This window comes from Flavobacterium hercynium (genome assembly GCF_002217285.1).
GTDB classification, from domain to species: domain Bacteria; phylum Bacteroidota; class Bacteroidia; order Flavobacteriales; family Flavobacteriaceae; genus Flavobacterium; species Flavobacterium hercynium.
Genome location: NZ_MUGW01000020.1, coordinates 1 through 198658, shown reverse-complemented (window position 1 = coordinate 198658; position 198658 = coordinate 1). Strand labels below are relative to the sequence as shown.

Annotated in this window: 205 protein-coding genes, 3 tRNA genes and 1 pseudogene; 48 read left to right on the top strand and 161 right to left on the bottom strand. The window is 32.2% G+C overall.

What is annotated here, in order from left to right; genetic code table 11:
* Window positions 1–223: pseudogene (locus tag B0A66_RS22845) on the top strand (hypothetical protein); the annotation flags it as partial.
* 199 nt (window positions 224–422) lie between these two features.
* Here B0A66_RS22845 and B0A66_RS10870 read toward each other — a convergent pair.
* The 7 genes from B0A66_RS10870 to idi form a co-directional block, all read right to left on the bottom strand.
* Window positions 423–496, bottom strand: a tRNA-Thr gene (locus tag B0A66_RS10870).
* 137 nt (window positions 497–633) lie between these two features.
* Window positions 634–707 (bottom strand) — tRNA-Thr (locus tag B0A66_RS10865).
* Between the two features lie 68 nt (window positions 708–775).
* The gene (locus B0A66_RS10860) at window positions 776–1042 is read right to left on the bottom strand and encodes a hypothetical protein (protein WP_089049851.1); all 267 of its coding nucleotides are present in this window, start codon (window positions 1040–1042) and stop codon (window positions 776–778) included.
* Window positions 1043–1098: 56 nt separating this feature from the next.
* Complete coding sequence (locus B0A66_RS10855) at window positions 1099–2067, bottom strand: type I phosphomannose isomerase catalytic subunit (RefSeq protein WP_089049850.1); 969 nt, start codon at window positions 2065–2067, stop codon at window positions 1099–1101.
* A 38-nt stretch (window positions 2068–2105) separates the two neighbouring features.
* Window positions 2106–2564, bottom strand: coding sequence for a peroxiredoxin (locus B0A66_RS10850; protein ID WP_089049849.1), 459 nt, complete (start codon window positions 2562–2564; stop codon window positions 2106–2108).
* Window position 2565: 1 nt separating this feature from the next.
* Window positions 2566–2979, bottom strand: coding sequence for a 6-carboxytetrahydropterin synthase (locus B0A66_RS10845; RefSeq protein ID WP_089049848.1), 414 nt, complete (start codon window positions 2977–2979; stop codon window positions 2566–2568).
* 18 nt (window positions 2980–2997) lie between these two features.
* Window positions 2998–3525: an isopentenyl-diphosphate Delta-isomerase gene (idi, locus tag B0A66_RS10840; protein ID WP_089049847.1), complete on the bottom strand. Its 528-nt coding sequence runs from the start codon at window positions 3523–3525 to the stop codon at window positions 2998–3000.
* A gap of 296 nt (window positions 3526–3821) precedes the next feature.
* On the opposite strand from idi, the gene msrB reads away from it, so the two are divergent.
* The 4 genes from msrB (at window position 3822) to B0A66_RS10820 (ending at window position 7526) form a co-directional block, all read left to right on the top strand.
* Window positions 3822–4376 carry a peptide-methionine (R)-S-oxide reductase MsrB gene (gene msrB, locus B0A66_RS10835; protein WP_089049846.1) on the top strand — a complete coding sequence of 185 codons (555 nt, stop codon included), beginning with the start codon at window positions 3822–3824 and terminating at the stop codon, window positions 4374–4376.
* An 8-nt stretch (window positions 4377–4384) separates the two neighbouring features.
* The gene (msrA, locus tag B0A66_RS10830) at window positions 4385–4993 is read left to right on the top strand and encodes a peptide-methionine (S)-S-oxide reductase MsrA (protein WP_089049845.1); all 609 of its coding nucleotides are present in this window, start codon (window positions 4385–4387) and stop codon (window positions 4991–4993) included.
* Window positions 4994–5118: 125 nt separating this feature from the next.
* A complete protein-coding gene (locus tag B0A66_RS10825) occupies window positions 5119–6528 on the top strand; it encodes an aminopeptidase P N-terminal domain-containing protein (protein WP_089049844.1) in 1410 nt (469 codons plus the stop codon).
* A 38-nt stretch (window positions 6529–6566) separates the two neighbouring features.
* A complete protein-coding gene (locus B0A66_RS10820) occupies window positions 6567–7526 on the top strand; it encodes a quinone oxidoreductase family protein (protein WP_089049843.1) in 960 nt (319 codons plus the stop codon).
* A gap of 190 nt (window positions 7527–7716) precedes the next feature.
* On the opposite strand, the gene B0A66_RS10815 is transcribed toward B0A66_RS10820, so the two are convergent.
* From B0A66_RS10815 to B0A66_RS10800, 4 genes are read right to left on the bottom strand one after another with little or no spacing between them, the layout of a single operon-like run.
* Entirely contained in the window at window positions 7717–8808 is a 1092-nt protein-coding gene (locus tag B0A66_RS10815) for a DUF6630 family protein (protein WP_089049842.1), read from the bottom strand.
* Window positions 8809–8814: 6 nt separating this feature from the next.
* Window positions 8815–10374, bottom strand: a complete 1560-nt coding sequence (locus tag B0A66_RS10810; protein ID WP_089049841.1) for an NAD(P)/FAD-dependent oxidoreductase — start codon at window positions 10372–10374, stop codon at window positions 8815–8817.
* 19 nt (window positions 10375–10393) lie between these two features.
* Window positions 10394–10660, bottom strand: coding sequence for a type II toxin-antitoxin system RelE family toxin (locus tag B0A66_RS10805; RefSeq protein WP_089049840.1), 267 nt, complete (start codon window positions 10658–10660; stop codon window positions 10394–10396).
* Window positions 10657–10908 carry a hypothetical protein gene (locus tag B0A66_RS10800; protein ID WP_089049839.1) on the bottom strand — a complete coding sequence of 84 codons (252 nt, stop codon included), beginning with the start codon at window positions 10906–10908 and terminating at the stop codon, window positions 10657–10659. The genes B0A66_RS10805 and B0A66_RS10800 overlap by 4 nt, the downstream gene beginning before the upstream one ends.
* A 130-nt stretch (window positions 10909–11038) precedes the next feature.
* On the opposite strand from B0A66_RS10800, the gene B0A66_RS10795 reads away from it, so the two are divergent.
* Window positions 11039–11281, top strand: a complete 243-nt coding sequence (locus tag B0A66_RS10795; protein ID WP_089049838.1) for a hypothetical protein — start codon at window positions 11039–11041, stop codon at window positions 11279–11281.
* A 79-nt stretch (window positions 11282–11360) separates the two neighbouring features.
* Here B0A66_RS10795 and recQ read toward each other — a convergent pair whose 3' ends face one another.
* Window positions 11361–13556, bottom strand: a complete 2196-nt coding sequence (recQ, locus tag B0A66_RS10790) for a DNA helicase RecQ (RefSeq protein WP_089049837.1) — start codon at window positions 13554–13556, stop codon at window positions 11361–11363.
* Between the two features lie 88 nt (window positions 13557–13644).
* Between recQ and B0A66_RS10785 the strand changes: the two genes are divergently transcribed.
* From B0A66_RS10785 to lptB, 4 genes are all read left to right on the top strand, one after another.
* Window positions 13645–14610, top strand: coding sequence for a KpsF/GutQ family sugar-phosphate isomerase (locus B0A66_RS10785; protein WP_165766605.1), 966 nt, complete (start codon window positions 13645–13647; stop codon window positions 14608–14610).
* Window positions 14610–15428: a twin-arginine translocase subunit TatC gene (tatC, locus tag B0A66_RS10780; RefSeq protein WP_089049836.1), complete on the top strand. Its 819-nt coding sequence runs from the start codon at window positions 14610–14612 to the stop codon at window positions 15426–15428. The genes B0A66_RS10785 and tatC overlap by 1 nt, the downstream gene beginning before the upstream one ends.
* On the top strand, window positions 15421–15771 hold the full coding sequence (locus B0A66_RS10775) for a carboxymuconolactone decarboxylase family protein (RefSeq protein ID WP_089049835.1): 351 nt from the start codon (window positions 15421–15423) through the stop codon (window positions 15769–15771). The genes tatC and B0A66_RS10775 overlap by 8 nt, the downstream gene beginning before the upstream one ends.
* Before the next feature lie 228 nt (window positions 15772–15999).
* Window positions 16000–16740, top strand: a complete 741-nt coding sequence (gene lptB, locus B0A66_RS10770) for an LPS export ABC transporter ATP-binding protein (protein ID WP_089049834.1) — start codon at window positions 16000–16002, stop codon at window positions 16738–16740.
* Window positions 16741–16937: 197 nt separating this feature from the next.
* On the opposite strand, the gene B0A66_RS10765 is transcribed toward lptB, so the two are convergent.
* Entirely contained in the window at window positions 16938–17777 is an 840-nt protein-coding gene (locus B0A66_RS10765; RefSeq protein ID WP_089049833.1) for a glycoside hydrolase family 25 protein, read from the bottom strand.
* 10 nt (window positions 17778–17787) lie between these two features.
* A complete protein-coding gene (locus B0A66_RS10760; RefSeq protein WP_089049832.1) occupies window positions 17788–18504 on the bottom strand; it encodes a CDP-alcohol phosphatidyltransferase family protein in 717 nt (238 codons plus the stop codon).
* A 191-nt stretch (window positions 18505–18695) separates the two neighbouring features.
* Between B0A66_RS10760 and B0A66_RS10755 the strand changes: the two genes are divergently transcribed.
* Together B0A66_RS10755 and B0A66_RS10750 are read left to right on the top strand one after the other, a co-directional pair.
* Window positions 18696–19763 carry a putative type IX sorting system protein PorV2 gene (locus B0A66_RS10755; RefSeq protein ID WP_244283432.1) on the top strand — a complete coding sequence of 356 codons (1068 nt, stop codon included), beginning with the start codon at window positions 18696–18698 and terminating at the stop codon, window positions 19761–19763.
* 38 nt (window positions 19764–19801) lie between these two features.
* Entirely contained in the window at window positions 19802–20935 is a 1134-nt protein-coding gene (locus B0A66_RS10750) for a lipoprotein N-acyltransferase Lnb domain-containing protein (protein WP_089049831.1), read from the top strand.
* A gap of 3 nt (window positions 20936–20938) precedes the next feature.
* On the opposite strand, the gene B0A66_RS10745 is transcribed toward B0A66_RS10750, so the two are convergent.
* From B0A66_RS10745 to B0A66_RS10370, 76 genes are all read right to left on the bottom strand, one after another.
* A complete protein-coding gene (locus B0A66_RS10745; RefSeq protein ID WP_089049830.1) occupies window positions 20939–22333 on the bottom strand; it encodes an exopolysaccharide biosynthesis polyprenyl glycosylphosphotransferase in 1395 nt (464 codons plus the stop codon).
* Between the two features lie 50 nt (window positions 22334–22383).
* The gene (locus tag B0A66_RS10740; RefSeq protein ID WP_089049829.1) at window positions 22384–23733 is read right to left on the bottom strand and encodes an O-antigen ligase family protein; all 1350 of its coding nucleotides are present in this window, start codon (window positions 23731–23733) and stop codon (window positions 22384–22386) included.
* Window positions 23733–24809: a glycosyltransferase gene (locus B0A66_RS10735; RefSeq protein WP_089049828.1), complete on the bottom strand. Its 1077-nt coding sequence runs from the start codon at window positions 24807–24809 to the stop codon at window positions 23733–23735. The genes B0A66_RS10740 and B0A66_RS10735 overlap by 1 nt, the downstream gene beginning before the upstream one ends.
* A complete protein-coding gene (locus B0A66_RS10730; RefSeq protein WP_089049827.1) occupies window positions 24806–25921 on the bottom strand; it encodes a glycosyltransferase family 4 protein in 1116 nt (371 codons plus the stop codon). The genes B0A66_RS10735 and B0A66_RS10730 overlap by 4 nt, the downstream gene beginning before the upstream one ends.
* On the bottom strand, window positions 25922–26929 hold the full coding sequence (locus tag B0A66_RS10725; protein WP_089049826.1) for a glycosyltransferase family 2 protein: 1008 nt from the start codon (window positions 26927–26929) through the stop codon (window positions 25922–25924).
* A 2-nt stretch (window positions 26930–26931) separates the two neighbouring features.
* The gene (locus B0A66_RS10720) at window positions 26932–28473 is read right to left on the bottom strand and encodes a glycosyltransferase family 2 protein (protein ID WP_244283431.1); all 1542 of its coding nucleotides are present in this window, start codon (window positions 28471–28473) and stop codon (window positions 26932–26934) included.
* Window positions 28470–29624, bottom strand: coding sequence for a glycosyltransferase family 4 protein (locus B0A66_RS10715; RefSeq protein WP_089049825.1), 1155 nt, complete (start codon window positions 29622–29624; stop codon window positions 28470–28472). Before B0A66_RS10715 ends, B0A66_RS10720 begins: the two co-directional genes overlap by 4 nt.
* Before the next feature lie 5 nt (window positions 29625–29629).
* Window positions 29630–30511, bottom strand: a complete 882-nt coding sequence (locus tag B0A66_RS10710; protein ID WP_089049824.1) for a hypothetical protein — start codon at window positions 30509–30511, stop codon at window positions 29630–29632.
* A complete protein-coding gene (locus B0A66_RS10705; protein ID WP_089049823.1) occupies window positions 30511–31944 on the bottom strand; it encodes an MBOAT family O-acyltransferase in 1434 nt (477 codons plus the stop codon). The genes B0A66_RS10710 and B0A66_RS10705 overlap by 1 nt, the downstream gene beginning before the upstream one ends.
* A 23-nt stretch (window positions 31945–31967) precedes the next feature.
* Complete coding sequence (locus B0A66_RS10700; RefSeq protein ID WP_089049863.1) at window positions 31968–33050, bottom strand: glycosyltransferase family 4 protein; 1083 nt, start codon at window positions 33048–33050, stop codon at window positions 31968–31970.
* Window positions 33043–34107, bottom strand: coding sequence for an acyltransferase family protein (locus B0A66_RS10695; RefSeq protein WP_089049822.1), 1065 nt, complete (start codon window positions 34105–34107; stop codon window positions 33043–33045). The genes B0A66_RS10700 and B0A66_RS10695 overlap by 8 nt, the downstream gene beginning before the upstream one ends.
* Window positions 34104–35495 carry a CDP-glycerol glycerophosphotransferase family protein gene (locus B0A66_RS10690; protein ID WP_089049821.1) on the bottom strand — a complete coding sequence of 464 codons (1392 nt, stop codon included), beginning with the start codon at window positions 35493–35495 and terminating at the stop codon, window positions 34104–34106. The genes B0A66_RS10695 and B0A66_RS10690 overlap by 4 nt, the downstream gene beginning before the upstream one ends.
* A gap of 42 nt (window positions 35496–35537) precedes the next feature.
* Entirely contained in the window at window positions 35538–36470 is a 933-nt protein-coding gene (locus B0A66_RS10685; RefSeq protein WP_123868232.1) for a polysaccharide deacetylase family protein, read from the bottom strand.
* Between the two features lie 15 nt (window positions 36471–36485).
* On the bottom strand, window positions 36486–37595 hold the full coding sequence (locus B0A66_RS10680) for an acyltransferase family protein (RefSeq protein WP_089049819.1): 1110 nt from the start codon (window positions 37593–37595) through the stop codon (window positions 36486–36488).
* 60 nt (window positions 37596–37655) lie between these two features.
* On the bottom strand, window positions 37656–39359 hold the full coding sequence (gene asnB, locus B0A66_RS10675) for an asparagine synthase (glutamine-hydrolyzing) (protein ID WP_089049818.1): 1704 nt from the start codon (window positions 39357–39359) through the stop codon (window positions 37656–37658).
* Complete coding sequence (locus B0A66_RS10670) at window positions 39359–40057, bottom strand: acylneuraminate cytidylyltransferase family protein (RefSeq protein WP_089049817.1); 699 nt, start codon at window positions 40055–40057, stop codon at window positions 39359–39361. Before B0A66_RS10670 ends, asnB begins: the two co-directional genes overlap by 1 nt.
* A complete protein-coding gene (neuC, locus tag B0A66_RS10665; protein WP_089049816.1) occupies window positions 40058–41215 on the bottom strand; it encodes a UDP-N-acetylglucosamine 2-epimerase in 1158 nt (385 codons plus the stop codon).
* Between the two features lie 88 nt (window positions 41216–41303).
* Complete coding sequence (locus B0A66_RS10660; RefSeq protein ID WP_089049815.1) at window positions 41304–42320, bottom strand: N-acetylneuraminate synthase family protein; 1017 nt, start codon at window positions 42318–42320, stop codon at window positions 41304–41306.
* A 30-nt stretch (window positions 42321–42350) separates the two neighbouring features.
* Window positions 42351–43262 (bottom strand): glycosyltransferase family 2 protein, encoded by a 912-nt coding sequence (locus tag B0A66_RS10655; RefSeq protein WP_089049814.1) that lies wholly within the window; start codon window positions 43260–43262, stop codon window positions 42351–42353.
* Between the two features lie 17 nt (window positions 43263–43279).
* The gene (locus B0A66_RS10650) at window positions 43280–44518 is read right to left on the bottom strand and encodes a glycosyltransferase family protein (protein WP_089049813.1); all 1239 of its coding nucleotides are present in this window, start codon (window positions 44516–44518) and stop codon (window positions 43280–43282) included.
* A gap of 1 nt (window position 44519) precedes the next feature.
* Window positions 44520–45122, bottom strand: coding sequence for an acyltransferase (locus B0A66_RS10645; protein WP_089049812.1), 603 nt, complete (start codon window positions 45120–45122; stop codon window positions 44520–44522).
* A gap of 25 nt (window positions 45123–45147) precedes the next feature.
* Window positions 45148–46251, bottom strand: coding sequence for a non-hydrolyzing UDP-N-acetylglucosamine 2-epimerase (gene wecB / locus B0A66_RS10640; protein ID WP_089049811.1), 1104 nt, complete (start codon window positions 46249–46251; stop codon window positions 45148–45150).
* Entirely contained in the window at window positions 46248–47177 is a 930-nt protein-coding gene (locus B0A66_RS10635) for a glycosyltransferase family 2 protein (RefSeq protein WP_165766604.1), read from the bottom strand. The genes wecB and B0A66_RS10635 overlap by 4 nt, the downstream gene beginning before the upstream one ends.
* Window positions 47174–48067: a beta-1,6-N-acetylglucosaminyltransferase gene (locus B0A66_RS10630; protein ID WP_089049810.1), complete on the bottom strand. Its 894-nt coding sequence runs from the start codon at window positions 48065–48067 to the stop codon at window positions 47174–47176. Before B0A66_RS10630 ends, B0A66_RS10635 begins: the two co-directional genes overlap by 4 nt.
* 4 nt (window positions 48068–48071) lie before the next feature.
* Window positions 48072–49073: a glycosyltransferase family 2 protein gene (locus tag B0A66_RS10625; protein ID WP_089049809.1), complete on the bottom strand. Its 1002-nt coding sequence runs from the start codon at window positions 49071–49073 to the stop codon at window positions 48072–48074.
* A 12-nt stretch (window positions 49074–49085) separates the two neighbouring features.
* Complete coding sequence (locus B0A66_RS10620) at window positions 49086–49931, bottom strand: glycosyltransferase (protein WP_089049808.1); 846 nt, start codon at window positions 49929–49931, stop codon at window positions 49086–49088.
* Complete coding sequence (locus tag B0A66_RS10615; RefSeq protein ID WP_089049807.1) at window positions 49928–50794, bottom strand: glycosyltransferase family 2 protein; 867 nt, start codon at window positions 50792–50794, stop codon at window positions 49928–49930. Before B0A66_RS10615 ends, B0A66_RS10620 begins: the two co-directional genes overlap by 4 nt.
* Complete coding sequence (locus B0A66_RS10610) at window positions 50794–51819, bottom strand: glycosyltransferase family 2 protein (RefSeq protein ID WP_089049806.1); 1026 nt, start codon at window positions 51817–51819, stop codon at window positions 50794–50796. The genes B0A66_RS10615 and B0A66_RS10610 overlap by 1 nt, the downstream gene beginning before the upstream one ends.
* Window positions 51819–52892, bottom strand: coding sequence for a GDP-mannose 4,6-dehydratase (gmd, locus tag B0A66_RS10605; RefSeq protein WP_089049805.1), 1074 nt, complete (start codon window positions 52890–52892; stop codon window positions 51819–51821). The genes B0A66_RS10610 and gmd overlap by 1 nt, the downstream gene beginning before the upstream one ends.
* A 2-nt stretch (window positions 52893–52894) precedes the next feature.
* Window positions 52895–53716: an alpha-1,2-fucosyltransferase gene (locus tag B0A66_RS10600; protein ID WP_089049804.1), complete on the bottom strand. Its 822-nt coding sequence runs from the start codon at window positions 53714–53716 to the stop codon at window positions 52895–52897.
* Window positions 53713–54891: a DegT/DnrJ/EryC1/StrS family aminotransferase gene (locus tag B0A66_RS10595; protein ID WP_244283429.1), complete on the bottom strand. Its 1179-nt coding sequence runs from the start codon at window positions 54889–54891 to the stop codon at window positions 53713–53715. The genes B0A66_RS10600 and B0A66_RS10595 overlap by 4 nt, the downstream gene beginning before the upstream one ends.
* The gene (locus tag B0A66_RS10590; RefSeq protein ID WP_244283427.1) at window positions 54891–55838 is read right to left on the bottom strand and encodes a GDP-L-fucose synthase family protein; all 948 of its coding nucleotides are present in this window, start codon (window positions 55836–55838) and stop codon (window positions 54891–54893) included. The genes B0A66_RS10595 and B0A66_RS10590 overlap by 1 nt, the downstream gene beginning before the upstream one ends.
* On the bottom strand, window positions 55814–56497 hold the full coding sequence (locus B0A66_RS10585; protein ID WP_089049803.1) for an FkbM family methyltransferase: 684 nt from the start codon (window positions 56495–56497) through the stop codon (window positions 55814–55816). Before B0A66_RS10585 ends, B0A66_RS10590 begins: the two co-directional genes overlap by 25 nt.
* Before the next feature lie 23 nt (window positions 56498–56520).
* Complete coding sequence (locus B0A66_RS10580) at window positions 56521–57840, bottom strand: ABC transporter ATP-binding protein (protein WP_089049802.1); 1320 nt, start codon at window positions 57838–57840, stop codon at window positions 56521–56523.
* 10 nt (window positions 57841–57850) lie between these two features.
* Complete coding sequence (locus tag B0A66_RS10575) at window positions 57851–58711, bottom strand: ABC transporter permease (protein WP_089049801.1); 861 nt, start codon at window positions 58709–58711, stop codon at window positions 57851–57853.
* Window positions 58712–58862: 151 nt separating this feature from the next.
* On the bottom strand, window positions 58863–60830 hold the full coding sequence (locus B0A66_RS10570; protein ID WP_089049800.1) for a polysaccharide biosynthesis protein: 1968 nt from the start codon (window positions 60828–60830) through the stop codon (window positions 58863–58865).
* 82 nt (window positions 60831–60912) lie between these two features.
* Window positions 60913–61797 (bottom strand): glucose-1-phosphate thymidylyltransferase RfbA, encoded by an 885-nt coding sequence (gene rfbA, locus B0A66_RS10565; protein ID WP_089049799.1) that lies wholly within the window; start codon window positions 61795–61797, stop codon window positions 60913–60915.
* 73 nt (window positions 61798–61870) lie between these two features.
* Complete coding sequence (gene rfbD, locus B0A66_RS10560; protein ID WP_089049798.1) at window positions 61871–62716, bottom strand: dTDP-4-dehydrorhamnose reductase; 846 nt, start codon at window positions 62714–62716, stop codon at window positions 61871–61873.
* Window positions 62716–63264 (bottom strand): dTDP-4-dehydrorhamnose 3,5-epimerase, encoded by a 549-nt coding sequence (gene rfbC, locus B0A66_RS10555; protein ID WP_089049797.1) that lies wholly within the window; start codon window positions 63262–63264, stop codon window positions 62716–62718. Before rfbC ends, rfbD begins: the two co-directional genes overlap by 1 nt.
* 23 nt (window positions 63265–63287) lie before the next feature.
* Window positions 63288–64427 (bottom strand): DegT/DnrJ/EryC1/StrS family aminotransferase, encoded by a 1140-nt coding sequence (locus tag B0A66_RS10550; RefSeq protein WP_089049859.1) that lies wholly within the window; start codon window positions 64425–64427, stop codon window positions 63288–63290.
* The gene (locus tag B0A66_RS10545) at window positions 64420–64845 is read right to left on the bottom strand and encodes a WxcM-like domain-containing protein (protein WP_089049796.1); all 426 of its coding nucleotides are present in this window, start codon (window positions 64843–64845) and stop codon (window positions 64420–64422) included. Before B0A66_RS10545 ends, B0A66_RS10550 begins: the two co-directional genes overlap by 8 nt.
* Complete coding sequence (locus tag B0A66_RS10540) at window positions 64845–65807, bottom strand: MraY family glycosyltransferase (RefSeq protein WP_089049795.1); 963 nt, start codon at window positions 65805–65807, stop codon at window positions 64845–64847. Before B0A66_RS10540 ends, B0A66_RS10545 begins: the two co-directional genes overlap by 1 nt.
* Window positions 65808–65852: 45 nt before the next feature.
* A complete protein-coding gene (locus tag B0A66_RS10535; RefSeq protein WP_089049794.1) occupies window positions 65853–66746 on the bottom strand; it encodes an NAD-dependent epimerase/dehydratase family protein in 894 nt (297 codons plus the stop codon).
* A 22-nt stretch (window positions 66747–66768) separates the two neighbouring features.
* The gene (locus tag B0A66_RS10530) at window positions 66769–67800 is read right to left on the bottom strand and encodes a CgeB family protein (RefSeq protein WP_089049793.1); all 1032 of its coding nucleotides are present in this window, start codon (window positions 67798–67800) and stop codon (window positions 66769–66771) included.
* Window positions 67800–68933 carry an NAD-dependent epimerase/dehydratase family protein gene (locus B0A66_RS10525; protein WP_089049858.1) on the bottom strand — a complete coding sequence of 378 codons (1134 nt, stop codon included), beginning with the start codon at window positions 68931–68933 and terminating at the stop codon, window positions 67800–67802. Before B0A66_RS10525 ends, B0A66_RS10530 begins: the two co-directional genes overlap by 1 nt.
* A gap of 89 nt (window positions 68934–69022) precedes the next feature.
* Entirely contained in the window at window positions 69023–70111 is a 1089-nt protein-coding gene (locus B0A66_RS10520) for a glycosyltransferase family 4 protein (protein WP_089049792.1), read from the bottom strand.
* 7 nt (window positions 70112–70118) lie between these two features.
* Complete coding sequence (locus B0A66_RS10515; RefSeq protein ID WP_089049791.1) at window positions 70119–71198, bottom strand: glycosyltransferase family 4 protein; 1080 nt, start codon at window positions 71196–71198, stop codon at window positions 70119–70121.
* The gene (locus tag B0A66_RS10510) at window positions 71195–72544 is read right to left on the bottom strand and encodes an O-antigen polymerase (RefSeq protein ID WP_089049790.1); all 1350 of its coding nucleotides are present in this window, start codon (window positions 72542–72544) and stop codon (window positions 71195–71197) included. The genes B0A66_RS10515 and B0A66_RS10510 overlap by 4 nt, the downstream gene beginning before the upstream one ends.
* 25 nt (window positions 72545–72569) lie before the next feature.
* Window positions 72570–73574, bottom strand: coding sequence for a glycosyltransferase family 2 protein (locus B0A66_RS10505; RefSeq protein ID WP_089049789.1), 1005 nt, complete (start codon window positions 73572–73574; stop codon window positions 72570–72572).
* Entirely contained in the window at window positions 73567–74658 is a 1092-nt protein-coding gene (locus B0A66_RS10500) for a glycosyltransferase WbsX family protein (protein WP_089049788.1), read from the bottom strand. Before B0A66_RS10500 ends, B0A66_RS10505 begins: the two co-directional genes overlap by 8 nt.
* Before the next feature lie 3 nt (window positions 74659–74661).
* Complete coding sequence (locus B0A66_RS23195; protein ID WP_089049787.1) at window positions 74662–75288, bottom strand: acyltransferase; 627 nt, start codon at window positions 75286–75288, stop codon at window positions 74662–74664.
* 105 nt (window positions 75289–75393) lie between these two features.
* A complete protein-coding gene (locus B0A66_RS10490; protein WP_089049786.1) occupies window positions 75394–76875 on the bottom strand; it encodes an oligosaccharide flippase family protein in 1482 nt (493 codons plus the stop codon).
* Entirely contained in the window at window positions 76875–77891 is a 1017-nt protein-coding gene (locus tag B0A66_RS10485) for a glycosyltransferase family 2 protein (protein WP_089049785.1), read from the bottom strand. Before B0A66_RS10485 ends, B0A66_RS10490 begins: the two co-directional genes overlap by 1 nt.
* A gap of 13 nt (window positions 77892–77904) precedes the next feature.
* Window positions 77905–78810, bottom strand: coding sequence for a glycosyltransferase family 2 protein (locus B0A66_RS10480; RefSeq protein WP_089049784.1), 906 nt, complete (start codon window positions 78808–78810; stop codon window positions 77905–77907).
* Window positions 78811–78813: 3 nt separating this feature from the next.
* Window positions 78814–79749 carry an NAD-dependent epimerase/dehydratase family protein gene (locus B0A66_RS10475; protein ID WP_089049783.1) on the bottom strand — a complete coding sequence of 312 codons (936 nt, stop codon included), beginning with the start codon at window positions 79747–79749 and terminating at the stop codon, window positions 78814–78816.
* 26 nt (window positions 79750–79775) lie between these two features.
* Window positions 79776–81080 carry a lipopolysaccharide biosynthesis protein RfbH gene (gene rfbH, locus B0A66_RS10470; protein ID WP_089049782.1) on the bottom strand — a complete coding sequence of 435 codons (1305 nt, stop codon included), beginning with the start codon at window positions 81078–81080 and terminating at the stop codon, window positions 79776–79778.
* A 27-nt stretch (window positions 81081–81107) separates the two neighbouring features.
* Window positions 81108–82169 (bottom strand): NAD-dependent epimerase/dehydratase family protein, encoded by a 1062-nt coding sequence (locus tag B0A66_RS10465; protein ID WP_089049781.1) that lies wholly within the window; start codon window positions 82167–82169, stop codon window positions 81108–81110.
* Window positions 82169–83179: a 4-hydroxy-2-oxovalerate aldolase gene (gene dmpG / locus B0A66_RS10460; RefSeq protein WP_089049780.1), complete on the bottom strand. Its 1011-nt coding sequence runs from the start codon at window positions 83177–83179 to the stop codon at window positions 82169–82171. The genes B0A66_RS10465 and dmpG overlap by 1 nt, the downstream gene beginning before the upstream one ends.
* Window positions 83180–83185: 6 nt before the next feature.
* Window positions 83186–84061 (bottom strand): acetaldehyde dehydrogenase (acetylating), encoded by an 876-nt coding sequence (locus B0A66_RS10455; protein WP_089049779.1) that lies wholly within the window; start codon window positions 84059–84061, stop codon window positions 83186–83188.
* 10 nt (window positions 84062–84071) lie between these two features.
* Window positions 84072–85907: a thiamine pyrophosphate-binding protein gene (locus B0A66_RS10450; RefSeq protein WP_208862578.1), complete on the bottom strand. Its 1836-nt coding sequence runs from the start codon at window positions 85905–85907 to the stop codon at window positions 84072–84074.
* Between the two features lie 11 nt (window positions 85908–85918).
* Window positions 85919–86956: an NAD-dependent epimerase/dehydratase family protein gene (locus B0A66_RS10445; protein WP_089049777.1), complete on the bottom strand. Its 1038-nt coding sequence runs from the start codon at window positions 86954–86956 to the stop codon at window positions 85919–85921.
* Window positions 86957–86973: 17 nt separating this feature from the next.
* Window positions 86974–88068 (bottom strand): CDP-glucose 4,6-dehydratase, encoded by a 1095-nt coding sequence (rfbG, locus tag B0A66_RS10440; RefSeq protein WP_089049857.1) that lies wholly within the window; start codon window positions 88066–88068, stop codon window positions 86974–86976.
* Entirely contained in the window at window positions 88062–88838 is a 777-nt protein-coding gene (rfbF, locus tag B0A66_RS10435) for a glucose-1-phosphate cytidylyltransferase (protein ID WP_089049776.1), read from the bottom strand. The genes rfbG and rfbF overlap by 7 nt, the downstream gene beginning before the upstream one ends.
* Before the next feature lie 16 nt (window positions 88839–88854).
* Window positions 88855–89883 (bottom strand): ferredoxin--NADP reductase, encoded by a 1029-nt coding sequence (locus B0A66_RS10430; RefSeq protein WP_089049775.1) that lies wholly within the window; start codon window positions 89881–89883, stop codon window positions 88855–88857.
* A gap of 26 nt (window positions 89884–89909) precedes the next feature.
* On the bottom strand, window positions 89910–90980 hold the full coding sequence (locus tag B0A66_RS10425) for a Wzz/FepE/Etk N-terminal domain-containing protein (protein WP_089049774.1): 1071 nt from the start codon (window positions 90978–90980) through the stop codon (window positions 89910–89912).
* 4 nt (window positions 90981–90984) lie between these two features.
* The gene (locus B0A66_RS10420) at window positions 90985–93438 is read right to left on the bottom strand and encodes an SLBB domain-containing protein (protein WP_089049773.1); all 2454 of its coding nucleotides are present in this window, start codon (window positions 93436–93438) and stop codon (window positions 90985–90987) included.
* Window positions 93439–93499: 61 nt separating this feature from the next.
* The gene (gene rfbB, locus B0A66_RS10415; protein WP_089049772.1) at window positions 93500–94546 is read right to left on the bottom strand and encodes a dTDP-glucose 4,6-dehydratase; all 1047 of its coding nucleotides are present in this window, start codon (window positions 94544–94546) and stop codon (window positions 93500–93502) included.
* A gap of 10 nt (window positions 94547–94556) precedes the next feature.
* On the bottom strand, window positions 94557–95564 hold the full coding sequence (locus B0A66_RS10410; protein ID WP_089049771.1) for a mannose-1-phosphate guanylyltransferase: 1008 nt from the start codon (window positions 95562–95564) through the stop codon (window positions 94557–94559).
* A gap of 23 nt (window positions 95565–95587) precedes the next feature.
* Window positions 95588–96901 carry a nucleotide sugar dehydrogenase gene (locus B0A66_RS10405; RefSeq protein WP_165766602.1) on the bottom strand — a complete coding sequence of 438 codons (1314 nt, stop codon included), beginning with the start codon at window positions 96899–96901 and terminating at the stop codon, window positions 95588–95590.
* A gap of 274 nt (window positions 96902–97175) precedes the next feature.
* Window positions 97176–97640, bottom strand: a complete 465-nt coding sequence (locus B0A66_RS10400; protein WP_089049770.1) for a UpxY family transcription antiterminator — start codon at window positions 97638–97640, stop codon at window positions 97176–97178.
* Window positions 97641–97726: 86 nt separating this feature from the next.
* Complete coding sequence (locus B0A66_RS10395; protein WP_089049769.1) at window positions 97727–99118, bottom strand: UDP-glucose 6-dehydrogenase; 1392 nt, start codon at window positions 99116–99118, stop codon at window positions 97727–97729.
* Window positions 99119–99147: 29 nt separating this feature from the next.
* Window positions 99148–100131 (bottom strand): SDR family oxidoreductase, encoded by a 984-nt coding sequence (locus tag B0A66_RS10390; protein WP_089049768.1) that lies wholly within the window; start codon window positions 100129–100131, stop codon window positions 99148–99150.
* Between the two features lie 13 nt (window positions 100132–100144).
* Complete coding sequence (locus tag B0A66_RS10385; RefSeq protein ID WP_089049767.1) at window positions 100145–102583, bottom strand: exopolysaccharide transport family protein; 2439 nt, start codon at window positions 102581–102583, stop codon at window positions 100145–100147.
* Between the two features lie 15 nt (window positions 102584–102598).
* Window positions 102599–103384: a polysaccharide biosynthesis/export family protein gene (locus B0A66_RS10380; protein ID WP_089049766.1), complete on the bottom strand. Its 786-nt coding sequence runs from the start codon at window positions 103382–103384 to the stop codon at window positions 102599–102601.
* 71 nt (window positions 103385–103455) lie between these two features.
* Window positions 103456–104076 (bottom strand): recombination mediator RecR, encoded by a 621-nt coding sequence (recR, locus tag B0A66_RS10375; protein ID WP_089049855.1) that lies wholly within the window; start codon window positions 104074–104076, stop codon window positions 103456–103458.
* 123 nt (window positions 104077–104199) lie between these two features.
* Window positions 104200–104565 (bottom strand): CoA-binding protein, encoded by a 366-nt coding sequence (locus tag B0A66_RS10370; RefSeq protein ID WP_089049765.1) that lies wholly within the window; start codon window positions 104563–104565, stop codon window positions 104200–104202.
* A 148-nt stretch (window positions 104566–104713) separates the two neighbouring features.
* Between B0A66_RS10370 and B0A66_RS10365 the strand changes: the two genes are divergently transcribed.
* Window positions 104714–105343 carry a MarC family NAAT transporter gene (locus B0A66_RS10365; RefSeq protein ID WP_089049764.1) on the top strand — a complete coding sequence of 210 codons (630 nt, stop codon included), beginning with the start codon at window positions 104714–104716 and terminating at the stop codon, window positions 105341–105343.
* Between the two features lie 80 nt (window positions 105344–105423).
* Here B0A66_RS10365 and ctlX read toward each other — a convergent pair whose 3' ends face one another.
* From ctlX to rpsL, 37 genes are all read right to left on the bottom strand, one after another.
* Window positions 105424–106359 (bottom strand): citrulline utilization hydrolase CtlX, encoded by a 936-nt coding sequence (ctlX, locus tag B0A66_RS10360; RefSeq protein WP_089049763.1) that lies wholly within the window; start codon window positions 106357–106359, stop codon window positions 105424–105426.
* Between the two features lie 75 nt (window positions 106360–106434).
* Window positions 106435–107349, bottom strand: coding sequence for a dimethylarginine dimethylaminohydrolase family protein (locus B0A66_RS10355; RefSeq protein WP_089049762.1), 915 nt, complete (start codon window positions 107347–107349; stop codon window positions 106435–106437).
* Between the two features lie 61 nt (window positions 107350–107410).
* Entirely contained in the window at window positions 107411–108688 is a 1278-nt protein-coding gene (locus B0A66_RS10350; RefSeq protein ID WP_089049761.1) for a citrate synthase, read from the bottom strand.
* A 152-nt stretch (window positions 108689–108840) separates the two neighbouring features.
* Window positions 108841–110133 carry a phosphopyruvate hydratase gene (gene eno / locus B0A66_RS10345; RefSeq protein ID WP_089049760.1) on the bottom strand — a complete coding sequence of 431 codons (1293 nt, stop codon included), beginning with the start codon at window positions 110131–110133 and terminating at the stop codon, window positions 108841–108843.
* A 102-nt stretch (window positions 110134–110235) separates the two neighbouring features.
* Window positions 110236–111354 carry a glutamine-hydrolyzing carbamoyl-phosphate synthase small subunit gene (gene carA / locus B0A66_RS10340; RefSeq protein WP_089049759.1) on the bottom strand — a complete coding sequence of 373 codons (1119 nt, stop codon included), beginning with the start codon at window positions 111352–111354 and terminating at the stop codon, window positions 110236–110238.
* Window positions 111355–111603: 249 nt separating this feature from the next.
* Window positions 111604–112095, bottom strand: a complete 492-nt coding sequence (gene rplQ, locus B0A66_RS10335; protein WP_029272056.1) for a 50S ribosomal protein L17 — start codon at window positions 112093–112095, stop codon at window positions 111604–111606.
* A gap of 36 nt (window positions 112096–112131) precedes the next feature.
* Entirely contained in the window at window positions 112132–113124 is a 993-nt protein-coding gene (locus B0A66_RS10330) for a DNA-directed RNA polymerase subunit alpha (RefSeq protein WP_026109818.1), read from the bottom strand.
* Between the two features lie 21 nt (window positions 113125–113145).
* The gene (gene rpsD / locus B0A66_RS10325; protein WP_026982953.1) at window positions 113146–113751 is read right to left on the bottom strand and encodes a 30S ribosomal protein S4; all 606 of its coding nucleotides are present in this window, start codon (window positions 113749–113751) and stop codon (window positions 113146–113148) included.
* Between the two features lie 94 nt (window positions 113752–113845).
* The gene (gene rpsK / locus B0A66_RS10320) at window positions 113846–114229 is read right to left on the bottom strand and encodes a 30S ribosomal protein S11 (protein ID WP_007803677.1); all 384 of its coding nucleotides are present in this window, start codon (window positions 114227–114229) and stop codon (window positions 113846–113848) included.
* Between the two features lie 8 nt (window positions 114230–114237).
* Entirely contained in the window at window positions 114238–114612 is a 375-nt protein-coding gene (gene rpsM, locus B0A66_RS10315; RefSeq protein ID WP_007803675.1) for a 30S ribosomal protein S13, read from the bottom strand.
* Between the two features lie 2 nt (window positions 114613–114614).
* Window positions 114615–114731, bottom strand: coding sequence for a type B 50S ribosomal protein L36 (ykgO, locus tag B0A66_RS10310; protein ID WP_002987490.1), 117 nt, complete (start codon window positions 114729–114731; stop codon window positions 114615–114617).
* 11 nt (window positions 114732–114742) lie between these two features.
* Complete coding sequence (gene infA, locus B0A66_RS10305) at window positions 114743–114958, bottom strand: translation initiation factor IF-1 (protein ID WP_007136545.1); 216 nt, start codon at window positions 114956–114958, stop codon at window positions 114743–114745.
* Between the two features lie 7 nt (window positions 114959–114965).
* Window positions 114966–116312, bottom strand: coding sequence for a preprotein translocase subunit SecY (secY, locus tag B0A66_RS10300; protein WP_089049758.1), 1347 nt, complete (start codon window positions 116310–116312; stop codon window positions 114966–114968).
* Window positions 116313–116325: 13 nt separating this feature from the next.
* On the bottom strand, window positions 116326–116778 hold the full coding sequence (gene rplO, locus B0A66_RS10295) for a 50S ribosomal protein L15 (RefSeq protein ID WP_017495009.1): 453 nt from the start codon (window positions 116776–116778) through the stop codon (window positions 116326–116328).
* A gap of 11 nt (window positions 116779–116789) precedes the next feature.
* Window positions 116790–116972, bottom strand: a complete 183-nt coding sequence (rpmD, locus tag B0A66_RS10290) for a 50S ribosomal protein L30 (protein ID WP_017495010.1) — start codon at window positions 116970–116972, stop codon at window positions 116790–116792.
* Between the two features lie 12 nt (window positions 116973–116984).
* The gene (rpsE, locus tag B0A66_RS10285) at window positions 116985–117509 is read right to left on the bottom strand and encodes a 30S ribosomal protein S5 (RefSeq protein ID WP_085950926.1); all 525 of its coding nucleotides are present in this window, start codon (window positions 117507–117509) and stop codon (window positions 116985–116987) included.
* 3 nt (window positions 117510–117512) lie between these two features.
* Window positions 117513–117863, bottom strand: coding sequence for a 50S ribosomal protein L18 (rplR, locus tag B0A66_RS10280; protein ID WP_072960630.1), 351 nt, complete (start codon window positions 117861–117863; stop codon window positions 117513–117515).
* A gap of 11 nt (window positions 117864–117874) precedes the next feature.
* Entirely contained in the window at window positions 117875–118417 is a 543-nt protein-coding gene (gene rplF, locus B0A66_RS10275) for a 50S ribosomal protein L6 (protein ID WP_089049757.1), read from the bottom strand.
* A gap of 18 nt (window positions 118418–118435) precedes the next feature.
* Window positions 118436–118834, bottom strand: a complete 399-nt coding sequence (gene rpsH, locus B0A66_RS10270; protein ID WP_007803657.1) for a 30S ribosomal protein S8 — start codon at window positions 118832–118834, stop codon at window positions 118436–118438.
* Between the two features lie 104 nt (window positions 118835–118938).
* Window positions 118939–119208, bottom strand: a complete 270-nt coding sequence (gene rpsN / locus B0A66_RS10265) for a 30S ribosomal protein S14 (protein ID WP_007803655.1) — start codon at window positions 119206–119208, stop codon at window positions 118939–118941.
* 3 nt (window positions 119209–119211) lie between these two features.
* Window positions 119212–119763 carry a 50S ribosomal protein L5 gene (rplE, locus tag B0A66_RS10260; protein WP_089049756.1) on the bottom strand — a complete coding sequence of 184 codons (552 nt, stop codon included), beginning with the start codon at window positions 119761–119763 and terminating at the stop codon, window positions 119212–119214.
* A gap of 2 nt (window positions 119764–119765) precedes the next feature.
* Entirely contained in the window at window positions 119766–120080 is a 315-nt protein-coding gene (gene rplX / locus B0A66_RS10255; RefSeq protein WP_007803650.1) for a 50S ribosomal protein L24, read from the bottom strand.
* 11 nt (window positions 120081–120091) lie between these two features.
* Complete coding sequence (gene rplN / locus B0A66_RS10250) at window positions 120092–120460, bottom strand: 50S ribosomal protein L14 (protein ID WP_007803649.1); 369 nt, start codon at window positions 120458–120460, stop codon at window positions 120092–120094.
* A 2-nt stretch (window positions 120461–120462) separates the two neighbouring features.
* Window positions 120463–120723: a 30S ribosomal protein S17 gene (gene rpsQ / locus B0A66_RS10245; protein WP_059114054.1), complete on the bottom strand. Its 261-nt coding sequence runs from the start codon at window positions 120721–120723 to the stop codon at window positions 120463–120465.
* A gap of 17 nt (window positions 120724–120740) precedes the next feature.
* Window positions 120741–120932 (bottom strand): 50S ribosomal protein L29, encoded by a 192-nt coding sequence (gene rpmC, locus B0A66_RS10240; protein WP_007803639.1) that lies wholly within the window; start codon window positions 120930–120932, stop codon window positions 120741–120743.
* A gap of 13 nt (window positions 120933–120945) precedes the next feature.
* Window positions 120946–121371: a 50S ribosomal protein L16 gene (gene rplP, locus B0A66_RS10235; RefSeq protein ID WP_007803637.1), complete on the bottom strand. Its 426-nt coding sequence runs from the start codon at window positions 121369–121371 to the stop codon at window positions 120946–120948.
* A 19-nt stretch (window positions 121372–121390) separates the two neighbouring features.
* Window positions 121391–122149 carry a 30S ribosomal protein S3 gene (rpsC, locus tag B0A66_RS10230; RefSeq protein ID WP_012022487.1) on the bottom strand — a complete coding sequence of 253 codons (759 nt, stop codon included), beginning with the start codon at window positions 122147–122149 and terminating at the stop codon, window positions 121391–121393.
* A 5-nt stretch (window positions 122150–122154) separates the two neighbouring features.
* Window positions 122155–122568: a 50S ribosomal protein L22 gene (rplV, locus tag B0A66_RS10225; RefSeq protein WP_007803631.1), complete on the bottom strand. Its 414-nt coding sequence runs from the start codon at window positions 122566–122568 to the stop codon at window positions 122155–122157.
* A 6-nt stretch (window positions 122569–122574) separates the two neighbouring features.
* A complete protein-coding gene (gene rpsS, locus B0A66_RS10220; RefSeq protein ID WP_012022488.1) occupies window positions 122575–122853 on the bottom strand; it encodes a 30S ribosomal protein S19 in 279 nt (92 codons plus the stop codon).
* A 6-nt stretch (window positions 122854–122859) separates the two neighbouring features.
* Window positions 122860–123684, bottom strand: a complete 825-nt coding sequence (rplB, locus tag B0A66_RS10215) for a 50S ribosomal protein L2 (RefSeq protein WP_007803623.1) — start codon at window positions 123682–123684, stop codon at window positions 122860–122862.
* Window positions 123685–123693: 9 nt separating this feature from the next.
* Window positions 123694–123984 carry a 50S ribosomal protein L23 gene (gene rplW, locus B0A66_RS10210; RefSeq protein ID WP_017495018.1) on the bottom strand — a complete coding sequence of 97 codons (291 nt, stop codon included), beginning with the start codon at window positions 123982–123984 and terminating at the stop codon, window positions 123694–123696.
* Window positions 123985–123991: 7 nt separating this feature from the next.
* On the bottom strand, window positions 123992–124621 hold the full coding sequence (gene rplD / locus B0A66_RS10205; protein ID WP_065450855.1) for a 50S ribosomal protein L4: 630 nt from the start codon (window positions 124619–124621) through the stop codon (window positions 123992–123994).
* Entirely contained in the window at window positions 124621–125238 is a 618-nt protein-coding gene (gene rplC, locus B0A66_RS10200; protein ID WP_007803612.1) for a 50S ribosomal protein L3, read from the bottom strand. The genes rplD and rplC overlap by 1 nt, the downstream gene beginning before the upstream one ends.
* 391 nt (window positions 125239–125629) lie before the next feature.
* Window positions 125630–125935, bottom strand: a complete 306-nt coding sequence (gene rpsJ / locus B0A66_RS10195) for a 30S ribosomal protein S10 (protein WP_007803605.1) — start codon at window positions 125933–125935, stop codon at window positions 125630–125632.
* 11 nt (window positions 125936–125946) lie between these two features.
* Entirely contained in the window at window positions 125947–128103 is a 2157-nt protein-coding gene (gene fusA / locus B0A66_RS10190) for an elongation factor G (protein ID WP_089049755.1), read from the bottom strand.
* A gap of 10 nt (window positions 128104–128113) precedes the next feature.
* Entirely contained in the window at window positions 128114–128590 is a 477-nt protein-coding gene (rpsG, locus tag B0A66_RS10185) for a 30S ribosomal protein S7 (protein ID WP_026727879.1), read from the bottom strand.
* A 118-nt stretch (window positions 128591–128708) separates the two neighbouring features.
* Window positions 128709–129092 carry a 30S ribosomal protein S12 gene (rpsL, locus tag B0A66_RS10180; RefSeq protein WP_007136570.1) on the bottom strand — a complete coding sequence of 128 codons (384 nt, stop codon included), beginning with the start codon at window positions 129090–129092 and terminating at the stop codon, window positions 128709–128711.
* Between the two features lie 183 nt (window positions 129093–129275).
* On the opposite strand from rpsL, the gene B0A66_RS10175 reads away from it, so the two are divergent.
* The 4 genes from B0A66_RS10175 to rlmB all read left to right on the top strand — a co-directional run bounded on the left by B0A66_RS10175 (window position 129276) and on the right by rlmB (window position 136611).
* Window positions 129276–130976 (top strand): BamA/TamA family outer membrane protein, encoded by a 1701-nt coding sequence (locus tag B0A66_RS10175; protein ID WP_244283426.1) that lies wholly within the window; start codon window positions 129276–129278, stop codon window positions 130974–130976.
* Window positions 130977–131061: 85 nt separating this feature from the next.
* A complete protein-coding gene (locus tag B0A66_RS10170; RefSeq protein ID WP_089049754.1) occupies window positions 131062–134193 on the top strand; it encodes a SusC/RagA family TonB-linked outer membrane protein in 3132 nt (1043 codons plus the stop codon).
* A gap of 13 nt (window positions 134194–134206) precedes the next feature.
* On the top strand, window positions 134207–135793 hold the full coding sequence (locus B0A66_RS10165; protein ID WP_089049753.1) for a SusD/RagB family nutrient-binding outer membrane lipoprotein: 1587 nt from the start codon (window positions 134207–134209) through the stop codon (window positions 135791–135793).
* Window positions 135794–135876: 83 nt separating this feature from the next.
* Window positions 135877–136611, top strand: a complete 735-nt coding sequence (gene rlmB, locus B0A66_RS10160) for a 23S rRNA (guanosine(2251)-2'-O)-methyltransferase RlmB (protein WP_089049752.1) — start codon at window positions 135877–135879, stop codon at window positions 136609–136611.
* 107 nt (window positions 136612–136718) lie between these two features.
* Here rlmB and B0A66_RS10155 read toward each other — a convergent pair whose 3' ends face one another.
* Complete coding sequence (locus B0A66_RS10155) at window positions 136719–137480, bottom strand: rhomboid family intramembrane serine protease (protein ID WP_089049751.1); 762 nt, start codon at window positions 137478–137480, stop codon at window positions 136719–136721.
* 121 nt (window positions 137481–137601) lie between these two features.
* On the opposite strand from B0A66_RS10155, the gene B0A66_RS10150 reads away from it, so the two are divergent.
* Window positions 137602–138879 carry a replication-associated recombination protein A gene (locus tag B0A66_RS10150; RefSeq protein WP_089049750.1) on the top strand — a complete coding sequence of 426 codons (1278 nt, stop codon included), beginning with the start codon at window positions 137602–137604 and terminating at the stop codon, window positions 138877–138879.
* Between the two features lie 19 nt (window positions 138880–138898).
* Here the strand turns inward: B0A66_RS10150 and B0A66_RS10145 are convergent, their stop codons facing one another.
* The 10 genes from B0A66_RS10145 to hpt form a co-directional block, all read right to left on the bottom strand.
* The gene (locus tag B0A66_RS10145) at window positions 138899–139639 is read right to left on the bottom strand and encodes a hypothetical protein (protein WP_089049749.1); all 741 of its coding nucleotides are present in this window, start codon (window positions 139637–139639) and stop codon (window positions 138899–138901) included.
* 1 nt (window position 139640) lies between these two features.
* Window positions 139641–140327, bottom strand: coding sequence for a YjjG family noncanonical pyrimidine nucleotidase (locus B0A66_RS10140; protein WP_089049748.1), 687 nt, complete (start codon window positions 140325–140327; stop codon window positions 139641–139643).
* 3 nt (window positions 140328–140330) lie between these two features.
* The gene (radC, locus tag B0A66_RS10135; RefSeq protein WP_089049747.1) at window positions 140331–141020 is read right to left on the bottom strand and encodes a RadC family protein; all 690 of its coding nucleotides are present in this window, start codon (window positions 141018–141020) and stop codon (window positions 140331–140333) included.
* A 307-nt stretch (window positions 141021–141327) separates the two neighbouring features.
* Complete coding sequence (locus tag B0A66_RS10130) at window positions 141328–142683, bottom strand: UDP-N-acetylmuramate--L-alanine ligase (RefSeq protein ID WP_089049746.1); 1356 nt, start codon at window positions 142681–142683, stop codon at window positions 141328–141330.
* A gap of 36 nt (window positions 142684–142719) precedes the next feature.
* Window positions 142720–143436 (bottom strand): tetratricopeptide repeat protein, encoded by a 717-nt coding sequence (locus B0A66_RS10125; protein ID WP_089049745.1) that lies wholly within the window; start codon window positions 143434–143436, stop codon window positions 142720–142722.
* A 70-nt stretch (window positions 143437–143506) separates the two neighbouring features.
* Window positions 143507–145651: a S46 family peptidase gene (locus B0A66_RS10120; RefSeq protein WP_089049744.1), complete on the bottom strand. Its 2145-nt coding sequence runs from the start codon at window positions 145649–145651 to the stop codon at window positions 143507–143509.
* A gap of 180 nt (window positions 145652–145831) precedes the next feature.
* Window positions 145832–146833: a GTPase ObgE gene (gene obgE / locus B0A66_RS10115; protein ID WP_089049743.1), complete on the bottom strand. Its 1002-nt coding sequence runs from the start codon at window positions 146831–146833 to the stop codon at window positions 145832–145834.
* Window positions 146834–146964: 131 nt separating this feature from the next.
* The gene (locus tag B0A66_RS10110) at window positions 146965–148239 is read right to left on the bottom strand and encodes a hemolysin family protein (protein WP_089049742.1); all 1275 of its coding nucleotides are present in this window, start codon (window positions 148237–148239) and stop codon (window positions 146965–146967) included.
* 202 nt (window positions 148240–148441) lie between these two features.
* Entirely contained in the window at window positions 148442–149014 is a 573-nt protein-coding gene (locus B0A66_RS10105) for an adenylate kinase (RefSeq protein WP_089049741.1), read from the bottom strand.
* 81 nt (window positions 149015–149095) lie between these two features.
* A complete protein-coding gene (hpt, locus tag B0A66_RS10100) occupies window positions 149096–149626 on the bottom strand; it encodes a hypoxanthine phosphoribosyltransferase (RefSeq protein WP_089049740.1) in 531 nt (176 codons plus the stop codon).
* A 186-nt stretch (window positions 149627–149812) separates the two neighbouring features.
* Here hpt and B0A66_RS10095 point away from each other — a divergent pair, with 186 nt between their 5' ends.
* From B0A66_RS10095 to B0A66_RS10050, 11 genes are all read left to right on the top strand, one after another.
* On the top strand, window positions 149813–151087 hold the full coding sequence (locus tag B0A66_RS10095; protein WP_089049739.1) for a PQQ-dependent sugar dehydrogenase: 1275 nt from the start codon (window positions 149813–149815) through the stop codon (window positions 151085–151087).
* A 283-nt stretch (window positions 151088–151370) separates the two neighbouring features.
* Window positions 151371–153362: a TonB-dependent receptor family protein gene (locus tag B0A66_RS10090; RefSeq protein ID WP_244283424.1), complete on the top strand. Its 1992-nt coding sequence runs from the start codon at window positions 151371–151373 to the stop codon at window positions 153360–153362.
* A 25-nt stretch (window positions 153363–153387) separates the two neighbouring features.
* Complete coding sequence (locus B0A66_RS10085) at window positions 153388–153945, top strand: hypothetical protein (protein ID WP_089049738.1); 558 nt, start codon at window positions 153388–153390, stop codon at window positions 153943–153945.
* Window positions 153946–154088: 143 nt separating this feature from the next.
* Window positions 154089–155243 carry a 5-(carboxyamino)imidazole ribonucleotide synthase gene (locus B0A66_RS10080; RefSeq protein ID WP_089049737.1) on the top strand — a complete coding sequence of 385 codons (1155 nt, stop codon included), beginning with the start codon at window positions 154089–154091 and terminating at the stop codon, window positions 155241–155243.
* A 164-nt stretch (window positions 155244–155407) separates the two neighbouring features.
* Window positions 155408–155893: a 5-(carboxyamino)imidazole ribonucleotide mutase gene (gene purE / locus B0A66_RS10075; protein WP_089049736.1), complete on the top strand. Its 486-nt coding sequence runs from the start codon at window positions 155408–155410 to the stop codon at window positions 155891–155893.
* 160 nt (window positions 155894–156053) lie between these two features.
* Window positions 156054–156281 carry a hypothetical protein gene (locus B0A66_RS10070; protein ID WP_089049735.1) on the top strand — a complete coding sequence of 76 codons (228 nt, stop codon included), beginning with the start codon at window positions 156054–156056 and terminating at the stop codon, window positions 156279–156281.
* Complete coding sequence (locus tag B0A66_RS10065; protein WP_089049734.1) at window positions 156282–156569, top strand: type II toxin-antitoxin system RelE/ParE family toxin; 288 nt, start codon at window positions 156282–156284, stop codon at window positions 156567–156569. It begins immediately after the preceding gene.
* 28 nt (window positions 156570–156597) lie between these two features.
* On the top strand, window positions 156598–158625 hold the full coding sequence (locus tag B0A66_RS10060) for a M3 family metallopeptidase (RefSeq protein WP_089049733.1): 2028 nt from the start codon (window positions 156598–156600) through the stop codon (window positions 158623–158625).
* Window positions 158626–158655: 30 nt separating this feature from the next.
* Window positions 158656–159243 (top strand): zeta toxin family protein, encoded by a 588-nt coding sequence (locus B0A66_RS10055; RefSeq protein WP_089049732.1) that lies wholly within the window; start codon window positions 158656–158658, stop codon window positions 159241–159243.
* Window positions 159230–159391 carry a hypothetical protein gene (locus B0A66_RS22840; protein ID WP_165766601.1) on the top strand — a complete coding sequence of 54 codons (162 nt, stop codon included), beginning with the start codon at window positions 159230–159232 and terminating at the stop codon, window positions 159389–159391. Before B0A66_RS10055 ends, B0A66_RS22840 begins: the two co-directional genes overlap by 14 nt.
* A 15-nt stretch (window positions 159392–159406) precedes the next feature.
* Window positions 159407–160066, top strand: coding sequence for a SanA/YdcF family protein (locus B0A66_RS10050; protein ID WP_089049731.1), 660 nt, complete (start codon window positions 159407–159409; stop codon window positions 160064–160066).
* Between the two features lie 67 nt (window positions 160067–160133).
* Here the strand turns inward: B0A66_RS10050 and B0A66_RS10045 are convergent, their stop codons facing one another.
* On the bottom strand, window positions 160134–161396 hold the full coding sequence (locus B0A66_RS10045; protein ID WP_089049730.1) for a cation:proton antiporter: 1263 nt from the start codon (window positions 161394–161396) through the stop codon (window positions 160134–160136).
* 120 nt (window positions 161397–161516) lie between these two features.
* The gene (locus B0A66_RS10040; RefSeq protein ID WP_089049729.1) at window positions 161517–162431 is read right to left on the bottom strand and encodes a glycosyltransferase family 2 protein; all 915 of its coding nucleotides are present in this window, start codon (window positions 162429–162431) and stop codon (window positions 161517–161519) included.
* Window positions 162432–162752: 321 nt separating this feature from the next.
* Here B0A66_RS10040 and B0A66_RS10035 point away from each other — a divergent pair, with 321 nt between their 5' ends.
* The 5 genes from B0A66_RS10035 to B0A66_RS10015 all read left to right on the top strand — a co-directional run bounded on the left by B0A66_RS10035 (window position 162753) and on the right by B0A66_RS10015 (window position 165489).
* Window positions 162753–163256 carry a GbsR/MarR family transcriptional regulator gene (locus B0A66_RS10035; RefSeq protein WP_089049728.1) on the top strand — a complete coding sequence of 168 codons (504 nt, stop codon included), beginning with the start codon at window positions 162753–162755 and terminating at the stop codon, window positions 163254–163256.
* A 61-nt stretch (window positions 163257–163317) separates the two neighbouring features.
* Window positions 163318–163665 carry a hypothetical protein gene (locus B0A66_RS10030; RefSeq protein WP_089049727.1) on the top strand — a complete coding sequence of 116 codons (348 nt, stop codon included), beginning with the start codon at window positions 163318–163320 and terminating at the stop codon, window positions 163663–163665.
* 18 nt (window positions 163666–163683) lie between these two features.
* Window positions 163684–164070 carry a hypothetical protein gene (locus B0A66_RS10025; RefSeq protein ID WP_089049726.1) on the top strand — a complete coding sequence of 129 codons (387 nt, stop codon included), beginning with the start codon at window positions 163684–163686 and terminating at the stop codon, window positions 164068–164070.
* A gap of 27 nt (window positions 164071–164097) precedes the next feature.
* Entirely contained in the window at window positions 164098–165006 is a 909-nt protein-coding gene (locus tag B0A66_RS10020) for a TIGR01777 family oxidoreductase (protein WP_089049725.1), read from the top strand.
* 21 nt (window positions 165007–165027) lie between these two features.
* Window positions 165028–165489, top strand: a complete 462-nt coding sequence (locus tag B0A66_RS10015) for an SRPBCC family protein (RefSeq protein WP_089049724.1) — start codon at window positions 165028–165030, stop codon at window positions 165487–165489.
* On the opposite strand, the gene B0A66_RS10010 is transcribed toward B0A66_RS10015, so the two are convergent.
* Together B0A66_RS10010 and B0A66_RS10005 are read right to left on the bottom strand one after the other, a co-directional pair.
* Entirely contained in the window at window positions 165473–166948 is a 1476-nt protein-coding gene (locus B0A66_RS10010; protein WP_089049723.1) for a hypothetical protein, read from the bottom strand. The two genes, B0A66_RS10015 and B0A66_RS10010, sit on opposite strands and share 17 nt — an antisense overlap.
* 171 nt (window positions 166949–167119) lie before the next feature.
* On the bottom strand, window positions 167120–167527 hold the full coding sequence (locus tag B0A66_RS10005) for a DUF1842 domain-containing protein (RefSeq protein ID WP_089049722.1): 408 nt from the start codon (window positions 167525–167527) through the stop codon (window positions 167120–167122).
* Between the two features lie 445 nt (window positions 167528–167972).
* Here B0A66_RS10005 and B0A66_RS10000 point away from each other — a divergent pair, with 445 nt between their 5' ends.
* A complete protein-coding gene (locus B0A66_RS10000; protein ID WP_089049721.1) occupies window positions 167973–168371 on the top strand; it encodes a DUF1090 family protein in 399 nt (132 codons plus the stop codon).
* A gap of 80 nt (window positions 168372–168451) precedes the next feature.
* On the opposite strand, the gene B0A66_RS09995 is transcribed toward B0A66_RS10000, so the two are convergent.
* Entirely contained in the window at window positions 168452–169264 is an 813-nt protein-coding gene (locus B0A66_RS09995) for a UbiA prenyltransferase family protein (RefSeq protein WP_089049720.1), read from the bottom strand.
* A 135-nt stretch (window positions 169265–169399) separates the two neighbouring features.
* Here B0A66_RS09995 and gcvP point away from each other — a divergent pair, with 135 nt between their 5' ends.
* The 6 genes from gcvP to B0A66_RS09965 all read left to right on the top strand — a co-directional run bounded on the left by gcvP (window position 169400) and on the right by B0A66_RS09965 (window position 176818).
* Window positions 169400–172249: an aminomethyl-transferring glycine dehydrogenase gene (gene gcvP, locus B0A66_RS09990; protein ID WP_089049719.1), complete on the top strand. Its 2850-nt coding sequence runs from the start codon at window positions 169400–169402 to the stop codon at window positions 172247–172249.
* Window positions 172250–172577: 328 nt separating this feature from the next.
* Window positions 172578–173636 carry a 3-oxoacyl-ACP synthase III family protein gene (locus tag B0A66_RS09985; RefSeq protein ID WP_089049718.1) on the top strand — a complete coding sequence of 353 codons (1059 nt, stop codon included), beginning with the start codon at window positions 172578–172580 and terminating at the stop codon, window positions 173634–173636.
* Between the two features lie 205 nt (window positions 173637–173841).
* On the top strand, window positions 173842–174363 hold the full coding sequence (locus B0A66_RS09980; protein WP_089049717.1) for a methyltransferase domain-containing protein: 522 nt from the start codon (window positions 173842–173844) through the stop codon (window positions 174361–174363).
* An 18-nt stretch (window positions 174364–174381) separates the two neighbouring features.
* The gene (locus B0A66_RS09975; RefSeq protein WP_089049716.1) at window positions 174382–175230 is read left to right on the top strand and encodes a glycosyltransferase family 2 protein; all 849 of its coding nucleotides are present in this window, start codon (window positions 174382–174384) and stop codon (window positions 175228–175230) included.
* Window positions 175231–175310: 80 nt separating this feature from the next.
* On the top strand, window positions 175311–176060 hold the full coding sequence (locus B0A66_RS09970; protein ID WP_089049715.1) for an MlaE family ABC transporter permease: 750 nt from the start codon (window positions 175311–175313) through the stop codon (window positions 176058–176060).
* A complete protein-coding gene (locus tag B0A66_RS09965) occupies window positions 176057–176818 on the top strand; it encodes an ABC transporter ATP-binding protein (protein ID WP_089049714.1) in 762 nt (253 codons plus the stop codon). Before B0A66_RS09970 ends, B0A66_RS09965 begins: the two co-directional genes overlap by 4 nt.
* Window positions 176819–176880: 62 nt before the next feature.
* On the opposite strand, the gene B0A66_RS09960 is transcribed toward B0A66_RS09965, so the two are convergent.
* Window positions 176881–177477 (bottom strand): SprT-like domain-containing protein, encoded by a 597-nt coding sequence (locus B0A66_RS09960; protein WP_089049713.1) that lies wholly within the window; start codon window positions 177475–177477, stop codon window positions 176881–176883.
* 55 nt (window positions 177478–177532) lie between these two features.
* On the opposite strand from B0A66_RS09960, the gene B0A66_RS09955 reads away from it, so the two are divergent.
* On the top strand, window positions 177533–178201 hold the full coding sequence (locus tag B0A66_RS09955; protein WP_089049712.1) for a class I SAM-dependent methyltransferase: 669 nt from the start codon (window positions 177533–177535) through the stop codon (window positions 178199–178201).
* Complete coding sequence (locus B0A66_RS09950) at window positions 178198–178902, top strand: VanW family protein (protein WP_089049711.1); 705 nt, start codon at window positions 178198–178200, stop codon at window positions 178900–178902. Before B0A66_RS09955 ends, B0A66_RS09950 begins: the two co-directional genes overlap by 4 nt.
* 30 nt (window positions 178903–178932) lie before the next feature.
* On the opposite strand, the gene B0A66_RS09945 is transcribed toward B0A66_RS09950, so the two are convergent.
* The 11 genes from B0A66_RS09945 to B0A66_RS09895 all read right to left on the bottom strand — a co-directional run bounded on the left by B0A66_RS09945 (window position 178933) and on the right by B0A66_RS09895 (window position 187017).
* Window positions 178933–179610: an SDR family NAD(P)-dependent oxidoreductase gene (locus tag B0A66_RS09945; RefSeq protein WP_089049710.1), complete on the bottom strand. Its 678-nt coding sequence runs from the start codon at window positions 179608–179610 to the stop codon at window positions 178933–178935.
* Window positions 179611–179645: 35 nt separating this feature from the next.
* Window positions 179646–180623: a M20/M25/M40 family metallo-hydrolase gene (locus B0A66_RS09940; RefSeq protein WP_089049709.1), complete on the bottom strand. Its 978-nt coding sequence runs from the start codon at window positions 180621–180623 to the stop codon at window positions 179646–179648.
* Window positions 180624–180651: 28 nt separating this feature from the next.
* Window positions 180652–181308 carry a hypothetical protein gene (locus tag B0A66_RS09935; protein WP_089049708.1) on the bottom strand — a complete coding sequence of 219 codons (657 nt, stop codon included), beginning with the start codon at window positions 181306–181308 and terminating at the stop codon, window positions 180652–180654.
* 2 nt (window positions 181309–181310) lie between these two features.
* Window positions 181311–182345 (bottom strand): ATP-grasp domain-containing protein, encoded by a 1035-nt coding sequence (locus B0A66_RS09930; RefSeq protein ID WP_089049707.1) that lies wholly within the window; start codon window positions 182343–182345, stop codon window positions 181311–181313.
* A gap of 11 nt (window positions 182346–182356) precedes the next feature.
* Window positions 182357–183067: an NRDE family protein gene (locus tag B0A66_RS09925; RefSeq protein WP_089049706.1), complete on the bottom strand. Its 711-nt coding sequence runs from the start codon at window positions 183065–183067 to the stop codon at window positions 182357–182359.
* Window positions 183055–183543, bottom strand: coding sequence for a hypothetical protein (locus B0A66_RS09920; RefSeq protein WP_089049705.1), 489 nt, complete (start codon window positions 183541–183543; stop codon window positions 183055–183057). The genes B0A66_RS09925 and B0A66_RS09920 overlap by 13 nt, the downstream gene beginning before the upstream one ends.
* A gap of 5 nt (window positions 183544–183548) precedes the next feature.
* A complete protein-coding gene (locus B0A66_RS09915; RefSeq protein WP_089049704.1) occupies window positions 183549–183932 on the bottom strand; it encodes a DoxX family membrane protein in 384 nt (127 codons plus the stop codon).
* A gap of 8 nt (window positions 183933–183940) precedes the next feature.
* Entirely contained in the window at window positions 183941–184399 is a 459-nt protein-coding gene (locus tag B0A66_RS09910; protein ID WP_089049703.1) for a YHS domain-containing (seleno)protein, read from the bottom strand.
* A gap of 6 nt (window positions 184400–184405) precedes the next feature.
* Window positions 184406–185002 (bottom strand): peroxiredoxin-like family protein, encoded by a 597-nt coding sequence (locus tag B0A66_RS09905; protein WP_089049702.1) that lies wholly within the window; start codon window positions 185000–185002, stop codon window positions 184406–184408.
* Window positions 185003–185091: 89 nt separating this feature from the next.
* Window positions 185092–185769 carry a Crp/Fnr family transcriptional regulator gene (locus B0A66_RS09900; protein WP_089049852.1) on the bottom strand — a complete coding sequence of 226 codons (678 nt, stop codon included), beginning with the start codon at window positions 185767–185769 and terminating at the stop codon, window positions 185092–185094.
* 105 nt (window positions 185770–185874) lie between these two features.
* On the bottom strand, window positions 185875–187017 hold the full coding sequence (locus B0A66_RS09895; RefSeq protein ID WP_089049701.1) for an acyl-CoA dehydrogenase: 1143 nt from the start codon (window positions 187015–187017) through the stop codon (window positions 185875–185877).
* Between the two features lie 487 nt (window positions 187018–187504).
* On the opposite strand from B0A66_RS09895, the gene B0A66_RS09890 reads away from it, so the two are divergent.
* The 3 genes from B0A66_RS09890 (at window position 187505) to B0A66_RS09880 (ending at window position 190534) form a co-directional block, all read left to right on the top strand.
* Window positions 187505–188080 carry a chalcone isomerase family protein gene (locus B0A66_RS09890; protein ID WP_089049700.1) on the top strand — a complete coding sequence of 192 codons (576 nt, stop codon included), beginning with the start codon at window positions 187505–187507 and terminating at the stop codon, window positions 188078–188080.
* A gap of 144 nt (window positions 188081–188224) precedes the next feature.
* The gene (locus tag B0A66_RS09885) at window positions 188225–189451 is read left to right on the top strand and encodes a Glu/Leu/Phe/Val dehydrogenase dimerization domain-containing protein (protein ID WP_089049699.1); all 1227 of its coding nucleotides are present in this window, start codon (window positions 188225–188227) and stop codon (window positions 189449–189451) included.
* A 171-nt stretch (window positions 189452–189622) separates the two neighbouring features.
* Complete coding sequence (locus tag B0A66_RS09880) at window positions 189623–190534, top strand: hypothetical protein (protein WP_089049698.1); 912 nt, start codon at window positions 189623–189625, stop codon at window positions 190532–190534.
* A 131-nt stretch (window positions 190535–190665) separates the two neighbouring features.
* On the opposite strand, the gene B0A66_RS09875 is transcribed toward B0A66_RS09880, so the two are convergent.
* Window positions 190666–191061, bottom strand: coding sequence for an ExbD/TolR family protein (locus B0A66_RS09875; RefSeq protein WP_089049697.1), 396 nt, complete (start codon window positions 191059–191061; stop codon window positions 190666–190668).
* A gap of 3 nt (window positions 191062–191064) precedes the next feature.
* Window positions 191065–191760, bottom strand: coding sequence for a MotA/TolQ/ExbB proton channel family protein (locus B0A66_RS09870; RefSeq protein WP_089049696.1), 696 nt, complete (start codon window positions 191758–191760; stop codon window positions 191065–191067).
* Between the two features lie 131 nt (window positions 191761–191891).
* On the opposite strand from B0A66_RS09870, the gene B0A66_RS09865 reads away from it, so the two are divergent.
* Window positions 191892–193118 (top strand): bifunctional folylpolyglutamate synthase/dihydrofolate synthase, encoded by a 1227-nt coding sequence (locus B0A66_RS09865; RefSeq protein WP_089049695.1) that lies wholly within the window; start codon window positions 191892–191894, stop codon window positions 193116–193118.
* A gap of 180 nt (window positions 193119–193298) precedes the next feature.
* A tRNA-Val gene (locus tag B0A66_RS09860) sits at window positions 193299–193376 on the top strand.
* Between the two features lie 164 nt (window positions 193377–193540).
* Here the strand turns inward: B0A66_RS09860 and B0A66_RS09855 are convergent.
* The 4 genes from B0A66_RS09855 to B0A66_RS09840 all read right to left on the bottom strand — a co-directional run bounded on the left by B0A66_RS09855 (window position 193541) and on the right by B0A66_RS09840 (window position 198468).
* Window positions 193541–195718 carry a TonB-dependent receptor gene (locus B0A66_RS09855; protein WP_089049694.1) on the bottom strand — a complete coding sequence of 726 codons (2178 nt, stop codon included), beginning with the start codon at window positions 195716–195718 and terminating at the stop codon, window positions 193541–193543.
* A 72-nt stretch (window positions 195719–195790) separates the two neighbouring features.
* A complete protein-coding gene (locus B0A66_RS09850) occupies window positions 195791–196114 on the bottom strand; it encodes a DUF6660 family protein (protein WP_089049693.1) in 324 nt (107 codons plus the stop codon).
* 243 nt (window positions 196115–196357) lie between these two features.
* Window positions 196358–197065 (bottom strand): retropepsin-like aspartic protease, encoded by a 708-nt coding sequence (locus B0A66_RS09845; RefSeq protein WP_165766600.1) that lies wholly within the window; start codon window positions 197063–197065, stop codon window positions 196358–196360.
* Between the two features lie 242 nt (window positions 197066–197307).
* Window positions 197308–198468 carry a helix-turn-helix domain-containing protein gene (locus B0A66_RS09840; protein ID WP_089049691.1) on the bottom strand — a complete coding sequence of 387 codons (1161 nt, stop codon included), beginning with the start codon at window positions 198466–198468 and terminating at the stop codon, window positions 197308–197310.
* Window positions 198469–198658: the final 190 nt, after the last annotated feature.

The following is a 198658-nucleotide window of genomic DNA, read 5'->3' as shown; positions in this document are numbered from 1 at the left end:
ACAGGTTTTTGTATTGATCCTTATTGTGTTTGAAAATGCGTTTGCAGAGCATTCCTTAGCCGACTTCGAATTCTTTCTATGCGAAGTAATACATCTGGCTTTACGCCCCACTATTGTAGAATTTGATTCTGATTTGCTAACGCCCTACATACATGTAATCAAAATGCTGGACGCGAGTCAGCTTTTACTTGAAAGTGAAGTTGAGAAAATTAAAATTAATTGATTTAAAAGTGATAAAATCTATTCCTAACAGATCTCGAAGACCTGTCAGGAAATGTAATTGAAATATGTTATCCTAACAGGTTTTAAAAACCTGTTAGGTATTTTAGGATATATCGTGTTGATCCAAAATTAATAATGAACATTTCATTTAGGAATGAGCATAAAAAAAACCACCACTAAAAAGTGATGGTTTTATGTTGAGCCGGCGGAGGGACTCGAACCCACGACCTGCTGATTACAAATCAGCTGCTCTAGCCAACTGAGCTACGCTGGCGACTCATTACGGGTGCAAAGATAATCTGATTTTTCGTTTTTCCAAAACATTTTTAAAATTTATTTAAAAAATTTTTCAACCCTAAAATATCCAGACATAAAAAAAACCACCACTAAAAAAGTGATGGTTTTATGTTGAGCCGGCGGAGGGACTCGAACCCACGACCTGCTGATTACAAATCAGCTGCTCTAGCCAACTGAGCTACGCTGGCGACTCATTACGGGTGCAAATATAAAGCGGATTTTCGTTTTTCCAAAATAAATTTGCACTTTTTTTTCACTACAATGCGTTGATTTTAGTAATCAATTGATTAGCAGTTTCTTCTAATTCAACATTGATTTGTTTGAAGTGTGCTTTTTTATTTTCAACGTTTTTTGCGTTTACTTTTGTGATCAAAGTATCGAAAGCAGCGATAGCTTCATCGATCAAAGCATTCGTTTCCGGAGTAGGATTTCCTGATGTAGACATTTCAAATAAATAAATTGCCTCTATAATATCTCCTAATACGAAGTTGATGTCTTTCTTTAAATTCTTAACGTTTGCCATTTTTTTTTAATTTTAATTTGCGACTGCAAAAGTACATATAATCTTTTTATTAAGCGCTATGAAATGTAAATTTCTAAAATTGAAGCTTTTCCGCTCAAAATAAATGCATTTATCTCAGCCGGAACCAAAACGGTATCTCCTTTTTTATACGTTTGTTTAAAATCATTAAACTCGATTTCAAAACTTCCTTCAATACACATATAAACAGTAAAACTTGTTCCTGATTTAGCAACCTTAACTTTATTTTCTAACGGAATAAAATTGGTTGTAAAATACGGACAATCTACTACCACATTAGAAGTATCTGTTTTCGTATCGTATTTCTTCTGCGTATCTACTTTATTATAGTTAATAGCATCTAATGCTAAATCTACATGAAGTTCTCTTGTATTTCCCTGAGCATCTTTTCTGTCGAAATCATACAAACGATACGTAATATCAGAAGTTTGCTGAATTTCTGCAACAACTAATCCCGCTCCAATAGCATGTACTGTTCCTGTTTCCAAAAAGAAAACATCGCCTGACTTGGCTTTTACATCATCTAAAATAGAAACGAGCGTTTTATCATTTAAATGTTTTACATATTCCTCTTTACTTGAATCCTCTTTAAATCCAACAATAATTCGGGAATCGGTATCGGCTTGCATTACATACCACATTTCGGTTTTACCAAACGAATTGTGACGTTCTTTGGCTAATTTGTCATTAGGATGAACTTGAATCGAAAGGTCTTCGCGAGCATCCAGATATTTAAAAAGCAACGGAAATTGTTTTCCGAATCGTTTATAAACTTCGGTACCTAAAATTTCGTTTGGCATTTCATCAATAAGATCCATTAAAGAGCGTCCTTTAAAATCTCCGTTAGATACTACACTAACATCACCTTCTACTGTAGACAATTCCCAGCTTTCGCCCGTAATTTTCGAAACAATTGGTTTGTTTAAAATCGTGTTAAGCTTCTCGCCTCCCCATATTCTTTCTTTTAAGATGGGCTCAAATTGTAAAGGATAAAATTTTGGTTTCATAGTTTCTAATGGCTAATATTTGGTTATGGTTGTTTGTACTACAGTACTAATTCTTTAATAATTTCTAATGCTTTTGGAATATGCTTGGCAGCATTCATACTGTCAAAAACATAAATAACAACACCATTGCGGTCTATTATATAGGTTACTCTCCCTGGTAAAAGACCAAATAAATTATTTCGCACACCAAATAGGTGCCTCAATTTTTTATCGTGATCTGATAGCAATATAAATGGCAATTGGTGTTTGTTGGCAAATTTCTGATGCGATTTTACACTATCGCTGCTGATTCCTATGACTTCAGCTCCTAAATCTTTAAAATCTTCGTATTGATCCCTAAAGCTACACGCTTCGGTAGTACAACCAGGCGTATTATCTTTTGGGTAAAAATAAATCACTAATGGTTTTCGTCCTAAAAGACTTTTGCTTTCAAAAACTTCTCCGTGACTATCTTCTGCAGTAAAATTCGGAACTATATCTCCTGTTTTTAATGACATTTTATTCTTCTCCTTTATAAGTTACAAAATTGCGGTCTGTTTCATTCAAAACAATTTCAAGATCAAAATCGGGTTGAATTCTTTTTCTAATTTTATTCCATATCACAACAGCAATGTTTTCAGCTGTTGGATTCAAATCCTCAAATTCCGGAACATCCAGATTCAGGTTTTTGTGATCAAACGGTATTTCTACTTCTTCCAGTATAATATCCGCTAATACTTTCACATCTAAAACAAAACCAGTTTCCGGGTCAATTTTTCCTGTAACACTTACTGTTAAACCATAGTTATGACCATGAAAATTGGCGTTATTACATTTTCCAAAAACAGCATCGTTTTTTTCAAATGTCCAATCTTTCCTGTGCAATCGATGTGCAGCATTAAAATGCGCTTTTCTTGATATGGTTACTCTCATTTAGGTTTGGTTCGCTTATTAAATTTTGTTGGCTTCTAAATAATGATACGATTCATCAAATATTATTTTAAACCAAACGGTATAAATTTCGGGCTGTTTTTCAATATCTGCTTTTACATCTTCAATCTTCATCCATTTCCAATCTTCAACTTCTTCCGGATTAATTTCAGGATTGTCATTATAATAGCCAATCATTACGTGATCAAACTCATGTTCTGTAAGACCATTATCAAAAGGAGCTTTGTAAATAAAATGAAACAATTCTTTTAGTTCCGCCTTAAAACCCATTTCTTCAAACAATCTTCGGGTTCCGGCTTCGATATTCGATTCACCTTCTCGCTGATGACTACAGCAGGTATTTGTCCAAAGCAACGGAGAATGGTATTTTCCTCTTGCACGTTGTTGTAACATAATTTCGTTTTTACTATTCAAGATAAAAACAGAAAATGCACGATGCAAAAGCGCTTTTTCATGCGCTTCCAATTTTGGCATCAAACCAATTTGATTATCGTTTTGATCAACTAATATTACGTTTTCTTCTATCATATAAAATTTTGAACAAACAAAAATACGAAAAAAGTAATGGCTTGAAAATCCTAAACAAGATTGTGAAAAGTTTAACTAGGAAGTTATCTTGTAACACTCTAACAAACAAATAATTAAAATTGAACAAATAACAAAAAAACCTTGAAAAATAAGACTTCAAAACTAAGTTCAGTTGTTTTACGTAAATAATAAAAAGTTAAATCATACTTAAATAAAACTGAATTGTAAAATAGCTGACATTTGTACACGAAGTCTCTTTGTACCTTTGTCTTTCATTAATTAAGATACCTCAAATTATGAACACAAAATATTACCTTAGCCTTTGCTTTTTAATTCCGCTTTTTATGTTTCAAGCGTGCGGACAATCTATGAAAAAGCAACCTGCAAAAACTGTAGTTACAGAAAACAAAATAAGCAAACCAGGAAATCCATATTACTCTAATACAGACACCACAAAACTTCATGTTAGTGATGCAGAATGGAAAAAAGTACTATCTGATGATGTTTATGCTGTTATGCGTAAAGCCAATACAGAACGTCCATTTACAGGAAAATACTGGAACACAGATGAAAAAGGAACTTATTATTGCGCATCATGCGGTAACGAACTTTTTAGATCAGGAGCAAAATTTTCGAGCAGCTGCGGATGGCCTAGCTTTTTTGAACAGCAAAATAAAAATAGTGTTGTTTACAAAGTAGACAATTCGCTTTCTATGGAAAGAACCGAAGCCCTTTGCGGACGTTGCGGCGGACATTTAGGTCACCTTTTTGATGATGGACCTGCACCAACCGGAAAACGCTACTGCATGAACTCAATCGCACTTGATTTTATTCCTGATTCAGCTAAATAATTAAAAACATGAAAAACATACTTGCAATTTGTATTTTGGCATTATCCATAAACGGTTTTGCACAAGCTCAAAAAACATCAAATCTCGAAACCATTACACTTGGCGGAGGCTGTTATTGGTGTGTGGAAGCGATTTACGAAAACTTAAACGGCGTACAATCTGTTGTTTCAGGATTTTCAGGAGGAAAGACAGTTAATCCCAGCTACGAAGATGTTTGTACAGGAACAACTGGCCATGCCGAAGTAGTGCAAATTACCTTTGATAAAAACGTAACAAATCTTAATGAAATTTTCAAAGTTTTCTTTACTGTTCATGACCCAACCACTTTAAACAGACAAGGTCATGATATAGGAACTCAATATCGTTCTGTAATTTTCTACAAAAACGATGAGCAAAAGAAAGCTGCTCAAAAAATCATTGCTGAACTGAATAAAGCAAAAGTGTATGACACACCTATTGTAACAAAGGTAGATCCTCTTACTAAATTTTATAAAGCGGAAACCTACCATCAAAATTATTACTCGAACAACCAAAGCAAACCGTATTGCAAAATGGTTATTCAGCCTAAATTAGAAAAATTCGAAGAAGTCTTTAAAGACAAACTCAAAAAAAAATAGTTCCACGATTATTACAACAAGCCGTTCATTTTTTAATGAGCGGTTTTTTTTATTTAAAACAGTATTTCATTTTTTCGTAATTTGCCCCTGCTAAAAAACTAAATTGACACTTAAAAACTAAAAAAATGAAGCAACTGCTCTTACTCTTTGCCTTTTTAATTACCCTTACTCCAATTCATTCACAAGAAAACCTCCCTACAGATTATCTTACCAAAGAATTTCACAAAGGACGAAGAGAAGCTTTCAGAGCCTTAATGCCCGCTAATTCTGTTGCTGTTGTATTTTCATATCCCGAAAGAGTTTTTTCAAGAGATATCAATTACAACTTTCATCAAAATCCGGATATGTATTATTTAACCGGTTATAAAGAACCAGATGCTGTTTTGTTTATTTTTAAAGATGCTCAGGCAAACGGAGATACGGAATTATTCTTTGTGAGAGAAAGAAATGCTACACACGAAATGTGGACCGGAAGACGCTTAGGCACTGAAGGAACAAAATCTAAACTTGGAATTTCTGCCGCTTACAACGCAAAGGAATTTAAAGATTTTGCTATCGATTTCAAAAAATTTGACAAAATAATCTACGATAAACTACCAACTAATATAGATGGTACCAGAAATGAATTTGATTTGTATGGTTTACTTCAGATTTTCAAAACCAAAGCCGGAATAACAGCTGAAAACAAAGAAGCATTAGAAACGTTTGCCAATATCACGAACTCACTTAGAGAAATTAAAACTCCGGAAGAAATCGTTCTCATGCGCAAATCTGCAAAACTTTCCTGCGTTGCTCATAATGAAGTTATGAAAGCTGTTGGACCAGACATGAGCGAAAATGAAGCCGATGGAATTCACGCGTACATTCACAAAAAATATGGAGCAGAAGGCGAAGGATATCCGCCAATTGTTGGTGCCGGAGCAAACGGCTGTATTTTGCATTATGGCGAAAACAATAGCACTAAAATAGACAATCAATTATTACTTATGGATGTTGGTTCTGAATACCATGGATATGCAGCAGATGTAACAAGAACGGTTCCTGCTAATGGAAAATTCTCTCCAGAACAAAAAGCAATCTATGAATTAGTATACGAAGCACAAGAAGAAGTTTTTAAAATCTGTAAAGAAGGAACTCCGTGGATCGATCTTAACAATACTGCTAAAGAGGTTTTAGCAAAAGGCTTAATCAAATTGGGAATTATTACAGATCCAAAAGATGTACGCATATACTACACACACGGCTGTTCGCATTTTCTTGGTTTAGACGTGCACGACAAAGGAAACTTCAAAGGTCCTCAAACGCTGCTAAAAGAAAACATGGTGATTACTGTAGAACCAGGAATTTATATTCCAGCAAACAGCAAATGTGACAAAAAATGGTGGAACATTGGTGTTCGTATCGAAGATGATTTATTGATACTAAAAGATTCATACGAAAACTTATCCGCCGATTCTCCTAGAAAATGGGATGAAATCGAAAAATTAGCGAAAGAAAAAAGCAAGTTTAACGAAATGAAATTCCCTAAAATATAATTTTAAAATAAACAATAATCTCCTACTTCAATATCAAAATGAAAGCACTTACCTTCTCTTCCTTCGGAAATTCTGACGTTCTCGAATATATCGAAATCCCGAATCCTGAATTGAAAAAAGATGAAATTCTTGTGGAAATGAAAGCCATAGGATTAAACTTTGCCGACGTTTACAGAAGAAAAGGAAATTATCACCTAAAAGGGAATCCGCCTTTTATTGCGGGTTACGAAGGTGCCGGAATAATTGTCGATGCTAACAATCATCCAGATTATAAAATAGGAGACCGCATAGCTTTTGCCGATATTCCGTTTGCCAACGCAGAGTTGGTTGCTGTTAATACAAATCATGTTTTGCCTTTGCCTGACAAAATTTCTTTTGAAACCGCAGCATCCATATTATTACAAGGTCTGACAGCACATTATTTAGCAACAGACAGCCATAAAACCTTAAAAGGTGAAACCGTTTTAATACATGCTATTGCAGGTGGCGTTGGTCAGTTTCTTACTCAGATCAGTAAATTTTTAGGTGCCAATGTTATTGGTTTAACCTCATCTGCAGAAAAAGCAAAAGTAGCATACGATCAAGGTGCGGACCATGTTTTATTATACAATGAAGACTGGAAAACAGCGCTATTCAATATTATTCCAACAGGAGTAGATGTTGTTTACGACAGTATTGGAAGTACGCTAATGGAAAGTTTCGAAGTTACAAAAGAATGCGGACAAGTTGTTTTCTTCGGAATGGCAGGCGGAGATCCCGAATTAATCAATCCGAGAATGTTAATGGATACTTCAAAAACCTTAACTGGCGGTGATTTATGGAGTTACCTCAATTCTAAAGAAGAAAGAATCAAAAGAGCCAATCAGTTATTTAATTGGATTATCGAAGGAAAAATCACGCTCTCAGAGCCAACCTCTTTTAAACTATCCAAAGGCAAATTAGCACACGATTATCTCGAAAGCCGAAAAAGCACCGGAAAAATTATACTAATCCCTTAAATAATCTGGGCGTGCCACCAATAAAAAAAGGGGCTGACTATTGCAATCGCTTAGTCGCCCCTTTTTTTATTGCTGTCGGGCTATCCGCTCCGCCGCGGCGGACTGCTCCTATCCCTCACGCGTAAACAGTTTCAATCAAAATACCGCAAAAAATTAAAAAATTCGTGGCGATTTCTTTTCAGATTATAATCTACAGTTGATTTACTTCGATCTTCGTCAATTCAGACAATTCTAAAATTCTGTCAACATCTTTTTTATTGGCAACAAAAAATAAATAATTATCACCATGCGTATCGTAAGTCATTAACTCCAGATCTAATTTCTCTAATGCTGATTGAATATAAGGAAACAAATTATGACTGTACGTTTCTTCAGGGTATTCAAAATTTAAATCCTGCCCAATCATATCCGAAATAAAATACTCTGCATCTTCAGGATCAAATTTCCAATCACTATTCCAACAATCAACACTTTCAAAAAAATCAAAATGTCCATCGACACTTGCGTGATAATTCGCAGCACCTTTCTTATAATTCTTAAAAAGTTTTTTTGCTTGTTTTTTAACCAATTTCTCTTCTACATCTTGTCTTGCCACCAACTGAATAAACTCTTCAAAATCTTCGATTGTAACATCATTTTCGTCAAATAATAAATTCTCTTGCGAAGGAAGCACTATACTTTCCGGTATTTCGATTTTAAGATATTGACAAATTCCCTGAATAACTTTTTCGAACTCTTTAAATCCTATTTTTTGAATATCAGTTACAGGTGTTTTGATATCAATATATTCTGCCTCTAATAAGCTTTTGGTATAATTAAAAAAATGACCGGTTTTGTGTAATATTCTAAAATCATTCGTTTCTAAACTATTTGTACAGCAAAAGAAAATCATAAAGTTATGCAGCACATAATTTAAATGGCTTTTCATTTCCGGGCTTGGTTTCGTATAAAACTCAATATGAATATAATCGAATTCTAATTCCTTACTTACTTCCTCTTCAGAAACCAATCCGATATTGAGTTTTTTGTACAGCTCGTTTAAAACTTCATACGAATTATTTAAACCTGCCTCTTTAATCTCTTTTCTAGGCTCATCATAATCAAATGAATTAGGAAACGAATACATGTTTACAAATACATTTTCATGAATACCTTTGATTTTAAACTCAAGTTTACTCTGCTCATTCACTAAGTAGGAGTAAATAGAATTTATAATATCAAACGAAACAATTGATTCCGGATCGTTATTTCGACCAAACAAATTAGAAAAGAAATTCTTCATATTTTTTTATTTCAAAGTCTCAGCAATCATCAAAGCACATTTTTCACCATCTATAGCAGCAGAAATAATTCCACCTGCATATCCTGCTCCTTCACCACACGGATACAACCCTTTTATTTGTTGGTGTTCATACGTTACAGCATTTCTAGGAATACGAACTGGCGACGAAGTTCTGCTTTCAGGTGCGTGCAAAATAGCTTCGTTGGTTAAATAACCACGCATTGATTTTCCGAATTCTTTAAAACCTTCGCGTAATATTTGTGACAAGAACCCAGGAAAAACCTGCCCCATTTCTACAGAAGTCGTTCCGGGAACATACGATGTCTTCGGGATTTCTGCTGATACTTTATTTTGTGTAAAATCGATCATTCTCTGTGCCGGTACCTTTTGGGATTCACCTGCTAAATGCCACGCTTTTTGTTCGATACTTTTTTGAAATTCCATTCCGGCCAATGCACCAAATTTTGCAAAAGGCTTAAAATCTTCTAATTTTAATTCGATCACAATACCTGAATTTGCTGTTGCCTGATCACGTTTAGAAGGCGACCAGCCATTGGTCACTACTTCTCCCGGACTTGTGGCACAAGGTGCAATTACACCACCCGGACACATGCAGAAAGAATACATTCCGCGGCCATTTACCTGCTTTACGATAGAATATGGCGCAGGTGGTAAATGTTCACCACGATAATCGCAACTATACTGAATACTATCTATTAATTCCTGCGAATGTTCTGCACGAACTCCTAATGCGAAAGGTTTTGCTTCGATAAAAATTTTCTTTTTATCCAGTAATTCAAAAATATCACGTGCTGAATGTCCAGTTGCCAGAATTAATTTATTGGCAAGGATCTTATCTCCATTTTGAGTAACAACTCCTTCAACTTCATTATTCTTCACCAAAATATCGGTAACTCGGGTTTCAAATAAAACCTGACCACCAAATTCGATAATTTTATTTCGGATATCCTCGATAATTTTTGGCAATTTATTTGTTCCGATGTGCGGATGTGCTTCAACCAAAATATCTTCAGAAGCTCCAAAAGCGACTAAAAGCTCTAAAATTCTGGTTACATCACCGCGTTTTTTAGATCGCGTGTATAATTTCCCGTCAGAATATGTTCCTGCTCCACCTTCTCCAAAACAATAATTAGAGTCTTCATTTACAAGATGATCTACATTTATAGCTTTCAAATCACGGCGACGTCCGCGAACATCTTTACCACGCTCTAATACAATCGGCTTTAAGCCTAATTCTATTAATTGCAAAGCTGCAAACAATCCGGCAGGACCAGCTCCCACTACAATTACTTCCTGAGCAGAAGAAACATCATTATAAACAGGTAATTCGATTTTAGTTTCCTGAAAAGCTTCCCCTTTCAAATAAATAATAACTTTAAGGTTGATTTTTATCGCTTTTTGACGAGCATCAATAGATCGTTTTAAAATAGAAACATGTTGAATTTCTTTTGGAGAAACCTTTATTTGTTTAGACAAATAGTCTTTTAGCAATACATCATTTGCTGCTATTTCCGGAGAAACTTGTAAAAGAAGTTCTTTTGGCATTTTTTTGAATTCTAAAATTTTATGGAAATAACTTATAAATATCTTCCCGTTTTGCAAATCTAGCAAGTTCTACGACTTCTCCATCAAAAAAAAATCCTAATCTATACTTTCCAATCCGTATTCTATAAGCTTCAGAATGACCTTTCATCTTTTTTACATTCGAAAGATCGCTTAAATCTTCTGCATTTTTCAGGTTTATTATAATTTCAAGTAAACTATCCTTTAAACTCTGATCATTAATTTTTTGTAGATCTTTTGAAAATTGTTTTAAGTATTCAACTATCATTTACCTAGAATTTTGAAAATTTCATCTTCACTGACTTTATCCTTTCTATCAACTTCCTGCATCAACATCAACAATCCTAAATCTTCTTTTTCTTCGTCTGACAAATTATTAAACTGATTGGTCTGAATACTTTTTAAATAAATCTGCACTGCATTTTCTATTAATCCTTTAACACTGGTTTTCTCAAATATCGAAATCACTTTCAATTTTGTCAGGGTCTTTTCATCTATATCTATCAACTTTCTCATTCTCAATAAATTTTACACAAAAATATACTATATATACCGTATATACAATATAATTAATTACTATATGCAAAACTATTTTCAAAATAGACTTTGTACCTTTGTACCTCACAATCTTTGTACCTAAAAAATAATGTCCAGAAAAATAAAACTAATTTGGGATTTCCGAGGTCCTGCCGCTGCAAAAACTGCTGAACACCACGAAATTCATTTGAAAGAATATATCGCTATCGAAAAATTTCCGTTAAATATTACGGGGCATAAAATCATAGACGACATGTATGCCATCGCCTTTATGGTAGTAACCGATGAAAATATGATTCAGGTAAGGGATGCTTTGAAACCGCATCGCGGGGAAATCTATGAACCTTCTTAAGTCTTAAAGTTATAAAGTCGAAAGCTGTAAAGTTTGCACTCAAAGCTCTTTTGGACTTTATGACTTTCGACTTTAAGATTCAATTAGCCACCTCGCTAATAAATTTAATACGCATTAAACGCAATTCATCAATATCGTAATCGCCATCGAATTCTTTAAGAGCGTCTTCGATTTTATCTGATTCTGATTCCATGAAATAATCGTGAATTTCTTCCTGCTGATCATCATCAAGCATATCATCAAGCCAATATTTGATATTTAGCTTCGTTCCTGCATAAACAATCATTTCCATTTCTTTGATCAGAGCATCCATAGAAAGTCCTTTTGCAGAAGCTATATCGCTCAAAGGTAATTTTCGATCTATGTTTTGAATGATGTATAATTTGTTGGCTGAATTTACTCCTGTAGATTTTACAACTAAATCGTCCGGACGAATGATATCGTTATCCTCGACATAACGGCTAATCAATGTAACAAAATCGGCACCGTATTTTTTTGCTTTCCCTTCACCAACACCATGAATATTATACAATTCCTGTAAAGTAATTGGATATTTCAAAGCCATGTCTTCAAGAGATGGATCCTGAAAAACTACAAAAGGAGGAACACCTAATTTTTTAGCTACTTTTTTACGCAGTTCTCGCAACATTCCCATTAAAGCTTCATCTGCCGTTGCAGAAGATTTTGATGCGGTTACGATTGCTTCATCTTCAGATTCGCTATATTCATGATCTTCTGACATCATAAACGAAACCGGATTTTTGATAAAATTCAAACCTTCCTGTGTAATTTTCACCACACCATACGTTTCAATATCTTTAGACAAATAGCCTGAAACCAGAACTTGGCGCAGTAATGCCATCCAATACTTTTCATCATGATCTGAACCAGATCCAAAGAATGGCTGTATATCTGTTTTATGTGCTTTAATCACAGCGTTTATACGACCAATTAAAGTATAAACAATTTCTTTTGATTTGTAAATATGTTTGGTATCTCGAACAATTTCAAGCAATTTAACAGCCTGATCTTTGGCTTCAATTTTATTCTTTGGATTACGAACATTATCGTCCATATCTGCACCTTCACCATTTTCACTGTCGTATTCTTCCCCGAAATAATGCAATAGAAATTTACGGCGCGACATTGAAGTTTCGGCGTAAGCAACAACTTCCTGCAACAATGCAAAACCAATTTCTTGTTCTGCTACAGGTTTCCCAGACATGAATTTCTCCAGCTTTTCTACATCTTTATAGGAATAGTAAGCTAAACAATGTCCTTCTCCTCCATCACGTCCTGCGCGACCGGTTTCCTGATAATAGCTTTCAAGCGATTTTGGAATATCATGGTGAATTACAAAACGAACGTCCGGCTTATCGATTCCCATCCCGAAGGCAATTGTAGCCACAACTACATCTACGTCTTCCATCAGAAACATATCCTGATGTTTGGCGCGGGTTTTGGCATCTAAACCTGCATGATAAGGAACAGCACTGATTCCGTTAACTTGTAAAACTTCGGCAATCGATTCTACTTTTTTACGGCTTAAGCAATAAATAATACCTGATTTACCTTTGTGTTGTTTGATGAATCGAATAATATCCGATTCTATATTTTTAGTTTTTGTACGAACTTCGTAGTATAAGTTGGGTCTATTGAAAGATGCCTTAAAAGTATTAGCATCTGACATGTCCAGGTTTTTAAGAATATCTTCCTGAACTTTTGGTGTTGCAGTTGCAGTAAGACCAATGATTGGAACTTGCCCCAATTGTTTGATGATGTTTTTCAGATTTCGGTATTCCGGTCTGAAATCATGCCCCCATTCTGAAATACAGTGCGCCTCATCAATAGCGACAAATGAAATAGAAACACTTTGCAAAAAAGCAACATATTCCTCTTTAGTCAAAGATTCCGGTGCTACATAAAGAAGCTTGGTTAATCCGGACGAGATGTCTTTTTTAACCTGAGCAATTTCTGTCTTGGTAAGTGAAGAATTCAGTACATGCGCAATTCCGTTTTCCGAAGAAAGACTTCGAATAGCATCGACCTGATTTTTCATCAAAGCAATAAGAGGAGAAACTACAATTGCAGTTCCATCCTGAATTAAAGCGGGTAATTGATAACAAAGAGACTTTCCTCCGCCGGTTGGCATAATTACAAAAGTATTCGTCTTTCCTAAAATACTTGTAATTACCTGCTCTTGCAAGCCTTTAAATTGGCTAAAGCCGAAATACTTCTTTAATTCCTTGTGTATTTCAATTTCGTTTGAATTCATTCTTTAGATTAAGGGATATTTTGTATAAATTTGCAACACATAAAGATACAACTTTCTTTTATACATACAAATTTATAAATTATCTGTTTTGATTACAAAAGAAAATATATTGGCTATTGCCAAAAAAACAATACTCTCTGAGAGTGAAGCCATTACAAAGCTGATTGATTTCTTAGATGAAAATTTTTACGATGCTGTACAACGCATTTATGAAACCAAAGGCCGACTGATCGTTACGGGCATTGGAAAAAGCGCGATCATTGCTCAAAAAATGGTGGCTACTTTTAACTCTACCGGAACTCCTTCTATGTTTTTGCACGCGTCAGAAGCTATTCATGGTGACTTAGGAATGATACAAAATGATGATATTATTATTTGTATTTCTAAAAGCGGAAACAGTCCTGAGATAAAAGTTTTAGTTCCGTTATTAAAACGTTTTGGAAATATTTTGATCGGTATGACCGGAAATATTACTTCCTTCTTAGCTAAAGGTTCTGACTATGTTTTAAATACTACTGTTGATTCAGAAGCCTGCCCTATAAATTTAGCACCAACAAATAGTACCACAGCACAACTTGTTATGGGTGATGCTCTTGCGGTTTGCCTTATGGAAATGCGCGATTTCAAACCTGAAGATTTTGCTATTTATCATCCGGGTGGAGCTTTAGGTAAAAAATTATTACTTCGTGTACAAGACATGATCGAAAATTCATTAAAACCAACTGTATCTCCTGACACATCGGTTAAAAAAGTGATTTTTGAGATATCGGAGAAAAGATTAGGCGTAACAGCCGTTGTAGAAAACGACAAAATTATTGGTATTATTACTGATGGAGACATTAGAAGAATGCTAAACGACAGAGATTCAATTGCAGATTTAACAGCTAAAGATATTATGACTAAAAATCCGAAACTGGTATCCTCAGACACTATGGCTGTTGATGCTCTGAATATTTTAGAAGATTTTTCGATTACGCAATTAATCGTTTCTGACAACGGAACCTACAAAGGCGTTTTACATTTACATGACATTTTAAAAGAGGGAATTGTATAATGGCAAAGAAAAACCTAAACGAAATGTCGTTTTTAGATCATCTTGAAGAATTAAGATGGCTATTAGTAAGAAGCACAATTGCTATATTGATAATGGCTTTTGCAACATACTTTATCAGTGATTATTTATTTGATGATGTTATATTAGGCCCAACAAGACCTACGTTTTTCACCTATCAATGGTTTTGTGATTTATCACATCAGTTAGGATTCGCGGACAGTATTTGTATTACAGAATTAAATTTCATTATTCAAAATACTGAAATGGAAGGTCAGGTAAACATCTTCGTATGGATGTGTATTCTTGCTGGTTTCATTTTGAGTTTTCCCTATATTTTATGGGAGTTATGGAAGTTCATTAGCCCTGCATTATATGAGAAAGAGAGAAAAAATGCTAAAATCTTTATTTCGACATCTTCTATCCTTTTCTTTTTAGGGGTTTTATTTGGTTATTACGTTGTAATTCCGATGTCTGTAAATTTCGTTGCTACTTTCTCTGTGAGTGATGTAGTAAAGAATCAATTTACTCTAGACTCTTACATGGGAATGGTAAAAACAAGTATTATTGCCAGCGGATTGTTTTTTGAATTGCCAATTATTATTTACTTCTTAACTAAGCTAGGATTAGTTACTCCTGATTTTTTAAGAAAGTATTGGAAATATGCTGTAGTTATTATTTTGATTGTAGCTGCGATTGTAACACCTCCAGATGTTGTGAGTCAAACCATTGTAGCGATTCCAATGTTGATTATTTACGAGTTAAGTATCCTTATTTCAAGGATTGTTTATAAAAATAAATTGAAAGAAAATAATGTCTGATATCATACAAGAATTTAACGACTACCGTTCTAAAATGAACGAAAAATTACTCGCTGACAATAACAAAATTGTAAAGCGAATTTTTAATCTGGACACCAATGCGTATGCTGCAGGTGCTTTGGATGTAAAAACAAAAGAACTTTTAGGACTAGTTGCATCAGCTGTTTTACGTTGCGATGATTGTGTAAAATATCATCTAGAAACAAGTCATAAAGAAGGTGTTACCAAAGAGGAAATGATGGAAGCGATGGGAATTGCAACTTTGGTTGGAGGAACAATTGTAGTGCCACATTTACGCAGAGCATACGAATTCTGGGAAGCACTGGAAGAAGCCGAAAAATAATTACAAAATGTGTCAATTTGATAATTAGATAATTTCTCGAAATGCTCTGATTATTTAATTTTTTAAGCACAAATTCTAAATTTTGAAAACGCAATAATTTGTTAATTGATTTATCGAATTGATTATTTTACATTTATTTTGCCTTTCAAATAAAATTATAAAATTGAATGTGAGTTAGTTTTTCCAATTATCTCATTTTCTAATTATCTAATTATCTAATTGAACTAAATGAAGCTAAGAGCCGATAATTTAATCAAAACTTACAAAGGCCGCAGTGTTGTAAAAGGAATTTCTGTTGAAGTAAATCAAGGTGAAATTGTTGGACTTTTGGGACCAAATGGTGCCGGGAAAACGACTTCATTTTACATGATCGTAGGCTTGGTAAAACCAAACTCAGGAAACATTTATCTTGACGACTTAAATATTACCGATTATCCGATGTACAAACGTGCACAACAAGGTATTGGGTATTTAGCACAGGAAGCTTCTGTTTTTAGAAAACTAAGTATCGAAGATAATATCTTGAGCGTTTTGCAATTGACAAAGCTTTCTAAAGAGCAGCAAATTGCTAAAATGGAAAGTTTAATTGAAGAATTTAGCTTAGAACATATTCGTACCAACAGAGGAGATTTACTTTCTGGAGGTGAGCGTCGTCGTACTGAAATTGCACGTGCCTTGGCTACTGACCCTAAATTTATTCTGCTAGACGAACCTTTTGCAGGAGTTGACCCTGTTGCGGTTGAGGATATTCAAAGAATTGTTGCGCAGCTAAAAAATAAAAATATCGGAATTTTAATTACGGATCACAACGTACAAGAAACCCTTGCTATTACTGATAAAACGTACTTAATGTTTGAAGGAGGAATTCTAAAAGCGGGAGTTCCTGAAGAATTAGTAGAGGACGAAATGGTACGTCGTGTTTACCTTGGACAAAATTTCGAATTACGTAAAAAGAAATTAGAATTTTAGTGTTCAGTTTTTTTTAGTGTTCAGTGTTCAGCTTGATAGTGTTCAGTTAAAAACTGATTACTAAACAAACTGAATACTGAACACTTTTTATATAGCAATACTAAAAACTGAACAGTAAAGAGCTGAACACTGACCACTTTATAGAGTTCTACTAAAACTGAACACTAAAAAAACTGAACACTGACCAATCTAAAAAACTATTCGACAGTGATAAACTGCAATTGCTCTATATCGCCATTATAAATATTTACGTCAACACGATTTTTTATTCCCGGCAAAGATGCTTTCTCTGTAAATTGCCAGAAAAGCCAATCTTCTTCAATTTTTTCTCTGTAGAAATTATAATTGGCAATCCAGAATAGATATTCTCCGAATTCTTCTTTCAAAAAATCATCGTAATAACTTTCTCCTGTATAAATAATCGGGCGAACCTGATAATGTGCCTCAATTTTAACCAACCATCTTTTTAGTCCCTTTTTCAAACTATCTAATGACTGATTTTTAGGTAATTTTTCAATATCTAAAACAGGCGGTAAATCTCCTGTTTGCAATTTTACTGTTTTTATAAAAAGATTAGCCTGTTCAATAGAATTTTCATTTGGACGGTAATAATGATAAGCGCCACGCATTATCTTTTTCTTTTTAGCTTCGTCCCAGTTGCGTTTAAATTTTCGATCAACACGATCATTACCTGCTGTTGCACGTATGAATACAAATTGTACTGGATATTTTTCTTCTAAAATCGAGATTTCATCCCAATCGATTTTACCTTGAAATTCAGAAACATCAATACCAACCACTTTTCCTTTGTGATTTTCAAGCACTTTAATATTTCTAACATCAGAAAGATGTTTGTCTACCTCATCTTCTTCTAAAACCTTATCTGAATTAAAACCCAGATAATAGGCAAGTCCGGCACGATAATGATAAATCGTAACCAGAAAAAAGGCTATTAAAAAAGTGTAAAAAATAAAGCGAAATACGCTGCTAAAAAAAGATCTGCCTTGTTTGGCTTTTCTAGTCGTTCTTCTTGCCATTCGAATAAAACTACTTTTTCAAAAACATATTATTCACAACTGACAATAACACGTAAAAAATAATTATTAAAGGAATTGCGATATACTGAAGTAACAGTACCAAAACAATACAAACGAATAAAAACACTACTTGCAACACATTATCCTTTAGATTGAACTTTTTAATTTTCAAAGAAAACAATGGAATTTCAGCATTCAAAATGTAAGCACTACATAATGTTATACCTAATAAAACCCAATGATTGGACAAAATTTCGAATATCAATAAAGAATCCGAAAATTCAATAACCAATGGCAAACTTAAAATAAACAAAGCATTTGCCGGTGTTGGCAAACCAATAAATGAATCGGTTTGGCGGGTGTCAATATTGAAATTTGCTAATCTATAACAAGAACCTAACGTAACGATAAAACCGACTAATGGAATAAAAACTGATCCAATAACTTCATGAGGATTTGCTCCTTTTGAAAACAGACTAAACATTACATATCCCGGAACTACTCCGCTGGTAACCATATCAGCCAAAGAATCTAATTGCAAACCAAGTGGGCTCGAAACTTTGAATAATCTTGCAAAGAAACCATCAAAAAAATCAAAAAAGATTCCTAAGCAAACCATGTAAAAAGCCATTAAAAAATCGCCTTGTGAAACAAAAACAATGGCAATACAGCCACAAAAAAGATTAATTAATGTAATTAAATTTGGAATGTGCTTTTTAATATTCATGATTTATAATTTTGATAATCTTAAGCAACAAATTTAGTATAATAACTCTATGTTCTCTGCGTTTTAGCAAGAGTTTTTTATTTAGTGGTTCTGACTTTCGCAATAATTATCAAAAGGAAGAAATTAGATGGGTAAAATATTATATTTTTGATGAAAATTAAAACAGACTTCGGTTTGCTAAACAAAATCCGTTGAAGAAGCTTTTACTGCTATTATTATTTTGGAGTTACACAGCACAATATGCGCAAGCTGTTCGAAAATATTCGAATGAGTTTATGAATATTGGTGTTGATGCTGCTGCGTTAGGTATGTCTAGTGCGGTGGTGGCTTCTACAAAAGATGTGAATTCTGTTTACTGGAATCCTGCCGGTCTGACACATCTTGAAGATCATCAGATCTCATTGATGCATGCTAGTTATTTTGCCAATATTGCACAATACGATTATATAGGATACGCAAGTCCAATTGATGACAATAGTGCCTGGGGAATTTCGATGATTCGATTTGGAGTTGACGATATCATGGACACTACACAATTGATCGACAACCAAGGAAATATCGATTACAACCGAATTAGTTTATTCTCCACCGCTGATTATGGTTTTACGTTTTCCTATGCCCGAAAACTGCCTGTTGAAGGATTTCAATATGGTTTGAATGCTAAAGTTATTCGCCGCGTTATTGGTAAGTTTGCTAACTCCTGGGGATTCGGTTTTGATTTTGGTCTTCAATTTGAACGCAATGACTGGAAATTTGGTTTGATGCTTCGTGACATCACGACAACATACAACGTTTGGAATATTAATGAAGAAGAATATCAAAAAATTGCTGATGCTATTCCGGGAGAAAATAATGAATTACCGGAAAGCACTGAAATTACTTTACCGAAAGCACAATTAGGTGTTTCAAAGAAATTCGATTTTCATGCTGATTATAGCCTTCTGGTTGCTACTAATCTGAATATGCGCTTTGAACAAACCAATGATATCATTTCTTCAAAAGTAGTAAGTATTGATCCGGCTGTTGGTTTTGAATTTGGTTATAATGATCTTGTATTTTTAAGAGCAGGTGCAGGAAATTTTCAGAATGTGATGCAGTTAGACAATACAGAGAAAATTAATTTCCAACCAAATATTGGTTTAGGATTCAAGTACAAAGGTATTCAGATTGACTACGCTCTGACTGACTTAGGCAACCAAAGTACCGCTTTGTACTCAAATATTTTTTCTTTGAAAGTAGATTTAGGTATCTTTAGATAATATTTACACAACCACTACACTTCTTAAAATTTTAAATCATGAAAAATGTCCTTTTCAAAACAACACTTTTTAGTTTATTATTACTAAGTTTTTTTGGTTTTAGTCAAAATGTACCTTTATCAAAAGAGGCAAAAATCAGTGTTATTACTTGTGGACTGGGAAATGAAAGTTACACTTTTTTTGGCCACACAGCTATAAGAGTTCTTGATCCTGTTAACAATCTTGACATTGCTTATAATTATGGAAATTTCGATTTTAGAACTCCTAATTTTGTTGCGAAATTTGCAAAAGGAGATTTACAATATTTTGTATCTGCAATTTCTTTTGCGGAATTTTTAGATAATTACACTAGTGAAAGAAGAAGTGTTTTTGAACAGGAACTGCTTATTTCTCCTGAATTAAAACAAAAGCTTTTTGATCAATTAAACACGACCTTATTCTCTGACAATCGTTATTACACTTATAAATTTATTGACAAAAATTGCACTTCGATGGTAGTCGATGTGATTAACACAAGTTTAAAGGGAAAGGTAATTGCAAAAAAACATGATACTGATATAACGTATAGATCCATTTTATATCCTTACTTCGATGGTCATTTCTATGAAAAGTTAGGAACAAGCATTATTTTTGGTACAAAAGTAGATCAGTTAGGCACAAGTATCTTTTTGCCTTTTGACTTAAAAAACAGCCTTGAAGAGACTACTTATCAAAATAAACCATTAGCTGGGAAAACGAAAACATTATTACTTTTTGAAAAAGAAACTCCAACATCTTGGTGGAATAATATTTACACCTATTTAATCTTGCTTGGTTTTGTAGTATTGGCACATAATAAATTAGTAGACAAAATTTACCTTTTGATCTTATCTTTAATGGGAGTGTTTTTTGTTGGTGTTGGTTTCTATTCTTTCCATCAGGAACTAGCAATGAACTATAATGTACTTTTATTCAGTCCGCTTTTACTGATTTTGATTTTTCTATCAATCGCCAATAATAAGAGATGGACTTACCGATTTGCTCTTCTGCATCTTTTGTTTTTGGTAGCGTACATTTTTGTTATGATTAACAAAGCTCATTTTGTAATTGTCCTGCCAATTATTATTACAAGTGGTTTTGTTTTGGTGCGTGTTGCTATTCGAAATAAAAAACGTATTCCAATTATTATCTAGGCTTTATTGACCTCGGTAAAACAAGATGGTTGTTATCGTTTTAAAAGTAATACTCAAATCAAGGAAAACACTTCTATGTTTGATGTAGTATAGATCGTACTGTAGTTTTATTAAACTTTCTTCTATAGATTCTCCATAAGAATAGTTTACTTGTGCCCAACCCGTAAGACCTGGCTTAATAACGTGTCGTGTTTCATAAAAAGGCATTATTTGAGCAATTTCATTCACAAAGAACGGACGTTCAGGTCTAGGCCCTATTACTGCCATATCTCCCTTTAAAACATTAAAAAACTGTGGCAGCTCATCTATCCTTGTTTTTCGCATAAAACGCCCAAATGGAGTGATCCGTTTATCTCCTGAAGTGGCAAAAACAATTCCGTTTGCTTCAGAATTCTGAACCATCGACCTAAATTTATATATTTCAAACACCACTCCGTTTTTACCCACTCTCTCCTGTGTGTAAAACAAACTTCCCTTATTGCCTATAAAATTTCCAATATAAATAAATGGTATAAAAACAACGCAAAATAATAACCCCAAGAATGAGAAAAAATATTCGAGAATACGAATTAAAAGCAGGTACAATTTATTATTGTTACTTCTGCTAAAAGGGAAAAATCTGTAAAAATCTCTGGAGATATAATGTACCGGTATACGTTGGGTTTTACTCTCGTAAACTTGTGTATACTCTCTGATTATATTACCCAGCTCTAACAAATGAAGTAGTTGTTGATACAAATCAGGTGTAATTCCATCTGTCTTTTGAGAGGCGATTACAATTTCTGCCACATTATTTTGTATCACAAAATCTTTTAATTCTTCTTTTTGTATTTCTTTTACATACTGAAAATCAATATTTCTTTCTGAAACAGAATCTGAATTTACAAAACCAATTATTTTATAATGAGGATCGACATTCTCAAGGCCTAATACTAATTCCTCCACCTCATTTTGATCACAAATTAAAACTACATTTTGTACAAAACGGTGCGTCGCCAAAAAGTATACATAGATATAACGCCAGGCTAATAAGGAACATAGAACTCCAAAATAAAATATAACTATAGAAAGACGCTTTTCTGGTAATCCAGGCGCTATAATAGGCGTTAAAATATAGAAAAAAACAGTTGTTGTAGCGGTAAAAACAGTGCTTTTTAAAACTTGAAACTGATTACTGGCAACTTGTAAATTATACATTTCGAAAATAGAACCAAACATATAAATATATAGAACTAAAACTATTTCCCAATAAAAATTTGCTGATGAAAATTTGAAGTATTGAAAATGGACAATATTACTCAGTAAATGCAATGCCGAGATAACAAAAATTGCATCAAAAATATGAAGCAGAACTTTTCTCTCCGAAATTTCGAAATGAATTTTCTTTTTTAGAAACATTGGTTAGGTAGGTTTTAGGTATTTTAATTTGGCAAATGTATTATAAATTCTTAATCTGTTGCTTCTTTTACTTTTTCCGGAATTTTAACTTCTACTAATAGTAGCATCAAAGCATAGACAAACGCGGGGGCAGCGGTTCGCATAGCAGCATGATTTATAGTTAAAAGCCAAAATACATAAAACGATAAAAAATATAAATGTTGTTTATTGTAAATGTAAAATATGATGGGAGTTAAAAAAAGCAGAATCAATCCTAAGATTCCAAAGATTCCGTGTTCACTTAACATCCGCGTTATTTCGTTATGAGAGGCAACATCCATACCCGAAGATACTTTTCGAATATTTTTTCCCATTCCTGCTCCTGCTCCCATTACTGGATTATCTAAAAATAATGCTATCTCAGAATCCATAATTTCTTCACGACCACCTAAACGATCCTTTTTTGTTCTTCCTGCAGCATCCTGATTGGCATATCGTTTTTCAATTAATCCTCTCGTCTGGATAGAACTGTAGGTCCAGGTTCCTAGTCCCATTAAAGCGGTTAAAATAAAAACTAAAGTAAATTTCCCTTTTCCTTTATCATTCGAAAAATAATACAATAAAAACAGCAAACAGCCAATCATTATAATCGCAGTGATAACTCCTCCTCTCGAAAAAGTTACAATTCCACGATAACTAATAAACAACAACATTATTCCGTTTAAAAACATTGCTACTTTTGTTTTAGAGAATAAAATCAATTGTGTAAAAAAAATAAATATTCCTAAACCCAAAATTGTTGAGACCTGATTGGGGCCAAAACCTCCGGAAGTCTCAAAATTAGATTGCGTTCCGGTTACTACATCTCTCACACTTGGATTATATAAAAACAAATAAGTCGCCGTTGTAAATATAGGTAATCCCATAGCTACCATTATATTTTGCAAATCTGTAAAAAGAACTTTCCTCTTAAACATATAAATCGCACTAATTGCTAGACAAACGGGACCTGATAAATTAAAAACTAAAGACTTTTTAACGTCTACATCTACATTGATCTCTGTAGCGGTAACTAAAACACCAGGAATTAGCAAAATCAGAAAGAACCAATAAATAAATGCATTGGTTGCAAAATTACTGTACACCATGCCTAAAAACATAAAGAATATAACAGTAAGTTTTACATACTCGTTATTAAGGTTTCCTCCTGTCATCCTTAAAAAAACCTCAATACCAACAAGATAAGCTGCAACTAAAATAACTTCATTGTTCTTATTCTCGTTTTTATAGACAATATAAAAACCTATAATCGGAATTAATAATGCAATTAACTTAGACAAAAGTGGTAATACAAAAACAGCCAAAGCAATTAAGCCATGAATTATAACAATATACGTATAAGACAATTTAAAGGTTTTCATTATTTACTGTTTTTATACGCCAAAATTAATTGTTCTATTATGATTTCTTCTGAGTAATTATTTAAAACTGATTTTTTGAAATTAGCAGCTAGCGTTTTTACAAGCGAATCATCTTCAGTAATTTTTTTCAACTGATTGTTAATCTGCTTATCGGAAAGTGGATTGAACAATAATCCGTTACTATTATTTTGAATCACTGTCGAGCAATAACCAACGTTTGTAGAAACTACTGCTAAATTGGCCAATGCATATTCAAGCAAAGTTACTGGAAATCCTTCTTCTGTTGATGCTAAAATTCCAATAGAAGCTTGCGATAAAATAAATTTTACATCTTCTTTTGCGCCATACAAATGAATATGATCCAGCAGCGAATTTGATTTTATAAAATCTTTTAAGGTTTTAGAATAGGAATCTTCGTAATCTCTGCCTATTAAGTGAAGGCTCCAACCCGATTTGTACAAATTTAATTCTGAAAAAGATTTAAGAACCAAAATATGATTTTTAGGATTTTTTAAATTAGCTAAAAAAACTATTCTTTTACCATCTTCACCTTTCAATTTTGTGATTTGCTCTGTCTGTTTTTCTGAAGCTGCAAAATTAGGAATAAAGCTTATGCTTGAACATTTCATGTACTTTCTACTCCATTCTTCTAGCTGAAGATTAACCACCAAAATAGAAGAGAAAAAAGCAGATAAAGAAATCAAAACTTTATTCTTCTCTTTTGTTTCATTAGCCCGACTTCCATAATGATCGTGCCAAATTATTTTTATTCGAGGAAAGGTTAATTTTACCAGAACTGCAATAAAAAAAGAAGAACTGTGAGCGTGAATAATATCAATTTTATTTACTTTGATATAGCTCCTTAATTTAAAAATGGCTTTAAAATCAATACTTTTCTTTTTTTCTAAAAATAAATAAGAAACCCCTGAATCAATTTTATTTTTCAAGGCTCCTTCTTTTCTGGTCGCAATTAAACCTGAAAATTCTATTTTATTTACAAGCGCATTGGCATAATTAACTGCCATTCGTTCAGCCCCACCAGCTTCTAAAGAATCTATAATTTGTACAACTCTCATTTCGAAACTAATTTTTTAATTTCAGATTCAAAAACATCTGTCGTGTATTGTTGTGACCATTCTTTTGCTAATTTACTTTTGGCAACTAAATTGTCTTTATTAATAAGTATTTCGTCTATCTGACGTAGATCTTGCTCCAGATTCATCGTTAATAAAATTCCTCTATTACCATAATCCAGCATGTAAGGTAAGCAAGAAACTGATGTAGCAACTGGTATGCAAGACCAAAACATTCCTTCGGCAACTGCTTTTGGCCAACCTTCACTTTTTGAAGGTAAAACAACAAAGTGACTTTTTTGATAAGCGTTTTTAACTGTTTCTAAAGTCTGATTTCCTTGCAAAAAAACAAATCTTTCTAGTTGATTCTTCTCAATATAATTTTCTAAAGCTTCTCTTTCAATTCCTTCTCCGTATATATTCAGGACTACACTTTTTTCTTTTTTAATTAAGCCTTCAACTAATTGAATAGCATATAACGGATTTTTACCTTGAACCAGACTTCCAACAAAAATGAATTCCGTTACATCATAATTTGATTTCTCAATACTTTTCTTTTCGTCATCAGAATAAGTTGCAGTAAAAAAAGATTTTACATTTTTTGATTGATTTTCCCAATTGCCATAAACCAAAACCTGCATATTTCTTGTCAGGAATGTGTTGTTCAAAATATACTTTTGCAATTTGTATGTCCAAGGTTGTTTGCTTTTTGGATCCCAATTCCCTGCGTATTTAGCTGTTTTTATTTTTGATGGAAATAAGATCTGAACGAAACAACCTAGCAATCCAATATTTCCCGGACAACGCAAATGAACATGATCAGCGCTTTTCATAGCCCAAAATATTTGCCACAAAATGACTGGTAATTTAAACAATGAAATGAAAATATTTTTAATACTTGTAAAACTTATATTAGGTATTTTTCTAAAATGAACTTTATCATGCTCATATGCAATATCAATTGTACTTGGAGCCTTTTTTTCTACTGGTCCAACAATAATTACATCGTCTACATACTTTAACCAAATATTCATTTCACGCACATAAGGGGCGTAACCTAAATAATGATTGTTATCTTTAATATGGACAACATGCGTAATTATGGCAAATTTCATTTATCTGTTTTGTTTTGGCTTTGGTTTATTAAAAAACAAACTCCACCATCCTATTGTTCTTCCTACTGCTTCTGTAAAAGATGCTTTTTTATTTTTTGATGTAAGCGTATTACTAAATCGTATTAACGTTAATAATATTGTAATTGAATGCCATTTGATTCGGGCTTTTAAATTTGGTTTCGGGTTTTTAACCTTCCAGACATACCAACCATTTCGCACTACCATTTTTCCATACTTATACTGATTTGGTCTTCCTGATGCAGCATGAAAATGATTTAATCTAGCTTTAGTGTTAAGATATAGTTTTCCTGTTTTTGCAAGCCTCAATGTAAAATCTGCATCTTCATACAATCCATAACCTTCAAAATAGGTTGAAAATGAAAAGTCTTTAAAAACAGATCTTCTAAAAGAGGAAACACCGCCCATTAATTGCTCTACTTCGTATGTCTTTTCACTTGGTGGTAAAAAACCAACACTTCTTCCGTGCGAAAACAAGGGCGAGAAACCTGGTGGACAATTGCTATCCAGCTTCAGTTTTTTTCTCAAAATAAATCGGCTTCCATCTTTACGCTTCCACCCATCAAAATAAAACTCATTATCTTTTGCAGTATAATTATCTGGTACTTTATCCCATTTCGTTTCGTTGCAAATGTAACCTCCTACTCCTAATGCTTGAGGAAATACATTGTAAGTATGCAGTAAATTTTCAAAATAATCACTTTCTAAAACTGTATCATCGTCAAGAAAACAAACAATTTCTGTAGTTTCATTTACTTTATTAATACCGAAATTTCTTTGTTTGGTCAATCCACGATCTTGATCCTCTACCAAAAAATATTCTAAATGATTGAATTGATTATCTTTCAAAACCAATTCCGTTTCATTATCTAATGATCCGTCAACAATTAATACCTCATTAGGATATAGGCTTTGCTGCTGAACTGATTGCAATAATTTTAGCAACGGTTCAGGCCGCATATACGTACAAATTATTAAGGAAAACTTCATGTTTATTGATTAAGATAATTAGCCCAATAGACACTCTGTTTCCATTCTTTGCGAAAATTTAAAAAGTACTTTATAGGATTTTTAATAGACTGTTTGCTATAAAATTTAAAAAACAAAATTACTTTATACCCTCTAAGTTGCTGTTCCGTTTCATGCTTGATTTTGTAAAGCATAACCATCGGGGAAGGCTTTGGTTTAATTTCATCATTATTCCAAAGTAAATCAGGTTTTGTTCTGAAACCGCCTATTGGTGCCTTTAAATGCAAAATCTCTGGGGATGGAAAATATAAAACATCATTTCCCATATTTCTAATTTGCATTCCAAAATCCGAATCTTCACCAAATCCAAATTCATATTTAATATCAAAGCGAATATTTTTAACTATTTCACTTTTAACGATACTACAGCCTGAGCCAAAAGTAGTCCATTGAAATATTTCTTTATAAAACACTTTTTCATTTTTCTGTAAACAGCTAAAAGTAACTGCTTTACTTTCATACTTAGACATTAATACAGATGCCTCTCTTATAAAAGAATTATCAAATCTAATGTCATCATCAGCAAAAAAAATCCACTCGCTTTCAATTTCGTCTAAAGCCAAATTTCTTGCATTACAAGCTCCAGATTTATTAATAAAAATGTGTTTTATTTTGAAGGGCCAACTTTCTGATGTTATATAATCAAGTTCTGATATAGACTTTAGGAAAGGATTTTGCTCTACAATTATCACGTTTTTTGGTAAATGTGTCTGCTGTGATAAATCTTTTAAAACATTATGTAAATATTTCTTTCTACCAATCGTAGGAATTACTACGTCAATCGTTTTTAAATCATAACTCTCATCATCCGAAGAGTTAAATACAACATTATCTAAATTTATATTTCTATTATTTCTATTTTTAAAAAAACAACCGTACACAAATGACAAAAAAGGGAATTTAAATTCGTAAATAACTAAGTTCAAAAAGAGTAAAAAGATCCATCTAGTCTTGTAATGTTGTTTAACAAATTTGAAAAGTGCAAAACTTGAAGATTTTTTATTATAAAAAGAAATCTTTTCTTTTATTAATTTTGGTTCAGAATAGCATAACAACCCTAAAGGCTGACAAACTTTAGCAAGTGAATTCAAATAATATTCAAATTTGGAATCAAGCTTTATTTTATTATATAATGCTAGCAGTACAGTTGCATGAATAACACCAACCATACTACTCATTTGCCATGTAGGATATGATACATCTTTATTAATATTAACAAAAAGAGAATCTTCAACGTAACCAATTTGTTTAGGCAAAAAATTAAAACTACCAGGTTTATAAGATAGCATTATCTTGTTATGATGATGTAGTTCTCGTATTTCTTCTAAATTTAATATTGACTTATAATCTTCATGACACCAAATTATTTTTGATGTTGGATATTGTATAGCTAAATCTGTTAAAACTGAGGCAATAGCAAAATTTTTATTGAAGGACAAAACTTCATCTCTTTCTAAAGAAATGTTTGTAACTCTTTTATTATTATGATATACTACTACAATCAAAGCTTAGTTATTATTTGTTTTTTGTAAAACTCGATATTTTTTTTGGCCAAAACTTCTATATCAAAATACATTTTCACCTTATTTCTAGCCGATAGACCCATTTGTTCCGCTAAGTTTTTATTTTCTAGTAATAAATTAATTTTTGAAGCAAAAATTTCATGATCTTCCGGATGTACTAAAAAGCCATTTTCACCATCATCTATCATCTCATCCGCCCATCCTATATTTGATGCTGCAATTGGTTTTTGCATTGCCATAGCTTCTAACCATGAAACTGGGAAAGCTTCTGCTAAAGAAGGAAACACGCAAACCGTTGCTTGTTCTATTTTTTCTTTTATTTCTGTATAGGGAACACTACCTAAATATTTTACGTTTTGAATCGCCTGATCTGAAAACAATCCCTGCATCATTTGCCAAGTCGAATCATTTCCGGAAACAATATCCCGAACGTCTTTACCAATTAAAATTAATTTAGCATCGGGATTTTTTTCTACTACTTTATTAAAAATCAATGGTAATTCTAAAAGCCCTTTTTTACGGATAAGACTTCCAAAATATAATATTGTTTTTTCATTATTCTGATTTTGAATCTTAGATTGAAATAAATCAACATCAATCGGATTTGGTACAATAGTAAAACTTTTATTTAAACCAAAAACTGTGTTTGTTGTTTCGGCTGTAAACTTACTTACCGATAATAAAGCATCTGCTTTTTTTAAAGCTTTTTTTTCATGAAACTTATTAATCCATTTAACTGGGCGCTTATCCAGATGACAAAAATAAGTATCTGAGCCATGCAAACGAATTACTATTGGGCAATTATCCGGTTTTATAAACGAAGTAATTCCTGTCCAATCAACAGCCTCAACCAGATCTATTTCTTTATTTGAATATAATTCATTAATTAAATTTTCGATTTTTTTTCGGGTCAAAAACCAAGATATTCCTTTGAATTTTACATTCTTTATTTGTTGAACAAGAATACCATTATCGTCAAAAAAAGCATCTTCTTTTTGTCCGTACACCAAAACACGAACTGAAATACCTTGTGTTAAAAGTCCGATTGCCAAATTTTTTATACTTGTACCAATACCTCCTGAATTACCTGTTTTAAGGTGCGGATATTCTGGTGTTAGAAAAGCTATTTTCATGTTTTCTATTTCTTAAAGAAATCTTTTAAAATTCTGGCGGTAAAAATTCTGGCGCCAGCATCATTCATATGTCCGCAAGATGCAAAATACTTATCCTCTACCACAACATTTTCATAGTTATAAATTTCAGGATAGGCTTTCTTTACCTTGTCAAAATAATTCATTCCTTTTACATTAGAGCACATTGGTGTCATTACGGCAATAAAGTTGATATTATTCGCTTCACAAAAATTTTTTATTTCTTCATAATACTTATTGTGAACTAAAGGATTAAGCGCAACAATATTATTTTTCATATTACCATTTCTATGTTTTTTCAAAGGATAATAACCTAAATTATCTAGAGCATTTGTTTTTTTATGTACTGCGGTAAAAAATGTTTCTCTAAAGCCAATCCTGGTCTCGTATTTTATGTAACGATAAAACGGAATATAATACAAACTTTTAAAATTATCCTGAGTTGAAAAATGCTCTCTTACTACGTCCGAATTATGAATATAAGGCAAATATTTTGATGAAATACCATCTGCCTGATGATCGTTAGAAAGATTTAAATCTGCTTCTAAAATGACATTCTTGATTTCATATTTTCTTTCTATCATTAATTTAAGTAAAAGAGATGCTTCAAACAAATGTCCTCCACTCATTCCATAGTTAAAAGTTTTTAGTCCATTATCTTCAAACTTCTGAGAAACAAAATGATTATTTGCACGGGATGAACCTAAAATTACGACATCAAACTTTTCTGATTTAGAATTAAAAACAGTCTCAATTTTTCCTCTATTTCTAGATTGCATAAAAATTGCTGTATATATTCCATCTAATAAAAATGCCAGTAGCATTACTATTAAAATTATTTTGGCTGTATAAATTAAAAAACGTTTCATTAAAACTGAAAATATATAAATTCTTTGTAGTCAGAAAAAGTTCCAAACGCAATTATTGATGCTATAACCAACGCTAATTTAATCATGCTTCTCTTTCCTGATATTGGTTCTATTTTATTGCGGCTATTCCATTCTATCAAAACGAAAACTCCAATCATAAACAGAAGCTCGTAGCTGTAACGTTCATTATCCAGATATTGAAATTTAAACTCTCCATCAGTCATTATTCTTTTCAAATACGAAACTGCATCTGATATGGTTTTTGCTCTAAAAAACACCCATGCCACGCAAGTCAATAAAAAAGTACTTAAAATGCTTAAAAATACTTTAACAGATTCAATATTAAACTTCAACTGAATGGCATCCATATTATTTCGGTTACTATTGGATAATAAAAGTGGTAAAAAGTACAGTGCATTAATAAATCCCCACGCAATATATGTCCAATTTGCACCGTGCCAAAATCCACTAACGACAAAAATGATAAATGTATTTCTGATTTTCATTCCTAATCCTCCCTTGCTTCCTCCTAATGGGATGTATAGATAATCACGAAACCAGGAGGAAAGCGAAATATGCCAGCGACGCCAGAATTCTGCAATGTCTCTTGAAAAATAAGGATAATTAAAGTTTCGTAATAAGTCTAAACCAAACAATTTTGAGACACCTAAAGCAATATCTGAGTATCCTGAAAAATCACCATAAATTTGGAATGCAAAATAGACTGCCCCCATTATCAATGAAAACGAATTCATAGAAGTATAGTTGTCAAAAATTGCATTAGCATAAGTAGCACAGGTATCTGCTATGACTACTTTTTTCACTAATCCCCAAACAATTTGATAGATTCCTTCTTTGGCTTTTTCAAAATCAAATTCTCGTTTTACTTTTACCTGAGGCAACAAGTGAGTTGCTCTTTCTATTGGTCCCGCTACTAAAAGCGGAAAATAACTCACAAACAAAGAATAATCTACAAAGTTGTACTCTGCTTTTATACGCTTCAAATAAATATCGATAACATAAGATAGTCCATGAAAAGTATAAAATGATATACCGACCGGTAAAATAACATCTAATAAAATTGGACTTGCTTTGATTCCTGCCGAGTTTAGTAAATCTGAGAAGGATGCAGCAAAAAAGTTATAATATTTAAAAATGCCAAGAAATCCTAAATTAACAATGATACTAAGCCAGAACCAAAACTTTTTGCTATTTTCCGATTTTCCTTTTTCAATTTGTATTCCGGTATAATAATCCAGAAATGTAGAGAAAACTAACAAAAATAGAAATCTCCAATCCCAACAAGAGTAGAAATAATAACTGGCAATAATTAATAAAGCATTTTGGGTGCTTTTAGTTTTATTGAAAACGAACCAATACAGAAAAAAAACGATTGGTAAGAAAATAGCAAATGCTAATGAGTTAAAAAACATCTGTTGTATATGAAATTTTTAATTTAATGTACTCCTTCTTTAAGTAGTCTGAAATGGTTATCTATCATTTTCGGCAAAGAAAAGGAATTGGCAATTAATTCTCTTGTATTAATAGATATCTTTTTGTTGCCTACATAAATATCTTCCAAAATTGCCGTAAGTTGCTTTATATTTTTTGCTTCAAAGATAAATCCATTTTCACCAGATGTAACCACTTCAGTATTTCCACCCACATCGGTTGTTATCACCGGAACATTTGCTGCCAGACTTTCTAAAATCGACAAACTAAAACATTCCATGTGTGTGGGCTGAAGCATGTAATCGTATTGATGAAAAATCTCGTTTAAGTTTGATTTGCTTCCCATAAAAACAAAACAATCCTCCAGCGCATATTTTGCAATTTTTTCTGTTAACTGTTTCTTATAAGGACCATCTCCATAAATGGTGATTTGAATTTCTTCTTTTATATCTTTTGGAAGTGCATTCACTGCATCAATCAAATCCTGGATTCCTTTGGATTCCCGAAGATGCGAGGCTACTAAAAAGCTTGGTTTTACAATATTTCTATTATTTCGGGTTAAAATTGCATCGAAAATAACACCGTTGTAAATAATCTGTGTTTTACGTTTTAGATGAGTTCCAAAATCGATTATAATAGCATTCACTGTATAATTAGAAACACCAACAAAAACATCTATATATCTTGAAAACAAAACTCCTTTTACTCTTTTGTTTATTCTTTTTTTAACTGAATATCTATTCAACGGTCTCGGATTATGATCAACAGCAATAACTTTCGCTTTCGACATTTTTTTTATCTGATAGAAAAATGGTGTACACAATTCTACAAAATGAGTGATAATATGAGTAAACTGTATTTTGTTTTGTTGGCAAAATAATAAAAAACTGTTTTCTACATTTTCACTTTCATTAGAATGAATCGTCAGATTTGAATATCCTCCATGATTTGATTGGTTCGGAAAAAACCAATCGACCTCGATACCGTTTTCTTTGCATTTCTTATCAAAATCCCAGAAAAAATAATCCATACCTCCTATTCTTTCCGGAAGCAATTGATAATTACAAATTACAGCTATTTTATGCATTCTTCTTTTTAAGTAAAAGTTCATTAAAATACTTACCCAGTTTTAATTCTATTTTTTGTGTGTAAACAATGCTAAGAATTATTATAAAGATCATTACTAAAACTGGAGCAATAAAACTTATCGGATAAAATAAGCTAACGTTATTTTTGATTAAGACAACACCTATGTATTCATGAATTAGATATAAAAAATAAGATGATACACCTATTTTTACAAATGCTTTTTTTTCTAAAAAACGCAGGAAATCAGGAAAATAAATAAAACAAAAAAACAATACATACATTATTATACTTGTCACAAGATCTATTAGAATGAGCTTAAAGTTAATGATAACAAATGCAAGTATTAAAAGCACAATGTACCTTCTGTTTTTTTTCTCCTTATATAACATGTAAAACAAAGCTCCTGATAGAAAAAAACACAAATGCTTCAACAAATTAAACAAGTTTGTGAATTTAATAAAGTATTGATTTTCAACATTTCCAAAAAACATAAATAGATTATAAATCAGCAATAATGTAAAGCAAATAGTTATAAAATTCCTTTTGAAGTTTAATTTATCTACAAAATAAATTGTACTTGCTAATAAATAAAACTGAATTTCAGGCCATAAACTCCAATAAGAATAATTGAGATAACTAAAATGATTTTTTGTTCCGAAAATAAAATCAAACAAATTAGGAGGTAAAAAAGTTATACTCGTCAGTAAGTTTCGGAAGTGCGTACTGTCCGCAAAAATCTTGCTGTAATCAAAAAGTATTAAAAACACAAAAGTTATTAGCGAAGCAATAAGCATTGATGGAAATAGACGAATAAATCTTTTCTTCCAAAATGTCGTGAAATTTGATGTTCCTTGTAATGAATAACAAATTACAAATCCGCTAATCATAAAGAAAAATGAAACTCCTTTAAAGCCATAATGAAAATAGTCTCCTCCAAAATAAGGATAAATACTGTCATTCCATCGATAAAAATAATGATAAAGTAAAACGGACATTATGGCTATTGCTCTAAATCCATCTAATATTGATATTCTATTATCTTGCACCTTGCTCATAATTTTGATAAAACCTGAGCAATTCGTTTACTTGTTCCTTCTAAACTTTGACCAATCTGCAAGTCAATCATTGCTTTGCGTTCCTTTGTTCTTTCTTCCGGATTATCAAAAGTCTCATTAATTTGTTCGATTAATTCTCTGCTATTTTTTGCAATCATAACCGAATTACCATCTATTACTTTTTTGTAATGAACATAATTCAAAAAACGCTGATCATTGTATAAACCATTCTCCAGATTTCCAAAGACGGTATTGATTACTGGTTTGTCAAAAAGCATAAAATCAAGACTCATTGTAGAACACATATTTACACTTAAATCCGCATTTTCAAGCAGAGAGCGTAAATCTTTAATATCTTCTTCACTCGGGATTCTTTGTGACCAACTCTCCTGATGGTTTTCTCTGGTCAATACCCATTTCGGAACATTCCATATGATCTCAGGAAACTCCTCAAGAATCGCCCTAAAACGGCTGTCATCTTCAGCAGGTGAAGTCCGTACCAAAAGTTGTGTTTGTTCCTTAATCTCCTTATTACGCATAGCGTGAGCAATAGCTTTTATTGCGATTGGATCATTGGGACCAATAGAAACATCGGCACAACTATAACAAATTATTTTTTTACTAGGATCTAATCCGAATTTTGTAATGAAATTTTCTTTTGTAGTTTTATATTTATCCAAAACATAAGGTTCAAACTGTGGGGTTCCAACTACTTTAACCTCATCGCTTTTTACGTTTGGATAAAAATACAATAACTCTTCTTTCATTAATTTACTCCATACTAAAAAGTAATCAAATGTTCCAAGCATCCTGCCTTTTGATGCTAAATTATCCCAGCTAAATACAAAAGTACTTGTCGGTATTTTTAATTGAATTGCTGCATACAAAAATGGAGCAAGATATGGGGGTCTTTGATGTGTAAAAAACAAATGAGAAGGTTTGTCTTCTTTTAATATTTCGAGATATTCTCTTGTGACTTTTTTTCTTGAAAAGGATAAAAATTGAAATTTCTCTGCTAGTAAAATACTTGAATTCGTATGAAGAAGTTTTGTAAAGGCATAAATGCTTTTTATAAATAGAGAACGAATCGTATTACCTTTAGGATATCCGGAAACCAAATTATCATTCATTCCATAAAAATCTTTATGTTTTTGCAGATGTCCTATTTCTTTCCATTTTCTAAAAGCCCAAGTTATCTTTCCTTCATTAAAAACTGTTAGTTCTTTTATTTGGAGCTTTGAATTATTAAAATTTTGATAACAACTTTCCGGCAAACCTGAATAAACGATAATTTCATCGAATTCTTTTGTTGCTTCAGATAGAAAATCGCTCATCACAAAATTTCTAAAACCTACCCCGTCAGTTATTACTATACCTAATTTTTTCATTTCTATTTTTTAATCCTATTTTTAACTTTCTTTTTGCTTCAATTAAAAATCATAATGTTTTAGACACCTCAATAAAACTTTATCCTTAATATCAGGAATCAAAATTCTGTTTATTTTTTTACTCTGTCTATTTTTATTTGAAGAATAATAATTATTTGCCATTAAAACTCCTGATAAATCTAGTTCTGCCATAATTCTAAAAGTTTCAGCATTATAAGAACCATGTGGTAAAGCCAAGTATTTTACAAAATTCACTTCTAACTCCTTTAACTTTTTCAAGGATAATAAAATTTCTTGCTTTTGTTCTGCATAGCTTAGATTTCCTAGTGGATAATGATTGTGCGTATGAATGCCTAATGAAATCAAAGGATGTTTTGAGAGTAATTCTAATTCTGCTATTGTTAACGAACGATATTCTTCTCTTGGAGAAAATGATATTTGGTTGATTCTTTCAAATTCTAAAAACCATTTTTCTTTTTCATCATTTGTAATTTGTTTAAGCTGAACTGTAATATTATTGTAAATAGCATTTGATTTTGAAACCTTTTCTTCTTGATTAGGCAGAAAAAATAATTCTTTACAGTTATTATAATCAAAAAATAGCCTATCCCACCAAAACTCTCTTCCAGTATTTATGTTTAACGTTGTTACAAATATTGTTGCCGGTATCTGATACTTCTCCAGTAATGGTACAGCGTTTAAAATATTATCTGCATAACCATCATCAAAAGTAACGACAAATCCGGTTTTCTGTAAAGAAGTCCAATCTTCATCAAGCTTTAAAATTTGAAACTTTTCTTTATAATATTTTAATTGATGCTCGAAATTAACAACACTTACGGTAAGCTGTCCTAATTTATCCTCTATAATATCATTAACTCTATGGTACATCAATACCAAAACAGGCTTGCCATGAAGTATTCTACTTTTCAGTTTTAAAAAACGATAATATATTTCCTTTAGTTTATTTTTCACTACTACTTATAATCATTAATTTATTCTACCAGGAAAATATTTATTTCTGTAATTTAAAAAATACTTTTCGATATAATGGGTAATAAACATTCCTGACAAAATACTTACTGTACAGGTAATGAAAAACATTATTGTCTGGCCGAAAAGTTTGTTTAAAATAAAATTATTGATCAGATGGCATAGAAAATTTGTAAATCCGTGAATGATATAAATACCATATGACGAAAAACCTATTTTACTGATAATATCAACCCCTTTTTTTGTAAATAAAAAATTTAACCGTTCGTTTATCTCATTACTCAAAAGAAAATAAAGCAGTAAAATACTAAATGCAATATACAGGAATGAATAACCAAAAGTTCTCACAAAAAAAGAGTCTTCGAAATCTATAAATGGAGTAAAAGAAAGTAATGAAAAACAAATTAGCAACAGCAATACTTGATAATGTTCAAATACCTGAATCAATTTTTCTTTCCTAAAATAATATAAATAAGAAACAAAAACACCTGCAAATAAAGAGTCGATTCTTAAGTGTGTCATTGTAAAATTTTTATCTCCATTTCCAGAAAAATAAATAGCACTAACGATTCTCATAGAAAGGCAAAAAACCATAATAAATAAAACAAAAACTTCAAATTTACTTATTTTTTTATGAAGGTCTTGATTCAAATCGATCCAAAAATATTTAATAGCCAACCATAAAAAAAAGGCAAAACCAAGATAAAAGTGTTCCTCAACTGCTAATGACCAGCTGGGTACATAAGCATAACCCCAAGCGCGGACATAATTTTGAATAAAAAACATATCTGCTAAAAATCCGGACCATTCGAATTGATGCTTTATAATTTTAGGTATTAGGTATAAAATATAAGTTAGATAATAAACAGGATAAATTTTAAATCCTCTTCGAATTAAAAACAAACCTGGTTTAATATTACCAAACTTTAAATATTCTTTGAATAACAAACCTGAAACAAGAAATCCGCTTAGAACAAAAAACAGATCAACGCCTATCCATCCCATTTTAGAAGTCCAGTCTGTGATGTATTCATGGCGCATTAATACCAAAATAATAGCAATTCCTCTTAAGAAGTCTAGTTCTCTTAATCTGTCGTTTGGTTTCAAATTGAAAATTAGTTTATGTAATTATACTTTGTATGTAACTAAAGCATGTAAATTAGGTTGTTACTTTTTAAGCATTTGACTATAACTAATACATTGCCAAATATGAAAACTAGATTGAATATTGCCTTCAAAATAAAGTTTTAATTCTTCCTGCAAATCTTCTTTATTGAACCAATTACCATGAACTCCTGTCTCAATCTCGATAAAACAATTATTTACCCATTCTTTCAAATCTGTTGCCAACCACTCCCGTTGGGGAGTTTGCAAAGGTCTTTTTGGTGCAAAAACCAGATCGTTTACAAAGTATTCTGAAGCAATTTCCCGTAATATATATTTAGAAATTCCGTTTTTAATTTTATAATCTAATGGAAGTGAAAAAGCAAATTCTACTAACCTATGATCTAAGAAAGGTTCTCTCAATTCAGTTGAATAGGTCATCGAAATTCGATCATTAAATCGTAATGCTCTTGGGATTTTTGTATAAAACAGATCGCGATATTGTTTGTTTAGCACCTCATCCTCAAAAGGTTTTGGATAGATCGGTTTTTCCGCTTTTTGTAAAAACGAATCGGAAAGCATTTTAGTTTTATACGGAGAATCCTGAACACCTTGTATTATAGCATCATTGTTCTGAGTATAATAATCATATCCAGCCCATTGCTCATCCATTCCCTGTCCATCCAACAATACTAAAACACCATCTTTTCGTGCTTGTTCAAAAATTTTGGCATACGCCAAAGTAGGAATACCTCCAAAAGGCTCATCTTGCTGCCAATCTATTTTTTGAGACAATGCCGGAATTTCTTCAGCCAATAACAATACTTTTTTTAAAGGATTTTGCGTTTCAGCAATCATTTTTTCTACCCAAGGCAACTCATCATAATCAGCATTATTGGTATAAAATGTATAAGCATTGATTTTTGAATTGTCTTCCTGAAGATTAACTAAAGCAAGTAGTATTGAACTATCTAATCCGCCACTAACATTAAAACCAACCGAAACGTCAGCTCTAAAACGCAAATTAATGCTGTCTTTTAAAAGTACAGAATATTGTTTTTTTGCTTCTTCAAAAGTTAAGTTTTTAGGCTGTTTAGCTACTTCACTTTCAAAATTATACCACTTTGTTATCGTTAGTTTTTTATTGTCAAATTCCAGATAATGCCCTCCTGGTAGTTGAGAGATTCCTGACCAAAAAGTTTCATCAGGCATTCCGTATGAACCAAAGGCAAAATAAGAAGCCCAAACTTTTTCATTCGTTTTTTTTTCTATTCCCGCAGCATGCAATGCTTTTATTTCTGATGAAAAACAGAGTGTATCATTTGACAAATTGTAGTGAAAAGGTTTTACTCCAAATCGATCACGAGCTGCAAACAATCGTTTTTCCTGATTGTCCCAAATAGCAAAAGAAAACATTCCATTGAGTTTCTCTAAAAATGATTTTCCATAAATAATAAATGCGGCTAATAAGACTTCGGTATCTGATTCTGTTTTAAAAGCATATTGATTTTTTAAAATCTCTTTAATTTCAATGTAATTGTAAATTTCACCATTAAAAACTACGACATACCGACCTGTATTATCAATAAAAGGTTGATTTGACTCTGTAGACAAATCTATAATTGCTAATCGATTATGCCCTAAAGCAGCATAACCGGAATCAAAATATTTAGCTGTTGCATCGGGTCCTCTATGATGCTGACTAGTAAGCATTGCATCTAATTGAGTTTCCTCAAATTTCCCTATTATACCTGCAATACCACACATTACCTTACCTTATTTTGAATCATTTTTTCTGCTTTTTCCCAATCTTCCAAAGTATCAATATTGACATACGAATCAGAATCCGACTCTATAAAAGCAGTACTATTTCCATATAATGAATGTTGTTCTAAAATAACTTTAGTTTTTGTTATATAAATACTACCATCTCTGTGATAAGCAATTGGAAGATCTTGTCTTCTGCTAATAATTTCAGTTTCTCCGGTTGCAATTCTCAAATTTCCCTGATCATTTTGTTCGAATGTCCAATGCGGGTTATATTCATGTGGAACTCGTTGTACTGAAACTAAAGAGTCTGTATCTTGTTCTATAAATTTTTCAATAGCTTTATCTAAAAACTCAATTGTTCTAAAAGGACTAGTTACTTGTAAAAGACAAACTGCATCAAAAAATACATTTTGTTTTTCATACCATTGTAAGGCATGAATTATAGCATCGATTGTTGGTGTTGTATCTTGCGCCAATTCTAACGGTCTTTTAAAAGGCACTTTTATTCCTAAATTTTCGGCAACTTTCGCGATTTTATCATCTTCAGTAGAAACAATAATTTCTGTCAAATATTTTGATTGTAGTGCAATTTCAGACGTATATGCTAATAATGGTTTCCCTCCCAATAACTTAATATTTTTACCAGGAACACCTTTAGAACCTCCTCTTGCTGGGATTATAGCCAGGATTTTCATTTAATACATAATCGTTTTATGAAATTGCAAAGGCAACTCTGCTAACAAAGCGGCAATTTGAACTCCTGCTTTTCCATTACCATATATTGAAGACGAACTTACTTTTCCTTTTTTAACAGAAGTTAAAATTGCATTTTCAATCTGATCCTGGGAATATTCGACATCTACACTATTTCCTCCTCGGTCTCTTCTGTTTTGGCGTGAACCAATATTAATTACCGGAACTCCTAGATAAGCGCATTCTCGTATTCCGACACTTGAATTTCCTATGAGGCAATCACTATGCTGCAATAATTGAAGAAAATCTTTTCCTTCCATATTCTTAAAAAAATGAACATTTGGTAATTGGTGTTGTTCTCTAAATGCACGAATTCCTGTTGAAGTACCATCTGCACCGGCATCTACATTAGGCCAAAACCAAAGTGTAGGTTTATCTAAACTATAAATAGCTTCGAGTGTGGATTCTATATGTTTTCTTGAATCTTTATATTCTGTTGTTACCGGGTGCTGCATTACTACAAGATACCCTTTTGATAAATCAGGTTTTGCACCTACACCTCCATATTTTTCGTAAGGATCAAAGGGAAGTGCTTTACTCTCTAAAACTTCTTCTGCCAAATCAATAGACGGACAACCTGTATTGAAGACCATTTTTGCGTCTTCTCCCAATTTAATTACTCTTTCCTTTGCACCTTCTGAAGCAACGAAATGATAATCTGCTAATTTTGTTATTGCATGTCGAACTTTCTCATCAATATTGCCTGTAACCTCTCCTCCTTGAATGTGCGCCAGGGGGATGTTCATATAAGATGCTGCAATAGCTGTTGCCATAGTTTCAAATCTGTCTGCAACTGTCACAACAATATCTGGTTTTAGATTGTCAAAAACAGTAGATAATTCTAAAATACCTATTCCGGTAGTTTTTGCTGCAGCGGTTAAATTTTCTCCTTCTAAAACATTAAAAACTTTAGCGGCAATTGTAAAACCATCTTTTTCAATAAAATTAACTGCTGAACCATATCGGTCTAACAAAGCCGAAGCAGCAACAACAAGCAACAATTCTAAATCAGGATGATTTTGAATAGCTGATAGAACTGTTTTTACACGACTGTAAGAAGGACGTGCAGTAATGACCACAGCAATTTTTCTTTTTGGCATTTTTATTTTATTATGAGTGGGTTAAAAGTAAGTAAAAAAGAGAGACTGAAAAACTTTTGTTTTTTGAACTTTCTAATGATTACGAGATTTATGACAAATCTTCTTCATTCAAAAAATCCCATTGTTTTAAATTTTTATTTAAGGTTTTTCCAATTATATCCTGAAAACGAGAAGCATCAATTCCAAAACCCTTTGGCTTCTTCGATTCAAGATCATAAAATGTTATAATATGATTTTTAGGCAAATCTTTGTTTATTGCTAATGATTTTTCAAAGATTTGTTTTAAAGAAGCAAAAGCTTCATTGTTATTTTTATCAATAGTATTTGACAATGCAACTGCTATATTTCTGACTGCATCTACCATTTCTTTTGTCTCTGAAATTGTTAAAGAAGATTTGGAATCTGGCCCAAACATTTTTCTGTCAAAAACAACATGAAACTCTAAAATATTTGCCCCCAAAGCAGTAGCCGCAATACATGTTTCTATTTTTGCAGAATGATCAGAAAAACCAACTGATACATTATATCTTTCTTTAAGTTCCTGAATTACATTCAATCCATATTGTTGTGGTTGTGTAGGATAGGCGGTTGTACATTGTAAAATTGAAAAATTAACATTTCTTTCTTTTAAAAATGTAACAGTCTTATCTAATTCCGAAAAAGAACTCATTCCTGATGATAAGATCAAAGGCTTCTTTGTTTGAGCGATTTTTTCTAAAATCAAAAAATTATTAACTTCTCCCGACCCAATTTTATATTGTTTGACACCTATTTCTTCTAACCAATCAACAGCTAAATTACTAAAGGGAGAACAAATAAAATCTAATCCAACCTCATCACAATGCTCTTTTATACCTTTCCATTGTTCTAAAGAAAAACTCATTCGTTTCCAATAATCAAATCTGGTTTTATCTTCTAATGAAAATTTCACACGAAAAGGTTCATGTTCGCTACTTTCTGCTTCTGCAATATGCATTTGAAACTTAACCGCATTTACTCCAGTTTGAGCAAGAGCATCGATATAAGAATATAAAATTCCTAGACTTCCTTCATGAGCCTGACCTATTTCGGCAATGATATATGGTGATACTTGTTGTGATGACATCTTTTTATTTTTTCTTAAGATAAGGTAAGCTTATTCATTTTCTGGGCGCCAATATAATTTTGTATGTTCTATTTTGTGATACGCTTTATATTCACTCATCGATAATCTGTTTGCATTTTTGATAATTTTTGGAATTGAAAACAATACATTAAAGAGTGCGAATATAATTGCTTTCAACGCTTTGAAGTCACCTTTAAAAACTTTTAATTTTAATTGCATCCAAATAGAATATATCATTTTTTTCGGAATAACGCTAAGTGGATAAAACATAAAATAGAGATACCAGCCAGATCTAAGTGATCGCTGTAATCGCAAACTATAATCAGGACCTTTTTTGCGTTTCTTTATATCTACTCGATGATTAACTAAAACTTCCGGCAAATAATAAATTTTCCAATTCTTTTTGAATAATTGATAAGAGGCAAAATCTTCTTCTCCGTAAAAAACAAACCATGCCGGATAATTCGGAATATCACGCCACGCAGTCATACGCCAAACATTTGCTCCTCCTGCAAAACTCTGCATTTGATGTAAAACTTCTGTAGTTTCTGTTTTTTCAGGCTCTTTTACATCCCAGAAAATTCTAAAACTAAACAATCCTGCTTTTGGATTTTCGTAATAAGCTTTTTCAATAATTTCTAATGGATATTGGGTAACAAAATGTAAATCATCGTCAATAGAAATAGCAAATTCGGTTGTCACTAATTCCATCAGTCTGTTTCTACTGTATATCAATCCTTGACTTTTAGAATTTTGAATCAATTTGATTTTTGGAAAATTATTCTGAATGAATTCGAAAGTCCCATCGGTTGAAGCATCATCACAAATTAAACAGTCCACATCATCTCTATCTAATAAATGTTGAATTTTACGCAAGGTAAAAAGCAAATCATCCTTTCGATTTTTTGTTGTTATTAAGATAGAAAAACTGGATTTTTGCATTTTATTATTAAAATTTACTATAGCTTATTGATGGTATCTCGCAAATAATCAACCGAAACATATTGGTCCAAATCATTTCTATTCAGCAATAAGTTATTAGGATTTTGTTTCCAAAGCTGGTACATCTTTTCTATCAAAGATGCAATTTTTTCTACTTCATCTACCTCAGCCCAAAATTCATATTCGTGACCTAACAATCTTCGTGTTTCACTATAATACGGTGCCAGCGAAAGAATAGTTTTATTAGCTTCAAGACAATGTGGAAATTTAGCCGGAAGAAAAGGGCTTATTTCTGATTTTGATTCTAAAATAATATTAACAGAAACATTTTTCTGCAAATTGTATACTTCGTCGAAAGGTTTATTTCCATTATGTACATACAATTCAGCAAGATCTTTTGTAAAACTATCTAACATTTCAACATGATCTTCAGCATTACCTAGTAAAATAAGTCTTGCATCATTTTTTGCCTCGGAATTTTTATCCAGAAAGACTTTGAAACCTTTTATTAAGCCTTCAGGAGAACGCTCTTTCATTAAGTTACCAGCATGCAGCAAATTAAATTTTGAAGGATCAAAGTAAGTTGGAAAACTAATATTCTGAACTTCGTATTTAGAATTCTGATGCGGAATAACAATACCTGTTTTTTTAAATTCAGGAAAATAACTACTCATCCATTCCTTTAGTAACTCACTTGGAAAAGCGCTGTATTTTGCCTTTTCAGAAACTGCTCTGAAAAAGATTTCTTTTTTTTCAAAACTTGGTTCAACCCAATTGTAAGGTCTTGGATAATAATGAAACGGGAACGGATCATGTACGTACGCCATCCATTTATTATGATACTGAGGTAATTTCAAAACTGCGTAATGAGGTCTGAAACTAGCACCTTTGCTAAGCGTTAAAATTAAATCAGGATTAAAAGATTGCTTCTTTAATGCTTGACCTATACTTTTTACATCATTAAAAAATGTAAATGAAAAACCTAACTTTTTTTCAAAAAATGGGGCAAAGTTTATTTTTAAATTCCTGTTTACAATTCTAAAAAATCTGCTTAAAACATAATTCAAACTTGACTTTATTTCGGGTATAGAAAATGTGTTTATATGCTGCAACTGAATATCTTTTCGTGTATAATGGTATACCAAAATCTCAAAACCAGCCTGATGCAAATTATTAATCAAAGCTACATTAGCTTTAGATCCACTGCTATCTTCTATATTTATAGAATCTACAACTATTAATATTTTTTTTATCATTTTACCAGTTCGTCCTCCAGTCTATATTTTCTTTTACTACCACCGCGGGATTTCCGGCAATGATCGTTTTATTTTCTAAAAAATTATTTGTGACTACACTTCCTAATCCAATTAAATTTTCACTTTCGATTATAACACCTGGTGCAAAGCAGCAGGCTGAACCCACATAAACATCATCTTTTATAATAATTGACAAATCTTTATTTTTAGATTTTGTATGAATTGAACCATGTGTCCAAAATTGGCTGTTTTTTCCTGCAATCCAAGTATTATTACCTATTTGAATATTATTCCACACATCAAAATAATGATTGTTTATAATTCGGGAATGTTTACCAATAGAAAAATTTGCGCTTCCCTGGATTACGTTACCTGAATGAATTGAACTATAAGCACCAATAAATAATTCATTACAACTTATATTATTATTATCAGCGAGGTAAACATTATCTTCTATCACAACTTTTTTACAATTGATGATTACTTTACCAATTTTTACATTTTTCCCAATAGTATATCCAAGTGCATTTCGTAATAAAAACACTTTGACTATGGTACTAGGTATGTATTTTATAATTCTTAAAATAAAAGATCTTGTGGTCATATCCTAAATAGACTATTATAAATGTTTATCTACGGTTTAAAAAAGCAACTATCTTTTCAGAAGCATCTCCATTGCCATAAGGATTTAAAGGTTTTTCAAAACTAATAAATTCATCTAAAAAAACTTGGATCGTTTTTATAATTTTTTGTTTATCAGTTCCTACCAAAGTCGAAAATCCTGCCGTTACACCTTCTGGTCTCTCTGACACATCTCTAGTTACCAATACTGGCTTGCCTAAAGATGGTGCTTCTTCCTGAATTCCTCCAGAGTCTGTTACGATTAAAAACGATTGTTGCATTAACCATACAAAAACTGGGTATGAAACTGGCGGAATCAAATAGATATTTTCTCTCTCAGATAGATGATCATAAACCGTTTTCTTTACATTTGGATTTAGATGTACCGGATATACAATAACGACATCATCTCGTTTAGAAATATCCAAAAGCGCCTCGCAAAGATTTTTTAATCCTGATTCAAAATTTTCTCTTCGATGACCTGTTACCAAAATCGTCTTTTTATCAAAGGAAATATCTTTTTTAAGTTTTTCTATCTCTGGATGATAATAATCTTCTTTTGAAATTTTATTTGTTGTCCATAATAATGCATCAATAACTGTATTGCCGGTTTGTACTATATCTTGCTGCAGGATATTTTCGTTCAATAAATTTTGTGTCGCTTCAGTTGTTGGTGTGAAGTGAATATCTACTAACCTGCTAGTCAATTGTCTATTAATTTCTTCCGGAAAAGGTGCTTTTTTATTATAAGTTCTCAAGCCAGCTTCGATGTGACCTACTTTAATCCCAAGATGAAAAGCTGCCAAAGCTACCATCGAAGAAGTTGTGGTATCACCATGAACTAAAACCAAATTGGGATTTGTATCTCTAAGAACATTATCTATTTTAGACAGAATAAGTGCGCTCAAACTATTTAGAGACTGATTTGACTGCATTAGGTCTAAATCATAATCAGGCTGAATATTAAAAAACTCTAATACCTGATCTAACATTTCTCTATGCTGAGCCGTTACACATACTAGCACCTCAAAATTATTTTTTTTGAGTTCATGATACAACGGAGCCATTTTTATAGCTTCCGGACGTGTGCCAAAGCAAAGAAGAACTCTCATTTTTTTAAACTTTTTTTCATTTTATACAATGACTTTCTTAATGGATAAGATTTATAAAAAATATTCCATCTTAACTTTTTAACAGGACTTAAATTTAATATTCTTACAATCTTAGTAAACAAATGATATTCTTTAAATTCTAAAGAAAGTGTCACAAAAAAGCGAATTAAATTGTTTGTGAATAATTGTTTTCTATTAAGATTTTCAATTATCAAAAGGACAGCATTTACGTGTGATTCTCTTCTAACGGGATTGTGATTAAAAAATTCTCCTGTATTAGAATTTGCATGTTTTCTTCCATAAAAAAGACATTTTCTAATAGAAACACCCGTTATTCCTGACGATAAAATTCGAGAATACAACTCCCATTCTTCTGCATACATAAGATGTTCTACAAAACGATTATCTGTAAAACACTCTTTCTTCCACATAACGGCACAAGAATTAAAAGGCAATTTATTTGTTAGCATTTCGCCAATCTGCTCAACACCTATTTTAAAAGAAGAATATTCTTTTGAATAATTAAAATCGTACTTAAATTCATCAAAAAAAACTTCTCTATCATATCTGCAAAACGAAATCTGTTTTTCATATAATTCGCTTACACATAATTCTAAATTTTGAGGATGTACAATATCGTCATCATCAAAAAAAATAATAAAATCACCAGTTGCTAAATCAAGTCCATAATTTCTGCATCCTGGTAATCCTTTTTTGTAAGCATCTGTACGTTTCAAATAGCTAAACCTAGTATCTTCTTCTAAAATTGAAGTAATAACTTTTGCAGTATTATCGGTACCTCCGTCGTCAATAATCAAACACTCCCAATTTGAGTAGGTTTGTTCTTTTATGGATAACATGGTTTCTACAATAAAATGAGCACGATTGTAGGTCGCCATTATTATGGTCACTTTTGGTCCAATCATTTTATTATGGATTTTATTTTTTCTAATAATTCTATTGACTTTGGATATTCAAATTTTCTTGCAAAAGCAGCATTTGATTCTACTAATTTAACGTAATCTGTTTCATCTAAAATTGCAGGGTTATTTCCGTTTCTTGCAATCCAGTCGATATGTCGCAAATTATTATTAATTACTTTATCTGCAAAAGGTGAATTCATAATAATGGTCTGAAAATAAAACTCTTCAGAACATAAAGTATGCTTAAATCTATTTAAAACAAACTTATTTTTTTTAGTAAATTCAAGAACATAACCAACACAATCTCTACTTAAACTCCACCAAGTTGATCCTCCGTAAGGTTTAGGCATTTTTACAGAAATTTTTCTTTTAAAACCTAATTTTTTTTGAATCTTAATCAAACGCCTAATTATTCTATTTTGTTTTTCATTTTTTGCATTTAATAAATCATAAAAGTTATAAAACTCAATACGATCCATATAACCATTATCTGCTGCTCCTACATTTGGAATATCAAAGTATTCTAAATATTGAGAATCATTATTTTTAAAGAATTCAAGAAACCACGATCTCTTTTTTATTGGAAAATCATGCCCGCTAATAAGATGAAAATATTTAATTTCTTTGTTTTTAAAAGCTTCTTCTGTTAGATTTAAAATACTTTTTAAATGGTTTATTCCACCCCAATTTACTTTATACTTTTGTGTAACTAATTTTACAATCTTATAATTTCTAAGCTTACGTAATTCAACATCTGAAATATCACTTTTTTTATCGATATGAATATACAGTTCGAAATTAGCATCAAAAAAATTAACAATCTCTTCCAAATGATTGTAATTTTTGTAAGCGGTAATTATGACAGCTTGCTTTATTTTAGTTACTTTTTGCATTTATTTACTTAAAAAACGAATATTTAATTAATGTCTTTAATGCATTTTTATGTAAACTTAACGGATACATTTTTACAATAAACATAGATTTTGAAAAATTACTTTTTTTACTTTTGTCAGAGATCATCAATTCTATTAGTTTATTTAAAAAGACTTTTTCTAACAATTTTATATCATTAAAATTTGGAATTTCTTTTAAGCTTTCCGTAATTTTTTTAATTTTATTATTTATACTAATAATCCAATTGAAATCGATTTTCTGATTAGTCAAACTTTTGGTAAAGAACTCTGACATCTCTTTCTGATTCTCATTTGAAATTTCTTCCGTAAAATTAGTGTACATTTTAGCGACACTTTTCTCCCAAAGTTCTTTTCTTTCTGTGTTAACTGCAATCTGATTTGTCAAACTTTCAGGATGTTTTCTATAGTGATATAAGCTTTTTTGAATTTGGGCATAACGGCTATGTAAAAGGGCTCGTAACCAAAAATCATAATCCTCAGTTAAGAAAAGATCTTCATTATATTCTTTGTTTCTTATAAACACCTCTTTTTTATAAAGAAAACAACAACTTATAAAATTACCAAATATGATATTTTCAATTCCAAGAAGTTCTACTTTTCTAATCTGACTTCCTATATCATCAATTAAAAAAAAATTACTGTAAACTATATCTACTTCTTTCTGTTGGATTTCATTTTTCATGATTTCCAAAGCATCTAGTTCATAATAATTATCATCACTTGTCCAAGTTATTAAATCACCGGTTGCCATTCGATGACCAATATTTAAACTTGCCGGTAGTTTTTTATTTTCTTTATTATCAATAATTATAATTCGATCATCTTTTTCCGCATATTGATTCATAATTTCCAACGAATCATCAGTAGAACAATCATTTACAATTATTAATTCGATATCTTTATGTGTTTGATTTAAACAGCTTTCTATAGAAGTAGCTAAATATTTTCTTCCATTATAAACTGGAAGTATGATAGATATTTTCAAAGTAAATCGTTTTTAAGTGCTTTTAATTAATCGCTTCCAAAAAATTAGATGATATTTTAAAAAAGGATCCAGATAAAATAATCTTCTCCAAATAGAAAATGCAATTTTATATTTTTTAAATCTTAAAGATTCATTGATAAACCATATCGCATTACTAATCTCTTGCTTTTTATTCCTTTTATTATCTTTATCATTTAGAGGTAAATATCTCTTATACAAATTATAAAAACGATAAGATGATTCAACCCATTCCTCTTTTATCGTTCCTAATGAAAAATGTTCGATCAGTATATCTTTAGTTGCAATTACTTTATAGCAATGTTTTTTATATTCGACTGAAATATTTAAATCATAATTATGAAATCCTACCATTTCTTTATTAAAAAATATTTTTGGATCTTTCCGCATTGCCATAAAAACACCGTCTACAGCTACCACTTCAACGTTATCTTCTTTTTCGAAACCGGAATTCCATATTTCAGAATCTTGATTGGGAATATGCTGAATTAGATATGTAATTTTATCTTCTTTAGGACATAACCACCATAAAGAAGGTAATTTTGTTTTAGATTTTGCTCCCGCAATTCCAATTAGACCTAAACTCTGATCTTCTTTAAAAAAATGATTGATTTTAATCCCCCATTCATTTGTATGAAAAAGAATATCATCATGTATTAAACACAAATAATCAAACGTACTCTTCTCTATTCCTAAATTGTAAGCTTCAAAAATAGAATATTTATTTTCAGAATTATCAATAACAATTAACTCAAACTCACAGCCAATTGTTTTCTTAATATTCTCAGAAAAGCTTTTATTAATAGCTTTCGTTCGTGAACATATAATTACTGAAATCATTTTAGAATTTTATCATCTATTATTTTAAAAAACTTAATCCAAAAAAACTTTTCTGTAAAAAGATTAAATATATATTTTCTGCTTTTTAATAAGTTCTGAACACCATTCCGGTAATTAATCGAGTTTTTTACCACATCAATATAGTTTCCAAAATATTCTTCATACACTAAATGATGCTTTTTATAAATTTCAAATAAAGTTTCAGCTGTTTTTTGTGAACTATTATACAAGTCTACATCTCTGGAAATTGTTTTTCTTCTGTAAAAAAAACCTAAATAATTTATTTTCTTAATTTTAGGGGAGCCGTTATATTTTGAAAATAAATTAATCCAAAATTCCCAATCTTCATTTCCGTAGATCAACTTTTCGTCATAACCACCTACTCTTAAAAAATCTTCTTTTTTATAAATAGCTGAACAATAAATACAATTATTAAGTAAGAAACTTTTAAAATTAAAATCAGGTAATTGCCATAACTCTTCTTTAGTTCCAAAAAAAAATGCATTGGCATATACTAAACATAAGGAATTATCATTCTCAAATTCACTGAGAGCCAGTTTAATATATTCACTTCCAATTTTATCATCTCCATCTAAAGGTAAGATATAATCACCTGTTGAATTTGCTATTCCAAAATTTCGTGCACTGCTTACACCTCCATTACTTTTATAATAGTACTTAAAACGATCATCTCTTAAAATCCACTTTTTCGCAATTTCTTCTGTATGGTCATGACTTCCATCATTAACGAGGATACATTCCCAGTTAGCATGGCTCTGACATAAAACAGATTCTAAAGCTTCATCTAGATATTGTGCCTGATTATAGCATGGAACGATTATAGAGACTAAAGGTTTTTTCATTATTTTTTATGGAAAATCATAGATTTTACAAATAGCTTAATTTCATCACGAAATTTTAATTTATTTATCCATTGCTTTTTAGTTTTCAAATACTGAAAATAATTTATTGGAGTATATTGATCTCTACGTAAGAAATAATCTCTAAATAAATTATTTTGAACTTCTGATAAATATTTTTCGAATCCTTCTTTTTGAAAGAATGAATTTCCATTGGCAATAATTAATTTATACTTAAGATTCTGAAACTCATTAATTTCTTTAAAAGAAAATACTTCTCTTCGTGAAACTATTTTCTTCAAAAAGCTTTGCATTTGGTGGTCGTCTTGTGGTAAGGCTAAATTATTTAATAAATTAATTTTAATCTCATTTGCAGCTTTTATTTGCTGATCATTTCTTTTTTGAGATACCTGAGCATCATGAACACGATAATCAAGTAAAACTTCTTGCAAATTATGAAGCTTACCTACTTTTAATAATCTTGTCCAGAGATCATAATCTTCAGCAGGCTCTTTATGTACATCATAAATTAAAGAAAACTTATCCAAATAACTTTTTCTTATCATTACTGTCGGATGCCCAATACAACAATCCCGAAGCATTGCCATTTTCATATCTTCATGCTTTTCAGGCACTTTAACAATTATATCTCTTCCAATAACTTTAAACAATGTGCCGCAAAGTGCTATATCTGGGTTTTGATCTAAAAAAGCAACTTGTTTAGCAAAGCGTTCAGGAAAACAAATATCGTCTCCATCCATTCTGGCAATGTATTGTCCTTTTGCAATTTCTAAACCATAATTCAAACTATTCGTATATCCCGAATTTCGCTCTTTTTCTATTAGCTTTATTCTGGAGTCTTCAATTTCTTTTACTAATGAAACTGTTGAATCTGAAGAAGCATCATCAATTATTATTAATTCAAAATCTGAAAAAGTCTGATTTAAAACGCTGTGAATCGCTTCCTTTATAAAAAGATCGCAATTATAAACAGGCATTAAAACTGTTATTTTGGGATTAGAAAACATTATTTCTTTTCATTTTCAAATAATTCGATATCAGATGCAACCATCTGTCTTACTATATCAGACAAATCAAATTTTGGTTGCCATCCTAAAACTGTTCTCGCTTTAGTAGAATCTCCAATTAATAAATCGACCTCAGTTGGTCTGTAATAATTCGGATCTACTTTTACAACTTCTTTTCCTATTTTAACATTATACTTAGGATTAGAAGAAGATTTTACGATTCCAACCTCATCTTCATTTTCTCCAACAAATTCTAATTCGATTCCACACTCTAAAAATGCCATACGAACAAATTCTCTTACTGGTGTAGTTTTTCCGGTAGAGATAACAAAATCATCTGGTGTTTCTTGTTGCAGAATTAACCACATTGCCTCAATGTAGTCTTTTGCATGCCCCCAATCACGTTGAGAATTTAAATTTCCTATGTATAAAACATCTTGTAGGCCCAACGCAATTTTAGCAGTTGCCATGGTTATCTTTCTGGTAACAAAAGTTTCACCTCGCAAAGGTGATTCATGATTAAACAAAATTCCGTTACAAGCAAACATATTATAAGCTTCGCGGTAATTTACCGTTATCCAGTATGCATAAATTTTTGCTACACCGTATGGCGATCGAGGATAAAATGGTGTTTTTTCATTTTGCGGTACTTCCTGAACTAAACCATACAATTCGGATGTAGACGCCTGATAAATTTTAGTAGTTTTGGAAAGACCTAAAATCCTAACGGCTTCTAATAATCTTAAGGAACCAAGACCATCAACATTAGCCACATACTCAGGAGTATCAAAACTTACTTTAACGTGTGACATCGCTCCCAAATTATATATTTCATCCGGTTGCACCTCTTGTATAATTCTTATCAAATTAGTAGCATCTGACAAATCGCCATAATGAAGAATAAATCTAACATTCTCTTCATGAATATCTCTAAATAAATGGTCAATACGCTGTGTATTAAAAGAAGATGCTCTTCTTTTTACACCATGAACTTCATATCCTTTTTCTAATAAAAATTCGGCTAAATATGCGCCATCTTGTCCTGTAACTCCAGTAATTAATGCCTTTTTCATTTTTATATTTTAAACCAATTTGTTGGAATTATATCTTCTGTATTTATTGAATTATCATTAAACCAGATTTCCGGGGCTACTACAATTTTATCCGGATTTTTATTAAGCCATGCTCCCCACCAACTAAAACTGCTATTAACAATAATATTATGTTTACAAGTAGCCATTAGTTTCAAATCTTCAAAATTGGTTGAAGCATCATTAAAATCGACAAAAATAGTTTCTCTTTTAGTTGAAAAATTTAGTTTTACCCAATCTATATCATCTGAAAAGACAAAAAAAACAGGATTTTCAACTTTACTTTCAATAATTTCTAAAGCTCTCTTGTAATATTCGTCTTTACTAGTATTGTGTAAAGGATTATTTAAGTAATCACCTCTTCTAAAATGAATTGAAACAGAATTTACAGACTCTATCTTCGCAATTGTATCCTTAGTTATTTTCTTTAAAGTTACCTTTATTTCAAAATCTTTACGAATCTCTTTTTCATGTTTCAAAAAATACTTTTCAGATTGAAAATATCCTTCCAAAAAAACAGGGTCTCCTTTTAAAGCACTCAAATTCGAATTATATCCAAAATCTGTTTCCTTGTACAGAATACTTTTTTTATACAAACGCTGTATTCTTCTTACGTATTTGTTTGGTTTCTTATAAATATTAGAAACAATATTGAAATTATTCAACGCATAGTTATGTAATTTATAACTTTCAAATTGTGAAATATCAATATATAGTTTTTGCTTTTTACTCTTCGCTAAAGATTTAGCTGCAGCATATTGAAATAATTGATTTCCTAAACCACCGACTAACTGAACTACAATCATCTATCTCTAACTAAATTCTCAATAATTACTAAATCACTTTCAAGAAGTTCAGGATAATTTCCACAATAAAAACCATTTGCATGCATCATATCTGCACCAGGCATTTTATACAACTCCTTTACATATTTTTTATAAAACGGCTGTTCTTGCATATTCCCAGCTATCATTGGTCTGATTTCAACACCTGCTTCTGTAAATTTATCTAAATAGTACTTTCTTAATTCTGGTGTTTTACATACAAATGGAAATGCAAATGTCGAAAGTCTTTTAATATGATCATGCTTTAGATAAAGAAAATCAGAATTAGCATTTAAAACATTTTCTATTCGTAAATAGTTTTGTTCTCTCTTATTAATATTTTCTTCTAAAAATTCCATCTGATATTGCCCTAAAAAACCTGTAATTTCAGTTGGTCTAAAATTATAACCCAGATCATAAAAAGTATATTTGGCTTGAAATTCTGATTCTATATTAAACTTATCTCTCCATTTTTTTTGTCCTTCAGCATTTAGATTTCTATCCCATCCATTAGCCCTTACAATTCTAAGCATTTCTGCAAAATCATCATTATCTGTACAAACCATCCCGCCTTCTATGGTTGACATGTGATGAGCAACAAAAAACGAAAAACTACCTCCGATTCCAAAATTACCTGTAGTACCTTCAGGAAGTTCAGTTCCTAATGACTCGCAATTATCTTCAATTAGAATGATATTTTTTTCATCACAAATTTGTTTTATAATATCTATATCGCCTGTAAATCCTAATATATTGGTTATGAAAAGAGCCTGTAAATCTGTATCTTTCAATCTTTCAATAAGATGATATGACATCGTATTTAATGTGTCTGGCTCACAATCAAGTGCAACAGGTATCATTCCTAATTGAATAATTGGCATTGTATTAGTCGACCACGTTAATGCTGAAAAAGCTACTTTATCTCCATCTTTTAGCTTTCCTAAATTCTTTAGTGCCTGCAGCATAGCCAGATTAGCACTACCTCCACTATTAAATAAGACTGCATGTTTACTCTTTTGATATTGAGCAAATTTGTTTTCAAACTTTTTACACTCAATATCCATACTAAGTCTTTCAGCATTAAGGATAAAGGTGGCTAAAGCTTTTTTAGTTTCTTCTTCTCTAAGAAATGCTTTTCTCATTAAAGGTATTTTCATTATTGTCTATTTTTATAACTTTCTATTACCTCTTCTATTCCTGCTTCTAATGATTTATTAGGCTTAAAGCCTTCGTTCTGCATGTTCGTTACATCCATGCACTTTTTAAGCATACCGTTTGGCTTCGTTTCATCCCATAAAATTTCTCCTGAATAACCAACTTTTATAGCTATGAGCTGTGCCAATTCTTTTATACTGATATCAATTCCGGGACCTACATTGATAAAATCCGGAGAATTATAGTTTTCGAAAAAAAACAAAATTGCTTTAGAAAAATCATCTACATGCAAAAACTCTCTTTTCGCAATTCCAGTTCCCCATAAAGTAATCGATTTTGCATTTTCTGTTTTAGCATCAACAAATCTCTTGACTAAAGAGGACAAAACGTGAGAATGATTTAAATCAAAAGTATCATTTGCCCCATACAAATTGCTAGGAATTAAACTAATTCCATTAAATCCGTATTGTTTATTATAATTTTCTAACAATTTGATACCCGTAATTTTTGCAATTGCATATCCTTCATTCGTTGGTTCTAATTTACCATCTAAAAGATATTCTTCTTTCATAGGTTGTGGTGAAGAAGCCGGATATATACAAGAACTTGCAATAAATACAAACTTTTTCACATTGTATTTATAAGCAGAATTTATGACATTTGCCTGCATCATCAAATTATCATACAAAAAAATAGCCGGATTATCGATATTAGCTTTAATACCTCCAACTTTTGCAGCAATGTGTATTACGTATTCTGGTCTTTCTTTATTAAAAAAATCATCAACTGCTTGTTGATTAACTAAATCTAAAGTTTGATGAGTTGTAGTAATAATATTTGAATATCCGCTTTCTTTAAAAAGTCTCAATACGACACTACCAAGCATTCCAGAATGCCCTGTCAAATAAATTTTAGAGGCTTTATTTATAATCTTTCCCAATTCTCCCATACAAATTCAAATTGATATGTCAATTTATGCGTTTTTGAAAGATTATTTTGAATTTCATTCATTCTTTCTTTTGCATTTTCAAATAAAAAATCATGAAATTGTACCTGAATATTTTTAAAAAAACCAATACAATCATGAACTATTAAAGACTCCAAAAGTTCATATTCTCCACCTTCAATATTAATTTTAATTAAGTCAACTTCTGTTATATTGTTTGCTTTTAAAAAATCTACTATTGATTTTAACTCTATTGTCTCTTTGGTTTCTCCCTCTAAAAAAATAGATGATGAGTTATCTGATAGCGATATTTGCAAACTTTCATCCTTTCCAGCCAATCCAAAATTGAAAGGTTGTATTTTTTTATTTTTAAGAAATTTATTTTCTATTATTTCAAAAAAATCTTTAATTGGCTCAAAAACATAAATATTTGAATTGTACTTACATAATATTTCAGCAGCAAATTCTCCTTTGTATCCTCCTACATCAAAAACAATTGAATCTGCATTTAATTCATAATCCAATCTTAATGTTTGATCTCCTTTTACAGCAAACCATGGCTGAACTCTATTATGCTGTAATAAATCATTGGGATTTATTACTTTTTTTTTCTCTTTGTAATTGATTAGAATTTTAAACGCCTTTTTTAATCTTGAAATCATTAGATTCTTTTTATTAATTTATATCAACTCTTTTGCCATTCCGGATTCAAAAAGAAAAGTCCTACTGACCTTGGCAGATTTCTAAAAGTATATTTTCCTCCATCCATAATTTGAAAGGACAATGCGTTTTCAATATTGTCAAATATCTGATGACCTGTCGTCGTACAACTAATAACAGTAATTGTATATATTCCTGGATAAAGTCTCAAGTCCTTTAGATTAACGGTGTATTCTTCTTGAAAAGAATTATGATTTATTTCGAAGTTTGAATCTCTTCCCATTATATGAAATATAGGTAATTCATCTGCAGACTTTATTTGAATTCCAACTTCAGATTTTACTTCTTTAGTATTATTTTGCAACTTAAATGAAATTACCAAATCGTCTCCGATAGAAAACTCCTGACATAAAACATTATTCTGATTTCGTATTTCCAAAGAAATAAACTCTAAGTTTCTACTCCCACTTCTAACTGTTTTTTCATCAAATAATATAAAAGAGTCCGTTGATTCATTTATGCTTAAATAATTATCTAAAGCCTGATCGACATCACCATCAAATTTAACCTTACCATTTTCAAGTACTATACCTCTAGTACACAAACTTTTTACTGCTGCCATGTTATGACTTACAAATAAAACAGTTCTACCTCCTGTCTTTGAAATATCCTGCATTTTACCAATTGCTTTTTTCTGAAATTCAGCATCACCAACTGCTAATACCTCATCAACAACAAGTATTTCGGGCTCTAAGAAAGCAGCTACGGCAAATGCCAAGCGAACTGTCATTCCACTGCTATACCTCTTTACTGGTGTGTCTACATAACGTTCGCAACCAGAAAACTCAATAATTTCATTAAGTTTTGAAGCAATTTCTTTTTTGGTCATTCCTAAAATAGCACCATTCAAAAAGATATTCTCACGTCCAGTCAATTCAGGATTAAACCCAGTTCCTACTTCAAGTAGTGACGCAATACGTCCTCCTGACTTTATACTTCCGGTAGTTGGTGCTGTTACTTTTGAAAGTAATTTTAAAAGGGTCGATTTCCCTGCACCATTCTTTCCTATAATTCCTAAAACCTCTCCACGTTGTACTTCAAAATTGATATCTTGTAATGCCCATACATAATCAGATGTTCCTTTTTTAGACCGGTCATTTGTATCACCAATTTTTAAATACGGATTTTCTTTACCTCGAATTTGATGCCACCATCTGTTCAAATCATGTGCTAATGTGCCTGTTCCTACCTGTCCTAAACGGTATTGCTTAGAGATATTTTCGGCTTTTAAAATTATATCTTTTTCCAATTTTAAATTATATATTTTGAGTGATTTAAAATGCATTAATTTTAAACTAAACTGTATCGATAAAACTTTTTTCAGTTTTATTGAAAATCAAAAGACCTACAAAAAATGCTAATATTGTAAATAGTAAAGTATATAATAATCCGGCAATAGAAATTTCTCCCACACTTAAAAGCATGTATCTCGAAGTCTGGATAATATAAGCCAACGGATTATATTCTACAAGCCATCCAAACTTAGGCAACTTTTCTTTAATTAATTCCATCGGATACATTACGGCCGATAAATACATGAGTAATTGTATTCCAAAGGTAATTAAATTGCTAAAATCACGGTATTTTGTAACCATTGAAGAAATGAGCATTCCCAAGCCAAGCCCTAAAATTCCCATTATGACAATTAAGACCGGAAAAAGTAATACCCATCCATTTAAACTTAAATCATAGCCCTGAATATAAAAATAACAATAAAAGGCTATAAAAATAGAAAACTGTATTCCGAACTTAATTAAATTTGAAATTACTACTGACAGCGGTGTAATAATTCTTGGAAAATAAACTTTACCAAAAATAGCCGCATTCGCCTTAAATGTATCTGATGTACCATTAAGGCATGCTGTGAAATAATTCCAAACTGTTATTCCTGCCAAATTAAACAAAAATGGAGGAACAGCACCTGTATTAATTCCAGCAACATTATTAAATATTATGGTAAATGTAACGGCTGTAAACAAAGGTTGGATCAAATACCAAAGCGGCCCTAAAACAGTTTGTTTGTAAACAGTAATAACATCTCGCTTTACAAAAAGAAATAGTAAGTCACGATATTGCCAAACTTCTTTAAGATTTAACGAAAAGAATTTATTTTTTGGTGTTATCTCAAACAGCCAATTATTAGAATTATTATTCATTATTTATACACTTACTACTAATTTCTTAAAAACCTTATTTGACAATAAAAATTAACAAGTCTTTTACTCGTTACAAAAAACTCTTAAAAGCAAAAAAGGCGTTTTTAAAAAAACACCTTTACTTTATACTATTTAAATAATGAAATGACAATTATTTATCTAAAACCTCAAAAGCTGAGTTCATACTTTTAAACTCTGGAACGATTTTCTTCATTTTAGCGACAATATCATCATTTTCATAAAAATCAGCAATACCAATCAATTCATCAATCTCGATATGCAAATTTTCGTATTCATCTTGTATCTCCTGAGCAATCATGATTTTATTATGATACGTTGGCAGTGTTTTAGAAGTATCATTTAATAATTCTTCATATAACTTTTCTCCAGGTCTTAGACCAACAATTTTTATTTTTATTTCTTTTTCAGGTATAAAACCTGCAAGCTTAATCATTTTTTTAGCTAAGTCAATAATTTTAACTGGTTTCCCCATGTCAAAAATATAGATCTCTCCTCCATTACCCATTGCTCCGGCTTCTAACACTAGCTGACAAGCTTCGGGAATGGTCATAAAATAACGAATAATATCCTGATGTGTAATTGTTACCGGACCGCCTTCTGCAATTTGTTTCGTAAATAAAGGAACCACAGATCCGTTAGAGCCTAATACATTTCCAAATCGAGTAGTAATAAATTTAGTTGCTCCTTCTACATTTTCACTCTGATTTTTCAAGAATAAAGATTGAACGTATTTTTCTGCAATTCTTTTGCTTGCTCCCATAACATTACTAGGGTTAACCGCTTTATCTGTTGATACCATAACAAATTTTTTGACATGATATTTACAAGATAAATCAGCTAAATTCTTAGTTCCTTTTATATTGGTTAAAATAGCTTGTGACGGATTTTCCTCCATTAATGGCACATGCTTATAAGCTGCAGCATGAAAAACAACATGTGGATTATGGCTCTTAAAAACTTTTTCCAATGCTTTTTTACTTCTTACATCTGCAATTACAGCAACAATTTTTGTTTCGCATGCTATGCTAAGCGTTTCTAAGCAAAGATTATGTAGAGGTGTCTCTGCATGGTCTAAAACAATAACCATTTTAGGATTGAATCCAAGTACTTGACGAACAATTTCACTTCCTATTGAACCTGCCGCTCCAGTAATTAGAATAGTTTTATCTTTTAACTGCTTAGAAATAGATTTACTATCTAGAACTATAGGCTTTCTTTCCAATAAATCTTCAATCTGAATATTCTTTACTTTTTGGGAAATTTCTTTTTGGTTTTCCCAATCTGAAATCAATGGAACAGTATAAACTCTATAGTTAAATTCTAAACATTGATCTACAATAATTAATTGTTCATCTTTAGACAAGCTCTTATCTGCTATAATTACACCTTCTGCTGCGACAGAACGCATTAACGCAGGTAATTTTTTTCGTAAAATCAAAATTGGCAAGTCAAGCATACGCTTGGATGCATTTTGATTGTTTTTATCGACAAAACCAACAATTTTAAAACGGGAAGGAGTTTCAAACTTTAGAGCGTTTGCTACTGAAATAGCATTTGCGTCAGTACCGTAAATAACTGTTCTAATAAGTTTAGAACTGGTTTTTTCAGAAAAATACAGTTCAAATGTTTGTTTTACTATAACACGGTATAAAAATAAACCACAGAAAGATAATACCAGATTAATAAAAAGCGCCGTATTTAAAAATGCTTTATGTCCTGCATATAATTCAAAAATCAAATTAAAAAACAGAAAAAACACCAAAACTGACATTTGAGAAAACAATAATTTTATTGCATCAATATACGATGAATGCCTAATAATTCCTGAATATGTCCTAAACAGCCAGAAGAAAAATATATTTATAAAGATTAAACTACCCACAAAATACCTATTGTGTGAAGTTATAATATAGCCTAATGCAGTACCTTCAAAGAGTAGATAGGTAAAGGTGAACGAAAATACCAAAACCATTATATCTATCGCAATAATAATCCATCTAGGCAAATAGCTTAGATTATTAATGGTGGTTCTTAAATTTCTTGGTGAAAAAAAATCATACAAGAAATTTGTTATTTTAGTTGGTTTATCTGTATCCAATTTAGCTTAATTTAATTTGCAACCGTCGTAATAGCCTACAAAAATACAAATTAAAGATTTAAAAAAATTATTTATGCCTGTATTAAATTTTAACCCCTTTTCTCTTTTGTTTTAAAAAGTCCATTAAATAGGTTCCATAACCAGATTTTAATAATGGTAATGCCAGTTTTTCAAGTTGTTCATCATTTATAAAACCTTGTCTCCATGCTATTTCCTCAATACAACCCACTTTCAATCCTTGTCTTTCTTCAAGAACCTGAACAAATTGACCTGCTTGCATTAAACTATTAAAAGTTCCTGTATCAAGCCATGCTGTTCCTCTACTTAAAATTCCAACTTTTAAAGATTCAAGCTCTAAATATACTTTATTTACATCTGTAATTTCATACTCTCCTCTTGCACTTGGCTTAATATTCTTTGCAATTTCAACTACTGAATTGTCATAAAAATATAGCCCCGGAACTGCAAAATTAGATTTTGGATCTTGTGGTTTTTCTTCAATCGAAATTGCTTTTAAATCCTCATCAAACTCCACAACACCATAACGTTCAGGATCTGACACATGATAAGCAAAGACTACTCCACCATTTGGTTTTGTATTTGATTTCAGTAGTTCCTGCATATTTGAACCAAAAAATATATTATCTCCTAAAATTAAGGCTACATCATCATTTCCAATAAACTCTTCCCCAATTACAAATGCCTGAGCTAATCCGTTTGGAATAGCCTGCTCAGCATAACTGAATTTACATCCTAAAGTTGAACCATCTCCCAATAATTTCTGAAAATTAGGCAAATCATGAGGTGTAGAAATAATAAGTATTTCACTTATACCAGCCATCATTAAAGTTGATAGTGGATAATAGATCATCGGTTTATCATACACCGGCATCATTTGTTTACTCATTGCAAGGGTCAAAGGATGCAAACGTGTACCAGAACCTCCTGCTAAAATAATTCCTTTCATAAAATTTTATTTTAAATATTATTTAGATTTCTCCACTAAAGTAATAAAGTAAATTATCAAAAATAATTTTTAGTTATACAAACATTTTTTTTAAGCTTTCCTTATAATCCGGAACCGCTATATTATAAATTGTTTTGATTTTTTTCTTATCCAATAATGAAAACTCTGGGCGTTTTGCCGGAGTAGGATATGATGCTGATGGAATTCCATTAACCTTACAAGAATATCCTCCTTGCTCTTTTATAGCCAATGCAAATTCATACCAAGATATTTCCCCTTCATTTGAATAGTTATAAATTCCCGGAATCCATTTTTGTGAATTTAAAATATCAATCATAGCCTTTGCAAGATCAGCAGCATAAGTAGGTGATCCTATCTGATCATTAACTACATTGATTGATTCTTTTTCCTGCATTAGACGTTGCATAGTCTTTACAAAGTTATTTCCAAATTTGCTATATACCCATGAAGTCCTTATTATAATTGAATCGGGATTTTCTTTTAAGCATGCTAACTCTCCTGTTGTCTTGCTTTTCCCATAAACATTTATAGGATTCGTTAGCGCATCTTCATTTAAAGCTATTGAAGAAGAGCCATCGAATACATAGTCTGTAGAAATATGAATTAATTTAACTTTATTTTCAAAACAATATTTTGCAATTACTTCAACCGCTGAATGATTTACAGTATAGGCTAATTCCTTTTCCACCTCTGCTTTATCAACCGCAGTATAAGCGCCACAATTAAAAACTACTGTAGGTTTTATATCATTTAATTGTATCTTAAGTAGGTTTAAATTATGTAGACTTATCATAATTCTGTCTGCAAAAACCCATTTATATTGAGGATAACTTGTAGATAAAACTCCTAATTCAGATCCTAATTGTCCGTTTGCACCGGTTACTAAAATTCTTTCCATTAAAACAGACTATTACAATTTTCAATTAAAGGTAGGACCTGATCTTTTTCAGAGACAATAGCTTCCTCTAAATTCATTCCCCAATCAATATTTAAAGATGGATCATCAAATTTGATTCCTCCTTCTGCTGCTTTATTATAAAATTGATCACATTTATACATTACAGAAGCTGTTTCACTTACAACAGAGAATCCATGTGCAAAACCTTGAGGAACTAATAATTGTTTTTTATTTTCTGCTGACAATAAAACACTAAATGCTTTCCCATAAGTAGGGGAATCTTTCCTTAAATCTACTGCGACATCTATAATTTCTCCTTCTAAAACACGTACTAACTTAGTTTGTGCAAAAGGTGGGTTTTGATAATGTAAACCTCTCAAAGTTCCTTTTTTCGAAAAAGATTGGTTATCCTGAACAAACTCAATGTTAATTCCTAAATCATTAAATTTTACTTTACTGTAAGATTCAAAAAAATAACCTCTTTCATCTCCAAAAACTGTTGGTTCAACAACAACTAAATCCTTTATAAATGTCTCTTCAATTCTCATATTAATAATATCTGTATTTTTATCTAATCAAAAAAAGCTATAATGACTTTTTCTATTCTTTTTTTATCTTCACTCGAAAGATTTGCTCCTGATGGTAAACACAATCCTTTCTCAAATAAATCTTCTGAAACTGTACATCCATAATAAGGATATTTTTCAAAAACAGGCTGCAGATGCATTGGTTTCCAAAGAGGGCGTGTTTCTATATCAGCTTGATCAAAAGCTATTCTTAAATTTTCTCTCGATACGTTTTTTCCTTTATTTGTATCTATTAAAATAGTATTTAACCAATAATTTGAATAATAATAATTGCTACTAGCTTCAAACAGCTTTACTCCTTCAATATCTTTTAGAAGCTCTTTATAAAACAAATGATTCTCCCTTCTGGCAACTATATTTCGATTTAAAATTTGAATTTGTCCAAGACCAATGCCTGCACAAATATTACTCATTCTGTAATTGTAACCTATTTCGCTATGCTCATAGTGCACTGTATTATTTTTTGATTGCGTAGCATAAAACTTTGCTTTTTCTTTTAAATCATTCGATTTGGAAATTAAAGCTCCTCCACTAGATGTTGTAATTATTTTATTTCCATTAAAAGAAAGAATACTAAATGTTCCAAAAGTTCCGCACTTATTACCTTTATAATTGCTACCTAGAGCCTCAGCACTATCTTCGATAACAGGGATTTCATATCGATCTGCAATAGCATGAATTTCATCTACTTTATAAGGCATTCCATATAAATGCACCGCTATTATTGCTTTAGGTTTTTTACCTTTTTGAATTCTATCGACAATAGCATTTTCTAAATATTCGGGGCAAATATTCCATGTATCTAATTCACTATCTACAAAAACTGGAGTTGCACCTTGATATATAATGGGATTTGCTGATGCCGAAAAAGTCATGCTTTGACAAATGACCTCATCTCCAGCTTTTATTCCTAAAAGAATCAATGCTAAGTGGATTGCTGATGTACCAGAATTTAAAGCTGTTACTAAAAATTCATTATCGAAGTAGTTTTCTAACTTATTTTCAAATTCATCAACATTCGGACCTCCAGATGTAATCCAACTTGAATCTAAAGCTTCCTGAATATATTTTTGTTCCAGTCCACTTTGTTGAGAGAGCGACAAAAAAATTCTTCTACTACTCATTAATTTTCCAATAATCTGAATCGAATCTAACATCATCTTCCTTAACATCAGACAACGGTAGTGTTGAAAAAGAAATTAACTTTGAATTCGCTTCCAATGATTCTATAGCATTGGCATAACCTGCCGGGATATGAACTATTTTGCTATCTGAATGAGAAACAAAAATTGTTTCAATTTGTAAACCTTGTGATGGATTATCCCAGTTATCAATTTTTACAAAATGAATTTTAAATGATCCATTAAGACAATAGAAATTTTTAGCATCTAATTTATGTCCTTGCCAAGCACGAATGGGATTCTCATCAGAATTACTAATAATATAAAACCGTTCTATATTCGTAAAACTGAAATCATTTACATAAGAAATAGTACCTCTATGATCTGTAAAACTTCCTCCTTGAATTATTTCCGCATTCATTAATTTAATTTTAAATTATTCTTCTTTAATAAATAAAATTTCGAACAGTATATTATAATCAAAAATATAATTATGGTAAATAATAACAGTATATCATTAATTTTCTGATAAGACAAAATGACCAAAATCGAAATCAGAGTTTGGGCTATAGCATAAATTAAAGAAACTAGTCGATGTTGAATCTTATATTCATTACTTAAAACCTGATATAAGTGTAAACGATGTGCCTCAAAAATATTCTGTTTCAAATATAATCGATGCACTATTGTACAAATAGCATCTGCTCCATAAACTGATAAAAATAAAAGCCAAACTAATGAATTTGTTTTTAAGATAAGTTTCAGTACCAAAAAAATAATCCAAAAAGCAATGGCTATACTTCCAATATCACCTGCAAAACATTTTGCTTTTTTTCTGTAATTAAAAAACAAGAAAACCAAACTTGCAATGATAGCATACTTAATGAAGACCGCATCAATAAAAAACTGAATATATTTATTAACGTATAAAAAAGACCCCATTACTGCCAAGGTATATAATCCGGTTATACCATTTATGCCATCCATAAAATTATAAGCATTGATCAATCCTATCGCTAATATGTATGTGATAATAATGCTGTAAAGAGGTATTAAATTAAATAGATTTAAATCATAAAAAATTATTGTAATCGCTATAAAATGAATTGAAATTCTAATTTTATTCGACAAGCTTTGAACATCATCCCAAAAACTAACAAAACTAACCAAGGTAATTCCTGTAAAGAAAAAATAATTTGCTTCAACATTCTGTATAAAATACAAAAGTGATGCAAACCAAAAAATGATACCGCCTCCTCTTAAAGTAATTTCAGTATGCGAGCTTCTTTCATTTGGCTTATCAATGATATTAAAATGATTTGCTACTATAAAATATAGTAACATGATAATCATTAAAAGCATTCCTAATATTGTATATTGCATTTATTTGAATATGATATTTTTAATTTTTAGTTAAAAAGAATGTTACTATATTTTTTCATTTTTCAGATAACTCAAAACTGATTCCGGTTTCCAGTTTAATAATTTTCGTGCTTTTGAATCATCAAAAGTTAAATCTGATGTTATTTTTTGAACTTTTTTAGAATTAATAGGTGCTTTGTCACCTAAAATATCTCCTATTTTTCCAAACATTTTTGCTACAAAAAAAGGCAAATTAATTTGTTGCTTATTACTTTTAGATATCGCAAAACTTAAATCTTTAAAATTAGGATGAACTCCATCTGTCAAATTATATACTCCTCCAATTGGTGCTACTTGCGATATAAAAACAGCTACATCTTTTGCCAAAACCATACTTTTTTTTGCTATACCTCCACCAATATTAAAGTAATAACCTTTGTTAATGGCTTTTACCATTGCCCCTAGATTACCAGGAGCGTCTTTGCCAACTAATAGTGGTAATCTTAATATAGTAAACACAACGTTATTAGAACGACACCATTCCTCTACATGTTTTTCAGCTTCAATTTTACTTACTCCGTAAGGATCCTTTGCTTGCAATGGATGATCTTCATCTATACTTGTCCCTATCTCCCGGCCATATACAGAAACGGAACTAATAAACACAAAACTCTTAGGTAAACCAGATTTTTCAAGTCCTTTCAGCAAATTTAAAGTTCCAGTAACATTAACATCATGAAATTGTTTTTTATCCTCTTCAGTTTTAGGAACACTATGTGCTTTTCCTGCTGAATGAATTACTAAATCAAAACTTTTTATAAAATTTGGCACTTCATTTTCTAATGACACATTATAATTACAACCAGATCTAGATAAAGTAGTGAAATCATTGTCTTTATCTAATTCCATTTTTATAATATTTCCTAAAAAACCATTTGAACCTACTAATAATATATTCATAGACTATAATAATTGTATTTAATTACTCCTCTTTTTGTAACCAATCAAACGAATTGGTATCGAAAAATAACTCTTCGAGCCAACCGGATATTGACATTTTATGATACAATCTTTCATTTATATCAATAAAAGGTAAATTAAAAAACTGATCATTTAGAATAATTTCATTTCTATCTATAACATAAATATTATTTTCATTAAAAAAAGGATATTTTTTTATGTCTTTATTTGTTGTCATGATTTTCTTTCCGCTACCAAGTGCCTCAAAAACTCTCATTGTTAATCCTCTTTGATTAGGATGATTTACGTCTAAAATTACTTTTGATTGTCTATATAAATCCAATATTTGTTTATGTTTTAAACTAAAGAAAGAAATTTTATTATATTTAAATTTTTGAAAAGATGAGTCAAATAATTTAAAAAACAAGAAAACAAGTCTACTAGGAGAATAATAAAACATAAAACTTTTAAGTTTTTTATCTTCACACCATTGGCTAATTTTTTCGCCTATAATATATCTATCAGAATGAGCTGTTCCAATAAACAGTAAATCATACTTTATTTTACTAACATTATCTGCTTTATAATAATCATCTGAAAAAAATAGCGGCCTAAAACTTAAATTATAAAGCTTTGAATCTTGATTATCAAAAGTATATTTTTTATCAAAATTTTTTAAAACATCAAGGCCATTTGGATTATTTTCAAACGAATCAAAAGTATAATAAAGAAATATAATTCCGGGATTTAAATCTTTTAACTTATCTATAAAGTACTGTGGAACAACTTCGCCTTTTATTAAAAAAAAATAATCATATTTAATATTTTTTATTTTTTCTAAAATACCATTGTAATATTTGGAAATCTTTAAATTATAAAAGTCTCTCTTAAATCGAATTATTCCTTTTGTAAAAATTGAGTTACTTGGTCTCTCATCATAGTAATCAACGATAGCACCTAAAGATCGCAATTTATCTGCAATAATATTTTCGTAGTTAAATAGTTTTACCGATAGAAAAAGTATTCTCTTACCATTAAATTTTTTATCCTTCATCACTTCAGTAACCCTTTCTTCTTCATTTCTTCCAAAGACTTGCTCAATTTATCTTCTTGAATTTCCTGTTCTAATACCCAAGATGAAAACTTTTCTATCCCTTCTTTGAAATAAACCTTAGGCTGAAAATCTAAAATAGCTTTAATCTTGCTTAAATCAGCATAATTATGCCTAATATCACCCAATCGAAATCTACCTGTTATTTCTATTGGAACATCTATATTATACGCTTCAATCAGTGAATTTGCAACTTCAACAACATCTATTGCAACTCCAGTCCCAACATTAAATACATGTCCATTTGCTTCTTTTTTTTCAATTCCTAGAATTGTAGCTTCTACCACATCATCAATAAAAACAAAATCCCTTGATTCTTTTCCATCCTCAAAAATTTGAATAGCGTTGTGATTTCTAATCTGAGTAGAAAAAATAGATAAAATTCCTGTATATGGATTTGATAGTGATTGACCTGGCCCATAAACATTTTGGTATCTAAATGCTACTGAATCAATCCCTAAAGTAGGACAAACAGTCATTATCATTTGCTCTTGATTTTGCTTTGTAATACCATAAACAGAAGATGGATGAATTTTAGATTCTTCATCAGTAGCCAATAATTCAAGTACTACATTATCTGAGTAAGTAAGTTCAAAATTGCCATTAAGCATTTCAATTTCTTTTCTATGTGACGGATATACAACTCCTAATTTTGAATGCTTATATTTTCCTTCTCCATAAATAGAACGAGAGGAAGCAATGATAATCTTTTCTACTGAGTGTTTGCTATTTGCCAAAATATCCAGCATAATTGCTGTTCCCTGAATATTTACTTCAGTATATTTTTCAATACAATACATAGATTGACCAGTACCTGTTTCTGCAGCAAAATGTACAATTATGTGCTGATTCCTTAAGGCATTCTCCCAATCTTCTCTAGATGTAACTGTACCTTTTAAAAACTTAACTTTATCCTTTATTCTTCTAAATAATGGAGAAGTAACCTCAGGATTTTCTCCATGTATTTGTTCTGAAAGATTATCTAAAACCGTAATTTCATATCCTTTTTCGATAAGTTTCATTGCTAGATTACTACCAATAAACCCTGCTCCTCCAGTTATTAGAATATTTTTCATTATTTTATTTTTATACATTTATTAATTTTAGATTACATTTTAAGAATTGCAACAATGTTTTATTAATTTATATCTATATTTAGTATCTTCTATTTATTATATAATTCCTCATAAAACTCTTTTGTTTTATCATATGTCTCATTCCAACTAAATTGTTTTGACTTTTCAAAGCCTAAATCAATTGTTTCACTTCTCAAATTACTATTTATCGATAATTCTTGCATCTTTTTAAATATTAATTGTGGAGTTGGATTATTTATAGCCAAATACATATTTCCAATTACCTCGGGAATAGAAGATGAATTTGTTGTAATAACAGGGCATCCAGCTTTTTGAGCTTCAACAACTGGAATTCCAAATCCCTCATATAAAGAAGGGTAAAGCAAAAAAAGTGCTTTATTATAATAATAATTTAAATCTTGAACTTCAACTCCCAACAAAATAGAAAATTTTCCTAATCCTAACTTATTTTTAAGAAAATTACACTCTAAATCTGATAAGATTCCTCCTCCAATCATTACAAGAGGAATATTTGCCAACATACAAGCTTCTACTGCCATGGCAAAATTTTTATAGGCACTTTTTCTATCTCCTACATATATTGCATATTCATAATCTTTAAAAGGGTGTTTTTTATCAAAAATAACATCCTTAGCTAATGGTTTAAAGTCTTCGTCAACACCATTGTAAATAACTTTAATTTTTTTGGGATCAATGTGTGGTAAAAAATTTAGCAAATCCTTTTTAGTACTTTCTGAAATACAAATAATACCATCTGAACTATTTATGGCTAGGTTCTTTTGCCATGTATGTACTTTTTGTGAAAGTCCTGATATAAAATGCTCATAGGTAAAATCATGAACTGTTGTAACATTAATACTATTTTTACCCTTTTCAACTCTATAATAAGACGAATGAAATAAATGTTTATCAGTTACTTTTGAATTTAGATTCAAATAACGATTGAGTTTAATAAATTGTTTACTCTTTACATCTATTAATTCATTATCTATCGATAAATGTTTTCTAAAAAAATTTAAATCCGCATTTTCATATTCTAAGAATTGACATTGAAAATCCCTATCTTTCAATATTCTTTCTATGTGCTGCTGCCATACAACAGATGCACCTCCACTTTTCTGTAGTGAAAAAATTATATTATCTAATAATATATTCATTTTTTATTTAATTAATAATTTCCTCAAATAATAAAATCCACTTTTTTACTATTTCTTTTTCAGAAAAAATATCAGTATTCATTTTAGCTTTTTTACCAAAATCTTGTCGTAAATTTTGATTTTCAATTAACATAGAAATTTTATCGATAAATTCATCAGCATTATTATTTTCAATTAAAAAACCACTTTCATTGTTTCTAACAATTTGACCAGGACCTTCTGGGCAATTGTAAACGACAATAGGTAAACCAAAGCTTTGTGCTTCCAATAAAACCATTGGAAATGCTTCAAAGTGAGATGTCATAATATAGATAGAACTATCTACATAATAAGTTTCGATATTTTGCTGCATTCCTTCTAAAATGATAAAATCTTCCAAACCAGACTCTTTTATGAGTCTCTCAAGTAATTCTCTTTCTGGCCCTTCTCCCACTATAACAATTAACCAATCTGAAAATTTCTCTTTTAGTTTAGTAGCTATAGGAATCAATCGCTCTAATCCTTTCTCCGAACTTAATCTACCAACCATTAATATTTTCTTTTTCGTCAATTGAGATAGAAATTCTGGTTTAAACGAAATTGCATTAGGAATAATTGAAACTTTAGAATATTTAATAAAACTCTCTTTTGCTTTTTGAGATAATACTACAATTTTATCCAAATATGGATAAGTCAATGACATAAAAAATCTAGAAATTTTTGGTATACTTGAATATACAATGTGTTCACAAGCAATAATTTTTAATTCTCTCTTATTTCTAACAAAAGGAATTAACCAATTATTATTGTGACCTGTAGAAATAATAATATCAATATTATTATTTCTAAAATAATTACGTAATAAAAAAACAGTTTTTACACTCCATTTTATTTTAGATAACAAACCGATATGTAAAGGTTCATTATTTAGAAAATCAACTTCTACTCTTCTATCAATTTTGTAATAACTTTTTTTGTTCGTAGTCTTTGTTAAGCTTACAATTTTTACAATATTATATTTTTTGCAAAGCATATTCGCTAGCGTAACTACAGCTCTCTCAGTACCTCCTGTTCTTGAAATATCGGTTATTAATATTGCTATATTCATCTTAAACGAGCTTTTTTTCTTGAATTATTATAAACTTCGATACAAAAAATAATAAATAATCCCCAAAGTAAATATCTGCTAAAAAAGAAAAATTCAGCCCGGACAAGAAAAACAGAATAAGAAATCATGATCGTATATGAAATCAAATAGTAAATATTACTTTTCGCTAAATATTTAATCTTAGCAATGTATCTTCCCAATAGAAACATGAAAAACATTACACCTATCATACCAAATGACATGTATAAATCAGCTATAATATTTGTTCCAAGCCCCAATTCACTTTCTCCACCAAGAGAAATTTTTGTAATAATAGATGCCGAAGAAGCATCCCAAGGATTAATTCCAAATATTGAAAATATTATACTTTGAGCAAAAGGAAATGGTGCAAGCAAAACTGCAAGCATTGATTTACCAAAAGTTAATCCATTAACATCTACATAATTAACTGCTACATAAGTATTTCTATTGTTAATAATAAGATCCATTACAATATCTGCAAGCCCCGACAGATCCCCTCCACCTCTCATGATATTTACAGCAAACATTCCTATAACTCCAATGAATACTAAAACAGCAAAACTGATAAAACCTATTTGTTTATAGAACATTGTAAATAATGCACAGCAAATCAATATTATTTGAAGAGGAAATGTTCTACTACCGGAAAACAAAATCAGTCCAATAAAAATAATTGTATATAATACTAAAGTCTTATTTATGTATTTTCTAATAATTTTTTTTTGGTCTTTTATATATAAATTATTAAACTGTAATGCCAAAGCACAAAATAAAAAAGCAGGCGAAAAAGCCCAAAAATAAGAAGCTAGTCCAGATGCTTGTATCTGTTCACCAGAATATGCTCCTCTTAAACTAGCATAACCTCCAGAAACAATAAATAATATAAATGAAATTGCCGATACAATAGAAAGTCTTGTTATACTATTATAGATTTTATTTTTAGGAGCCTTAATATTTGTTTGATCTCTGAATGATATACTTCCTAAAAAGTAAGCTTGTATTCCTAATAGTGAAAGAGCAGTTGATCTAGAAATAACATTTTCATTAAATTCATATTTAAATGCAAAATATTTTAAAGGATCACTTTGAAACATAAATACAGGATAAAAAAACATCACAAAAAAAAATGAAAACATAAAAATTAAATCAAAATCAAAATAATTTTTTTTATTTTTTGCTTTTAAGAATAAAAAAGAACTTATCAAATATTGTACTAAACAAAACAAATTAAACTCGAAATGATAATAACGAGGCGCCAATAAAAACAATAAAATTGACTCTATAAACAAAACCGTAAAAAGTAATCTATAAATTATATTATTCATTCTTTCAATTATGTATTCTTCTAATTTACCTAAAATATTTTAAAATCAAAAAGCATCCTATTTTAACTAATTTATTGGTTTTTGAAGATGATGAAGGTATATCTTTTATATTAAACTTTTTCACATTAGACGTTATTCTGACATTATAAATTATAGCAAAAAAATCTAAAAATTTACCTTTCCATGATTTATTATATACTAATGCATTTAAACAAAAAGTAAATGTAATTTCAAATAAACCTCTTCTAAATCTTTTTTGTACCTCATTGTTAATCATATTTTTATCAAACAAAAGCATCATAATTTTATCATACATAATAAAATATTTCGAGACTAGATCTGCTTTATAAGATGTCATTGTACTCCCATGACGAATACTATAATGATAAAGAACTTTTGGAACAAAAAAGAAACTTGGGTTAGATGAAAATAGCGTTAGATTAAAAAGTTTATCTTCGTATAGAAAAATCCTCTCACTCTCAAACTTTAGTTCTAATTTCTGTAAATATTCTCTTTTATAAAGTTTATCACAAGGAGAATTTGAGGAAAAAAGTTTTATTGATGGAGCTATACTCTCATTTATTAAAAAATCAAGATCAATTAATTTTGATTCAGGCATTATTGGAGCCTCTGAAATTCCATTTGGAAAATCATAAATTAAATTACAGCAAATTAAATCATACTTTTTTAAATATGTCACAGCATACATTGATTCATACATATCTGATTCAATCCAATCATCACTATCAACAAAAGCGATGTATTCCCCATTTGCGAGATCAATACCTCTGTTACGAGTTAGCCCTTGACCAATATTTTTTTTATTTTGATAAACTCTTAATCGACTATCCTGGCCTGCATACTTACTAATAATTTCAAAAGAATTATCGGTTGAACAGTCGTCAATACAAATGATTTCAATATCATTTAGAGTTTGAGCTAAAATACTGTCTATACATCTTTCAAGGAAACATTCAACATTAAAAACAGGAATTATAACTGAAATTTTCACGGGAAATAAATTATTCAAAAATCTGGCGTTTAAGAGCTTCTAAATATTTTTTACCCCATTTTAAATCGGGTTCCATATAATTTCCTTCTGCCCATTCATTCCATGATTTAATAAAAATAATTTTATTGTCTGCTTTTTTATTCTGAATAATATTAACCGCTTCTTTTACATGGCTTTCAAACCACTCAGGAGTAGATCCAGTCATTACAAGACCTTCCTTCCCACTTCTTGGAGTGTGATCCCAACCAGGAATAATACTCGGAAATATATGTTCCTTTTTATCTTCCTCTGGTACAATAAAATATTTAGACATAATCTTATATGGAATTGCATAAGCAGAAGCTGTACCCCAAATAAATTTTTTAATTCTACTCACAGCCTTTTCAGAAAAAGAACGATAATTAATTATATAATTATTTAATCTGGTAGTATTAACTGCATCTACTCCTGTATCTTCTATTTGCTTTAAACTGTTTCGCAAATCATTATGATGACCAACAAAAAAGAATCCTGGCAAATTATTCTCTATAGCTAACTCCTTCCAAACCTCCATAAAAACTGAAATCTCCTTACTTGCCAATGGTTTGTATATCATAAAGAGTAATTTATCATTTACTTTAATATATCTTTCATCCTTGAATGAAGAAAGTAATTCATAAAAATGCGCTTTATAATCTTCTAGTCCTGGATACAATTGTTCAATTAATATATTTCTATTATTAAGACCATGATCAAATCCTTTCCATGTTTCATTTGCCCATGCCAAACAAAAAGGAAAATTAGGCTCTCCAGAACTTACAACTTCATTAAATGGTCTCTCTATTAATCTCTTCCCATTTCCAAACCAATAATGCCAATAACAAAATCCTTCAACACCATATTCTCTAGCCATATCGGCCTGCGATTGACGAACCTCTGGCACCCGTAAGTCGTAATATCCTAAATCAGCAGGAACTCTCGGTTGATAATGTCCTCTAAAAAGAGGTTTTGCTTTACCCACATTTGTCCATTCTGTAAATCCTTTCCCCCACCATTTATCATTTTCAGCGATGGGATGATACTGCGGTAAATAAAATGCGATAACTCTTGCTTTTTTCCCCATTAATTAAATTTCTCTTATTATTTTTGCAGGATTACCTCCAACTACACTATTTTTAGGCATCGATCTTGTTACAACTGCATTAGCACCAACTATACTATTTTCTCCTATAGTGACTCCTGGCAAAACTACAACTCCTTCCCCTAACCAAACATTATCTTCAATAATGACAGGTCCTTTACTAAAAAGTTTTCTTTGAGCTGGCGCTAACAATATCGCTTCTGAGTTAATTTTTCCATGTGAATGATCCGAAATATAAACCTTACTTGCTATTAAAACATTGTTACCTATGAAAATTTTATTTATTGCTCCAATATGACAATCTTTTTGTATCGAAACATTATCACCTATACAAATTTCAGGTTTAAACTTATCTCCATCAAATTCCTCAATAGCATCTAAGCGTAATCTTTCATCAATTCTTACATTATTACCAATCAAAATATTTCTACCTCCTACTAAATACAAAGGAGAGGAAACAAAAAAATCATCTCCTACTTTTATATCACTTGATATCCATATAGAATATATTTGATTGTATCTAAATTTGAGTCTAATTGATAACTTATTAGAATAAAAAAAGTAATAAAATTTAATTATATTTCTAATAATGAACTTAATCGCAAGTTTCATTTTTAATGTATTTTTTAAGTATTAGCAGACAATATAAAATAAGCTTCCTTACTAATTTCTAAAAAGAATTTATAATATCAAATATTGTTGCGTGAAGTGCAAATATTATTTTCTTTTAATTTTTTTAAACAAAAATTCTTTAATATCTATAATTTTATTAAGATTAATATAACTATAAAAGATTCCAATAATCATTATACATAAACTAATAGTATATTGAGAATAAGCTGAAAAAAAACTAACATTTAATAATGCTAAAATAACAAATAGTCCAAAAATGATAGTATGTTTAATATTAACTTTACTAAATTTAAATTCGGACAAATATATTGAAGTCCAGTACGTAAGAAGAAATCTAATAGCACATGCAATCACATATGCAAATCCTATAATTTTAAAACCATAAGAATCCCATCCAAAATATAATATTACAAGAAATATAACATTCCACAAGCTTTCAATTACGAAACTATACATTCCTTTACTTTTTGCCAAAAACATAACACCTAGAGACCATGATATAATTGTAAAAAAAGTACCTGCAATAAGCCATTGTAAAACTGGTATCGCAAGCATGAACTCTTTACTGTATAAAATTGTAATAATAAAATGAGCAAAAACTATAATACCCATTATCATTGGAGAAGCAACTAAAAATGCAATTTCTAATTGTTCATTAATTAACCTATTAACAGCTTTATTATCTTGATTTACTTCAGTAAGTCTTGGAAAAAAATCAGCCAACATAGCATTTAGAATTATTCCCAGATACATTGTAGCAATCATCCAACAGGCCTGAAAACATCCAACCGCATCAATATTCATTTTCTTTAATAAAAAAGTTCTAACTAAATAAAGAGTTATAGAAGCCATAATTCCAGTTACGGTAATAAAAAAACCTAGCTTAACCATTCTAGTCCCTCCAGCAAATGTTTCTTTAAAGGAAAGATTAACTTTTTCTAATTTAACATTTCTGGTAAACCACCATGATAAGGCAAGACTACCTAAACTTGTTAAAACTATGCCTGGTACAATTCCATTAATCCCTAATATCCAGTATAAAGGCACCGTAATAATTGTACCTAAAATAGCTCCATAAAATGTCGCTTTTGCCATTAAGTTTATTTTTCTCAAACCTTGGAGTAATGCAAGTTGCCCTCCAGAAACACTTATAATCAAAATTGCTATGGAAGTACTGGCAATACTAATAGCATAGGAACTATTTCCAAATGAATATATACTTAAAGGAACACAGAATATAATAGTCAAAAAAGTTCCCAATATTCCTGTCCAAAATGCCCATCTTTTTAGGATTGTAATTGCCGTTGAAATCTTAATTTTATCATCAGTTGCATTACTTTCTGCAACATCTTTAATACCACTAAAATTTATTCCAAAACCTGTAGCTTGTCTAACTAAATCGATAATACTTTGTAGAACACCCAGATATCCAATACCTACAGGACCTAACAATACGGCCACAAATTTAGTTCTAAGTATGCCGATTAAAATAGATGCTATTTGTGCTCCTCCAACAATACTAGTACTTTTAAGTATTTGCTTATGCGATTTTATTTCTTCTGGCATTATTTTTTTAATTTATTATAAATCATTGCGCAAATGATTTTCATGTTTGATATTACACAAATGTAAAATTTAAAAAATACACTTAAAGGTAAATCACTTTTTATGAAATTTTTACAAAACAAAATATCATTTTTAATTAATTCTAGAAGAGAAACTTTTCTTGTAGCAATAAAATAATGATCACATATCGAAATATCATTTAAAATACTTTTAAAATCAACCGTAGTGGCTAACAGACCTTTTAGAAAAATTTTCTTAAGTACTCTGTTTTTTTCTTTTAGCGTTAAATTTAAAGAATATAGATTTTCGCTATATATCAAAAATTCCTCAGATCGCTTTGATGGGAAAAAAAATATCTCATTTTCATTTGTATAAGTAAATGATCTTATTTTGCCGCAATCTTCTTTTGTTTCGGTAAAAAAGGCAGGAATGTTGATGATTTTAGACTTTCCTAATACTGACATTTCAGCATTAATTAACTCTGCATAAAAACCGAATTTTTTATTTTCATTAAATATCTGATTAAGAACAGGTAAGTTTTTTAAAGCTTCAGTTTTATAAAACATTCCAGATGGATGCGCAGCTAAATACGACATGTTGTATACTGAAGGAAATCCTTTTTCAAAAAAAATATCAGTTTTTTTTTCAGCCGCATTTAATACACAATGACCAAATAATACATCTGAACTTTTAATATTATCCAACAAATCTCCAATTCTCTCAAACTTTATTCTATCCTTATCTAAACACAAAAAACAATATTCTCCATTAGCAATCACTAATGCTTTAAACACATTTTTTATTCCTCCTATATTTTCATTATTCCGTACATAGCTTAGTCGATTATCGACAATCTTATTAAATAATGAATTTGTCTCATCAGTAGATGAATTATCTAATACAAGAACTTCAATTTCGTCTCCCTTATATTGTAATATAGAATTAACTAACTCAATAACTTTATCATCCCTATTATATGTTGGAATGCAAATACTAATTATCGGTTTTTTAAGCATAAATTTAAATTAATTATTTTTTTAATAAAGACTTAAATTTATTTTTAAAAGCAGTAAAATAAGCCCAAACCACTAATTTATAATAACTGTTCTTGGAATAATAAACAGCTAGACTTTCTTTAATATTATCTAATTGAAAAGTATAGTCATTTTTTAAAATTTTCGTGTTTTGATACCAAGATATCAAAAAATCGAAATACAAGTCTTTTTTTATTTTATTGAAAGTCTCATTTGAAAGATTCCCTTCTAACGTAGCTTGCTCAATCATTCTCAAATAATCTACAGCAAATGTTTTAAATAAATCATATCCTCCTTTTTTAGATACTTCCTGATTATTAAAATAAACCACATCATTTTTAATATATGATTTTTTTGAATATTGCAATAAAAACAAAGAGGTATGAGGAAACATTTTATTTACTTCTACATTTGATATTTTATCAAAATCTTTTTTCCAGATGGAGAATCCTGAACTCCAAGAATTCCAGAAAGATAATTCCGAATTAAATTCATCAAATGAGTTATACTTTTTTAATGAATCTTTCCCCAAATTTGTAAAAAAAACTAAAGGCTTCATAACATATTCTCCTTTAATAAAAGCCATCAATTGTGTCAATCCCTGATCTGTAAAAGCTGTATAATTATTATGCAATTTCAAAAAATCACCCTGTCCTAATTTTAAGGCGTTTATAGAATTTAAGAAACCTTCGCAATTAGTTTTCCTGTAAACAATATTTGGATATTTCTTATAATCATGTAATAAGTCGATCAATTCATCATTTTTTGAATTATCAGATAAGACTATTTCAAATTCTGAAAAATCTACTGTACAATTATTGTAAATGCTATCTAATGTATTTTTTAATATTTCTATACGACCATTAGTAGGAATACATATAGAAAGGTATACATTTCCCATAATTTATCTATTTTTACTTTTTAACTCTTCTGCTTTAAAAAAATCACTAATTCCAGTTTCTAGTAAAATTCTCGAACTATCAGCTATAGCATTAAATTTATCCACATTTAATACTAAAACTGGAACATCAATAGTTCTTGCTTCAGAATATTCAATTTCAAAATCTAAGTTTGTGCATTTTTTTAATATAGTAATAATTTCATTAACCGAATGACCTACACCACTTCCTAAATTAAATACTTCATTATTTTTATTACTGTTAATAATTTTTACTGCTCCTTTAGCTAAATCATCAATATGTATATAATCTCTAACAACATTACCATCTCCCCAAACTTTTATTCTCTCGCCATTAAGAAGGTGCCCAATAGACGTAGCAATTAGACCTTGTTTGCCAAATATATTCTGACCGACTCCATAAGGATTAGAGGGTCTAAAAATAAGAAAATCAAGTTTCGATTTTCTACTCTCAAACATAATAGAATCTTCAAGTATTAACTTTGATTGCCCATAATACGAAATAGGCTTCCTTTTATCGTTTTCAGAAAAGCATCCACTATCATCAACACCATAAATAGTCCCTCCAGATGAAAAAAAAATAAATTTAATCTTAGAAATAGCAAAAAATGGAAGTAATTTAATTGTTGGTTTAATTATTTCGTCAAACTCATTAATGTAATCCTCTAGAGTGCTTGAAGGAATTAAAGTAGAAGCTAAATGTATAACTGTATCAATAGAATCTTCAATTACAATTTTTTTTATTAAATTCAATTGATTTAATTTCCCACGATGAACCTTAATATTTGGACTGGCTAAAATCAAAGAATTATTAGCTTTTGGAATACCTAAAATAGAAATGTTATAACTACCGTTTATTAATTGTTTCACAATATTAGAACCAATAAATCCTGAACCTCCAATTAATAACACATTTTTCATAAAATATAAACGCTTATATTATAAAATTAAGAGTTCAAATATTCACGAATAACATTTGCTATGTAATCATAATGTGATTCATTTAATCCTGGCCATACCCCTAACCAAAATGACTGGTTCATAATTGTATCTGTATTTTTTAAATCTCCAACTATACGATGTTCAATATTTGCGTACGCAGGTTGTCTTAGTAAATTACCTCCAAATAATAAGCGTGTACCAATTTTATTTTTTTCTAAGTGTTGTACTAACATATGTCTATCGTTTGCATCACCCTCTCTAAGAGTAAGTAAAAAACCAAACCAAGAAGGTTCAGAATTTAAAGTTGGTTCTGGAAGTATAAATACTTCTTCAAACTCTTTCATACGTTCATATAATGCTGTATAATTCTCTTTACGACGTTGTACAAACTTATCTATTTTTTTTATTTGAGATACTCCAAAAGCTGCTTGCATGTCAGTAACTTTTAAATTAAAACCAATATGAGAATATGTATATTTATGATCATAACCATAAGGTAATGTACCTAATTGTTGTCCAAATCGACATCCGCAAGTATCATCTTTTCCTGGTTCACAATAACAGTCGCGTCCCCAATCACGGAAACTCTCTGCCAATTTTGAAAGAACAGGATTATTTATTAGAACAGCTCCACCTTCGCCCATTGTAATATGATGTGCCGGATAAAATGAGAAAGTAGAAATATCACCAAAAGTACCCGTTTTCTTTCCATTATAAGTTGCTCCTAATGAATCACAATCATCTTCAACTACCCAAAGATTATATTTTTTAGCCACACGCATTACTTCATCCAAATCAAATGGATTCCCTAAAGAATGGGCAATCATGATTGCCTTTGTTTTAGGACTTACAGCAGCTTCAATCATATCTGCCTTTACATTATGTGTAGCGATATCTACATCAATAAATACTGGTATTGCTCCAAATTGAATTATAGGATTTATTGTCGTAGGAAATCCTGCTGCAACAGTGATAACTTCATCTCCTGGCTTAATAGCTCTATCTCCTAACTTCGGAGATGTCAAAGCATAAAATGCCACCAAATTTGCAGATGATCCAGAATTAACTAACAAAGATCTATGTGCTCCAAAATACGCTGCAAAATCTGCCTCAAATTTATTAGCAAAGCGGCCTGCTGTTAACCATCCATCAAGCGCTGCATCAACTCCCATTAAAATATCCTCCTCATCAAGAACTTTACCAGTAACAGGTATATAATTTTCTCCCGCTATAATAATTTGGGTTGATTTTTTTTTCGCAATTTCTCTTAAACTATTTAATAAAGAGTCTTCTTTTATATTTTGTAACATATCACTGACTGATTAAATCTTACTTTTTTAATTATTTATTTTTTTGTTTAATTGATTCCATAGTATCGTTCTATTGATAGCTTCATCAATTGTAAATGTTTCACTAACATTTAAATCTTTTGTTATTTTATTAGTATTTGGAACCAATTTAGAAATACTCAAATAATTTTCTTTTGAGGATCTTGATAAAACTTCCATTTTAACAGTTGATTGACTTTTTATTTTTAAAGCTAACTCATTTAAAGATATTGGAACATTACTTCCCAAATTATAAATATCTCCAATATTAGCAAGAATTAATGATCTTAAAATATAGTATGCCATGTCACTTGCATATAAATAACTTCTTTCTGTTAAACCATTTCCTAAAATTCTTATCGGCCCACCTAAGATTGCGTCTCTTATAAAACTATTAATTGCCCAAGGTTTTTCTAAATTCTGATATGGTCCAATAAAGGCAAATGGTCTAAGAATCACTATTGGTAATCTTAAATTATTTTTATAATAAGAACATAACGTTTCTGCTATCCTTTTAGATTCCGCGTAACAATTATTTACATTAAGTGCTTCAAAGGGACCAAATGAATTCTCAGTTATTTGTTCTTCATTTTCATTTTTTCCATAAACCTGATGTGAACTTAAATGAATTATCTTTTTTAAACCCTGAATTCTTGATGCTACATCTAATAAAGATTGTGTTCCTTTATAAAAAGTTTCAATCGTTTTTAAAGGATCCGACACATGTTCTCTATTGTCAGGAGACCCTGCTGCATGTATTATATAATTTATATCATTAGGTAAATCATGTAAATATCTAACATCTTGCTCTATAAATTTTACAAAAGTTTTTTCTGCTAGATGAGGAACTTCTTCTTTAAATTTAGCAATATCTCTACCTAATAAATATACCGTAATATTTATATTATTAGTAAAGTTTATGTAAGATATCATTTCAGTTAACCACTTACCAATAAAACCAGTCCCTCCAGTAATAAGAATTGATTGATTCTCTAAAATCGAAAAACTATCAATATCCACACATGAAGTCTTACAATCCTCAAATACAATTTTATTTTTAGCTAAACTCATTATTTTCGATTTCTAATTAAATCCATCACTACTTCAATAATAATATCTTCTTGACCTCCAACAATTCTTCTTTTACCTAATTCACGATAAACATCTCTTGGATCCACTTCATATTCATTTGAAATTCTGGTAACGTGTTTAGCAAAACCAGAAAAAACACCTGATAAGCCACTAACAATACTATCAGATTTAATAGTTGGTACAGTACTCATTATTTTTTTCTCGGCTATATCTGATGCATCAAGAATTTTATATAAATCGACTCCAGTAATATAACCCATTTTTTCTAAAACAGCAATTAGAACTTCTAATTGTGCATTTCCAGCTCCCGCACCAAAACCTCTTGCAGTTCCATCTAGAATTTTAGCACCAGCTTCAATGGCTGTAATGGAATTTGCAATCGCCATTCCAAGGTTATTATGTGCATGAAAACCTACCGGAACCTTTAATCCATTAACCAACGCTGAAATCTTTTCTTGGACATCTGATGGCAAATAAGCACCTGCAGAATCCATGATTATTATTCCTTCTGCGCCATATAATTCCATTTTTTGAGCTTCTTCAACTAGAACAGATGCAGAAGCCATATGACTCATCATTAAAACCCCATATGCTTCTTTTCCTCTTTCCCTAACATAACCTAAATGACGTTGTGTAATATCTGCCTCGGTACAATGCGATGCAACTCTAATAACATCAACTCCAATATCTATAGCATTAACTAAATCACGCTTTATTGTAGCAAATCCAGGAATAACATGTATACCTAACTTACTTTTGTTAAGATGTTTCCTCGCAGTCTCTAAAATAGTTTTATCATCCTCTTTACTCAACCCTACTTGCAATGAAGATGCACCTAATCCGTTACCATGTCCTACCTCGATAATAGGCACTCCTGCATTATCAGCTGCATTGCAATAAATCGCAATTTGTTCAGCACTTAGTTGATGTGCACAAGCATGATTTCCATCTCGTAATGTAGGATCACTAATTAATATTTGCTTAATCATGAAAATTTATTTGCTATTATTAAAACTTTTAGAATATTGCTCAGCTACTGCTATCGCGGCACAATTTATAATATCTAAATTACCAGCGTATTTAGGTAAATAATCTCCTAAGCCTTGGGCCTTAACCATAATTACTATTCTTCCATTTTCAAAAACAGGTGGAACTAATAAACTATAACCAGGTACATATTCTTGTATTTTTTTTATCATAATGTCAATCTCTTCTTGCAAATACTCCATATTAGGATTCTCTACTTGCGCAAATATAGTTGTCTGCATATCTATACATGGATCAGCCGGATTAAGATTTAAAATAGCTTTAGTTCGTTTAACATTAGAGAAATGTTTAATACCATTTTCGGTAGTATCAACATATTCATCTAAATTTAATCTTGTAGCAGGTCCAGCACTTCTCGACGCAATGCTAGAAACAACTTCAATGTATTCAACATTTTTCTGGGTCTTACCTATCACATGTGCTATAGGAATTGATGCTTGACCACCACAAGTAATCATATTTACATTTCTATGTTCAATAACTTCATCTAAATTTACTGCGGGAATACAAAATACACCAAGTTTTGCCGGAGTCATGTCCACAACAATTTTACCTAACTTATCTAAAATATCCCAATGTATTTTAGCATCTTTAGCGGATGTTGCATCAAAAACTAAATCTACCTGATCTGAATTTTTTACGATTGCATTTATACTCTCGTCTGAAACTTTTACTCCCATCGCGATAGCTTTTGCCATACCTGGTGAAGATAAATTTCTTCCAATAAATAAAACACATTCCAAAAATTCAGAGCGCTGAATTTTTATTAATAAATCAGTACCTATATTTCCACTCCCTAATATCGCTACTTTTAATTTTTTCATATTTTATATTTTAAACTTCAATATTAGATGACTTAGGATGTAAACCATTTAACATGTTTTTTTCTAACTCATCTCTTGAAATAAATGGAGATAAATCTTCCAAAGGAGGAGATATTAGACTACCATCACTTTGAATTGCCAAACCTAATTTAGGTACAAACAATTGATATGGATGCATAAAAACTTCGCATATAACAGGGCCTGAAATTTCTTGCACTTGAGGAACAACAATGTCAAAATCTTCCCACGATCTAATTTGAAATGAAGGCATTTCAAAAGCTTTAGCTAACGCACTAAAATTAGGACATGTTACTCCCGAATTACTATCTACACCCGCTCTTCTTCCATTAAAAAGTGCGTTTTGAGTATGTTTGATCATTAAGTAGCCATCGTTATTAAAAACAAATAATTTTATAGGTAGTTTATAATGAACTATAGTTTGTAATTCCTGCAAATTCATCATCATTCCCCCATCACAATTTAAACATAAAACTTCTCCTTTTCCTCGAGCAACTGATGCACCAATTGCAGCAGGCAAACCATACCCCATTTCTCCGAGCCCTGTTGAAGTCATTAATCTCTGATCTTTACCAATTCTTAATACTTGGTGTCCGCTTAAAAGAGCTGTCCCCATATCAGTTGTTATATGCTGATCTGGTTTTAAGTGAAGATTTAATTTTTCCATGAATTGATAGGAATTGATAAAACCATCTTTGTCAGGATGATCATCAGAATTAAACCACGGATATTTAGATCTATAATTATTACAAATTTCAATCCAATTTAAAAAGTTAAGAGACTGACCTAATTCTTTATCAAGCATTTTTTTGATAAAAATACCGGCATCAGCATTTATAGAATATTTGTATCTTTCTTTATATTTATTCAATTCAAATTTATCGATATCTACAACAGCTATATCTGCATCTCTAGCCAATTCATTAATATCATATCCAATTTGAGAGATAGCCATCCTTGTACCAATACAAATTAAAAGATCACAATTTTGAAGAATAAAATTTGCACTCCTTTGTCCATATGTACCTGCTCTTCCATAAACTAATGGATGATTGGAGTCTATTGAATCTATTCCTGCCCAAGTAACTAATGCTGGTATCCCGTATTTCTCTAATAATGGCTTCAGTAAACTTTCGGCGTTTGCCAATCTTATTCCATTACCAAACCAAAATAAAGGTCGTTCAGCTTTTTTTATAGATTCTACAAGTAATTCTACATTTTCCGATAAACTTAAATCTGAGTCTAAATTTAATTCCGGAAGCTCTGAAGTTTCAAAATGAATTACATCTCTTTCTTCAATGTTACTTGATTGCAAATTCATAGGTATATCAATCCAACATGGCCCTGGTCGACCATGAGTTGCTATTGCATACGCTTTTTCTAATTCGTAAACTACTTTATTTGTTTCTAAAACATTTGTAGCATATTTAGTTACCTTTTCAACCATTGACGGGCTGTCGTAACCTTGAACACCCCACATTCTCAAATCCTTATGTAATTCGACAAATTTTGAATGTTCATTACCCGATATAATTATTCCAGGAATGGAATCAGCCCAAGCACTAACAACACCTGTAATACCATTTGTTGAGCCTGCTCCCGTTGTTAGAATTGCTGCTGTAACTTTTCCATTAGTTCTATAATAAGTTTGCATAGCCATGCAAGCGGCTTGCTCATGATGAACGCAGATTATTTCAGTATATCCTTTTTGTTGAATGGAATCGAAAACATGAGCATTTCCTGCCCCTATAATTCCAAAAACATGCTTTATCTCATTATTTATTAAAAAATCAGCTATTAAATCACTTACTTTTATAATATCATTCATCATTACTTTGTTTAAAATATTCTATTAAAATGAATTGTTTTTTTTATACTAGTATTAATATCAGTGTAGATCTTTAAATTTAACTCATTGAGTGCTTTATCTACATTTGGAACATATCTCAAAGTATCTTTCCCTGATAAAGGTGTTTTAATGATTACATTAATATCTCTATCAACACTTTCTTGTGAAACATAATCTGCGAGCTGTGCTATACTAATAGAGTGATTTGAACCAACATTATACGGATTGTTATCTTTTCCATTAAATAAAATTGTCCATAACCATATTACCAAATCAGCAGAGTACATATATGATCTATGTGGAGTACCATCACCTTTTATAATTATGTCTTCGTTATCTAAAAGATTTTTTATAAAATTACCAGCTGCGAAATGGGCATCTAATGCTAGAAAAGGTCCAATAAAAGCATAACATCTTGCAATTTTAACTGGTAAATTGAATAATTTATAATAAGAAGCACATAAAACTTCAGCTATCCTTTTACCCTCAGCATACATAGAATTTGAATCTGAAATAACGGGAGATCCTAAATAATCTTCAGAAATATTTTGAATATCTGAAGGCTGTTTTCCATAAACTGCTCCACTACTAGTTAACAAAAAGGATTTCACTTCTTTGAGTTTTGCAAAATCTAAAATCCTTTTTGTTCCATTAACAATGGTTTCAAACATTACCAATGGTTGTTCATCATTTAACTTAATACTTGCATCTGTAGCTGCATGAATTATATAATCAACAGGAGCATCAATAAATTTAAAATTATTAACATCACCTTCTAAAAAACTTATTTCAGGATATTCCAATACCCATTTATGTTTACTTAAAAAATTACTTTTGTTACGAGTTAAAATTATCATCTTTGAGTTAAGCTCTAATTTTCTATTTACGAAGATAAAACTCATTAATAACCATAAACCAAAAAAACCAGTTCCACCAGTAAGAAATATTGTGCTATCTTTCAAATCGCCCCAAACTTCTTTAGTATTATGGAATATTAAATCTAAATCATCTTTTAAATAATGTAACATGCTATAATAATATGCAATTATATTGTGAAAAAATGACTAATTTGTTTTGAAGTAAAATCTGAAATCATTTTCGGATTATCAAAAAAGTTTTTGTACCAATCAATTGTCATATTTACGGCATTTTCGGCATTCATTTTTGGTTGCCAATTTAGCTCTGTAACAGCCTTACTAATATCTAACTTTAAGAGTCCCGCCTCATGAGGTAAATGCTCATCAAATTCGATTTTATAATCTCCTTTACCCCAGCTTGCTATAGCTAATTTTAGCATATTTTCCACAGTTAATGCATCAGATAAATTAGGCCCAAAATTATATGCTTGATTAAAATCTAACGGTTTCTTAGATAAATTTGCTCCTAATAATAGATAAGCTACTATTGGTTCAAGTACATGTTGCCAAGGCCTAACCGATTTTGGATTTCTTATAACAACAGCTTTATCATAAGCAAAAGCTTTAGCAATATCTGGAATTAAACGATCTTTAGACCAATCTCCTCCACCAATAACATTACCCGCTCTAGCAACCGCTATCGCTTTTTTATGAATTTCGTAAGTTTTATTATTAAAAAAAGAACTTCTATAAGAATCTATCAACAATTCAGCACAAGCTTTACTTGCACTATATGGATCATATCCTCCTAAACGATCATTTTCACGATAAGGATAAATCCATTCGTTATTTTGATAAACTTTATCTGTAGTTATAAGTACAATTTCACATTTATTTTTTAATAAACGGACGCTATCAAGAACATTTGCAGTTCCAATAACATTCACCTCAAAAGTTTCAGCTGGAATATCATATGATAATCGCACTAAAGGCTGAGCAGCTAAATGAAAAATAAAATCTGGTTGAAAATCAAGGATTTCCCTCTCTAAACGTGTTTTATCCCTTAAGTCTGCAGTAACAGAATCACAGATAGAGCTTCCATTTATCAAATAATATAAATCATTTTCGGTATTTGGCTCTAATGCATATCCCTTTATTGTAGCACCTAACAAAGATAAAGTTTTCAACATCCAAGAGCCTTTAAAACCAGTATGTCCAGTTAAAAATACTTTCTTACCCTTATATGATTTCTTTAGTTCTTCAAACAATAATGAATTTACCATGTTTTCCATTTTGCATTTCCAGAATTCCACATTGCTTCAAGTTCGACTCTGTCTCTTAAAGCATCCATACATTTCCAAAATCCATAGTGTTTGTAAGCAGCTAACTGTTGGTCTTTTGCAATAGCTCCTAGAGGCTCTTTCTCCCACTGAACATCATCAACATCATTTTCAAGATATTTAAAAACACCCGGTTCTAGAACAAAAAAACCACCATTAATCCACATTCCATCTCCAACTGGTTTTTCAATAAAACTATCGACCTCTCCATCAGCACCAATTTCTAAATTACCAAAACGTCCAGGTACTTGTACACTAGTTAATGTTGCTAATCTGCCATGTGTTTTATGAAACTTGATCAACTCAGACAAATTAACATCTGCAACTCCATCTCCATAAGTAAGCATAAAAGTTTCATCTTTAACATACTTTTGAATACGTTTTAATCTTCCTGCTGTATTTGTATACAAACCTGTATCTATCAAAGTAACTTTAAAAGATTCTGTTTCGGAATAATGAACATTTATATTGTTATTTGCTAATTCAATTGTCACATCAGAATTATGCAAATAGTAATTATAAAAATATTCTTTAATATAGGTAGCCTTATAACCTAAACAAATTATAAATTCATTATAACCATGCTGTTCGAACATTTTTAAAATATGCCATAAAATAGGTTTTCCTCCAATTTCAACCATTGGTTTTGGTCTAGCCTCAGTCTCTTCCATAAGACGAGTTCCAAAACCACCTGCAAAAATTACTACTTTCATTATATCGTCGTTATTATTATATTTTTATACAAACATCATTAGTTAAAGGATAACTACAACAAAGCAAAACTTCATTATCCGCTAAATCAGTTCTAGGTTTTTCAAGTCCAATCATTTTTATTGATCCTGACATAACAGTAGCTTTACATGTGCTACAATTTCCAGTTTGACAAGAATATGACAACTCCAAATTTGCTTCTAATGCTTGTTCTAATATTGAAGTCCCTTTTTTTACAAATATTTTATTATCAATACCTTGATAATTCAAAAGTATTTCATGATTTTCTATATCATTGAAATCCTCAGGATTTTTAATTATTTCAAAGTCTTCTGAGAAAACATTATCAAGATTCCCTTCAATTTTTTGTAAAGCTTCTTTAATAATACTTTTAAGACCGATAGGGCCACATATAAAATGCTGAGTAGGTTGATGAATATGATTTACTAAATTCTCTATAAAATTTAAATCAATTCTTCCACAGAAATTATATGAATTATCTTCAAAAAATTCTTCTTCCGAGTAAAAATTGTAAATTCTAAATCGTTCAGAATATTTTTTTGTCAATTCTTGAAGTTGATGTTTAAAAATTACAGATGAAGTAGATTTATTACCATAAACCAAATGAATATTAACTAAAGGCTTATTGATCAGTAAATCTTTGATCATAGAAAATAATGGAGTTATACCACTACCTACGCCCCAAAAAACAATTGAATTAGCAGAAGAATTTAAATCTAATACAAAATCACCCAAAGGTTCTTGAACTTCAATTATATCATCAACTTTAATATTATCATTAATATAATTTGATACAATTCCTCCTGGTACACGTTTAACAGTTACATTAAGTGTAGTGTCTAATAAAGGAGTTGAAGAGAATGAATATGGTCTAATGTATCTTCTACCATTAATTCGAAATTGAAGAGTTAAATATTGTCCTGCTAAATATTTGATTTTTTTTAGCCCTGGCTGTTTAAAACAAATAGTAACTGTATCATTGTTTTCTTTACGAACTTCTTGAACTTTTAAAGTGTAATTTTTCATTTTTTAACCCTAATAAACTTAATAGATTATAATAAATCATTAAAGATCTTTTTAATAACTAAAAAGAAGGCTGCTAAAAAACTAAATAAAACACCACCTAAAATTAAACCTTTAGCTCTTCCAAAACCTTCTTTTGGCAATGGTAAAATTGGTCTATCTATAACCTGAATTAATGGCGTTTCCTTTCTTAAAGTAACTTTAGCTAATTCTGATTGCTTAACAAGCTCTGTCAATATTGCTGTATTTGCCTGAACATCTACTTGCCTCCTTGCCATCGGACTACGACGAACATTAAGTGCCGGATTAAGATTAAAAGTATTATCATTAGCAATTGCTACACCAGAAATAGCGCCATTTAATTCTTTTCTTATGGAATCAACTTGACGCGATAAAATACCCATGTTAATCCTAGCTTTTTTACTTTTAGTATCTATATAAAATTTCCCAACTTGTTTTGCAAGAGCTTCACAAAAATATTTTGCGAACAACTCATCAGTTGAGCTCATATCAATATTAATTATAGAAATCTTTTTATCTTTTTGAGCAACTAGTAAACTACTTTTAGATAATTGTTTATAGATAGATCCTAAAATACTATCATGAATTCGAGTAAAATTCTCTCTTTTTAAATTTAAAGGAAAATTAATATGAACCAATTTTTTGTTCTCTTCCCAGCCCTTTCTTAATTTATTAATATCAATATACATTTCTGCTAGAGTAACCTCCTTTTGATTATAATTAACCTGAGTAAGCAAGGTTTCCTCAACCATTCTTCGAGATTTAAATAACTCTGTCAAATTAGAGCCTGTAAAAATACTTCCACCTCCACCACCTAAATCCAGTCCCAATGAACCTGCTAGACCCAGCGCACTACCTAAACTTCCGCCACCTGATTTATCATCTTCTAATGCGAAAGATAAAGTAGCCGTATAAACTGGTTTCTTCATAAAAGCATAAGTTAATCCCAATGTCCCACCAATAATTCCAGCTAGTATGATAGTTTTCCATTGAGAAAGCAAAAAAATGTACCATTCTTTTGCTTTCTCAATTAACTCTTTTAACGACATATCATCGTTCTCAATATATTTATTTTCCATTAAATTATGTTCTTAAAAATGCAAGAATAGCTAAAGTCATAGTACTTAATACACTTCCAATACCTACCCATTCACCTGCACTCATTTTTTTCGCTTCAGGTTTTTGAGGTACTACAATTTGAGAATCTGGAGTCACATTAGGATAAGACCTAAAAAATAAAAATGATCCTGTGACTGCTGCTTTTCCGTTTGGATATATTACGTATGCCTTCTTTTTCCAACCTTTGCTATCTACACCACCAACAGCATTAATATAATATTTAAATCCCTTGCCTTTTCTATATGGAATTTCAGAAGTTAGCAAAACGTTCCCAGTAACTTTAACTCCTTCATTATAAACTGCAACTTCAATCTCATCACCAGGAAACAATGTTACATTTGAGTAGTGATTTTTATCTTTAACTATTTTCTCCCAATTAATAGGAATTGTAGCAAATTTTAGTTCATCCTTAAGCTTTTTAGAAAGTTTGTTTAGTGTATCTTTTTCTATATTCAGATTTACTGATTTCAATTGCTGAATTTGCTCATCTTTAATAGGTCTTTTAATCTTCATACCATCGAGATTAGCAACTGCAGTTAATCCTCCTGCTCTCATAACAACATTGTAAAGGGACTCTTTTTTATTTGCAAGAACATATTTTCCAGGATAAGTTACCGCACCACTTATTTTGACTATTTGTGGTTTTTCATAGACAGCCATTCGTCTAATATTAATAACATCAAATGGCATTAATTCAAAATTTTGAATTTGCTCATTATTATCTGCAGAAATTTCAAGATCAATCAATTGAACGCGTTTTGGATCATTATCATCAATTGCATCTGATTTCACCATTCTGGCAATTTCAACTCTTTTAGAAGCAGATCCAGTTAGTCCTCCTACCTGTATAACTAAATCATTTAAAGTTAAATTCTCATAAAACTCATATTCACCAGGATTTTTTACCTCACCGTCAATTGTAACTTTATATTCTTCTCTAAAATCTAATACAGAATATATTGTAACAATATCTTCTCTCTTTAATTCAATATCTGCTGCTAAATCACCAGACAGAGCATTCTCTAAATTTAAGTTTACAATTTCAGTAGTATGATCAGGCTTTAAACGAATAATTGTAGCTCTCTTAGTATAAGCTTCTTCTTTCAGACCTTCTGCTCTGGTTACAAGATCAGAAATTCTCATTCCTTCATTAAAAGAGTAATAATCCGGTCTAAAGACAGAACCTTCAATTTTTATACGATTTTCAAAACGATTTAATATTTTTGAAATTTTTATTAAATCACCAGATTGAGGTTGATAAACTGCGTATTGACTTTCATTTAAATCTTGAACTTTCAATTCTTTACCTGTTTTTTGCAATATATTAACCGACGCTGTATATGCGGATTCGCTAAATCCAGATGCGAAGGATAATAAATCTTTAAATGTTTCACCAGACTTCATCTCAAAAATACCTGCTCGTTTTACTTCACCTACAACTGTTACTCTTTGACTATAAGCTGGAATCCTGATAACATCATTATCTTTCAAACTTACATTTTCAGATTGATCTCCTTTCACTAAAAATTTATAAATATCAATATTCTTGTAAACTTTATTATTTCGGATTAATTCTATGTTTCTATAACTTCCGTTCTTACCAGGTCCTCCTGCTAAATGTAATGCATTATAAACAGATGCAAGTGATGAAATCGAATAGTTACCAGGTTGCTTTCCTCCAACTATTGTAACTTTCATTGTTCTAATCGTACTTAGACTTACACTTACTTTTGATTGACCAGATCGAACAGTACTGTAAACTTTAGCTATTGCTGACTTAATTTTTTGTGTAGCTGCTTCAATTGTCATACCGGAAACTACAATTTGTCCAACATTTTCAATTGCAATTTTACCTTCAAAATTTACTTGTATTTCATCTTCATATTGCTGAATACCATAAATACTTATTTCTAAACTATCACCTGGTCCCAAAATATAATTTACGGGTGTCGCCATACTTAAATCCGGAGCAAAATTTAAAGTAGGATTATCAAAAAGTTCTGAACCAAAAATTAAAGCATTAACAGAGTCCTTCTTTTTGACATTGAGAATCTTTTTTTGATTCCTTCCAAAAACGGTATCTGATTCTATATCATCAAATTCACTATCTTTATTTTTTTTCTTATTTTTAGATTTTGAACTTTTCTTTCCTGTTTTCTCCTCGTAACTATCAAGTTTTTTCTTTAATTTATTAAACTCTGTTTTACTCATACCTTTGGCTATTGCCATATCTTCAACATCATCAAGAGTAACATTCCTACTCTTTAATTGTGCGCTAATTTTGGACATCTCTTCATCTGACAGATAATCAACTCTAACAGTACTTAAATCCTGTGATTTTAATAAATCTTGCGATCTAGCACTTGAAGATATAAATAAGATTAAAATCAAAGTAAGAACGTAAAGTGTTTTTTTCATAGGTGATTTTTACTTTTAATTTACCGAAATTTGGTACAATTATATTTTTCGTTTAATAAGTTTAAGAGTATTGCTTTTTATAATAATCTTTATAAGAACCAGAAGTTACATTGATTAACCAATCTTCATTATTAAGATACCAATTAATGGTTTTTTCTAAACCTTCTTCAAAAGTAACAGATGGTTTCCATCCCAATTCTTTGTTTATTTTTGAAGCATCAATAGCATATCGTAAATCGTGCCCTGGTCTGTCTTTTACATAAGTGATTAAATTTTGAGATGTGCCTTCAACTCTTCCTAATTTTTGATCCATAATTTGGCATAACAATTTCACCAAATCAATATTCTTCCATTCATTGAAACCACCAATATTATAAGTTTCATGATTTTTTCCTTCATGGAAAACAAGATCAATTGCAATAGCGTGATCTTCTACAAATAACCAGTCTCGTGTATAATTTCCATCGCCATAAACTGGTAATGATTTATTATTAATTATATTGTTAATAAAAAGAGGAATTAATTTTTCAGGAAAGTGATAAGAACCGTAATTATTAGAACAATTTGTCAACACATATGGTAGACCATAAGTTTCTCCATAAGCACGAACAAAATGATCTGAACTGGCTTTTGAAGCCGAATATGGAGAATTAGGATCGTAAGCTGTAGTCTCTGTAAAAAGGCCTTCTGCTCCCAATGAACCATATACTTCATCGGTACTAATATGATAAAATCTTTTCCCTTCAAAATTATCTTTCCATTGTGTTCTAGCTGCATTTAATAAATTCATCGTACCAATTACATTTGTCTTAACAAATGACAATGGATTTTCGATCGATCTATCAACATGTGACTCCGCAGCCAAATGCAATACACCATCAAAATTATGCTTAGAAAAAAGTTCGTTGATAAAAGCTTCATCAACTATATCACCTTTTATAAAATTATAATTTGGCTTATTTTCAATATCTTGAATATTCTCTAAATTTCCTGCATAAGTAAGCGCATCTAAATTAAATATTTGATATTCTGAATATTTATTTACAAAACGTCTAACAACATGTGACCCTATGAAGCCAGCACCTCCTGTGATAAGAATTTTTTTCACTTTAATTATATTAATTTAGTAAAACTGAATTTTGTCTTTCTAACTCGTTGTAAATGTCTTTTACATCTTGAGAATTTTCTTTTTGCAAAATTAAATTTGCTGTATCCGTATAAACAAAAATAGTATTTTTCAAACCTAAAAATGTTGTATGCTTATCACTTCCAATTACCATATTACCTTTTGAATCAACAGAATGCCCCTTTGTAACTAAATAATCATAAACGGATTCAAATGAACCCAAATCTGACCATGAAAATGAAGCAGGAACAACTTTTATCTTTTTACTTCTTTCCATGACTGCGTAATCTATACTAATAGACGGAATTTCTAATGATAGATGTAAATCTAAAAATCCATCCTGATTTGATTCCCAAACAGCTTTAGATTTTTCATAAACATCTGGTTGAAATTGTTTTAATTCTTCCAAAAGAACTCCTGCTTTAAAACAAAACATTCCACTATTCCATAAAAAATTTCCTCTTGCTATAAAATCTTTTGCTGTAGTTTCATTTGGTTTCTCTCGAAAAGAGATAACATTATCGCCTTTCGATTCAATATAACCATAACCTGTCTCTGGTTTAGTAGGAATAATTCCAAAAGTCACTATAAAGCCATCCTGAGCTTTCATAATAGCTTCATTAATCGCCTTATTATAATCGTCCATTCGATCTATAATGTGATCTGAAGGAGTAACTATTAAAATATCATCTGGATTGGAGGCAAATGCAGCAAAGGCAATTGCCGCTGCAGTATTTCTAGGAGTTGATTCAACAATATTAACGTATGAAGTTTTGGTTTTATCCATTACTTTTCCACTTAATTGATGATTATCAATATTTCCAACAACCATTACTTTCTTTGCTAAATGACTATTTCGGTCAACAGTCATTTCAAATAAAGACTTTCCTTCAAATATCTCTAAATATTGTTTTGGTTGACTTTTTCTTGAAAGGGGCCATAATCTGCTCCCTACTCCACCAGTCAATATTACATGTATAATCGAATTGTTTGTTTCCATTTCTTTTAAATAAGCTTTACTTATTACAATCTATTATCTGCCAAGGATCCTAAAACCCCTTTTACATCATATAACAAACTATTCTCTTTTTGCAAACTAGAAAAATCTAATTCTAAAAATTCTTTATGTGATACTCCTAAAACAATTGAATCAAACTTCTCTTCCGGAAGTGACTTCATTGTCGTCAGTTTATATTCCCTTTCAACTTCTTCTTTATTTGCCAATGGGTCATAGATAGTTACTGCGATACCATATTCTTTTAATGCTTTAACGACATCAATGATTTTAGTATTTCGAACATCGGGGCAATTTTCTTTGAAAGTAACACCTAACATTAAAAGAGTCGCTCCATTAACTGAAATTCCTTTTTTAATCATCAATTTTACAATTTGAGAAGCCACATATTCCCCCATGCTATCATTAAGACGTCTTCCTGCTAAAATTATTTCAGGATGATATCCAAATTCTTGTGCTCGTTGTGCTAAATAATAAGGATCAACACCGATACAGTGTCCACCTACTAAACCTGGTTTAAAGGGAAGGAAATTCCATTTTGTTGCAGCAGCAGTTAATACTTCCTGAGTATCAATGCCCATTAAATTGAAGATTTTAGCTAACTCATTAACAAAAGCAATATTAATATCTCTCTGAGAGTTTTCGATAACTTTTGCTGCTTCAGCTACTTTTATTGATGGTGCCAAATGTGTACCAGCTGTTATAACTGATTTATACAATGCATCAACCTGCAAGCCAATTTCAGGTGTTGAACCTGAAGTCACTTTTAAGATCTTTTCTACGGTATGTTCTTTATCTCCGGGATTTATTCTTTCAGGCGAATATCCTGCGAAAAAATCCTCATTGAATGTCAAACCTGAAACTCTTTCTAAGACAGGAACGCATTGTTCTTCTGTAACACCTGGATAAACAGTCGACTCATAAATTACGATGTCGCCTTTTTTTAATATTTTTCCAACTGCTTCGCTTGATTTATATAAAGGAGTTAAATCTGGACGATTATTCTTATCAACTGGTGTTGGAACGGTTATAATAAAGTAATTACAGTCTGCTATATCATTTAAAGATGTTGTACAATACAATCCAACTTCTTCATTTGCATTTTCAACTAATACTTTTTGCAAAGTTATATCGTCAATTTCTAATGTAGTATCTGTTCCAGATTTTAAAGAAGCTACTCGTGCTTCATTGATATCAAAACCTATAACAGCATATTTTGTTGCAAATAACCTAGCCAAAGGTAAACCAACATAACCCAAACCTATTACGGCAATTTTTATGTTTTTATCCAATTTGTGTTCTTTTTTATTTACTTCAGTCATTTAAACTCACGGCTTCGCCTCTCTGAGTCCCATAAATTGGGCACAGATACTTCAAAATCATTTTTGGCAAAGATAATATAATAAGTCAACTTATTCAATAGCGTTTCTGACAGAAATCGAAAACATACTGAATTACAAAAAGTCAAATTATCAAATCTCTACTAATCAGATCATAACATTTTTCACTTATAAAAAAAGAGAAGCTAAAAATAACCAAAAAAAGCCATTTTAACTCCTAAAAAACTATAAAACAATATTTTATAGTTTTAAAAAATTATTTATATTTTATTTTTAAAACACAGCCTAAACTTTCTAACACTAAAATATAATGTGTATTCGAAACTTCCTGAACAATAGCATCTTGATTACTAAATGCTCCCGACTCTAACTTTATTCGATCACCAACCTGAATTGAAGTTACGGAAATATCACTAATATTTGTAGCAGCAAGACTCTTTTTTATAATATTGATCTCTTCATCACGCACAATTGCTGGTTTCCCCAACCAAAACAAATATCGGACCACTCCTGCTATCTGAAATACTGAATTTCGATCTGTATCTTTTAAATTAACAAAAACATAAGAATTAAAAAGAGGTATTTCTACTTTTTTCTTTCTGTCAGACCATTCTTTAACTTTTGTAATTACAGGACAATAACAGTCAACTCCCATTTGAATTAACCTTTCAGCGACCTTTTTTTCCCATTTAGGCTTAGTATACAAAACATACCAATTCATATATTTTCTTTATATCGAAATAAAACCAATTAGATCGCTTGTTATTATTTTTCTCTTAAAATTCCAAATCAAAACCAGCAAAACAATTATGCTCCTATTCCATTATATATAAATCCAATCGATTCTAATTCAGCAGCATTTAATATATTTCTTCCGTCAAAAACAAATGCCGGCTTGTGCATAGAATCGTAAATTTTTTGCCAGTCGTAAGTTGTAAATTCATCCCATTCTGTAAGAACAGCAATGGCATGCGAGCCTTGACATGCATCGTATGCATTATCAAATGTAAGGACTGCATTAGTATTTTCATCAACTGATCTCGTCTCTAAATAATTTAGATCTGCAAGCATTTTTGTTCTTGAAACTTTCGGATCGTATACAGAAATTTTAGCTTGCTCATTTATTAAATCATCTGCCACATATATTGCTGCAGACTCACGTGTATCGTTAGTATCTTTTTTGAAAGCCCAACCTAAGAAAGTAATTTTTTTATCTGCAACAGTATTGTATAACGTTTGAACAATTTTATTAGAAAATCTTCTTTTTTGATGATCGTTCATTATTATGACCTGTTCCCAATAATCTGCCACTTCATTTAATCCGTACGATTTTGCAATGTAAACAAGATTCAGAATATCTTTTTGAAAACATGAACCTCCAAAACCAACTGAAGCCTTCAAAAATTTAGAACCGATTCTACTATCCATTCCAATTGCTTTTGCAACTTCACTAACATCTGCACCTGTTTTTTCACAAAGCTCAGACATTGCATTTATTGATGAAATTCGCTGTGCTAAAAACGCATTTGCTGTAAGTTTAGACAATTCTGAAGACCAAACATTGGTCGTTAAGATTTTATCTTTACTTACCCAATTAGCATAAACATCAACTAAAGCATTGATTGCATCTTGACCTTCCGGTGTTGAATCTCCACCAATTAATATTCGGTCTGGGTTTAATAAATCTGAAACTGCTGTTCCTTCAGCTAAAAACTCAGGATTAGATAATATTTGAAACTGAACTCCATTTCCTGTATTATCTAAAATACTTTTTATCGCTTCGGCAGTTCTAACCGGTAACGTAGATTTTTCTACTACAATCTTGTTTTGTTTAGCAACTTTCGCTATTTGTCTGGCACATAATTCAATGTACTTTAAATCAGCTGCCATACCTTTACCTTTTCCGTAGGTTTTGGTAGGTGTGTTTACTGATATAAAAATCACTTGCGCTTCATCAATTGCTTTCTCTACTTCTGTTGAGAAAAAAAGATTTCTCCCTCTTGCTTCTGCAACAACTTCTGAAAGACCTGGTTCGTAAATTGGAATATTATCTGTATCAGGATCGTTCCAGTCTTTGATTCTTTGTTCATTCAAATCAACAACTGTTACTTGAATCTGAGGACATTTTTGAGCAATAACTGCCATTGTTGGCCCTCCAACATATCCCGCACCAATACAACAAATTTTTGTAATTTTCATTTAATTTACTATTATCTTAATCTTTCCTTTTATTTCAAATTATTCCAATACCAACTTACAGCTTCTTTTAATCCTTCCTGTAAAGAATATTGTGGATCATACCCCAAAAATGCTTTTGCCTTATCAATACTCGCTAAAGAATGCGGAATGTCTCCTGCTCTATTTTCTCCATAAATGACATTTACATCAGTAATTTTTGAATCAAATTCAGCTAAATATTTTTTCAGGTAACGAACTAAATCATTTAATGTATTTCGATCTCCAAATGCTGTATTATAAACTGTATTTATTGCTTCTTTATTTTGAGCCGTCATTGCCAATTCATTCATCTGAATTACATTATCGATATAAGTAAAATCACGTGAATAATTTCCATCACCATTAATTACCGGACTTTCGTATTTCATTAATTGCATTACAAACTTTGGAATAACAGCTGCGTAGGCTCCGTTTGGATCTTGTTTTCTTCCAAAAACATTAAAATAACGCAAACCAACAGTTTCTAATCCATAACTTTTGCTGAAAATTTCAGCATATAATTCATTAACATATTTTGTGATTGCATAAGGAGACAACGGTTTTCCGATAACATCTTCAACTTTTGGTAACCCTTCAGAATCTCCATAAGTAGAAGAACTTGCCGCATAAACAAAACGTTTAACTTTTGCATCTCTCGACGCTACAAGCATATTCAAGAATCCCGACACGTTTACATCATTCGTCGTTATGGGATCATTTATTGATCTTGGAACAGATCCTAAAGCCGCCTGATGCAATACATAATCTACTCCATTAACTGCTAAATTACAATCAGCAATATTTCTAATATCACCTTCGATCAATCTAAAATTTTCATTTGCGATAAAATCTTTTAGATTATGACGATGTCCGGTTGAGAAATTATCCAGACAGATTACTTTATAGTTTAACCCCAAAAAATGCTCACATAAATTTGAACCTATGAAACCTGCTCCACCTGTTATTAAAATTGTATGTTGCGTTGGTAAATTCATATTCTTCAAATTATTATTTTTTAAACTTATCTAATACAGATCTAAAAAAACTTCTTTTTTCTTCTTCCTCATGATATCCGTTCGAATAAGCTCCATAACCATATCCATAAGCCGAACCATATTTTGCTTTGTTCTCATATCCATTCAGAACAATACTTGCATTATTTAGCTCTCCTCTTTTAACTCTGTTATTCAACAACGTTATCATATCTTTTTTAGTATAGTTCTGTCTCACTATGTATAATGTAACATCAGCATATTGAGCCAATTCCAGTGAATCTGAAACTAAACCAACAGGAGGAGTATCTAAAACGATATAATCATACTTTTGTTTTAACTCCTCTATTAATTCTCCCATTGCATCACTCAAAATAAGTTCTGAAGGATTTGGAGGAATAGGTCCTGAAAGTATCACATCAAGGTTTGGAATCTTTGTTGTATTTGTTATTTCGTCTAAACTTTTTTGTTTTATTAAATAATTTACAACTCCTAACTTGTTATCAAAACTAAATTCATCAGCTAACCTTGGCTTTCTTAAATCTAAACCTATAATTACTGTTTTTTTCTCGCTTAAAGCAAAAACTGTTGCAATGTTTATAGAACAAAAAGTTTTTCCCTCACCACTTATCGACGAAGTAATCATTAATGTTTTTGCTCCGCTTACTTGTTGTTTTTTATATAAGAATTGCAACGACGAACGAATAGCTCTAAAGGATTCAGAAAGTGCCGATTTAGGCTTTTCAAAAACTGCAAGATTAATATTGTCTTTATTAACACCAATTACACCAATAAGAGGAATTTGTGTCAATTTACTAATGTCTTCTGTATTTTGAATCGAATTATTGATAAAGAAAATTGCAAATACAAATAACAAAGGAATCAATGTTCCTAAAAACAGAGCCAAAACATAATTCACTGAGGTCTTTGGACCAATTAATCCGCCTCCAATATCTTTTGCTGGATCTATAAAATGAATATCTGATAGATTAGATGCTTTTACAATCTCTGCTTCATTTCGTTTTTGAAGGAACTCAGTGTAAATATTATCATTTAAATCATACTTACGCTTAATCTTAAGCAACTCTTGCTGCTCTTCCGGTAATCTTTTAACGGTACTTTCTGCTTGACCAATCTTAGCATTAATCAAAGATAAATCATAAACTAAAGCTGACTTTGCACTTTCTATATTTTGAAGTAAGACATCTTTTATTGCGCTTATCTGATTATCAAAATCCTTAAAAATCTTATCACTTTTAACTGCGTATGACATTTCAGAACGCTGAGTCGAAAGCCCAATTAATTTAGAGACGTTAGCAACAATATTTGGATCTTCTATTCCGGCAACAGATGGCGCTGGCAATCTAGAATAATCTACACTATTTTTAAGATATCCTTTTAATGAATTATAATACGCTATTTTTCTTGTGATTTGATCTTTCTCAACATCAAACTCCATTATCTTATCTGAAACTTTAGCTCCTCCAACTTCTATTTCGTAAACGTTTTTATCTTTTCGAAATGATTTTAACTCATTACTTGTTTCCTTCAATTGAGATTCCATTGCAACAAGCGTACTATCTATGAACCTAATGGTATTGGTTGCAAATTGATTTTTTCCGTCAAGCTGAATTTTAATCAGCATTTTTACGGTTGCATTTAAATATGCTACCATTCTTGCTTTGTTGGTGCCCTGCATTCCTAAAGTCAGAATAGAACCTCCTTTATCATCGGAACTTACGCTTACACCTCTGTATCCAGAAACGGTTCCGTCAAAATCATTGAATCTAACAAAATACTCATTGCCTTTATAAAAACCTGGATTATCATTTATTTCCAATTTCCAATTTAAAAACGGTAACGAAACCTGTTCACCGGTTTTATATCTTTTCACAAACTCTACAGGCTGAACTGCTGTTTCTGAATAGGTATGATTAGCATAAGTAATTAATGAAACTGAATTGTTTTCGAATGGAATTCGGATTTCATATTCATTTTCACTTATAAATTTAATACTAACTAATGTGCTCGCAATTTGACCTTTCGATTTATCAATATGTAAATCAAATGGTACCGCGCCATAACAATCAACTAAATTATATTTTCCCTGCTGAAGGTAGTCAATATAAAACTGTAGTTTATCGACAACTAATTCATTGTGTGATCTGGATTGTAAAACGGTGGAAATACCATTTACCTGATCCGATATTCCTCCCCAGTTAAAAACTAAACTTGTATTGGAGGTAAAAAACGGATTGCTTTCTTCTTTAATAGAGATTAAAGTCTGCATTGCGTAAATTTTCTCTTTTCGGATATTTACTTGATATGCAATTGTAAATGCAATTATTAAACTTGCAAGAAACCATTTCCAGTAGCTTGCGATTTTCAGCAAGAACCCTTTAAAATCAAAATTTGAATGATTTTCAAAAATCGAAAAATCCTTTATATCTAACATCTTTTGAATTTGGTTTTAGTTTCTAAGCAGTAAAAAGACCGTTGTAGCTAATGACAAAACAGTTATAATTGTAGTAATCGATTCTATACCTGTTTTTCCTGTACCCCATGTTTTTTGCTTAAGTGGCTTTATATAGATGTAATCATTAGGCTGTAAATAGAAATATGGAGATTTCATTACGTTAACATCTGTTAAATCAATATCGTGCATTTGCATGCCTGTTGGTGTTTGACGAATTATGGTAACTTCTTTTCTATTTCCGGTTACCGTAATATCACCCGCATTTGCAATAGCTTCCATAATATTTACGTGCTCCTGAAACAATGTTTTAGTTCCTGTAGTACCAACTTCACCATTTATAGTGTATCTAAAACCAGCCAGTCTTACAGTAAGAAAAATATTTGCTTCGCTATTAAAATATTCGGCAAGTAGTTTTTTTTCAATTAAAATTCGAACTTCTTCAAGTGTATAACCAATAACGTTTATTTCTCCTAAAATTGGCATTCTTATATTTCCATGATCGTCTACAGTGAAACCGGTAAAATACAATTCTGATTCTGATTTCCCCTGAGAACCCTCTGTTGTATTAAAAATAGATACTAATTTAGGATCAATTGCCTTTATGTTGACGCTCAAAACATCATTGACCTGTAATCTGTAAGGCTTAGATTCTACTGCTGCAACTGTATTTTGCTCTCCAGATGCATTTTTATCCTGTAAATACACCAAATCCTTTACTGGAATACAAGACGTAAAAAAAGTACCAATTAGCAATAATATAAAAAAACTGTTTTTTGTCATTATTCAAATTTTATGAGCAAATATAGGATTAACTTTAAATTTTAAGAAATCTAACTTTTATTTGAGTGTATTTAGTTGTTTTTGAAAGTTTTTTCAAACGGAATACGATGCAAAATACTTCTACCCAGTGTTACTTCATCTGCATATTCTAGCTCATCTCCAACAGATATTCCTCTGGCAATAGTAGAAATAACAATTTCAGATTCGGCTATTTGTTTGTAAATATAGAAATTAGTCGTATCTCCTTCCATTGTTGAACTTAAAGCAAAAATAATCTCAACAACCTTTCCTGCTTTTACTTTTTCAACTAAAGTTGAAATATTTAACTGACTTGGACCAACGCCTTCAATTGGAGAAATTTTACCTCCCAGAACATGGTAAATTCCTTTGTACTGACCTGTGTTTTCAATAGCCATAACATCCCGAATATCTTCTACCACACAAATCAATTGATGATTTCTTACTGTATTAGCACAGATCTCGCAAACTTTGGTATCTGAAATATTATGACAGCTTTCGCAGAATTTAATATCCTCCCGCATATTCAATAATGCCTGAGATAAAAAACCGGTTTGTTCTTTAGGCTGCTTAAGCAAATGCAAAACCAAACGTAAAGCCGTACGCTTACCAATCCCGGGTAATTGAGACATTTCAGCAACAGCTTTTTCTATTAATTTTGATGAAAATTCCATGTAGACAAAAGTAATATTTTTTAATGGTTCTTTTTTAGCCCCGATAGAAGTGGAAATCCTTTTTGTTTTTATTTTCAAAAACAAAAAGATTGGAACGTATAGCGGGATTAGCTCCTAAAAAAATTAATATTGATTAGTCGCTAATAAAACTAAAGTACAAGCAACTTCTGCTTTAATATTATTTAAGTCTAATAATTGATACAACTCAGGATTTTCTGTACCCGGATTAAAGATGACACGTTTTGGCTGTGCCTCGATTATATAATTGTAGTAATCGCGCTGACGAGCCGGATTTAAATATAATGTAACGGTATCTATATTTTTTACCGGTACAGCTTTGGTCTGAATTTTCACTCCGGCAACATCTCCTGTATTTTGACCGATTGCTAAAACTGTATGTCCTTTTTGAACCAGCATGTTTATTGCTTTAAAAGCATATCTGTCTGGCTTCGTAGTAGCTCCTAGAACTAATGTTTTTTTGTTTTTCATCCTTTTTAAATATAGTACAAAAGTAATCAAAAAGAATGAGCTTATTTTATGATATTAATACAGAATTATGACTTATAAAAACAATATCGATTATGAATTCATTTTGAAATAATAAAATTTACTATTTTTACTTTCTAACCCAAACTATATGGACCTGTTTATTTATTTATTCGCCGCACTTTTTTCAGTTTTAAACCCAATTGGTACCGTTCCTATTTTTGTGGGACTTACACAACATGATTCTCAAAAAGAACGATCCCGAATTTCGCTTTGGACCGCTATCAATGTTTTTATAATTTTACTTGTTTCCTACTTCATTGGTCAATATGTCTTAACCTTTTTTGGAATTAGCATTGATGCACTTCGAATTGCCGGTGGAATTATAATTGTAAATTCAGGCTTTTCGCTGCTTTCCGGAAAAATAAACAAGAAACGCGGTATCAATAAAAAAGTAGAAACTGATGCGCAACAACGAAATGACATTGCACTAACTCCTTTAGCCATTCCAATGTTAGCTGGTCCCGGATCTATCTCTTTGTTGATTGCTTTTTATCAGGAACATCATCAAATGAAAGAAATTGCGATTTCGTGCCTGGCTATTTTAGCTATAGCGATAGCAATTTATGCGATTTTAAAAAGCGCACACTATTTAGCCCGAATATTAGGGGCATCAGGAATTGTTGCTATCTCCAGAATTGTTGGTTTTATTGTTATCTCAATAGGAATTCAATACATTGTAAGTTCAATTGTTAATATAGTAAAAGGAAACTTAACATAGTTTTTCTTTTACAGAAAGCAAAGGGGATAAAACAATTGTTTTATCCCCTTTTTTATATTCTACTTATCTTCTAAATAAAATTAATTTCTAGGCAAGAAGACTTCTGCCATCATGCATCTTGCGCTTCCACCTCCACAAGCTTCAATTGTATCTAAGCTGGAACTTAAAATTTCAGCGTGTTTTTCTAATTGTTCAATTTGCTTAGCTGTCAAACTCTGATGTGCTGACGCGCTCATTACAAGATATTTTTTATCGTCTTTACCGCGCACTTCTAACATATTTCCTGCAAAGTTGTTTACTTGTGCTTCTGTAATTAAGATAACTTCTTTTTTATCGGCTTTAAGATTTTCAAGAACCATTTTACGTTCTTTTTTATCATCTATACAATCTGCGCAAATCACAGCAAATGTTTCACCTAAACACATCATTACATTGGTGTGATAAATAAGCTTACGTTCTCCGTCAACTGTTTGAAATGCTTCGAAAATAACTGGAGCGTAATCAAAATCTTCACAGAATTCAATAAACAATTCCTCATCTGCGCGAGGTGATAAAGCACAATACGCTTTTCCATTTGCTCTGTCTAATAGTAAGCTTCCTGTTCCTTCAAGAAAATAGCCATCTTCTTCGGCAGAAGTATAGTCCATAATGTTCGAAATTTCGAATCCTTTTTCCTCAAGTGTATCCAAAATATCTTCTCTGCGTTCTTGGCGGCGATTTTCGGCAAACATTGGATATAATGCAACATCTCCACTTTCATGAAAGGAAACCCAGTTGTTTGGAAAAATACTATCTGGTGTATCTGTTTCTAAAGTGTCTTCTATCACGGTTACATCAACTCCAACAGCTCTTAGTTTCTCCACAAAAACATCAAATTCCTGCTGCGCTTTTGCATTTACGGTACTTGGCAAAAGTCCGTCTAATACTTTTTGATAATAATTATTAACCGCCGTTTGCTCATTCATTCTAAAAGCTACTGGCCGAATCATTACAATTGCATTTGTAGTTTGTTTCATTTCTTATATTTTTTTTGTTTTAAGTTTTAAGGTTTCAAGTTTTTAGAACATGAAATCTGAAATTCAAAACAATGTTTAATCTCTAATTAATGGTAAAGTTGAGCATCTCAATAGCCCTTCTTGTTTTGCAATTTCGGCGTAAGGAATTTCTTCAACTGTAAATCCATTTGATCGTAACCAGTTATTTAAACGAGTAAAGTTTTTCTCGGAAACAACTACGTCCTCATCAATTGAAAACACATTTGAAAACATATGATACATTTCATTTCTTTCGATATGAAACAAATTCTCTTTTCCAAAAAGATTTACCAGATACAAATAATCTGCTTCCTCTCTAAATCCGCGTTTATAGATGATTCCTTTATTTTCTCCAACTGGCTGAAAACAACAATCTAAATGCAAAGCATTATCACGCGCTTCGATCTTCGATTTAACTAAATCAAATTCTTTGACAATTTTATTAGGGAATAATTCTTTAATAAAATTAACGCCCTCCATATTTGTTCTGGCTGTAATGTAATCTTTATAATCACTTCCTTTGTATGTTCCTATAAAAATATGATCGTTCCACAGCATTACATCTCCTCCTTCAATATGAACTTCCTCTGGCGGGCGAACTACTTTTTGAACATCCATATCGTCGATAACGTACTGAATTGCATCCAATTCGCGTTCTCTTTCTGGTAAAATATTTGATTTAATAAAAGTATTATCTATAACGAAACCAATATCTCTTGCAAAAATCTGATTGTAATTCTCAATCATTTGCGGACGGTAAACTGTTACATTATATTTCTGAAACACTGCGTTAAAAGCATCCATTTCAGCAACCATATCTTTTTCTACAGGATAAGTTCCTGCTTTAATATGTTCCAACGATTTGGGATCATAGGCTTCATCTACAGATGGAGTTGGCCCATTGTGAACGGCTGAACCCAAAACTACAGCACGTAATCTTGAAGTTTCGTTCTTTACATTTAATTGCAACATAATTTAATAGATTTTGAGCAAATATAAAAAAAGCTTCACATTAAGTGAAGCTTTCAGTATTTTATTTGTTAGACTTAAAGTCTCTCAGAGGATGTCCAGTATAAATCTGTCTTGGTCTTCCGATTGGTTCTTTATTTTCGCGCATTTCTTTCCATTGTGCAATCCAGCCTGGTAATCTTCCGATAGCAAACATTACAGTAAACATATCTGTTGGAATACCTAATGCTCTGTAGATAATTCCAGAGTAAAAATCAACATTTGGATATAAATTTCTTGATTTGAAGTAATCGTCTTCAAGAGCTGCAGCTTCAAGTTTTTTAGCTATTTCTAAGATTGGATCTTCAACACCTAAAGTTTCTAACACTTCTTTAGCTGCTTTTTTAATAATTTTCGCTCTTGGATCAAAGTTTTTGTAAACTCTGTGACCAAATCCCATTAGACGGAAAGGATCGTTTTTATCTTTTGCTTTCGCTAAGAATTTATCCGTATCACCACCATCTTTATTAATTTCTTCTAACATTTCAAGAACTGCCTGATTAGCACCTCCATGAAGTGGCCCCCATAACGCAGAAACTCCTGCAGAAATTGAAGCGAATAAACCTGCATGAGATGATCCAACCATTCTTACTGTAGAAGTAGAACAGTTTTGTTCGTGATCTGCATGAAGAATAAACAATTTATCTAATGCATCGATAACTACTGGATTTGCTGTATATGGACCTGTAGGCAGTTGAAACATCAAATGCATAAAGTTCTCTACATATCCTTTTGTATTATCATAATAATTTAAAGGATAACCCATAGATTTTCTATATGTCCATGTTGCAATCACAAGAAATTTACCCATTGTTTTGCAAATAGCCTCATACATTTCTTTTTCATTGTCAACGTTTACTGACTTTGGATTAAATGCTGTTAAAGCACTTGTTAAAGCAGATAAAACGCCCATTGGGTGAGCTGTCTTTGGAAAACCGTCAATGATATTTTTCATCTCTTCGTTTACCAAAGTATGTTTTTTAATACCATTTTCAAATTGCTCTAATTCCTGAGCTGTTGGTAATTCTCCAAAAATTAATAGATAAGAGACTTCTAGAAAACTAGCTTTTTCAGCTAAATCTTCAATTGAATATCCTCTGTAACGAAGAATTCCTAATTCTCCATCTAAAAAAGTGATTTCACTTTTACATGAACCAGAGTTTTTGTACCCAGGATCAATAGTAATAATACCTGTTAAATCACGTAATTTGTTAATATCGATAGCTGATTCATTTTCGCTTCCTGTGATTACCGGAAGTTCAATTTTTTGACCATCTACTTCTAATGTAGCTATTTTTGACATAATATATGGGAAATAAATCTTAAATTATAATTTACCAAATCTAAGGAATATAAAACTAATTTAAAAAAGAATACTGCTATGAATTTGTTAAAAGTCAAAAAAAAAACCATCCGTTGAGAACGGATGGTCTAATTAAGCTATGTTTCTAATGATTATTTAATCTTGAAAGCATTAAGTCCAGGGAAATACGCAGTACTTCCTAACTCTTCTTCGATTCTTAATAACTGATTGTATTTTGCCATACGATCTGAACGTGAAGCAGAACCTGTTTTGATTTGACCACAGTTTAATGCAACAGCTAAATCTGCAATTGTATTGTCTTCAGTTTCTCCTGAACGGTGAGACATTACAGAAGTATATCCAGCGTTTTTAGCCATATTTACAGCTGCAATAGTTTCAGTTAAAGTACCAATTTGGTTTACTTTTACTAAAATTGAATTAGCAATACCTTTTTCAATTCCAGTAGATAAACGTTTAACATTAGTAACAAACAAATCATCTCCTACTAATTGTACTTTGTGTCCGATTTTATCAGTCAAATATTTCCAACCATCCCAGTCATCTTCGTACATACCATCTTCGATAGAAATAATTGGATACTTAGCTGCAAGTTCAGCTAAATAATCAGCTTGTTCTTCAGAAGTTCTAATTTTTCCAGTCTCTCCTTCAAATTTAGTATAATCGTATTTACCGTTTACATAAAATTCAGAAGCAGCACAGTCAAGAGCAATCATAATTTCGTCACCGAAAGAATATCCAGCATTTTCAACCGCTTTTTTAATAGTATCTAAAGCATCTTCAGTACCTCCAGCTAAGTTTGGCGCAAAACCACCTTCATCACCTACAGCAGTACTTAAACCTCTGTCGTGTAATACTTTTTTCAAACTATGAAAAATCTCTGTACCCATTTGCATAGCATGAGTAAAAGAAGTTGCTTTTACCGGGAAAATCATAAATTCCTGAAAGGCAATAGGTGCATCAGAATGAGATCCTCCGTTAATGATATTCATCATTGGTACAGGTAATGTATTAGCAGAAACTCCACCAACATATCTGTATAATGGCAATCCTAATTCATTAGCAGCAGCTTTTGCAGCAGCTAAAGAAACTCCTAAAATTGCATTAGCTCCTAATTTAGATTTATTTGGAGTTCCGTCTAAATCAATCATTAACTGATCAATTGTGTTTTGTTCGAAAACAGAAGTACCAACAAGTTCTTCAGCAATAACAGTATTTACATTGTTCACTGCATTCAAAACTCCTTTTCCAAGATAAGCTTTACCTCCGTCACGTAATTCAACAGCCTCATGTTCTCCAGTTGATGCTCCAGATGGAACAGCAGCTCTACCTAAAACCCCATTTTCAGTTACTACATCTACTTCAATAGTAGGATTACCTCTAGAATCAAGAATTTGTCTTGCGTGAACTTTAATTATAATACTCATTATTTTTACTTTTTTATTAATAAATTATATATATTTTTCGAAATTATAAAAAAATTTAATAGAAAAAACGTGTTGTCACTATTAAACAGCTTTATTTATTAACTACATCGTTTTAGCGGTAGCCAGTTTTATATTGTCTATAAATTGATCAAATAAATAAGAGGAATCATGAGGTCCCGGGCTAGCTTCCGGATGATATTGAACTGAAAAACAGTTTTTGTTTTTCATTCTCATACCTGCAACTGTATCATCATTTAAATGAACATGTGTTATCTCTAATTCCGGATGACCTTCTAAAGCTTCTCTTTTAACTGCGAAACCATGATTTTGCGACGTAATTTCACCTTTACCAGTAATAATGTTTTTAACAGGGTGATTAATCCCACGATGTCCGCCAAACATTTTATAAGTTTGAACACCATTTGCTAAAGCAATAACCTGATGTCCTAAACAAATCCCAAATAAAGGATTATTATTCTTTATAATTTCTTTAGCTACTTCAATAGCTCCAAACAGAGGATCTGGATCTCCAGGTCCGTTTGACAAGAAATATCCATCAGGATTAAATTCTGCTAAATCTTTATAACTTGAGTTATATGGAAACACCTTAATGTAACAATCTCTTTTAGCAAGATTTCTTAAGATGTTCTTTTTAATACCTAAATCTAAAGCAGAAATTTTATATGTTGCATTCTCATCACCAAAAAAATAAGGTTCAGTAGTTGAAACTTTTGACGCCAACTCTAAACCTTCCATGTTTGGCACGTTTGCCAATTCTATTTTTAAATCTTCAATTGAAGTTCCGTCTGTACAAATAACAGCATTCATCGCTCCATTGTCACGAATGTAACTAACAAGAGCTCTAGTGTCAACGTCAGAAATACAGATCAAATTCTGTTTTGCAAAATAATCTTCTAGACTTCCTGTTGAATCCACTCTTGAGTAGTTAAAGCTGAAGTTTTTACAAACTAATCCAGCAATTTTAACGCTATCTGATTCGATTTCTAAATCATTAACACCATAATTTCCAATATGAGCATTGGTAGCAACCATGATTTGACCAAAATAGGAAGGATCTGTAAAAATCTCCTGATATCCCGTCATCCCGGTATTAAAGCAAACCTCTCCAAAAGTTTTTCCGCTAATACCTATAGACTTTCCATGAAAAATGGTTCCATCACTTAATAATAAAATGGCGCTTTGTCTTGTTGTGTACTTCATTATTTAATTTATGTTGTTTTCTTTTTAATTGTCATGTAAAAATTCATGCTTCAAATTTTTACTTGTAATTAGATACTCTGCAAATTTACTTCTTTAAAATAGTGACTCCAAAAAAAATTAATTCTTTTGTTCATAAAATTCAAACTCTATTCCTAATATAAGTTAAATTCTACTCAAAAAAAATCAAAAAAAAAGGATAAACTAAAAATTAGTTTATCCTTGATTATTATAGAATCATTACTTTCATAATTATTCAGAAGCTTCAGTAGTCGATTCAGACTCAGCAGCTGGAGCTTCAGGAGTAGTCTCCTCAGCTTTTTTTGCTTTACCACCACGACGGCTTTTTGCTTTTTTAACTTCTTTTTTACCTCCATTGTAAAGTTCATTGAAATCTACAAGTTCGATCATTGCCATATCAGCATTATCTCCCAAACGATTTCCAACTTTAATGATACGAGTGTATCCACCTGGACGATCACCAACTTTAGCAGCTACATCTCTGAACAAGTCAGTTACAGCATATTTGCTACGTAAGTAAGCAAAAACAATACGACGATTGTGAGTCGTATCTTCCTTTGATTTTGTAATTAAAGGCTCAACGAATTGTTTAAGCGCTTTAGCTTTAGCAACAGTAGTGTTAATACGTTTGTGCTCAATAAGAGAACAAGCCATATTAGCTAGCATAGCTTTTCTATGTCCAGTCTGTCTGCTTAAGTGATTGAATTTTTTTCCGTGTCTCATTGCTATTTTAAATTTAATCCGCCGCGGCGGATTGAATTATTCTTTATCTAATTTGTATTTAGCTAAATCCATTCCGAAAGTTAAATTTTTAACTGCAACAAGTTCATCAAGTTCAGTTAAAGATTTTTTACCAAAATTACGGAATTTCATTAGGTCATTTTTATTGAACGATACTAAATCACCAAGTGTATCAACTTCAGCCGCTTTCAAGCAATTTAATGCTCTCACAGATAAATCCATATCAACAAGCTTAGTTTTAAGCAATTGTCTCATATGCAATGACTCTTCATCATACGATTCTGTTTGTGCAATTTCGTCAGCCTCGAGTGTAATTCTTTCGTCAGAAAATAACATGAAGTGGTGAATTAAAACTTTAGCAGCTTCAGTAAGAGCATCTTTTGGATTAATAGATCCATCAGTTTTGATTTCAAAAACTAATTTTTCGTAATCTGTTTTTTGCTCAACACGGAAGTTTTCAATCGCATATTTTACATTTTTTACCGGAGTAAAAATAGAGTCTGTAAAAATAGTACCAATTGCAGCATTCTGTTTTTTGTTCTCCTCAGCAGGAACATATCCTCTACCTTTTTCGATCGTTAAATCGAAATTCAATTTGATTTTTGAATCTAAATTACAGATAACAAGGTCTGGATTCAGTACTTGAAAACCTGAAATAAATTTTTGAAAATCACCTGCCGTTAATTGATCTTTACCAGAAACAGAAATAGTAACTGCTTCATTATCTATATCTTCAATTTGACGTTTGAAACGCACTTGCTTCAGATTAAGTATAATTTCGGTAACATCCTCAACAACACCTGAAATAGTAGAAAACTCATGATCTACACCCTCGATACGAACAGATGTAATTGCATAACCTTCTAATGCTGAAAGCAAAACTCTTCTAAGTGCATTACCAACTGTCAATCCATAACCAGGTTCTAAAGGTCTAAATTCGAATTTACCTTCAAAATCGGTTGAATCGATCATGATAACTTTATCGGGCTTTTGAAAATTAAATATTGCCATAAATTTCGACTAAGTCAATTATTATTTGTTGTACAACTCTACGATTAATTGTTCTTTAATGTTTTCTGGAATTTGAAGTCTTGCAGGTACAGAAACGAAAGTTCCTTCTTTAAGATCATTGTTCCAAGTAATCCATTCATAAACATGACTTGAATTTGATAAAGAACGTTCGATAGCTTCTAAAGATTTAGATTTTTCACGAACTGCAACTTTATCACCAGGTTTAAGGTGGTAAGAAGCGATATTTACAACTTCACCATTTACAGTAACGTGTCTGTGCGAAACTAATTGTCTAGCACCTCTTCTAGAAGGAGCAATACCCATTCTAAATACCACGTTATCTAATCTTGCTTCACATAATTGTAAAAGAACTTCACCAGTAACACCTTTAGTAGCTGATGCTTTTTTGAATAAATTTCTGAATTGTTTTTCTAAAATTCCGTAAGAATATTTAGCTTTTTGCTTTTCCATTAACTGAACAGCGTACTCAGATTTTTTACCTCTTTTTTTAGCCATCCCGTGTTGTCCAGGTGGGTAATTTCTTTTTTCGAAAGATTTATCATCTCCGAAGATTGCTTCGCCAAATTTACGAGCAATTCTAGTTTTTGGACCAGTATATCTTGCCATTTCTAAAAAATTAAATTTAAGGTAGAGATTATGAATTCAGGTCAAATCCTTCGATAATCTATATTCTACCTTGTTTATACTATAATAAATAAAATTAAACTCTACGTCTCTTTGGAGGACGACATCCGTTGTGAGGCATTGGAGTTACATCGATAATTTCAGTAACTTCAATTCCACCGTTATGAATAGAACGGATAGCAGACTCACGTCCGTTTCCTGGTCCTTTTACATAAACTTTAACTTTTTTAAGTCCTGCCTCAAGAGCTACTTTACTACAATCTTCTGCTGCCATTTGAGCTGCGTACGGAGTATTCTTTTTAGAACCTCTGAAACCCATTTTACCAGCTGAAGACCAAGAAATAACTTCACCTTTCTTATTAGTCAAAGAAATGATAATGTTGTTGAAAGTGGCAGAAATATGAGCTTCACCCGTTGATTCAACGATAACTTTACGTTTTTTTGCAGTTGCTTTAGCCATATTACTTATTATTTAGTTGCTTTTTTCTTGTTAGCAACAGTTTTTCTTTTACCTTTTCTTGTTCTAGAGTTGTTTTTAGTTCTTTGCCCTCTTAAAGGAAGACCAGATCTATGACGGATACCTCTATAACAACCAATATCCATTAAACGTTTGATGTTTAAAGAAACTTCAGAACGTAATTCTCCTTCAATTTTGTAAAATGAAACAGCATCACGAATTGCTCCGATCTCATCATCATTCCAATCTTGAACTTTTTTATCTTGGCTAACTTGAGCTTTTTCTAAAATCTCAATAGCTCTACTTCTTCCTAATCCAAAGATGTAGGTAAGTGCTATAACACCTCTCTTATTTTTTGGGATATCTACCCCTGCTATTCTTGCCATAATTATCCTTGTCTTTGTTTAAATCTAGGATTCTTTTTGTTTATTACGTACAATCTCCCTTTTCTACGCACGATAATGCACTCGGCACTTCTCTTTTTTACTGATGCTCTAACTTTCATATTGAATATCTTTAATATCGATAAGTAATTCTTGCTTTTGACAAATCGTAAGGACTCATTTCCAGTTTCACTTTATCACCAGGTAATAATTTGATATAATGCATTCGCATTTTTCCCGAAATATGAGCAATTACAATATGTCCATTTTCTAACTCTACACGGAACATTGCATTAGATAATGCTTCAATGATCGATCCGTCTTGTTCTATTGCTGATTGTTTTGCCATGAATATATTAAGCTACTGCTTTTCTATTTTTACCAGTCTTCATTAAACCATCATAATGTTTGTTTAACAAATATGAATTGATTTGTTGAATAGTATCTATCGCAACTCCAACCATAATTATTAATGAGGTACCTCCAAAAAACATTGCCCAAGATTGTTGTACATCCATAATACTTACAACAATCGCTGGGAATACAGCAATCAAAGCAAGGAATAAAGATCCTGGGAAAGTTATTAAAGACATCACTTTATCAAGAAAGTCTGAAGTTTCAGCACCCGGACGTACGCCAGGAATAAAACCACCACTTCTTTTTAAATCATCAGCCATTTTATTAGTAGGTACTGTGATTGCAGTATAGAAAAATGTAAATACAATAATTAAAGTTGCAAATACAAAATTATACCAAAACCCAAATATATTACTAAATGCTCCAACGATAGATTGTGATGTATCTGATTTAGATAATCCAGCTACAGCTGCAGGAATAAACATAATTGCCTGAGCAAAAATAATTGGCATAACTCCAGAAGCATTAAGCTTAAGAGGAATCCATTGTCTATTACCACCAGCTAAATCTTGTTCGTAATCTCCTGTCGTAGTACGACGAGCATATTGAACAGGTATTCTGCGTACCGCCATTGTAAGCAATACACAAGAAATGATCACTAATAACCACACAATAATCTCAATAACTAACAACATCGGACCTCCATTGTTATTGGTAACTCTGGTTGTAAATTCTTGTATAAAAGCTTGCGGTAAGCGAGCCAAAATACCAACCATGATCAATAATGAAATTCCATTTCCAATACCTTTATCCGTAATTTTTTCTCCAAGCCACATAGCAAAAATTGTACCAGTAACTAAGATAATAACAGAAGAAAACAAAAATTCAGGAGAATTAAAGCCTAGTAAGAATGCACTTCCAGGTAATGTTCTGTATAAATTATAGATATAAGTTGGACCTTGAACCAGTGTAATAGCTATAGTCAACCAACGAGTGATTTGATTAATCTTTTTTCTACCACTCTCTCCATCGTTTTGAAGTTTTTGCAAATAAGGAATAGCTATTCCCATTAACTGAACAACAATAGATGCAGAAATATAAGGCATAATACCTAAAGCAAAAACTGAAGCTTTAGAGAAAGCACCCCCTGTAAACATGTCTAGGATAGATCCTAAACCATTTTTAGTTTGTCCCGCTAAACCTGTTAATTGAGTTGCGTCAATTCCAGGAAGCGTAACGTGTGCACCAAAACGATATACTAAAAGCAATCCTAATGTAATTAAGATTCTATTTTTCAGTTCTTCGATTTTCCAAACATTACTTATTGATTCAATAAATTTCTTCATCTTAGTAGATAAGTTATATAGTTACAGCTTCTCCTCCGGCAGCTTCGATAGCAGCTTTTGCAGTAGCAGTAAATTTGTGGGCAGTTACTTTTAATTTTGCTTTCAATTCTCCTCTACCTAAAATCTTTACGATTTCATTTTTGGTAGCTAGACGATTTGCTACGAAATCTGTCATAGAAACAGAATCAGTAATCACACCATTGTCTACTAATAATTGAAGCGTATCTAAATTAACACCTTCGTATTCTTTACGATTGATGTTTGTGAAACCAAACTTAGGCACACGTCTTTGAAGTGGCATTTGCCCTCCCTCAAAACCAATCTTTTTAGAATAACCAGAACGAGATTTTGCTCCTTTGTGACCTCTTGCAGAAGTACCACCTTTTCCAGAACCTTCTCCTCTACCTAATCTTTTATTTTGATTGTGTGTTGACCCTTCAGCTGGTTGTAAGTTACTTAAATTCATAACAGTATTTGTTATTTAGCTTCTTCTACAGAAACTAAGTGTTTAACTTTGTTTATCATCCCAAGGATTGCAGGATTTGAATCATGCTCTACAACTTGTCCCATTTTACGTAGACCTAAAGCTTCCAAACCTCTTTTTTGAGAAAGAGGGCAGTTGATTTTGCTTCTTACTTGTTTTACTAATAATTTAGCCATAATTTCCTTGAATTAACCTTTAAAAACTTTTTCTAAAGAAACACCTCTTTGTTTTGCAACAGTATGAGCGCTTCTCATTTGTAATAAAGCATCAAAAGTTGCTTTCACTACGTTATGAGGATTTGATGATCCTTGAGATTTAGATAATACATCGTGAATACCTACTGATTCAAGAACTGAACGAACAGCTCCACCAGCAATAACTCCCGTACCATGAGAAGCAGGAATTAAGAATACACGTGCACCACCAAATTTACCTTTTTGTTCGTGAGGAACAGATTGTCCATTCAAAGGAATTTTTACTAAATTTTTCTTAGCATCTTCTACTGCTTTCGCAATTGCTTCAGAAACGTCTTTAGATTTTCCTAATCCATGACCAACTACTCCGTTTTCATCACCTACAACTACAATAGCAGAAAAACCGAAAGCTCTACCACCTTTTGTAACTTTAGTAACACGATTAACACTTACCAGACGATCTTTAAGTTCAAGACCACTTGGTTTTACCAATTCTACATTTTTGTATTTAGACATAATATATTAGAATTTAAGTCCAGCCGCTCTTGCGCCTTCTGCTAATGATTTAATACGACCGTGATATAAATAACCTCCTCTATCGAAAGTGATGGTATCAATCCCAGCTTTTAACGCTTTCTCCGCAACTAGTTTTCCAACAGCAGCAGCTACTTCAACGTTAGTACCTTTTCCTATTTCTTTTTCTCTTGAAGATGCAGCTAATAAAGTAACTCCATTTACGTCATCAATAAGTTGAGCGTAAATTTCTTTGTTACTTCTAAATACAGATAGTCTTGGGTTAGTAGCAGTACCACTAATCGATTTTCTAATTCTGAATCTAATTCTCTGTCTTCTATCAGATTTTGTTAATGACATAATCTTATTTTTTAAGCTGATTTACCTGCTTTTCTTCTTAATACTTCACCCACAAATTTAACACCTTTTCCTTTGTATGGCTCAGGCTTACGGAAACCTCTGATTTTCGCAGCAACCTGTCCTAAAAGTTGTTTGTCAAATGATGTTAATTTTACGATAGGGTTTTTACCTTTTTCAGATATTGTTTCTAAAGCTACTTCTGGAGCAATTTCTAAAACAATATTGTGAGAATATCCAAGAGCTAAATCTAATTTTTGACCTTGGTTTGAAGCTCTATAACCAACTCCAACTAATTCAAGTTCTTTTGTAAAACCTTCATTTACACCAATAATCATGTTATTGATTAATGATCTGTATAATCCGTGTTTTGCTCTTTGGTCTTTATGATCAGACGATCTTTCAACTTGTACTTGATCGCCTTCAACTTTTACAGTTACGTCCGAAAACTCCTGAGTTAGTTGACCTTTTTTTCCTTTTACTGTAATAATACCTTCTTTAACTTCTACAGTTACTCCAGCAGGAACTACAATTGGGCTTTTACCTATTCTTGACATCTTATTTAGTCTTTAAAATTAGTATACGTAACAAATTACTTCACCACCTACATTTAATTGCTTAGCTTGTTTTCCAGTCATCAAACCTTTTGATGTAGAAACAATAGCAATTCCTAATCCGTTAAGGATTCTTGGTAATTTGGCAGCACCTGCGTATTTACGTAAACCAGGTTTACTAATTCTTTGGATATCTTTAATTACAGGCTCTTTAGTATCTTTATCATACTTCAAAGCGATTTTGATTGAACCCTGAACGGTGTTGTCCTCAAATTTGTAACTCAAGATATAACCTTGATCAAATAAGATCTTAGTTATTTCTTTTTTTAGATTAGAAGCTGGAATTTCAACAACTTTGTGGTTTGCAGCCACAGCGTTACGAACTCTAGTCAAATAATCTGCAATAGGATCTGTATACATATGTATTTGATTGCGACTACGGTTTTCGGGAGGCACTCGCCTCCCGAACCTTTAATCAATTAAAATTATTTTTTGGTTTGCAAAAGTACTAACTTTTTGCGAGATTACCAAGATGCCTTTTTAACACCAGGAATTAACCCATTATTAGCCATCTCACGGAAAGTTACACGTGAAATACCAAATTGACGGATATAACCTCTTGGTCTACCTGTTAATTTACAACGATTGTGTAAACGAACTGGTGAAGCATTTTTAGGTAATTTTTGTAAACCTTCAAAATCTCCAGCTTCTTTCAAAGCTTTTCTTTTCTCAGCATACTTAGCTACCGTTTTCTCTCTTTTCACCTCACGGGCTTTCATTGATTCTTTAGCCATGTCTTAATTCTTTTTAAAAGGTAATCCTAATTCAGCCAATAATGACTTTGCTTCCTTGTCTGTTTGAGCAGTAGTAACAAATGTAATATCCATTCCTGAAATTTTGTTTACTTTGTCAATATCAATTTCTGGGAAAATGATTTGCTCTAAAACTCCAAGATTGTAATTTCCTCTTCCGTCGAAACCAGTAGCTTTGATACCACCAAAATCTCTAACGCGTGGTAAAGCAGAAGTAATAAGTCTATCTAAAAACTCATACATTCTTTCACCACGTAAAGTAACTTTTGCTCCAATAGGCATCCCTTTTCTCAATTTGAAAGACGCAACGTCTTTCTTTGAAATTGTAGATACTGCTTTTTGTCCAGTGATCTTTGTTAACTCATCAACTGCATAGTCAATAAGTTTTTTATCAGATACAGCTGCACCAACTCCACGGCTCAAAACGATTTTTTCCAATTTAGGAACTTGCATTACGTTTGTATATCCGAATTCCTCTTTAAGAGCAGAGATTACTCTACTCTTATATTCTTCTTTTAGTCTAGGTGTATATGCCATTACTATAGTACTTGATTAGATTTTTTTGAAAATCTTACTTTCTTATCTCCTTCTACTCTAATACCAACTCTAGTTGTTTCCTTTGTTTTAGGATCAATTAGTGAAATGTTAGATATTTGTATAGAAGCTTCTTTCTTAACGATACCACCTTGAGGGTTTTTAGCACTTGGTTTTGTATGTTTCGAAACCATGTTTACACCTTCAACTATCGCTTTATTTTTCTCACGGTAAACACGTAAAACTTTACCTTCAGCACCTTTATGGTCTCCAGCAATAACTCTTACGATATCTCCTGATTTTATTTTTAGCTTTATCATCTTAAAACGAATTAAAGCACTTCTGGTGCTAATGATACAATTTTCATGAATTGTTTTTCACGAAGTTCTCTTGCTACCGGACCAAAAACACGAGTTCCTCTCATTTCCCCTGCAGCGTTCAAAAGAACACATGCATTATCATCGAAACGGATATAAGAACCATCAGCTCTTCTCACTTCTTTTTTGGTACGTACAACAACTGCAGTTGAAACAGCTCCTTTTTTAACGTTACCGTTAGGAGTTGCATCTTTAATAGATACTACAATCTTGTCACCAACAGAGGCATACCTTCTTTTGGTACCTCCTAAAACACGGATAGTTAAAACTTCTTTTGCTCCCGTGTTATCTGCTACTTTTAGTCTTGATTCCTGTTGTACCATAATTATTTAGCTCTTTCTAAGATTTCAACTAATCTCCAACATTTTGTTTTACTTAAAGGACGCGTTTCGCTAATTCTTACAGTATCTCCAATGTTACAGTCGTTTGTTTCGTCGTGTGCAACGTATTTCTTTGTTTTCAACACGAACTTACCGTATAATGGGTGTTTTACTCTTCTTACTTCAGCAATAACAATAGATTTATCCATTTTATTTGAAGTAACAACACCTATTCTTTCTTTTCTTAAATTTCTTTTTTCTTCCATCTTTCAGCAGAATACAATTATTGTAACTCTCTTTTAGTTAGCTCTGTAGCCAATCTTGCAACTGTTCTTCTTACACTTCTAATTTGAAGTGGGTTCTCAATTGGAGAAATAGCGTGGGCCATTTTTAGGTCAGCATATATCTTCTTAGTTTGACTAAGTTTTTCTTGCAACTCCGCTGCAGAAAGATCTTTTATTTCTGATTGTTTCATAATATACTATTAATTATGCTTCGAAATCTCTAGCAACGACGAACTTAGTTTTTACTGGAAGCTTTTGAGCTGCAAGACGTAACGCCTCTTTTGCAACTGACAAAGGAACTCCTCCAACTTCAAACATAATTCTTCCGGGTTTAACAACGGCAGCCCAATATTCAACGGCACCTTTACCTTTACCCATACGTACCTCAAGAGGCTTCTTAGTAATTGGTTTGTCTGGAAATATTTTGATCCATAATTGTCCTTCTCTCTTCATAAAACGAGTTGCAGCAATACGCGCAGCTTCGATTTGACGAGACGTTAAGAACATTCCATCTTCATGTACAGATTTAATACCAAACATTCCATTAGAAAGTTCATGCCCTCTTTGAGAGTTACCTTTCATTTTACCTTTTTGTACCTTACGGTATTTTGTTCTTTTAGGCTGTAACATTTTTCTTTAGTTTAAAAATTTACTTTCTTTTACGAGCGTCTGGTTTTCCACCTTTATTAAAGTTAGATTTACCTCTAGGGGCATCTCCACCTTTACCACCACCAGTTCCAGATTGTTTTTTATCCATTCCTGCAAGTGGAGAAAGATCTCTCTTTCCATAAACTTCACCTTTCATGATCCATACTTTGATACCCATTCTACCGTAAGTAGTGTGAGCTTCTGCCAAAGCATAATCAATATCAGCTCTGAAAGTTGATAGAGGAATTCTTCCCTCTTTGAAACCTTCTGAACGTGCCATCTCTGCACCATTCAAACGACCAGAAATCAAAACTTTGATACCTTCAGCGTTCATACGCATAGAAGCAGCAATAGCCATTTTGATTGCACGTCTGTAAGAAATACGGCTTTCGATTTGACGAGCGATGCTTGTCGCCACAAGATAAGCATCTAATTCAGGTCTTTTAATTTCAAAGATGTTAATTTGAACCTCTTTATCAGTAACTTTCTTAAGTTCCTCTTTTAACTTGTCTACCTCTTGACCACCTTTTCCGATAATGATACCAGGTCTAGCAGTAGTGATAGTAACGGTTACAAGCTTTAAAGTTCTCTCGATGATTACTTTTGATACACTAGCTTTTGATAAACGAGCATGGATATACTTTCTGATTTTGTGATCTTCGGCAAGTTTGTCACCGTAATCATTTCCACCATACCAGTTTGAGTCCCATCCTCTGATGATACCAAGTCTATTTCCAATTGGATTTGTCTTTTGTCCCATGCTGCTTAAGAATTGCTTTGTGTGTTATTGATAGCTCCAAGCACGATTGTTACGTGGTTAGAACGTTTTCTTATTCTGTGTGCACGACCTTGTGGAGCTGGACGAAGTCTTTTTAACATCATTCCACCATCTACTCTGATCTCTTTAACAAATAATCCAGCTTCTTCTAAATTACCTTCACTATTTTTTTGCTCCCAGTTGTTGATTGCAGATAATAATAGTTTTTCTAATTTTCTTGAAGCTTCTTTAGAACTGAATCTTAAGATGTTAAGTGCTCTTTCTACCTTCTGACCTCTTACCAAGTCCGCTACTAAGCGCATTTTTCTAGGTGAAGTAGGGCAGTTATTCAATTTTGCGAAAGCAATAGACTTATTAGCCTCTTTTCTCGCATCTGCTGTTTCTCTTTTACGAACTCCCATTGCTTCTTATTTTTTACCTTTATTTTTTGCTCCAGCATGACCTCTAAAAGATCTAGTTGGTGAAAATTCTCCTAATTTGTGACCTACCATGTTTTCTGTTACGTAAACTGGTACAAATTGACGACCGTTATGAACTGCGATTGTTTGTCCAACGAAATCTGGAGTAATCATAGAAGCTCTAGACCAAGTCTTTACTACACTATTTTTACCACTTTCTACGTTTTCCTGAACTTTCTTGTCTAACTTATAATGAACGAAAGGTCCTTTTTTTAATGAACGTGCCATATCTTATTATTTCTTTCTACGTTCTACGATATACTTGTTACTCGGGTTTTTCTTAGAACGAGTTCTATAACCTTTTGCTGGTATTCCATTTCTTGAACGTGGATGTCCACCAGAAGAACGTCCTTCTCCACCACCCATTGGGTGATCAACAGGGTTCATTGCAACAGGTCTTGTTCTAGGTCTTCTTCCTAACCATCTTGTTCTACCTGCTTTACCAGATACAACTAATTGGTGGTCTGAATTAGAAACAGCTCCAATTGTAGCCGAACAAGTTAACAAGATCAATCTTGTTTCACCAGATGGCATTTTGATTGTAGCGTATTTTCCATCTCTTGCCATTAATTGAGCAAATGTTCCAGCTGAACGAGCGATTACCGCACCTTGACCTGGACGTAACTCAATACAAGAGATAACAGTTCCTAAAGGAATTCTGCTTAAAGGCAATGTATTACCAATTTCAGGTTGAGATTCAGGACCAGAAACTAATTTCTGACCAACTTTCAATCCGTTTTGAGCAATAACGTATGTTTTCTCTCCATCAGCATAAGCTAATAAAGCGATAAATGCAGTACGATTTGGATCATATTCAATTGATTTCACAGTAGCCGGAATTCCGTCTTTAGTTCTTTTGAAATCAATGATACGATATCTCTGCTTGTGACCACCACCCGTATAACGCATGGTCATCTTTCCTTGACTATTTCTACCTCCAGAGTTTTTTATCGGCGCTATCAAAGAGCGTTCCGGCTTATCAGTTGTAATGGCGTCATAACCATTCACAACTCTAAATCGCTGACCTGGGGTAATAGGTTTTAATTTTCTTACTGACATTTTTCTATCTTAGATATTGTTGTAAAAATCAATTGTTTCTCCTTCTTGTACTTGAACAATCGCTTTCTTAATTGCATTTGTCTTTCCACTGATCAAACCACTTTTAGTGTATTTTGTAGTTCTATCCGGTCTTACGTTCATCGTGTTAACTGAAACTATAGTTACTCCATAAGCAGCTTCAACAGCTTTCTTAATCTGAACTTTGTTTGCTTTTTTGTCAACAACGAATCCGAAGCGGTTTAAAACTTCACTTTCTTTGGTTACTTTTTCTGTTACTATAGGTCTAATTATGATACTCATACTCCTATTATTTGCTTAAATTTTCTTCGATTAACTCCAAAGAACCTTCTAAAAGCACTAAATTGTTAGTGTTTAAAATAGCGTAAGTGCTTAATTCTGAGCTAGTTACGACATTAGAAGCCTTTAAATTGCGTGACGACAAATATACATTTTTATTTGACTCTCCCAACACAAATAGAGATTTTTTATTTTCTAACCCTAAAGCTTTCAAAACGTTAATGAAATTTTTAGTGTTTGGCGCTTCAAAATTAAAGTCTTCAAGAACGATAATATTCGACTCTTTTGCTTTGATTGAGAAAGCTGATTTTCTAGCCAATCTTTTCAAGCTTTTATTCAATTTAAATGAATAACTTCTTGGTCTTGGTCCAAAAATTGTTCCACCACCTTTAAACAATGGATTTTTGATACTTCCCGCACGAGCAGTACCTGTTCCTTTTTGTTTTTTAATCTTACGCGTACTTCCTGTCACTTCAGCTCTTTCTTTTGCTTTGTGAGTTCCTTGTCTTTGATTAGCAAGATATTGCTTAACATCAAGGTATACAGCGTGATTGTTTGGTTCAATTGCGAATACTGAATCAGAAAGTTGAACTTTTCTACCAGTATCTTTTCCGTTGAAATCTAATACTTTTACTTCCATTACTTCTGAATGATTACATAAGAGTTTTTATGTCCAGGAACACATCCTTTAATAACAAGTAGGTTCTTTTCAGCAACCACTTTTAAAACTCTAAGGTTTTGAACTTTTACATTGTCTCCTCCCATTCTTCCAGCCATACGCATTCCTTTGAATACTCTAGATGGATAAGAAGAAGCTCCTACAGAACCTGGCGCTCTTAAACGGTTATGTTGACCGTGAGTTGCTTGTCCTACACCACCAAATCCGTGACGTTTAACAACCCCTTGAAAACCTTTACCTTTAGACACACCTTGTACATCTACAAATTCTCCTTCAGCAAAAATAGAAACATCAATAAGATCTCCTAATTTTTGTTCAGTTGCAAAATCTTGAAATTCAACGACTTTTTTCTTAGCAACAGTTCCAGCTTTTTTAAAGTGCCCTAAAGCAGCTTTAGTGGAATGTTTCTCGTTTTTGTCATCGAAACCAAGTTGCAACGCTTCGTACCCGTCAACACCTTTGGTTCTGACTTGGGTAACAACACACGGCCCAGCTTCGATTACTGTACAAGGAATGTTTTTCCCGTTTTCGTCGAAAATGCTAGTCATGCCGATTTTTTTACCAATTAACCCAGACATAAATATTAATTATTAATTACTAAAATTCCCTTCAATTTGAAAATAACAGAAATTTCCAAACAGGGAGTGCAAAAGTATATATTAAAATTGAATATACCAAACAGTTACAAAAATTAAATCGCTCATAATCAAAAGTAAAGAACAAAAGCACCATTTAAAAAGAGCTCATTGGCATAAATATTAATTTCAAGAACTTAATTAAACACCACACAAAGATTAACAATAACATAATTTAAAACACAATAAAAACTCACTCAACCCTCTAAACAAAAGGCCTTTCGCTAAAAAATCATTCACAATAGTCCAAAAATAAAAACTTAAAAAACAAATTATGAAACAAAAAAAGCGAGACATTTCTGTCTCGCTTTCTATTAAAAAATATAACAAAAAATTATACTTTTATTTCTACTTCAACTCCACTTGGCAATTCAAGTTTCATTAATGCATCAATTGTTTTAGATGAAGATGAATAAATATCAATCAATCTCTTGTATGACATTACTTCAAATTGCTCTCTCGCTTTTTTGTTAACGTGCGGAGAACGTAATACAGTGAAAAGTTTTTTGTGAGTTGGCAAAGGAATTGGACCTGTTACAACTGCTCCAGTAGTTTTTACTGTTTTTACAATCTTTTCAGCAGACTTATCTACCAACATATGATCGTAAGATTTTAGTTTTATTCTGATTTTTTGACTCATTTTCTTAAGAATTAAGCGTTACCTTTTGCTTTTTTAATTACCGCTTCTGAAATATTAGAAGGTGTTTCTGCATAGTGAGAAAACTCCATTGTTGAAGTAGCTCTACCAGAAGATAATGTTCTTAATGTTGTTACATATCCAAACATTTCTGATAATGGCACATCAGCCTTAATAGTTTTAGCACCATTTCTATCACCCATGTCATTAACCTGACCTCTACGACGGTTAATATCTCCTACGATATCTCCCATATTTTCTTCAGGTGTAATAACCTCCATTTTCATGATTGGCTCAAGAATAATTGCTCCAGCAGCCTTAGCCACTTCTCTGTAACCCATTCTTGCAGCTAATTCAAAAGAAAGAGCATCAGAATCGACAGGGTGGAAAGATCCGTCTGTCAAAGTTACTTTCAAACTATCCACTTGATAACCAGCCAAAGGACCAGTTTTCATAGCTTCACGGAAACCTTTTTCTACAGATGGAATATATTCTTTAGGAACGTTACCACCTTTTACTGCATTAATAAACTGTAATCCAACAGGAACTTTACCATCAACTTCATCAGCTGGCTCAAGTGTAAATACGATATCACCGAATTTACCACGACCCCCTGATTGTTTCTTGTAAGTTTCTCTATGCGTAGCAGTTCTTGTAAACGCTTCTTTGTATTCAACTTGAGGCTCACCTTGGTTTACTTCAACTTTAAATTCACGTTTCATACGATCAACTAAGATATCTAAGTGAAGCTCACCCATACCTGAGATAATAGTTTGTCCAGAAGCCTCGTCAGTTCTAACAGTAAATGTTGGATCTTCTTCAGCTAATTTAGCTAAAGCCATACCCATTTTATCAACGTCAGCTTTAGTTTTAGGCTCAATTGCAATACCAATTACCGGTGCAGGGAATTTCATAGACTCAAGAATAATTGGGTGTTTTTCATCACACAATGTATCTCCAGTTTTAATATCTTTAAATCCAACAGCAGCTCCAATATCTCCAGCCTCAATAAATTCGATTGGATTTTGTTTATTAGCGTGCATTTGGTAGATACGAGAAATTCTTTCTTTATTACCAGAACGAGTATTCAAAACATAAGAACCAGCATCTAAACGACCAGAATAAGCACGGAAGAAAGCTAAACGACCTACGAATGGGTCAGTAGCAATTTTAAATGCTAAAGCAGCGAACGGCTCTTTTACATCTGGCTTACGCAAGATTTTAGTTTGATCTTCTTCTAATAACTCAGCATCATCAGGATGAATACCTTCAATACCTTCCTTATCCATTGGAGAAGGCAAATATTTACATACTGCATCTAACATGAATTGAACTCCTTTGTTTTTGAAAGAAGAACCAGCGATCATAGGAATGATTGCCATATCCATAGTAGCCGCTCTTAAAGCGTTGTTGATTTCTTCTTCTGTAATAGAGCTTTCATCTTCCATGAATTTCTCTAAAAGATTTTCATCATAATCAGCAACTGCTTCAATAAGAATAGATCTGTATTCTTTAACTTCAGCAACCATATCAGCAGGAATATCAACTATATCAAAAGTTGCCCCTTGAGTAGCATCATGCCAAATGATAGCTTGATTTTTTACTAAATCCACAACACCTTTGAAATCATTCTCCTCACCAATTGGCAAAGTGATCGCAACAGCATTTGACTTTAACATATCACGAACTTGTTGACAAACTGCCAAAAAGTTAGATCCTTGACGATCCATTTTATTAACGAATCCCATTCTAGGAACTCTATATTGATCAGCAAGTCTCCAGTTAGTTTCTGACTGAGGCTCAACACCATCAACAGCACTAAATAAGAAAACTAAACCATCAAGTACACGTAACGAACGGTTTACCTCTACAGTAAAGTCAACGTGTCCAGGAGTATCAATAATATTAAAGTGGTAAGGCAAAGACTCAGGCAAAAGCTTACCTTGCTCAGTAGGAAAATTCCACTCACAAGTTGTCGCAGCCGAAGTAATTGTAATACCTCTTTCTTGTTCTTGAGCCATCCAGTCCATTGTTGCAGCACCATCGTGTACTTCACCAATTTTATGTGACTTTCCAGTATAAAAAAGGATACGCTCAGTTGTTGTTGTTTTACCAGCATCAATGTGAGCAGCAATTCCAATATTTCTTGTATATTTTAAATCTCTAGCCATTTCTTACGAATTAAAATCTAAAGTGAGAGAAAGCTTTATTAGCTTCTGCCATCTTGTGAGTATCCATTCTTTTCTTAACTGCAGCACCTTCTTCTTTAGCAGCAGCTAAACATTCTGATGCTAAACGTTGCGCCATAGATTTTTCATTTCTTCTTCTAGAATAAAGTATTAACCACTTCATTGCCATAGAAATTTTTCTGTCTGGTCTAATCTGCATTGGAATTTGAAATGTAGCTCCACCAACTCTACGGCTACGTACTTCTACGTGAGGCATAACGTTAGTTAACGCATCTTTCCAAATTTCTAATGAAGTTTTTTCATCATTCTGCTTTTTAGTTTCTATGATATCAATAGCATCATAAAATACTTTAAAAGCTGTAGATTTCTTACCATCCCACATTAGGTTATTCACAAAACGTGTAACCAATTGGTCATTAAACCTTGGATCTGGTAAAAGTGGTCTTTTCTTTGCCGCTCTTTTTCTCATGTCTTTTTTTTAATAAAAAGTTATAGGTTATCCGTTAATTGTTATGTGTTAAAGATTTATAATATACATTATAAACCCGTAACCTTAACTCCTAACCTCCAACTCTTAACGTTTTAAATTACTTTTTTGCTTCTTTTGGGCGTTTAGCACCGTACTTAGATCTTCTTTGCGTTCTTCCTGCAACTCCTGACGTGTCAAGCGCTCCACGAACGATATGATATCTAACACCTGGTAAATCTTTTACCCTTCCACCTCTAACTAATACTATCGAGTGCTCTTGTAAATTGTGTCCTTCTCCAGGGATGTAAGCATTCACTTCATTACCATTTGTCAAACGTACACGCGCAACTTTACGCATTGCAGAGTTTGGTTTTTTTGGTGTAGTAGTGTAAACACGCGTACAAACCCCTCTTCTTTGAGGACAAGAATCTAAAGCAACCGATTTACTCTTCTTAGTTATCTGAGTTCTTCCTGTTCTTACTAATTGTTGAATTGTTGGCATAATTAATACTAAAAATTTATTATGTATATTAAATTCCCGCTTTTTACGGGGTTGCAAATGTATAAAATAAATTTCACTATCCAAACGTTAATTCATTAATTTTCAACAACATTATTTATTCTTATGTTTTTACAAACAAACAATAGATATTTGCAATACCATTTAATAAATCAACAAGCCCTTTTGAAACAACTAATTTACATAACACTTTCTTTATTAGGATTCAACGCCTACACACAAACTTTTCATTTAAAAATAAATGGAATTAATCCAATAGAAACTAAAATCATTGATTCACTCCAATACCAATCAAATCATTCTAACTTAAAATCATTACTAAACGAAGTAAATAGTACAGCCCAAGGACTTTTAAAAAAAGGCTATCTCGATATTAAAACACCTGAAACAACAAAAATAAACGATACCACTTACAACACCATAATCAATCTTAAAAACAGAACAAAATTTATTCATATATATATAGGTATAAATAAATCCTTCTTCAAACCTACAGAAACCAAAAATGACAGCATAATAATTCAATATGATCAACTAGAAAATTATTTAAATCAGAAAATTATTGACGCAGAAAAAAATGGATATGCCTTGAGCAAAATCAAACTTGAAAATATCAAAAGAAAGAATTCAACAATTTATGCCGACCTAAATTTTAAATCCGAAAAAAAACGCACTGTTAATTCCATTATTATAAATTACGATAATGACAAAAACAAGAGACTTTTACCAAAAGGTCACATAAAACAACTCAACAAAAAATACATCAACAAAACTTTTAATCAGGAAATTTTAAATGATCTATATGAAGACATTAATAACTTTGAATTTTTAACTCAAACTAAATATCCTGAAATACTTTTCACAAAAGACTCCACCAAGATTTATATTTATCCGGAAAAGAAAAGAGCCAACACATTTGATGGCTACATAGGATTTTCTAATGATGAAGATGAAAAATTACGTTTTAACGGGTATCTTGATATAACACTACAAAATACACTTCGCGCCGGTGAACAATTTTCACTCTATTGGAAAAGTGACGGCGAGCAACAAACTACGTTTAACACGAAAATAGAAATACCGTATATTTTTCAGTCTTCTTTAGGAGTCAAAGCACAACTAAACATCTTCAAACAAGACAGTACTTTTCAAAACACAAAGACCTCCATAGATTTAGGTTATTACATAAAATACAACTCTAAAATATATTTAGGATATCAATCAACAGAATCCAGTGATATCCAAAATACTAATAGTTCATTAATTAGTGATTTTAAAAATTCATATATCACTTCAACTTTTGACTATAAAAAAAATGACAATCAAAATCAACTTTTTTTTAAAAAAGCAATCGTCAATTTAATTTTAGGGTACGGAAAAAGAAATACCAACAACAATCCATCAACCGCTAATCCAAGCAAACAAATATTTACAAATTTCAATATTTTATACAATTTTGAGCTAAACGAGAAAAATTACATTAACATAAATTCACAAAATTTTTATCTTAACAGTAAAAATTACATTTCAAACGAATTATTTCGATTTGGAGGAATTAATTCAATAAGAGGTTTTTCAGAAAATAGTCTTCAAGCAAATTTCATGTCATCAATTCTTACAGAATACAGATATATTGTCTCAAAGAACTTATATATTCACTCAATAATTGATTATGGTCTATATCAAGATGTTACAAGTAATATTCAATCAAAAAAAATCAAGAAATTAACAGGAATTGGATTTGGTGTAGCAACCCAGACAGCAAATGGATTATTGAGAATAACTCTTACAAACGGAACTACTAACAATGAGGATATACAATTATATAACAGTATCATAAACTTATGTTATAATGTTAAATTTTAGCAGTAAACAAAAAAAGTTTAAATTATTATTAGGATAGTTAACAAATTATTAAGAGTTTTGCGAGACTAATTCAAAATATTTAAAAATGAAACTAAAGTTCAATGGATTCTTAGTGCTATTATTAGCACTAGTGGCGCAACTAACTTTTGCGCAAGAAAGAGCTGTTTCAGGAAATGTTTCCGATAATGCAGGAATGCCTTTACCAGGTGTAAGTGTATTAATCAAAGGAACGAAAACTGGAACACAAACTGATTTTGATGGTAAATTCTCTATCAAAGCAGCACCAAGCCAAATTTTGGTATTTAGCTACATCGGGATGAAATCTCAAGAAGTAGCAGCAAGTTCATCATCATTAAACATCAAATTGTCTGATGATTCTGTAGAACTTGAAAGCGTAGTAATTACTGCTGCGTTAGGAATTAAAAGAGAGAAAAAATCTATTAGTTACGCTGCACAAGACTTAAAAGGTAGTGTAATTAACGAAGGTGGAACAAACAATGCAGTATCAGCTTTATCTGGTAACGTTGCAGGTTTACAGGTAACTGCTCCTTCTACAATGGGTGGTTCTACAAGAATTGTACTTAGAGGTGTTGGATCCGTGACAGGTGAAAACAGACCTTTAATCGTTGTAGATGGTATTCCATTAGACAATGGTAACTACAATGACGCAAACACACAAAGAGGTGCTGGAGGTAGAGATTACGGAGATGCTTCTGCAGACATTAACCCAGATGATATCGAATCTGTAACTGTACTTAAAGGTGGTCCTGCTGCTGCTCTTTACGGAAGTAGAGCTGGTAACGGTGCAATTTTGTATACTACTAAATCTGCAAAAAAATCTGGTGGTAAAGCTGAAATTTCTTTCAACACTGGTATTACATTCGAAAGTGTAAACATCATGCCTACTATGCAAACATCATATGGTGGTGGTGGTGCAACTACATTAAGAACACAAGTAATTAACGGACGAACTTATAATCTTGCTAACTACGCTCTAGATGAAAGTTGGGGTCCAAAATACGATCCAAACTTATTGTACTTACCTTGGAATGCATTTGATCCGGAATTTTCTAATGATTATTTAAAAGAAATACCTTTTGTAGCTCCTAAAAATGGTGTTAAATCATTTTTTAACACTGGTATCACAAGAAACAACGCTATTTCTTTCTCTAAATCAACTCAAGATTCAGGAATTAGATTTTCTTACGCTAATCAAAGAACAGAAGGTATTGTTCCAAACTCAACTTTATCAAAAAACACGTTCTCTATCAATGCTAATACAAAGTTAACTGATAGATTGAAAGCTGAAGGTATGGTAACATATACTCACACTAAAGGTTTTAACAGACCAGAACAAGGTTACTCAGATAACAGTTTAGCTCAAAAATTCTTCCATTTTGGTCAAACACAATTGGATTATAATGTATTAAAAGATTACAAATTAGCTAACGGCAACCAAAGAACTTGGAATAGAGTTGCTTGGAATGATGCAAGACCTAACTATTCTGATAATCCATACTGGATTATCAATGAAAATACTTCTGGCGATACAAGAAACAGAATATATGGTAATGGAAAACTTACTTACAACATTACTCCAGAATTATATGCTGTAGGTAACGTATATGGTGACGTTTACACTTTAAACATTCATGAACAAGTTGCTGTAGGCTCTCAAGCTACTCCAAGCTATTATACTAGCAACAGAACAGTGACAGATTTTAACTATGAAGGTCGTTTACACTTTGACAAAAAATTCGACAAATTTAGTATAAACTCTTTCTTTGGTGCAAATAGAAGAAGCTATGGTTTATCATTACTAGAAGGTGAATCAGTAGGTGGTTTAGACTTAAGAAATGTTTACAACTTAGCAAATAGTTCAAATCCAGCAAAAGCGACAAACAAAGAAGAGAATATGAGAACAAACAGTCTTTACGGTTTTGTTTCATTAGGATATGACGATTTCTTATTTATTGAAGCTACTGACAGACAGGATTGGTTTAGTACTGTATTCAAATCTGTAAACTACGCTTCTATAACAGGAAGTTTTATTTTCTCTGAATTAACTAATACTTCATGGTTAAACTACGGTAAAATTAGAGGAGGATGGGCACAAGCAGGTAATGCAACAAATGTGTACAACCTTCAAGATTACGCTTTCGTAGGTACTCCTTTCCAAGGTGCACCTAGATACAGTAAGCCAAACCAAGGTGGTAATCCTGACCTAAAACCAGAGTTAAAAACAACGAAAGAGGTAGGTTTAGAATTAAGTTTGTTTGATAGAAGACTTGGTCTTGACGTAACATATTATGATGTTGTAACAACAGACTTAATCACTCCAATTCAGCTGGATCCATCAACAGGATATAATGCAAGAATTTACAATGCTGGTAAATTACAAAATAAAGGTATTGAGGCAACTGTTAACATTAATCCGGTTAGAACACAAGATTTCAGATGGGATGTTACTTGGAACTTCGCGAAAAATGATAACAAATTAATTGAATTAATTGATGGTGTTAATGAATTATCAATTGCTAACGCACCATTCCAAGCTAGATTATTAGCTGTTACTGGTCAAAAATATGGTCAAATCTACGGAACTGACTTTACTTACGATGAGGCAACTGGTAAAAAAATTGTTGATTCTAGAGGTGCTTACGTTCCTTCAGCTCAAAAATCTTTAGGTAGTATTATACCAAAATACAACATGGGTCTTAGAAACAACTTTAAATACAAAAATTTAAACTTTGGTTTCTTAATTGACATGCAAGAAGGCGGAAGTTACTTCTCTACTACACACATGTGGGGAACTTACTCTGGTATCTTAGACAATACTGCTACAGAAGGTCTTAGAGAAAATGGTATCGTACTTGATGGTGTTCGCGCAGACGGAACAGTTAATCAAACTGTACTACCTGGAAAAACATGGGCTAGATTACACTACGGTGGTGTTGATGCACAAAACGTTTTTGACGCTAGCTACATCAAATTAAGAGAGGTAACTCTTGGATACAGCATGCCTAAAAAATTAATTGGACCATTAGCTGATGTAAGATTCTCTCTTTTCGCAAGAAACTTATTTGCATGGGGATTAGATTGGAAAGGAATGGATCCTGAGATGGCTTCATACGGTAGCGGAAATGCTCAAGGTCTTGAAGGTGGGTCATTGCCATCAACAAGAACATACGGAATGAACCTAGAATTTAAATTCTAAAACAAAATTTAAGATGAAAAAAATATTCATATCAATATTATCAATTGCAGCACTGCTTACAACCACAGTAAGCTGTTCTGATCAATTAGAAGAGATAAACGAGAATCCAAATCAACCAGAACTTTATAATGTAACTTCTTTTGGACTTTTCAACAGTGCTACTGAAGCTTTAATGACTACTACCCGAGATGGATTTGCATCTGGTAGAATGACATTACCATGGATGCAATATTCTGCACAGAGAAACTATACTGAAGAGGATCGTTTTCAATTTAGAGCAGGAACGAATACGAGCTTGTTTACTAATTATTATTTAACTGGTGTTGATTTCAAAACTATTATTGAAATTAATACAGATCCAGTTCTAAAAGTAAACAATGCGGTTTACGGTAATAATACAAATCAAATTGCTGCTTCAAGAATCATGTTATCGTATATCTTTTTGCAATTAGCAGATGCATATGGTGACGTTCCTTACTATTCTTACGGGAATCAAGATCCAGATTTTCAAGCGTTTCAAGCAGATGAATTTATTAAACCTAAATTTGCATCTCAAGAAAAAATCTACACTGATATCTTGAAAGAATTAAAAGAAGCTGCGGAATCTGTAGTTTTAACTGAACCATCTGTTTTTACAAAAGGTGATAACCTTTTCGGAACTCCGGCTAAACTTGTAAAATTCGCTAACTCATTGAGATTACGCGTTGCAACTAGAGTAAAAGGTGTTGTTCCTGGAGCTGAGGCTCATATTCTTGACGCTATTAACAAAGGTGTTATGGAATCAAATGATGACACCGTTGGACTTACATACCAAGCAGATGATGTTAATCCAAGTCCAATGTACAGAGCTTTCTTTCTTGATAACAGAACTGACTTTGCTATGTCAAATACTTTTGTAGATTTATTAAAAGGAAAGACAGCGGGACCATTATTTGGAAATGTAGATCCAAGATTACAAAAATATGCATCTCCTATTACTGCTGCGATAGAGGATATTCAGGCTAAAACTTATAGCGAAACAGATGATCTTGACCAATATGTTGGTATGCCATACGGTTTAACAAGTGCACAAGCTGAGTCTCAATTAGAAGGTACATCTTTCTGGAGCTATAATGTATTGAAGCAAGATTATACTGAAATCTTAATGGAATATGCTGAAGTAGAATTTTTATTAGCTGAACATTATGGATGGGATAATACACACTATCAAAATGGAGTTACTGCATCTTTAGAGCGTTGGGGAGTTACACCAGCAAAAATTGCTACTTACGTAGCTACTTTAGCTCCTGCTACTCAAGAGACTGTAATTACTCAAAAATACATTGCTCTTTTCATGCAACCTTATGAAGCTTTCGCTGAATACAGAAGAACTGGATATCCAAACACTCTTCTTCAACCAGGTGGAACTTATGAACTTCATAACCCAATTGATGGAGAAACAACGTATACTTTCGTAGCGTTAAACAACTTAACTCGTATGCCAGACAGATTTACATACCCAGTTAACTTACAACAGTTAAATGGTGAAAATGTTAAAGCTGCTGCTGCTGCTATTGGAGGTGATAAATTAGACACAAAACTAATTTGGGCTAAGCCGTAATTCATCTTTCCAAATAAATACAAAAGCCATCCCGTTCATTCGGGATGGTTTTTTTATTTCAACATTATACCTATATTTGCGGCATGGAAAAAGAACATCAAATTTTTGGAATTAGAGCCATCATAGAAGCAATTCAAGCGGGCAAAGAAGTAGATAAAGTATTCATCCAAAAAGAAATTTCTGGTGAGTTAATGAAAGATTTAATGAAAGTGATGAAACGCGCTAACATTAATTTCTCTTATGTACCTGTCGAAAAATTAAATCGTCTAACACCTAATAACCATCAAGGTGCTGTTGCTACAATATCCCCTATTGGATTTATTGATTTAGAGCATTTAGTTGAATCTACAATAGCTTCTGGTGCAAAACCTTTATTCCTAATATTAGATCAAATTTCTGACGCACGTAATTTTGGTGCTATTATCAGAACAGCTGAGTGTACTGGAGTAAACGGAATCATTGTACAAAAAGCAGGTTCTGCTCCTGTGAATGGTGATACTGTAAAAACATCTGCGGGTGCTGTATTTAATGTTCCTATTTGTAAAGTTGAACACATTAAAGATGCTATATTTTATCTTCAGGGTTCAGGAATAAAAACTATTGCTGCTACCGAAAAGACAGATCAGAACATTTATGACTTGGCTTTAAATGAACCTGTAGCTATAATTATGGGATCAGAGGATAGAGGAATTAATCCTTCTGTACTTAAAATTGTAGATGAAAAAGCAAAATTACCTATGTTCGGTTCAATAGGATCGCTGAACGTTTCTGTTGCTTGTGGTGCATTTTTATACGAAACTGTTCGACAAAGAAGTTAAGCAACTATTTTATATAGATAATATAATATTCAAAATAATAAGTTTAAATCTCCTTCGCGGAGATTTTTTCTTTTTATAGCAATAGCATATACTCCCCTTTATACTAATTAGATTTTCTCATCAGATTCTTTTTTCATTACTGTGTAATTCACATTAAGATTGGAATTAAAATAAGAAACAATTTCTTCTTCTTCGTCGGGAACTTCTGTGTTGACAAAATTACCGTTCTCGTCAAAATGTTTCATAAAAGCATCCTCTTCAGGATTAAAATCGGGTTGTTGCCAATCGTAAACGATTGCTTTCTTATATTCAGGTGTTTTATAAAATAGAGACATTGCAAATCCGGTTATAAAACCTCCTAAATGTCCTTCCCATGAAATAGATTCATCTACATCAGGAAAAACATACCAGATCATACCTCCATAAAGTAATATTACAGATAATGAAAGTGCTACTAATCTATAATAACCACTTTGGATTCCTTTAAAAAAAATAAAACTTACCAAAACATATATTAATCCACTTGCACCGATGTGATAATTTGCCCGTCCTATAAGCCAGGTGATTAAGCCCGAAAAAATAATTCCGTAACAGATTACTCCAAGACTTTGTTTGGGATAAAAGAATTGCAATGCTGCCAATAGAACTAAAAGCGGAAGTGAATTATTATAGAGATGACTTAAGTTTTCATGAATGAAGGGGCTGAATAAAACACCCTGCAAACCCGATAAATCTCTTGGGTATATTCCGTTATCATAAAAATCAAAATCAAATCGAATTTGACTCCAATAAACTATCCAAAGAAAGAGGACAAAAAAGACTGGTAATCCTATAACGGAATTCGAAAATTTAAAGTGGTTATCATTCATAAAGTCTAGCATCAGTTTTTATAGGTGATCAAAAAACTATCCAAACACATTTTACTGTTAATTTGTCAGCTTACTGTTTTAAAAACTAAATAATTAAAATTGAAAACAGTAATTTTGTATAATGGAAGCACCCTTAGCAGAGCGTATTCGCCCACAGAAACTCGAAGATTATATTAGTCAACATCATTTGGTTGGACCAAGTGGTTCTCTTACGCAACAAATCTCGAAAGGAATTATCCCTTCCCTTATCTTTTGGGGACCACCCGGAACGGGAAAAACTACTTTAGCACAAATTATTGCACAAGAGTCAAAACGTCCGTTTTATATTTTGAGTGCCATCAACTCCGGCGTAAAGGATATTCGTGATGTTATTGAAAAGGCGAAACAGAGTGGCGGATTGTTTACAGCGAAAAATCCAATCTTATTTATTGATGAGATTCACCGATTCAGTAAATCTCAACAAGATTCCCTTTTAGCTGCGGTGGAAAAAGGATGGATAACGTTAATTGGTGCTACTACAGAAAATCCAAGCTTTGAAGTTATTCCCGCACTATTGTCGCGCTGCCAAGTTTATATTCTAAATGCATTTAGTAAAACGGATTTGGAAGCATTACTGCATCGTGCAATGAAATCTGACGTTGAATTAAAGGCTAAAAATATAGTTTTAAAGGAAACGGAAGCTTTATTAAGACTTTCTGGCGGAGATGGCAGGAAATTACTAAATATATTCGAACTCGTAATAAATGCTTCTCCTGAGGGCGAAGTAATTATTACGAATGATCGTGTTTTTGAACTTGTACAACAAAATACCGTATTGTATGACAAGACAGGAGAACAACATTATGACATTGTATCTGCTTTTATAAAATCGATTAGAGGAAGTGATCCTAATGGTGCCGTGTACTGGTTGGCCAGAATGATAGAAGGAGGTGAAGATGTAAAATTTATCGCCCGAAGGATGCTAATTTTATCAAGTGAAGATATTGGAAATGCAAACCCTACTGCTTTTATTATGGCTAATAATACTTTTCAGGCAGTATCTACGATTGGATATCCGGAAAGCCGTATTATTTTAAGTCAATGCGCGATTTATTTAGCTACTTCACCAAAAAGCAATGCTTCTTACTTAGCGATTGGCAATGCTCAGCAATTGGTTAAACAAACTGGCGATTTACCAGTTCCAATACATTTAAGAAATGCTCCGACAAAACTAATGAAAGAATTAGGTTATGGTGAAGATTATAAGTACTCTCACGATTATGCTAATAATTTTGCAGATCAGGAGTTTTTACCTGACGCTATAAAAGAAACGGTTCTTTATAATCCAGGGAGCAATTCCAGAGAGAACAGCAACCGTGAATTCTTAAAGAACCGTTGGAAAGATAAATATGGGTATTAAAAACCCATAACTTTTATTTTTAAAACTTTACTGAAACTTTTTCAGATATAAGTTTATCATTTTGGTAATATTCAAAGAACCATTGATTGTCTTTTGCATTCAAAGATCCTTGTACTCCATCTTTAATAGCAATGAAAGAGTCTGGTCTTGACGTTTTAAGCAGTTTCATAACTACTTTTGGTGTTTTGTCAATTAATTGATATCCGTTTTCTGTTGGTTGTGCATATAACAAATTAGGATCTGAAACGTCAACGCTTACTGCACTATTTTGAGTTGGTGTTGCTACTGTTGTTGTTGCTACTTGCGCAGTATTAATTCTAGGGGAACCACCTACAATTTTGCCACTGTATTTATAGTGCAATTTTTTTATCGATTCAAAAGCCATCTCTAAACTTTCACGATACGCAACTTCATAATCTTTCTCTTTACTTTTTCCTACTTCTGAAGTATAAATGACCTTACCATAACAATCTTTAAACTCAAAATATAATTTTGTAACCAAAAAACCATTATCTCTTACAGCATCAATATTTAAAAGCTGACAACGATCGATATCACCCGGCAATTCTTCATTACTGTAATAAGCCTGAAAACCTGCTTTAATTAAATTTGATTTAGTCATTGTTGCTAAACGATACTGATTATCACTTTTAAGAAATTCATATTTCAACGGAACAATAACAGCTTTATAATCATTGATAGACTGAGAAAAACCTGTAAATGATGTAACAAGCAAAAGCAATAAAAATTTAATTTTCATATTATAAATATTTTTTTAGTTCTAATAAGTGATTTATTTGTTTGATGTTTTGAGAAACTTCTACTCTTTTTTCATTAAAGAAAATAGCATCTAATCCTGCATCTAAGGCTCCATTAACATCTGCTTCCAGACAATCTCCAATCATGATAGAATTTTCTTTTGAAGCCTGTGCCAAATTGATGGCATAATCAAAGATAATACTATTTGGCTTTTTTACGCCTGCAAGTTCTGAATTTGTAATAGTTATGAAGTAATCTGCAAGTGCTGCATTCTTGATTTTTCTATCCTGAACATTGGCAAATCCATTTGTAATAATATGAAGTCTGTATTTTGGTTTTAAATATTCCAAAACTTCAATAGCACCATCAAAAAGATGATTATTATCTGTTAAACTTTCGAGATATTCGTTTGCAATTGCATCAATATCCTCATCACAAATTTCAAAATTTAAAGCATCAAACGAAAACTTCAATCTATTATAACGCAATTCCTGGTGTGTAATTTTATCATGCTGGTATAATTTCCAACAAGCTTGATTTATTGGTACATACTTTTCTATAAAATCTACAATTTTTACATTAGGACATCTGCTTTTAAGAATTTGCTCAAATGCCATCTCAGAATTTTTATCAAAATCCCAAAGTGTGTGATCTAAATCAAAAAAAACATCGGTAATAGTAGTGCTCATAATTTAAAAAATTCCTTCATCTACAAAACTATAATATTTTGTTTCAGTAATAATCAAATGATCTAAAACTTTAACATCTAAGCTCTCTCCTGCCTGCCTTATTTTCTTTGTGATCTGTTTATCAGCGTCACTGGCACGCAAAATTCCCGAGGGATGATTATGGCATAAAATCAAGCCAGTAGCTCCTGTTTCGAGCGCTAACTTAAAAACCAACCGAACATCTACTATCGTACCAGTTATACCTCCTTTGCTTAACTGTGCTTTAGAAATTACTTTATTAGAATTATTAAGAAAAAGCACCCAAAATTCTTCATGAGCTAATTCACCGATAATTGGTTGCATTATTTCAAAAACCAACTTACTTGATGTTATTGTTGCAAGTGCTACAGTATCTTCTACTCTACGTCGACGACCTAATTCTAAGGCTGCAATTATGGCTATTGCTTTTGCTTCTCCAATTCCCTTAAAATTCATTAATTGCGTAATAGACATTTTGCCCAGTGCATTAAGATTATCCGCACTCAATAAAATTCTTTTGCTCAAAGCGACAGCTGATTCATTCCTACTTCCCGAACCTATTAAAATAGCAATTAACTCTGCATCACTTAAAGCATTCTTTCCTTTAAGCATTAATTTTTCACGTGGTCGATCGTCTTCTGACCAATTTGTTATTGGAAAATAATTTGCCTCCATCTATTTTTCTAAATTAATTGATTTGCTGCTACAAATACTGTTTGACAAATCTTTAGAAGGTATTTTATTCTCTATCAACATAACACACAGTCCTTTACATGAACTTCCTGCATTTAAAACTTTTATTCTCAACTTCATTTTACTTAAACTTAAAGGCTAATATTCTTGAAAAATAAGAAAAATACATTGCACTAAGAAAATTTGTGTACGGAAATATATTTATTTTATAAACACGATAAAATAAGCCAAAAAAAATGCCAATTGGAGATTGCAATTGGCATAGTATAATTGTAACAACAAAAGTTTTTTAATTGATCAGTTTTTTTACTTCATCAAAATTTAATCCTCCATAATTTCCAGAACTCATTAACAATAAAGCAGAATTATCAAGATTCAAATTGAATAAATATTCTTTAAACTCTGCTGGATTCGTATAGATGATCAAATCTTTTCTATTGAAAGAATTTGCAATTTGGTCATACGTCACTTCTTCTAATTGCTTAATTTTTACAGCATCAGGAGAATAGAAAACTACTGCGACATCAGCATACTCCAAAGCACCTTCGTATTCTTTTAAAAACTCGGCATTTAAACTACTATAAGTGTGCAATTCTAAACATGCCACTAAGGTTCTGTCCGGATATTGTTCTTTAACAGCTTTAGTCGTTGCAGCCACTTTACTTGGTGAATGTGCAAAATCTTTATAAGCTACTTTACCTTTTCCTTCAGCGATTTTTTCTAGTCTTTTAGAAGCTCCCTTGAAACTTGCAATTGCTTCGTAAAACTCAGCTTCATCCACACCCATGTTTTGGCAAATCCATTTTGCACCGGCAAGATTATTCAAATTATGTCCTCCAAAAACTTCAATTGGCATATCGCCTTCCGGAGTTTCTAATAATGTTACACCATTACTAACACTATATTTTGGAGTTGAATAGGCCATTTTGCGTATCGGATTTGTTGCTGCTAACGCTACTCTTTTCACTTCAGCATCTTCCTCATTGTAAACCAGAATTCCTCCATTTGTAATTTTACCAATGAAAATTTCAAATTGCTCTACATAATTCTCATAAGTTGGAAAAACATTAATGTGATCCCAAGCAATACCAGAGATCAATGCAATATTAGGTTGGTACAAATGAAATTTAGGTCGTCTGTCTATTGGAGAAGAAAGATACTCATCGCCTTCTAAAACCATGAAATCATTTTCTTCTGTAAGATGCACCATCGTATCGAAACCTTCTAATTGTGCTCCAACCATATAATCGACTTCTATATTATGATAATGCATCACATGCAAAATCATTGAAGTAATAGTTGTCTTTCCATGTGATCCTCCGATTACAACACGAGTTTTGTTTTTTGACTGTTCGTATAAAAATTCAGGATAAGAGTAAATTTTTAAGCCTAATTCCTGTGCTTTTAACAACTCCGGATTATCAGCTTTTGCATGCATTCCTAAAATTACTGCTTCGATATCTGCTGTTATTTTCTCTGGAAACCATCCAAGTTCCACAGGTAAAATTCCTTTTTTATCAAGTCTTGATTTTGATGGCTCAAAAATAGCATCGTCACTTCCTGTAACATGATATCCTTTATTATGAAGCGCTAATGCCAAATTGTGCATGGCGCTTCCGCCAATAGCTATGAAATGTGTTTTCATTTAAAATTCTTATTTATAAGTTCTAAAATCTAATTGTTATTTAGATTTAGTTTTGAGATTTGATGACTCTGACTCAAACTTTTGCTTTAATTCTTTTGCTTTTTTTGAATCTTTTAATTTATTCAAATATAAATTATATAATTTTTGGAATGTAACTTTTGACTTGCCAATTTCATTTGCTTTTATATAATTTTTCTCTGCCAATGTATATCTTTTAAAATATTCATCAATTCTGCCTCTAGACAAATAACCGTCTACTTGCGAAAATTGTGCGAGTTCTTTTGAATATGAAACTGCTTTCGATTCGCTTCCTCCTAAAATACCGGGTAATTGCAAATAAATTTCGATTAAAGCCCACCTTGCAGGAATATGTTTTGGATTTAACTCAATTGCTTTTTCGAATGCTTCTTTCATATCGTCAACCATTCCAAAAGCCTTTAATTTATTTACTTCTGTTGCCCGCATTGCTATACAGCCTCCATATTTGTAAAAATAATCCGCTTCTGATGGTTTTAAAACTTTAAGCTTTTTAAAATATTCTGCTCCCTTTACCCAAGCTTTATTATGTGCAGCAATTTCTCCCAGATATTCAAGTGTATTAATATCTAAAGGTTTAACTTTTAATACTGTTTCAAACAAAACTTGTGCTTCTGCATATTTTTTATCATGAAATAACTTTTCTCCTTTTTCAAAATTTGACTGTGACCATACTAAAATGGGCAGGAATAAAAAAAATGTCAGCAGTTTTTTCATATCTCAAAAATATAAAAAACCCCGACAAGTTCTGTAACCTGTCGGGGCCTATTTTTAAGAATCGGTTGGATTATTTTACAATCGTTAGTTCATCTATAATATTCTTAGCTCCAGCATATTTATCGATAATCCAAAGTACGTAACGAATATCTACGTTTATTGTTCTTTGTAACTTAGAATCGAAGATAACATCTCCAGCCATTGCTTCGATATTTCCATCAAAAGCAATACCTATCAATTCTCCTTTTCCATTTAAAACCGGTGAACCTGAATTTCCACCTGTAATATCATTATCAGTTAAGAAGTTTACTGGCATGTATCCCGCTTTATCAGCATATTGACCATAATCTTTTGCTTTGTTTAACTCTAATAAACGTGCTGGCAAATCAAATTCCTGATCTCCTGCTTTATACTTTTTAACCATACTTTCCATGGTTGTATAATTGTTTATTTTAGCATCGTTACGAGGATCTTCCGGTAACGCACGAACTTTTCCGTAAGTTAATCTTAAAGTAGAGTTAGCATCCGGGTATTGAATTGAGTTTAATTTTGATTCTCTTAAACCTTCTACCAATTTACGGTAAGCGATTGCAAAATCGTCATCAGACTTAATTTGATCATCGCTCTTAGCACGGTATTTTGTCATTAAATCATTAGAAATAATATACAAAGGATCGTGTACAATTGCTAATGGTTTTGGGTTAGCCATGAATGCCAATATCTTCTCTTTCGTTGCGAAGTAACTAATCTCTGCAGCTTGTGCTACATCAGCAGTAAAATCACCGTTGTTTTGTGATTTCATTTTAGCAATGTGTGTTGCTAAACCGTATTCTGAAGCTTTTGAAGCATAAAGATTTAATTGTGCTACTAAAACATCTTTTTCAAGAGGCGCATAGAAATTTCCATAAATGCTTTCGATCATTGCGTTGATCTTTGGCAGCATTTCTGCTTTTTTAGCATCGTTTTCTTTAAAATAAGCAATTAATGCGTTTCCTAAATTAGCAGGTCCTGATGCATAACTAGATGTACGAATAAGCTGTGTTAAATAATTATCGTGTGTCGCTTTTACATTTGTCGATCTGTAATACTCATTGATCGCCGGAATTACGTTTTCGTATTTCTCTTTGTTAGCTGGCTTATTAGCCCATTGGTAAAATTTATCTTCTTGTTCGCTTTTAGCATCCGCTGTTCCGGCTTTTGTTAAAGCATCGATCATTCCCTGACGGTTTTTCCAATAATTTGCAGTTGAAGCATATTTAGAAGCATATTGTAAACGAACAGTTGCATCTTTATCCATATACTTTTTCATTTGGTCCATTCCGGTTTTAGCACCTTCAACCCAAGCAGGATAAGCAAATTTTACGTTTTGCTCAATTCCGCCAGCTGGCATCCAACGGTTTGTTCTTCCCGGATATCCAAGAATCATTGCAAAATCATTTTCTTTTACTCCTTTAATACTTACCGGTAAGTAATGTTTAGGCTGCAAAGGAACGTTTTCTTTAGAATAAGCTGCAGGATTTCCGCTTTTGTCAGCGTACACTCTAAACATAGAGAAATCTCCTGTTTGACGTGGCCACTCCCAGTTATCAGTGTCTCCACCAAATTTACCAACACTTTCCGGAGGTGTACCTACTAAACGAACGTCTGTGTAATCCTGATAAACGAAATAGTAATATTCATTTCCCTGAAAGAAAGGACGAACAGAAACGGTATATTTTCCACCTTCGTTATTTTCTTTTTCAATAAGACTTATTTCTTGCTGAATGATTGCATTTCTTTCTGTTTCTGTCATTTTATCGTTTACTTTAGATAAAATTCTTTTAGAAACATCATCCATACGCACGAAGAAACGAACGAATAATGATTTTGGTTTCATTTCGGCAGTTCTTTCTTTTGCCCAGAAACCATCTTTAAGGTAATTTTTTTCTGCTGTAGAAAGTTCTGCTATTGCATTGTATCCACAGTGGTGATTTGTTAAAACTAATCCGTCTTTAGAAACAATTTCAGCGGTACAACCTCCGTTAAATTGCACGATAGCATCTTTTAAACTATGGTTATTAATACTGTAGATTTCTTCGGCTGTTAATTGTAAGCCCATTTTCGCCATATCTCTATGGTTCAATCTTTCGATAAACATCAAAAACCACATTCCTTCATCGGCTCTTACAGGAAAAGCCATCAGACACATGGTCAAGAATAAAACTATTTTTTTCATATCATTTGTTTAAGTCATGCGAATATAGCTCATTTTCACAATTATATTACTCCAACAAATCCGAAAAATACACATGTGCATGAAATTTTAGTATTTCATTACGAATTCAACAGGATTAAAAGCAAAAAGGTGTTCCATAAATAGAACACCTTTTTATTATAAAAATCTTTTTTGACTTTATTATTCATTAAGCATTTTCCAAAGTTTATCTTTTAGATCTGTTAAACCTTGCTGTGCAACAGATGAAATAAACATATATGGAATATCTTTAAATGCAACATCTAATTCTGTTTTCAATTCTGCTTTCAATTCATCATCGAGCATATCACATTTAGATATCACCAAAAGACGTTCTTTGTCTAACATTTCCGGATTGTACTTCGTTAGTTCGTTTACTAAAATATCATATTCTCCTTTGATATCCGGTGTATCAACAGGAACTAAAAACAACAATGTTGAGTTACGTTCAATATGACGCAAGAAGTAATGTCCTAAACCTTTGCCTTCTGCTGCACCTTCAATAATTCCAGGAATATCAGCAATTACAAAAGATTGATAATCTCTATAGGCTACGATTCCTAAGTTTGGTTTTAAAGTAGTAAAAGGATAATCTGCAATTTTTGGTTTTGCTGAAGTTAAAACTGATAGCAAGGTTGATTTACCTGCATTAGGAAAACCTACCAGACCAACATCTGCCAATACTTTTAATTCTAAAATAACATCCATTTCTACACCTGGTAAACCTGGTTGCGCGTATCTTGGTGTTTGATTGGTAGAACTTCTAAAATGCCAGTTTCCTAATCCTCCTTTTCCTCCTTTTGACAGAATTCTTTTTTCGCCATCTTCTGTAATTTCAAATAAAGTTTCTCCTGTTTCTTTATCTTTTACTACTGTTCCTAATGGCACTTCGATAAATTTATCTTCTCCGTCAGCTCCTGTACTACGGTCTCCTCCTCCGTCACCTCCGTGACCAGCTTTAATATGACGAGCAAATTTTAAGTGAAACAAGGTCCATAAACCTCTATTACCAACTAAATATACGTGTCCTCCACGACCACCATCACCTCCGTCCGGGCCTCCTTTTTCAATAAATTTCTCTCTATGTAAATGTGTAGATCCTTTTCCTCCCTTTCCGGAAGAAACATAAATCTTAACATAATCTACAAAATTTCCTTCTGTCATTGTTTTGAATTTCAGATTTCAGATTTCAGATTTTAGATTGCTCTAAATCCTATTTCTAAATTCTATTGTTTTTAGTATTCTATATCAGTCTTCATTTTCAGTGCAAACTCAGACTGAAAACTATTTTATTCTTATTCCTTAAGTGTTTTTACCAACACTTTATCAATTTTTACACCGTCCATATCGATTACTTCTAATACGAATTTTTGCCAGATTAACTTTTCTCCTTCTTTTGGAATATGAGAAAGCTCAGTCATAATCATACCGCTAACCGTATTTACTTCGTAATCGTTTGTTAATTCGTCTAACTCGAAATAAGTTAGGAAATCGTGTAATGAATAATGCCCGTCTACCAACCATGAACCATCTTCTCTTTCGATTAGTTGAAATTCGTCTTTGTAAAAATCAGATGCATCACCTACTAAAGCTTCTAAAATATCATTTAGTGTAATGATTCCTTGAAAAACTCCATATTCATCTGAAACCAACGCATAATGCACGCCTGTTCTTTTGAAATTTTCCAAAGCTTTGTAAGCTGTTGTTTGTTCCATCAAATAAGGTGGATCTGTCATTATTGCTGCCAGATCGAAATGATCGCTTTCGATATTGGCAAATATATTTTTTAGTGATACGATACCTACTATATCATCATAGTTGTCACTATAAACGGGATAGAACGTATGCAAATCCATTAAAACTAATTCTTTTATTTTAGCTTTATCGGCATTCAGAGGTAACATATCTACGGATTTTCTGTGTGTCATTAAGGAATTGACTTTTCGGTCTCCAATATGAAAAACACGTTCTACGATATCTTGTTCAATTTCCTGAACTTCTCCGCCTTCTGTTCCTTCTTTTATAATTGCCTTAATTTCTTCCTCTGTTACTTTTCCGTCAGCAGAAGGTTTTATTTGTAAAACATTCAATAAAAAATCTGTCGAAGTTGTCAGTAACCAAATAAATGGCGCTGTTATAATCGAAATTATTTTCATTGGAAGCGCTACCATTTTGGCAATAGATTCCGGATAATTCAGTCCGATACGTTTTGGCAGCAACTCTCCTAAAACTAAAGAAAAAAATGTCAAAACTACAACTACAATTCCAACTGCAACAGAATGTGCGTATGGTTTTAGAGCTGCAAATCCGCTAACAAATGATTCTACATCTACTGTTATTTTATCTCCACTATAAATACCGGTTAAAATTCCGATTAAGGTAATTCCGATTTGTACAGTCGATAAAAATTTGTTTGGAGAATTGGCTAAATCAAGTGCTGTTTTTGCACTTTTGTTTCCTTTTTTAGCGGCAGTTTCCAGTCGGTTTTTTCTAGCCGAAATCAATGCGATTTCTGACATGGAGAAAACTCCATTTAATAGTATTAGAAAAAATATTATTAGTATTTCCAATTTATAGTAGATTCGTTATTTGTTTGGTTCGTTGTTTATTTATGGTATTATTTTTTATTCTTTTAGCCCAGATGGTAGAGAAAAGCCCGGAGCTAAAAAAACTAATTTTTCTTGCCGAAAAACAGCGACCAGCGGAAGCCCGTTTTATGGTTAGAAAAATAGTTTTTTTAGCGAGGACTTGAAACGACAGCTGGAATAGCTTCTACAAATTATCTATAACTGACGTTAATCGTTCTGTAATTTCTTCGATCGTTCCGATACCGTTTACGGCATGAAACTTATTTTGTTCTTTGTAATATCCAATTAATGGAGCTGTTTTTTCGTTGTATTCCTGATATCTCACACGAATTTTGTCTTCGTCCTGATCATCTGCTCTACCGCTTGTTTTACCTCTTTCCAGTAAACGTGCTACTAAAATTTCATCGTCTGCTTCTAACGCGATTGTTGCTGTAACACTTGATCCTATTGTTGGCAAAAATTTATCTAATGCTTCTGCCTGATTTAATGTTCTTGGATATCCATCGAAAAGAAAACCATCTGAATCCAGGTGTTTGTTCACCTCATCAATTAACATTGCTGTTGTAATTTCGCAAGGCACTAATTCGCCATTATCCATGTAAACTCTTGCTTTTTTACCTAAATCTGTATCATTCTTTAAATTAAAACGAAAAATATCGCCTGTTGAAAGATGCGTTAATTTGTATTTTTCTTTTAAAAATTCTGCCTGAGTTCCTTTTCCTGCTCCCGGCTTTCCAAATAAAACAATATTAATCATAATATGAGTGAGTGTTGCTACTTCTTAATTTTTATATCAGAAGTTTTAAATGAATATTTAGTTGTGTGTTTTTATTTAAATTTATTCGGCTAATTTGTAAACTTCTGTCAAATTTCTGCCTAGACCATCATAGTCTAATCCGTAACCAACTATAAATTTGTTCGGAATTCTGATTCCGATATAGTCAATTTTAATATCTTTTTTATAGGCTTCCGGTTTGAAAAACAATGTTGCTATTTTAAAATGTTTTACATTTTGTTGTTTGAATAATACTTTCAATTCTTCGATTGTATTACCTGTATCGATAATATCTTCTATTATCACAACTGTTCTTCCGGACAAATCCTGGTTTATTCCGATTAATTCTTTTACTGTATTTGTTGATTCTGTACCTTCATACGATGCCATTTTTATGAATGACACTTCGCAGGGACTTTTGTATTTTTTCAGGAAGTCTGACACGACCATAAAGGCTCCGTTCAAAACTCCAATAAATATAGGCGTATCATCTCCAAAATCATCTTCGACTTGTGCTACTAATTTCGTTAATGCAAAATCAATTTCTTTCGCCGAAATAAATGGAACAAATTGTTTATCGTGAAGTTGTATCATTATTTTTTGTATTTAAAATAATGCACAAAGATATAGAATTTGAACCAAATTGTGAGCACCAAATTTTATTGTAAAAAAGAGTTTTTTGTTAATGTTAAATATCAGTTAATGTTTACATTTTTCGACAACTCCTTTTTTTATAAATCACTAAATTGTTGTTTGATAAATATTTAACAAAAATCCGAAATGAAAACTACCACACAGATATTCGCAGGTTCTTTATTATTATTACTGACTGCCTGCAACGGTCAGGTAAAAAAAGAAGACAAAGAGGTTATAGCCGCACAACCGGCAAATGTTGTTAAAACTGCTGTTGGCGATATTACACTTCCTCCTCCTTATGCAACAGAATCTAAATCAAATAACAGTAAAGTGATTGGCTGGTCAGAAGGAAAAACACCGACAGCTCCTGAAGGTTTTACAGTTACGAAATTTGCAGATGGTTTCGAGAATCCGCGTTCGACTTATATTGGTCCTAATGGTGATATTTTTGTTGTAGAAAGTGGTACGAGATCAAGCAAAAACCAAATCACGGTGTTGCGCGATACTGATAAAGACGGGAAATTTGAAACCCGAGAAGTATTTCTTAAAGATTTAAACAAGCCTTATGGTATGCTTATTCTAAAAAACTTTTTTTATGTGGCTAATACAGATGGCTTGTATCGTTATCCGTATAGTAACAATCCTTTGAAATTGGAAACTAAAGGCGAAAAAATTCTTGAGCTTCCTGCTGGTGGATACAACAATCACTGGACTAGAAATTTATTGGCGAATGATGCCGGAACTAAAATTTATGTTTCTGTAGGTTCTGGAAGTAATGTTGGTGAGAACGGTATGGATAAAGAGGTACGTCGTGCTAATATCTTAGAGATTAATCCTGACGGAACCGGCGAGAAAATTTACGCTGCGGGACTTAGAAATCCTGTTGGGATGGATTGGAATCCTGCTAACAATGAACTTTGGACTGCGGTAAATGAACGTGACGAATTGGGTGACGATTTGGTTCCGGATTATATTACGAGTGTAAAACTTAATGGATTTTACGGCTGGCCTTATTCTTATTTTGGAAGTATTCCGGATCCGAGATTAAAAGGACAACGAAAAGATTTGGTTGCTAAAACTATTGTTCCGGATGTTTCTGTTGGTGCGCACACTGCTTCGTTAGGATTGGCATTTTATGATAAAGCTGCTTTTCCTGCTAAATATAAAAATGGTGCTTTTGTTGGTCAGCATGGGTCTTGGAACCGCGCCAAAATATCGGGTTACAAAGTGGTTTTTGTTCCGTTTACCAACGGAAAACCTAGTGGGAAACCGGAAGATTTTTTAACCGGATTTATTGCCAATGCTGACAAAGCTGAAGTTTATGGACGTCCGGTTGCTGTAACGGTTATGAATGACGGATCATTGCTTGTAAATGATGATAGTGGAAATACGATTTGGAAGGTAGCGGCGAATAAGTAAATTATAATTTTAGTCGCAAAGCTTTATTTTTTTTTATCACGAAAAGTCGCAGAGTCGCAAAGAGAATAGAAACTTTGCGTCTTCGCGACTTTGCGAGAAAACTGCACAAAACAATCTCAAAAAACTTTGCGTCTTCTGCGCTTAATTTTTTTTCATGTTTCAACAAACCCTTTTTATGATTTTAAAAAAATATTGTTTTCTTTTTTTTGTGTGTTGTGTTTTCCAACATACTAGAGCACAAGAAAAAAAAAGCAAAACTATTGATTCTGTAAAAACTCAAAAATTGGATGAAGTTTTTATTAGTACTCTTCACATAAATAATAATTTGCTCGACACTCCGGCAAGTATTGGTGTTTTATCAAAAAAAGAACTTCTTCAAAATAATACTACCGATATAACTACTGTAATTAATACAATTCCGGGTGTATTGATGCAATCATCAAACTTAACGACAACGCGAATTTCTATTCGTGGTATTGGTGCGAGAACACCGTATGGCACTAATAAAATAAGGGCTTTTTACGGAAGTATTCCGCTAACGTCCGGAAATAGTGAAACGGTTATCGATGATATTAACTTAGAAAATGTGAGTCAGATTGAGGTTATCAAAGGTCCGCTATCTAGTATTTACGGCGCTGGTTTGGGTGGCGCTATTTTAGTTTTGCCTCAACTTTCAAAATCAAACGGCCAAACGGCAGGAGTTAGTACCGTTTATGGCTCTTACGGATTATTAAAAAACAATCTGAATTACAGTTTAACCAATAAGAGTTCTAGCCTAAACATTAACTATCATAAACTGAAAACGGATGGCTGGCGGGAAAACAGCGCTTATGATCGTGAGGGAATTACGCTTGCAGTTGAATTGTTTAAAAAGGAAAACAGCAAGCTTACTTACTTCTCGAATTATACGTATCTAAAAGCTTTCATTCCGAGTTCGATTACAAAAGAAGCTTTTGAAAATAATCCAAAATCAGGAGCTGCAACGTGGGTAGCTTCTAAAGGATTTAAAGAATACAAATCTACATTGGCAGGATTGGCCTATGATTTTAAAATCAATGAGCATTTGAATAACGCCACATCAATATTTGTAAATTATAAAGACAATAACGAACCTCGCCCTTTTGACATTTTACGTCAATATACTTTTGCAGCAGGAGCACGAACTCAGTTTTCGGGGGATTTTAGTATTGGAAAAATCAAAAATCAATTCATAGCGGGGATTGAATATTTTGCGGATCGTTATAATGGAAATACATTTCAAAATTTATATCAGCAAAATAATGGCTTGGGGAGTTTACAAGGTAATCAATTGACAGAAACGGATCAGAAACGTTTTTTCTACAATGTTTTTTCGCAGATCAGATCGTTATTATCGGAGAAATTTGAATTTCAGGCTGGACTTAATTATAATGAAACGCAATTTGAGTTGACTAACATTTTGGCGGACGCTAATAATACAACGGAGAAATATCGCTATAACGGAATTTTCTCGCCTCAAATGTCATTGCTCTATAAACCGAATACGGAACAAACGGTTTATTTTTCAGCAAGTCGTGGTTTTTCGCTTCCTTCTACTGAGGAAACTTTAACGAGCAACGGAACTATTAATTCAGACATCAAGCCTGAAAATGGTTATAATTTTGAAGTTGGTGGTAAATTCTATTTCTTTAATAAAAATCTTTACACGGAATTGTCTTTGTACCGAATGGAGATTAAAGATTTACTTGTTGCTAAACGAATTGGCGATGATCAATATGAAGGAGCTAATGCCGGTAAAACATTGCACGAAGGGATTGAGTTTATTGCCAAACATAATTGGCAGCTAAATCGTACGCTGACGTTGAGTTCTTTTGCAGCAACTTCGCTTGGAAGATATGAATTTGTGAATTTTGTTGATAATGGAAATGATTATTCAGGCAACAAACTTACCGGTGTGGCAGCAAATAAAATCAATGCCGGCGTTACTCTGAACAGTCAAATGGGTTTGTATTTTTCTGCCGATTATCAATTTGTAGATGAGATTCCGATGAATGATGCTAACACAGCTTATTCTGATTCTTATTCTATTATTAATGTAAAAACGGGTTATCGTTTTGAGATTATCCCCAACCTAACAAGTCATTTTGCTTTTGGTATTAATAATGTGACCAATGAAAAATATGCTTCCTTAATTTTACCTAATGCTGTTGCCGTGGGAAATGCCAGTCCACGATATTATTATCCAGGACTTCCTGTAAATTATTACGGAACGGTTTCATTAAATTATTTATTTTAGATGCTGAATTACAAACGCAGTAAAAATGAGCACAGAACTACAACAGAAACTTGATTATGTAAAACCATGCAGAGAAAGCCGATTAATGGTAGCACAGGAAGTTTTAGAAAATCCTTCGCTTTTTAGTGAGTTGATTTCTATTTGCTTTTCTTCTGCTTATAAAGACAATCATAAGGCTTGTTGGATTCTTGAATTTGTATCGTATGAAGAATTGAGCTGGCTGCAACCTCATCTTGATTTTTTCTGTTCGAATTTGAAAGTTTTGAAAAATGAAAGTGCGATCCGCCCAATTGCCAAAGTCGTTCAGCTATTAGTAAAATCGCATTATAAAAAGGAAGAAACAGGCATTTTACTTTCTGAAGAGAACATTCAGCATTGTATTGAAACTTCTTTTGACTGGTTAATCAACGATGTGAAAGTTGCACCAAAGGCTTATTCGATAAGAACACTGTATCTTTTAGGGAATTATTATGACTGGATCCATCCAGAATTGGCAATTATCCTGAACAAAGACTATGCAAATCATTCTGCTGCTTACAAAGCTGTCGCTAAAGAGGTATTGAAGAAGATCGAAAAATTTTAAATCTTCCTAAAATTATCCAAAATTGTATCTAAAAAACGTTTCTAATTGTCTACTTAAAATCGAAGCACGAAAAAAACAATGAAATTCATGAAATTCGTGGCAAAAAAAAGATTAAAAAGTATCTTTGCAAAAACACAACTACAATGAATTATTTTTCTTCTGATTTTAAATTAGGAATATTAGGTGGCGGACAATTGGGCAAAATGCTTTTGTTTGACACACGAAAATTTGATATACAAACTTATGTTTTAGATCCAAGTGACGAAGCACCGAGTAAAATTGCCTGCAATAAATTCTTCCAAGGTGATTTGATGGATTATGAAACGGTTTACAACTTTGGAAAACAAGTTGATGTATTAACGTTTGAAATCGAATTGGTTAATCTTGAAGCTTTGACTCAATTAGAGAAAGAAGGTGTAAAAGTGTATCCTTCTCCAAAAACGTTAAAAGGAATTCAGAATAAAGGAGTTCAAAAAGCCTTCTATACCGAAAGCAATATCCCGACTGCAGCATTTTTACGTTTTGACAATCCGGAACATCTACAAAAATCAGTTGGAAATAGCGAAATCACTATTCCGTTTGTATGGAAATGTACTGAATTTGGATACGACGGAAATGGTGTGAAAATCATTCGTCAGATTTCTGATATGGATGATTTACCTAATGTAGAATGTATTGCAGAAACTATGGTTCCGTTCAAAAATGAATTGGCCGTTATTGTGGTAAGAAATCCATCAGGAGAAATAAAAACATATCCGGTTGTAGAAATGGAATTTCATCCGGAAGCGAATCAGGTGGAATATGTTATTTGCCCGGCAAGAATTGACGAAAAAGTAGCAGAGAAAGCTAGAGCAATTGCTTTGAACGTTTCAGAGAAATTTAATCATGTTGGTCTTCTTGCTGTTGAAATGTTTCAAACCATAGAAGATGAAATTCTAGTGAATGAAGTTGCTCCTCGCCCACACAATTCAGGTCACTATTCTATCGAAGCAAGTTATACGTCACAATTCGAAAATCATTTACGCGCTATTTTAGATCTTCCGTTGGGAAATACAGAAAGTAAAGTTGCCGGAGTTATGGTAAACTTAGTTGGTGCAGAAGGTTTTTCTGGTGATGTGGTATATGAAAACATCGAAACTATTTTAGGATGGGATGGTGTTACTCCTCATATTTACGGTAAAAAACAAACACGCCCTTTTAGAAAAATGGGTCACGTAACAATCGTAAACGAGAACATGACGGAAGCCCGTAAAATCGCAGAACAAGTTAAAAATACGATTAAAGTGATTAGTCAATAATTGGAAGATTTAAAAATTTAAAAATTAAAAGATTCTAATATGAAAATCGTTAAATCGTTAAATCGTTAAATCTTTTAATTTTTAATCTTTTAATCTCAAAATCCAAAAATCTAAGAAAGTCTAACGATCTAAAAATCTAAAAAGTCTAAAAAGTCTAAAAAAAAATGAGCAAAGTAGCTATTATAATGGGAAGTATCTCTGACATGCCGGTCATGCAGGATGCTATCGACATACTAAAACAATTTAATATCGAAACAGAAGTAGATATTGTTTCAGCACACAGAACACCAGAAAAATTATTTGATTTCAGTAAAAATGCGCACACTCGTGGTATTTCGGTAATTATTGCCGGCGCTGGAGGTGCAGCACATTTACCTGGAATGGTGGCTTCAATGTCTCCGCTTCCTGTAATTGGGGTTCCTGTAAAATCGAGTAACTCTATTGATGGTTGGGATTCTGTTTTATCTATTCTACAAATGCCTGGTGGGGTTCCGGTTGCAACCGTTGCATTAAACGGGGCTAAAAATGCCGGGATTTTAGCAGCTCAAATCATTGGAAGTCATGATAAAAAAGTGCTGGATACTATTATTTCATACAAAGAAGAATTGAAAGCGGCAGTTAATAAAGCAGCAGAAGGTTTAAAGAAATAATTCTCTACGTCTGTAAAGAAGAATCAAAGATTCATTACTAAACATGGTCATTTTCTGTGTTTAGTAATGAATCTTTTCCTTTCAATAGCGCTCTAAAATATATTAACTATTCATTATTAATAATTTTAAAAGAAAAACTTAACTTTGATAAAAAAGCGAAATGAACATTCAGACTTCTAAAATAGAGTTGGCAAAGATTGTTCTGGACATTGATAATCCAGATTTAATTCAGGAAATTGTTGATTTTATTCAATCGAGAGAAACTCTTTCTGAGGAACAAAAAAACAAGATTAATGAAGCCATTTATTCTTTAGATAATAATGAAGGTATTCAGCATGATGTTGTCATGGAAGAAACCAAAAATCGTTATTCTAAATATTTCAAATAGATGAATGTAATTTGGGCTCCGCAAGCTAAAAAAGACTTTTGGAATAATATTGATTACTTAGAAGCTGAATGGAGTGAAAAAATCGCTTTAAATTTCATTGAAAAAGTAAATTCTACAATTACGCTTTTAAAAAATGACAATGTTTTATTTATAAAAACAAACTTCAAAAGTGTTTATAAAATTGTCATTACAAAACACATTTCACTTTATTACCGAATCGAAAATAACAACTTAGAATTGCTTCGTTTTTGGAATAATTTTCAAAACCAGGAAAAATTCAAAATATAATTCTTCAATTTTAAACCGTATAATTAAAATGAGCATTTTACTTTCAAAATTTACAACCAAACATAATACAGCCCCTTTTTCTCAAATCAAAATCGAAGACTACATTCCCGCTTTTAAAGAAGGAATTGCTTTGGCTAAAGCCGAAATAGATGCTATCGTAAATAATACTGAAGCACCGACTTTTGAAAACACTGTTGTAGCAATGGATTTTTCGGGAGATATTTTAGATCGTCTTTCCAGTATTTTCTTCAATTTGAATTCTGCAGAAACAAATGATGAAATGCAGAAAATTGCGCAGGAGGTTTCGCCTTTGTTGTCTGAATTTGGAAATGACATTACATTAAACGCTGCTCTATTTGCTAAAATAAAAGCCGTTTACGAGCAAAAAGAAAATCTGAATCTAACTCCTGAACAAACTACACTTTTAGATAAAAAATATAAAAGCTTTTCCAGAAACGGAGCTAACTTACCTGAAGATAAAAAAGATAAATTACGTAAAATCGACAAAGAATTGTCAAAACTGAGTTTACAATTTGGAGAAAATGTTCTGGCAGAAACAAATGCATTTGAATTGAATTTGACTGACGAGAAAGATTTAGCAGGATTACCGGAGGGAACAATCGAAGCTGCAAAGTTATTGGCTAAAAGTCAGGAAAAAGACGGGTGGATTTTCACTTTAGATCATCCAAGTTACGTTCCGTTTTTGACGTATGCAGATAATCGTGAACTACGTAAAAAAATGGCGATTGCTTTTGGTGCAAAAGCTTTTCAGAATAATGAATTTGACAATCAGGAGAATGTACTTAAAATTGCTAAGTTACGTTTTGAAAGAGCCAATTTATTAGGTTATAAAACACATGCTCATTTTGTTCTGGAAGAAAGAATGGCGGAAAGTCCGGATAAAGTTTTTACTTTTCTGAATGATTTATTAGCAAAAGCGAAACCTGCAGCTCAAAAAGAATTTGCAGAACTTACTGCTTTCGCTAAAAAGTTAGACGGAATTGAACAATTAGAAAAATGGGACGGTGCTTATTATTCGGAGAAATTAAAACAACAGCTTTTTAATTTAGATGATGAGAAATTAAAACCTTATTTCCAGTTAGAGAAAGTACTAAACGGAGCTTTTACCATTGCTGGAAAACTATACGGATTAACCTTTACTGAAGTTTTTGACATTGACAAATACCACGAAGAAGTTACAACGTATGAAGTTACAGATGCTGACAATAATTTAGTTTCGATTTTCTATGCTGACTTTTTTCCTAGAAAAGGAAAAAGAAATGGTGCGTGGATGACGTCATTTAAATCGCAATATATAAAAGACGGTATCAACGAAAGACCGCATATTTCGAACGTTTGTAACTTTACAAAACCAACGGAAACAAAACCTTCGTTATTGACATTTAATGAAGTTACTACTTTATTTCATGAATTTGGTCACGGATTGCACGGTATGTTGGCTAATACTACTTACTCTAGTTTATCCGGGACTTCAGTATTTTGGGACTTTGTAGAATTACCTAGCCAAATTATGGAAAACTGGTGTTACGAGCCGGAAGCTTTGGCTTTGTTTGCGAATCATTATGAAACGGGAGAAATTATTCCGATAGAATATGTACAAAAAATAAAAGAAAGCGCAAGTTTTCAGGAAGGTCTGGCAACATTGCGTCAATTGAGTTTTGGATTATTAGATATGGCTTGGCACGGACAAGATCCAACTAACATTACCGACTTAAAAACTTTTGAAACAGCTCAATTTGCTAATACACAATTGTATCCTGATGTAAAAGAAAATGCCATGAGTACTGCTTTTTCACATATTTTTCAAGGCGGATATTCTTCTGGATATTACAGTTACAAATGGGCTGAAGTTTTAGATGCTGATGCTTTTGAATATTTTCACGAAAAAGGAATTTTTAATACTGAAGTTGCTTCAAAATTCAAAGAAAATGTACTTTCAAAAGGAGGAACAGAACACCCAATGACTTTATACAAACGTTTTAGAGGTCAGGAACCAAAACCGGAAGCTTTATTAAAAAGAGCGGGATTAGTTTAATATTAATATCTTTGTTAATTATTTAATATATTGAAAGATAAAAATTTATATATAATTTCGGGTTGTAATGGAGCTGGTAAAACTACAGCTTCATATACGATCCTACCTGAAATATTAGATTGCAAAGAATTTGTAAATGCCGATGAAATTGCAAAAGGATTATCTCCTTTTCAACCGGAAAAAGTAAGTTTTGAAGCAGGGAGAATAATGCTTAACAGAATTGATGAATTGTTACAAAAAGAAGTTGATTTCGCATTTGAAACAACTCTTTCAGCAAAAAGCTATGCCTCCATCGTAAAAAAAGCTCAAGATCAAGGTTATTTTGTAACACTAATTTTTTTCTGGCTAAACTCTGTTGAATTAGCTAAACAACGAGTAAAAATTAGGGTAAATGAAGGAGGACACAATATCCCTGAAGATGTAATTGAACGAAGATATATTCGAGGAATTAAAAATTTCTTTAAGATTTATCTTAACAAGTGTAATAATGTTATGTTATTCGATAATTCAAATAAATTACCAGTTCTTATTCTTGAAAAAGAGCTGAATGATAAAATACAAATTATTGATAGCGATCTATTTAATATAATAAACAATTTAAAAGATGACAAAAGATAAAATTAAAGAACTGCAACATAAAATTGTTGAAGGATTAAAAGTTTCTTCAAAAAAGATGATCGAAAGCAAAAAGAAAATAAATGGGAAAATTGTAATCTATGCTGACGGAAAAATCCAGACAATTAACGCAGTTGATATTAAAGACTAAATACCTAAATGAAAATTGAAAAAATATTTAAAAATAGCCTTTTACGTTATCGTTATTGTAGTAATAGCGATAATTGGTGTAAACTCCACTGTAAAAAATAGCACTAAAAAGCACATTTACTATTCGTTAAAAAAGTTTCCAAAAAATGATGTTGGAATTATATTTGGTGCTGGAATTAAAGGCAATGAACCCGGTAAATATCTAAAAGACAGATTAGATGCCGGTATCTTGTTATACAAATCGCACCGTATTAATAAAATTTTGTTATCCGGAGATAACGGTCGTGATGAATACGATGAACTTACGGTGATGAAAAACTACTGCGCCAGAAACGGAGTTGATACTACCAAAATATTTATCGATTATGCAGGTTTCGATACCTATTCAACAATGTATCGTGCTAAGCATATTTTTAATATCAAAAGAGCTACTTTAATAACGCAGGAATACCATTTAAACCGAGCCCTGTATATTGGACAAGAACTCGGAATCAAATCCGTTGGTTATTCTGCTAATAAAGGAGAATATCCGGGATACAAATACGTTAGGTTCAGAGAAGTTCTTTCTACTTTTAAATCCTTTCTTGATGTTTTCAGAAATCGTGAACCACGTTTTCTGGGAAATAAAATCAACATCAACGGAGAATCAAATTATTCTAAAGAAGACAAGCGATAAAAAAAACCTGCAAAGAAATTTTGCAGGTTTTTTTATGAATTTACTCAGGTTCTGACAATTATAGATATTAGTCGTGTTCTAAAACCTTCTTAGCCAATTTTCCAACGGTTAGCCCTTGTACTACAATTGAAAACAATACTACAATGTAAGTTACTTCAAGCAATAGGTTTTTATATTCTCCTTCCGGCATAGAAAGCACCAAGGCAATCGAAACTCCTCCTCGAATTCCTCCCCAAACCAGTACCATTAATGATCCTTTGTTATACGCCGATTTGATACCGAAAAACTTAAAGATATCAAAGAATTTCCATGGTAGAACGATTGAAGCAATTCTGGAAAACAATACTATAAAAATAGCGACAAGCCCTGTTAACAATTGTTTGTTCAAATCTGGTAATAACAATAACTCAAAACCGATAAATAAGAATAAAATAGCATTCAATATTTCATCAATAAGTTCCCAGAATTTCCCTAAATAATCTATTGTTACTTCACTCATAGCAACTTTTTTACCGTAATTCCCAATAATCAATCCGGCAACGACCATCGCTAGCGGACTTGAAACGTGTAAACTTTGTGCTATCAAGAATCCTCCCATTACAATAGAAAGTGTGATTAAAACAGAAACCTTGTAATCATCAATTTTCTTCATAACTCTAGATGCTGTATATCCCAGAGCAGCTCCTAACAGAAGCCCTCCTATTCCTTCTTTAGCAAACAGCCACGCGATAGAAGTAAAACTCATATCGAATGTTGGATCAGTTGCCATTTTTAGAACAACAGCAAACATAACTACCGCTACTCCATCATTAAACAATGATTCTCCAACAATTTTAGTTTCTATTCTTTTAGGAACTTTTGCCTGTTTTAAAACACCTAATACCACAATTGGATCTGTTGGAGAAATTAAGGTTCCAAAAACCAAACAGAATATATAAGGAATCTTAACTCCAAAAAATGGTGCTATGTAATAAAGTAAAACAGAAATTATTAAGGCTGATAATACTACACTAACGGTAGAATAAATCATAATAGGAACTTTTTGCTCTTTTAGATCCGACATATTTACGTGCAATGCACCTGCGAATAAAAGAAAGTTCAACATGGCTCCCATTAGGATTTCATTGAAGTCGAATTCTTTTATCAGATCAAAAAAATGTTTTGTGGTAGCAGGAAAATAAGAATCTCCCAATAAACGAATCCCTACCGAAACTAACATGGCAATAATCATGATTCCAATAGTTCCCGGAAGTTTTAAAAATCTTAAATTTAAATAGGCGAAGAAAGAGGCCAATACAATTAGTATTGAAAAAGTATAGTATAATTCCATAAAAAAGTGGGTTTTTACAAAAATATCCTTCCATTACGTAATACAAAATTTCTCTTCGTGAATTAACATAATTTTATAATTAATCCATGCTTTTTGAAATTTTAAAACATCTTTCCTCTATTAATTATTCCTTTTTTTGAAATAAAAATAGTTTTTAATCAAAATCGCAGAGTGACTTAAAACGAATAACGTTTTTTGGCGCCAAGATGGCAAATGTTTCATTGCATACCTAAACCATTTCTGAGACAATACTCCCATTAATTGCTTATCGTATTGGTCACTACTTTTGTTATATCGCTTTATAGTAATGGGAACTTGTACTTCTTTCCAAGTAGCAAAGCTCATTTTTGGTAAACGTTCTTCGACTTCCTGCACTTCGACACAGGCTTTGTTTAATAATGCTATGCGAGCGTCTTTGCCAATATTCTTTAAAACCTGATACCAAAAAACAATATCTTGATATAAGGAAACATTTGTTTCGTATCGAACCTTCTTTAAATACTTTTTTCTAATAACTACATTGCTGCCAAATCCCCTACTAAAATCAGATGAACTGATTGTGCGCAATGCATTTGGTATCAAAAACAATCCGTTTGATAGAAAAGTCAATTCATTTTTAAAAGATTTAATGTTTGGCAGATAATAGTTAGATGGCATTACCAATATGCCGAATACTAAAAAATCTATAGTATTATCTTCCATAAGCTCTCCAATCTCCCTTAAACTCGAAGGAGTATAAGAAGCATCTGCGTCTAAAAAACTAATAAGCTCTCCTGTAGCATGCTCTATACCAACATTTCTAGCATTTCCTGAACCCAAATTTTCGTCTAAAGCAATAATCTGAATATTGGTTTTAAGAAATTGCGGTGCAAAAAAGGACAATGCCTCTTTCAGGCAAACTAAACTTAAATCTGTACTACAGTCATCAACAACAATAATTTCTGATGGTTTCTTTTCCTGAAAAGCCAGTGATCGGATCGTATCATAAATATATGCTTCTTTATTGTATAAAGGAATTACAACGGTATGTTTCATATTTTTTAACTCTGATATTAAAAAAATTAATACCGTGTTTGGTACTAATCTAAAAACGGATTATCGGTCTAAGAGAAACAATACCATTCTTTTTTAGCAAACTTATCCTCTAAAAAATTAAAATTGATGTGAAATGTCACAAGCAGATTATTATAAGGTACAAAATAGTAAATTGCTGTTATGAAATTCTGCAACTACAAAAGAAGCTCAATCCCTTGTTTAGCAAAACAATACTAACATCTAAAATTTTAAAATCACATTTTTCGAATTAAACTTTCATTTATTTTTGAAAGTTTAAAAACTTTTACATACATTTGTCTCATGGAATTCAAAGAAGCAAAAAATAAATTTGTACAAACCTGGGGAGCTTTAGGTTCTCAATGGGGTATCAATAAAACTATGGCGCAAATCCATGCTTTATTGATGGTTTCAAATGAAGCTGTTTCTATGGAAGATATTATGGAGGAATTACAGATTTCGCGCGGTAATGCCAGCATGAACCTAAGAGCATTAATGGATTGGGGAATTGTTTACAAAGAATATAAAGCCGGAGAAAGAAGAGAGTTTTTTACAGCCGAAAAAGATTTAGACGAATTAGCTTCCAAAATATCAAGAGAAAGAAGCAAAAGAGAAATAAAACCAGCGCTTAAAATCTTAAAAGAAGTTTCTACCATTGAAGCAAAAGATTCTGCCGAAGAAAAACACTTTGTAGATCAAACGACTAAGTTGTATGATTTCGTTTTAAAAGCGGACAACATGTTAGACAAAATGACTGAATTTAATGAAAACTGGCTTGGAAAACTGGTTTTAAAAATAATGAAATAGAAGTAAAAAAATTTAATTAAAACTTTCATTTTTTTCTGAAAGTTTAAAAATATTAAAAACTATGAATCTCAATATCATTGGGTATTTAATCTACCTCAGCATTACGATTCTCATTATTCTAAGAGTTGGGAAAATCTGTTATAAAAACGGCAACATTTATATATCAGAATTAATTCCCAATCATAAAGATGTTTGTCACAAAATAAATCAGGTCTTATTAATGGCTTATTATCTACTCAATATTGGGTATTGTGCAATGACTTTAATTTCGTGGCAAAAAATAACATCTGCTGCTCAACTCATTGAAATGGTGAGTTTAAAAACCGCTGTCATCATTTTTATTATATCAGTATTGCATTATTTCGACATTATAATTATAACAAAATACATTCACAAATTAATTAAATAACAACTAAAATCAAATAAAATGGAAACTACAAAAATTTTAATCGGGTACGGAATCTATTTACCAGTAGCTTTGTTCTTAACGTATTACGTTTCTAAAACGCTTTTCAAAAACGGTAAAATTTTTATGCTCGATATCTTTAAAGGAAGAGAAGATATCGCAGAGGCAACCAATAAACTTTTTGAAACCGGATTTTATCTTTTAAATATTGGTTTTGCCCTAATGATTCTGGAATTGCAATTAAGCAAAGACAGTTATCAGGAATTAATCGAAAATCTAAGTTATAAAATTGGAGGTTTTTCTATTTATCTTGGTATCATGTTATTCTTCAACTTGTATTTTTTCTTTAGAGGAAAAAGAAAAGCCAAAGAAGCACAAAGAGAAGAAAGACTTGTATTTAAAGCTTAAAAACCAACCATTATAAAATTTACTACCATGAAAAAACTCATTATCGCAGCCGGAACAGGTTTTTTAGGACAGGTTCTTGTACGTCATTTTAAAGATCAATTTGAGGAAATTGTAATTTTGACCAGAGGTAAATCTCAAATCCACGAAGACATTAAATACGTACATTGGAATGCCAGAACTTTTTCTGGCTGGGAAAATGAATTAGAAAACGCAACAGTATTAATAAATCTCGCAGGAAAATCTGTAGATTGCAGGTATACAAAAGAAAATAAAAAAGAGATTCTGCTATCAAGGATTGAAAGTACCAAGGTTTTAAACAAAGCTATTTTAAATTGTCAAAATCCGCCAAAACATTGGCTGAATTCATCAACTGCAACTATTTATCGTTTTTCATTAGACAAACAAATGGATGAAATTGAGGGCGAAATCGGAAATGACTTTTCTATAAATGTGGCTTTGTCATGGGAAAAAGCTTTTTTTAAAACGGTAACGCCAAATACCTTAAAAACGGCTTTGAGAACGTCTATTGTATTAGGTAAAAATGGTGGTGCTTTTATTCCTTTAAAAACACTTGCAAAAATTGGATTTGGAGGAAAGCAAGGAAACGGAAATCAATTTATCAGCTGGATTCACGAAGAAGATTTTGCCAGCGCTGTTGATTTTATAATAAACAAAGAGCTTGACGGTGTGATTAATGTCGTTGCTCCGGAACCCGTTAGAAATGCAAATTTCATGCAAAAACTTAGAAATACTGTCGGTACTCCATTTGGAATTCCGTTAAACCAATTTTTTCTAGAAATTGGTTCATTTTTAATCCGAACAGAAACAGAATTGGTTTTAAAAAGCAGAAATGTAATTCCAAAACGCCTCGTAGAAAATGGCTTTACATTTAAATACGGAAATATTGATAGCGCTTTTCGAGCTTTATTAAAGTGAAAAAAATAAAAACATTGAGCTATGACCACAATTCATCTTACTACGAAAATAAATGCGCCTCTAAAAACTGTTTTTGATGTTTCACGAAATATCGATGTACATCAAAAGTCGGCAAGCTCATCCAAAGAAAAAGCAATTGCCGGTGTAACAACAGGATTAATCAATCTAAACGAAACCGTAACGTGGCGGGGAAAACATTTTGGTTTTTACTTAACCCACAAGAGCCGCATTACAGCAATGACCTTTTATGATTATTTTGTTGATGAAATGGAAGAAGGTATGTTTAAGTCTTTTAAACACAAACATTATTTTAAAGAAATAAACGGAGTTACTATCATGAGTGATATGCTACAATATGAAACTCCGTTTACTATTTTTGGAAAATTATTTGATGCACTTTTTTTGAAAAAACATCTTACCAATTTCCTTTTAGAAAGAAACAAGATTTTAGCAACAACTGCTGAAACTATTGATTCTTTTTAACAAACTGCTGAAACTGTTTTAGCTTTAATGCTTTTATCTCCTGAATACGTTTTTCTCTGGAGTCGACAACAGCATTTTTACCCGTTATTGGTTTTGGCTTGGTAAATTTTAAGTGATCTCCGAATATATGACTTAAGAACAACGGAGAATTTCCAGGTCTTGAACTATCAAAATTTGAAGCCTGATGACAATCAAAACAATTTACCAGATTAGTGTTATTAACGTTATGAATATCGCTCGTAAAAGTCTGCGTATAGGTTTCCATTGTAATATTGGCTAAATTAACAGAACCTCTTGCCAATGAATCCGGCAATGCACTGGAAATATCGCGCGTTACAATTGCTTTTATCTGATCTGGTCGGGAAAAACCATCAAAATCTAACCATACGGAACCGTTATAGAAATAATTTTTAAAAACATCTTTTAAGTTAGAAGCTACACATTTATTAATCTCTGTAATGTTATCAAAATTTGCAGGTTCTGCCTGACTTGTTTTCGTAAACGCTCCAGTATTCAAATCTTTTGGCACACCATATTCGTAAAGAATAAAGGCTTTATTAGGCAGAATAGGTGAAGCATTTGTTATGGTATCCCAACTAATTCCATTGATACCTGAAGTTGTTCCCTTTTCATACAACAACATCTCTTTTGCTGATGCTACAGAATTTTTCTTCTTGTCATAAATTGGTGCCATATCATTATGTTCAAAAGTCGCCCATATAAACTCAGGGTGATTTTTTACAATTCCAACCACGTGCATACCTAACAAGGCTACCGTTTTCTGTACATACGTTCCTTTTTTATTTACAACCGCTGCCTGAGTTACAAAATAATTAGCTTGTTGTTGTTTCGGAATAGCGTCAATACTAATCCAGGAAACTTTTAGTTCTAAGGCACCAACAGGGAAAGTCTCTGAATTAGAAACCGGCAATGTGCCATTATTAATTTGCAAAGCTGCTTTTATAGCTTTTTCCTTCAATAATTTATTGACGTGAATCGAATAAAACACAGTATCCGCGACGTTATTATATTTAGCATTTGAGATCAAAACACCACTGGAACCTGCCTGATTAATTGAACTTAAGGTTAATTTCAGACCTAACTGTGGCGCAACATCTTCTAATTGTTGAGTAACAACATCGAGTGAATCTAAAAAAAACGGATTACCTGTTGCTTGTGGCTTTGTTAACCATAAAAACTTTTGCCATGACCACTGATGAAAATCACAATTTGTCGTAGAGCTGGAATCAAAAGGGCTTCCATCGCCTTCTGCCGGAGCAGCCGTCTTTTCATGAGGAAACCAGCTCGTCTCGCACGCGCAAGGCTGAGTTCCTGTAGCAGAATACCCGGAAGCGAATCCGGTTTTTTCCAGTATTTGTTCTTTATTCAAAAAAAACAAAGTGATGGCTGCTACTAAAAAAACAACTAAAAATAGTATTATAAGGGGTTTACGTTTCATTTTTTTATTTTTTAGTGAATTTGATTTTGCTGTAAATGGGATACTACTTGAGAACAAATAGGGTAACAAAAAAGACCACCTTATCAGATGGCCTTTTAAAATAAAACTCTTTCGAGTCAGGAATGTCTATGCTGATTCATATTATTCCCGTATAAATTTCTAATTAGCAGTTTATACTAATTCTCCTTGTTTTACTGAAGCAACTGGTACGTTTTCAACACTGTGTCTCCAGTATGAAAAACCACCTATTCCATTCCACTCGTCATCAACTGAAAAGTGAGCATCAAAATCTGCGATGAAAGCACCAAGTGCAGGAGGTGGAAAAGACTGAACGTATTGTCCTTGCAAGCTAACTGCTTTTGTGTATTTTCCAAATCCTGTTGCATAGATTCTTCCTTTTACCTGAACAACAATATGACTATCAGGACCATTTACAGCCTGAGAAATTACTACCGTTCCTGATACTGAATTTTGTGATGGTACCACCACTAAACTAAATTTTGCAATTGGAGCACCTGGTGTTCCTACATTTCCGATTTTTCCTTCCGCTAAATAAGCACCGATTAATAATTCTGACATAACTTTTGTTTTTTAAGTTTCCTACTCATAAGGCTTTTCGGAACCGCCTCGTTTTTTTCAGTGGGGTCTGCTCCACTTGTTTGGTGGGGATGTTTCAATTGTTTTTGGTTTTAAACTTTTAAAACATTAATCGATAAAATCAACTTCAAAAAATTTTATTGTTTCATTTAATCTTACTCAAAACTATATCAGATGTATAGGGTTTTATAAAAAAATGTTACAAAACGGCGTTTCTTTGACATGAAGTAAGGTTAAAAATGACATTAAAAAACAGAGCACGTAGAAACACCTGCTTCAAAGAAAAAGCTAATCAAAAGGTATTTAAATGATTGGTTAGTTTAAGTTAAAATAGTGTATTAGGGAATGGTAACATTAAAAAGCTTCGGCGATTTATTTAAAATAATTTCTTACTTTTATAGATAGTATATCACTTAAAATTAAGCCCATGAATTTCAAAACTAAAATACTATCTCTCGCCTTTTTTGTTATTTCGTCTATTGGATTAGCTCAAAGCAATTGCACAACTTTAAAAGGATGTGAAAGAAAACTGTGCGAATTAAACATCAAATTAGATGCTGCTAAGAAAGCCGAAAATAAAAACCAGATAAAAGGTATTGAAGATGCTATTTCGCAAACCAAAAAAAACTGTACAACCAAAACAGTGAACAAAGATCTTGATCAGAAAGTCAACGAAAAACAGCAAAAAGTCAACGAAAGAACAGCTGATCTGAACAAAGCAATTAAAGAAAATGAAGGGAAAGAAAAAATTGCCAAAAAGAGAAAGAAACTTGATGAAGCAAAAGCAGAATTAAATAAAGCACTGGCAGAGCAAAAATCGAAGTAATCGTTTTTTGAAAATAAAAAGGCTATAATAACAATTCCGATAGTAAATGCTATCGGATTTTTTATTTCTGAAATTTAGAATTAAAGAAAAGCAATCATCAGCCACCAAAAAATAGGCACACTTTCGACCCAAAAAGAAGTATAGTAGCGAGAGCGTTTTTGATTGGCAAAAAAGATGAAGAACAGTAGCATGATCACCATTATAAGATTAATAATAGCATCGTGATAATTGAAGGATGAAATAAAAACTTCTAAAAACCAAAACGGAATCAATAATAAAAATCCCAGAAGCTTTGTTTTTTTTACTCCAATCGTTTGTGGTACCGTTTTTAAGTGCGGATCATCATTGGCTAAGTCTAAGATTTCGAAAACTAAAATCAGTACAAAAACCAAAACAAAACGCTGAATACATTTTATAAAAAAATCACTGGTAAAGGGAATTTCAGCATTTATAAGTGGTAAAACAAGTGTTGCTCCTACCCAGCAAAGTGCTACAATATAGATTTTTACACCAGCCCAATTGCGGGCATTCTTTCTATTAGGAAAAAACGGAAGTGTATAAAGTGCGGTTATGGCAAATATTCCAACCGAAACAATTTGAGTAATTCGCTTTAAGTGAAAAAAATAATAGCCTACTAACAGCAGCGAAATCAAACTTAAAAAAGCAATAATTTTAAGCTGGGTTCCCACCGGTTTTTTATTAACCCGAACCAAGGCGTCATATTTTACGAAATTATATCCTACAATTGTTCCAAAAAAAACAAACATCGCCATTGCCTCATCATCCTGAATATGAAACACATGAAACGTAATTCGCACTAGCGCATAACAAGATAAAGCCACATGAATACTGCTATTCAGATAAAAATCAAATATGTGCTTAAAAAGTTTCATGTTTCAAATCTAATCAATTATTAACAAATCAAGACTTTGATTATAAATTTCATAAAAATTGAAGTTAAAAATACCTATTAAATTATTAATAATACTTAATTTTGCGCCACAAAAAAACAACACTTTTACAACTATATGAAAACAGATGCTTTTGCTTTAAGACACATTGGTCCAAGAGAAACAGATCTTCAACACATGTTACAAACCATTGGGGTTGAATCGATCGAACAACTTGTATACGAAACCCTTCCAGATGACATTCGTTTAAAAGCACCTTTGAATTTAGATCCTGCAATGACGGAATACGAATTTGCAAATCATATTCAGGAATTAGGAAAGAAAAATAAAGTATTCAAATCTTATATTGGTTTGGGTTATCATCCAACTATTGTTCCTGCACCAATTCAAAGAAATATCTTCGAAAATCCAGGATGGTATACTGCTTATACACCGTATCAGGCAGAAATTGCTCAAGGTCGTCTTGAAGCAATTCTAAATTTCCAGACTACTGTAATCGAATTAACAGGAATGGAAATTGCAAACGCTTCTTTACTTGATGAAGGAACTGCTGCTGCAGAAGCTATGGCTTTGTTATTTGACGTTCGTACTCGTGATCAAAAGAAAAACAATACAAACAAATTCTTCGTTTCTGAAGAAATTTTACCGCAAACTTTATCAGTACTTCAAACACGTTCGACTCCTATCGGGATTGAATTAGTTGTTGGTAACCATGAAAACTTTGATTTTTCGAATGAGTTCTTCGGAGCCATTTTACAATATCCAGGGAAATACGGTCAGGTAAACGATTATAGTGCTTTTGTTGCTAAAGCAAAAGAAAACGAAATCAAAGTTGCCTTTGCTGCTGATATTCTATCGTTAGCTGCTTTAACTTCTCCAGGAGAAATGGGAGCTGCAGTAGTGGTTGGAACTTCACAACGTTTTGGTGTACCAATGGGTTACGGTGGTCCTCACGCTGCTTTTTTCGCTACGAAAGACGAATACAAACGATCTATGCCAGGTCGTATTATTGGGGTTTCTATTGATGTAAATGGAAATCGTGCTTTACGTATGGCGTTAGGAACTCGTGAGCAACACATTAAACGTGAAAAAGCAACTTCAAATATTTGTACCGCTCAGGTTTTACTTGCGGTTATGGCAGGAATGTATGCAGTTTATCACGGACCAAAAGGATTAAAATATATTGCAAACAAAGTTCACGCATCTGCGGTTACTACTGCTGAAGCTTTAAATAAATTAGGCGTTTTTCAAACTAATACAGCTTACTTTGATACTATTCTGGTAAAAGCAGATGCTCAAAAAGTAAAAGCTGTAGCAGAGAAAAACGAAGTTAACTTCTTTTATGTTGATGCTGATACGATTTCTATTTCGTTAAACGAAACAACTTCAATTGCTGACATCAACCAAATTATTGCCATTTTTGCTGAAGCATTAGGAAAAGAAACTTTCACAGTTACTGAATTAGCTGCTACAAGTCAGTTACCTGCTTCATTAGAAAGAACATCTTCTTTCTTAACACATGATGTATTCAACAATCATCATTCAGAAAGTCAGATCATGCGTTATATCAAAAAATTAGAGCGTAAAGATTTATCATTGAATCATTCAATGATTTCATTAGGTTCTTGTACGATGAAATTAAACGCAGCTTCAGAAATGTTGCCTTTATCAATGCCGAACTGGAACAGCATTCACCCTTTTGCACCAGTAGAACAAGCAGAAGGTTACATCACAATGCTTAAAAAATTAGAGCAGCAATTAAATGTAATTACCGGATTTGCCGGAACTACATTACAGCCTAACTCAGGAGCTCAGGGAGAATATGCAGGTTTAATGGCTATCCGCGCTTACCATTTATCAAGAAATGAAAGTCACCGTAATGTATGTTTAATTCCTTCATCAGCACACGGAACAAATCCTGCTTCTGCAGCAATGGCCGGAATGAAAATCATCGTTACTAAAACAACTCCAGAAGGAAACATTGACGTAGAAGATTTAAGAGAAAAAGCAATTGAACATAAAGATGATTTATCTTGTTTAATGGTAACGTATCCATCTACTCATGGAGTTTTCGAATCTTCGATTATCGAAATCACTAAACTAATCCACGACAATGGCGGATTAGTATATATGGATGGTGCAAATATGAACGCGCAAGTTGGATTAACAAATCCTGCTACAATTGGCGCTGACGTTTGTCACTTAAACTTACACAAAACATTCGCTATTCCTCACGGTGGTGGTGGACCTGGTGTTGGGCCAATTTGTGTAAACGAAAAATTAGTTCCGTTTTTACCAACAAACCCAATCTTAAAAGTAGGTGGTGAACAAGCTATTACAGCTATTTCATCTGCTCCTTACGGATCAGCTTTAGTATGTTTAATTTCTTACGGTTACATCACAATGATGGGTGCCGAAGGATTAAAAAGTGCTACAGAACATGCTATTTTGAATGCGAACTATATGAAATCCCGTTTCGAAGGACACTACCCAATTCTTTATACCGGAGAATGCGGAAGAGCGGCTCACGAAATGATTTTAGATTGCCGTGCATTTAAAGAAAACGGAATTGAAGTTGGAGATATCGCAAAACGTTTGATGGATTATGGTTTCCACGCTCCTACAGTTTCTTTCCCTGTAGCAGGAACTTTAATGATTGAACCAACTGAATCTGAAGATTTAGCAGAGTTAGATCGTTTTTGTGATGCCCTTATTTCTATCAGAAAAGAAATTGAAGTTGCAACAGCCGATAATAAAAACAATGTATTAAAAAATGCACCTCACACATTGGCAATGTTAACTACAGACAATTGGGATTTCCCTTATTCAAGAGAAAAAGCGGCTTACCCATTAGAATATATCGCCGAGAATAAATTCTGGCCATCAGTTCGTCGTGTAGATGACGCTTATGGTGACAGAAACTTAATCTGTAGCTGTGCTCCTATTGAAGCATATATGGAAAACTAAAAAACAAGTTTTTCTTACATAAAACCCAAAACCCGACACGTTTTTTAAACCTGTCGGGTTTTTTATTTTACTATTTTTTGCTTTAAATTTAACATTTAAGGCTCTTGTACAACCTGAAACCTGATACTTTAAACAAAAAAAACTCTCAATAGTCTTTTAGCTCAAACGTTTGAAATCTCGGTTAAACTTAAATTTCATTAAAAAATAAACAATATATTCCGGAAATAATTATTATTTCATAATTATATGCACGCATACTATTTTTTATGATAGTTATCATAATTTTATTTATAATTTAGCAATAAATTTACCGGATAATTAAGGAATAATGAAAATAAAAATAATAGGCATAGGAAGTTACATTCCAAACAAAGAAGTAAAAAATACTGACTTTGACAAACATGTTTTTTTAAATGAAGATGGAACACCTTTTGGCTATCCAAATGAAGTGGTAATAAAAAAGTTCAAAGGTATTACCGGAATAGAAAATCGCCGTTATGCTGAAGACCAGCATACTTCATCAGATTTAGCATTTTTTGCTGCTGAAAGAGCACTTGAAAACGCTAACATCGATCGTGAAACATTAGACTACATCATATTTGCGCATAACTTTGGAGACGTAAAATCAGGAACCAATCAATCTGATATCTTACCAAGTTTAGCAACACGTGTTAAAAACAAATTGGGCATCAAAAACCCTAAATGTGTGGCATACGATATTCTTTTTGGCTGTCCGGGCTGGATCGAAGGCGTTTTGCAAGCCAATGCTTTTATAAAATCTGGCATGGCAAACAGAGTTCTGGTTATTGGAGCCGAAACCCTTTCGAGAGTTGTTGATGATCATGATCGTGACTCAATGATTTATTCTGACGGTGCAGGAGCTTCGATTTTAGAAGCATCCAATGACGAAGCAGGATTATTATCGTATGAAAGTGCAACATTCGCGAACGACGAAGCAAACTTTTTATACTTCGGAAAATCATACAATCCAGACCTTGATCCAGACATTAAGTACATAAAAATGTACGGTCGCAAGATTTACGAATTTGCCTTAAGTCAGGTTCCACTTGCTATGAAAAACTGCCTTGATAAAAGTGGAATCGGAATCGATGAGGTAAAAAAGATTCTTATTCATCAGGCAAACGAAAAAATGGATGAAGCCATTATTGCACGTTTTTATAAACTGTACGATAAAACATCTCCAGAAAACATTATGCCAATGAGTATTCACGATTTAGGAAACAGCAGCGTAGCAACTGTACCAACTCTTTTTGACCTTTTAATTCAGGGGAAACTGGAAAATCACGAAATCAATAAAGGCGATGTCGTTATTTTTGCTTCAGTTGGAGCAGGAATGAACGTAAATGCCTTCGTTTACAGATATTAAAAGCTAATCCAGCTATACACTACAAGTCCACATTTAAAAAATGTGTTTTTAGTACACCTTAAAAAGAGCTTCTTTCAGTCGCTTTTTTAAGCTTACAAAAACTACATTTTTTAAATCGTGGGCTTTTCATTTCTATCTGGGCTAAAAAACATAAAAAAAGAAGATATCTTTGTATCTTTGCGCCTTTGCCGTTAAAAAATATAAAATGTACGAGAAAACGTTTCCGAATAAAAGATTCAAACATACTTTAGAATTTTTACAAAAACATATCAAGACGTCAGAGTCTATCTTAGATTTAGGAGTTGAAAATCCGTTTTCAAAAATCATGAAAGAAGCTGGATACACTGTAAAAAACACCACTGGTGAAGATTTAGATCTTGATCAGAATGTTTTTAAAAGCGACAAGCAAGATGTAGTTACAGCATTAGAAATTTTTGAGCACCTTTTAAATCCGTTTACGATTTTAAACGAAATCAAATCAGACAAACTTATTATTTCTATTCCTTTGCGTTTATGGTTTTCTCCGGCATACCGTTCTAAAACGGATATGTGGGACAGACATTACCACGAATTCGAAGATTGGCAATTGGACTGGCTGTTAGAAAAAACAGGATGGAAAATTATTGACAGACAAAAATGGACTAATCCCGTAAAAAAATTCGGTATCCGACCTTTACTGCGCAGTTTTACAAACAGATATTATATCGTATACGCAGAGAAAATCTAAGATCTAACTTTTTTTTACATGAAATATTATATTGTTATTCCCGCGCACAACGAACAGGATTTTATTGGTTTGACACTCGAATCTCTAATTTCGCAAACTGTTTTACCTTCAAAAGTTGTTGTTGTAAATGATAATTCGACGGATAAAACTGAAGAAATTGTTTTAAATTTTGCAAAGGAAAATCCGTTTATTTCAATAGTAAACAAAACTTCAGATGCGATACACATGCCTGGAAGCAAAGTAATACAAGCTTTCCATAAAGGTTTCGAAACACTGGATTCTGAATATGATATCATTGTAAAATTAGACGGCGATTTAATTTTACCTTCCAATTATTTTGAACGCATTCTCGAAATTTTCAAAAGCGATTCCACAATCGGAATGGCTGGTGGATTTGCGTATGTCGAAAAAAACGGCGAATGGATTCTGGAAAACCTAACCGATAAAGATCATATTCGCGGCGCTTTTAAAGCATACCGAAAAGAATGCTTTCTGCAAATAGGAAACTTAAAACCGGCAATGGGCTGGGATACTGTCGATGAATTACTTTCTAAATTTTACAATTGGAAAGTCGTTACAGATCAGTCTTTAATCGTAAAACACTTAAAACCAACCGGAGCCAACTACAACAAGACGGCTCGCTATAAACAAGGCGAATCTTTTTATACCTTAGGTTATGGTCTCTTTATTACCACAATAGCAGCTGCTAAACTGGCCATGATGAAGAAAAAACCATTACTATTTTTTGATTATATTAGAGGTTTTTGGAAAGCAAAAAAAGCCAAAACACCTTTATTAGTTACCCCCGAACAAGCTAAATTCATCAGAAGTTATCGTTTTAAAAAAATGAAGCAAAAGTTAATTTGATTAGCAAAATTGCCGATTATCCTTAACTCGTAACCCAAAACTCGTAACTTCTTTTTACCTTAGCCAATATTTGTAAACTTATGATGCTAATTCGTTACATATCTCAAATAGGAAGATATTTTTTAATGCTGAAAGAAATTTTTAACAAACAGACCAAATGGCCTGTGATGAAAAATTTAATTTTCAAAGAAATCGACGATCTAATTATTGACTCACTCGGAATTGTATGTTTTATCTCTTTCTTCGTTGGAGGAGTTGTAGCAATTCAAACCGCTTTGAACTTAACTAATCCTTTAATTCCAAAATATTTAATTGGTTTTGCTACGCGTCAATCTGTAATTCTGGAGTTTGCTCCAACCTTTATTTCTGTTATTATGGCAGGAAAAATGGGTTCTTTTATTACATCAAGTATTGGAACAATGCGTGTTACAGAACAAATTGATGCCTTGGAAGTAATGGGTGTAAACTCAGTAAACTACCTGGTTTTTCCAAAAATCATTGCTTTACTATTGTATCCTTTTGTTATTGGAATCAGTATGTTTTTAGGAATTTTTGGAGGCTGGCTTGCAGGTGTATACGGAGGTTTCACTACAAGTGCCGCTTTTATAGATGGTGCTCAAATGGAGTTTATTCCGTTTCACATTGTATATGCTTTCATTAAAACTTTAATCTTCGCAATGTTATTGGCAACAATTCCTTCATTTCATGGTTATTATATGAAAGGTGGAGCACTTGAAGTAGGAAAAGCAAGTACCGTAGCGTTTGTTTGGACATCGGTTTCGATCATTCTTTTTAATTATATACTAACACAATTGTTACTAGGATCATGATAGAAGTAAAAAATTTAGAAAAATCATTTGGAGATAGTAAAGTTCTAAAAGGAGTTTCGACAGTTTTTGAAACTGGAAAAACCAACTTAATTATTGGACAAAGTGGATCAGGAAAAACGGTTTTATTAAAAAGTTTATTAGGTATACACACACCTGATGTTGGAACTATCGAGTTTGACGGACGTGTATATTCTGATCTTGAACCGGATGAAAAAAGAGAATTACGAACTGAAATTGGAATGGTTTTTCAAGGAAGTGCTTTGTTTGACTCCATGACTGTGGCAGAAAACGTCGCTTTTCCGTTAAAAATGTTTACCAACGACAATAAAGCTAAAATTCAGGAACGTGTTGATTTTGTTTTAGAACGTGTAAACTTAGTCGATGCTCATAAAAAATTACCTTCGGAGATTTCAGGAGGAATGCAAAAACGTGTTGCTATCGCACGCGCCATTGTAAACAATCCAAAATATTTGTTTTGTGATGAGCCAAACTCTGGATTAGACCCGAATACCTCAACTCTTATCGATAATCTAATTAAAGAAATCACAGAAGAGTACAATATTACAACTGTAATAAACACGCACGATATGAACTCCGTAATGGAGATTGGAGAGAACATCGTATTCCTTAAAAAAGGATTAAAAGCGTGGCAGGGAACCAAAGAAGAAATTTTCAGAACCGATAATGAAGCTATCGTAAAATTTGTTTACTCTTCGAATTTATTCAAAAAAGTAAGAGAAGCGTATCTAAAAGGATAATTGCTTTACTCCACAATATCAAAAATCCCAAACTCCAGTGTTTTAACCGGTATTTGGGATTTTTAATTTAATAATTCCACCTCAGCATTAGGATTAAAAAGATAGGTCTTTCCTGAGCTGATTTCGATGCATTCAAATCGTTTTGTTCGTACCGCCAGTTTCTTGAATACTTTTCCATTCTGAATTCGGAATACACTTCCGTATGGAATCTCAAAAACGTAATTTTTATCGTTTTGCTTGTCGTATTGTTTCAAAGCCAAAGACAATGTTGTATCGGTATCACTACTCGCTGTAGGGTTCTTAAAATGCCTTGCGAGTAAGGGTAATAATTGTCCTGGGAAAATCTCCGGACGAATGTAGGGCACCATCAAACGCTGAAAAGAATATTTCCACTCCTCTCCATGTGGTTTAATATTTCGTCCGTACTTCTCAAATGCTACCAAATGCGCAATTTCATGAATTAACGTGATCAAAAAACGATACTTGTTTAAGCTCGAATTTACTGTTATTTCATGTTTCCCGGTCGGTCCTTTTCTGTAATCACCATGACGCGTCTGACGCTCATTTACGATTTTCAGATGCACCTGATTCGCAACAATCAACTCAAAAACAGGTCTGACTGCATGCTCCGGAATATATTTGGCTAAAGTTTCGTTCATTAAAACAAAAATAGTATTTTTATTCCTAATTCTCCAAAACCAAGCGCTATAACCTATGCAAAACGCCATCACTGATTATTATCAGGAATTAGCTCCAAACTACGACGAAAACCGTTTTAATAATACCTACGGACTTTTTATAGACAAACAAGAACGTTCATTTTTAGAATCGCTGTATCTGGATAGCAGCAAAACGGTAGATCTTGGCTGTGGAACGGGGCGTTTTTTAAATTTTGCTGGATACGGAATCGACATAAGCTCGAACATGATTGCACAATCAAAACAAAAATATCCTGAGAAAAACATTCAACTAGGATCGTTATCTCAAGTTCCTTTCGAAAACCAGTTTTTTCAAAATGCTTTTTGCTTTCATGTCATTATGCACTTGGATAAAAAAGAAACGGCTGCATTTTTAAACGAAGCACATCGAATTTTAGAAAAAAACGGAAAGCTAATTTTTGATTTTCCATCTGAAAAAAGAAGAAAACTAACCGCTCATAAATCTGAAAACTGGCATGCTGCCAATGAACTTTCAGTAAACGAAATCGTCGCCTTAGCCAAAGACAATTGGAATTTAAAAAAACAAAGAGGTATTCTCTTTTTCCCCATTCATCGTATTCCTAAAAAGTTAAGAAAGCTTTTTATTCCGATTGACAATTTACTTTGCCGATCTTTCCTGAAACATTACGCTTCGTACATCATTCTTGTTTTAGAGAAAAAATGATAGTAAAATACCTGCTTCCGGATACAATTAAATTGCAAGTAAAACTTGTGATAAGGTCTTTCAAAGGTTTAAAGTACAATTTTGCTCATACGAAAAAGGATGTTAACGATTTTGAATGTACGATCTCAACTTTACAGGAAATAAAGAAAGGAAAGTTTTTCGAAAACAAAACGCATAATATCTTTACAGCCTCTCAAAAAATAGAGAATATTGTTATTTACCCTAATCAGGTGTTTTCGTTCTGGAGAATCATTGGTAACCCGAATCGTAAAGACACGTTCAAAATGGGCAGAAATATTGTAAACGGCAAAATCTCTGAAGAAAAAGCAGGTGGTATTTGTCAGCTTTCGAGTATTATTTACGTTACAGCATTAAAAGCAAATCTCAAAATAATAGAACGCCACAATCATTCTGTTGATATTTACACTGAAGAAGAAAGATTTACACCACTTGGTGCAGATGCAACTGTTGTGTATGGAAACAAAGATTTAATTTTTCAGAATAATTTAAACTTTCCAATACGCTTTACTTTTTCCTATAATTCAAATTACATTACTTGTAAATTAGAAAGTAAAAATCATATACAGGAAAGTACTTTAGAATTCAGGCGAGAATATTTAAAAGATAAAATTAAAGTCGATACATTGGTAAATAATAATGTACAATATCAATCGTCTTATAAGCTAATCTCGCCTGAATAATAATTCATAATTCATAACTAATAATTAACTTTAAGGATTAGTCGAAGAGACTTCTAAAACCTTTCCGTTGAAATATTTATTCCCGTTAAGAGTAAAATCATAAATGTAAGTTGCCATTCCGTCTGCAGAAATTGGTGCCTGATAACCTGGGAAAGCTTCCTCAAGCATTTCCGTTTGTACAGATCCTAAAGCCAAAACGTTAAACGAAATTCCTTTCTCTTTATATTCCTCTGCTAATAACTCTGTCAAAGTAATTACAGCACCTTTACTAGAACTGTAAGCAGCTAATCCGGCAAATTTAAGACTTCCTCTTACGCCACCAATAGAACTAATGGTTACAACATGGCTTCCGCTTTGAAGATAAGGCAGGCAAAGTCGCGTAAGATTGGCAACAGCAAAAACATTTACTTTGTAAATACGTTCAAAATCAGCTTGGGTAGTTTCTGCGAAAGGCTTTAATAATAATGCTCCGGCATTGTGTACTACGGCATCGACTTTTTTCCATGTAGAAGAAAGAAAATCATCTACAACCTGCAAAGCAGATTCGTCTGCCAAATCAACTGAAAGGCAGGTAACATTAGGATGTTGTAAAAGGGTTTGCGGTATATTTCTTGAAATTGCCAAAACATTATGACCGGCATTTGCAAATTGCAATGTCAATTCATAACCTATTCCCCTACTCGTTCCGGTAACAATAATATTTTTCATGTCACAAAAATAAACAAATCAAACAAAAAGACCTGTTATTTACTCATCGTAATTTCCTCTGTTGGCGAACTTGCCATTTTAGTTACTGCTGGTAAAAATTCCTGTATAAATGATGTCATAAACGGAATATCCATCAATTTAAATTCATCCGAAACATGATGGTAAAAATCAAAATTTTCAAAATCAAAAGTACTTACTGATTGACAAGGCTTATTGAAGGTTTCAAAAAATGGGTGATTGTCTGAACGGAAAAACAATTGATATTCTGCTTCTTTTGGCAGGAAACCAATAGTTTTCTTTCCTGTATACTCGTTTATTTTTCCCGCCATATTCGATTTATCAAACCCGGTAATGTAGGCTAAATAATCACGTTTCATAGGAACACCGATCATTTCAATATTTAATTGAGCGTATAATTTAAAACCCTGCGCCTTCAATTTCTTAACCAAACTTTTAGAACCCAAAAGCCCTTTTTCTTCACCTGCGAAAAACACAAACAAAACGCTTCTTTTGTTCGATTTTGTTTCGCTAAAATACTTCGCCATTTCAGCAACAGCTGTTACTCCCGATGCATCGTCGTTGGCACCATTATTAATCATGTCGTCCTGTTTCTTTTTTTCCAGTCCAATATGGTCATAATGCGCACTCAGAACAATAAATTCCTTTTTAAGTTCAGGATCTGTACCTTCTAAAACGCCAACAATATTAAAAGCAGGTGTTTTAAAATTAGTTAGTGTATCGCGGTAGGTTTTAAAATAAGGTTTAACATTATTCTTTTTAAAAAATTCTTCTAAAAACACTGCTGCTTTTTCAATTCCTTTTGTTCCCGTTTCACGTCCTTCTAATTCATCAGAAGAAAGATATTTTAAAAAATCTGATACTTCAGCTTCTTTAACTTTATAACTAATTTCAATAGATTTTGAATCTGATTGCGCTGTTTTTTCATTTACAGCAGTTGTAGTTGATTTGCAGGCAAACAAAGCAAACGGAAGAAGAAAATATAGGTTTTTCATAAATAGAGGTTTAGACAAACCTCAGAAATTACCTCTCCAAAGTTGACGTTTTAAAATATTTTTTATACACTTTAAATACCTGGATAATTCCTAAAACGATAAAGAATAACGGAATAAAAACAGGTAATAGTAACTTTGAAAATTGATTTGTTTTTTGAAAAACAGTTTGTAATACAACGATCAAACTTAACATTCCTAAAAAAACACCTATCAAAGTGCCTGCAATATAATAATATTTTAACTCCCTTTCAATGGTAATATATTTTCCGTTCAGTAAATATAAATTCCAGCTCGTCCAAAAGGGTAATTGTAAAAAATTAAATCCATTTAAAATCACACCAATTATAAAAGGCGAATACATTAAATAATCTTGTAAATAATTTTGCGATTTTGCTGTTTGATTAAAATTAAGATAAAAAACATAAGCTAATGCAAACATAAAGATGACTGAAAAAAAGTCAATTAATTTCATTAATTTTTTATTATTTACGAGCTGTTTCGCAAAAAGCAATGTAAAATAAATCACAAAGGATTCGACAAAAACAACACCACACAAAAAGAAAATCAAATTATAAAGTCCTGATTTGACGTAAATCTCAAGTCCAACTAAATTTAAATATCCAAGCGGAATTGATCCCAGAAAACTTACCACAAATCCAACCGAGATATTTTTTAAGATCTTCATTACTAAAAATTCATGATTTTACTGTTCTGCGCCAAATGCAATTTGTATTCTCGCATACCTACTTTGTAATCTAAATACGGAACTCCCATTTTGTGGTTTTCAACACTAATCTCATACATATAAGTGATGTGTCGTGCGAGTTCTTTCCAGGCAAACCAAACCGAATGCTTTGGATCATAAATATGTGTAGGTTCACTTGCAGCTCCGTTTAATTCTACAATCTGAAAATTCTTTCCTCGTTCTAATTCTTCAAAAGTATTGTACATGATATCGAAACGTCCAAAATAGAATTCTGGAATCTGAGCAGCAACTTCATTCATCATTGCAGTTAGTTGCGGAGTAATCCAGTGACTTCCATCCAGAAATTTTGCACCTCGCGCATGATTTCCAAACGGAACCAAATTCAATGCTTCATCTTTCTCTAGAATCTGACTTAACTGATCGCCATATTCTTCTTTTAAAACATCAAATTGCAACTCAAATCTTGGTGTTTGTTTGATTAAATCCTCAATAGTTGATTCTCCATCACCCATAACAATCAAAAATTCCTTGGCAACAATTCCGGTAATTTTTCCGCTTTTTTGATGAGGATGACGTACATAAAAAATACCAACCTCATTTTTAAACGGAATTAGATCTTGTATTAAAAAATCAAAATTTGCCTTTTTAGCATATTCTTCCAATTCAGAAACCGTCTTTATCTTTTTCACACCAGAACCTCGTAAACCTATATCCGGTTTTGCTATTAATGGAAAATGAATTTGCTTTTCTATTACCTCATCAATTATTTCTTTTGAGTCCGTATTTTCTTTAATTAAAATGGTTTTAGGATAATATATTTGAGGAAGCAAATCGTAAATCTGTTTTTTGCTTTCCATCATGAATCCTCCGTTTTTAATTTTCGGATTAGAAGCATTAAAGAAAAAAATCGAACGGGTTCTCATCGCATAATACGCCCAAAGAAAATAAATAGGAACATACAAAACCTGAAAAGGCCAATATTCCCAGTTGGTTACTTTATGAATAAATAATTTCATCTGCTATTTTTTTAAATACGAATAAAAGCGGTCGAAAAATCTTCTGTTTTCACTAAATCATAATATTTCATAACACCTTTATTTTGTTCGATTACAGTTTGTGTTACGCTTAATGTTTTCATTGTATCTTCTCTATTAATGATTAAACCATTTTGAGCATCATCACTTTGTGTATTTCTATGAAAGTAAAGCATATCTTCGGATGAGATTTCATTTCTATCTTTCAGAAAATCAAAGAACCAATCTGATCGTTTATTTCTAACTTCTTCCGGATACAAGGTAACTGATGACCAAATGTGATTTTTAGATTCGTCCAGTTCTGTCGTTCTCTTTTCAAAACCATCCCAAATCAATTCGTATAATTTCTGTTCCTGATATAAAACTAAAGTAAACGGTTCAATATTATCAAGATCAATTATTTTCCAAAAATCCTTTGGTGAGTCATGAGCTGCAATATCCAAAACAATTAGTCCGCGGCTTTTTCGATACGGAAGTACTTGATCATGTTTTTTAATCCCGCCATTTAATAATACTATAACTATTCCGTTTTCATTTACAGCAAACCAGGTGCCTCCGGCTTTAGCATCTTTTGGATAAATGATATTTGTTTTATTGTAAACGTAATTTTTTGGCGCAATAGCGCTTGGACGAATTATTTTTTCATCCCGGTTCGAAGTAATAATTGCAACTCCATTATTATTTACAAAACTTACTGTGCACATTGTTTTCTATAGGCTATAGTGGAGCGCGCTACACCAAAATTTTCATCAATAAAAACATTCTCGCATTGCAGAACTGCCACTTTAATAAGCGCCTGGTGATGAATACAATGTTCCAGATTATAAAGCAATTCTCTGTAATAATTACTTTGAATATTGAAGGAAAGTCCATCAATTTCCTGCTGAAGGTAAATTGTTTTGTTCTCACTTTTTAATCCTTCTTTAATTTTTTCTATGCAAGTCATAGCGAATTTAGTATCGGTTTGAATTCGATGGTTTCTTTCCCGATCATCGTAATTTAAAATGCCGGAATCATAACTTTTTTCAAGACATTGAAATAGTTCGAGAATGTGTCTTGTATGTTCGCCAATAGTAGCGTTACTTAAAGATCCGCAAGATTTTGAATATTCTTTATCAGATAATTGATGCAATAAATCTATTAACTCATTTAAACTGTGATGTATTGATTTTAATAACATAACTTTTAATTTAGAAGGTTAGATAATAATTTACTTTTATTGAAATAAAGCAATCCTAAACTGCACAATAGCGTAACAAGTGCCAAAATAAACAATGTTCCACCGTCATTTTTAACTTCTATTCCCAAAACAAATACATGCGATAAGACCGCCCCTATCATAACACCGGCAGCAGCAAGAGCTCCCATCCAAGTCGTTTTAGGTATCAGAATCAAAATTGCGGCGATCAATTCAATTATACCGGAACCAATTCTTCCGTAAGGTTCAACTCCTAAACTAGAAAAAATATAAATACTTTCTTCTGCTCCACTGAACTTAAAATACAAGGTTTGTAATAAAATAACTGAAGCCGTTAATCTAAGAATCCATATTAAAATTTCTTTTTTCATGATTTCAGTTATTTATATATATTTTTCCAATTGTTGTCTGCTTTTGCTTTTAAATTGCTTTCCTCTTTATTCCAGCTTTTTAGCGTATTATTAAAATAAGCGTTGTAAAAGAGGAACAATTTACCATCGACAACTTTGAAGGTTTCCGGATTTATTTCCACTTTATCATTGGCTTTTCCCATTGCATACGCACACCATCCTCCGTATTGAGGTTCGTATTTTGATGGGTTTTTCAAAAAATAATTCTTATTTTCTACGGATGAAAATTGATATATCACACCCCGATACATCACCGCAAGTTCTTTTTTGCCTTTGATTGCTTTTCCTTGATTAAAATAGCCAATGGGATCATAACCCTGAATCGCAACTTTGTTTTCTAAATTAAACTGACTAACCCGTTTATCCTCATTTTGTGCAAATAAATTGCCGGAAACGAAAACTAATAAAAGTAATACTAGCTTTTTCATCTTATTTTATTTTAAGTTTTTTAATACTGAAACAAGTAATTCAGGCATAATACGATGCTTAAAATTAGGCGCTATATATTCAAAAAGTATATTGCTGTCAGAATTCACAACAAAAATAGATGGAACAGGTAAAAAACCTTTATTACTACCTTTAGAATTTACTTTAAGTATGCTTTTGTATTTTTCAGGGGCTTTAAAAGCAATACCAGCCGCTTTCATCAATTCTCCTGTTGAATCAGAAAGTAAGGTGTATTTCACTTTTTCTTTTTCTGCTGTAATTTTTAAATTTTCAGGAGCATCCGGACTTACCGCAATGACTTGATAACCTAACTCCAAAATTTGTTTTTCGGCTTCAGCCATTGCCTGCAAATGCGCATTGCAATATGGGCACCAGCCTCCACGATAAAAAACCAGAACTGTTTTTTTATTTTTGAATAAGTCTGAAATGTTTACATCTGTATTGTCAGGTGTTTTCAAAGTAATATTGGGGATCTTTTCTCCTATTAGTAAAGGAGCTATATCTATTGCCGAATTTGCAATTGCATTTTGTGCGTTACCAACTGAAGTAAACGCTAAGCAAAGCATAAAAAGTACTTTCTTCATATTCAATTATTTTACATTATTTCAATGATCAAAATTATTGTAATATGAAAAAGCAAAATGTCAGCTAATTTACACTTAGCCAGAAATAATTATAATTTGGTAATATCGGGAATGATAATTTGTTTTCTGTTGTAGTCTAAAAGTTGATTTGTTTCCATTTCATTCAGCAATTGTGTAGCCGTTTGTCTTGAAGTGCATATAATCTGAGCAATATCATTTTGGGTAAGATAGTTTTCAATAATCACTGTGTTTCCGTTTTTGACTCCCTCTTGTTCTGCCCAGTCTTTTAGGAACTGATACAATCTGGTTTTGGCATCTTTGGAAACTAAATTGGCATAATTATTTTTGATACGCTTCATTTTTAAACCCACAAATTTGGTGTATGAAAGCGCTAATGTTGGATTTCTAAGTAATAAATCCTCAAAATCGGACATTAAAAAACTACAAATAGAAACATCGTCCGAGAGTACTTTGGCATATTCTTCGACTTTATTATCTGTTTCTAAAGTCAATTCTCCAAATAAATCTCCTTTTTGAATAATGTCTTTTATGGTTTCGTTGCCATCATCATCGACAGCAACAATTTTGATATTTCCTTTTTTAAGTAAAAAAATTCGAGGTACATCTGACGATGAAAAATAAATAATTTCTCCTTTTGATGCTTTTTTGAAACCCGTAATAATGCACAATTGCTTGATTTGTGAATAACTCAATATTCTGAACAATTTATGATCTCGTAAGTACCAATATTTTAAATCTTCGTACATAAAATAAGTTTCTATTTGTAAATGTAGTAATTTTAGCTCATAAATAAAAAACCCTTTCATCGCAGAAAGCCTGAAAGGGTTTATAAATATTTTTTCCAAAGAAAATTATCCTGCGATAACCGATCTTGAAATTACAATTTTCTGAATTTCAGACGTTCCTTCATAAATCTGTGTAATTTTTGCATCACGCATAAAACGCTCTACATGGTACTCTTTTACATAACCATTACCTCCATGAATCTGAACTGCTTCTACAGCGGTGTCCATTGCTACCTGCGAAGCAAATAATTTTGCCATTGCTCCACTCACATCATAATTTTTATGTTGGTCTTTGTCCCAGGCAGCTTTCATACATAAATGACGTGCTGCTTCGATATTAACGGCCATATCTGCTAATTTAAAAGCAATTGCCTGATGATTGCAAATTTCAGTTCCAAAAGCTTTACGTTCTTTCGAATATTTCAACGCCAGTTCATAAGCACCTGATGCGATTCCTAAAGCCTGAGAAGCAATTCCGATACGTCCTCCGGCAAGTGTTTTCATAGCAAACTTAAATCCAAATCCGTCCTCACCAATTCTGTTTTCTTTAGGAACTTTTACATCACTAAACATTAGCGAATGCGTATCAGAACCGCGGATTCCCATTTTTTGTTCTTTTGGTCCAACAGAAAATCCCGGCATATCTTTAGTCATAATCAACGCATTAATCCCTTTGTGTTTTAACTCTGGATTGGTTTGCGCAATTACCAAATATACAGAAGCTGTATTTCCGTTGGTAATCCAGTTTTTTGTACCGTTTACCAAATAATGGTCTCCCATATCTTTTGCGGTAGTTTTTTGCGAAGTCGCATCACTTCCTGCTTCTGGTTCGCTTAAGCAAAAAGCACCGTGAATTTCACCAGAAGCTAAACCCGGTAAATATTTTTGTTTTTGTTCTTCCGTTCCAAATTCCTGTAAACCCCAACAAACTAAAGAATTATTTACAGACATTACTACTGAAGCCGATGCATCTACTTTTGAGATTTCTTCCATTGCAATAACATACGAAATAGCATCTAACCCGCTTCCTCCGTATTTAGGATCAACCATCATTCCCATGAATCCGAGTTGTCCCATTTTTTTTACTTGTTCTGTTGGAAAAATTTGCTTTTCGTCACGCTCGATTACACCAGGCAAAAGTTCGTTTTGAGCAAAATCTCTCGCAGCTTGCTGAATCATTAAATGTTCTTCGGTAAGATTAAAATCCATAGTTCTTTTTATTTATTGTTTTTTCAAAACCATTATCGATAAAAAATCGTTTATAGTTATGTTGGTTTTTTATTTTTTTTTATTGTTTTTGATGTTTTGTAACGCTTTCAAAGATAATTTTTAAATGCGAAATTAACAATGCATGCATATAAAATTAAAAGATCAGCAACGATTGCGATAACGTTTTCGTAATAATTGGCATTTTTAAACTTAATCACATGAATTTAGCAATATTTTATTTAAAATTTAAGAATTAAAATGTTGTCAAAAATGGAGAAAATCTCAAAAAACAGAATATTATGCAACTGCGAATATGTAAATAAATTGTAAAACACGCAAAACTACGTAAACCTAGTCTTATTAATTTGATTGTTAAATAAATACGACGCTAAATTAAAAAATTACAGCAAAAAAAACATTCAGAAAAACATCTTTATATTAAGAAATTAACATTATTTTTGCCCAAAAAATATAATATCTACAAAACATGAAAAAAATTTTATTAATAATTACACTCCTTTTGAGTCTGCAAATGTCCACGGTTTCTGCTCAGACTCATATAGATGTTAATGGCGTAAATGTGCCACGGAAAGTTGATTTCCAAGGTAAATCTTTGCAATTAAATGGTGCTGGCGGAAGATCCAAAATGTGGTTAGAAGTTTACGTTCAGGCATTATATTTATCGCAGTTAAGTCAGGATCCGGCTTTTATAATGGACAGTGATACTGAAATGGCAATTCGAATCGAAATTACCTCAGCTTTGGTTTCTTCCAATAAATTAACCAAAGCAATAAATGCAGGTTTCGAAAAATCTGCAGGAAGTAATATTGCAGAATTAAGACCAAGAATAGAAGAACTTAAAAACTATTTGAGTGACGAAATAAAGGAGAAAGATGTTTTTTTACTAGCATACAATCCTTATGACCAAACAATCAATGTTATCAAGAATCAGGTTGTGAAAGGAAAAATTTCAGGATTTGACTTTAAAAAAGCATTATTCGGAATCTGGCTTTCAGACAAACCGGTTGACGAAACATTGAAAAAACATTTATTAGGAATATAATTCAACTTGTATTGATTCTACATTTTAAGCCGAAAATCGTATGTTTTCGGCTTTCTTTTTTTTGTTAATTAAAATTGACTAAAAATACATTATTCGCATTATTCTATTTTATACTTTTACAAAAAACAAACATATCCTAACAAAATGAAAGATTTATTACAACAATTTGAAAATAAAGAACCAGAGATTGTTTTTAACTGGAAAGATTCTGAGACCGAAGCTGAAGGATGGACCGTAATCAATTCTCTTCGTGGAGGAGCTGCCGGTGGTGGAACCAGAATGAGAAAAGGCCTGGATATGAACGAGGTTTTATCATTGGCAAAAACAATGGAAGTTAAATTCTCTGTTTCCGGACCTGCAATTGGTGGTGCTAAATCAGGAATTAATTTTGACCCGAACGATCCCCGCAAAAAAGGCGTTTTACAACGTTGGTATAAAGCGGTTTCTCCTTTATTAAAAAGTTATTACGGAACGGGTGGTGATTTAAATGTTGATGAAATTCATGAAGTTATTCCAATGACGGAAGAATGTGGTGTATGGCATCCGCAAGAAGGTGTTTTCAACGGTCACTTCAAACCTACAGAAGCTGATAAAATTAACAGAATTGGTCAATTGCGTCAAGGTGTTATCAAAGTAATCGAAAATCCTCAATTTTCACCAGATGTAACCAGAAAATATACTGTTGCCGACATGATTACAGGTTATGGCGTTGCCGAAGCTGTTCGTCATTTTTACCAAACATATGGCGGTGATGTAAAAGGAAAAAAAGCAATTGTACAAGGTTTTGGAAACGTAGGATCTGCTGCCGCTTTTTACCTTGCTGAAATGGGCGCTAAAGTTGTAGGTATCATCGATCGCGATGGTGGGCTTATAAACGAAAACGGTTTTACTTTTGAAGAAATCAGAACTTTATTTTTAAATAAAGACGGAAATAAATTAGTAGCTGACAACATGATTCCGTTTGAAGAAATCAATTCTAAAATCTGGACTATTGGTGCTGAAATTTTTACTCCTTGTGCGGCGTCAAGATTGGTAACACAAAACCAAATCGACAGTTTAATTGCGAACGGATTAGAAGTAATTTCTTGTGGAGCGAATGTTCCTTTTGCTGATAAAGAAATTTTCTTTGGATCGATCATGGAAGAAGTAGACCGCAAAGTAAGTTTGATTCCTGACTTTATCTCAAACTGTGGAATGGCACGTGTTTTTGCTTATTTCATGGAGAAAAAAGTACAAATGACGGATGAGGCTATTTTTAATGATACATCTGAGATTATTAAAAATGCTATCGTAAAAGCACATGCTTTAAATTCATCTAAAACAAATATTAGTGCGACTGCTTTTGAAATTGCATTGAAACAGTTAGTATAATTTTACATACCTATTCATTAGCGAGCCTTACTGCAATTTGGCTCGCTTTTTTTATACCCTTTAATGATGTTTATCTGTGACGGTTAAATTCTTTACACCACTTTGATTGTAAACAATTTTTAGTACTTTTAAACGTTTTTACAATATACAATTACAAAATTCAGAATCTAAATGACTTCTATCGATTCTTATAACAAAAAGAAATCCCTATTCATCACTACAGCAGTATATGGTGCGTTTTTGCTCTTGCTGTTTTTTATCCGATTTTGGCCTCCTTACAATCCCGAAAATAATGCAGCGCTTGCTGAAGGCGGTGGTGGCGGTGGCGTTACTGTAAATTTTGGAGATAGTGATTTGGGTTCGGGAGCGAATTATAAAAGTGAAGTTTTAGAAGTGAAAAATCAAGCTAAGCAAACTCCTTCAAAAGCGGCAACACCGGAAGAAGCCACTATAACACAAGAAAACAGTGCAACAGACGATGATGATGTTGTGATTGCACCGAAAGAAAAGCCTAAAAAACCAACGCAAACCATAAAACCGGAAACTAAACCGGTACCGGAGAAACCAAAAGTTTCTAATTCTACCAATGATGCTTTGTCCAGTATTATGAAAGGATCTAACAAAGGCGGAGATGGTGATGATAAAGTAGCCGGAAATAAAGGTAAAGCCGGTGGAAGTTTAAGCTCCGGTGGTTATTACGGAACAGGTGGTTCCGGAGGAGGAACTGGCGGAGGAAACGGAACAGGCAGCGGTATTGGAACCGGAAGTGGTTACGGCGCCGGAAGCGGTGGTGGAACGGGCGGAGGATCCGGATATTCGCTGGGAAACAGAAAAGCACTTTCTAAACCTGCACCAAAATACAATTGCGATGAATCAGGAAAAGTGGTTGTAGAGGTTACGGTCGATCAAAACGGAAGAACCATTAGCGCTACACCTGGAATAAAAGGAACTACAAACTTAGCAAAGTGTTTGCTTGACCAGGCTAAAATTGCAGCAATGAATACCAAATGGGATGCTGACAGTAACGCTCCTGCAAAACAAGTTGGTAAGATAATTTATAATTTTAGTCTGAATGCGGATTAAGGTTTCGTTTGCGTGAGGGATAGAAGCTAGTTACCGAAGTAACGCGGATAGCCCGACCGGAATAAAAAAATGGGCGAATCAACGTTATGCTGATTAGCCCATTTTTTTATTGTGGTCACGCCCAACTTATTTTACTTTGGACTTGTAGCAATGACAAACTTTAGATTGTTCTTTACTCCTATTTGCAATACATCTACTAAATCCTGCACCTGAAGGTTAAACGGAATTCGTACTACAACTGTTTGCGTTTTGTCTGCTCCTATTTTTGACATTAAACTAGTTTCCAGATTTTCAAAATCAACTGGTTCTTTATCAATGTAGAATTTTTTATCTTCTGTAACCGACAAGCTAATAAGCTGTTTGTTGGTTTTTTCATTCGATTTTGCTTTGGGCAATGTCATCTTAATAACATTTGGATTTGCAAGCGTTGAGATAATAAGAAAAAACAACAGCAAGAAAAACATAATGTCACTCAGGGATGAAGTGGCCACTTCGGCATGAAATCTTCTTTTTCTTTTAATAGACATACCTTATGCTCTTTGAATTATATTGACAAATTCTAATATTTGTTTCTGAATTTTTAAAGCAAAATCATCGATTTTTCCATTCAATAAGTGATATCCACTATAAGCGATGATTCCAACGATTAATCCGGATCCACTACTGATCATTTTCTCGTATAGACCTCCTGAGATGTTTCCGATACTAATATTTTCTGTTACTGATATGCTGTAAAAAATCTTGATAACTCCGGAAATGGTTCCAATAAATCCTAATGTTGGTGCGATACCGGCAATTAGTCCCAAATGTCCTAAACGTCTTTCCATTTCACCAATTTCGATATCGGCTGCACGGTCCATATTAGATTCTATTTCTGCAATTGGTCGTCCGATTACCAAAACTCCTTCTTTTAAAATATTTCCAACGGCTGAATCGCTTCTTTCTACAATTGTTCTGGCGTGTTCTATATTTCCTGAGTTTAATTTATCTCCAATATCCTGCACTAATCTGTTGTCTATTTTTGATGCTTTGCTGATATACAAATAACGCTCAATAATTACGTAAAACGTATAAAACAATAAGATCGCAATGGGAATTAAAAAGAAACCTCCCTTTAAAATAAACCCCAAAACAGAGATCTCCGTATTGGGAGCAATTTTTTCGATAACTACGTTAGATGCGGCGTTTGCGATGGTATCTGTTTGTAATTGAATGAAACTAAACATATATTAATTCGTGTTTTTAATAATTAATTCTAAAAAATATTTGAAATTTGCAATAAAGATAATTTTCATTGTAATATTAAACTAAAAAAAGTGAAAATTATTTCAACTCACAACTTATTTTATCCAAATTAATGAACTATCAAGACACCACAAATTGGATGTTTAATCAATTGCCAATGTATCAATTACAGGGGGCTTCTGCGTACAAAGAAGACCTAACCAATATTAGGTTGCTTTCTGCGCATCTTGGCAATCCTGAGAACGTTTTAAAGTGCATTCACGTAGCGGGAACAAACGGAAAAGGTTCGACCTCGCACATGCTTGCCTCCGTTCTACAGGAAGCCGGATATAAAGTAGGATTATACACATCGCCTCACCTAAAAGATTTTAGAGAAAGAATTAAAATTAATGGCGAAGATATTTCTGAAGATTTTGTTTGTGAGTTCATCGCCGAGCACAAATCTTTTTTTGAAGCCAATGATATGAGTTTTTTCGAAATGTCTGTTGGCCTGGCGTTTGATTATTTTGTTTCAGAAAAAGTAGACATTGCGATTATAGAAGTGGGTCTGGGCGGAAGATTGGACGCGACAAACATTATTACGCCTTTGGTGTCTGTTATTACGAATATCGATTTAGATCACACTCAGTTTTTAGGAAATACAACGCAGGCAATTGCCGGAGAGAAAGCGGGAATTATTAAACAAAACGTTCCGGTTGTTATTGGCGAATATACCGCAGAAACGAAGCCTGTTTTTTTGGCTAAAGCCGAAGAAAAAAGCGCTCCCATTTATTTTGCCTCTGAACTGGTTATAGATGTATTTGCTTCTGACCTAATTGGCGATTATCAGTTTCATAATAAAAAAACAGTTCAGCAAACCATCGCAATACTTAACACACAAAATGAATTTAAAGTTTCGGATGATCAGCTAAAATCGGGATTACTGCATGTTGTTAAAAACACAGGATTGCAAGGAAGATGGCAGCAATTGGGTTCTTCGCCTAAAATAATTTGCGACACCGCTCATAACAAACATGGTTTGACTGTTGTGCTGAACCAGATTCAGAAAGGGACTTTCGAAAAACTGCATATTGTTCTGGGAGTTGTAAACGACAAAGACCTGGATTCTATTTTGCCTCTTTTTCCTAAAAACGCTCAATATTATTTTTGCAGACCTGATTCTTCCCGTGGCTTAGCTACTGAGATTTTACAAAGTGCTGCGAAAACTCATGGTTTATTAGGTGAAAAATACGATTCTGTAGCTGCGGCGTTTCTAGAAGCAAAGAATAATGCTTCTGAAAATGATTTTATTTATGTAGGCGGAAGTACTTTTGTTGTTGCGGAATTGCCTTTATCGTAAAACGCAGAGGTAAATCTAAAAAAAGTCAAAAAAAATAACGTCCCTAACAAATTACATTACAGCGAGATAGCGAAAACATTGAAAAAAAGTTTAATTTTTTTCTGTTTTTTGTTTGCAGAACTCAAAAACAAGCGTATATTTGCACTCGCAATCACGAAATGATAGCGACCTAGTAAAATAGGGCGATTAGCTCAGCTGGTTCAGAGCACCTCGTTTACACCGAGGGGGTCGGGGGTTCGAACCCCTCATCGCCCACCAAAATTTAGAAACCTCCAAAGTCATTTGATTTTGGAGGTTTTTTTTGGTTCGAAAATTACGTGCCATTTTTATATACCACGTTTCATCTATTGGTTTTACAGAGATTTTTGATTCGAATACCTTAAGGTCAAAAAGTTTACGATAAATACAAATAGTTTTTAAACTTAAATTTTAATTTTGATACCTGCATTAACTACAAATCCGTCTAACGGTGCATAGATATCTTTGAAAACGGGATTTGTAATAGTTCCTGTATATATGCTTCCAAATTTGGTTTGCCTAGTGTCTGTAAAGTTTTCGAAATTGGCATAAACTGAAAAATTCTCCCAAAGTCTTTCCGCCATAAAACCAAAAATCCAGTAGTCTCTTCCTGTTGTGCCGTCACTTAATTTTTGAGAACTGTAATAGTATGCTTCTAAACCAGCTTTCCATTTTTCTTCAACTTCGTACATCAAAACATTATTTAATCTGTGTTTAGCTGTTAAAGGGTTTTGAGATTTTACTCCATTAGAATCTATCGATGCATCTGTGTAGGTATAACCTAGAAACAACTTAAAATCTTTATATCCTAATTTCATGTTTGTTTCAGTTCCTTTAGTGTCCAAATATCCGTTTACGTTTACAAACTGATAAATGTTATCAGGAAGAGGGTTTAATATCAAAGGATTATCGACATTGGTGTAGAAAAATAACTGATTCCATGATAAGGAAAGATCTTCTGTAATTTTAGTTTTATAATTTACATCAAAATTAAAACCGTAACTTTTTTCAAGTTTATTAAAATCACTGTTAATAGGAAGAACATTTTGATACTGTATGCGTTCACTTTCTTCAGTAAAAATAGCAGGGGTTTTATAGCCCAAACCTCCTCCAATTCGAGATGTAAACTTAGAACTAATTTTAAATAAAGCCGAAACTCTTGGAAGCAGTGAGAACCCATAATCAATAACATAATCGCCTCTTAGACCTGTTTCTATTTCCAGCCATTCTTTAGCTTTCACGGTATTTTGAAGGAAAGCACCGTATGTAATCTGGTTATAGTTTCTTAAAGGAAAAGAGGCCTGACTATTTTCAGTAAAATTGTCGGTATATAAATTTCCCCCGGCAACCCATTCTGCAATTTCACCATTTTTAGAATAGCTGATTTCAGAAAAGGTACTATTTTGCAAGCCGTCAAAAACGTAATCAGGAATCGTGATAACACGGCTGAAATTGTTAAAACTGTTTTTAATAGTTAAAGATTCTTTCTCATTGAATTTATGAGTTAACGCAAACTGAGTACTTATTCTCTGGGTTTTATTTCTTTCGAAGTAACTGCCAGGATATTTGTTTTCATCTTTAATATAATCAATATTTCCACCTATACGATTTTCAAAGACGGTGTTTATACCAAAATTTAGTTTAGTGTTTTCATTAAAATTTACAAATAGCTTTGGATTAAAATTAAAACGTTCAAATTTCGGAATAGCAGTTAATTGTATATCAGCAGGATCATATGGTGCGTTTCGATCATGGGACGCAAAAACGGTTAATCCAATTTTGTTAAACTGCTGGGAATAAAATCCATTGATATCCAAACCAAGAGCAGAGGTTCCATTAATTAAAAATCGTAGTTCTCTTTCTTCGGTCGGAGTTTTAGACACAAGATTGACCAAACCTGCAATTGCTCCTCCGCCATAAAGAGTAGAAGCAGAACCTTTTATTATTTCAACTTGTTTTAAATCTAATGGAGGAGTCTGGAGTAATCCCAGTCCGCTTGAAGCTCCTGAGTAGATTGGAAATCCATCTTTTAATATTTGGGTATATCGACCATCTAATCCTTGAATCCTGATGGAAGAGTTACCAGAAGTTGCAGAAGTCTGTTGGGTTTGGATTCCAGTACTTTCATTAAGCATCATGCGAATATCGCCTGGTTTCATATTGGCTTTTTCTTCCAATTCTTCCCCAGCAATAAATTCTACTCTAGTCGGAATATTGCTAATTGTTCTTGTTCCTCTGGTTGAAGTAACAATTATTTCTTCCATTTCTTCAGCCTCTTCGTCTTCGCTTTGCAATGCGATTTCTATAAAATTAGCAGTTGAAGGTACTTTAAAAAGTATTCTGTTTGGCACGTAACCTTCTATTGAGATAGACAAGGTATAATTTCCGTTTTTAAGATTTTCAAGAATGATATTACCATCATTGTCAGATTTGAAAATGGAATTTGTTTCTTCAATTTTTGCAGTTGCACCTTTTACAGGTTCATTAGTTACAGCATTGTTTATATGGAATTTGATTGTATTCTGTGCCTGTACAGTGCCAATAGATACTATTGCCACAATTAATAAAATATATTTAAACATTTGTGATTTCTTAAATTAATATAGATAATGAGCCTGCATAATAATAAATTAAGCGGGCTAAAATTGTTTAAATTAAGAAGTTTTAGGAGGTTGCCAAATTTTACAGAAAAAAGAAGAATCTACAAACTTATTGTAACTTAATGTCTGTTGCGCTTCTTCGATAATGAATTCTAATTTTTCAGTGATAATTACAGAATTAGAGTTTATGGTAAAACCCACGCAGGTTCCGCATGAATAAAATGGAGAACATTTTCCATTGCACTCCTTACCGCAGTCATGTGAATCATTCTCGCAATTTTTTTCAACACTACATTTTGAGTGTTTAGTAAATGCAGAACAAGGTACTGTCGAAAGAAGCAGTACAATAAAAGACAATATTGTTACGAGTATTTTCACATAACAAATTTAGATATAAAATTCATTAGTAACTTATTTAGCTATAAGTTTCTTCAAATCCTGCAAAAAATGGTTCGTAAACAGGTTCTTAAGGACCACTATAATTTATAAACCTCCAAAGTCATTTGATTTTGGAGGTTTATTTTGGTTCGAAAGTTACCTTAGAACTTTTAGAATATTCCTCAGTGCCTAAATTCACAGGGATTAGTGATTCGAAGAACTTAAGGTTTAAACAATCGGTTTTTAATTAATCCAAACTTCTTTGTTTCTTAAATCAATTGTAAAAACATAATTACTAATTGCTTCGAAATTGAGAACCCCGTCATAAATTATGTCTCTGACGAAAGGTTTTATTCTAAGTTTTTTTTCACCAATGATAAATTCTGATTCCTGATTTTTTTCATTTTGCACTTTCCAAATTTCAGCACTTTCTTGTGAAAGAAGTAGCGGACCGCTGTTTCCTGAATCAAAAAGAAACCAATAAAGATTTTTGTCCTTTGGTATACCAAAAAATATATTCAGCTCTGATCCTTCCAGACCGTTTGCAAATCTCGTTTTTAAAGGCAATTTTCCTTTTATCTTCTTTTTAGCAGAATTTTTATTTTCGACAATTACAATATTTTTAGAGAGATCAATAGTCAGAACATTTTCCTCAAAGGATTTAAGAGATATTATGCCATCAATTCTTGAAAAATCTTTAGGAAGAATACTCATTAAATCCCAAACACTAACTGTTTTATGAAGTAGTTTTGTTGTTCCTATTGTAAGTGCAATGTCATTTGCTTTTTTTGCCTTAATTATTTCGCCACTCATTCTAAACCCTGTAATACTGCCGTATATTTCTTTATTTAAAGATTTTGCAATCTCCGGAGAAATGAACGTATCAGCGCCACCAGTATCAAAGAGAAAATTATATTTTTTCCCTTCAATGAAAACATCTATTGTTTTCATGTTTTCAACATACGCTTTAAGTTGAATGGTATCTTGCGCAAAACTGGAAATAGCAATGCACGCGAACAGCAGACTAAATACTGTTTTTTTTGTTTTCATAATTCTTTTTGCTTACTCTAAATTTGGTTTTCAGCATTATCCCGTTCAGACAATATTGTCTTTAATTGGAAGCAAATTTGATTTATTATCTGCTGCAAAACGACCGATTTCATGAAGTCGAACCAAATAATCACTAATTTTATCTAATAAATTTTAGAATAAGTTTTTCTATATTCACTAGGTGTCAAAGAAGTATGTTTTTTAAAAGCAGTATTAAATGATGATTTTGAATTAAAACCTACTTTGTACAGAATTTCTAAAGCCGTTAAATCGCTTTTAGAATGATTTTGTAATAATTCCATTGCATTTTCAATACGATATTGATTTACAAAATCAAAAAAACGCATATTCATATTTGAATTAACCAAAATCGATAATTCACGAGCTGGCATATTTATTTGTGAAGCCAAATTTTGCAATGAAAGTGATGGATCTAAATAAGGTTTTTTTTCAATCATATATTTCTTTAGCATTTCAACTTGAAAATTGATAATACTATGGTTATTCTTTTCTTCCTGAATTAAGGTTTTCGGAATATGTGTTTTGGTAAAGCCTTTTACTAATTCTACTTCAGAAGTTATTCCTTTAAAAAATTCTGAATATTTAAGCGATTGTAAAACAAACCAACTTATTGCTATCAATGCAATGATTTCTAAAAAGCCGTTAACAAATATCAAAAGTTGATGATAATCTGTATATCGTAGAATATTTTTAAAAGTCCCGAAATAGTGAACTATTGCAAATACAATTGTTATTTGAAATAGCCATTTATAAACGGAATTAGTAGAAAACGAATTATTTTCGAGATAGATTTTTTTATACTTTTTTAACAACGAAATGATCATTATAACGTATAAAAAATATTGCACTTCAATCATAATTTGAAAAATTATCATTTCAGCAGTTTCGGAATGATGTCTGAAAAAAAATCTTTTATCGAATTCATTTGAATAGATTCTAAAAACTAAAATTAAGTTAAGGACCACAAATGGAATGCAGTGCAGTAAATATTTTGTCTTCAATTGAAAATCTTCATAACAAAGCGACAACACATATACATAAAAGAGGGGGATATTCAATAAAATCATCGTCCATCTAAAAACTTCTATACTTGTGTGAATGGAAATAATAGTGTTGGAAATAAAAGCCCCGCTGGCATCAACAGCAGTAAGAATGAGATACCCTGCAAAAAGTCGATTCGATAGTTTTTTATTGGAATCGGCTGTCAATAAAAATATAATAAGAAGAAATAAAATAAATACAGAAATTATTGCGATGGTCTTTTGAAAATTGAAACTATCCATTTAAGCAATTTTATTTTTTTACTCTCTTAATTTTTATATTACGACTAAAAATAGTCATTTCTGACAGGCTAAGATATGAAAATATCTCTTAATCAATTTTACTTAAAACTACTTGCTTGAAAGCTTCTTCAAATCCTGCAAAAAATGGTTCGTAAACAGGTTCGTAAGGACCACAAAATTACAAAAACTC

Excerpts from the sequence above, each read along its gene's own strand:
- B0A66_RS10860 (WP_089049851.1), bottom strand. The coding sequence starts at position 1,042 with ATGGCAAACGTTAAGAATTTAAAGAAAGACATCAACTTCGTATTAGGA.
- B0A66_RS10855 (WP_089049850.1), bottom strand. The coding sequence starts at position 2,067 with ATGAAACCAAAATTTTATCCTTTACAATTTGAGCCCATCTTAAAAGAA.
- B0A66_RS10850 (WP_089049849.1), bottom strand. The coding sequence starts at position 2,564 with ATGTCATTAAAAACAGGAGATATAGTTCCGAATTTTACTGCAGAAGAT.
- B0A66_RS10845 (WP_089049848.1), bottom strand. The coding sequence starts at position 2,979 with ATGAGAGTAACCATATCAAGAAAAGCGCATTTTAATGCTGCACATCGA.
- idi (WP_089049847.1), bottom strand. The coding sequence starts at position 3,525 with ATGATAGAAGAAAACGTAATATTAGTTGATCAAAACGATAATCAAATT.
- msrB (WP_089049846.1), top strand. The coding sequence starts at position 3,822 with ATGAACACAAAATATTACCTTAGCCTTTGCTTTTTAATTCCGCTTTTT.
- msrA (WP_089049845.1), top strand. The coding sequence starts at position 4,385 with ATGAAAAACATACTTGCAATTTGTATTTTGGCATTATCCATAAACGGT.
- B0A66_RS10825 (WP_089049844.1), top strand. The coding sequence starts at position 5,119 with ATGAAGCAACTGCTCTTACTCTTTGCCTTTTTAATTACCCTTACTCCA.
- B0A66_RS10820 (WP_089049843.1), top strand. The coding sequence starts at position 6,567 with ATGAAAGCACTTACCTTCTCTTCCTTCGGAAATTCTGACGTTCTCGAA.
- B0A66_RS10815 (WP_089049842.1), bottom strand. The coding sequence starts at position 8,808 with ATGAAGAATTTCTTTTCTAATTTGTTTGGTCGAAATAACGATCCGGAA.
- B0A66_RS10810 (WP_089049841.1), bottom strand. The coding sequence starts at position 10,374 with ATGCCAAAAGAACTTCTTTTACAAGTTTCTCCGGAAATAGCAGCAAAT.
- B0A66_RS10805 (WP_089049840.1), bottom strand. The coding sequence starts at position 10,660 with ATGATAGTTGAATACTTAAAACAATTTTCAAAAGATCTACAAAAAATT.
- B0A66_RS10800 (WP_089049839.1), bottom strand. The coding sequence starts at position 10,908 with ATGAGAAAGTTGATAGATATAGATGAAAAGACCCTGACAAAATTGAAA.
- B0A66_RS10795 (WP_089049838.1), top strand. The coding sequence starts at position 11,039 with ATGTCCAGAAAAATAAAACTAATTTGGGATTTCCGAGGTCCTGCCGCT.
- recQ (WP_089049837.1), bottom strand. The coding sequence starts at position 13,556 with ATGAATTCAAACGAAATTGAAATACACAAGGAATTAAAGAAGTATTTC.
- tatC (WP_089049836.1), top strand. The coding sequence starts at position 14,610 with ATGGCAAAGAAAAACCTAAACGAAATGTCGTTTTTAGATCATCTTGAA.
- B0A66_RS10775 (WP_089049835.1), top strand. The coding sequence starts at position 15,421 with ATGTCTGATATCATACAAGAATTTAACGACTACCGTTCTAAAATGAAC.
- lptB (WP_089049834.1), top strand. The coding sequence starts at position 16,000 with ATGAAGCTAAGAGCCGATAATTTAATCAAAACTTACAAAGGCCGCAGT.
- B0A66_RS10765 (WP_089049833.1), bottom strand. The coding sequence starts at position 17,777 with ATGGCAAGAAGAACGACTAGAAAAGCCAAACAAGGCAGATCTTTTTTT.
- B0A66_RS10760 (WP_089049832.1), bottom strand. The coding sequence starts at position 18,504 with ATGAATATTAAAAAGCACATTCCAAATTTAATTACATTAATTAATCTT.
- B0A66_RS10750 (WP_089049831.1), top strand. The coding sequence starts at position 19,802 with ATGAAAAATGTCCTTTTCAAAACAACACTTTTTAGTTTATTATTACTA.
- B0A66_RS10745 (WP_089049830.1), bottom strand. The coding sequence starts at position 22,333 with ATGTTTCTAAAAAAGAAAATTCATTTCGAAATTTCGGAGAGAAAAGTT.
- B0A66_RS10740 (WP_089049829.1), bottom strand. The coding sequence starts at position 23,733 with ATGAAAACCTTTAAATTGTCTTATACGTATATTGTTATAATTCATGGC.
- B0A66_RS10735 (WP_089049828.1), bottom strand. The coding sequence starts at position 24,809 with ATGAGAGTTGTACAAATTATAGATTCTTTAGAAGCTGGTGGGGCTGAA.
- B0A66_RS10730 (WP_089049827.1), bottom strand. The coding sequence starts at position 25,921 with ATGAAATTTGCCATAATTACGCATGTTGTCCATATTAAAGATAACAAT.
- B0A66_RS10725 (WP_089049826.1), bottom strand. The coding sequence starts at position 26,929 with ATGAAGTTTTCCTTAATAATTTGTACGTATATGCGGCCTGAACCGTTG.
- B0A66_RS10715 (WP_089049825.1), bottom strand. The coding sequence starts at position 29,624 with ATGAAAATAGCTTTTCTAACACCAGAATATCCGCACCTTAAAACAGGT.
- B0A66_RS10710 (WP_089049824.1), bottom strand. The coding sequence starts at position 30,511 with ATGAAACGTTTTTTAATTTATACAGCCAAAATAATTTTAATAGTAATG.
- B0A66_RS10705 (WP_089049823.1), bottom strand. The coding sequence starts at position 31,944 with ATGTTTTTTAACTCATTAGCATTTGCTATTTTCTTACCAATCGTTTTT.
- B0A66_RS10700 (WP_089049863.1), bottom strand. The coding sequence starts at position 33,050 with ATGCATAAAATAGCTGTAATTTGTAATTATCAATTGCTTCCGGAAAGA.
- B0A66_RS10695 (WP_089049822.1), bottom strand. The coding sequence starts at position 34,107 with ATGAGCAAGGTGCAAGATAATAGAATATCAATATTAGATGGATTTAGA.
- B0A66_RS10690 (WP_089049821.1), bottom strand. The coding sequence starts at position 35,495 with ATGAAAAAATTAGGTATAGTAATAACTGACGGGGTAGGTTTTAGAAAT.
- asnB (WP_089049818.1), bottom strand. The coding sequence starts at position 39,359 with ATGTGTGGTATTGCAGGTATAATAGGGAAATTTGAGGAAACTCAATTA.
- B0A66_RS10670 (WP_089049817.1), bottom strand. The coding sequence starts at position 40,057 with ATGAAAATCCTGGCTATAATCCCAGCAAGAGGAGGTTCTAAAGGTGTT.
- neuC (WP_089049816.1), bottom strand. The coding sequence starts at position 41,215 with ATGCCAAAAAGAAAAATTGCTGTGGTCATTACTGCACGTCCTTCTTAC.
- B0A66_RS10660 (WP_089049815.1), bottom strand. The coding sequence starts at position 42,320 with ATGTCATCACAACAAGTATCACCATATATCATTGCCGAAATAGGTCAG.
- B0A66_RS10655 (WP_089049814.1), bottom strand. The coding sequence starts at position 43,262 with ATGCAAAAATCCAGTTTTTCTATCTTAATAACAACAAAAAATCGAAAG.
- B0A66_RS10650 (WP_089049813.1), bottom strand. The coding sequence starts at position 44,518 with ATGATAAAAAAAATATTAATAGTTGTAGATTCTATAAATATAGAAGAT.
- B0A66_RS10645 (WP_089049812.1), bottom strand. The coding sequence starts at position 45,122 with ATGACCACAAGATCTTTTATTTTAAGAATTATAAAATACATACCTAGT.
- wecB (WP_089049811.1), bottom strand. The coding sequence starts at position 46,251 with ATGAGAGTTCTTCTTTGCTTTGGCACACGTCCGGAAGCTATAAAAATG.
- B0A66_RS10635 (WP_165766604.1), bottom strand. The coding sequence starts at position 47,177 with ATGATTGGACCAAAAGTGACCATAATAATGGCGACCTACAATCGTGCT.
- B0A66_RS10630 (WP_089049810.1), bottom strand. The coding sequence starts at position 48,067 with ATGCAAAAAGTAACTAAAATAAAGCAAGCTGTCATAATTACCGCTTAC.
- B0A66_RS10620 (WP_089049808.1), bottom strand. The coding sequence starts at position 49,931 with ATGATTTCAGTAATTATATGTTCACGAACGAAAGCTATTAATAAAAGC.
- B0A66_RS10615 (WP_089049807.1), bottom strand. The coding sequence starts at position 50,794 with ATGAAAAAACCTTTAGTCTCTATAATCGTTCCATGCTATAATCAGGCA.
- B0A66_RS10610 (WP_089049806.1), bottom strand. The coding sequence starts at position 51,819 with ATGTTTTCTAATCCCAAAATAACAGTTTTAATGCCTGTTTATAATTGC.
- gmd (WP_089049805.1), bottom strand. The coding sequence starts at position 52,892 with ATGAAAAAGGCATTAATTACTGGAGTTACAGGACAAGATGGCGCATAT.
- B0A66_RS10600 (WP_089049804.1), bottom strand. The coding sequence starts at position 53,716 with ATGATTGTAGTTCAGTTAGTCGGTGGTTTAGGAAATCAATTATTTCAA.
- B0A66_RS10595 (WP_244283429.1), bottom strand. The coding sequence starts at position 54,891 with ATGAAAATACCTTTAATGAGAAAAGCATTTCTTAGAGAAGAAGAAACT.
- B0A66_RS10590 (WP_244283427.1), bottom strand. The coding sequence starts at position 55,838 with ATGGGAGAATTGGGAAAGATTATAAATAAAGCCTCTAAAATTTATTTG.
- B0A66_RS10585 (WP_089049803.1), bottom strand. The coding sequence starts at position 56,497 with ATGATTTCAAGATTAAAAAAGGCGTTTAAAATTCTAATCAATTACAAA.
- B0A66_RS10580 (WP_089049802.1), bottom strand. The coding sequence starts at position 57,840 with ATGCATTTTAAATCACTCAAAATATATAATTTAAAATTGGAAAAAGAT.
- B0A66_RS10575 (WP_089049801.1), bottom strand. The coding sequence starts at position 58,711 with ATGAATAATAATTCTAATAATTGGCTGTTTGAGATAACACCAAAAAAT.
- rfbA (WP_089049799.1), bottom strand. The coding sequence starts at position 61,797 with ATGAAAGGAATTATTTTAGCAGGAGGTTCTGGTACACGTTTGCATCCT.
- rfbD (WP_089049798.1), bottom strand. The coding sequence starts at position 62,716 with ATGGAAAGAATTTTAGTAACCGGTGCAAACGGACAATTAGGATCTGAA.
- rfbC (WP_089049797.1), bottom strand. The coding sequence starts at position 63,264 with ATGAGAATTGAAGAGACATTTATAAAGGATTTAGTTGTTGTTGAACCA.
- B0A66_RS10550 (WP_089049859.1), bottom strand. The coding sequence starts at position 64,427 with ATGAGTAGTAGAAGAATTTTTTTGTCGCTCTCTCAACAAAGTGGACTG.
- B0A66_RS10545 (WP_089049796.1), bottom strand. The coding sequence starts at position 64,845 with ATGAATGCGGAAATAATTCAAGGAGGAAGTTTTACAGATCATAGAGGT.
- B0A66_RS10540 (WP_089049795.1), bottom strand. The coding sequence starts at position 65,807 with ATGCAATATACAATATTAGGAATGCTTTTAATGATTATCATGTTACTA.
- B0A66_RS10535 (WP_089049794.1), bottom strand. The coding sequence starts at position 66,746 with ATGAATATATTATTAGTAGGTTCAAATGGTTTTTTAGGAAATATTATA.
- B0A66_RS10530 (WP_089049793.1), bottom strand. The coding sequence starts at position 67,800 with ATGAAGGATAAAAAATTTAATGGTAAGAGAATACTTTTTCTATCGGTA.
- B0A66_RS10525 (WP_089049858.1), bottom strand. The coding sequence starts at position 68,933 with ATGAAAAATATTCTAATAACTGGAGGAGCAGGGTTTATTGGTAGTAAT.
- B0A66_RS10520 (WP_089049792.1), bottom strand. The coding sequence starts at position 70,111 with ATGAATATATTATTAGATAATATAATTTTTTCACTACAGAAAAGTGGA.
- B0A66_RS10515 (WP_089049791.1), bottom strand. The coding sequence starts at position 71,198 with ATGAATATAGCAATATTAATAACCGATATTTCAAGAACAGGAGGTACT.
- B0A66_RS10510 (WP_089049790.1), bottom strand. The coding sequence starts at position 72,544 with ATGAATAATATAATTTATAGATTACTTTTTACGGTTTTGTTTATAGAG.
- B0A66_RS10500 (WP_089049788.1), bottom strand. The coding sequence starts at position 74,658 with ATGGGGAAAAAAGCAAGAGTTATCGCATTTTATTTACCGCAGTATCAT.
- B0A66_RS23195 (WP_089049787.1), bottom strand. The coding sequence starts at position 75,288 with ATGAAACTTGCGATTAAGTTCATTATTAGAAATATAATTAAATTTTAT.
- B0A66_RS10490 (WP_089049786.1), bottom strand. The coding sequence starts at position 76,875 with ATGCCAGAAGAAATAAAATCGCATAAGCAAATACTTAAAAGTACTAGT.
- B0A66_RS10485 (WP_089049785.1), bottom strand. The coding sequence starts at position 77,891 with ATGCTTAAAAAACCGATAATTAGTATTTGCATTCCAACATATAATAGG.
- B0A66_RS10480 (WP_089049784.1), bottom strand. The coding sequence starts at position 78,810 with ATGGGAAATGTATACCTTTCTATATGTATTCCTACTAATGGTCGTATA.
- B0A66_RS10475 (WP_089049783.1), bottom strand. The coding sequence starts at position 79,749 with ATGAAAAATGTGTTATTAATTGGAGGTTCAGGATTTATTGGTTCTAAT.
- rfbH (WP_089049782.1), bottom strand. The coding sequence starts at position 81,080 with ATGTTACAAAATATAAAAGAAGACTCTTTATTAAATAGTTTAAGAGAA.
- B0A66_RS10465 (WP_089049781.1), bottom strand. The coding sequence starts at position 82,169 with ATGAGTTTAGCTAAAAATAAAATTGTATTTGAGGATTGTAAGACTTCA.
- dmpG (WP_089049780.1), bottom strand. The coding sequence starts at position 83,179 with ATGATTAAGCAAATATTAATTAGTGATCCTACATTACGAGATGGAAAT.
- B0A66_RS10455 (WP_089049779.1), bottom strand. The coding sequence starts at position 84,061 with ATGAAAAAATTAAAAGTAGCGATATTAGGGAGTGGAAATATAGGTACT.
- B0A66_RS10450 (WP_208862578.1), bottom strand. The coding sequence starts at position 85,907 with ATGAATGATATTATAAAAGTAAGTGATTTAATAGCTGATTTTTTAATA.
- B0A66_RS10445 (WP_089049777.1), bottom strand. The coding sequence starts at position 86,956 with ATGTTACATTATTTAAAAGATGATTTAGATTTAATATTCCATAATACT.
- rfbG (WP_089049857.1), bottom strand. The coding sequence starts at position 88,068 with ATGGTAAATTCATTATTGTTTGAAGAACTAAAGAAATCATATAAGGGT.
- rfbF (WP_089049776.1), bottom strand. The coding sequence starts at position 88,838 with ATGAAAGTAGTAATTTTTGCAGGTGGTTTTGGAACTCGTCTTATGGAA.
- B0A66_RS10430 (WP_089049775.1), bottom strand. The coding sequence starts at position 89,883 with ATGAAAAATTACACTTTAAAAGTTCAAGAAGTTCGTAAAGAAAACAAT.
- B0A66_RS10425 (WP_089049774.1), bottom strand. The coding sequence starts at position 90,980 with ATGGAAAATAAATATATTGAGAACGATGATATGTCGTTAAAAGAGTTA.
- B0A66_RS10420 (WP_089049773.1), bottom strand. The coding sequence starts at position 93,438 with ATGAAAAAAACACTTTACGTTCTTACTTTGATTTTAATCTTATTTATA.
- B0A66_RS10410 (WP_089049771.1), bottom strand. The coding sequence starts at position 95,564 with ATGGAAACAAACAATTCGATTATACATGTAATATTGACTGGTGGAGTA.
- B0A66_RS10405 (WP_165766602.1), bottom strand. The coding sequence starts at position 96,901 with ATGACTGAAGTAAATAAAAAAGAACACAAATTGGATAAAAACATAAAA.
- B0A66_RS10400 (WP_089049770.1), bottom strand. The coding sequence starts at position 97,640 with ATGAATTGGTATGTTTTGTATACTAAGCCTAAATGGGAAAAAAAGGTC.
- B0A66_RS10395 (WP_089049769.1), bottom strand. The coding sequence starts at position 99,118 with ATGAAAATTACAAAAATTTGTTGTATTGGTGCGGGATATGTTGGAGGG.
- B0A66_RS10390 (WP_089049768.1), bottom strand. The coding sequence starts at position 100,131 with ATGAATTTACCAACGCAACATACAATTTTAATAACAGGTGGAGCAGGT.
- B0A66_RS10385 (WP_089049767.1), bottom strand. The coding sequence starts at position 102,583 with ATGTTAGATATAAAGGATTTTTCGATTTTTGAAAATCATTCAAATTTT.
- B0A66_RS10380 (WP_089049766.1), bottom strand. The coding sequence starts at position 103,384 with ATGACAAAAAACAGTTTTTTTATATTATTGCTAATTGGTACTTTTTTT.
- recR (WP_089049855.1), bottom strand. The coding sequence starts at position 104,076 with ATGGAATTTTCATCAAAATTAATAGAAAAAGCTGTTGCTGAAATGTCT.
- B0A66_RS10370 (WP_089049765.1), bottom strand. The coding sequence starts at position 104,565 with ATGAAAAACAAAAAAACATTAGTTCTAGGAGCTACTACGAAGCCAGAC.
- B0A66_RS10365 (WP_089049764.1), top strand. The coding sequence starts at position 104,714 with ATGGACCTGTTTATTTATTTATTCGCCGCACTTTTTTCAGTTTTAAAC.
- ctlX (WP_089049763.1), bottom strand. The coding sequence starts at position 106,359 with ATGAAACAAACTACAAATGCAATTGTAATGATTCGGCCAGTAGCTTTT.
- B0A66_RS10355 (WP_089049762.1), bottom strand. The coding sequence starts at position 107,349 with ATGTTGCAATTAAATGTAAAGAACGAAACTTCAAGATTACGTGCTGTA.
- B0A66_RS10350 (WP_089049761.1), bottom strand. The coding sequence starts at position 108,688 with ATGTCAAAAATAGCTACATTAGAAGTAGATGGTCAAAAAATTGAACTT.
- eno (WP_089049760.1), bottom strand. The coding sequence starts at position 110,133 with ATGAGTATTATAATTAAAGTTCACGCAAGACAAATTCTTGATTCTAGA.
- carA (WP_089049759.1), bottom strand. The coding sequence starts at position 111,354 with ATGAAGTACACAACAAGACAAAGCGCCATTTTATTATTAAGTGATGGA.
- rplQ (WP_029272056.1), bottom strand. The coding sequence starts at position 112,095 with ATGAGACACGGAAAAAAATTCAATCACTTAAGCAGACAGACTGGACAT.
- B0A66_RS10330 (WP_026109818.1), bottom strand. The coding sequence starts at position 113,124 with ATGGCAATATTTAATTTTCAAAAGCCCGATAAAGTTATCATGATCGAT.
- rpsD (WP_026982953.1), bottom strand. The coding sequence starts at position 113,751 with ATGGCAAGATATACTGGTCCAAAAACTAGAATTGCTCGTAAATTTGGC.
- rpsK (WP_007803677.1), bottom strand. The coding sequence starts at position 114,229 with ATGGCTAAAGCAACTGCAAAAAAACGTAAAGTTATCGTTGAATCAACG.
- rpsM (WP_007803675.1), bottom strand. The coding sequence starts at position 114,612 with ATGGCAAGAATAGCAGGGGTAGATATCCCAAAAAATAAGAGAGGTGTT.
- ykgO (WP_002987490.1), bottom strand. The coding sequence starts at position 114,731 with ATGAAAGTTAGAGCATCAGTAAAAAAGAGAAGTGCCGAGTGCATTATC.
- infA (WP_007136545.1), bottom strand. The coding sequence starts at position 114,958 with ATGGCAAAACAATCAGCAATAGAACAAGACGGATCGATCATTGAAGCA.
- secY (WP_089049758.1), bottom strand. The coding sequence starts at position 116,312 with ATGAAGAAATTTATTGAATCAATAAGTAATGTTTGGAAAATCGAAGAA.
- rplO (WP_017495009.1), bottom strand. The coding sequence starts at position 116,778 with ATGAATTTAAGTAACTTACAACCAGCTGAAGGGTCAACACACAATCAA.
- rpmD (WP_017495010.1), bottom strand. The coding sequence starts at position 116,972 with ATGGCTAAATTATTAGTAAAACAAGTAAGAAGCAAAATCAACTGCCCT.
- rplR (WP_072960630.1), bottom strand. The coding sequence starts at position 117,863 with ATGTCATTAACAAAATCTGATAGAAGACAGAGAATTAGATTCAGAATT.
- rplF (WP_089049757.1), bottom strand. The coding sequence starts at position 118,417 with ATGTCAAGAATAGGTAAAAGCCCAATTGTAGTTCCTGCTGGAGTAACT.
- rpsH (WP_007803657.1), bottom strand. The coding sequence starts at position 118,834 with ATGTATACAGATCCTATTGCAGATTATTTGACTAGAGTTCGTAACGCT.
- rpsN (WP_007803655.1), bottom strand. The coding sequence starts at position 119,208 with ATGGCTAAAGAATCAATGAAAGCCCGTGAGGTGAAAAGAGAGAAAACG.
- rplE (WP_089049756.1), bottom strand. The coding sequence starts at position 119,763 with ATGGCATATACACCTAGACTAAAAGAAGAATATAAGAGTAGAGTAATC.
- rplX (WP_007803650.1), bottom strand. The coding sequence starts at position 120,080 with ATGATAAAGCTAAAAATAAAATCAGGAGATATCGTAAGAGTTATTGCT.
- rplN (WP_007803649.1), bottom strand. The coding sequence starts at position 120,460 with ATGGTACAACAGGAATCAAGACTAAAAGTAGCAGATAACACGGGAGCA.
- rpsQ (WP_059114054.1), bottom strand. The coding sequence starts at position 120,723 with ATGGAAGAAAAAAGAAATTTAAGAAAAGAAAGAATAGGTGTTGTTACT.
- rpmC (WP_007803639.1), bottom strand. The coding sequence starts at position 120,932 with ATGAAACAATCAGAAATAAAAGATCTTTCTGCAGCGGAGTTGCAAGAA.
- rplP (WP_007803637.1), bottom strand. The coding sequence starts at position 121,371 with ATGTTACAGCCTAAAAGAACAAAATACCGTAAGGTACAAAAAGGTAAA.
- rpsC (WP_012022487.1), bottom strand. The coding sequence starts at position 122,149 with ATGGGACAAAAGACAAATCCAATTGGAAATAGACTTGGTATCATCAGA.
- rplV (WP_007803631.1), bottom strand. The coding sequence starts at position 122,568 with ATGGGAGTTCGTAAAAGAGAAACAGCAGATGCGAGAAAAGAGGCTAAT.
- rpsS (WP_012022488.1), bottom strand. The coding sequence starts at position 122,853 with ATGGCACGTTCATTAAAAAAAGGACCTTTCGTTCATTATAAGTTAGAC.
- rplB (WP_007803623.1), bottom strand. The coding sequence starts at position 123,684 with ATGTCAGTAAGAAAATTAAAACCTATTACCCCAGGTCAGCGATTTAGA.
- rplW (WP_017495018.1), bottom strand. The coding sequence starts at position 123,984 with ATGAGTATCATAATTAGACCTATAGTAACAGAAAAAGTAACCAAAGAA.
- rplD (WP_065450855.1), bottom strand. The coding sequence starts at position 124,621 with ATGGAAGTAAAAGTATTAGATTTCAACGGAAAAGATACTGGTAGAAAA.
- rplC (WP_007803612.1), bottom strand. The coding sequence starts at position 125,238 with ATGTCTGGGTTAATTGGTAAAAAAATCGGCATGACTAGCATTTTCGAC.
- rpsJ (WP_007803605.1), bottom strand. The coding sequence starts at position 125,935 with ATGAGTCAAAAAATCAGAATAAAACTAAAATCTTACGATCATATGTTG.
- fusA (WP_089049755.1), bottom strand. The coding sequence starts at position 128,103 with ATGGCTAGAGATTTAAAATATACAAGAAATATTGGAATTGCTGCTCAC.
- rpsG (WP_026727879.1), bottom strand. The coding sequence starts at position 128,590 with ATGAGAAAAAGAGCGGCAAAGAAAAGACCACTTTTACCAGATCCAAGG.
- rpsL (WP_007136570.1), bottom strand. The coding sequence starts at position 129,092 with ATGCCAACAATTCAACAATTAGTAAGAACAGGAAGAACTCAGATAACT.
- B0A66_RS10170 (WP_089049754.1), top strand. The coding sequence starts at position 131,062 with ATGAAACTAAAGTTCAATGGATTCTTAGTGCTATTATTAGCACTAGTG.
- B0A66_RS10165 (WP_089049753.1), top strand. The coding sequence starts at position 134,207 with ATGAAAAAAATATTCATATCAATATTATCAATTGCAGCACTGCTTACA.
- rlmB (WP_089049752.1), top strand. The coding sequence starts at position 135,877 with ATGGAAAAAGAACATCAAATTTTTGGAATTAGAGCCATCATAGAAGCA.
- B0A66_RS10155 (WP_089049751.1), bottom strand. The coding sequence starts at position 137,480 with ATGAATGATAACCACTTTAAATTTTCGAATTCCGTTATAGGATTACCA.
- B0A66_RS10150 (WP_089049750.1), top strand. The coding sequence starts at position 137,602 with ATGGAAGCACCCTTAGCAGAGCGTATTCGCCCACAGAAACTCGAAGAT.
- B0A66_RS10145 (WP_089049749.1), bottom strand. The coding sequence starts at position 139,639 with ATGAAAATTAAATTTTTATTGCTTTTGCTTGTTACATCATTTACAGGT.
- B0A66_RS10140 (WP_089049748.1), bottom strand. The coding sequence starts at position 140,327 with ATGAGCACTACTATTACCGATGTTTTTTTTGATTTAGATCACACACTT.
- radC (WP_089049747.1), bottom strand. The coding sequence starts at position 141,020 with ATGGAGGCAAATTATTTTCCAATAACAAATTGGTCAGAAGACGATCGA.
- B0A66_RS10130 (WP_089049746.1), bottom strand. The coding sequence starts at position 142,683 with ATGAAAACACATTTCATAGCTATTGGCGGAAGCGCCATGCACAATTTG.
- B0A66_RS10125 (WP_089049745.1), bottom strand. The coding sequence starts at position 143,436 with ATGAAAAAACTGCTGACATTTTTTTTATTCCTGCCCATTTTAGTATGG.
- B0A66_RS10120 (WP_089049744.1), bottom strand. The coding sequence starts at position 145,651 with ATGAAAAAAATAGTTTTATTCTTGACCATGTGTCTGATGGCTTTTCCT.
- obgE (WP_089049743.1), bottom strand. The coding sequence starts at position 146,833 with ATGACAGAAGGAAATTTTGTAGATTATGTTAAGATTTATGTTTCTTCC.
- B0A66_RS10105 (WP_089049741.1), bottom strand. The coding sequence starts at position 149,014 with ATGATTAATATTGTTTTATTTGGAAAGCCGGGAGCAGGAAAAGGAACT.
- hpt (WP_089049740.1), bottom strand. The coding sequence starts at position 149,626 with ATGATACAACTTCACGATAAACAATTTGTTCCATTTATTTCGGCGAAA.
- B0A66_RS10095 (WP_089049739.1), top strand. The coding sequence starts at position 149,813 with ATGAAAACTACCACACAGATATTCGCAGGTTCTTTATTATTATTACTG.
- B0A66_RS10085 (WP_089049738.1), top strand. The coding sequence starts at position 153,388 with ATGAGCACAGAACTACAACAGAAACTTGATTATGTAAAACCATGCAGA.
- B0A66_RS10080 (WP_089049737.1), top strand. The coding sequence starts at position 154,089 with ATGAATTATTTTTCTTCTGATTTTAAATTAGGAATATTAGGTGGCGGA.
- purE (WP_089049736.1), top strand. The coding sequence starts at position 155,408 with ATGAGCAAAGTAGCTATTATAATGGGAAGTATCTCTGACATGCCGGTC.
- B0A66_RS10070 (WP_089049735.1), top strand. The coding sequence starts at position 156,054 with ATGAACATTCAGACTTCTAAAATAGAGTTGGCAAAGATTGTTCTGGAC.
- B0A66_RS10065 (WP_089049734.1), top strand. The coding sequence starts at position 156,282 with ATGAATGTAATTTGGGCTCCGCAAGCTAAAAAAGACTTTTGGAATAAT.
- B0A66_RS10060 (WP_089049733.1), top strand. The coding sequence starts at position 156,598 with ATGAGCATTTTACTTTCAAAATTTACAACCAAACATAATACAGCCCCT.
- B0A66_RS22840 (WP_165766601.1), top strand. The coding sequence starts at position 159,230 with ATGACAAAAGATAAAATTAAAGAACTGCAACATAAAATTGTTGAAGGA.
- B0A66_RS10045 (WP_089049730.1), bottom strand. The coding sequence starts at position 161,396 with ATGGAATTATACTATACTTTTTCAATACTAATTGTATTGGCCTCTTTC.
- B0A66_RS10040 (WP_089049729.1), bottom strand. The coding sequence starts at position 162,431 with ATGAAACATACCGTTGTAATTCCTTTATACAATAAAGAAGCATATATT.
- B0A66_RS10035 (WP_089049728.1), top strand. The coding sequence starts at position 162,753 with ATGGAATTCAAAGAAGCAAAAAATAAATTTGTACAAACCTGGGGAGCT.
- B0A66_RS10030 (WP_089049727.1), top strand. The coding sequence starts at position 163,318 with ATGAATCTCAATATCATTGGGTATTTAATCTACCTCAGCATTACGATT.
- B0A66_RS10025 (WP_089049726.1), top strand. The coding sequence starts at position 163,684 with ATGGAAACTACAAAAATTTTAATCGGGTACGGAATCTATTTACCAGTA.
- B0A66_RS10020 (WP_089049725.1), top strand. The coding sequence starts at position 164,098 with ATGAAAAAACTCATTATCGCAGCCGGAACAGGTTTTTTAGGACAGGTT.
- B0A66_RS10015 (WP_089049724.1), top strand. The coding sequence starts at position 165,028 with ATGACCACAATTCATCTTACTACGAAAATAAATGCGCCTCTAAAAACT.
- B0A66_RS10010 (WP_089049723.1), bottom strand. The coding sequence starts at position 166,948 with ATGAAACGTAAACCCCTTATAATACTATTTTTAGTTGTTTTTTTAGTA.
- B0A66_RS10005 (WP_089049722.1), bottom strand. The coding sequence starts at position 167,527 with ATGTCAGAATTATTAATCGGTGCTTATTTAGCGGAAGGAAAAATCGGA.
- B0A66_RS10000 (WP_089049721.1), top strand. The coding sequence starts at position 167,973 with ATGAATTTCAAAACTAAAATACTATCTCTCGCCTTTTTTGTTATTTCG.
- B0A66_RS09995 (WP_089049720.1), bottom strand. The coding sequence starts at position 169,264 with ATGAAACTTTTTAAGCACATATTTGATTTTTATCTGAATAGCAGTATT.
- gcvP (WP_089049719.1), top strand. The coding sequence starts at position 169,400 with ATGAAAACAGATGCTTTTGCTTTAAGACACATTGGTCCAAGAGAAACA.
- B0A66_RS09985 (WP_089049718.1), top strand. The coding sequence starts at position 172,578 with ATGAAAATAAAAATAATAGGCATAGGAAGTTACATTCCAAACAAAGAA.
- B0A66_RS09980 (WP_089049717.1), top strand. The coding sequence starts at position 173,842 with ATGTACGAGAAAACGTTTCCGAATAAAAGATTCAAACATACTTTAGAA.
- B0A66_RS09975 (WP_089049716.1), top strand. The coding sequence starts at position 174,382 with ATGAAATATTATATTGTTATTCCCGCGCACAACGAACAGGATTTTATT.
- B0A66_RS09970 (WP_089049715.1), top strand. The coding sequence starts at position 175,311 with ATGATGCTAATTCGTTACATATCTCAAATAGGAAGATATTTTTTAATG.
- B0A66_RS09965 (WP_089049714.1), top strand. The coding sequence starts at position 176,057 with ATGATAGAAGTAAAAAATTTAGAAAAATCATTTGGAGATAGTAAAGTT.
- B0A66_RS09960 (WP_089049713.1), bottom strand. The coding sequence starts at position 177,477 with ATGAACGAAACTTTAGCCAAATATATTCCGGAGCATGCAGTCAGACCT.
- B0A66_RS09955 (WP_089049712.1), top strand. The coding sequence starts at position 177,533 with ATGCAAAACGCCATCACTGATTATTATCAGGAATTAGCTCCAAACTAC.
- B0A66_RS09950 (WP_089049711.1), top strand. The coding sequence starts at position 178,198 with ATGATAGTAAAATACCTGCTTCCGGATACAATTAAATTGCAAGTAAAA.
- B0A66_RS09945 (WP_089049710.1), bottom strand. The coding sequence starts at position 179,610 with ATGAAAAATATTATTGTTACCGGAACGAGTAGGGGAATAGGTTATGAA.
- B0A66_RS09940 (WP_089049709.1), bottom strand. The coding sequence starts at position 180,623 with ATGAAAAACCTATATTTTCTTCTTCCGTTTGCTTTGTTTGCCTGCAAA.
- B0A66_RS09935 (WP_089049708.1), bottom strand. The coding sequence starts at position 181,308 with ATGAAGATCTTAAAAAATATCTCGGTTGGATTTGTGGTAAGTTTTCTG.
- B0A66_RS09930 (WP_089049707.1), bottom strand. The coding sequence starts at position 182,345 with ATGAAATTATTTATTCATAAAGTAACCAACTGGGAATATTGGCCTTTT.
- B0A66_RS09925 (WP_089049706.1), bottom strand. The coding sequence starts at position 183,067 with ATGTGCACAGTAAGTTTTGTAAATAATAATGGAGTTGCAATTATTACT.
- B0A66_RS09920 (WP_089049705.1), bottom strand. The coding sequence starts at position 183,543 with ATGTTATTAAAATCAATACATCACAGTTTAAATGAGTTAATAGATTTA.
- B0A66_RS09915 (WP_089049704.1), bottom strand. The coding sequence starts at position 183,932 with ATGAAAAAAGAAATTTTAATATGGATTCTTAGATTAACGGCTTCAGTT.
- B0A66_RS09910 (WP_089049703.1), bottom strand. The coding sequence starts at position 184,399 with ATGAAAAAGCTAGTATTACTTTTATTAGTTTTCGTTTCCGGCAATTTA.
- B0A66_RS09905 (WP_089049702.1), bottom strand. The coding sequence starts at position 185,002 with ATGAAGAAAGTACTTTTTATGCTTTGCTTAGCGTTTACTTCAGTTGGT.
- B0A66_RS09900 (WP_089049852.1), bottom strand. The coding sequence starts at position 185,769 with ATGTACGAAGATTTAAAATATTGGTACTTACGAGATCATAAATTGTTC.
- B0A66_RS09895 (WP_089049701.1), bottom strand. The coding sequence starts at position 187,017 with ATGGATTTTAATCTTACCGAAGAACATTTAATGATTCAGCAAGCTGCG.
- B0A66_RS09890 (WP_089049700.1), top strand. The coding sequence starts at position 187,505 with ATGAAAAAAATTTTATTAATAATTACACTCCTTTTGAGTCTGCAAATG.
- B0A66_RS09885 (WP_089049699.1), top strand. The coding sequence starts at position 188,225 with ATGAAAGATTTATTACAACAATTTGAAAATAAAGAACCAGAGATTGTT.
- B0A66_RS09880 (WP_089049698.1), top strand. The coding sequence starts at position 189,623 with ATGACTTCTATCGATTCTTATAACAAAAAGAAATCCCTATTCATCACT.
- B0A66_RS09875 (WP_089049697.1), bottom strand. The coding sequence starts at position 191,061 with ATGTCTATTAAAAGAAAAAGAAGATTTCATGCCGAAGTGGCCACTTCA.
- B0A66_RS09870 (WP_089049696.1), bottom strand. The coding sequence starts at position 191,760 with ATGTTTAGTTTCATTCAATTACAAACAGATACCATCGCAAACGCCGCA.
- B0A66_RS09865 (WP_089049695.1), top strand. The coding sequence starts at position 191,892 with ATGAACTATCAAGACACCACAAATTGGATGTTTAATCAATTGCCAATG.
- B0A66_RS09855 (WP_089049694.1), bottom strand. The coding sequence starts at position 195,718 with ATGTTTAAATATATTTTATTAATTGTGGCAATAGTATCTATTGGCACT.
- B0A66_RS09845 (WP_165766600.1), bottom strand. The coding sequence starts at position 197,065 with ATGAAAACAATAGATGTTTTCATTGAAGGGAAAAAATATAATTTTCTC.
- B0A66_RS09840 (WP_089049691.1), bottom strand. The coding sequence starts at position 198,468 with ATGGATAGTTTCAATTTTCAAAAGACCATCGCAATAATTTCTGTATTT.